We start from the raw sequence: 226,902 nt of genomic DNA on the forward strand, positions 1-226,902 counted from the left end.
TCGTCCAGCCGGCACGCCGTACCTAACGTCCGTGGATGGAACAGCTAGCGCGACCTCCTCGACCACCGGTCGACGGTGGTTGAGGAAGGACGAAGTCCTGTCTCGAAACCACTGCCTCGACCACCGTCCGACTGTCAGCGGACCTTTACGAGGTCGCTGCCGGCGTCGTAGCCGCTGGCGGTGGCGAGCACGACGACCTTGCCCTTGCGGGCCTTGCCGAGCCTCAGCACGCAGACGCCCTTGCCGTTGGTGGTGCACTTCGCGCCGCGGGCCTTGACCTTGGAGCCCTTCACCGTGTCACCGGCATCGGTGACGGTGACCTTGAGCAGTCCCGCGCGGCCCGCCTTGAGGGCGCCCGGCTTGGCCTGCACGGTGAGCCCGGCGAGGACCTGGGTGTGGATGACCGCCGTGCCGGTGTTGACGACGACGTCGCCTCGTCCGGTGCCCCCGTCGACGGCGATGCCGTAGACCTGCTCGCCGGGCACCTTCAGCTCCTGGACCGCCCCGAACGTCGTGGCCGAGGGGTCGGTCCGCACCGCCCGCGCCTCCTTGCGGGCCCCGTCGAAGGCCACCCACAGCCGCCCGTCCGGGGTGGTCGAGAGCGCGACGTACGACGCGCCCTTCGAGTCGGGCACCGTGCGGGCGCTGGGGTCACCGACCTTCCACACGGCCAGGGACTTCGCGGTCGGGTAGCCGACCTTGTAGGCGACGTAGACGCCGCCGCCGGGCCGTGCGACCATCGCCACCGCCTGGTCGGCGGCGAGCGAGCTGCCGCCGCTCACGGACCCCGGGGCCTGGAGAGTGGGGCCGAGCGTCGGGTAGAGCTGGCGCACGAAGACCCCCTGGTCGCTCGCCGCGCTGCCGTTGGCGTACCACGACGCCCACACCACGCCGTCCTGCTGCACGAGACTCATGTCGTAGGCGCAGCAGGCCGGCACCGTGAAGCTCTGCACCGGGCCGGCGCCGACCTGGTAGGTGATCGTCGAGTTGAGCGGGTACGCCGCCGCGAGGCTGCCGTCGGGCATCGTCGTGACGCCGGTGCCGTAGGAGCCGTAGCCGCTCGTGCTGCCGACGACGGGTGCCGTGTTCGGCGCGAGCGCCCAGGCCGCGCCGGCGTCGTCGGCGGACGCGGAGTAGAGGTAGCCCTCGCTGTAGGCGTCGCCGGTGGTCGTCGTGCGGAGCCCCCCGAAGACCAGGCGCAGACCGCTGCCGCCCACCCCGGAGACCAGGTCGGGGTCGAGCGTGGTCGACGCCCACGGACCGACCGCAGGGCTCGTGCCGGCGTACGTCCCGGCGGCGGTGACGTGGGAGACCGAGATGCTGTTCTGGTTGGCCGCGTCGCGCGTCGCGACGGCGACGTGCAAGGTGCCGTCGGGAGTGCGGTGCAGCCCCGGCTCGGTGATGGTGGTGACGCCGCTGCCGACGAGCGTCGACCAGGCGGGCCCCTTGCCGGGCTTGGCCGGTGCCGGTGGGGCCGCCTGCGCCGTCGGGGTGAGCAGAGCGGCGGCGAGGGCCGCTCCGGCAGCGGTCAGGGCGAGGGCGCGACGGGTCACCCTGTCAGCGTCGCCGCAGTGCCGGGCCGGCGCATGGCCCGTTCTCGCTATTGCGCGGGGACCTCGTCGAGGTGGTCGGCCAGCCGCTGGAGCGACCCCTGGAGGGTCCGCAGCTCGTCCTCGGTCATCCCGAGGGCGTCGGCGATGCGGCACTGGGCGTCGTGCAGCACCGGTCGCAGAGCCTCGCCCTGGGTCGCGAGGTCGACGACGACCGAACGGCGGTCGACCGGGTTGCGCTCGAGGGTGAGCAGCCCCCGGTCGGCCATCCGCCGCAGCAGGGGCGTCAGGGTCCCGTGGTCCAGACGGGTCGTCCGGCCGATCTCGCCGATGGTGGAGCGGCCCTGCCGGGCGAGGACGACGAGCACGAGGTACTGCGGATAGGTCAGTCCGTGCGGCTCCAGGACGGGTCGGTAGAGGCCCGTGATCGTGCGGGACAGGGAGTAGAGGTCGAAGCAGAGCATGTCCTCGAGCACCGCCGCCCGGCGCTCGGCGGAGGTGACCTGCGTCTCGTCAGCGTCTCCCACTTGTTCCACGTTACCTTGTGTGCAAGTCTTTTGTGCACAAGGGAAATCGATCCGAAGGAGCACGACATGCCCACTCGCACCGCCCGCACCGCCTGGAACGGCACCCTCGAGGAGGGTTCGGGCCAGGTCGAGCTGACCAGCTCGAAGGTCGGCACCTACGACGTCTCCTTCCCGAAGCGCGCGGCCGACGAGGCCGGCGGCGCGACGAGCCCCGAGGAGCTGATCGCGGCGGCGCACACCAGCTGCTACGCGATGCAGCTCTCCGCCTTCATCGCCGAGGCCGGGGGCACCCCGCAGGCCCTCGACGTCCAGGCCGACGTCTCGCTCGGTCCGGACTCCGCCGACGGCGGCTTCAAGCTGACCGGGATCAAGCTCACCGTCCGCGGTGAGGTCGAGGGCCTCGACGAGGCCGGCTTCCAGCAGGCCGCCGAGAAGGCGAAGGCCGGCTGCCCGGTCAGCAAGGCCCTCACCGGTGTCGAGATCACCCTCGACGCCGCGCTCGAGAGCTGACCCCACCCGCTGGGTCACCCACAGACGGCCCGTCCGGAGCCGGCACCGCACCGGTTCCGGACGGGTCCACCACACCGGCGGCACCACGGCGAGGCCCGGTCGCTCTCTGGGGGAGCGACCGGGCCTCGTCGCGTCCGTCGGTGCCACGACCTAAGGTCGGAGGGGTGAGCATCCTCGACGACGCACGCCCCGGCATGGACCCTGACGTCCGGCCGCAGGACGACCTCTTCGGCCACGTCAACGGCGCGTGGCTCCAGCAGACCGAGATCCCCTCCGACCGCTCCAGCTGGGGCCCGTTCGTGCAGCTCGCCGACGTGGCCGAGGAGCAGGTCCGCCAGATCATCGAGGACCTCGCCGCGAAGGCCTCGGCCCCGGGCGACGAGCTCGACGCCGAGGCGCAGAAGGTCGGCGACCTCTACGCCTCCTTCATGGACACCGAGCGCATCGCCGCCCTGGGCACCGACCCGATCCGCCCGCTCCTCGACGCGGTCGCCGCGCTGCGCGACACCCGCGACCTCGCGGCGTTCCTCGGTGAGTTCGAGCGCATCGGCGGGCACGGGCTCTTCGGGTCCTACGTCGACACCGACGACCGCGACAGCGACCGCTACCTCTTCCACCTCACCCAGGGCGGCCTCGGGCTGCCCGACGAGTCCTACTACCGCGACGACAAGTTCGCGGCGATCCGCGAGGCCTACGTCGCCTACCTCGCCACGATGCTGCGCCTCGCCGGCGGGGAGGACCCCGAGGCCGGCGCGCAGACCGTGCTGCGCATCGACACCCGGATCGCCCGGGGCCACTGGGAGCGCGCCGAGACCCGCGACGTGCAGCGCACCTACAACCTCACGACGTACGACGCGCTGCGCGAGCTGTGCCCCGGCTTCGACTGGGACGTCTACGTCACCAACCTCAGTGGCTCGACCCACGAGGCCTCGGCGCTGCTGGCCGAGAGCTGCGTGCGCCAGCCGTCCTACTTCGAGCACCTCTCGACCGTGCTCGGCGAGGTCTCCATCGAGGACTGGCGCACCTGGCTGACCACCCGGGTGCTGCGCAGCACCGCGGCCTACCTCACCGACGAGTTCGTCGAGGCCAACTTCGACTTCTACGGCCGCACCCTGTCCGGCACCCCCGAGCTGCGCGCGCGCTGGAAGCGCGGCGTCTCGCTGGTCGAGGGCGCCCTCGGCGAGGCGCTCGGCAAGGAGTACGTCGCCCGCCACTTCCCGCCGAGCTCCAAGGCGCTGATGGACGAGCTCGTCGCCAACCTGCTGGCGGCCTACCGCACGTCGATCAGCCGGCTCGACTGGATGACCGAGGAGACCAAGCAGCGGGCCTACGACAAGCTCGCGACGTTCCGCCCCAAGATCGGCTACCCCGAGAGGTTCCGCGACTACTCCGACCTGCAGGTGCGCCCCGACGACCTGCTCGGCAACGTCGCGGCGTCCTCGGCGTTCGAGACCGACCGACAGCTCGCCAAGATCGGCTCGCCGGTCGACCGCGACGAGTGGTTCATGCTCCCGCAGACCGTCAACGCCTACTACAACCCCGGCACCAACGAGATCTGCTTCCCGGCCGGCATCCTGCAACCGCCGTTCTTCAGCCCCGACGCCGACGGGTGCGAGAACTACGGCGGCATCGGCGCGGTCATCGGCCACGAGATCGGTCACGGCTTCGACGACCAGGGCGCGCAGTACGACGGCGCCGGCAACCTCAACGACTGGTGGACGCCCGAGGACAAGGCGGCGTTCGAGGTGAAGTCGCGTGCGCTCATCGAGCAGTACGCCGCGTTCGAGCCGCGCGACCTGCCCGGTGAGCACGTCAACGGCGAGCTCACCGTCGGTGAGAACATCGGCGACCTCGGTGGCCTCACCATCGGCCACCAGGCCTACCTGATCTCCCAGGGCGGGAGCGCCGACGAGGACGCGCGGCGCCGGCTGTTCATGAACTGGGCCTACTGCTGGCGCACCAAGCGGCGCCTCGAGCTCGCCCAGCAGTACCTCACCGTCGACCCGCACAGCCCGCCGGAGTTCCGCGCCAACATCGTGCGCAACCTCGACGAGTTCCACGAGGTCTTCGGCACCGCCGAGGGCGACGGTCTCTGGCTCGACCCGGAGCAGCGCGTCCGCATCTGGTGACCGCGTCGGTGGTCGTGGTTCCGAGACAGGACTTCGTCCTTCCTCAACCACCGACAACGGTGGTTGAGGAGGTCGCGCTGGCGACCGTCTCGAAACCACCTGCGCTGACCGTCCCGCTCACCCACCTGCCGGCAGCACCAGCCTGAACCGCGCACCGCTGCCCCGACGTGCCTGGTGGCACGTCAGGTCGCCGCCGTGCGCCCGGGCGATGCCGCGCGCGATGGCGAGGCCGAGCCCGACCCCGCCGGAGCGGCGTTCGCGGGCGTCGTCGAGGCGGGTGAGCCGCTCGAAGATCCGCTCGCGGTCGGCCTCGGGCACGCCCGGACCGTCGTCCTCGACCTCGATCACCACGGACCCCAGCTCGAGAGTCGTGGTGAGGACGACCCGGCCGCGGCCGCCGGTGGCCTGGTCGGCGTTGTCCACGAGGTTGGCCAGCACCTGGGCGAGCTGGTGGCGGTCGCCGTCGACGACCGCGTCCTCGCCGCGGACGAGGATCGTGAGCTCGGGGCGCGCGACCTCGCGCGGGGTGACGCACTCGGCGACCAGCTCGGCGGTGTGCACGGGGGCACGGCTCAGCTCGAGGCCGCGGTCGATGCGGGCCATCAGCAGCAGGTCCTCGACCAGACGACCGGCCCGGTCGGCCTCGCGGACCAGCGAGATGAGCAGGCGCTCGCGCTCCTCGCGGGGCGGGTCGGCGCGCAGCAGGTGCTCGCTGGTCGAGCGCATCCCGGTGACGGGGGTGCGCAGCTCGTGGGCGGCGTCGGAGACGAAGTCGCGCAGCCGCGCCTCGCTGGCCAGCGCCCGCCCCTCGGCGCCCTCCAGTCCGTCGAGCATGTCGTCGAACGCCGCCGCGGTGCGGCCGAGCTCGGTGCCGGGTCGGTCCGGTCGCAGCCGCCGGCCGCGGTCGCCCGCGGTGATCGCCCGCGCCACGCCGGTGATCCGCCGCAGCGGGGCCAGCGCCGCACCGACCACGGGCCACAGGGCGAGCGCGGTCGCCAGCAGCACGACCAGGGCGCTCACCACCATCGCGAAGCGGACCTGGCCGAGGGTGTCGTCGATCTGACCGCGGTCGGCGTACAGCTGCACCTGCGTGCCGTCGCTCAACGTCTCGGACACGGTGAGGAACGCCCCTGCGTCGACGATGTCGGCGTCCTTCGGGCCCGGGCCGCCGGCGGGGCCGGCCGGACCGTCCGCCGGACCGGGCGGTGCCGGCGCATCGGTGGTGGTGGTGCTCGTCTGCTGCGGGTCGCGCGGCAGCCGGCCCGCGGCGTACGTCGTGCCGTCGGTGGTCGTCACCCGCACCGCGATGCCCTCGCCCTCGAGCTGCTGGGCGAGCTCGCGGGTCTCGACCCGGTCGACCAGGATCGTCGCGACCCCCGCACGGTCGAGGAGTCGGTCGCGCAGCTGACCCTCGAGACGGGAGGCGAGCACCAGGTCGAGGACGACGGCCAGCACCAGCAGCATCGCCGCCAGCAGGGCGAGCGACATCCACGTGACGCGCAGGCGGAGCGACGGCGTGCGCAGCTGCTCCGACGGACCCGCGCTCACGACGGCGCCCGCAGGACGTAGCCGAGACCGCGTTCGGTGTGGATGAGCCGCGGGCCCTGCGCCTCGAGCTTGCGGCGCAGCGCGGAGATGTGGACCTGCACGAGGTTGTCGGCGTACTCGTCGTAGCCCCAGACCTGGCTCAGGAGCTGTGCCGAGGACAGCACGCGGTCGCGGTGGTGGGCCAGGTGCAGCAGCAGCCGGAACTCGGTGGCGGTCAGCTCGAGCCGCGTGCCCGCGCGCATCGCGACGGCGCCCTGCTCGTCGACGACGAGGTCGCCGACCTCGATCACGGCGGGCACCGCGCCGATGCGTCGCAGCAGGGCGCGCAGGCGGGCGACGAGCTCGGCCATCACGAACGGCTTGGCGACGTAGTCGTCGACGCCTGCGTCGAAGCCCTGCAGCCGGTCCTCGACCGCCTCGCGCGCGGTGAGCATGACGACGGCCGCGCTCGACTCGCTGCGCACCACGCGGGCCAGCGTCGGCCCGGCGCGCCCCGGCAGCATCCAGTCGAGCACGACGAGGTGGGGCCGGAACGAGCGGAGCTGTGCCTCGAGCTCCTCACCGTCCTCGACGGCCTGCACGGTCCAGCCCGCGTCGCGCAACGCGGCCGCGACGCTCTCGCGGATGGTCTCGTCGTCCTCGACCACGAGGATGCGCGCCTTGCTCGCGGGGTTGCTCACGACTCGATTCTCGCGGCCCGGACCTGAAGAGCACCTCAAGAACGACGCTCCGGGGCCCGTCCTTGAGGTGGTCTTCAGGTCCGCTGGCCAACGTCGTGGTCATGGCCCGAACACTCATCGTCTTCGCCCTCGGCGTCCTCGTCGGCGCCGTCGTCTGGCCCACGGGCCCCGGCACGGGGCTCGAGGCCGGGCTCCACGGCCTGAGCGCGACCGTCGCGCAGCTGCTGAGCGGCGCTGCGGACCTGCTCACGCCGGGCAGTCCAGGCCCGGGCCGTCCCTGACCCACCCACCCGCACCACCCACCTGAAACCACATCTGAACCACCCGAGAAGGAGAACGACATGACCGAGCACGACGACACCCAGCCCATCCAGCCGGTGCGCCACGAGGTGGCCGAGCCGACCCAGCGCCTCGAGGCGTTCGGCGCCGCGTCGCCGGCCCCCGAGCGCCGTCGACCGCGCCGCACCCTGGTGATGGGCCTCGCCGCCGGTGCGCTCGCCGGCGTCATCGCCGCCACCGCGGTGCCCGCGCTGGCCGGCGGCGGGCCGTCCGACCAGGGCAGCACCTCGGCCCCGTCGGCCCCGTCGGCCTCGACCCCGGCCGCACCGACCGATGCGCCCAGCACGGACGCCGACGCCCCCGCCGCCCCCGCCGCACCGGAGTCGGGCGCCCCGGCGCCCGAGGGCCCCGCGGCCGGCGCTCCCGCCGGCGGACCGGCGGGCCCCGCGGGCGGACCCGCCTGCGGCCCCGGCCCGGTCGCCCCGCCCGCCGCGGGCGAGGACGGCACGGCCGCCGACGGAACGGCTCCGACCCCTCCGGCGCCGCCGGCCGCCGGCGACAATGGTGACAAGGGCGGCGCCCCGACGCCGCCCGCCCCGCCCGCCTCTGGGGACAAGGGCGAGAAGGGCGAGAAGGGCGACGCCCCGACCCCGCCCGCCCCGCCCGCGGCCGGCGAGAACGGCGAGACCCCGGCTCCGCCAGCGGCGCCGTCCGCTCCGGCCGCGCCGTCGGCCAGCTGACCGAGGCGTGAGAGCGGGACCGGCACGTCTGGGGGGCGTGCCGGTCCCGCGGCGCTCCGTTGCGCGGTGCCGGCGGCGGTGCCTGTGGAGAGCCAGGACCGGACGTCGGTGAGCGCTGGTAGACACGACGTGTGAGCACCGCACCCACCACCGACGTCCGCGAGGCGGCCGAGGCGCACCTGCGCGCCCTGGTCGGGCCCGCAGGCGGCGACGACGTCCGGCTCCGCGACGACCAGTGGCGCGCGATCGAGGCGCTGGCCGTCGAGCGGCGCCGGGCGCTGGTGGTGCAGCGCACCGGCTGGGGCAAGTCCGCGGTCTACTTCGTGGCCACGCTGCTGCTGCGCGAGCAGGGCGCGGGTCCCACGGTCATCGTGAGCCCGCTCCTCGCGCTGATGCGCAACCAGATCGCCGCGGCCGAGCGGGCCGGCATCCGCGCGGTCACGATCAACTCCACCAACAGCGAGTCGTGGGACCCGATCCACGAGTCGATCCGCAACGGCGAGGTCGACGTCCTGCTGGTCAGTCCCGAGCGGCTCAACAACCCCGGCTTCCGCGACGAGGTCCTGCCCCGTCTCGCCGCCACCTGCGGACTGCTGGTCGTCGACGAGGCCCACTGCATCTCCGACTGGGGTCACGACTTCCGTCCCGACTACCGCCGCCTGCGCACCCTGCTCGGCGAGCTCCCCGACGGCATACCGGTCCTCGCGACGACGGCTACCGCCAACCAGCGGGTGACCGACGACGTCGCCGAGCAGCTCGGCCGCGACGTCCTCGTGCTGCGCGGCAGCCTCGACCGCGAGTCGCTGCGCCTGGGCGTGGTCCGGCTCCGCACCGCCGAGCAGCGCCTCGCCTGGTTGGCCGACCACCTGTCCGAGCAGCCGGGCTCGGGCATCGTCTACTGCCTGACGGTCGCGGCCACCCAGGAGATCGCCGACTACCTCCGCTCCCGTGGCCACGACGTCGCTGCCTATTCCGGCCAGACCGAGCAGACCGAGCGGCTCGCGCTAGAGGAGGCGCTCGCCGCTGGCCGGATCAAGGCCCTGATCGCGACCAGCGCCCTCGGGATGGGCTTCGACGCGACCCTCGGCTTCGTCGTCAACATGGGCGCCCCGCAGTCCCCGGTGGCCTACTACCAGCAGGTCGGCCGCGCCGGTCGCGGCAGCAACCTCCCTCCCAAGGGCGCCACCGTCGTGCTGCTCCCGGCCACCGAGGACCGCGACATCTGGGCCTACTTCGGCTCGCTGTCCTTCCCGCCCGAGGACCAGGTGCGCCAGACCCTCGACGTCCTCGCCACCGAGGGACCGCTCGGCACCCCGGCCCTGGAGACCCGCGTCGAGCTCGGTCGCTCGCGGCTCGAGCAGATGCTGAAGGTGCTCGACGTCGACGGCGCCGTACGCCGCATCAAGGGCGGCTGGGAGGCCACGGGGCGCCCGTGGAGCTACGACGCCGAGCGCTACGAGCGCGTCAAGCAGGCCCGCGAGCGCGAACAGCAGGCGATGCTCGACTACCTCGCGACCGACCGGTGCCGGATGCGCTACCTCCGCGAGCAGCTCGACGACCCCGAGGCGACCGACTGCGGTCGCTGCGACAACTGCGGGGGCCTGCAGCTCGACACCAGCGTCTCCGAGGCGGCCGTCGAGGAGGCCGGGGCCAGGCTGGCCCGGCCGGGGGTGGCGATCGAGCCACGCAAGATGTGGCCCACGGCGCTGCCCACGATGGGCATCGACCTCAAGGGCAAGATCGGCGAGGGCGCCGAGGAGGGCCGGGCGATCGCCCGGCTGACCGACCTCGGCCACGGCCAGGCGCTGCGCGCGCTGCTGCGGCCGGACGCGCCCGACGGGCCGGTGCCGGTCCCGCTGGTGCGGGCGGTGCTGACCGTGCTCGACGACTGGCAACCCTCCGTCGACGCCATCGTCGTCGTCGAGTCGCTGTCGCGTCCCACCCTCACCGAGGACCTCGCCCAGGGCCTGTCGCGCCGTCTCGGCGTGCCCGTCGTGGGCCACTGGGCGATCGTCGACCCTGACGTCGCGCCCGGCCAGGGAGCGATGAACTCCGCCCAGCGCGTCGCGGCCGCCGGGCGCCGTTCCTCCCTGCAGGCCGACATCGAACCGGGCGCGCGAGTGCTGCTCGTCGACGACCAGGTGGTCACCGGCTGGACCTTGACCCTGGCCGCCAGGGCGATCCGTCAGGCCGGGGCCGCGGCGGTGCTGCCTCTGACGCTCGCGGTGCAGTCGTGACCTGCGGAAACGCGCGCCCACGGGATACCGGGAGGCCATGACGACGGTGGCAGTGCTGGGCACGGGCAAGATCGGTGCCGCGATGGCGCGTCAGCTGATGGCGCACGAGCACGACGTACGTGTGTGGAACCGCAGCGAGGACAAGGCGAAGCCGCTCGCCGACGACGGCGCCGTCGTCGCCGCCGACCCCGCCGAGGCGGCGCGCGGCGCCGACGTCGTGCTCGTCGTGCTCTTCGACGCCGACTCCGTGGTCGAAGTGCTCGAGCAGGCTGCCGCGGGCTTCGGCGAGGAGACCGTCGTGGTGCAGTCGAGCACCGTCGGCCTCGACATCTCCCGCGTCGCCGAGGTGGCGGACCGGCTCGGCGTCGGGCTCCTCGACGCGCCGGTGCTCGGCACCCGCGGCCCGGCCGAGCAGGGCAAGCTCACCGTCCTGGCCAGCGGTGACCCGAGCCTGCGACGGGTGGCCGACCCGGTCTTCAAGGCGGTCGGCGCCCGCACGGTCTGGGTCGGTGACGAGGTCGGGGCCGCCAGCCGGCTCAAGCTGGTCTGCAACGCCTGGGTCGGCTCGATCACCGCAGCGATCGGGCAGTCCGTCGCGCTCGCCGAGGGCCTCGGGCTCGACCCGCAGCTGTTCGTCGACGCGGTCAGCGGCAGCGCCGTCGACGCGCCCTACGTCGCGATCAAGGCCGGCTGGATGACCAGCGACGACGACAGCGTCGCCTTCGACGTCGACGGCGTGCGCAAGGACCTCGGGCTGATCACTGCCGCCGCCGAGGGCCACGGCGTCGACACCCGCCTGCTGCAGGCGGTCAAGGGCGCCTACGACGAGGCAGCCGAGGCCGGTCACGGCAGCGAGGACATGGCGGCCGTGCGCTCGGCGTTCTGAGCGGGCCCGTGGCCCCCGCCGACGACGTCGAGGAGGTCCTCCGGCTCGAGCGCGAGCTGCAGTCGCGTGCCTGCCGGACCGATCCGGTCCGGGCCGACGAGCTGCTCGCGGACGACTTCCTCGAGGTCGGCGCGTCCGGCCGGCGGTGGGACCGTGCCTCCGCCCTCGGGCTCCTGCGCGAGGAGGCCGCCGCCCACGACGCGGGTGAGATCGAGGTGCTCGACCTCGAGGGTCGCGCGATCGCGCCGGGCGTCGTCCTGGTCTCGTGGGACTCCCACCGCGCCGGTCGACGGGCGCGACGCACGTCGCTGTGGTGCTGGCGCGACGGTCGCTGGCAGCAGGTCCACCACCAGGGCACCCTCCTCCCCTGAGCTCCGCCCTGTCGGCCTCCTGGCCGGACATCGACGCTCTCCGACCGGATCACGCCTGGTCGGCGGCGGCTCGGACGGTCACGCTGGTCCCGTGCTGGAGCTCTGACCCAACTGCGAGTGCTGCGACCGAGACCCAGGAGGCTGCTGATCAATGGCAAGGGGCGGTGTCAGCCCCGCCCCAGCACGCACCCGAGCGGTTTCTACTCGGTCGCCGTGCCTCCGGCACGGCTCCCTCGTCGGCACCACTCGTGCACGCACCGGGACGACGCTGACATCCACCCCCATTGATCAGCAGCCTCCTGGACCCGTCCTCGCCGGACGTGCTGATCTGCAGCTACGAGTGCACCTGGTGCCGCGAGTGCGCGACCTCTGTGCTCGGCGGGACCTGCCCCAACTGCGGGGGCGAGCTGGTGCGGCGACCGGTCCGCCCGGCCGCCGCCCTCCTGACCGACCCTGCGTCGACGCGCCGGGTGGTGCGAGCCGCCTGCGTCAGGCCGTGACGCGCTCCACGGCCTCGACCAGCCGCGGGTCGCTCGGCTCGACGCGCGGGGAGAAGCGGGCGACGACCGACCCGGAGGCGTCGACGAGGAACTTCTCGAAGTTCCACGAGATGTCGCCGGTGCGACCCTCCTCGTCGGGGGTGTCGACGAGCTCGGCGTAGACGGGGTGGCGGTCCTCGCCGTTGACGTCGATCTTCTCCGTCATCGGGAAGGTCACGCCGTAGGTTGCGGAGCAGAACTCCTGGATCTCTTCGGCGGAGCCGGGCTCCTGGCCCGCGAACTGGTTGCACGGCAGGCCGACGACGGTGAAGCCGGCGCCGGCGTGGGCCTCGTGGAGCTCCTCGAGCCCGGCGTACTGCGGGGTCAGTCCGCACCTGCTGGCGACGTTGACGAGCAGGGCGGGACGGCCGCCGGTGATCTCGCCCAGGGTGCTGGCGGTCCCGTCGAGGCGGGCGATCGGTGCGTCGAGGATGCTCACCCGCTCGATCGTAGTGAGCGCTCGTCGTGGAGGAGGGGGGTGTCGGAGGCGCGGGCTAGTTTCGGGGCCGTGAGCTTCGTGCCGGTGACCGGAGCCGCGACGTTCCGGCCCGCCGAGCCGCCCCGGGACGCCGTGGTGGAGTTCAGCGACGACCGGCGCCGCGTCGAGCTGCCCATCCGCTCGGCCCTGCCGGTGCTCACCAAGGCGCTGTCCCGTCCCGACCTGCACCCCAGCGTGGGGCTGCTGTCGGGCGCCGCGCTGCTCGGGCTGCGGCTGGTGGCGGCCGGTCGCATCGCGCCTCGACCCGCCACCGAGGAGGCGCCTGCGAGCTGGCGGATGGGGCCGCTCCCGGACGACGACGAGGAGCGGGTGCGGGCGCTGGCCGGCTCGCGGACCTATGACGGCGTCGACGCCGCGCAGGCCGAGGAGCTCGTACGCCGCGTGCTCGACGCCGTGGCCGACTGCGTGCCGCGGGCCGCTCCCACGACGAGCCAGGCGGCGCCCGCCGAGGGGTTCGAGCAGCGGCTGAAGGGCCGGCTGGCGCGCTACCGCGAGCAGGCGGCCCGGGAGGAGCGCGAGCGCGGGCTGCCGCAGCTGGTGCGCATCTCGCTGCGGGTCGAGGCCGACGAGGAGGAGCTGCTGGCGGGCGCGGTGCGCCTGGTCCTGCAGGTCCACGACGAGCAGGACCCGCTCCACCTGTGCGACGCGGCGCTGCTGTGGGCCGACGAGGACGCGGCGGCCCACGGCTTCGGTGAGCGGGCCCGCACCCATGCGGCGATCGCGCTGCGCGGCGCGGCCGAGGCGTGGCCGGTGCTCGACCGGCTGCTCGAGCTGCGGGTGCCCGACCAGATCACCCTCGACGGCGACGAGCTCGAGAGCCTGCTCGACGGCGGGCTGGAAGCGCTGCAGCGGGTCGGCGTCGATGTGCTGTGGCCGCGCAGCCTCGGCCGCGACCTCACCGCCACCACCGTCCTGGACCGGGCCGCCCCGGGCACCGCCCGGGAGGCTCAGTTGCGCACCGGCGTGTTCGGCGAGCAGGAGCTGTTCAGCTTCCGTTGGCAGCTCGCGGTGCACGGCGAACCGCTGACCGAGGAGGAGATGGAGCAGCTCGCCTCCTCCGCGGCGCCCCTGCTGCGCCTGCGCGGCAACTGGACCGTCGTCGACCCGGCGCTCGCGCGCAAGGCGCGCAAGCGCGTCATCCGCACCGTCGAGCCCGTGCAGGCGGTCGCGGCGGCCCTCACCGGCACCGTCCAGCTCGGCACGGCCGACGCCCCCGCCGAGGAGCAGGTAGTGCTGGGCGCCTCCCTGCTCCAGGTGCGCGAGCAGCTGCTCGGCGCCGCGACGCAGGCACCGGTCGAGACGCCGGCGGGCCTGCGGGCCGAGCTGCGCGACTACCAGCGCCAGGGCCTCACCTGGCTGGTCGAGCTGACCTCGCACGGCCTCGGTGCGTGCCTGGCCGACGACATGGGGCTCGGCAAGACCGTCACCCTGATCGCGCTCCACCTGCACCGCCAGGCGGCCGGCCGCACCGGCCCCACGCTCGTCGTCTGCCCGGCCAGCCTGCTCGGCAACTGGGAGGCCGAGATCCGGCGCTTCGCCCCCGGCGTCGGCGTACGCCGCTTCCACGGCGCGGCGCGCTCGCTCGAGGAGGTCGGGCACGGGGTCGACGGTGGGGTCGACGATGGGGTCGACGGGGGCTTCGTCCTGACGACGTACGGCACCATGCGGGTCAGTCACGAACAGCTCGCCGCCGTGCCGTGGGGCCTGGTGGTCGCCGACGAGGCCCAGCACGTCAAGAACGCCCGCTCCTCGACCGCCCGGGCGCTGCGCAGGATCGACAGCGGCGTGCGGGTCGCGCTCACCGGCACCCCGGTCGAGAACGACCTGACCGAGCTCTGGTCGATCCTCGACTGGGTCATCCCCGGGCTGCTCGGCAGCCGGCAGGCCTTCCGCCGGGTGTGGGCCAGCCCGATCGAGGCGGGCGTGCACGAGGCCAGGACGCGTCAGTTCGCCGACCTCATCGGCCCGTTCCTGCTGCGCCGGCGCAAGTCCGACCCGGGCATCGCCCCCGAGCTGCCGCCCAAGACGGTCACTGACCACCCACTCGGCCTCACGCGCGAGCAGGTCGTGCTCTACGAGTCGTTCGTGCGCGACACGATGGCCCGGATCGAGCGCGCGGCCCCCGACGACCAGGTCACCCGGCGCGGACTCGTGCTCGCGCTGCTCACCGGGCTCAAGCAGATCTGCAACCACCCGGCGCAGTTCCTCAAGCAGTCGGGCGCGGTGCGGCTCGGCGGTCGCTCGGAGAAGCTCGAGCTCGTCGACGAGCTCCTCGCCACCGTCCTCGCCGAGGGCGGCGCGGCGCTGGTCTTCACGCAGTACGTCGCCATGGCGCGGCTCATCGCCGCCCACCTGGAGCGCCAGGGCGTGCCGCACCAGCTGCTGCACGGCGGCACCCCGGTCGCCGAGCGGGAGGCGATGGTGGCGAGGTTCCAGGCCGGCCCCGAGGAGGGCGGGGTGCCGGTCTTCCTCCTCTCCCTCAAGGCCGGCGGCACCGGGCTCAACCTCACCCGGGCCGACCACGTCGTCCACTACGACCGCTGGTGGAACCCCGCCGTCGAGGAGCAGGCGACCGACCGGGCCTACCGGATCGGGCAGACCAAGCCGGTGCAGGTGCACCGCCTCGTCACCACCGGCACGATCGAGGCGAAGGTCGCCGAGCTGCTCGAGCGCAAGCGCTCGCTGGCCGACGCCGTCCTGGGGCGCGGCGAGGCCGCGCTGACCGAGCTCGGCGACGACGAGCTGCGCGACCTGGTCACGCTGCGCCGCGAGGACGCACGCCGTTCCGGGGCCGACCGGCGGTGACGGGCCTGTGAACGGCGCGGTGGTCGTGCACCCGCGCTTCCCCGAGCGCCGCGGGGCTGCCCGCGCCTCGCGTTGGTGGGGCAAGGCCTGGGTGCGGGCGGTGGAGGAGGCGGCCTACACCGCGGGCGACGCCCAGCGCGCCCGGGCGCTGGCCCGGTCGGGGCGGATCGGCCAGATCCGGGTCGCGGTCGGTGGGTTCGTCGCCGCGGTCGAGGACGAGGACGGCCTGTGGGCGGTGCAGGGCAGCGTGCCCGTGCTGGACGACGCGGCGTGCGAGGCGCTGGTGGAGACGGTCGCTGCCGAGACCGGGCGCGTCGCCGCGCTGCTCGCCGGCGACCTGCCGCACACCCTGGTCGAGCACGCCGAGGAGGCCGGCGTCGAGCTGCTGCCGTACGGCGGCGAGCTGGGCTCGACCTGCACCTGCGGCTTCTGGGCCGATCCGTGCCCCCACGCGCTGGCCGTGCTCTACCAGCTCGCCTGGCTGCTCGAGGCCGACCCGCTGGTCCTGCTGCACCTGCGCGGACTGCCCCGCGACGACCTGCTCGCCCGGCTCCACGACCGCGGCTCGGCCCCCGGTCCCGACCTCGCCCCGGCCGACCCCGGCGAGGTCGACCTCGACCTCGCCGCCGACGCCGCCCTCCGCGCCGAGGCGATGCTCGGCGACCTCCCTCCGCTGTAACGCGGAGTTGGCGGTGGTCCCGACCCGTCGCAACGGGTCGGAACAGTCTCCAACTCCGCGTTACAAGCGGGCGGTGGGGGCTCGGTCAGGAGCAGAGCCGGCCGGCGAGGATGCGCCAGGTGGTCGTGTCGACGACACCGTCCTCGGTCACCTGGCCCGGGGCGCGGTCCTGGTACGTCGAGACCACGGCGGCGGTGGTCGCGTCGTACTCGCCGGTGATCGCCCTGCGGGGGAAGTCCTCGGGGTCCTCGTCGTTGAGCATGACCTGGAGCAGACGCACCCAGGCCCGGGACTCGGCCGTCTCCTCCGTCCCGACCGACAGCTCCGGCCCGTCCGTGTCGGGCAGCTCGCAGAGGCACTGCACGACCTCGGCGCCCTCCCGGAGCAGGACGACGCCGCCGCGGCGGGCCGCGCCCTTCATCCGGGTCCCGCACGGCTCGCGCGGAGTCGCGTAGGGGCCCTGGTAGACGACGTAGTCGGGGCGCTCGCCGGCAGCCGTCGCACTGGAGTTGTCGCCGGTCCACGACGTGGCGCAGCTGTCGGCGGTGCGCAGGTAATGCACCGGTCCGTTGGCCGCGCTCGCGTTGACCACGGCGTTGCGCAGCCCGGCGACCGACGCCCCGGAAGCGAGCACGCTCACGGCCTGGCCGGTGCACGAGACGTCGCGCAGGGCGACGCCGAGCCCGAGCGGGTCCTCGGGCGCGGCGGTGACGACGGCGGTCGTCACCCCGCCGACGATGCCGAGCAGCCCGGCGACGAGCGGTGCGACGAGTCGCAGGCGCATGCGCTCAGGCCGTCCCGAGGGCGCGCTCGGCCATCTGCGAGAGCAGTGCGTGCATGCGGTGGCCGGGCAGCAGTCCGCTGTGGGGGGTGGAGTTGATCAGGCCGAACGCCGCGTGCGCCATCGCGCGCGCCGAGTCGAGCGGCAGGTCGTCGTGGAGCTCGCGCAGCCGGGTGGCCCACAGGTCGACGTAGGCCCGCTGCAGGGTGCGCACCTGCTCGCGGGCGGCGGGCGGCAGCGACTCCCAGTCGCGGTCCTGCACGACGATGAGGGCCCGGTCGGCCAGCGCGAACGACACGTGCCAGTCGACCAGGGCGCGCAGCGCGGTGCGGGCGTCCGGGGCCGCGGCCGAGCGGGAGCGGCCGACGGACAGCAGGCGCTCGCTGATCTCGACGAGCATCTCGGCGAGGACGGCGTCCTTCGACGCGAAGTGCTTGTAGAGCGCCGGACCCGAGATCCCGCACGCCGCGCCGATGTCGGCGACCGAGACGCCGTGGTAGCCCCGGGTGGCGAACAGCTCCGCCGCGGTCGCGAGGATCTGCTCGCGGCGCGTCGGCAGGGCGTCGGTCGTCACGCCCGCCAGGGTACGGCGATCCGCGGCTCGCTCAGGAGTCCGCGCCGGGCTCGGCCGAGCCAGCGCGCTGGGCTGCGACCTGGGCGTGGACCTCGTCCATGTCGAGGCCCTTGACCGCGGTGATGAGCTCCTCGAGCGCCGGTGCGGGCAGCGCACCGGCCTGGCTGAAGACGAGCACGCCCTCGCGGAACGCCATCAGCGTCGGGATCGAGGTGATGCCGGCGGCCTGGGCCAGGCTCTGCTCGGCCTCGGTGTCGATGCTGCCGAACACGATGTCGGTGTGCTTCTCCGAGGCCGCCTCGTAGACCGGCGCGAACTGCCGGCACGGACCGCACCAGGCGGCCCAGAAGTCGACCAGCACCACGTCGCTCGTGGTGACGGTCTGCTCGAAGTTCTCAGCGGTCAGCGTGATCGCGCTCATGGGGGGTCAACGAGCCGGGCGGCCGGGGGATTCCCGGCCGCCCATCGGCGTACGGGCGTCAGCCGGAGACCACTGTTCCGGCGACGACGCAGTCGTCGGCCTCGTCGGCCGACAGCGTCCCGGTGACCACTGCGCCCGCGGGGGTGTCGAAGGCGAACGTGATGAGGTCGGTGTTGCCGCTCCCTCCGACGAGCAGGTCGAAGGTCACCCCGGGGTCGAAGCCGCCGCTCTCGAGGTCGTTGCCGAGGGGGTTCGCGTAGCTGTTGTCGGGAGCCGCGGCGGCGTAGATGGATGCGTTCGGCACCGACGACGTGGCACTCAGCGTGGTGTCGGTGGCGGCCGAGCAGGAGGCGGTGATGGTCAGCCCCTGGTCCTGGAAGAGCACGCGTGCGCCGGTGTTGGGCGTCCCGCGGTAGGCCACCTTGGTGAGTTTCATGCCGTTGACCGAGCCGGCGCTGGCCGCGTTGTCGGCGGTCGTCGCCTTGCCGGCCGTGGTGGCCGAATCTGCGGTGCCCGCGCTCGGCACCTTGGCCAGCGAGGACTCCAGGACGTCAGCGCCGGTGACGGCGTCGTTCTTGATCTTCTGCGAGGTGACGGCGTTGTTCTTCAGCTGCTTGGTGCCGATCTTGACGGCGGCGTAGCTGCTGCCGCCGGTCGCGACGGCGAGGGCGAGGACGGACGTGGCGGCGGCGAAGCGGCTGGTGAGCGAGGCGGGCACGGCGGGCTCCTGGGTCGGTGACGGTGGACTCCGAGCGTGCGCCGGGGCGGGGGCTCTCGACATGACCCGAACGCGTCATGGACGGCCCGCGCTTGTCGGTGAGGTTAACGATCGTTAACCTCACCGGTGTGGCCCACGACATGCGCGACCTCGTCGCCGAGCTCCGCGAGCGGCTCGCCGTCGTCCGCCAGGGCGGCTCCTCGGCGGCGCGCGACAAGCACACCGCCCGCGGCAAGCTCCTGGTGCGCGACCGGGTCGACCGGCTGCTCGACCCCGGCAGCCCGTTCCTCGAGCTGAGCCCGCTCGCGGCCTACGACATGTACGGCGGGGGAGTGGCCTCGGCGGGCATCGTCACCGGCATCGGCCGGGTGCACGGGCGCGAGGTCGTCGTCGTCGCCAACGACGCCACCGTCAAGGGCGGCACCTACTACCCGATGACGGTGAAGAAGCACCTGCGCGCCCAGACCGTCGCCGCCGAGAACCGGCTGCCGTGCGTCTACCTCGTCGACTCGGGCGGCGCGTTCCTGCCGATGCAGGACGAGGTCTTCCCCGACCGCGAGCACTTCGGCCGGATCTTCTTCAACCAGGCCAACCTGTCGGCGCAGCGCATCCCGCAGATCGCCAGCGTCATGGGCTCGTGCACCGCCGGCGGGGCCTACGTGCCGGCGATGAGCGACGAGACCGTCATCGTGCGTGAGCAGGGCACCATCTTCCTCGGCGGCCCGCCGCTGGTGAAGGCCGCGACCGGCGAGGTCGTCACCGCCGAGGAGCTGGGCGGCGGCGACGTGCACGCCCGCACCTCCGGCGTCGTCGACCACCTCGCCGAGGACGACGCCCACGCGCTTGCCATCGTGCGGAGCATCGTGGACACGCTGCCGGCACCTGGTTTCGAGACAGGACTTCGTCCTTCCTCAACCAGCGGCGTGGCCGAGGTCGAGGAGCCGCGCGAGGACCCCGAGGGCCTCTACGACGTGGTGCCGAGCGACACGCGCACGCCGTACGACGTGCGCGAGGTGATCCGTCGCATCGTCGACGGCAGCCGGTTCCACGAGTTCAAGCAGCTGTACGCCGAGACGCTGGTCTGCGGCTTCGCGCGGATCTGGGGCCACCAGGTCGGCATCGTCGCCAACAACGGCATCCTGTTCGGCGAGTCGGCGCTCAAGGGCGCGCACTTCATCGAGCTGTGCAACCAGCGCGGCATCCCGCTGGTCTTTCTGCAGAACATCTCGGGCTTCATGGTCGGGCGCGAGTACGAGAACAACGGCATCGCCCGCGACGGCGCCAAGCTCGTCACCGCGGTCGCCTGCTCGGTGGTCCCGAAGTTCACCGTCGTCATCGGCGGCTCCTTCGGCGCCGGCAACTACGGCATGTGCGGGCGCGCCTACGACCCGCGGTTCCTGTGGATGTGGCCCAACGCGCGCATCTCCGTCATGGGCGGCGAGCAGGCCGCGGCGGTGCTCGCCGAGGTGCGCCGCCCCGACGACCCGACCCCGGTCGAGGAGTTCAAGGCGCCGATCCGCGGGCAGTACGAGACCCAGGGCTCGCCCTACTACTCCACCGCCCGCCTGTGGGACGACGGCGTCATCGACCCCGTCGACACCCGCCGCGTGCTCGGCATGGGCCTCGCGGCCGCCGCGCACGCCCCGACCCCCGCGCCGTCGTACGGCGTGTTCCGGATGTGACCGTGGAGCCCGCGACGCAGGAGCCTGGGCTCCACGGAGAGAAGGACAGCATGGCGAAGCCATCCGACGCAGTGCCGGCGCAGCCGCCGTTCAGGCGGCTGCTGGTCGCCAACCGCGGTGAGATCGCGCTGCGCATCGCCCGCACCTGCGAGGAGCTGGGCATCGACCCGGTGATGATCGCGACCGAGCTCGACCGAGGTGCTCCGCACGCGAACGCCGAGTTCGTCCGGACCGTCTCGTCCTACCTCGACATCGACTCCGTCCTCGAGGCCGCCCGGTCCTCGCGAGCCGATGCCGTGCACCCGGGCTACGGCTTCCTGTCCGAGAACGCCGACTTCGCGCAGGCCGTGATCGACGCCGGTCTCGTCTGGGTCGGACCGCCGGTGGCGGCGATGCGGGCGATGGCCCGCAAGGACGCCGCGCGCGAGATCGCCGTCGCGGCCGGGGTGCCCGTGGTGCCGCGTGGCGAGGACGCGGGCTTCCCGGTGCTGGTCAAGGCGGCCGCGGGCGGCGGCGGCAAGGGGATGCGCGTGGTGCACTCCGCCGACGAGCTCGAGGAGGCTCGGGCGGCGGCGGCCCGGGAGTCACTGAGCGCCTTCGGCGACGACACCCTGCTGGTCGAGAAGTACGTCGAGCGCGGTCGGCACATCGAGGTGCAGGTCATGGCCGACACCCTCGGCACGGTGCTGCACCTGCACGAGCGGGACTGCTCCGCCCAGCGCCGCCACCAGAAGGTCATCGAGGAGGCCCCCGCGCCGACGATCGCCGACGAGGTGCGCGAGCTGGTGCACTCGTCCGCCGTGGCGTTGGCCCGCGAGGTCGGGTACGTCGGGGCCGGCACCGTGGAGTTCCTCCTCGACGAGGCCACCGGCGAGGCGTACTTCCTCGAGATGAACACCCGCCTCCAGGTCGAGCATCCCGTCACCGAGCTGGTCACCGGTCTCGACCTCGTCGAGCTGCAGCTGCGGGTCGCCGCCGGAGAGCCGCTCGGCCTGGCGCAGGACGACGTGACGGTCACCGGTCACGCGTTCGAGGCGCGCATCTACGCCGAGGACGCCTACGCCGGGTTCCTGCCGCAGGCCGGCACGGTCAGCCACGTCGTCTGGCCCCGCGACGCGCGGGTCGACGAGGCGCTGCGTGACGGTCAGGCCGTCTCCACGGCCTACGACCCGATGCTCGCGAAGGTGATCGTGCACGGAGCCGACCGCGAGGAAGCCCGTGAGGCACTCGTCGGGGCGCTCGACGGCACCGCGGTCCTGGGGCTCACCACCAACACGGGGTTCCTGCGCCAGCTCGCCGCCAGTGAGGAGTTCCGCGACGCCGCGGTCGACACCGCCTGGCTCGACCGCAACCCGCTCACGGCCCCCGACGACGCGCGTGCGCGTGCGTTGGCCGGCACGATGCTGCACGCGGTGCTGAAGGCGGCACCCCGCGGGCCCTGGCAGCCCGACGGCTTCCGAGTGGGCGGCCCGCCGGCGCCCCTCATCGAGCACGGTCGGGTGTTGTCAGCTGTTGGATGGTTCACCACACCGCGCTCGACGGTCGGACTGCAACGAGTCAGCGGGTTCGGTCCCGGCAGCGGCTTCGCGCTCCGCGGACCCCACGGCACCGAGATCGTGCTGGAGGGCCAGCGGTTCGTACTCGACGAGCCAGACCCCTGGGACCTCGGTGCCTCCACCGGGGCCGGCGAACTCACCGCGCCGATGCCGGGCACGGTGCTCGACGTGCGCGTGGCCGAGGGCGACGCGGTCACCGAGGGGCAGGTGCTCGGGGTGCTGGAGGCGATGAAGATGGAGCTCAGCCTGCGCGCGCCGTACGACGGCACGGTGACCTCGGTCGGCGCGGTCGCCGGGCGGCAGGTAGCGCTGGGGGATGCGTTGTTCCACGTGGAACCAGAGGAGCAGTCGTGACCCTGCCCGCGATGCCCCAGATGCCCCAGCGCGTCACCATCTGGGAGGTCGGTCCGCGCGACGGCCTGCAGAACGAGAAGACGCAGGTGCCGGTCGAGGTCAAGGAGCGGTTCGTCCGCCGCCTGGTCTCCGCCGGGCTCCCAGTCGTCGAGGCGACGTCGTTCGTGCACCCGAGGTGGGTGCCCCAGCTCGCCGACGCCGAGGAGCTGATGACCCGCCTCGGCGACGACGGGCGCGGGCTGCCGGTGCTGGTGCCCAACGAGCGCGGCCTCGACCGGGCCCTCGAGCTCGGGCTGCGCCACGTGGCAATCTTCGGCTCGGCCACCGAGACCTTCGCCCAGCGCAACCTCAACCGCAGCGTCGAGGAGCAGTTCGCGATGTTCGAGCCGGTCGTGCGGCGCGCGCGCGACGCCGGGCTCGACGTGCGGGCCTACGTCTCGATGTGCTTCGGCGACCCCTGGGAGGGTGCGGTGCCGGTCGAGCAGGTCGTCTCCGTCGGGCGCCGGCTGCTCGACCTCGGCGCCAGCCAGCTCAGCCTCGGCGACACGATCGGCGTCGGCACCGCCAACCAGGTCGGCGCGCTCGTCGACGCCTTCGTCGCGGCCGGCACCGGCCTCGGCGAGCTCGCGCTGCACTTCCACGACACCTACGGCCAGGCCCTCGCCAACACCCTGGCCGGGCTCCAAGCCGGCGTGACGACGTACGACGCGAGCGCGGGCGGGCTCGGCGGCTGCCCGTTCGCGAAGAGCGCGACCGGCAACCTCGCCACCGAGGACCTCGTCTGGCTGCTCGCCGGTCTCGGGATCGAGCACGGTGTCGACCTCGACGCCCTCGTTGAGACGAGTGTCTGGATGGCCGAGCAGCTCGGACGGCCGTCGCCGTCCGCGGTGGTGCGTGCGCTGGCCTCTTCGCAGTCCTGAGGCAGCGTCTGGCCGGTCAGGCCACGCGGGCGCGCGCCGGCACCTCCCTGGCCAAGAGCAGCGCCACCGCGACGAGCAGGGTGCCGCTGACCCGGCGCTGCCAGACGAGCAGGCGCGGACGACGGGCGAGCGCGACCGCGACCGTCCCGGCGAGCAGGACGACGAGCGCGTTCACGGCGACGCTCACCGCGATCTGCACGGAGCCGAGCGCCAGGCTCTGGGCGACCTCGTGGCCCTGCTCGGGGTCGACGAACTGGGGGATCACCGTGAGGTACATGACGGCCGCCTTCGGATTGAGCAGGTTGGTGGCGAGACCGGTGGAGAACAGCCGCGCGTCGCTCGCCGGCGCGACCGCGCCGACCTCGAAGACGCCCCGCCCGCCCGAGCGCAGCGTCCGCCAGGCGAGGTGGAGCAGGTAGGCGACACCCGCGGCCTTGAGCCCGACGAACAACCACGGCACCGCGACGAGCACGAGCGCGAGGCCGAGGGCGGCCAGCAGCAGGTAGACCACGAAGCCCACCGCGGTCCCGCCGAGCGACACCAGTCCAGCACGGCGGCCCTGGCCGATGCTCCGCGAGACCAGGTAGACCATGTTGGGGCCCGGCGTCAGCACCATGACGAGGGCGGTGAGGGCCATCGCGGCGCAGGTCGCGGGGCCGACGGGGAACGTGGGAAGCAGGTCGGTCATGTCGACCACGATGATGTAATGACTTTGTGCATCTCAACCCTTACGGGGAGTACGCCGTCCGTCTCGCTGCGTCTCTGGCCGACGACTGGCCGACGAGCCGGGCCGGTGTCGAGGCCCGCACTCGTGAGTTCGGGATGACCATGGCCTTCCTCGAGCTGCCCGACGACCATGCGCGCTGTCGCGCCGTCCTGGACGCGTGGCTCGAGGTCGTGGACGCCGCGACCCCGGACGCACGGGCCCGGCAGCTGAACGACCAGCTCGCCGCCGCGACGGCGTTCCCCCGGCTGACCGACCACGACGGTGAGGGGTGGCACCTGCACTACCGCGACGTCGACGACGAACTCCCCCGGGTGCTGCACGCCGTGATCAGCGTCGGCACCGCCCTGCACCTCACGACCCGGGGGATGACCCGCCTCGGCCGCTGTGCTGACGACTCGTGCTCGAGGGTCGTCGTCGATCTGTCCCGCAACGGCACTCAGCGATACTGCTCATCGCGCTGCGGGACCCGGTCGGCGGTGCGCCGGCACCGGGCACGGCGCCCGCAGGTCGGCACCTCGCTGGCACAATCCCCAGGGTGAGCCGTCGCGTCTACCTCCACGTCGGCGCGCCCAAGACCGGCACGACCTACGTCCAGGACCGGCTCGCGCTCAACGCGGACGCGCTGCGCCGCCACCGCTACGCCTACCCGGTCGGACCGCACCCCGACATGTTCCTGGCGGCGCTCGACGTCGTGCAGCGCCCGTGGGGCGGGCTGCGCCCGCAGGCCGAGGGCGAGTGGGCCGCGCTCGTCGAACGCACCCGCCGGGCCAGGGGCACCGTGGTGCTCAGCCACGAGATCCTCGCCGGCGCCTCGCCCACCGAGGCCCGCAACGCGATGGCCGACCTGTCCTTCGCTGAGGTCCACGTCGTCTACTCCGCCCGCGACCTCGCCCGCCAGGTCGCCGCCGAGTGGCAGGAGCAGCTCAAGCACCGCCGCAAGGTCAGCTTCGCGACGTTCCTGCGGCAGCTCCAGGAGTCCGACCCGCGCCGCTCGCACCGGTGGTTCTGGCGGGTGCAGGGGCTGCCCGGCGTGCTCGACCGGTGGGGTCACGGGCTGCCGCCCGAGCGCATCCACCTCGTGACCGTGCCGCAGCCCGGGGCGCCGTACGGCGCGCTGTGGCGCCGCTTCTGCACCGCCGTCGGGATGGACCCGGAGTGGGCGCCGCTCGACAGCGAGCGGCGCAACCCCTCGATCGGGGTCGCCGAGAGCACCCTGATCCGCAAGCTCAACGCCCGGTTGAAGAAGGCCGGCATGGCCTCCGAGGACTACCGCGCGCTCGTGCGGCAGCTCGTGGTGCACGAGACGCTCGCCCACCGGCCTCGGATGAAGCCGGTGACGCTGCCGCCCGAGGCGTTCGACTGGGCCGAGGAGATCACCGAGGGGTGGGAGGACTGGGTGCGCGCCAGCGGGGTCGACGTGATCGGCGACCTCGAGGACCTGCGCCCGGTGCGGCCCGCGCCCGGCACCCGCTGGCACGACCCCGACGACCCCAAGCCGCGCGACGTCGCCTCCGCCGCGCTCGACGCCCTCGAGGCGCTGGCGCTCGAGGCCGCCCGCCGCGCCGAGCCCCCCGAGCCGCCGCTGACCCGCGCCGCCCGGCTGGCCCGGCTGCTGAAGCGGTGATCGAGCGGTGAGCGGGCGATGAGCGAGCGCGGCCGGGCGTGGGTCGAGCACCTGCGTCGCGGGGGCACGACCCCCTGGTCCTCCTTCGACGGCGGGCCGAGCGGGCTCGACGACCCGCAGGAGGGCCACCTGCCCGGCGCCCAGCAGCTCGAGCTGCTGCGCCGGCTCAACCTCGCCGGCTCGCCGTCCCCCGACCTCGTCGAGCGGGTCGTGCGGGCCAGCGCGCCGGGGCGTGGCCGCCCCGACCTCGAGCTCGTCGGTGCCGGTCCCGAGCGCCGCTTCGGTCCGCGACCGGTCGACCCCGCCGCGCTGCCCGACGCCGAGCTGCTGCGGGTCGCGACCGGGCTGATCGCACTCTCGGTCGTGCGGTCCGCGCCGCCCCCGGTCGAGCCGCGTCGTCCCCGCCGCTGGCGCACCCGCTACGAGCTCGTCGGCGACCCGTACGTCGCCACCCCGCTCACCGCGGCCCTGGCCGCCGACGGCCGTCCGCCGGGCGGGCCGGGGCGCGCCGTGCTCGTGCTCGGCGCCGACCTGCCGACGATGCTCGCCCGGGTCTGGGCCGACCGGACCCTGCGCGGCAGTGTGCCGCCGTGGCCGGAGTTCGTGGCCCGCGTCCACGCCCGCGACCAGCTCCCGCGCCGCGTCGACCTCGCCGCCGTCGCCGCCCGGCAGCGCTCCCTGCCCGGCACCGGCCGGGTCTCGGTCGTGCTCGAGCCGCACGCGCTGCCCGGGCTGCTCGGGGTGCGGACGCTCCCGACCGTGCCGCCCGACCTCACCGAGCCCGCCGGCGAGCTCGCCCGCCGGGTCGCCACCGCCGTCTCACTGCACGTCACCCCGCCGCAGCAGGCCGACCTGCTGGAGCGGGTGCTGCTGCCGAGGCTCGTCGCGTCCGACGCCGGCCCGCGGCCCGTCGTACCCCCCGAGCACCGGGACTGGGTCGAGGACGCCGCCGCCCGGCTGCACCGCGACCTCACCCGCGCTGGCTACCCTGTCGTGGGCGATCCGGGCGGGGTGCTGCCGGGTCCCTGGGAGTCGGCCGACGCGTCGCCGACCGTCCTGGACCTGGCGGTCCGACTGCTGCTGGACGGACCGTGGGAGGGAGTGTCGTGAGCGAGCGCGTGCTGCTGCACGTCGGCACCCCCAAGACCGGCACGTCCTACGTCCAGGACGTGCTGTGGCGCAACCGGGAGGTGCTGGCCCAGGCCGGCATCCTCTACGCCGCGGAGCGCTTCGACGCCCACTTCCTCGCCGCGCTCGACCTCATGGAGCTGCCGTGGGGCGGGCTGCAGAGCGAGGCCATCGGCGCCTGGGACGCGCTCGCCGCCCAGGTGCGGGCCTTCGACGGCACCGCGATCATCAGCCACGAGATCCTCGCCACCGCCTCGCGCGCCCAGATCGGCCGTGCGCTGGCCTCGCTCGGCCACGGCGCCGGCACCGAGGTGCACCTCGTGCTCAGCGTCCGCGACCTGGTGCGCCAGATCCCCGCGGAGTGGCAGGAGAACGTCAAGCACCGCGCGCAGCTCGGCTACGCCGAGTTCCTCGACGAGGTCCGCGACCCCGAGCGCGCGACGCGCATCGGGTCGTGGTTCTGGGGCGTGCAGGAGGTGCCCGACATCCTCGACCGGTGGGGGCAGGACCTGCCGCCCGAGCACGTCCACGTCGTCACCGTGCCGCCGCCGGGCGGCGCGCCCGAGGTGCTCTGGAAGCGGTTCAGCCAGGCCCTCGGCCTCGACGGCGTGCCCCTCGACCTCGAGCAGGCCGAGCGCGCCAACCCCTCCCTCGGCGTACCCGAGACCACGCTGCTGCGCCGCATCAACAAGCGCGTCAACGCCGAGCTCCCGCCCGCCGACTACCGCCCGCTCGTGCGCGAGCTGCTCGCCCACCAGACCCTCTCGCGCCGCCGGCGCTCTCCGCGCCTCGCGCTGCCGCCCGACCTGCACCCCTGGGTCTCGTCGATCTCCTCGGCCTGGATCGAGGAGGTCGAGCGGCGCGGCTACGACGTGGTCGGCGACCTCGACGACCTCGTCGGCGCCCCGCCGGTCGAGCAGTACGCCGACCCCGACCACCCCCGCGAGCGCCAGGTCGCCCTGGCCGGCGTCGACGCCATCAAGACGCTGCTGCTCGACGACGCCCGGCTGCGCCACGACGTCGAGCGGCTCCAGGCCGAGGTCGACGACCTGCGCGGCGCGCTGGAGCGGGCCTACGCCACCCCGTCGTACCGCCTGCGCCGCGCGGTCTACCTGCGCCTGGAGTCCTCCTGGCTCGGCCGCACCGCGCTGCGCGGCTACCGCCGGGTGCGGGGCCGCTCGACCCCCTGAGGGCTCGGGTCGAATGGTTTCGAGACGGTCCTAGCGGACCTCCTCAACCACCGGCGACGACGGTCCCAGCGGACCGCACCGTGTCGGTGGTTGAGGAAGGACGAAGTCCTGTCTCGAAACCACTCAGCGGGCGGCGGGGGGCTTGGGGCGCGCGAGGAGCTCGCGGTCGGCGTAGCGCCCGACCTTCCAGGTGCTGAACGCGTCGGCGCCGAGGCCGACGACGCCGCCGGCGATGGGGATGCGGCGCCCGACGGTCATGGCGAGCTTCTTGCCGGCGACCTTGGTGATCAGCTCGCTGGCGACCTCGGCCGAGATGATCTTGTCGAGCTCGGCGTCGTGGGCCGGCGCGGTGGCCAGAGCCATCGGGGGCGCGGGGAGCTTGCGCTTCTTGACCAGCGCGTTGACGGCGTCCTCGCCGAGCATCGTCACCAGGATCGCGTTGCGCACGCGGGGGTCGTCGACGTCGTAGCCGCGCAGGTGGGCGATGCCTGCGACCATGCGGCACTGGATCAGCGCGAGGCCGGTGATGTTGGTCGGCACCGTGAAGGCGACGGTCACCAAGCCGCCGATGTTGGTGGCGAACCCCTGGGCCGCGGCGTAGCGCACGTGGTTCTCGATGACCTCGTGCACCGCCTTGTCGACGTCGCCCTTCTGCTCGTCGAGCTGGGCCTGCGCGGCCTTCGCAGCACCGGGCAGCGGGCCCACCCCGGCGATCGCGCGGTGCAGGGCCTCGCGGACGAACGACGTGGTCAGCCCGGGTGCGAGCTTGCCGATCCGCGGTGCCAGCTGCTTGCCCACGATCCCTGCTGCCGTGCCCCTCTTGGCCATGCTGGAATCCTACGGAGGTGCCGGTCGAGCCTCCCGCGTCCGCGTGGGTCTTCCCAGACCTGCGCGCGCTCGACCCGGGAGCCGGGCCCGGCCGTGCCGACGACCTCGTCGGCGCCGGCGCCGACCTCGAGCCCGGCACCCTGCTCGCGGCGTACCGCCAGGGACTCTTCCCGATGCCCGAGGGCGGTCGCCGGCCCCTGCTGCACTGGTTCTCGCCGCTCGAGCGCGGCGTCCTGCCGCTCGACGGGCTCCGGGTGTCGCGTTCGCTGCGGCGATCGCTGCGCGACTTCGAGGTGCGCATCGACACGGCGTTCGCCGACGTCCTCGCCGCGTGCGGCGACCCGCGGCGCCCCCTCGGCTGGATCGACGACGACATCGCCTCGGCCTACACCCGGCTGCACGAGCTCGGCTGGGCCCACTCGGTCGAGGCGTGGCGCGACGGCGAGCTCGTCGGCGGGCTCTACGGCGTCGCGATCGGTGGGCTCTTCGCCGGCGAGTCGATGTTCCACCACGCCCGCGACGCGTCCAAGGCGGCCCTGGTGGGGCTGGTCGAGGCGCTGCGGGACGAGCACGCCGAGCGCCGGGTGCTCGACGTGCAGTGGGTGACCCCCCACCTGGCGACGCTGGGGGCCGTCGAGGTCCCGCGCGCGGCGTACCTGGACCGGTTGGAGGTCGCGCTCGCGCTGCCCGAGCCCGGGGCGCTGACGACGGCGTGGGCCCGAGCGTGGGAGGCTGGCCCGTCGTGAGGCTCCCCGTGCGACCGCCGGTGTGGCAGAGCGCCGCCGCGGTGCTCGCCCTGGTGGGCGCCGTCGTCGTGGGGTGCTCCGACGCAGGCTCCGGCGGCGGGGCCGGCGGTGCGCCGTCGGTGCGGGCGTTCTGCGGGGCGCTCGGCGACTTCGAGACCCGCGTGGACGCGGTCGACCCGGCCGACGACCTGCCGGGCTACATCTCGGGCATGCAGTCGGCCGCCCGCGACCTCGGGGACCTCGGGGTGCCGGGCGGGGTGCCCGACGACGCCCGCCGCGGCTTCGACGTCACCATGGAGCGCATCGCGGACCTCTCGCCCTCCGACAGCCTCGACGAGCTCTCCGAGCTCGGCGACGTGGACGAGGACGACCAGGCCTCACTCGACGCCCTCGACGACTGGATCCAGCGCTCCTGCCCCGACCTCGGCGACGGCGCGGACAGCTCGCCCGCGGCCTGACCGCTCCCGCCCGAGTTGCGTCGTACGCCGGGCCGGGGGTGAGACTGGGGCTCGCGTCCTGCGTCCCCGTCCCCCTGGAGTCACCCGTGAAGATCGCCCTGACCGCCGCCTCGCTCCTCCTCGTCGCCGGTGGGGCCGTGGCCTGCGGTGGCGGCGACGACGGCGGCTCGGCCGCCGACGACAGCAGCGCCAGCGCGTCGGCCACCGCGCCCGGTGCCGACGCGAGCGCCAGCGACTCCTCCTCCGACCCCAGCGACGACTCCAGCGACGACTCCAGTGACGACACGGGCAGCGACGACGCGTCGACCACGGCGTTCTGCGGGGCGTTCAGCGACTTCGCCAGCTCGTTCTTCGAGGTCGACACGACCGACCCGGCGGCCGTCGTCAACGTGCTGAAGGAGGAGGCCGACAAGCTGCGTCAGGTCGGCACCCCGGACGACATCCCCGACAGCGCCGAGGAGGGCCTGCAGCTGGTGCTCGACGCCATCGACGGCCTGCCGGACAACGCCACGCTCGACGACATCGACAAGCTCGACGCCGGCTTCAGCGCGGACGACAAGGCCAAGGCCGACGAGTTCTCGCAGTACCTCTCCGACACCTGCCCCGACCTCGCCGGCGACAGCTCCACCGACCCCGCGCCGGCCTCGCCGAGCGCCTCCTGACGCCGGACCTCAGACGACCTGCGGCGGCTGGCCGGTCTCGCTCACCATCGGGCGACCGGCCGCCTCCCAGTCGAGCATCCCGCCGTCGAGGTTGACGACGTCACGACCCTGCTGCAGCAGGTACGCCGCCACCCGGGCCGAGCGCCCGCCCACCTTGCACACGACGAGCGTCTGACCGTCCGGCACCTCGTCGAGCCGGTCCGCCAGCTCGCTCATCGGCACGTGCACGGCCCCCTCGATGTGGCCGTGGACCCACTCGGCGTCCTCGCGCACGTCGAGCACGTGCAGCCCCTCGGGCAGCGGATCGGGGACGCCGGACATCGAGACGGTCGGGATGTTCACGCCTCGAGCCTAGAACGCTCGCTACTGATATCTTGGGGGTGATATCGGAGGTGGGTCCATGGAGCAGATCGTCGTTCGAAATCTGCCGCCCGGCACCAAGGCCATGCTGAAGGCCCGCGCCGAGCGTCACCACCGCAGCACTGAGGCGGAGGTGCGAGCGATCATCGCCGACAGCCTCGACCGCGCCTCGATCAGCCTGGTCGACCTCGTTGCGACCGACGACGTCGGCGTGGACTTCGAGTTCGAGCCCGAGCGGCTGGGTGCGACTGCGCGCGACTCCGAACTGTGAGCTTCCTGCTCGACACCAACGTCGTCTCCGCGCTGCGCATGCGAGGTCGCAATCCGGCGGTCGAGGCGTGGGCATCCGCGATCCCCGTCGACGAGTTGTTCGTGTCCGCCTTCACGGTCGCCGAGATCGAGGCGGGTGTCACGAGGAAGGAGCGCACCGACCCCGCGCAGGGCGAGATCCTGCGGTCCTGGCTCATGTCCAGGGTGCTCCCTGCGTTCGCTGGTCGGGTGCTTCCCTTCGACCTGGCGGCGGCCCGTGTCTTCGCCACCTACCGCGTGCCCGAGCACGCGCCAGCCGACGACGCTCTCATCGCCTCCGTCGCCGAAGCCAACGGCATGGTCGTCGCGACGCGGAACGTCGCCCACTTCGTGCCCCTCGGGGTGGGAGTTGTCGACCCGTGGTTGCCGCCCGGCGAGTGACGTCGTTGTCGTAGCGACTGTAGGCACCGCCGGGGTGACCACCGCCGCCGCTCGGGCTGCGAACACGCGCTGTGCTCGTCCATGCGCGGGACGCCGTCGGGCGTGTGTTCCGTTCGACAGCAGGGGGGTCTGCCGGGCAGGAGGGGATCGATGTGTCGAGGTCGGCACATCGGATGATGTCGCCGAAGCGCTCGGTGTAGACCGCCAGCAGCGACAACCAGTCAGGTGTTCCGCTCACCGTTCATCCACCTGCCTCTGAGCTCTCACGCTTCATCCGCCCGAAGGGCGCCGCCGGGCGGCGCGGCTCGTGCTCCGCCGCCAGGGTGCGCTACTTGAGCAGCCGGCTCATCCGCCGGTCGGCGAGCGTCTTGCCGCCGGTCTGGCAGGTGGGGCAGTACTGCAGGCTCGAGTCGGCGAACGACACCTCGCGCACGGTGTCGCCGCAGACCGGGCAGGGCTGACCGGTGCGGCCGTGGACGGCGAGGTTGGACTTCTTCTCGCCCTTGAGCTCGCTCATGGCGAGCCCGCGCGAGCGCTCGACGGCGTCGCCGAGCGTGATCCGGACGGCGTCGTACAGCACCACCAGGTCGGTGTCGTCGTCACCGTCGAGCAGCGAGGCGGCGGAGCGGTACGGCGACATGCGGGCGGCGTGGAGGATCTCGTCGGAGTAGGCGTTGCCGATGCCGGCGATGGTGCCCTGGTGGCGCAGGACGCCCTTGATCTGCTTGCGGCCCTCGGCGGCGAGGATCTCGCGGAACCGCTCGAGGGTGAAGTCGTCGTCGAGCGGGTCGGGGCCGAGGGTCGCGAGCCCGGGGACCTCCTGGGGATCGCGGACGAGGTAGACCGCCAGCCGCTTCTTGGTGCCGGCCTCGGTGATGTCCAGGCCGGACTGGTCGTCGAGCACGACGCGGGCGGCGAGGGGGTTCTTGCCGCCGGGGCGCGGGGGGAGGGTCGGCACCTCGTCCTTCCAGCGGATCCAGCCGCCGCGGGCCAGGTGCATCACCAGGTGCAGCCCGCCGACGCTGATGTCGAGGTACTTGCCGTGGCGGGTCACGCCGTCGACCAGCAGGCCCTCCAGGGCCGACAGCGGGGGGTCGAAGGTCTTGAGCGCGCTGAACGCCGCGATGTGGACCTTGGCGATCGCGTGGCCGTCGAGCCGGCCGCCGAGGTCCAGCGCCAGCGCCTCCACCTCGGGCAGTTCGGGCACGTCCGGAGTCTATGCAGGTGGATCGACCCGTGACAGGGCAGTGACACAGACCGCGGAGGCGAGCAGAATGTGCGGATGCCCGCCGCCCGGCCGCTGCCCGAACTGGGGTCGATCTTCCTCGACTCCCGCGGCGACGAGCGCGCCCTGCGGGTCTCCTGGCACGACGACGCCGGCGTGGTGGTGCTGTCGCTGTGGCGCGACAACGTCTGCGCGGCGTCGTTCCGGCTCGGCTTCGACGACGTCCCCGAGCTGATCGGCCTGCTGCAGGAGGGGATGGACCGCAGCTTCCAGGACCTGCAGCCCGACCTCGACACGCGACTCGCCTGAATCTCGAGCAATCTAAGCCGGGCGCTAGACGACGCCATACGGTCCTCGCATGGACCCGGTCCGCAACCCCTACGCGCCCGGCGCCGGTCAGCGCCCGCCCGAGCTCGCCGGCCGCGACGAGCAGCTGCGCGCGTTCGACGTCGTGCTGGAGCGCATCGCGCGCGGACGCCCGGAGCGCTCGCTGGTGCTGACGGGGCTGCGGGGGGTGGGCAAGACGGTGCTGCTCAACGCGCTCCGCTCGGCCGCCGTACGCCGCAGCTGGGGCACAGGCAAGCTCGAGGCGCGGCCCGACCAGAGCCTCCGCCGGCCGCTGTCGGGGGCGCTGCACCAGGCCGTGCGCGAGCTGGGCCACCCCGACGCCGACCACGTGCTGGGCGTCATCCGGTCGTTCGCCGAGCGCGAGGCCGGCCACGACGCCAAGCTGCGCGAGCGGTGGAGCCCCGGCATCGACGCCCCGGCGGTGCGCGGGCGCGCCGACTCCGGCGACGTCGAGATCGACCTGGTCGAGCTGATGACCGACGTGGGCGGGCTCGCCGCCGACCTCGGCAGGGGTGTCGCGGTGTTCATCGACGAGATGCAGGACCTCGGCCCCGCCGACGTCTCCGCGCTGTGCGCCGCCTGCCACGAGGTGAGCCAGTCCGGGCTGCCGGTCATCGTGGTCGGCGCCGGGCTCCCGCACCTGCCCGCCGTGCTGTCGGCGTCGAAGTCCTACTCCGAGCGGCTCTTCTCCTACCAGCGCATCGACCGGCTCACCCGGGCCGAGGCCGACCGGGCGCTCGGCGCGCCCGCGGCCGAGGAGGACGCGGCGTACGACGACGACGCGCTCGCCGCGATGTACGACGCCACCGGCGGCTACCCCTACTTCATCCAGGCCTACGGCAAGACCGTCTGGGACCTCGCCCCGCGCTCCCCGATCACCGCGGCCGACGTCGCCGTCGGCGCGCCCGAGGCCGAGCGCGAGCTGGCCGTCGGGTTCTTCGGCAGCCGCTACGAGCGGGCGACGCCGGGGGAGCGCGACTACCTGCGGGCGATGGCCGACGCGGCGCCCGCAGAGGACCCCGACAACTCCGTGGGCGACGTCGCCACCGCCGACGTCGCCTCGGTGCTCGGCAAGAAGCCCCAGTCGCTCTCGCCCGCGCGCGACTCGCTGCTCAAGAAGGGGCTGATCTACTCCGCCGAGCGGGGCCGGATCGCCTTCACCGTGCCGCACTTCGGGCGCTACCTGCGTCGGCACGGGTAGGGGTCCAGACTGGTCCCATGACCCCGCAGGTCGTCGCGCACCGCGGCGCCAGCTCCGACCTCGCCGAGCACACCCTGGGTGCCTACGTCGCCGCCCTCGACGCCGGTGCCGGCGCCCTCGAGTGCGACGTCCGGCTCACCGCCGACGGCCACCTCGTCTGCGTGCACGACCGCGACCTGCGGCGTACGGCGAGCAACCGCGCGCTCGTCTCCACCTCCAACCTCGAGGACCTCCAGAGCCTCGACTTCGCGTCGTGGAAGAACCCCTGGGCCGACCTCGACGACGAGGCGCCCGAGCTCGACCCGGAGCGCGACGGCGTGCTGACGCTGCGCACGCTGCTGCAGACGGTGGCCGACTACGAGCGACCCGTCGAGGTGGCGATCGAGACCAAGCACCCGACGCGGTACGGCGCGCTGGTGGAGCGCCGCGTCTGCGAGGCGCTGCACGAGTTCGGCTGGGACGTCGCCCCGCGGCGGGGGCAGCCGGCGCGGGCGCGGGTCATGAGCTTCAGCCACACCGCGCTGCAGCGGATGGAGCGGCTGTGCCCCGAGGTGCCGCTGGTGCAGCTCATCGAGCACAAGCGGCACTGGAAGATGCTGCGCCACCTGGTCGGCCCCGACTGGATCCTGGGCCCGGGCATCGAGCTGCTGCAGGAGCACCCCAAGACGGCGCGGCGCATCGCCGAGTCCGGCCACGACGTCCACGTCTGGGTCGTCAACAGCCCCGACGAGCTCGAGCTGTGCCTCTCCCTCGGGGTGCGCGCGGTCATCACCGACCGGCCGGCGTACGTGCTGGAGCGGCTGGGGGTCTGACGCGGGCGCTTCGCCGGTGCCACGCCGATCCGCGTGCACTGCGGCGCCCTGGGTAGCGTCCTCCCCATGGCGAAGAAGTCCCGCACCAAGACCCGTGAGGTCGACACCACCGGCGCAGGAGAGGTCGGGCCGCGCCAGCCGTGCCCCTGCGGGTCGGGCAAGCGCTACAAGGCCTGCCACGGCGCTGCCGGCGGTGCGCCGCGTGTCTTCGTCGCCCGCCCCTTCGAGGGGCTGCCCGGTGAGTGCGACATCGTGGCCATGCGCGAGCTGGTCCCCGCCGCGACCGCCCCGCTGACGATCGAGGGCACCGACCGCACCGTCACGCTCTGCTCTCTGCTGCCGATGGCCGCGCCGGGAATGGTGCGCGACAGCGGCGAGGTGTGGCTCGGGCTGCAGGTGCAGCACGGCTTCGGCGACCCCTCGCGCGACCTCGCCGCCGTGCTGGAGAAGGCGCTCGTCCACGCCGACGCCGGCGAGCCCGGCATCGTCGGGCTCACCGACCCGCCCGGGGAGGGCCCGCGCCTGCAGGACCTGGTCACCGATGACTCCCTCACCGTCACCGTGCACGACGGCTTCGACTTCTGGCTCTCCGACGTCGACGACAAGGAGGCGCTCGCCGGTGCGCTCGACCGCGCCAACGACGCGGCCTCGCCGACCCAGCGCCTGACGCAGGTCGAGGCGGCGTACTGGACCAGCATGGGCAGCAAGGAGCACCTGCGCTGGGTCATGCCCGAGCCCGAGGACGCCCTGCTCGACGCCCTCGCGCGGCTGCACGTCGCCGGCGACGACGTGCTGGTCGAGGACTCGCGCCTCGTCGGGATGTTCCGCACCCACGGCCTGCTCGTGCCGGTGTGGGACCTCGCGGTCGGCACCGGCGCCGAGGCGCTCGAGGACCCGGCCGCGGCGTTCAAGGAGAAGCTCGACGCCGTCCTCGGCGACGACACCCCGCTGACCGCCGAGGAGCGCGCCGCCCGCAACGGGTTGGCCAACCGCCAGGTCACCATCCGCTGACGGGCGCCCTGCGATGACGCTGCACGTGCACCGGTACGGCGAGGGCCCGCGGCTGGCGCTCGCCGTGCACGGCATCACCGCGACCTCGCGCGCTTGGGGCGAGGTCGCGGCTGCGCTGCCCCGCGAGTGGACGCTGGTCGCGCCCGACCTGCGCGGGCGCGGACACTCGCGCGACCTGCCCGCCTCGACCGGACTGCACAGCCACGTCGACGACCTGACCGGGCTCGCCGAGCAGCTGGTCGCCGAGGCCGGCGGGCCGATCTCCCTGGTCGGTCACTCGATGGGTGCCTTCGTCGCGGTGCACCTCGCCCACGCCCGGCCCGATCTGTTCACCCGAGTCGTGCTCGTCGACGGCGGCGTCGCCCTGCCCGTGCCCGAGGGTGCCGACCCCGACGAGGTGCTCGCCGCCACGCTCGGTCCTGCGCTCGAGCGGCTCAGCCGCAGCTACGCCAACGCCGACGACTACCTCGAGGTGTTCCGCCACCATCCCGCCTTCGCCGGTCTCTGGAACCCCGCCATCGAGGGCTATGTCCGCTACGACACCGTCGAGGTCGACGGCCGCATCCGCTCCCGCGCCCAGGAGGAGTCGGTCCGCGCCGACGGGCGCGACCTGCTCGTGTCGGGGTCGTCGTTCGAGCCCGAGGTGCGGGCCACCGCGCTGCCGGTCCGCATCCTCGCCGCGCCGTACGGCATGTTCGGCGAGGCGCCTGGTCTGCTCCCGGCCGCCGGGCTCGCGGCGTACGACGACGCCGACCACGTCGAGGTCGAGACCGTCCCCGGCGCCAACCACTACACGATCCTCTTCGAGCCCGCCGCCGCTGCTCGCGTCGCCGCGGCGATCCAGGGCTGAGACCTCAGTCGCGAGCCCGCCGCAGCGCCCACGACTGCAGGTGGGCGTAGCCCTTGACCGAGGTCCGGTGCAGGCGCCGGAAGGTGAGCCCGTCGGTCTCGGCGAGGGCGTCGTGGACGCCGCGGTCGACGAGCACGGTGCCGGGACGGGCGAGGGAGGTGAGCCGGGAGGCGATGTTGACGGTCGGGCCGAAGACGTCGCCGAGCCGGGCGACCACGTCGCCGTACGCCAGCCCGGCGCGCACCTGCGGGAAGTCGTCGTGCCCGTCGTCGCCGCGGGCGGCCATCAGCAGGGTGGCCTCGGCCGCGGCGGTCGGCTCGTCGACGACGAAGAGGACCTCGTCGCCGATGTTCTTGATGACCCGTCCGCCGTGGTCGACGACGATGCCGGAGCACTCGGCCTCGAAGTGCTCGATCCAGGCGACCAGCTCGCGCTCGTCGAGCTCCTTGCTGCGCGAGGTGAACCCGACGATGTCGACGAAGGCCACCGCCAGCGGCAGCGCGTCGGCGTCGGGCGGGGCGCCGTCGGCGAAGAGCCGGGCGCTCGCGCCGGCGAGGTGGCGGCGCCAGACGTAGCCCTGCAGGGCCTCGACCTTCGGCACGACCTCGCCGACGAGCTCCGGCAGCAGCTCCGGCAGGTCACCGCGGTCCGCGGCGACGTCGGCGAGCAGCGTCGACTGCCACTCCGCGAGCCGGGCGAAGGCACGCCCCCAGGTGCGCACGAGCGCGGCCTGCCGCTCGGGGCTGAGGATGCCGAGCTCGACCAGCTCGGCGGCCTGGCGCAGGGCGACCACGTCGGCCTCGACGAACGCCACGGCGTCGTCGTCCTGCTGGGCGAAGCCGAGCAGGCGCCAGAGCTCCTGCGCGACCTCGGGCGGTACGCCGGCCCGCTCGGCGACCTCGACGCGCGTCAGCGCCGGCTCGGCGCCGAGCAGCTGCCGCTCGACCGGGTCGTCGGCCACGCCAGTCCGCCGCTCAGGACTGCTTCGGGAACCGCTGCGCCGCCGTACGCTCCAGCGCCTCGTGGAACGACGGCAGCTCGTCGCTGAGCTTGGACAGCTGCTCGGAGGTGAAGTGGATCAGCTCGAGCGGGGTGAGGGCGACGATGCTGGCGGTGCGCAGCGAGTGCCCGAGGATCGCCGCCTCGCCGATGATGTCGCCGGGTCCGAGCTGGGCGATCTCCTGCCCGCTCTTCCGCACCGAGACGGTGCCGTCCAGGATGATGTAGGCCTTGTCGGCGCCGGTGCGCTCGGAGATCGGCGCCCACCCCTCGGGCAGCTTCACGCGGGTGCCCGTGGAGCTGATGCGGGCCTGCTCCTTGGGGGAGAACATCGAGTAGAACGTGTCGGCCACGGCTCAGCCTTCCGGTCGCGGGTCGTTGCTGCTGGGTCCGGTGCCCAGTCGCGTACGTCGGCACAACGAGCGGGCGGGCCCGAGGGCACGTGTGCTCTGGCGCACCGTGCCCCGGGACGGGGGTCAGGTGGTGGTGAGCGGCTCGCGCGAGACCGGGCAGCTCATGCAGCGCGGGCCGCCGCGGCCCGAGCCGAGCTCGGAGCCGGCGATCCGCACGACCTCGATGCCGGCGTCCTCGAGCCGGGCGTTGGTCTCGTCGTTGCGCTCGTAGGCGACGGCCACGCGGGGGGCGAGGGCGAGGGTGTTGTTGCCGTCGTCCCACTGCTCGCGCTCGGCGGTGACCGGGTCGAGACCGGTGTCGATCTGGCGCAGCGTGTCGATGCCCATGGCCTTCGCGGCGGCCACGAGGAACGGCTCCGGGGCCGCGACGTGCAGCACGGCGGTGCCGTCGTCGGCCACGTCGTCGGTGCGGGTGACGGTGTGGGCGACGAGCGAGTCGGCGACGTTGGGGTAGACGACCATCTTGTCGACGTCGACCAGCGTGCAGATCGTGTCGAGGTGCATCGTGGCGCGCTCCTGCGCGATCGGCACGGCGAGCACGGTGTGGGCGAGGCCGTCGGCGAAGCACTGGCGGGCGAGCCGCTCGGCGCCGGCCGGCGTGGTGCGCTCGCCGACGCCGACGGCGATGACGCCGGGCGCGAGGAGCAGGACGTCGCCGCCCTCGACGTGCTCGAGGTGGGCGCCGTGCATGCGCGGGGTGCCGGCGAAGCGCGGGTGACGGCTGTAGATCAGCTCGGTCAGCTCGGTCTCGCGCTTGCGGGCCGGCATCGCCAGCGAGGTGATCGCCACCCGGTCGCGCACCCACACCGAGGAGTCGCGGGTGAACAGCAGGTTGGGCAACGGGTCGATCAGGAAGTCGTCGTAGGCCAGCAGGCTGGTCACGAGACCGAACCCGCCGCGCACCTCGTCGTTGCGGATGCCCGCGGTGAGGTACGTCGTGAGCTCGGCGGGGGAGGCGTCGCCGAGCAGGCCCTCGAGGTAGCCGCGCATCGTGTCGCCGAGGTCGAGCCCGCGCAGCGCCTCGCCGATCGCGTGCTCGCGCGCGGCGTCGTCGGCGAGGGTCTCGGTGAGCAGCTCGGTGAGGTAGAGGACCTCGACGTCGCGCGAGCGCAGCTCGGCGGCGAACGCGTCGTGCTCCTCCTGGGCGCGCGCCACCCACGGGATCGCGTCGAAGAGCAGCTTGTCGTTGTTGCGCGGCGTCAGCCGCTTCAGCTCCGGGCCGGGGCGGTGCAGCATCACCGTCCGCAGGCGCCCGACCTCGCTGTCCGCGCCGTGCGGCGCGTGCTGCTCACTCATGGGCGCGAGCCTATTGCGTCGCGCGCCCGGGCGCTGGCCTCGGCCAGCACGTCGCGCACGGGGCGGGCGAGGGCGCGGGCGGCGGCGAGCACGTCGTCGTACTCCGGTGTGGTGGTCGAGGGGGTGACCTTCACACGGACGACCTGGCCGTCGACGGTGACCTCGACCTCCTCGCGGGGCAGGGCGACCCGGTCGACCGCGGTGCTGCGCACGCCGATGGTGCTGGTCTGGGCGAAGAACGCCGCCCGCACCGCCTCGGCCTCACCGGGGGCCACCAGGGCGTGGAGGGTGTGGGCGGGGCGGCCCTTCTTCATCAGCACCGGCGTCAGCCAGGCGTCGCGCGCGCCGGCGGCGAGCAGGGCCTCGAGCACGGCCGGCCAGACCCGCGGGTCGAGGTCGTCGACGTTGGCCTCGAGCACCTGGAGGCGCTCGGTCCCGGGGGTGGAGGCTCCGACGAGCACACGCAGCACGTTGGCGTGGGTGTCCGGGTCGCGCCCGCCCGCGCCGACCCCGACCCGGTCGGTCACCAGCGCGGGCTGCGGACCCCACGACGTCGCGAGGGTCGCGAGCAGGGCCGCCCCGGTGGGGGTGCAGGCCTCGCCGACGCCCGGTCCGGCGTACGACGGGACGCCGCGGAGCAGCTCCGTCACCGCGGGTGGCGGCACGGGCAGCACACCGTGGGCGCCGCGCACCGAGCCGGAGCCGACCGCGATCGGGCTGACCACCACCTCGGACGCACCGAGGTGCGTGAACCCCGCGCACACGCCGACCACGTCGGCGATCGCGTCGAGGGCCCCGACCTCGTGGAAGTGGACGTCGAGCGGGTCGTGGCCGTGCACTGCGCCCTCGGCGACGGCGAGGCGCTCGAAGGCGGCCACCGCGGTGGCGGGGGCGGCGTCGAGCATTGCCCGCACGTCGCGCCAGGTGCGGTGGTGGACCGAGTCGGCGACCTCCACGTGCACGCGGGTGGCGGCGAACCCGGCCCGCGTCACCTGCTCCACCCGGAGCGTCACGGGCTCGGGGCTGACCGCGTCGACGGCCTCCTGGAGCACCGCGATCGGCACCCCGGCGCCGGCCAGGGCGCCGAGCAGCATGTCGCCGCTCGCGCCGGCAGAGGCGTCGACCCAGATCGTCGGCGTCATCGGCGCGGTCCCGCGGCGCGCGCGACGCGGGCCGCGAAGACACCGGCGCCGTAGCCGTTGTCGATGTTGACGACCGTGACGCCCGGCGCGCAGGAGTTGAGCATCCCGAGCAGCGCCGACAGCCCGCCGAACGACGCGCCGTAGCCGACACTCGTCGGCACCGCCACGAGCGGCACGCCCGTCAGCCCGCCGACGACCGAGGGCAGCGCACCCTCCATCCCGGCCACCACGATCAGGCAGTCGGCGTCCTCGAGCCGGTCGCGCACGGCGAGCAGCCGGTGGAGCCCGGCCACACCGACGTCCTGGACGAGGTCGACGCCCGCGCCGTGCACCCGCACGCTCAGCGCCGCCTCGGCCGCGACGGGAGCGTCGGAGGTGCCGGCGCTCAGCACCGCCACCGTGCCCCGCGGCTCCGGCAGTGGGCCGAGGGTCGCTGACCGGGCGACGGCGTGCACCTCGGCCTCGGGCAGCGCGGACGCGACGTACGCCATCGCCTCCTCGGAGAGCCTCGTGGCGAGGACGGCCCGGTCGGGATGCCGCTCGTGGAGCGTGCGCAGGATCGCTACCACCTGCTCCGGAGTCTTGCCCGCGCCGTAGACGACCTCGGGGTCACCCGTGCGCCGGGCCCGGTCGAGGTCCACCCGGGCGAAGCCCAGGTCCTCGGTGCGCTGCTCCTCGGTGCGCTGCTCCTCGCTCACGCGTCAGCTCCGGGCCCGGAACGGGCTGGCGGGGTAGACGCCCAGGACCTTGATGTCGGTGGTGAAGAACGTCAGCTCCTCCAGCGCCCGGGCGAGGCCGGGGTCGTCGGGGTGACCGTCGACCTCGGCGAGGAACTGGGTGGCGGTGAACGCGCCGCCGACCATGTAGCTCTCGAGCTTGGTCATGTTGACGCCGTTGGTCGCGAAGCCGCCGAGCGCCTTGTAGAGCGCGGCCGGCAGGTTGCGGACGTTGAAGATGAACGACGTGACGACGGGTCCGTTGCCGGCCGGTGCGCGGACGAGCTCGGGGGAGAGCACCACGAACCGCGTGGTGTTGTGGTCCTCGTCCTCGACGTCCTCGGCGAGCACCTCGAGGCCGTAGATCTCGGCGGCGAGCGGCGGCGAGATCGCCGCCTGGGTCGGGTCGCCGGCCTCGCGCACCTCGCGTGCGGCACCCGCCGTGTCGCCCGAGATCAGCGGGGTCAGCCCGAGCCGGCGGATGATCTTGCGGCACTGGCCGAGTGCGTGCACGTGGCTGTGGACGGTCGTGACCGACTCGAGCGGTGTGCCGGGGATGCCCAGCAGGTGGAAGCGGATCCGCAGGAAGTGCTCGGCGACGATGTGCAGCCCGGAGCCCGGCAGGAAGTGGTGGATGTCGGCGACCCGGCCCGCGATCGAGTTGTCGATCGGGATCATCGCCAGGTCGGCGTCGCCCGCGGCCACCGCGGCGAACACGTCCTCGAACGACGCGCACGGCACGGCCTCGAGGTCGGGGTAGTGCTCGCGGCACACCTGGTGGGAGTTGGCGCCCGGCTCGCCCTGGTAGGCGATGCGTCGCGGTTCGCTCACCGCGGCAGTCTAGGGAAGCGGTTAGGTTGAGCCGTGGCCGCCGTCCTCGCCCTGCTCGCCCTCGTGGTCGCCCTCGCCGCCCTCGGCGTCGCACTCGCCGGCCGTCGTACGCCGCCCGCCCGCGACGACCTCGACACCGTGCCGGAGGACGTGCTCGGCCTGCGCCAGGAGGTCGCCGCTCTGCGCGCCGAGGCCGCCGGCGCGCTGCGCCACCTCGGGATCGTGCGCTACGACGCCTTCAGCGACGTCGGAGGCCGGCTCTCGTGGTCGGTCGCCCTGCTCGACGACCGCGGCGACGGCGTCGTCCTCACCGCCATCCACGGCCGCAGCGAGGCGCGCTCCTACGCCAAGTCCATCGCCTCCTGGACCTGCGACCAGCCGCTCTCGCCCGAGGAGCAGGACGCCGTCACCTCCGCCCGGGCCTGACCGCTCCCCGCCCGACCCCTTGTAACGCGGAGTTGGAGGCTCTCCCGACCCGTTGCAACGGGTCGGAACCGTCACCAACTCCGCGTTACAGCTGGGCGGTACGGCGGCGGGTCAGCCCTCGACGAAGCGGACGAGCAGGGCGCGGAGCCGGTCGCGCTGGTCGGGGGAGAGGGGCGCGAGCAGCGCGGAAATGACGGCCTCGGCCCGCTCGTCCGCGGCCGTCAGCAGCGCCTCGCCGCGGGGGAGCAGGTGGAGGACCTGGGTGCGGCGGTCGGCCTCGGGGCGTCGCCGTTCCAGTGCACCGAGGCGCTCGAGGTGGTCGACGATCTCGACGACGGTGGGCCCGCTCGTGCCGAGGTGGCGGGCGAGCTCGGCCTGCGGGAACGGCCCCGCGCTCCGCAGCGCACGGAACGTGCCCAGGTGACGCGGCTCGACCTCGAGCTCGCGCAGGGCCGCAGCGAGGTCTGCGTGCATGCGGGCGTGGAGCCGGGTCACCAGGAAGCCCGTGCTCGCCAGCAGGCTGGACGGTGCCTCGGGGGAGAGGTGCGGGCGGGTGACCGCCAGGAGCAGGTCGTGCAGCTCCTCGCGCTCGGCGGAGTCGAGTCCGCCGCTGACCGCGTCCTGCAGCCGCTCGACCAGCGGCTCCCACCGGGCGACCGCCTCGGCGCCCGCGGGGGTGCGGGTCAGCGCCCACGCCCGGCGGTCCGCGGGGTTGCGCACCCGCTCGACGAGCCCTGCGGCGACCAGGCGGGCGGCGACCTTGGTGAGGGTCGTACGGCTCAGCGCGACGGCGTCGGCGACCCACTGCTGCGAGCGCGGCACGCCCTCGTCGCCCAGCGCGAGCAGGACGGCGTAGCCGTGGATGTCGGTGGTGGGTGCGACGGTGCCGTCCAGGGCACCGGTCACCCGGGCCGACGCCCGCCACAGCACGTGACCGAGGGAGGCCGCGAGCGCCGGCAGCAGGGCCACGATCGTCCTCCCGCAGTTAATCGTTAGGTAGTTGACGGATTCTGGGTACGGTTCGAGAGTAGTCGCCGCACCGTCCCCAGCGCCGCCGCGCAGCACGAGTCGAGGAACCCATGTCGCACCTGGCCGCCGAGCCCACCCACCACGCCAAGCAGGCCGACCCGAAGTGGTGGACGCTCGTTGCCGTCTGCACGGGCGTCTTCATCCTGCTGCTCGACATCACGATCGTGAACGTCGCGCTGCCCGACATCCAGAGCGAGCTCGACGCCTCGCTGTCGGACCTCCAGTGGGTCATCGACGCCTACGCGCTCAGCCTCGCCGCCCTGCTGCTGACGGCGGGATCGCTGGCCGACCTGTACGGCCGGCGGCTGCTGTTCGTCATCGGCACGGCGCTGTTCATGGTCGGCTCGATCGCGTGCGGCGCGGCCCAGAGCGTCTTCTTCCTGCAGTTGGCGCGGGCGTTCCAGGGCATCGGCGGGGCGGCGATGTTCGCCACGGCGCTGGCGCTGATCGCCTCGGCGTTCACCGGTCGCGAGCGGGGCGTGGCCTTCGGCGCCTTCGGTGCCACCACCGGCGTCGCCGTCGCCGTCGGCCCGGTCCTCGGTGGGCTGCTCACCTCGGGGCTGTCGTGGCGCTGGATCTTCTTCGTCAACATCCCGATCTGCCTCGCCGCCATCGCGATCGGGCTGTGGAAGGTCAAGGAGTCGCACGACCCGCGCGCCGGTCGTCCCGACTGGGTCGGCTTCGTGACCTTCTCGCTCGCCCTGGCCTCGCTGGTCTACGGGCTGATCCGCGCCGGTCAGGAGTCGTGGGGCGACACCCGCGTCCTCGTCTGCCTGGTCGCGGCGGCGGTGCTGCTCGCGGCGTTCGTGGTGAGCCAGCTCAAGCAGCGCGACCCGATGTTCGACCTCGGCCTGCTCCGCAAGCCGACCTTCACCGGCGGCCTGATCGCGGCGTTCGGCATCTCGGCCTCGATCTTCTCGCTGCTGACCTACATCGTCATCTACCTGCAGAACGTCCAGGGCTACTCCGCCATCGGCACCGGCGTGCGCACGCTGTTCCTGTCGGCGGCGTCGTTCGTCACCGCCGCGATCGCGGGCCGGCTCACCGCGAAGCTGCCGGCCAAGTGGCTGATCGTGCCCGGCTTCGTCCTCACCGGCACGGGCCTGCTGCTGATGAGCGGCCTCGACCCCGACTCGTCGTGGACGCACCTGATCCCCGGTCTGCTCGTCGCGGGTGTCGGCATCGGCATGATCAACACCCCGCTCGCCTCGACCGCGGTGGGTGTGGTCCCCGTCGAGCGCTCCGGCATGGCCTCGGGCATCAACTCGACGTTCCGGCAGGTCGGCGTGGCCACCGGCATCGCCGCGCTGGGCTCGCTCTTCAGCCACCAGGTGGCCACCGAGGTGCGCGACGGCCTCGCCGGCACCCCCGCGGCCGGGCAGTCCGGCCGGATCGCGGAGGCGGTGACCGGCGGGCAGATCCAGGCCGTGCTCGCTCAGGCGCCGGCCGAGGTGCGCGACCGGCTCGCCGAGGTGATGACCGCCAGCTTCGTCGACGCCCTCAACCACATCATCGTGATCGGCGCGGTCATCGCCTACGTCGCCGGCGTCGCCTGCTTCTTCCTCATCCGCCAGAAGGACTTCGTCCCCCAGGGCCCCGCGGCCCAGCGTCAGGAGGCCGGCGCCAGCCAGCCCTGACCGAGCGCGGGCAGCAGGTAGGTCCGCAGGTCGGCATCGGTGCCGGGATAGGTGCCGGGATCGTCGTAGTGCGTGCCGGGCCGCTCGATCAGGGTCAGCGGGAAGCCGGCGTTGTTCATCGCGGCGGTCTCCGCCTTCACGCCGTGAAGTTGATAGACCTCGTCGTCGGTGTGCGCGAGGTGCCAGACGTTGAACTTCCAGCTCGCCGCGGCGAGTGACTGCGCCTGGCCGGAGCCGGTGTCGCGGAACGGTGAGGTGTTCTCGGCGATGACCCCGGCGAAGAGCTTCGCGTTGTAGAACGCCGTGCGGTAGGCCAGGTCGCCCCCGGAGCTGTAGCCGCCGATGACCACCTGGCGGGGGGCGATGTTGAAGTGCGTCTTGACGTCCGCGAGCGCCGCGAGGACCTTGGCCGGGTCGGCGTTCACGTCCCAGCAGTCGCCGTCGCGGCCGCCGAGGGAGACCGAGATCCAGTCCTGCGACCCACCCGGGGAGACGAGGTAGGTGTCGCCCTCCGATTCGCCGCCGCAGCCGTGCATCCAGATGAGCAGTTTGGTCGGCGTCTGGTGGCTGGCGTCGTACGAGGTCGGCACGTAGGTCCAGTACGACGCGCCGGCGGCGTCAGTGAGGAACGGCTGCTCGGGGGTGAACGGCACCGGTCGCGTCGGCACTGAGCTGGTCGGCGTTGTCGGGGTCGTCACCGGGGGTTGGGCGACGACGACCTGGCCGACGATGCGGCAGTCGTCGTCGCGGTCGCGCTGCCGGAGCTTGCGGGTGGCGTCGGCGCACGCCCGCAGCGACCAGGTGCCTGCGGCGAGACCGGTCGGCAGGGGCGAGGAGACGGCGACGGTGCGCTTCGCACGCTTCTTCAGTCGCGGGACGTCGTACGTCGCCACGGGGAGCTCGGCGCCGGGGCCGACGAGGGTGAGCGAGGCGACGCTGCGCCCGGCGCGGGCTCGCCCCTGGGCCTTGACGGTGAACGACCCGGTCAGCGTCGAGCCGCTCAGCGCGACGCCGCCCTTCGTCACCGCGAGGTCCGGCCGTGGTCGCTGGGCCGCGCCGGCTCCGGCCGGCGCGAGGCCGGTCAGGACGGTGGCGAGCAGGACGCAGAGCAGCAGGAGTCGTCGCACCCCTCCAGCGTCGGCCCGCTCCGGCCGTCGTCTGCATGGCCCACGTGGGTCTTGCGCGACGGTGGTTGAGGAGGTCGTGCAACGACCGTCTCGAAACCACTCGACCGGCGCGACCTCAACGGGGGACGCGCACCAGCACCCGCCCGTGCACGCACTCCATGCGCAGCTCGCGGCCGGGCCCGACGGTGTCGCCGTCGAGCTGGCGAGGGGTGTCGGAGGCGGCGCGGACGACGATGGTGCGACCGGTCATCCGGTTGACGAGGTCGTCGGTGCGTGAGCGCTTCGCGAGGACGCGGAAGGCGAGCGGCACCCAGGAGAGGAAGCGCTTCGGGTGCAGCAGGACGACGTCGAGCATCCCGTCGTCGATGGCGGCGTCGGGCAGCAGCGGCATGCCGGCCTGGAGGTAGCCGACGTTGCCGACGACGATGGTGCGGGCCCGGTGCTTGGTCGGCTCGCCGCCGTCGACGCTGATCTCGACCTTGACCGCGGGGAACATCAGCGACTTCAGCGCGGAGACGACGTAGGCGAGCCAGCCGACACGCTTCTTGAAGTCCTCGTTGACGCCCTCCATGATCGCGGCGTCGAAGCCCATGCCGGCCATGACCATGAAGTGGGTCGGCTCGAGGCCGTCGCCGGAGACCTCGACGAGGTCGATCGCGCGGTCCTGGCCGGTGAGGGCGATGTCGATGGCCGAGCGCAGGAAGAGCGGGATCGCCAGGTTGCGGGCGAGCAGGTTGCCGGTGCCCGCGGGGATGATGCCGACGGGGATGCCGGTGCCGGCGAGCTCGGCACACACTTCGCGCACGGTGCCGTCGCCGCCGCACACCATCACGAGATCGGCCCCGGCCACCGCGGCGGCCTCGGCCATCCCGGTGCCCGGGTCCTCGATCGAGGTGAGGTGCCAGACGGGCGGGGACCAGCCCACGGCCGTCGCCATCGAGGTGACGATGGCCTTGAACGCCTCGACGTCCTCGACCTTGATCGGGTTGAGCACGACGTGCAGGCGTCGCTCGGTCGTGAACACCTCGGGCAGCGCCGGCATCGTCTCGGCGTGCGAGCGCGGCAGCGGGGAGTAGACGACGAGGCCCAGCAGGACGGTGCCGGTGCCGAGCAGCACCCCGCCGATCACGTCGCTGGGGTAGTGGCGTCCGAGCAGCACCCGGTCCAGGCAGACGACCACCACGACCAGCGCGAGGAGGACGTAGAGCAGGCGCCGCACCGCGCCGCGGCGTACGAGCATCACCACGAGGACGCAGAGGATGCCGGCGAGGGCCGTGACGGTCGAGGCGTGCCCCGAGGGGAAGGACTTGCTGGAGTAGAGCGCGTCCTCCAGCTGCCACTCCGGCCGGGCGCGCCCGACGAGCGCCTTGATCGAGGTGTAGAGCACGGTCGTGGCGACCGTGACCCCGAAGGCGTAGAGCGCCGCGCGCCGGTGGCCCTTCCAGAGCATCGCCACGATGATCACGAGCGTCGCGAGCGTGATGCCGGTGCTGTCGAAGGCGACCTCGATCGTGCGCAGCACGGACACCAGGCGCTCGTCGGCCGCCCACTGGCTGGCGGGCGAGCCGCGGTCGTCGAACGCCGTCAGGGGGCCGACGCCCTCGACGACCGCGAGGGTGAGCAGCGCGAACAGCGCGTACGACGTCGCGGCCCACCCGAGCAGCACGAGACGGGAGCGGTCGAGCACGACGTCGAGTATGACGGGCGGGCCCCTGTGGAACGTCGGGTGAGGTCGGCGGGGGCGCGCCGATAGCCTTGCGACGTGATCGACCCGAAGGTGCTCCGTGACCAGCCCGACCTCGTGCGCGCCGCGCAGGCCAAGCGGGGGCTGTCGGACTCCGTGGTCGACGAGGCGCTCGCCGCCGACACCCGCCGCCGCGCCGCGATCGCGGCGTACGAGGCCAAGCGCAGTGAGCAGAAGTCGCTGGGCAAGCAGATCCCCCAGGCCCAGGGCGAGGAGAAGCAGGCGCTGCTCGCCCGCACCAAGGACCTCTCGGCGGAGGTCAAGGCGGCCGAGGCCGAGCAGGGCGAGGCCGAGGACGCGTGGGACGCCGCCCTGCGTGCGATCCCCAACCTCGCCGACGAGGCGGCCCCCGCGGGCGGCGAGGACGACTACGTCGTGCTCGAGCACGTCGGCACCCCGCGCGACTTCGCCGCCGAGGGGTTCGAGCCGCGCGACCACGTCGAGCTCGGCCGGATGCTCGGGGCCATCGACATCGAGCGCGGCGCCAAGGTGTCGGGCTCGCGCTTCTACTTCCTCACCGGCGTCGGCGCCCGGCTCGAGCGGGCGCTGACCAACCTCGCGATGGACCAGGCCCACGCGGCCGGGTTCACCGAGGCGATCGCCCCCTCGCTGGTGCGCCCCCGCGCGATGGAGGGCACCGGCTTCCTCGGTCAGGCGGCCGACGACGTCTACCGCATCGAGGGCGAGGACCTCTATCTCGTCGGCACCTCCGAGGTGCCGATGGCGGCCTACCACTCCGACGAGATCCTCGACGTCGCGTCGCTGCCGCTGCGATACGCGGCGTTCAGCCCCTGCTTCCGCAAGGAGGCCGGCTCGCACGGCAAGGACACCAAGGGCATCATCCGCGTGCACTGGTTCGACAAGGTCGAGATGTTCGTCTACACGACGCCCGACCAGGCGGCGGCCGAGCACCAGCGGCTGCTCGACTGGGAGAAGGAGTTCCTCGACAAGCTCGAGCTCTCCTACCGCGTCATCGACACCGCGGCCGGCGACCTCGGCCTCTCCGCGACGCGCAAGTTCGACTGCGAGGCGTGGATCCCGACCCAGGGCCGCTACCGCGAGCTCACCTCCACCTCCAACTGCACCGAGTTCCAGGCCCGCCGCCTCGACATCCGCGGCCGCTTCGAGTCGGGCCCGGCCCCGCTCGCGACGCTCAACGGCACGCTCTGCGCCATGCCGCGCACGATCGTGGCGATCCTCGAGACCCACCAGAACGCCGACGGCTCGGTCACGGTCCCCCAGGCGCTGCGGCCCTACCTGGGCGGCCTCGAGGTCCTGAAGCCGATCGCCTCGTGAGCTGGCGACCCGGGCTCGTCGCCCTCGACATCGACGGCACGCTGCTGAGCTGGGTGGAGGACACCGGCGCGCCGGACCCCGTGATCTCCCAGCGCGTCGGCGACGCCGTGCGCCGCGCCCGCGACGCCGGCGCCCACGTCGTGCTGGCGAGCGGTCGCTCGCCGCACTCGATGACGCCGATCGCCGACATGCTCGAGCTCTACCTGCCCGAGGCCGAGCCGCTGTGGATCGTCGCGAGCAACGGCGCGGTGTTGCTCCGCTACCCGCCGCTCGAGATCGTCCACGAGGAGACCTTCGACGCGGCCCCCGCGGTGCGGGCCGTGCTGGAGGCCCGTCCGGGCGCGCTCGTCGCCGTCGAGGAGCGCGGCGTCGGCTACCGCGCCAGCCGCGCCTTCCCCGAGGGCGAGCTGCACGGGGAGGTCACGCTCGCCGACGTCGAGGACCTCGTCGCCGAGCCCGTCAGCCGCGTCATCATCCGCGACCCCGAGGCGACCGCCGAGGACTTCGTCCAGCTCGCCCAGGACCTCGGACTGCACAGCACCGACTACGTCGTCGGCTGGACCGCCTGGCTCGACCTCGCCCCCCGTGGCATCACCAAGGCCTCCGGGCTGGCGTACGTCGCCGAGCGGCTCGGCGTCGCCCAGGCCGACGTGCTCGCCATCGGCGACGGCCGCAACGACATCGAGATGCTGCAGTGGGCCGGGCGCGGCGTGGCGATGGGTCAGGCCGTCCAGCCGGTCATCGACGCGGCCGACGCCGTCACCGAGACCGTCGGCGAGGACGGCACCGCCGTCGAGCTCGAGCGCTGGTTCTGACGTGGCCGTGCTCCGCTCGGCCCGCGTCGAGCTGCCGCTGTGGAGCGCCGACGACGTCGCCGCGATCCGCGCGGGAGAGCGTCGGCCGGGCTGGCACCCGCAGTTCCCGCGCGAGGACGACCGCGACGTCGCCTCGCTGTGGCGCGAGGGCGACCCGTGGTCGACGCGCTCGGTCGTCGTCGACGGTGTCGTCGTCGGCTCGATCGGCTTCTTCGCCGCGCCGGAGCCGGCCGCCGACGGGCAGCTCGAGGCCGAGGTCGGCTACGGCCTCGTCGAGGACGCCCGCGGCCGCGGTCTGATGACCGACGCGCTGGCCACGGTGCTGCGGGTCACCGACGCGCAGGGGGTGCGGGTGCGGGCGAGCGTCGAGCCCACCAACGCCCGCAGCCTGAAGGTGCTGGCCGCCTGCGGCTTCACCGACCTGCGCGGCAGCGACGAGGACGGGCACCTCGTGCTGGCCCGGCCGGTCCGGTGAGCGGTCCCGTGAGCGCCCCCGCGTCGCGGCCGCGCCTGGTCGCCACCGACCTCGACGGCACGCTCGTGCGCTCCGACGGGTCCGTCTCCCCGCGCACCGCCGAGGTGCTCGCCGCGGTCGAGGCGCTCGGCGTGCCGGTCGTGTTCGTGACCGGGCGACCGCTGCGCTGGACCGAGGTCGTCTTCGAGCACGTCGGCGCCCACGGCCTCGCGGTCGTCGCCAACGGTGCCCTCGTCTGGGACGTCGCCGCCGACGCCCCGCGCCTCGAGCGCGGCATCGACGTCGACACCCTCCGGTCGGTGGCCGCCGACCTGCGGGCCGCCGTACCCGGCACGACGTACGCCGTCGAGCGCCTCGACGGCATCGGCCTCGAGCACGCCTTCCGCGAGCGCCACCCCGTGCCCGACGGCGCCCGGCGCATGAGCACCGAGGAGCTGCTGGCGGCTCCGGTGCAGAAGCTGCTCGCGCGCCACGAGGAGCTGTCGCCGCAGGACTACTGGGACGCTGCGGAGGCCGCGGTCGGCGACCGGGTCACCATCACCTGGTCGTCGTCGACGACACTGCTCGAGATCAGCGCGTTCGGCGTCACCAAGGCGACCACCCTGGCCGTCGTCGCCGAGGGGCTCGGGGTCGCCGCCGAGGACGTCGTCGCCTTCGGAGACATGCCCAACGACCTGCCGATGCTGGCCTGGGCCGGCACGTCGTACGCCATGGACAACGCCCACCCGAGCGTGCGGGAGGTGGCCGACCACGTCGCCCCCGACCACGACCAGGACGGCGTGGCGTCGGTGCTCGCCAGTATCTTCGACCTGTGACCCGACGCCTCGCCCTCGCCCTGGCGACGCTGTGCGCGTCGGCGACGGTCGCGCTCGGCCCGGTCGCCGCCGCGCCGGCCCAGGCCGCGCCGGACTGCCCGGTCGTCACCGTGCAGGACAGCACCAAGGCCGCCCGCGCGGTCTTCGCCGGCACGGTCACCGCGGTCGAGAAGCAGCCGCGCACCGACGGCCAGCCCGGCGCGATCTACCAGCAGAGCGTCGAGGTCGCCCGGGTCTACCAGGGCCGGATCAGCACCGAGACCGTCGACGTGCAGACCGACCGCAACCTGCAGCAGTGCAGCCTCGGTGCGCTCGACGTCGGCACCGCCTACATGTTCTTCGTGACCGCCGACGGCGACACCTGGCTGGCGAGCGGCACCAGCGGCACGCGCGCCAACAGCGAAGCCGTGACCTCACAGGTCGAGCGGCTGCTGGGCACCGGCAAGCTGCCGGTGGCACCGCAGCCCGAGTCCGCGGAGTTCGAGGCCGTCGACACCGACGACCCGACCCCGCTCACCCGAGCGGCGGCACCCGGCGGCGCGCTCGTGCTCGTCGGCCTGCTCGGCCTCGCGGTCGTGCAGGGGTTGCGCCGCCGGCGCTGACGCCAGGGAAGTGCTGATCAATGGCAGAGGGCGGCGTCAGCCCCGCCCCAGCACGCACCCGAGCGGCTTCTCCTCAGTCGCCGTGCCTCCGGCACGGCTCCCTCGTCGGCACCACTCGTGCACGCACCGGGACGACGCTGACATCCACCCCCCATTGATCAGCACTTCCCTGGCCGATCAGAGGTACATCCCGCCGGACCCGCCGCCGGGGCCTGCGTCGGTGTCTCCACCGGGCTGGCCGGGCTGTCCCGGCTGCCCGGGGACGCCGCCGGGCACCGCGCCGGGCGGCAGGGCGCGCCGCATCTGCTCGAACTGCATCTTGGCGGCCATCTGCTGGGCGTAGATCGCGGTCTGGATGCCGTGGAAGAGGCCCTCGAGCCAGCCCACCAGCTGGGCCTGGGCGATGCGCAGCTCGCCCTCGGAGGGCGTCGAGTCCTCGGTGAACGGCAGCGCCAGGCGGTCGAGCTCCTCGACCAGCTCGGGCGCCAGGCCGGCTTCGAGCTCCTTGATGGAGGCCTGGTGGATCTCCTTGAGGCGGTTGCGGCTGGCCTCGTCGAGGGGAGCGGACTTCACCTCCTCGAGCAGCTGACGGATCATGCTGCCGATCCGCATCACCTTCGCCGGCTGCTCGACCAGGTCGGTGATGCCGCGCTCGCCCTCGCCGTCGTCCCCGTGGTCGCCGTCCCGCTGCGCCTGCTGACCGGCCGCGGCGGCGACGAGCGCGGCCTCGGGTACGGCGGCCAGCGGCTGGCCGTCGGGGCCGACGATCACGACGCGGCGAGCCCCGTCGTCCTCCTGCTCGGTCCCACCCTGCGCTCCGTGCTCACCAGCCTGCTCAGTCATGCGCTCACGGTAACCAGCGCGCAGCCGGACGACGCTCGGTGTGCGCTTCAGCGCACGAACCTGGGCTGTCGGTAGATCCGGGTGCGGTAGTCGTCGGTGGTCGTCGGCGGGAAGAGCTCGACGAAGCCGACCTCGCCGTCCTCCTCCGACCACGCCACGCCGCGCCCGGCGACGACGTGGAGCTCGGCGTGGCGACCCTGGCGGGAGCCGAGCGTCTCCTCGTCGGCGCCGAGCACCTGCTCGAGCTCCTCGGCGGTGAGGTCGCCCAGGGCAGCGGTGCCGACGTAGACGAGCTGCACCTCGCCGTCGCGCACGAAGATGCGCTCCCCGCCGGGGGCGTCGATCACCTCCACGTCGGTGAGGCTCTGGTAGCCGGAGACCGGCTCGGGCGTCGCATCCTGCGCCGCGAGGACGGTGCGGACCGTGTCGAGGTCGGCCGTGCCGAGGCCCAGCAGGGTCGTCAGGTCGGTCATGGTGGTCGGTCGCTCCTCAGGCGGGGATCTTCTCGGCCCCGGTGGGGCTCGTTGCGGTCGTGATGACGGCTTCGACCTGGGCGGGCTTCCACGCCTGGACGACCTTCTGGATGAAGTCGGCGCGCTTCGCCGACCGCCTGCGCAGCTCGGGCTCGTTCATGAAGTAGAGCGCGACGGACTCACAGAGGTCCTCGTTGGCGTTGGTCTTGCCGTAGTTGGTGGGTGGCTCCTCTGCTCCGGCCGTCCCGCTCTCGGTGTTGGCGTCCGTCCAGTAGTCGAGCGCGGCGACCCACCGGTCGATCTCGAGGGGCGCGATGAGGCCGTGGGCCATCTCGTGCACGGCGGTGGCCAGGATGCCCGAGGCGTTGTCGGGGCCCGTAGAGGTCTTGTTCCAGATCTCCGGGTCGGAGTAGTTGGTCACCTGCCCGAACAGGCCCATGTTCTTCTCGCCCTTGAAGTACTCGCCGAGTGTCGAGGTGTCGAGCTTGCCGGTGCTGCTGTTCCTGTCGATCGCCTGCTTGAGCTTGCCCACCGAGGTCACCCCCTGCGCGGAGGTGAGCGTCGAGCCGGCGCGCTCGGAGCCCAGGATCGGGGCGTAGAAGCTGGCGGCGGACAAGAGGCCGCGCAGCTCCTTCATCTCCCAGACGGCCTCGGAGAGCTTGTCGAGCTCGGTCTGCAGGACTCTGCTGTACTGCGCCTTGATCCCCGTGCTGGTCTTGCCGGAGTCGACCGTGATCCCGTAGGTGTCCTTCAGCTCGGTGATGATCGCCGCGGCCTCCTGCTCCTCGGCCGCCGACGCCACTCGCACCTTCTCCTTGCCGATCGTCACCGTGTCCGGGTAGGTCTTCTCGACGACCGGCGCCGTGGTCGGGGCGGTGGTCGGGGCGGTGGTCGTGCCGGTGGTCGTGCCGGTGGTCGGGGCGGTGGTCGTGCCGGTGGTCGGCTTGGTGGTCGGCTTGGCCTCTGTCGTGGGCTTCGGCTTGGACTTGCCGCGGACCTTGTCGAGGAACTTGCTGAAGAAGCCCTTGCGCTGGATCAGCGGCGCAGGAGCGGTCAGCGCTTGGCGGCGGACGGCCCCGAGGTCCTGGCGCGCGGGGGCGTGGGCGGTGCGGTGCACGACGTGGTCTCCGCCGTCGCAGCCGTCGCACCCGCTCGAGGCGCTGGCCGACGCGGCCGCGGCTGACCCGGAGGCCTGACGGCGGATCGCGCTGAGCGCGGTGTCGGCCATCCGGTCGGCGTCGGCCTCGAGCGGGTCGCCCGCCTCACCGATCGTGAGCGCCGAGCCGGGGTGGGTGGCCCGACCGCTGTGCTGCTGGACGACGTGGGCGGCCTCGTGGGCGATCAGTCGCTGGCCGGCGGTGCTGGTGGTGTCGAAGCTGCCCTGGGTGAAGTACATGTCGGTGCCGTGGGTGAAGGCGACCGCCTGCATGGAGCGCGAGATGGTGTCGGCCTCGTGGTCGGTGTGCACGCGCACCGAGCTGAGGTCGGTGCCGTACTGCTCGCCGAGGGCGTCGGCGAACGAGCCCGAGAACGGGCGGCCGCGCCCGGAGCGGCGCCGCAGGGTCTCGGCGACGTCGTCGCTGACCGCGGTGCCGCCGAGCGGGTCCTGGGGGCCGCCCCCGCCCGCTCGACGTACGGCGTCCGCGGGCAGCCCCGGCGTCGGTCCGGGTCGGAGGATCCCCGGTTCGGCGGCCGCGGGGGCGACGTCGACCGACTGCTCCTGGTCCTGCTGGCGCGCGCTGTCGCGCTCGGGCGGGTGTGACTGGGGCATGGCCATGCACCTCGTGCTCTCGTCCGGCCCGCGGTGGACCACCGCGACCGTACGTCCGGCCCCGGGGCCCGGCAATGGCCTAGCTGGGGGGTCTCAGCCGGGCACGCCGAAGCCGTCGGCGGGCATCCGCAGCCCGAGCTTCTGGTACACGGAGGGCACCGCCGCGACGAGGTGGCGCATCCCGAGCGGCTCGCCGGCCGCGGTGGCGTCGTAGACCCCCGCGAGGACGATGTTGCGCAGGTCGCCGCCCGCGACCTCGACGCGCTCGGCGAGGTGGTCGAGCACCACGGGGTCGTCGGGGTCGAGGTGGGCGACCCGGGAGAGGTGGAGCTCCCACAGCCGGCGACGGGTCGCGACGTCCGGGTCGGGGAAGTGCACCATGAACTGCAGCCGCCGGGTGAACGCCGCGTCGAGGTTGGCGCGCAGGTTGGTGCACAGGATGGTGAGCCCGTCGAACTGCTCGAGCCGCTGCAGGAGATAGCTCACCTCCTGGTTGGCGTAGCGGTCGTGGGCGTCCTTGACCTCCGAGCGTTTGCCGAACAGCGCGTCGGCCTCGTCGAAGAACAGGACGACGTTCATGCTCTCGGCCTGGTCGAAGATGCGCTCGAGGTTCTTCTCGGTCTCGCCGATGTACTTGTCGACGACCTGGGAGAGGTTGACCTGGAACAGGTCGAGCTCGAGCTCGCCGGCGATGACGCTCGCCGAGAGGGTCTTGCCCGTGCCGGGCCCGCCGCTGAACAGCGCCGCGATGCCGCCGCCCTTGCGCTCGGCGGTGAACATCCCGCTGCGGTCGAGGGCCTGGTCGTGGTGGCGGGCCCAGGCGACGATGCGCCGCAGCTGCGCCTCCTGGGTCGGCGGGAGCACGAGGTCCTCGAAGCCGACCGTCGGGCGCTTGCCGCCCACGAGCGAGCCGCCGACGACCCGGGCGGCGCCCAGCACGTCGAGGGGTGCGTCGGGGCCGGCGTCGTGGGCGAGCGCGAGCACCCGGGAGTAGGAGTCGACCTGGGTGGCCTGCTCGGGACTCAGGCGCAGGGCGCCGAAGCCGTCGGGCGGTGCGGTGCCGGTCAGGCCCTCCCAGAGCCGGCGGCGCTGGGTCGCGGTCAGGCGTGGGGCGTCGACGGTCAGCGGGTGCTGTGGGAGCCAGGTGGCGTCCCAGGCCTGCCGCCCCACGAGCAGGACGGGCACCGGGGTCGCCTCGAGCGTGGCCAGCGCTCGCCGCAGGGCCACCGAGCCGAGCGGGTCCGCGCCCAGCACGACCAGGCCCACGCCGCGCAGGGCCGCCTCCCGCGCGGCGGCGCCCACGGTCGCGCCGAGCGCGTGGGCCGTGACCCGCGAGAGGTCGACGGTGAGCCGGCCCAGACCGAGGGCGGCCAGGGCGCCGGCGGCGAGCGAGGCGCCCGCCGTGCCGGCCGCGGAACGCACCCAGACCAGGGAGGCTCCGGCGGCCAGGGCCCGCACCACCGGAGCGCCCTCGGTCAGCTCGAGGGGCACCGTCGGGACGACGGCGTCCGCCAGCAGCGCCTCCAGCACCTCGGCGCCGGCGAGGTGCGCGACCACCCGGTCCGGCACGGCGAGCTCGCGCAGCAGCCACGGTCCGTCGCCCCGGACCTCCACCAGGCCGTGGAGCCGCAGCGGGCCGGAGTCGCTGAGGAAGGCGAAGCCGTGGGGCGAGGTGGTCGGCAGCCCGCTCAGCTCGAGCCCGAGACCGACGCTGGCGCCCAGGGCGCCGTCGGAGCCGCGGAGCAGACCGAAGACGAGGGCCAGGTTGGCGTCGAGGTCGGCCGCGGCGGCGGCGAGCAGGAGATCGGCCTCCGGCTCGGTCAACCCGAAGAGCTCGGCGAGCGAGTCGAGCCGTTCGGCGAGGCGGGCGTCCGCCTCCTCGTCGTACGACGTCGAGAGGACCTGCAACGCGGCCGTCGCCCGGGCGTCCTGGGTCTCGAAGGCCGTCGTGCGTCGCTGGACCGCGGCCTCGGCGCGCTGGGTGAGGCCGGCCAGGCCGGCCGGGCCGGCCAGGCCGTCCGGGCCGTCCGGGCCGTCCGCGGCACCTGAGGTCACGCGGGCACCCTAAGGGCTCTCGGGCGACGCGAGGTCAGGCGATGAGCAGGATCTTGCCCGAGTGGCTGCCCGACTCCATCAGCGCGTGGGCGCGGCCCGCCTCCTCGAGCGGGATCTTCTCGTGCACGAGGGTGCGCACCCGGCCGGAGGAGACCAGCGGCCAGACGTGCTCGACGACCTCGGCGCAGATCGCGGCCTTCTGCTCGGTGGGGCGGGAGCGCAGCGTCGTGGCGATCACCGAGCCGCGCTTGCGCAGCAGGGCGCCCAGGTCGAGCTCGGCCTTGACCCCGCCCTGCATCCCGATGACGACGAGGCGGCCGCTCTCGGCGAGGGCGTCGACGTTGCGCGCGAGGTACTTCGCGCCCATGTTGTCGAGAATGACGTCGACGCCGCCGAGGCCCTTCACGACCTCGACGAAGTCCTCCTCGTGGTAGTCGATCGCGACCTCCGCGCCGAGCGAGCGGCACAGCTCCCGCTTCTCCTCCGACCCGGCGGTCGTGAGCACCCGGTGACCGAGCGCGGCCGCCAGCTGGATCGCGAAGGTGCCGATGCCGCCGGCCCCGCCGTGCACCAGCAGGCTCTCGCCCTCGGCGAGGCGGGCGGTCATCCAGACGTTGGACCAGACCGTGGCCGCGACCTCCGGCAGCGAGGCCGCGTCGACCAGCGAGACGCCCTCGGGCACCGGCAGCAGCTGACCCTGGGGTACGGCGACGCGGGTGGCGTAGCCCCCGGCGGCGAGCAGCGCGCAGGCCTGGTCGCCGACCGACCAGCCGTCGACTCCCTCGCCGACCGCGGCGACCGTGCCGCTGCACTCCATGCCGAGCACGTCGGACGCACCCGGCGGAGGCGGGTAGTGCCCCTGCCGCTGCAGCAGGTCGGCCCGGTTGAGCCCCGCCGCGGCCACGTCGAGGACGACCTCGCCGGGTCCGGCCTCCGGGTCGGGCAGGTCCTCCAGGACCAGGGTCTCGGGGCCGCCCCCGGCTCCGGCGCGCACGGCCCGCATCAGACGCGGTCCTGGGCGAGGGTGTCAGCAGGCTCGTCGGTGGGCACCTCGTCATCCTCGCCGACCGGCTCGTCCACCAGCCCGGCGGGGAGCTCGTCGGGCACCTCGACGTCCACCTCCTCCGCGTCCACCGCTCCGGCCGGCCGGTCCCAGCCCTCCGCGAGGGCCTGGGCGCGCGCCGCGAGCTCCTCGACCTGCTGCGGCTTCGCGTCCTGCGCGCCCGCCGCGACCCCGAGCAGGTACGCCGTGACCGGGGCGGCCAGGTGCTCGACGTTCTTCGCCGCCACCCGGGTGAGGTCGGCGAGGAGCCCCTCGTCGACCTCTACGTCCTCGAGATCCAGCGCATCGCACAGCTCGTCGATCCAGTCGTGGAGGTTCACGACCACCAGATTCCTCCGCCGACCCCGGCCGTGCAAGTGACCTCTGCTGTGTCCCTCTGGTGCGGCCCTGGCGTCGACAGTCGAGCTTCCAGCACCACCAGGTGACCGGAATGTTCGACTGTCGACGCTCAGACCTGCCGGCGGGGCCGGCCCAGGGACTGTGCAACTTCCAGGTCATCAGGTGACTCAGAAGTTGCACAGACGCCTGGACGGACCGGCCCCGTCGTCGACAGTCGAACTTTCAGGCCCACCAGGTGACCGGAAAGTTCGACTGTCGATGCCAGGGCGGGCGGCATGGGCCTCAGAGCCGCTGCCGGAGGTCGGCGAGGTCGTCCCAGGTGTCGACGTCGCGGTGCTCGTCGCCGACGGAGGGGACGGGTGTCAGGTCGAGGGGGGCGAGGAGGCGGCGCAGGGGCATGCCGTGCGGGTCGGGCGGGCGCACCGCGTCGAGACGACCCAGGTCGAGGGCCATCGCCAGGGCACGCCGGCCGTCGAGTCCGACCAGCGCGGCGCCGTCGCCGCCCGCGGCGGCGGTGACCAGGCGGGCGACCGTCGCGGGGCCGACCAGGGGCATGTCGCAGGCGAGGACCACCACGAGCTCGGGATGGCCGGTCAAGGCGTCGCAACCCGCGAGCAGCCCGGCGACCGGACCGCCGCCGGGCGGGTCCTCGCGGGTGAAGCGGACCGGGCGGGGCGTCGCCACGTGATCGCCCACCACGACCACCTCGGTGGCCCGCTCGAGCGCCGCGAGGGTCCACGCGAGCAGCGGCCGTCCCGCGAGCTCCAGGGTCGCCTTGTCGGCGCCGCCCAGACGCGCACCGGTGCCGCCGGTGAGCACCACCGCGGCGTACGGGTCGGAGGCGGGCACGTCGCTCAGCCTGGCACGCTGGGGGCGTGAGCTCGCTGTCCGTCACCGTCGTGCAGGTCGCCTCGAGCCTCGACCCCGAGGTCAACCGCGACCGGCTCGCGAGCCAGGTGGGAGACGGCGCCGACCTCGTGGTCCTCCCCGAGGCCGCTGCCCGCGACTTCGGCCCGGCCGGCTCCGACGTCAGTGCGTACGCCGAGACCCTCGACGGGCCGTTCGCCTCCGAGGTCGCCCGGCTGGCCGCCGACCGCACGACGACCGTGGTGGCCGGGATGTTCGAGCGCTCCGACGACCCGGCTCGGCCCTGGAACACCCTGGTGGTCCGCGGGGCCGCCGAGGCGGCGTACCGCAAGATCCACCTCTACGACTCCTTCGGCTACCGCGAGAGCGACGCTCTCACCGCGGGCCGGCTCGAGCCGGTCGTGGTGGAGGTCCCCGCGCGCGGGGACGGGGCGGCCGAGCCGTTCCGGGTCGGACTGATGACCTGCTACGACCTCCGCTTCCCCGAGCACGCCCGGCTGCTCGTCGACGGCGGCGCGGAGGTGCTGGTCGTGCCGTCCGCCTGGGTCGCGGGGTCCCGCAAACTCGACCACTGGCGCACGCTGGTGCGCGCCCGGGCCATCGAGAACACCGTGTACGTCGTCGCCGCCGCCCAGTCGGGGCCCCGCTACACCGGCCACTCGCTGGTGGTCGACCCGCTGGGGGACGTGCTGGCCGAGGCGGGAGAGGGCGACGAGACGCTGGGGGCGACGCTGGAGCGCGACGTGCTCGACGACGCCCGGCGCACCAACCCCTCCCTCGCCAACCGCCGGCTGCCGCCCACCGCTCTGTAACCTGTGGTGTCGTGCCACGGACCGCTCCCCGACGCCGCGCGACGCGCGACGGACGCTCCCGCGGTGCCAGCGGCGCTCGGGCCACGACCCCCGAGCCGGCGTACGTCGAGGACGCCGCCGCCCCGGTGAGCGGCGAGACCACCGGCCCGCTGGCCCCGGTCGCGCCGCCCGAGCCCGGCGAGGCGGTGCACGAGGAGGTCGTCGCCGGCGCCCCGACCGGGTCGGCGCCCGAGGTGACGGTCACCGTCCCCGACGCCGAGCCGGTGAGCAGCCGGCTCCTCGTCCTGCTCTGGCTGCTCGTCGTCGGCGCCGGGCTCGCCGCCCTCGTCTGCTCGCTCGCCTCGGTCGGCCCGGACTGGCTCGACGGGGTCGGCGCCACCGCCGTCGTGACGGCGTACTCCTGGGCCCTGGCCGCGCGCACCGGCGGCCGCCCGGTCGTCTTCGGAGCGCTCGCGCTCGTGCTCGGGGTGGTCGTGCTGGCCCTCGACCGCGACGCGCTGCGCACCGGCGCCGCGGTCATGACCTGCCTGGTCTCAGCGGTGCTCGGGGTGATGGCGACGACCCCGGCCGTGCGGTTCGTGCAGGCGGCGCGCGAGTGCGTCATCGCGCTGCTGATCGCCGCGGTCGGCGCGATGGCGACGGTCGGCTTCGACCCGGTGCTGTCGGTGGTCCGCTTCGAGTACACGACGCTCGGCCTCGCCCTCGTCGGTGCGTTCGCGGTCGTGCACCGGCTCGGCGCGGGTCTGCACGGCCTCGGACGCCGCGGCGTCGTCGGGGTGCTGATCGGCGCCCTCGTGCTCGGCGCGACCCTGCTCTACGCCGAGCTGCTGCGCCGCTACGGCTCCGCCGGCCTGGTGGAGAGCCTCCTGGACGGTGTGCGCTGGAGCCGCGAGCACCTCGGGGCCTTCCCGCGCCCCATCGAGACCGTGCTGGGTGTCCCCGCCCTCGTCTGGGGCTGCCACATGCGGGCCCGGCGCCGGCAGGGCTGGTGGCTCTGCGCCTTCGGTGTCGCCGCCACGACGCCCGTCGCCAACGCACTGGTCAACCCGTCGATCTCGCTCCTCGAGTGCGCGCTGTCGGTGGTCTACGGCCTCGTCATCGGGCTGGCGCTCGGCTACGCCGTCATCCGCGTCGACCTGGCCCTCACCGGCTCCCGCGGTCAGGGAGGGCGCCGGCTCGAGGAGGCGGGCGCCGTACGCCCCGAGCCGCCGCGCACGGCCGCACTGCTGTGACGCGCCGGTAGGGCTCAGGCCCGATAGGTTGCTCGCATGGCCCGCGAACGAGTGTCCGAGATCCTCGCCGAGATGGTGGCCAACGTGCTCACCGTCGACGTCGCCGAGGGCGACCGGGTCGAGGTCGGCGACACCGTGGTGCTGCTTGAGTCGATGAAGATGGAGATCCCGGTCATCGCCGAGCACGCCGGCACCGTGCGCGCCGTGAAGGTCGCGCCGGCCGACGTCGTCCAGGAGGGCGACGTGCTGGTCGAGCTGCTGCTCGGCTGAGACTCAGCGGAGAGCGTTCGGCAGAGGGGGCGGGATTCGAACCCGCGGCTGACATCTCTGCCAGCGACCGCTTTCAAGGCGGTTCCGATCGGCCACTCCGGCACCCCTCCGTGCCCCAGGAGAGTGCTGGGGACACAGCAGGCGATCCTACCCAGGCGAGATCACTCGGCGCCGTCGTGCTCCAGCCGGCCCCCGCGCGGCGTGCGGTCGTGGGTCTGCTGCACGTGCCGGTGGATGTCGAGCACGAGGCGCTTGGCCTCGACGCGCGTCGCCTCGACGTCCGGGGTCTCGAGCACCTGGGGGCCGAGGGTCCCAAGGCGGGCCAGCAGCGCGTTGCGCTCGCGGAACGCCGCGCCGCCGCGGGCGGCCAGCCACCCGTCGTCCGACCCGGCGGCCTCGCCGACCAGCCCCTCGCGCACCTGGGTGATCCGCTGACGCACGACCCAGCGCCAGTTGCCGAGGGCGACGCCCGAGCGGCGCGGGGAGTCGAGGGCGTGGTCGAGCGCCTGCAGTGCACTCGACAGCGCCGGTGGGAGCGTGGACACGCGGCCTCCTGGCCTCCGGAAGGGACGTGGTCAGTGTGACTGCGGTCACCGGGGGCGGCAACTCGTCGTTCGCCACGAGAGACGGACCCTGGCGGGGTCCGGTTGAATCGGGGTGTGGCTGCCCCTGTCGTCTACCGCCTCGCGCCCGCGTTCGTGGTCCGTCTCGTCGGCACGGCATTCGTCGCGCTGGCCCTGCTCGCCTTCGTCACGACCCTCGTCGTGGTGCTTGCCGACCTCCCGGTCGCGGTGGTGGTCGTCGAGGCGGCGGTCGGGGTGGTGGCCCTCGTCGGGCTGGGCTGGTGGCTGCGGCGCCGGGCTTGGGTGCTGCGGTGCACAGATGAGGGCTACGCGGTGCGCCTGGCCCGGGGGGCGGGGGTACGCGAGGCGCGGTGGAGCGCCGTCGAGGACGCCGTCACGACCCATCGGCGCGGTGTCGCCTGCTTCGAGCTGCGGCTGCGTGACGGTCGTACGACGACCGTGCCCGTAGGGCTGCTCGACGTCGACCGCGAGGAGTTCGTGCGCGACCTGCAGCAGCGGCTGCAGCAGGGCCACGGGCTGACCTCCCTGCCCGGCGGTCCGGCCTGACCGACCCAGCCTGATTGGCCGGGCGGCGCGGGGGCCTTGTAGCCTGCTCCGCGGAGGAGGCGTCGCCTAGTCCGGTCTATGGCGCCCGCCTGCTAAGCGGGTTTGGGTCAACAGCCCATCGCGGGTTCAAATCCCGCCGCCTCCGCGCTGAGCCCCGGGTCCACCGGAGCACCGCCGGCCCCCGCCCAGTCACTGGGCGGGGGCCGCTGCGTCTGCGGCCCGCGACGAGCCGGTGACGCGGTGCGCGCTCTGCGCGCAGTTCTCTGCAGCGCGGGGCGTAGGACGCGTCGACGGCGTCGTGTCAACGACCGCGCTCGCGTGTCGCCGCGATGTCGGGCCCCGCTGCGGCGCGCTGAGGCGACATCCGGGCAGGGCGGAACGGCGATCGGTCAAGCATTGTCGAACTGCATGTTTGTGCAGTGCATTTTTGTGAGGCAACGATGGGCTCACAGGATGCGGGACCGAGCGGCAAGACTACCGGAGTCGGGCCATTCCGTGGGCCCACTCGAATCCAAGGTGGGGTAACAATGAAGAACGTCGCTCGCAAGCTCGCGATCATCACCGGCACCGTTGCCGTCTCCGTCGGCATGCTCGGCGCCACCGCCGGCACCGCAGACGCCGCCAAGGCCAAGCCCGGCAAGTCGATCGTCAAGACGGTCCACGCCAAGGACTCCTCCTGGCCCTACTGAGCCACCAGTCTTGAGACGGAGGACCCGACTTTCCCCCCACTTGTCCGGTCCTCAGAGCCTCCCCCCCCAGGCCCGTCTCAACACACGAGGGCAGCGACCGAGGTCGCTGCCCTCGTGACACGTCCGGGGGTGCCACGGAACTCCTCCGGACGCATCGGCGGGGTGGATCGGCCGCGAGGCCGGTCCACCCCGCCGAACTGCTCCCCGGCGGCTCTGTGCCGCCGGACGGCCTCACTCGGTGTCGGGGACGTCGGACTCGGGGAGCCCCTCCTCGAAGTCCTCGCGGCCCGAGACCCCCAGCCGGCCCATCGTGTAGCCGAGCTGGAAGCGCGTCGCGGCGTCGTACTCGGTCTTGAGGTCGGCCACGTAGCCGGCGTAGGTCCGCGGGCTGACACCGAGCCGCTTGGCGCTGACCGGGTCGGAGTGGCCCTCGATCAGCATCCGCATCGTCATGGCGCGCTGCTCGGCGGCGATGTCCTTCATCAAGGTGGTCTCGCGGTTGGTGAACGGGCGGGCCCGCTCCCACGAGCGCTCGAAGACGTCGACGAGGTAGGCCACCACGGCCGGCTCGCGCACGACGACGGCGACGCCGAACTCCTCCTGGTTGGGGATCACCGCGACCCGGCGGTCGACGACGATCATCCGGTTGAAGAACTCGTCGAGCGTGCGCACCTCGGCGCCACGGGCGCTCACGGCGGAGACGTACTTGTGCGTGACCGCGCTGCGGCGCGCGCTGTGCTGGTAGAGCGTGCGCATCCGGGCGCCGCGCTCGAGCAGCTCGATGTCGCGCAGCGCCGCCTTGGCCAGGAAGCGCGGGTCGCGCCCGGCCTGCGGCTGCGCGGTCAGCATCTCCTCCTCGCACTCCTCCAGCAGCTGCTCGAGGTAGGTGTTGATCGGAGCGCCGCGCAGGTAGGTGAACGGGCCCGACGAGGAGGACTGGGGCGCGCGGCGCCACGACTGGGTGAGGTTGCCGAACGCCGCCGCCCACTGCGAGGACTCCGAGAGGAGCTTGGCGGCCTCCTGGCTCAGCGGGTTGACCACCCGCGACTGCACCCCGGTCGGGTCCTCCGGCACCCAGACGTCCTGCTCGCCGTCGAAGCGGACGAGCCCCATCTCGGCGAGCAGGTCGAACGCCGGGCGCAGGTTGCCGTCGTCGGCGATGCGCAGGTCGCCCGCGGCGATGCCGCCCTTGGCGCAGATCTCGTCGTAGAGCTTGGCCGCGTCGTCCTCGAAGAGCGCACGCTGGTCCGCACCGAAGCTCGGCACTCGCTCACCCCCTCGACGGCGCCCGGCGGCGCGCATCCGGCTCGGTCACGATGATCCCACAGCGGGGACGCGAGAGGACCCGCCCGACCGGACCGGGGTCCGGACCGGACGGGTCCTCGCGTGATGTTGGAGAGGCTCAGGCCTCCAGACGGGCCTTGAGACCGTCGAGCTCGGTCCACAGCACGGCCGGGAGGTCGTCGCCGAACTTCTCGAACCACTCCTTGATCTGCGGGATCTCGGCCTTCCACTCCTCGGGGTCGACCGCGAGGGCGGCGGCGAGCGCCTCCTCGCTGAGGTCGAGGCCGTCGGTGTCGAGCGAGCCCGGCGCCGGCACGTGGCCGATCGGGGTCTCGACGGCCGCCGCCTGGCCGTCGATGCGCTCGACGACCCACTTCAGCACGCGGCTGTTCTCGCCGAAGCCCGGCCACAGGAAGCCGCCCTCGTCGTCGCGGCGGAACCAGTTGACGTAGAAGATCTTCGGCAGCTTCGCGGCGTCGTTGTCCTTGCCGACGTTGATCCAGTGGCTGAAGTAGTCACCGGCGTTGTAGCCGATGAACGGCAGCATCGCCATCGGGTCGCGGCGCACGACGCCGACCTGGCCGACGGCCGCGGCGGTGGTCTCCGAGGAGAGCGTCGCGCCGAGGAACGTGCCGTGGGTCCAGTCGCGGGCCTCGAAGACCAGCGGCACGGTCGTCTTGCGACGGCCACCGAAGAGGATCGCGTCGATCGGCACGCCCCGCGGGTCGTCGTACTCCGGCGCGAGGATGTCGCACTGCTTGATCGGGGTGCAGTAGCGGCTGTTGGGGTGGCTGGACAGCTCCTCGGACTCGGGGGTCCAGGGCTCGCCCTTCCAGGAGGTGGCCTTGGCGGGCGGGTTCTCGAGGCCCTCCCACCAGATGTCGCCGTCCTCGGTGAGCGCGACGTTGGTGAAGACCGAGTTGCCCTTGTTGATGGTCTTCATCGCGTTGGGGTTGGTGTGCTCGTTGGTGCCCGGGGCGACGCCGAACAGGCCGTACTCCGGGTTGACTGCCCACAGGCGGCCGTCCTCGCCGATGCGCATCCACGCGATGTCGTCGCCGAGGGTCTCGACCTTCCAGCCCGGGATCGTCGGGGCGAGCATGGCGAGGTTGGTCTTGCCGCAGGCGCTCGGGAACGCCGCGGCGACGTACTTGACCGTGCCCGCGGGGCTGGTCAGCTTGAGGATCAGCATGTGCTCGGCGAGCCAGCCCTCGTCACGGGCCATGACGCTCGCGATGCGCAGGGCGTAGCACTTCTTGCCGAGCAGGGCGTTGCCGCCGTAGCCCGAGCCGTAGGACCAGATCGCGCGCTCCTCGGGGAACTGCACGATGTACTTGGTGTCGTTGCACGGCCAGGCGACGTCGGCCTGGCCCTCGGCGAGCGGGTGGCCCACCGAGTGGATCGCGGGCACGAAGTCGGCGTCGAGCTCGGTCATCTTGTCGAGCACGGCGGTGCCCATGCGGGCCATCACGCGCATGCTGGCGGTGACGTAGGCCGAGTCGGTGACCTCGATGCCGAACATCGGCTTCTCGGCGTCGAGGTGGCCCATCACGAAGGGGATGACGTACATCGTGCGCCCGGCCATGCAGCCGTCGTACAGCTTGCGCATGATGGCCTTCATCTCCTGCGGGGCCATCCAGTTGTTGGTGGGGCCGCAGTCCTTCTCGTCGACCGAGCAGATGTAGGTGCGGTCCTCCACGCGGGCGACGTCGATCGGGTCGCTGGCGGCGTGGAACGAGTTGGGCTTGATCGCCGGGTTGAGGCGGGTGAACGTGCCGGTGGAGACCAGGGCGTCGGTGAGCTCGGTCCACTCCTCGTCGGAGCCGGTGCACCACTGGATGCGCGCCGGCTTGGTCATCGCGGCGACCTCGGCCACGAAGTCGAGGATGCCGCGGTGGGTCGTCGGGGCGGCGCCGAGGGCGCTCGCGTCGGTGCCGGTGGGTGCGTCCTGGATGGCAGTCATGCTGGTTCCTCGTGATCTCGCGGTGCGTAGGGCTCGCGCGGCATCGTTGTCGGCGACTCGAACGGTGCTGGGACCGTACCTCTCGTCCGGAGCCCGGACATATTGGATCGGTCTAAGACTTGTGCTCCGGATCACACTCATGCAAAGAGGTGCACGGGTCATGGGCGAAGCGCCTGTGGAACCCGATTCGGCGTCGGCGGTGCGGGTCGGCTATTGTCGTCCAGTCCCGCAGAGATGCGGGGCATGCGCCTGTAGCTCAACGGATAGAGCATCTGACTACGGATCAGAAGGTTTGGGGTTCGAATCCCTACAGGCGCGCAGCACTCGCAGCCCCAGTTCAGACTCTGAACTGGGGCTGCTCTGTCGTCGGGGCCGCCTCACCGTGCGGGCGCGGTCTCCAGAGGGGCGTGCACCTCGACCGCGACCCGCGACCCGCCGCGCGCGGCGCCGATCCCGGCGGCCACGACCAGGGCGACGCCCACTCCGGCGAGGACGTCGATGGGCTGGTGGAGCAGCGTCACGCCGATGGTCAGGGCGATGGCCGGCTCGAGCGCCATCAGGGTGCCGAAGGCGCCGGCGGTGAGGCGCCGCAGGGCCAGCAGCTCGAGGGCGAAGGGGACGACGGGCAGCAGGATCGCGAGGCCCATGCCGACGACGAGCAGCTCCGTGGTGAGTCGCCCCACCACGTCGGGGCCGGCGACCAACGTGGCCACCAGCGCCGCGACCGGCATCGAGACGGCCAGGCCGCCGATGCCGTCGACGGTGTCGCCCACCCGCTGGGTCAGCACGACGTAGGCGCCCCAGCACCCGGCGGCGACGAGGGCGAGGCCCACTCCGACCGGGTCGGCCTCGCCGGACCACGGCTGGGTGAGGAGCAGGACGCCCGCGGCGGCCACCGCGACCCAGGCGCGGGCGCGGCCGCGGCTGTGGGCGACGGCCACGCCGAGCGGGCCGAGGAACTCGAGCGCGCTCGCCGTGCCCAGGGGGATGCGCGCTGCGGCCGCCATGAAGCAGATCGTGGCGCCGGCGGTGGCCAGCCCGAGGGCCGCACCGGCGCGGAGCGATGCAGCGGTGTACGCCGAGCGACGCGGTCGGACGACGGCCAGGATCAGCACCGCGGCCCACGCCAGGCGCAGCCACGCGGCGCCGGTGGCGCCGAGGTCGTCGATCAGGCCGATGGAGGCGGCGAGCCCGAGCTGCACGCAGAGCATCGACACCACGGCCATGGACGCGCCGGTGCGGGCGGAGGAGCTGGTCACGACCTCAGTGAAGACGTCGGCGGTCGTTCGCGTCCAGGCGACATCGGTGGACACATCGTTCGACTTCTGCAAACAATGGCCGGGTGGACGTGCGTCGCCTCCGGCTGCTGGTCGAGCTGTCGCGGCTCGGGTCGATGCACGAGGTGGCTGCGGAGCTCGCCACCACGACCTCGACCGTCTCCCAGGGCATCGCCACGCTCGGGCGCGAGGTGGGTGCGCCGCTGGTGGAGCGCGCCGGTCGACGGGTGCGGCTCACGCCGGCCGGGCAGCGGCTGGCCGAGCACGCCGTCACGATCCTGGCCGCGGTCGACGCCGCCCGGCTCGACCTCGACCCGGCCGCGGAGCCGGCCGGCGTGCTCCGGGTCGCCGGCTTCGCCACCGCGGTGCGTCGTTCGCTCCTGCCGGCGATCGTCGAGCTCACCCGGGCCTGGCCCCGGCTCGAGGTGCGCCTGCTCGAGCACGAACCGGCCGAGGCGCTCGACCTGCTGGGCCGCGACGACGTCGACCTCGTCCTCGCCTACGACTACGACCTTGCCCCCGCCGCCTGGCAGCCCGACCACGTCGCGCGCCCCCTCTGGAGCACCGAGTGGGGTCTGGGGGTGCTGGACCCGACGTCGGCCCCGGTGTCCGCCCCGGCGCCGGGCGCCGGGCTGCCGGCGTACGCCGAGAGCGACTGGATCGTGAACTCGCGGCACACCGCCGACGAGACCGCCCTGCGAGCCCTCTCTGCGCGCGCGGGCTTCACCCCACGGGTCGTGCACCGCATCGACTCCCTCGAGCTCGTGCACGACCTGGTCCTCGCCGGGCGCGGCGTCGCTCTCCTGCCCCTCGACCGCCTCACCCCTGACGGTCTCACCGTGCTCCCGCTGGCCGACCCGCCGGTGCTGCGTGCCTTCGCTGTCACCCGACGCGGCCGTGATCAGTGGGCGCCGCTCCGGGCGGTGCTGGACGAGCTGGAGCGACGATGACCGGCGGTGGCGATCAGGTGACGGACGCGGGCTCGGCCGGGCTGACGTGGATGGTGGCGTCCTGCAGCTTGGGGACGCGGTCGACCAGACGCCGCTCGGCGTCGTGGCAGATGGCGTGGGCGGTCACCAGGTCGAGATCGGGGGAGACGGTGATGCCCGCCTCGGCAGTCATGCGGTGGCCGATCCAGCGCAGTCGGAGGTGCTCGAGCCCGACCACGCCCGGAGTCTCCGTGAGTGAGACGGTGGCCGCGCGCGTGAGGTCGGGGTCGACCGCGTCCATGAGGCGGCGGTAGATGTCGCGCGCGGCGCCGCGCATCACCACGAGGATCGCCACGGTGATGAGCAGTCCCACGACCGGGTCGGCCAGGGGGAAGCCGGCCATCACCCCGAGCGCGCCGAGCACGACCGCCAGCGAGGTGAACCCGTCGGTGCGGGCGTGCAGGCCGTCGGCGACGAGCGCGGCCGAGCCGATGCTGCGTCCGACGCGGATCCGGTACACCGCGACCAGCTCGTTGCCGGCGAAGCCCACGAGGCCGGCCGCCACCAGCACCCACGGGTGGTCGAGGGGAGCCGGGTCCAGGAGCCGGCGGACCGACTCGACGCCGGCGACGACGGCGGACAGCGCGATCATCGCGACCACGAAGACCCCGGCGAGGTCCTCGGCCCGTCCGTAGCCGTAGGTGAAGCGCTGGTCCGGGCGCCGCCGGGCCAGGACGAACGCGATCCAGAGAGGTACGGCGGTCAGCGCGTCCGAGGCGTTGTGGACCGTGTCGGCGAGCAGCGCCACCGATCCGGTCACGAGGACCAGCAGGCCCTGCACGAGGGCGGTCACGGCGAGCGCGACCAGGCTGACCTTCACCGCGCGGATGCCGCGCGCGCTGTCCTCGAGGGCCTCGTCGACGGAGTCCGCGCTGTCGTGGCTGTGGGGCCGGACCAGCTCGAGGAGCCGGCCCCGCAGCCCGGTCGGGTGCTCGTGGGGGTGCTCGTGGTGGTGCTCGTCGTCCCCGTGGTGGTGATCGTGCTCGGTCACGCCACCAGGGTAGGACATCTGAACAACCGTTCACATGTCCTGGACTCACCTAGGGTGGTGCCGTGGGCCACCAGCGGGGCGGGGCGAGCGCCTCCGTACGCGACGGGCTCGACGAGCAGAGCGCGTCCGCGGTCGCCCAGGTGCTCCAGGGCCTGGCCACTCCGAGCCGGCTCCACATCATCAGTGCCCTCAGTGAGGGGCCGCTCAGCGTCGGGACGCTGGCGACGACGATCGGCATGGAGTCGTCGGCGGTGTCGCACCAGCTGCGCCACCTGCGCGAGCTCGGCCTGGTGACGGCCGAGCGGCAGGGACGCAGCATCGTCTACGCGCTCTTCGACGAGCACGTCCTCGACATCATCGACCAGGCCTTGGCGCACACCGAGCACCTCGACGGCTCTTCGTCCTGAAGCCGGCCCGACTCAGTCGGCGAGCAGCTGGTCGATCTCCTCGATCTCGGCCTTCTGCGTCGTGACGATGGACTCGGCAAGGTTCTTCGCGTCGGCGAAGCGCCCGTCCTCGAGCTCGGTCCGGGCCATCTCGATCGCGCCCTCGTGGTGCTGCTTCATCATCTCGAGCCACCTCGTCTGGAACTCGCCGTCGGGCGCGGCCTCGAGCGCGGCCATGTCGTCGGCGCTCATCATCCCCGGCATGTCGCTGTCGGCCGGGTCGTGGGAGTCGCCCGTGTCCTGCGAGTCGCCGTGGCCGCCGTTGACGTGGTCGAGCGAGGTCTCGGGCACCTGCTCGCCCCAGGCGGTGAGCCAGTCGACCATGGTCTCGACCTCGGGGGCCTGGGCGTTGCGGATCTCGTCGGCCAGCTGCTGGACGGCCGGGTCGAGCGTGCGCCCGTCGGTCATGGTGACCATCTCGATGGCCTGGGCGTGGTGCGGGATCATGTCGGTCGCGAAGCTGACGTCGGCGTCGTTGAACACGTCGCCGTTGGCGGCGGTCTGCGTGCTCGACGCCGGCGAGGCAGAGCCGTCGTCGGCGCTGTCGCCGCAGGCGGCAAGGCCGAGGCCGAGGGTGAGGACGGCGGCGGTGGCGGCGAGCCGGCGAGCGGTGGTGCGGTTGATTTTCCTGAGTGTCATGGGTGCAGTCCTTCGGTGAGCGGTGCGGGAGTCGGGCAGGACGCAGCGCGGTGGCACGCGGGCGCTCGCACGCGTGGGACCGGAGCTGCGCCGCCTGTCAGCAGCGCTGGATCGAGAGGACGAACAGGTCGGGAGGTCGGGGCACCCGGGCCCGGGCCGAGCCGAGCAGGCCGGGGAGGGCCGCCGGCAGGAGTGACCGCGCACGGGTGACCCGCAGCCGCAGCAGTGCGACTGCCGTCGCGACCGCTGCGACGACCACCGCGAGGCACAGGCCCATCAGCCCCATGTCGTGACCCGGGGAGGAGTGACCGGACACGGCCTCCGTGGCCGCGGAGGACGAGGCCGCCGGGGGCGCGTCGTGCCCGGCGTGCGTGCCCATCGCCATGCCGCTCATCGCATCCGTGCCGGCCATCCCGTGGTCGGACAGTCCGTGCATCGCGAACAGGCCCGCCAAGGCCGCCAGCACGACCAGCAGACGACCGGCCGTGGAGCCGATCGTCTGCTGGGGAGCGCGACGGTGGAGCATCACCGTCGAGCGTACGTCGGGGGTCGCGTCGGGCGGCTCAGCCGGCCGGCAGGGTCAGCGTGGTGGTGGCGGGGACGCCGGGTCCCTTGGAGCTGACGCCCTTCGTCACGGTGACGGTGAAGTCCACGCTGTCGGCGCCGGCGGGCACCGGGGTCGGGAAGTGGACGGTGGCCGTCTGCTCCTCGGGGATCGTGAAGGGGACGGTGCCGAGATCGGTGTCGCCGGCCTTCGCGTCGACGGTGCCCTGGCAGCCGGCCACGCCGGTGCCGCAGCTGAGCTGGAGCGAGACGGTGCCGTCGTCGCTCGGCTGGAGAGCGGTGGTCGTGACCTGCACCAGCGAGGGGAACTCCACGCCGGTCGGTGTGTTGTCGCCCTGGGGGTCGAAGCAGCCGTCGAACTCGTAGACGGGGTTGGTGACCTCCGCGCCTCGGCGGTCGGTGATCGTCTGGAAGCCGACGAGCTTGCTCGGTCCGCTGGCCGTGTAGCAGCCGTTGGAGTGCACGTCGAGCTCGAACTTGCCGTAGCCCTCGGGAGGCATGGGGTTGTTCGGGTCGGTCCAGGAGACCAGGCAGTTCCAGTTGCTGCCGGGGCCGACGTTGTCCTCGACGGCACCGCCCTTGTCGCACATGGCCTCGGCCTGCAGTGATGCCGGCGTGACGCCCTGGTGCCCGAGCAGCCGGGCCTGCTGGGAGTAGAGGTTGGCGAACTCGGTCGGCAGGGACCGCTCGAGGCGGGCCTGCGTCACCGAGCTGCCGCCGCCGGTGCCGGCGAGCACCGCGCCGCTGACGGCGACGACGGCGACGAGGGCCAGGACGACGGAGATGATGGAACGACGCATGGTGGTCAGCCTCCGGTGATGTCGCGACGGCGCAGGATGAGGTAGGCCGCGGTCAGGCAGACCACGCTCCACCCGGCGCTGGTGACGAGTGAGTCGAGGAGCGGCCCGGTGAACCGGGGTGCCGCGAGGAGGCCGTGCCAGGCCTCGAAGGGGGTGGAGAGCAGGAAGGGTCGCAGCGTCTCGATGCCGCCGAGGGCACCGACGAGCTGCATGACGAGGCCGAGGACGACGGGCGCCGCGATGCCGACGGCGGCGTTGCGCGACCAGACCGAGAACAGTAGGGCCAGGCAGGTGAAGCCGATGATCGGCAGCGCCATCGACGCCCACGCGCCCGCCACCAGGGCCAGTGCGGTGTGGGCCGGGACGACCTGCCCGGACAGGCCGGTCAGGGGCTGGTGGCCCACGACGAGCCAGCTCGCGGCGATCGTCGAGGCCGCCAGCAGGGCGAGCGTCACGAGGGCGAACGCGACCGCGACGGCGGTCTTGGCCCAGAACAGCGTCGAGCGGCTCGTGGACCGGGTCAGCACGGTCTTCCAGGTGCCGTGCTGGTCCTCGCTGGCGAAGATGTCGCCCGCGACGACCGCGGTCAGCAGCGGGAGGACCCACTGCGAGGCGAAGCCGAGGACGAGCAGGGCCATGGCGAAGCCGTTGTCGGTGGCGAACCGGCCGAACAGCGTGTCCTTCGGCGGCCGGGGCTGGGAGTGCACGATCACGACCACCGCGAGCGGGGCCAGGACGGCGCCGACGAGGAGGGCCTTGGTGCGCAGCTGGGAGCGCAGCTTGCGGCTCTCCCAGGACAGCGCCGCGCCGAGGCCGGGGCGGTGGGCCGCTGCGTCCACGACCGGGGCGCGGTGCCTCTGGACGGTGGTCGAGGTCATCGCCCGGCCCCCTTTGCGCTGCGGGTGCCGGTGCGGGTGTCGGTGCGGGTGTCGGTGAGCATGAAGAAGAGCGCCTCCAGCGGGGTCTGGGTGGGGGTGAACTGCCGCAGCTCGAGGTCGGCGCGGACCAGGTCGGCGACGTACGCCGAGAGCCGCTCTCGCGAGCCGATCGCGACCAGCCCGCCCTCGGGGTCGGTCTCGACGGCGATGTCGGGGTGCTGCTCCCGGGCCAGCGCGACGGCGAGGGCGTCGTCGCTGGTGCTGAGCAGGTGGCCGGGGTCGGGGGCCATGGCGCGCAGGTCGCCGATGGAGCCGTGGAAGGCGACCTGCCCGCGGGCCATGATCGTGACGTTGTCGCAGATCTCCTCGACCTCGTCCATGTGGTGGGAGGAGAGCAGCACGGTCAGGCCGCTGTCGGCGAGCCGCGTGACCAGGGCTCGCATGTCGCGGATGCCGCCGGGGTCGAGGCCGTTGGCCGGCTCGTCGAGCACCAGCAGCCGCGGGTCGCGCAGCAGGCTGGCCGCGACGCCGAGGCGCTGCCGCATGCCGTAGGAGTAGCCCGCGACCTTGTCGCCCTCGCGGCCGGCGAGGTCGACGACGTCGAGCACCCCCTCGATCCGCCGGCTCCGCGACCCGCGGTCGCCGCCGTCGAGCAGGGCGAGCCCCTCGAGGTTCTGCCGGCCGGTCAGGTAGGGGTAGAAGCGCGGGCTCTCGATGAACCCCGCCACCCCGTCGAGGACGCCGACGCCGGAGTCGGCCCAGGTGCGGCCGAAGACCCTGACGGTGCCGGAGTCGGGGCGGATGAGCCCGAAGAGCATGCGCAGGAACGTCGTCTTGCCGGCGCCGTTGGGGCCGAGGATGCCGTAGACCTCGCCCGGGGCGACGCTGAGGGACAGGTGGTCGACGGCGACCAGGTCGCCGTACCTCTTGGTGACGTCGACGGCCTCGACCGCCAGCGCGGTGTGCGGTGGTGTCTGCATGCTCGGCACGCTAGGGAGGCGACCGTGAAGGGAAGATGAAGCCGGCGGGATCGCGGTTTCACCCGGCGGACGGCACCGCCGCGGGGAGGATGACGGAGACCGTCATCGCATCGTCGTGGCGGCAGAGCACCTCGGTCACGGCCCCGCTCGAGACGTGGTGGCCGGCGTGGCACAGACGCAGCTCACCACCCGAGGTCGCGACCTGGGCCTCGACGATCGACAGGCCGAGCCCGGCCCCGGGCCGGGACCGGGCCTCAGGCGCCCGGCTGAAGCGGCGGGTGGCCTGGGCCAGCAGCTCGGGGTCCATCCCCTCGCCGTGGTCGGCCACCTCGAGGACGACGTGGGCCGCCTCACGACGGACCCGGATCGTGACGGGTGGTCGACCGTGCGTGACGGCGTTGGCGAGCAGGTTGGTCACGATGCGACCGAGCGCGGACGCCTCGACGACGGCGTGCGCCTCTGCCGTCGCTGGCACGAGGTGGAGGTCGGCGGCCTGCTCGGGGTGCGCGGCCAGCCAGCCGTCCACGACCTCCCGCGTTGTTGCGACGACGTCGGTCGACGCCTCGGTCTCGGGCGGACGCCGGCTCAGGGCGAGGAGCTGCTCGGCCAGGTCGGCCAGCCGGGTGACGTCGACCTCGAGCTCGTCGAGCGCGCGCTCGTGCTCCTCCACCGAGCGGGTGCGGCGCCGCGTCAGCTGGATCCGGGACTTGAGCAACGTCAGCGGGGTCCGCAGCTCGTGGCTCGCGTCGTTCACGAACTGGCGTTCCCGGTCCAGCGACTGCTCGAGCGCGCCGAGCATCTCGTTGAGCGTGTGGCCGAGCCGGGTGACCTCGTCGTCACGGGAGGCGGGGACGTCGAGCCGCACCCCCGATGCGCCGGCGGAGATCTCGGCGGCGCGGCGCCGGTAGCGCTCCACCGGCCGCAGGGCGAGCCGGGCCAGGACGTCGCCGACGACGCAGGCGACCAGCAGGGCCCCCAGTCCGGCGAGCGACAGCTGCAGCAGCAGCTCGCGCAGCGCCTCGTCGCGGTGGTCGCGGCGTACGCCGACCAGCAGGTAGGCCGCGGCCCGCTCGCCGGTGGACGGGAGCGCGGTGACCCGGACGCGGTAGGGCTCGTCGGCGACCGGCAGGAAGCTGCCGACGTCGAGGGTCCGCACGCCCGAGGCGCCGACCCGGTCCAGGGCCGCCCGCGAGACCAGGGACGTGCTCGGTGCCGGTCCGCCCGAGTCCAGCACCGTCCCGGCCCGGTCGAGGACCTGCCAGCCCGCGCCGGTCGCGGTCGCCCGCTCGGTCGAGGTGACCTGGCCGTCGGCGCCGACGAGGGGCGCGATGACGCCGGTCGCGGCGGCGAGCTCGGTGTCGAGACCCCGGTCGAGGGCGTACTGCACGCGCCAGTAGACGAAGGCCCCCGCCGCGGTCAGCAGCACGAGCATCGCGACCGCGAACCCGGCGACGAGCCGGATCCGCAGGGGCAGGTGCCGGACCCGCCGAGCGGCGTTCACGACGGCGGTTCCATCCGGTATCCGGCTCCCCGCACCGTCGTGATGCTCGAGGTGCCGAACGGCTTGTCGATCTTGCTGCGGATCGTGGCCAGGTGGACGTCGATGACGTTGCTGCGCAGGTCGGTCTCGCCGTCCCAGACCTCGTCGAGGATCGTGTAGCGCGAGACCACCTTGCCGAGGTTGACGGCGAGCAGCCGGAGGATGTCGAACTCGCGGGTCGACAGGTCGATGGCGACCGTGCCGCGCCGCACGGTCCGGGCGCCGCCGTCGATCACCAGGTCGCCCACCTCGACGACGTCGTGGTCGTCGTCGTACGACGCTCGGCGGTGCAGCGCCCGCAGCCGGGCCAGCAGCTCGTCGAGGTCGAACGGCTTGGCGAGGTAGTCGTCGGCGCCGGCGTCGAGGCCGCTGATCCGGTCGCGGACCTCGCCGCGGGCGGTCAGCATCAGCACCGGGGTCGTCACCCCGAGGTCCCGCAGCCTGCGGCACACGGTCAGGCCCTCGACCCCCGGGAGCATCCAGTCCAGCAGCAGGACGTCGTAGGGAAGGCCGTCGGGCAGCGCCCGGGCGTACGCCGAGCGGCCGTCGTGGACGACCTCCACCTCCCAGCCGGCCTCGGTGAGCGACTGCTCGAGCAGCGCGGCGAGGCGGACGTCGTCCTCGGCGACCAGGACCCGCATCTCGACCTCCTCGCACCGCGGGGACTCCCAGGTCTACACCTCGCCCGGTGGCCGCGGGCCCGGGGCCGCGGTCAGGAGCCGGACGAGACCTGGTCGCCCCAGACGGCCTCGGCGCCGGAGTCGCCGACGCGGTAGACCTGCACCGAGGTGGCGACGGCGGCCAGCAGCGCCAGGACGGCGACGACGTTGACCGCCATCGACCCGCCGGCGCGACCGGCCTCGCTGCGCACCGGGGTGCCGCGACCGTCGACCGACTCGACGGGCGCGGAGCGGACCCGACGCCGGTCGAGCACGACCAGGGCCAGCACCAGGACGAGCAGCGGGATGCAGAACCAGATCATCTGGTCGCCGAGCTCGGCGTGGCGACCGGGGTCGCCCACGCGCTTCTCGAGCGCCTCGCCGCTGGAGGTCGCGACCGGCACCAGGACGGTCGCGACAGCGGCGATGGCGACGACGAGCGCGCCGTACCGCAGGCGCCAGGCGGGGCGCACGACCAGCGCGAGCGTGCCGAGGCACGCCAGCGGGAGCAGCACGACGACGGCGTGCACGACGAGGGGGTGGACGGGCAGGCCGTTGATGAGGTCGAACACGTGGCGCTCCGAGGGGTGAGAGTGGGCGGCGCCACGGTGGCGTCCCCTGGACGGTGCCCGATTCTCACCCCCACGGGCGGTCGCGCGTGGGAACTCAAGGCCCCCGGAGCGCGTCGGCTGCTCAGGGGATGACGCGGGATGCGCGGTAGCGCTCGACGTAGTCGAAGAACGCGTCGCGGGTGTTGCGGTGGCCGAGGAAGCCCGCGTCGCGGCTCTTGTTCATGTCGGTCAGCACCTCGATCTCGCGGCCCAGGTCGCCGTCGGTGTGCCACCACGACGCGACCCGGTCGAGCTCGGGCTCGACGAGGTCGTGGCGCTCGGCGATCTCGCGCCAGGTGTCCTCGGCGCCGGCCATCGCCTGCTCGAGCGGGCGCGGCGCGTCGGCGTACCCCTCCCACGCGAGGCCGAAGTGCTCGGCGACCTGGGGCCACAGCCAGCGCCAGCGGAAGACGTCACCGTTGGCGATGTTGAAGGCCTCGTCCTGGCCGCGGGGGTCGGTCGCGCACCACAGCATCTGCTCGGCGAGCAGGTCGGCGTCGGTCACGTCGGTGACGCTGTTCCACTGCGTCTCGGAGCCGGGGAAGACGAACGGTGTGCCGCGCTCGCGGCAGATGGTGGCGTAGGCGCACAGCGTGGCGACCATGTTCATCGCGTTGCCGGTGGCGAAGCCGAAGACGGTGTGGGCCCGGTGGACGCTCCAGGTGAAGCCGTTGCGGGCGGCCGAGGCGAAGAGCTCGTCCTCCTGGGCGTAGTAGAAGTTCGGGGCCGGGAGCCGGTCCTCGTACTCGTGGAACGGCGTGTCCGGCATCTCGCCCTGGGCGTAGGCCTCGAAGGGGCCGAGGTAGTGCTTGAGCCCGGTCATCAGCGCGACGTGGCGCACGGTGCCCGCGGGCTCGAGGGCGGCGAGGAGGTGACGCACCGCGCCCCCGTTGACCTCGATGTTCGCGGCCTCGGTCTCGCGCCGGGTCCACGCGGTGTAGGCGACGACGTCGGGGCGAACGTCGGCCAGCGCCTCGGTCAGCCCCGCCTGGTCGGCGAGGTCGCCGACGACCGGGGTCACGCCGTCGGGCGCGCCGCCGCTGCGGGAGAGGCCGTACGTCGTCCAGCCCTGCTCGGCGAAGAGCCGGGCCACCGACTGTCCGACGATGCCCGTCGAGCCCACGACCAGTGCGCGTCCTGCGTCCGTCACGTCTTCGTCCCTCTTCCCTGGGGTCCTGCTGCTGTGTGCGTGCGTCTGTCCCGGACACGCCTCGGCCCGGACACGCGGTCCGGGCCGAGGACGTGGGTGGTGTTGTCGATCGGTGGGGAGGGTCAGGCCTTCTGCAGGGCCTTGACCTCGTCGCGCGCGGCGACGACCGCCGCGTGCTGCTTGCTGACCACCTCGCGGAAGCCCGCGCTGAGGTCCTTGTCGAGCGCCTTCTCGTACTCCTTCACCGCGTGGTCCTCGCCGGTCAGCACGGCCTTGAGGACGGTGTCCGGGTCGTCACCGGTCAGCGCGTCCTTGAGCGAGATCCAGCCGCGGTGGAACGTCGCGGCGACCGAGCCCGACTCGTCGACGTCCTCGCCGTACTCGTGGCCCATGGCGACGATCTCGCGGCTGAAGCCAGCGCGCTGCTCGGCGAAGCGCTGGAGGGTGCCGGCCCACGCGGCGTGGTCACCGTCCTTCACCTTGTCGGCGGCGCTGGCGTAGCCCTTCTCGCCGTCCTTCAGGGTCTCGACCAGTTCCTTGGCGACGGCGTTGTCGTCGGTCATCTCGGCTCCTCTGCCTAGGGGTGCCCCGGAGGATGGGGACACCTGAGCCGTACCCGTTGCGGCGCCGGTGGACTCGGGATCTCGGTGGTGGATCGGGTTACCGCGGATCCATGCGCATCTTCTTCACCGGCGGCAGCGGCAAGGCCGGCCACCACGTGGCCCCCTACCTCGCGAGCCTCGGTCACCAGGTGACCAACATCGACCGCACCCCGCTCGGCCACCCGGACGTGCAGGACCTCGAGGTCGACCTCACCGACGCCGGCCAGGTCTGGTCGGCGCTCGCCGCCGTGCCCACGGAGGCGGACTTCGACGACCCGGACCTCGACCTCACCCGCGGCTCGGCGTACGACGCGGTGGTGCACTTCGCGGCCATCCCGCGACCGCTCGCCTCCAGCGACCAGACGACCTACGCCACCAACGTGCTCGCGCACTACAACGTGCTCGAGGCGGCCACCCGCCTCGGCGTCCGCAAGATCGTCTTCGCCTCCTCCGAGACGACGTACGGCATCTGCTTCGGCCAGGGCGAGCGCAAGCCGCTCTACGTGCCCGTCGACGAGGAGCACCCGGTCGTGCCGGAGGACTCCTACGCGATGTCCAAGGTGGCGGGCGAGGTGACGGCGCACGCCTTCCACGCCCGCACCGGCGCCGACATCTACGGCCTGCGGATCAACAACGTCATCGAGCCCGACGAGTACACCGAGCTGTTCCCGCCGTTCCTCGAGGACCCGTCGCTGCGCCGGCGCAACCTGTTCGCCTACATCGACACCCGCGACCTCGGCCAGATGGTGCGCCGCTGCCTCGAGACCGACGGGCTCGGCTACGAGGTCTTCAACGTCGCCAACGCCGACATGTCGGTGGCCGCGACGACCGACGAGGTCATCGCGCGGTTCTACGACGGGGTCGAGGTGCGTCGCGAGATGGGCCGCGACGAGACGTTCTACAGCATCGAGAAGGCCCGCCGGGTGCTCGGCTACGAGCCCGAGCACTCCTGGCGCGACGTGCTCGACGACCCGGGCGCCTGAGGCGCCAGCCCGGTGAGGTGGTCGAGCGCCTCCGACTGGAGCGCGGCCAGACCCCGGGTCTCGTCGGGTCGCAGCCAGCGCTCGAATGCGACCCGGAACACGGTCACGCACGACTCCCCGGCCAGGGTCGCGGTGGGCTCGTCGACACCGCGCTCGCGCATCGCCGCCGCGACGCTGCGGGCGAGGCCGGCGAGCTTCAGCAGCTCACGCTCGCGCAGAGCGGGGTGGGAGGAGATGACGCGGTCGCGACGCCGTGAGTGCTCGCGACGCTCGTCGGGGAAGAACGTCGCTCCGCCCTCGAGGGCGGCGACGAGCACCGCCCACGGGGAGGCGCCCTGCGGTGCCCCGACCACCGCGTCGACGTACGCCGCCTCGAAGCGGTCGCCGCCGGCGAAGAGCGCCTCCCGCTTGTCGGCGAAGTGACGGAAGAAGGTGCGCTCGCTGAGCCCCGCGCGGGCCGCCACCTGCGCCGTCGTGGTGTCGTCGAAGCCCTGCTCGTCGACGAGCTCGAGCGCTGCCGCGGACAGTCGCTCACGCGCCCCCGGCTCCCACCTCGCCACCGGCACACCGTAGCCGATGGCAGGGACTGACATCGGGGTGTAGCGTCATGACAGTTCATGACATCACTGCTCTGGAGGTCCCCCATGCGTGTCTTCGTCACCGGTGCGTCCGGCTGGATCGGCTCGGCCGTCGTCGACGAGCTCCTCGCTCACGGTCACGACGTGCTCGGTCTCGTCCGCTCCGACGCGGCGGCCCAGTCCCTTGTGGCGAAGGGGGCCCAGGTGCACCGGGGCGACCTCGACGACCCGCGGTCGCTCGCGGCCGGGGCGGAGGCGGCCGACGCCGTGATCCACCTCGCCAACAAGCACGACTTCGACGACCCTGCTACGTCCAACCGTGCGGAGCGGGGAGCTGTCGAGGTGCTCGGCGACGCCCTCGTCGGCACGGACCGGCCCCTCTTCGTCGCGTCCGGAGCGGCGGGCCTGGCCACCGGTCGGCCCGGCGAGGAGACCGACCCCTCGCCCGCGGTGGGCGCCGACTCGCCGCGTGGCGGCAGCGAGAACCTCGCCCTGTCCTACGCCGACCGCGGGGTGCGGCCCGTCGCGGTGCGGTTCGCCCCCACCGTGCACGGCACGGGCGACCACGGCTTCGTCGCGGCGCTCGTGCGGGCCGCCCGCGAACGCGGCGTCGCCGGCTACGTCGGCGACGGCAGCCACCGCTGGTCCGCCGTCCACCGCACCGACGCGGCCCGGCTCGTGCGCCTCGCGCTCGAGCAGCCCGGGGCAGGTGTCGTCGCACACGCCGTGGCCGAGGAGGGCGTGACCACCCGCGAGATCGCCGAGCTGATCGGCGCGGGCCTCGGCCTGCCCGTCGAGGCTGTCGATCCCGACCGCGCCGTCGAGCACTTCGGCTGGATCGGCCGCTTCTTCGCCCTCGACATGTCGGCGCGCAGCAACCTGACGAGCGAGCGGTACGGCTGGACGCCGACCGGACCGACCCTCGCCGACGACCTGCGCTCGGGCGGCTACACGGGCTGAGGATCAGCGCAGGCGCCCTCAGGCGACTCGCGCACCGGCGCGGCGGTGCGCTCGGCGATGCTCGCGGGGCTCTCGCCGGGCGCGCAGGCGACGAGGACGAAGCCGTCCGGGGTGACGTCGACGACGGCTAGGTCGGTGATCACCCGCGACACCACGCCCACGCCGGTCAGGGGCAGGGTGCAGGTCTCCACCAGCTTGGGTGTGCCGTCCTTGGCCACGTGGTCGGTGAGCACGACGATCCGTCGGGTCCCGGCGACGAGATCCATCGCGCCGCCCATTCCCTTCACCAAGGCGCCGGGCACGGTCCAGTTGGCGAGGTCCCCGTTGGCACCGACCTGCAGCGCGCCGAGGATCGCGATGTCGACGTGGCCGCCCCGGATCATCGCGAAGCTCTGGGCGGAGTCGAAGATGCTCGCCCCGGGAGCGGCCGTGACCGTCTGCTTGCCGGCGTTGATGAGGTCGGCGTCCTCCTCACCCTCGAAGGGGAACGGCCCCATGCCGAGCAGGCCGTTCTCGCTCTGGAAAGAGACGCTGACGCCGTCGGGCACGTGGTTGGCGACCAGCGTCGGGATGCCGATCCCGAGGTTGACGTAGTCGCCGTCGTTGAGCTCTCGAGCGGCGATGGCCGCCATCTCGTCGCGGGTCCAGGACATGGGTGCGTTCTCCTCAGGCGGTGGCAGCGGGGACGGGACGCACGGTGCGCTGCTCGATGAGCTTCTCGCGCGGCCGGGCGGTGACGAGGTGGTCGACGAAGATCCCGGGGGTGGTGACGAGGTCGGGGTCGATGAACCCGTCGACGACGGTCTCGGCCTCGGCGATCGTGACCCGTCCGCACGTCGCGACGACCGGGTTGAAGTTGCGCGACGTGAGCCGGTAGGTGAGGTTGCCGGCCGTGTCCGCGCGATGGGCGTGGACGAGCGCGAGGTCGGCAACGATCCCGCGCTCCTGGACGTAGGCGACACCGTCGAAGTCCGCCGTCGGCTTGCCCTCGGCGACGACGGTGCCGACGCCGGTGCGGGTGTAGAACGCCGGGATGCCGGCACCCCCCGCGCGCATCCGCTCGGCGAGCGTGCCCTGGGGGCAGAACTCCACGTCGAGGTCGCCGTCGAGGAACATGCGGGCGAAGAGCTTGTTCTCACCGACGTAGGAGGCGACGACCCGCGAGACCTGGCCGCTCTCGAGGAGCAGCCCGAGGCCGGCACCGTCGACCCCCATGTTGTTGGAGACGATGCGCAGGTCGCGGACCCCGCTGTCGCGCACCGCCTCGATGAGGTCGTGCGGGTTGCCGGACAAGCCGAATCCGCCGACGGCGATGGTCATGCCGTCGCGCAGGACGTCGCCCAGCACGGCGGTGAGGTCGAGATCGAGTGTGGGCACGGTGTCTCCTCAGGAGTGGGCGCGGGCCAGCAGGGTGCGGGCGAGCGCGACGACGGGGTGGTCGACCATCTGGCCGGCCAGGACGAAGACGGACACCTCGGTGCCGCCGGTGGCTCCCATTCGCGCTTCGCTGGCGGCGACCACGGCCTCCGCCCACGCGAGCTCCTCCGGGGTGGGGGCGAAGGCTCGGCGCACGAGCGGCACCTGGTTCGGGTGGATGCACGCCTTCGCGTGGTAGCCCATCGACGAGGCGGTACGCGCCTCGGCGCTCACCCACGAGGGGCGGTCGGTGCGGAGCACGGGGGCGTCGACCGCCGCGACCCGGGCGGCGCGGGCGGCGTACCTCACGTGCGTGCGGGCGTGGGCCGAGGCGGGCAGCAGCTCCCCGTCGGAGTCGTGGGAGGCGAGGCCGCCCAGGTCGACGGCGAGGTCCTCCCCACCCCACATGAGCGCTGAGCACCGGGGTGAGCCGGCGATCTCCCGAGCGTCCAGGACGGCATCGGCTGTCTCGCACAGGACGACCAGCTCGACGCCGGGGAGCTGGCTGGCGACCCGGTCGAGGGTGCGCCGGTCGCGGAGCTTGGGCACCATGACGGTCGTGACGCCGGCGTCGCGGACTGCCGCGGCGTCGTGGGCGAAGTCATCGGATCCTGGCTCGTTGACCCGGACGACGAGCCGCTCGTCGGGCACCTCGTCGAGCACCGTCCCCAGGGCCCGGCGAGCGTCAGGCTTCGCCGCGGGCTCGACGGCGTTCTCGAGGTCGACGACCACGCCGTCGGCTCGGGCGGCTGCCGTCGCCCAGCGGTCGGGTCGGTCGCCGGGGACGAAGAGCCACGCCGGACCCGGAGGCAGGGTCACGGTCGTGGGCGGCGTCGTGGGAACGGCATGCCGCCGACGTTGGCGGTCGCGCCGCCGTCGACGGGCACGACTGCTCCCGACACGTACGTCGAGTCCGGGCCGCACAGGAACGCGACGACCGAGGCGACCTCGTCTCTCGTGGCCATGCGTTGCTGGGGCAGCTGCACCTGGGAGTCCTCGGCGAACGCCTCGCGGACCCCGTCCATCATCGCGGTCTCGGTCGAGCCGGGGCAGACGCAGTTGACGCGGATGCCGTAGCGCGCGTAGTCGACGGCCCACGAGCGGGTGAGCGCGACGATCGCGCCCTTCGACGCGGTGTAGGCGTCGGCCCAGGTCATCGCGCCGATGCCGGCGACGCTGCCGAGGGTGACGATGGCCCCCGCGTCGCGCAGTCTCGGGTAGAAGGCGCGGACGCTGAGCATCGTCCCCGTCAGGTTGACGTCGAGGGTCTGGTGCCACGCCCCGAGGTCGAGCCGCTGTGCGGGGCCGTCGTGCGGACGGAGGTTGATGCCCGCCGCGGTCACCAGGGCATCCACCGGGCCGACCTCGTCGGCGACCGCGAGCTGGGCGGCCTCGTCCGCGACGTCGACGACGTGGTGGTGCGCGCCCTCGGGCCCGGTCGGCCCCAGGTCCAGCGTGTGCACCGTCCACCCGGCCCGCAACAGGTGCTCTGCGGTGGTCCCGCCGATGCCGGCGCCGCCGCCAGTGACGACGGCGACCCGGGTGGTCTCAGGCACCGGCCGGGGCCTCGTCCAGGGTGAAGACAGGAAGGACGACGTCGGTGCCGGGGACGGTCTCGAAAGCGACGGTCACGCGGGCACCGCACTGCACGTTCGCGGCATCCGGACCCACGATGTTGGACATCAACTGCACCCCCTCGTCGAGCCGGACCACCGCGACGACGTACGGCACCCGGTCCTCGAAGCCACTCGGAGGACCCGCCACCTGCTCGGTCCACGTGTAGACCTCGCCGGTGCCGGCTGCGTCCTGCCAGGTCAGCGCGTCGGAGAGGCAGGTGGGGCAGAGCCGCTTGGGGTACATCGTGGCGGTGCCGCAGGAGCCGCAGACCTGGAACGTCAGTCGCTCCTCGCGAGCCGCAGCCCAGAAGGGCTCGCTCCACGAGGACGGGGTGGGGACGGGTCGAGTGGTGGTCATGCTCAGCGCTCCTTCGACAGCACGGTGACGTGTGAGTCCATCCAGGTCCCGCCCGAGGCGGTCTCGACGGCGTTGACGGCGCCCTGGACCTGGCGCTCCCCGGCCTTGCCCATGAGCTGGCGAAAAGCCTCGACGAGCACGGCGATGCCGCCACCGGCGCCGGTGTGGCCCTGCGAGAGCATGCCGCCGTTCGTCGTCATCGGCATGACCCCCCCGGGGCTGGTGTGGCCGGCTGCTACGAAGGCGCCGGCGCGCTCGCCCCGGCACAGCCCCAGGGCGTCCATGGCGATGAGTGGGTAGACGGGGTAGGCGTCGTAGCAGGCCGCCACGTGGATGTCGTCGGGACCGAGCCCGGACTCCTCGTAGGCCACCTTCGCGGCCTCGGGGAAGCCGAGGTGGGCCAGGTCGAGGTCCTGCGACATGGAGTAGTGGGTGACCAGCGAGCCGTGGCCACGCACGTAGACGGGTGTCTCGGTGATCTCCTCGGCGTCACTCGCGCTCGCGACGACGTACGCCGCCGCACCGTCGGCCAGCATGTTGCACTCGCGCGAGCGCAGCGGGGTCGCGACCATCTTGCTCCCGAGCACTTCCTCCATGGTCAGCTCGGAGCGGTACATCGCGTGCGGGTTGAGCATCGCCCACTTGCGCAGGGACACGCAGACCGCGGCCAGCTCCTCCTCGGTGGTGGCCGTCTCGTACATGTAGCGACGCGAGGTCATCGCCCCGACGGCGTTCATGTTGTGGCCGTAGGGGCGCTCCCACTCCTCGGAGACCCCGGTGGTCGCGAAGAGGTCGACGCCCCGCTGGGGCGGCAGGGAGCCCACCTTGTCGGAGTGCAGCACCAGCACCCGGCGCGCCGCGCCCGTGGTCACGAGGGCCTCGGCCACGGCCAGCATGGTGGAGCTGCTGGCGCCTCCGGACATCACCTGCACGTTCATCGTCGCGCCGCGCAGCATCCCGAGCTCCTCGCAGATGCGGGAGAAGACGAGATCCACGTTGAACTGCGACGAGGCGAGCGCTCCGACCGGCATCACCACGTCGATGTCGCGCGGCGAGAGCCCCGCGTCGCGCAGCGCGGCCGCCGCACTCAGCACGGCTGCCTCGAGCTCCGAGCGGTCGGGGAACTTGCCGGACGGGACTTCGCCGATCCCGACGACGGCGGCGGTGGCGCGGCGCATGGGCGCTCCTCAGGGTGGAAGGTACTGACGGCGACGGATCGTATGCACGTACGAATAAGCCGGTCAAGACTGTGACGCGAGTCGCGCCTCGGGCGGTTTTTCGAACAAATGGGACCTCTTAGGCCCGCCATGATGGGTTGTGAAGAAATCTTCACAGAGTCATTGCACGCCGTACGTTCGTACGATAACTTCCGGGTCGACGTAATCGAGGTCACACTCACACCGTTCTGAAGGAGGGCCCATGCGCCGCCTGTCCACCTCCCTGCGAGCCCGCACCGCCGTGCTCGCGGGTCTTCTCGGGACCTTGATGCTCACCAGCGCGTGCGGGGGCGGGACGAGTGCCACCGGCACGACCTCCGCCTCGACGCTCGACTCGGTCTCGAGTGCCGTCGAGGCCGCCTACACCGGCACCGACCGACCTCTCCCCACGACCGGGCCGGCCATCAAGCCCGATCAGAACCTCTGGATTGTGTCCTGCAGCCAGGGTGCGCCCGGCTGCGCGACGCCGACCCTCGCGCTGCAGGAGGCCGCCCAGAGCGTCGGCTGGGACGTGACCGTCGCGGACGGCAAGCTCGACTTCTCGACGTACAGCACGCTGATCCGACAGGCGATCGCGGCCAAGGCCGACGCGATCGTGCTGGTCGCGATCGACTGCGGATCGGTCCAGCAGCCGCTCACGGAGGCCAAGGCCGCCGGCGTGACCGTCTACGGACTCCTCAGCTTCGACTGTGACGACCCCACGATCGGCGCAGAGCCCCTCTTCACCGCCTCGCTCGGCCTCGGCGGTGCCGACGCCTCCCTCGCGACCTACCTCGAGAGCCTCGGCGAGACCGCCGCGAACTACATCATCGACAAGACCGATGGCAAGGCCGAGGTCGTGGAGATCTACGAGGACGACGTCTTGTTCGACAAGTACGTCGGCCAGGGCTTCGAGACCGCCATGAAGGCCTGCGAAGGTTGCTCCTTCGAGCGGGTCACCATCGTGGCGGCCGACTACGCCGGCAGTGCGGTCCAGTCCAAGGCGGCCGCAGGCGTGGCCCGCCAGCCGAACGCGAACGCGATCTTCGCGCCGGTCGACGCCCTGATCACCCTCGGAGTCGGCCAGGCCGCACGCTCGGCCAAGAGCGGCACGATCCTCGCCGGGATCGGCGGGCTGCAGCCCAACGTCGAGCAGATCGCCGGCGACGGACCGCAGACCTTCGCCGCCGGCCTGCCCTTCACGCGGATCGGGTGGGCGACCCTCGACGACCTGAACCGGATTCTGTCGGGCGAGGAGCAGGTCGACCAGGGCATCGGCACGCAGGCGATCGACAAGGAGCACAACCTCCCCATCGATCCGGACTACTACGACGGCAACGTCGACGGCGAGGGTCGCCCGACCGTCGACTACGTCTCGGCCTACAAGGCCCTGTGGAAGGTGTCCTGATGTCCGAGCCCACCGGCACGACCGAGGTGGGCTCGCACCGGGCGGCTCCGATCGTGGGGGCCGGCCGGGCGCCGGCCCTCACGGCCCGCGGGGTCACCAAGACCTACACGGCGGCGCCCGTCCTGCTCGACGCCGAGCTGCAGTTGTCCTTCGGCGAGGTCCACGCACTGCTCGGCGGCAACGGCAGCGGCAAGTCCACGATGATCAAGATCCTCGCGGGCGTCGTCGGTGCCGACCCCGGCGGCACTGTCGAGGTGGCCGGCGGGGCCGAGCCGACCGACCTCACCCGGTGGTCGGCCGCCGAGGCGCGCCGCCACCACCTGCGCTTCATCCATCAGGACCTCGGTCTGGTGCCCGACCTGACGGTCGCCGAGAACCTGTTCATCGAGGCGTCGCTGCACGCCCGTCGCGGCCTGGTCTCGTGGTCGCGGCTGCGCCGCGACGCCGAGGACGTGCTCGCACGCTTCGACCTGGATCTGGCCCCGGAGGCGTTGGTCTCCACGCTCTCGCTCGCGGAGCAGACCCTGCTGGCCGCGGCCCGGGCACTGCACGACGTCGAGCCGGGCGGTCGGGCGATCGTCGTCCTGGACGAGCCCACGGCCGCGCTCCCCTCAGGGCAGGCCGACGAGCTCATGAGCGCCATCCGACGCTACGCCGACGAGGGGCACGCGATCCTCGTGGTCACGCACCGGTTGGGCGAGGTGGTAGCGGTGTGCGACCGGATCACCGTGCTGCGCCAGGGGCGCGTCGCCGCGACCGGTCCCCTGGCCGACCGCACCGAGGACGACCTCGGCAGCCTGATCACCGGCGTGGACGCCGCCACCGAGCAGCGCACCGCCCGGGCCACCGAGCCGCACGCCGGCGGCGCGCACGACGGCCTCCGACTGCAGGGTGTGCGCACCGACACCCTCGAGGGCATCGACCTGGAGGTGCGTCCAGGCGAGATCGTCGGACTGGTCGACGCCGGAGGTCTGACGGGGTCGAGGGTTCTGCGCACGGTGTTCGGCCTCGAGCGGCTCACCGGTGGCACCGTCTCCCTGGGGGGTCGGCCGCTGCGCCTGCGGAACCCGGGGCGCGCGATGGCACACGGCGTCGCCTACCTGCCCGGCCAGCGGCTGCGCGAGGCGCTCTTCCCCGGTCTGTCGGTGGGGGAGAACGTCCTGCTCGCCTCGCTCCCGGCTCATCGACGTGGTGGTCTGCTGTCGATCCGCCGGCAGCGCTCGGCAGCAGCGGACGCCGTACGCCGGTTCCGGGTGCATCCGGCCGACGCGACCGCCGAGGTGACGAGCCTGTCCGGCGGCAATCAGCAGAAGGTCTCGGTGGCCCGCTGGATGGTGCGCGAGCCGCGCTGCCTGCTCCTCGAGGAGCCGACCCAGGGCGTGGACATCGGGGCCCGCGCGGAGATCTGGGCGCTCATCGCCGACGCCGTCGACGGCGGCGCGGCAGCGCTCGTCGTCAGTTCCGACTACCAGGAGCTCGCCACCCACTGTCGTCGCGTCGTGGTCTACGCCCGCGGCCGACACGTCACCACACTCACCGGCGCCGACCTCACGGTGCCCGCGATCGCGGAGGTCGTCCATCATGCCTGAGAAACAGCGCGTCCTGGAGGCGCCGACGCCGCCGGAGGCGGCGCCCACTCCCGCACGCGAGCGACCCCGCGGAGCGCGACGCGTCCTCGGAGCGGTCGAGCGGTACGCCGTTCCGGGCCTGCTCGTGGTGCTGGTCGTGGTCTTCTCCTCGGTCACGGCGACCAGCGCGACGTTCCCCACCCAGGCGAACCTCTCGAATCTCCTGGCCGGTCAGGCCGTGCTCGGCGTGGCGGCCCTCGCCGTGCTCGTACCGATCGTGGCCGGTCAGTACGACCTGTCCGTCGGTGCGGTCCTCGGGGCCTCGGCGCTGCTGTGCGCGGGCCTGATGTCGCGTCACGACGTCCCGCCGGTGCTGGCGATCCTCGCCGTGGTCCTCATCGGAGCTCTCGTGGGCCTGATCAACGGCTACGTCGTGGCCTATCTCGGCGTGAACTCCCTGATCGTCACGACAGCGACCGCGACGGTGATCTCGGGCTTCGTGCTGTGGTACTCCGGCTCGCTCACCATCGTCGGCGTGCCGCCGTCGATCATCGACGCGACCAACGGCACCTGGCTGGCTGTGCCCAAGCTCGTCTTCGGGCTCGCCGTCGTCGCCGCGCTGGTCTATGTGATGCTCCGCTACACCCCCTACGGCCGCTACCTCTATGCGATCGGCTCCAATGCCCGTGCGGCCGCCCTCGTCGGCCTCGACGTCCCACGCCTGACCTGCAGCACCCTGGTCTTCAGCGCCGCGCTCGCGGCACTGGCGGGGGTCGCGCAGCTCGGGCTGCAGGGATCAGCCAGCCCGCAGCTCGGTCCCGGGTTCACGCTGCCGGCTCTCTCGGCGGTGTTCCTCGGGAGCACCACCATCCGTCCCGGCACCTTCAACGTGCCGGGGACGGTGATCGCCGTCTACCTCGTCGCCGTCATCGTCAACGGCCTCACCCTCGCCGGCGCTGCCGACTGGGTGCAGCCGACGTTCAACGGTGGCGCGCTGCTCGGTGCCGTCGTCCTCGCCGCCGTCATCAGCCGCCGCCGGGCCCGTCGCCAGCCGGCCTGAACCGTCCCGACCCACATTCCCACATGACCACGCCACCCGGAGGAACACTGTGACCATGCCTGAGCCCGAGCTCGTGACCGGCGGCCTACGCTTCCCAGAGGGCAGCCGCTGGCGCGAGGGGCGCCTCTACTTCTCCGACATGCACACCGGACAGGTGCTCGCCCTCAATCCCGAGACCACCGAGCTCGAAGAGATCGCCAAGCTCGACGGCCAGCCGAGCGGACTGGGCTGGACCCCCGACGGGGACCTGTTGGTGAGCTCGATGCTCGACAACACCGTCTACCGCGTCGGGGCGGACGGGTCCCTGACGGTCTGGGCCGACGTCTCGGACCTCACGCAGTGGCCCACCAACGAGCTCTGCGTCACCCCAGACGGCCACGGCTACCTCGGCGGCTTCGGCTACGACTTCTACAACAACGCACCGGCCGAGCCCGGCCCGGTCCTGCACATCCGTCCAGACGGCACCGCCGAGCCTGGGGCGGAGGGGTTCACCTTCCCCAACGGCACCGTGCTGCTGCCGGGCACCCGCACACTCGTGGTCGCCGAGACCTGGGGCCACTGCCTCACGGCGTTCGATCTCGACGACGAAGGTCGGATGACGAACCGCCGCGAATGGGCTCCGCTGTGGGCCGACAGCACCGCCGATGGCATCGACGTCGACGCGGACCACGGCGTCTGGGTCTCCTCGATCCTCGAGCACAAGTTCGTGCGCGTGGTCGAGGGCGGCGAGATCACCCACGAGGTCTCGGTGGGCGACGAGCTCGCCGTCGACTGCGCAGTCGGTGGCCCCGACGGCCGGACGCTGTTCATGTCGACGTCGAACAGCTGGCAACCCGCCGAGACCACGGTGCGCGAGGGCAAGATCTACCGGATGCGGATCGAGGGCTAGCCCGTGGACATCTCCTTCTTCCTGCGTCACGTCCACGGTGACGTGGCCCGCTTCGACCCCGACCGCCCGGCCCTGAGCCTCGAGGACGACGAGCCGGTGACCTACCGCCAGCTCGGGGAGCGGACCCATGCCTATGCCCGCGAGCTGCTCGACCTCGGGGTCGGGGCGGGCGACCGGGTCGGGATCTTGATGTACAACAGCGTGGAGTACTGGATCGCCTACTTCGCGATCACCAGGATCGGCGCCATCGCAGTGCGGCTCAACTTCCGCCTCGGGGTGGAGGAGCTCGACTACGTGCTCAACGACTCCGGCGCCATCGTGCTGCTCGGCGACGGCGAGCTGTTGGCTCGGCTCAGCAGGCTGCGCTCCGTGGTCCCGGTGCGCCACCACGTCGCCTTCGGTCCCGAGGAGGACCGGCCGTCCTGGGCGCAGCCGTGGAGCCACCTCGAGCGCGGCGACACCGCGCCGCTGGACCTCCCGCTGCCGACGGCTGAGCAGGGCGCGATGATCATGTACACCTCGGGTACGACCGGCCGGCCGAAGGGTGTCCTGTGGTCTCACGGCACCACGACGTGGTGGGCCGCACTGCAGGTCATGGAGTGGCGCTTCGACGAGAGCTCCGTGACGATGGTGACTGGCCCCCTCTACCACATCGGCGGGCTGGAGAACTACGTCCTCCCTACCCTCGCCATGGGCGGCCACGGGGTGATGCTCCGCAGCAAGAACTTCGACCTCGGCCGCACCCTCGACCTCGTCGAGCGCCTCGAGGTGACCGACCTGCTGCTGTTCCCGGTCATGATCAACCAGCTGGTCGAGCGTGACGCGGACGAGGTCGACCTGTCGTCGCTGAGGCGGATCTTCACCGGTGGCGACGCGCTGATGCCGTCGGTCTGCGAGCGCCTGGAGCATCGCGTGCCGGGCGCCGACCTGATCCAGCTGTACGGCCTGACCGAGGGCACGCCCATGGCGACGTGCTCGGCTCCGGGGATGGGCTACGCCCGCCCCGCCAGCGTCGGTCGGGCGTACCCGTTCGTCGAGGTGTCGGTGCGCGACGACGCCGGTGAGCCGGTCGCCCCCGGCACGGTCGGTGAGATCTGGACCCGCAGCCCGGCGAACTCACTGGGTTACTGGAACAAGCCCGAGGCCACGGCAGAGACCTTCACCGACGGCTGGTGCCACACGGGCGACCTCGGACTGGTCACCGACGGCACCTTGTCCATCGCCGGGCGCAAGAAGGACATGATCCGCAGCGGCGGCGAGAACATCTCCCCGGCCGAGATCGAGGACGTGCTCCTGCGTCACCCCGCGGTCGTGGACGCCGCCGTCGTCGGTGTCCCGGACCCGGTCTTCGTCGAGGCGGTCTGCGCCGTCGTCGTGATCAACGACGTCCCGGTCACCGAGGAGGAGCTGGTCGAGCACTGCCGCTCGCACCTCGCCGGGTTCAAGAAACCCCGCCGGGTAGTCTTCGTGACCGAACTGCCCCGCACGCCGTCTCAGAAGATCCAGAAGTTCCGGCTCCGGGACATGATCGCCACCGGAGCCATCGCCGGGTCCTGACGAGACCGGTCGCCGGGCCGGGACAGCTGGAGAGGGGGTGGGACCGTGCCGGCAGAACGTCGCAACGGACCCGAGACCCGTCAGCAGATCATCGACCAGTTCAGCGAGCTCGTCGCCGAGCACGGGTTCGAGGTCGCGAGCGTCTCGATGCTGGCCACCGCGCTCGGCATCAGCAAGGGCACGGTCGTCCACCACTTCCCGTCCAAGAACCTCATCATGGCGGAGGGGCACCAGCAGTACATGGAGCGCCGGGTGCGCGAGATGTACCGCGTCCTGGAGCGAGTGCCCGAGACCGAGCTGCAGCTCGCCGCGATGATGTACACGATCATCCGGGCGCATCGCGACGACCGACCCGGCACCATTTCGTTCCTGCGCGAGCAGTCGCGATTCCCGTTCGGCGGCGATGTCCAGGCGATGCGCACCCTGCGCAACGAGTTCAGCTCGATCATGACCGGGATCCTGCGGCGTGGGCAGATCGCGGGCGCCTTCGACTTCGAGGACGTCACGCTCACGTCGTTCCAGATCTTCGGCATGTGCAACTACGTCTGGACCTGGTTCCGTCCGCACGACCCGATGTCGGTCGAGGACGTCGCCGCGGAGTTCGCCAGCAACACCCTGCGCGGTCTGAGCGCGGGGTCGGGCGAGAGCCGCGGGCGCACCGTGTCCGAGCTGCTGGCCTTCTTCAGCGACTTGGCTCCGGCGCTCGAGCCGTCCTACCCGCGTCGTCCGCCGTCCGAGGACAGGCAAGCAACGCGCGGACTCTGAGCCATCCCCTACGTCGGGACGACGCCCATCGCGGCGACCCGCTCGGCGGCGCGGCGGCGGTCGGGCACCTCGAGCTTGCGGAGCACGCCCTGCACGTGGTGCTTCACGGTGTGCACGCTGACGAAGAGCCGCTGGGCGATCTCGTTGTTGTCGAGCCCCTCGGCGAGCATCGTCAGCACCTCGCGCTCGCGGGGGGTCAGCAGGGCGACGGCCCGCTCGGCCTCCTTGCGGGCAGTGACGTCCTCTACGGTCAAGACGAGCAGGTCGGCCGCGAGACCGGAGCGGACGGGGCGCTGCACCGTGGAGGTGACCCACGCGATCGAGCCGTCGGGCCGCGCGCAGCGCCAGTCGGCGACGGTGGGTGAGCCGCCCGCCACCTGCCGGGCGAGCTCGGTCCGGTGCGCCTCCCGGTCGTCGGGGTGGAGGACCTCGCTCAGGCTGTCGAGCTGCAGGAGCTCGTGGTCCGATCGGCCGACGATCTCCTGGAACCGGTCGTTGACGCGGAGCACACGCCCCTCGGGCGTGACGTGGGCGATGCCGGCCGAGGAGCCCTCGAGGGCGTCGAGGACCTCGAACCAGCTCGCGTCGAGCTCCTCGACGCGGCGGGTGATGTCGCGGAAGTGGACGGTCGAGCCGCCCACCTCGGGGTCGTCGGACAGGTCCCGGACCACGACCTCGAGGTGACGCCAGCCCCCGTCGCGGTGCAGCACCCGGAAGACCATCGGGACGGCGGGGCCGGGGGTCGCGACCGCGTCGAGCATGGCGTCGATCATCGGCTCGACGTCGTCGGGGTGGACCAGGTCGATGGTCACCCGGCCCGTCATCTCCTCCGGCGTCCAGCCGAGCACGTCCGAGACCGACGGGCTGATGTAGCGCAGCGTCCCGTCGGCCTCGTAGAGCGCGACCACGTCGGGGGAGTGGTGCAGCGGGTGGCGCGACCAGCTCTGCTCGAGCGCCGGGGGCACCTGCCGGTCGGAGTCGTAGGTCATCCTCGCCAGACCTTGGGCCACTCCGTCCGCGTCGTGGGCGGGCGAGACCGCGACGACGGTGACGGAGGCCTCGAACGGCGCGCCCTCCTTGGGCTGCAGCCGGAGCCGGCCCTCGAAGGTCCCGGTGCGCCGCTGCTCCGCGCGCGCCGCCTCGACGCGCTCGTCGGTCGGGTCGAAGATCGAGATGCCGCCGCTCAGGATGTCCTCGCGCGAGAGCCGCAGCTGGTAGCGGCAGGTGGTGTTGGCGTCCAGGATCCCGGTCCAGTCGGGGGTGAGCAGCACGACCCGGTCGGCGGAGAGCTCGGGCACGGAGTCGTGGTGCTCGTCGATGATCCGCCCGCCTGTCGTGTGGTGCCGCTCCGGCCACGCGGTTCGCGCGGAGATCGGGACCCTTGAGCGTATCCAGGACTCGCTACCAGGGGTGGACGGACGCGCACAACATGGGTCCCCTGGCTAGTACCCGACCGGCGGGGTGCGCACCCAGAATTGCTAGGACAGCACGACTGCGGGCCACGGGGTCTGCCGCTGCCTCTGTCGTCCCTCGGAAAGGTCCGTCCATGCTGCGGCGTCTCGCCCTCTGCCTCGCCCTGCCCGTCGCCGTGTCGACGACGAGCCTGCCGTTCGTCTCCGTGCCGGCGTACGCCGCGACCACGCCCGTCCCGCTCGTCACCCAGATCGCCGCCGAGCCCGTCTCGGTGAACGCCGCGGAGTTCCGCCGCCACCTGTTCGTCGCGGCCGACGTGGCCCGGCTCTCCGACCCGGCGCACACCTCCGACCTCCTGGCCGAACGGGTGCTGCAGCACGTCTACGCGCTCGACCCGTCGGCCGACCCGGCCGCCGCGGCCACGGCGGTCCAGGGCCTCGTCGCGGGCGCGGCCTCCGTCACCGGGCGGGCGTTCGACTCCCGCATCACGCGCACGATGGTGCTGTTCCAGAGCGCCGCCGCGGCCGACCGCGGCCCGCTCGCCGCCACGCTGCAGCGCGCGACCACCGAGGTGGTCGCGCTGACCGCCCAGGAGGTCACCCGGGTCGCCGCCGACACCTACGCCGAGAGCGCGCTCGGGGCGACCGGCGACACCGAGTCGCGGCTGCTCGCCTCCCCGACGTTCGCGCCCGCCTCGGTGCTGCGTGACAGTGCGGCCCTCGCCGACGGCAACAGCCGGTTCGCCACGGCCCGCGACCGCGTGTGGCAGAGCGCCACCGGCGTCTCGGTCTCCGCCACGAGCGCGGTGCTGCTCACGACCGCGCCGCGGCTGAAGGACAACCCCGACGTGCAGGCGCTCGCCGCGCTGCGCGACCAGGCGGGCAACCTCACGACCACCGGCGGTGCCATCGCCGGGACGCCGCGCGACCCGGCGCCGCACACCATCGGCGCCGCCATGGCCGACCTCGGCCAGGCGCTCGCCACCACGCAGGACGTCGCCGCCTCGGGCGCGGGCGGCTCGACCCCGGTCGACCCCGCGAGCGCCCAGGAGTCCGAGGACGCCGTCGAGGACGCCCGCGACGCGGAGACGACGCTGGCCCTGCAGACCGGCTTCCTGACCGGGGGCACCAGCGCGGCCAAGGACATCGTGGAGCAGGCCGGCGCGGTCGCGACCCAGGTGACGCTGCTGGCGATGGCCTTCAACGACTTCACCTCCGCCGACATCGGTCGGGCCGCGCTCTCGGGCAACGCCCTCGGCGTGGTCATGACGCTGCTGCCGCTGGTGCTCGAGTGGACCGGTGCGGTCGGTCCGTCGGCCGAGGATCTGGTCATGGCCCAGCTCGACAACATCTCGGCGCAGATGGCGGAGTTCCAGAACGCCGTGACCAGCCAGTTCACGCTGGTCTTCGAGGGTCTCTCGCGGGTCTCGGCCCAGCTCGACGACATCTCCCAGAAGCTCGACCGCGCCGTCATCGACATCGAGCAGGCGCGGGTGCAGATCGGCCAGATGTACGACACCCTCAACCGGCTGCAGGGCTCGCTCGACGCCGTGCAGAACAACCTCCTCGAGGCGCTGCGCAACGGCACCAACTCCCAGCTGCGCCAGACCATCAACTCGGCGCTGGGCTACTCCGAGCGCAACGGCACCGCCCTCCCGCTGGCGGCCTTCAACGACGCCGCGGCCTACCTCCACACCTTCGCGACGGTGACGGCCCGGCACAGCCCGGAGCTCAACACCGACCGGCCGTCGTACGACGTGCAGAACGACGCCAACCAGCTCAGCACCGGCATCGCCAGCAACGTCCACTTCCTCGACCAGGTGCCCGCGCAGCGCGGCTGGACGACGGGTCGTCTGTCCGGGCTCACCGGTGACGAGCCGCAGCTGGCCAACATCGACGACTTCGTGCTCGCCTCGAGGGCCTACGCCCAGCTCATGCTCGAGAACCCGCGCTACGTCAGCGCCGGCTACCGCCGCTGGCTGAGCGACATCCAGCAGCTCGGCGCCCCGCTCGCGTCCCTCACGTCCGCCGTCTCCACTGCGGACACGACGGCGGGGACGCGCAGCACCCTGCTGAACCACCTGGTCTGCGCCCGCACGAGTGCGGCGTTCGCGCCGGCCGGCACGCCGTGCCAGGCGCCGAGCGAGGACACCCCGCCGGTCGATGCGCTGGTGCGGCAGGCCGTGCAGTCGCTGTCGGCCGTGGTGCCGGGCTACGACGGCCCGGGCAACCGCACGGTCACCGCGCCCCTCGCGGCGCAGGGCCGTCCGAGCTTCGACCCCTTCGTCGACGGCTCGTCCGATGTCTCCGACCTCTCCGGGCTGTGGCCCACGCTCCCGGGCCGCGGCCAGGTCTCACAGTGCGCCGCCCCGGCGGGCACGACGCAGACGGCCCTCGGCACGATGGAGCGCCCGGCGTCGCTCACCCCGAGCTCACAGGGGGTCCCGCAGGTCTACCAGTGGGCCGACCGGATGGGCCTCGGCACGCTCGACGTCTGCTACAAGACCACGACCCGCTCGACCCGGGTCACCGCGTGCCAGTTCGGCACGCAGTGGATGCTCGTCAACCAGATCGCCGGCACGGGCTGCTCGAACGTCTTCTGGGACCCGGGCGTCGGGAAGGCCAACGTCTGGGGCGTCGCGACCACGGTCGGCTACGAGTACGACGACACGGCGTTCGTGTGGACCTGGACGCCGGTCGACGCCGCCGGGGTCCGGGGCGCACCGGTCTACGTGCAGAGCCTCGTGCGCCGCGGTGCCGCCGACGCCACCGCGCCCGTGGGCCCGTGGACGTCCGTGCCCGCGGGCGCCTACGACGACGCCGGAGCCGTGCAGACCTACGTCAACGCCGACCTCGTCGGCACCAACCTCGGCACGAGCAAGACCTTCTACGAGCTGACGAACGTGAAGACCGTGCCCAGCTACCGGGCTCCGACGACGGCCGCCAAGGTGCGGCTCGAGTGGGGTGACCTCACCAGGGCCGGTGCGTCCGCGTCCTACCAGGGCAACCGCGCCGCGATCGACCCCGGGGGCGTGCTCGACCAGCCGATCGCCGGCCTCGACCCGACGCTCTCGACCGCCTCGGCGCCGTACGCCCGCACCTGCACCGCGTCGGAGCGGGCCACGGCCGGGCTGTGCGAGGTCGGCGCCGACGGCACCACGCGCATCCTGACCCAGGCGAGCGCGGCGAGGGCGGCGCAGACGAGCATCGACAGCCACCTCGTGACCCAGCAGGCGGACGTCTACCGCGGGCTGCTCCGCGGCACCCAGACCGCAGGCAACACCGCCTCCGGTCCGCTCCACGACGCCCTCGTCCGGCTCGACGGGGCCAACGCGATGCTGGGCAGCTTCCTCCAGCTCGGCGCCAGCGGAGCGCTCCGCCGGCACGACCTCACGGCGCTCCCGGCGAGCCTGGTCGGGTCGAAGGGGCTGGTCGACGCCCTCAAGGCCGAGCTCGCGAAGACCGTCGCGGGCCGGGCCGGCACCGCTCCGGGTCGCCTCGTCACCGACGTGGTCGACCCCGACGCCCTCGACCCGCTCGACGGCCTGCTCCCGCTGCCCGGCTCGGTGCAGCGGGCCCGGGCGGCCGGCAGCCCGGTGACGGTGGGGCCGGTGCTCCCCGCGCTCCTGTCGACCAACGACCAGCTGACGCTGACCGCGATCGCCCTGGGTGCGCCGCCCTCGGCGGCCACGACGCCCACCACGACTGCTCCGACCCCGACCCAGACCCCGCCCGTCGTGACGGGCCCGACCCTCCCGGCGGCCCCGCTCGCCTTCGGTGCCGGGTCGGTGCCGCGGGCGAAGGTCGGCCGGCGCTACGAGGTGCGGATCGCGGTCGGAGGTGGCACCGGCACGGTCCGCTGGACCCGCCAGGGCCGGCTGCCCGCCGGCCTGCGGGGGCGTCCGACCGCGTCCGGAACGGCGTTCCTCGTCACGGGGCGTCCGACGCGGACGGGTCGGGTCACCTTCGTCCTGACCGCGACCGATGCGGCCGGCGTCCGGGTCAGCCGGAGCTTTACGATCCGGGTGCGCTGACGCGCCTCGGTACGGCGGTGTGACGGCGCTGGGGGGAGCGCGACGGGAGCCCCGGACCTTCGTGGTCCGGGGCTCTTCGTCTGCCTGGGGGTGGTTGACGTGCGCAGGTGTGAGCGCTCACAGTGGTGAGCGTCACATCCTGTCTCGGAAGGAACACCCATGAATCTGCGTCGAGGAACGCGCGGTCTCGCCGCCGTGACCGCGCTCGGCACGGCCGCGGCGGCGCTCGCCCTCACGAGCGCCAGCCCCGGTGCCCAGGCCGCGACCCCGCAGGGCGGCCAGGTCATCGCCAACGGCGGCTTCGAGGGCGGGCTGTGGACCGCCAACGAGACCGGCGAGGTCTCGGTCGTCGCCGACCCGGTCGACAGCACCAACCGCGTGATCCGGGCGACCGGCCGCGCCACGACCGGGTCCGGTCCGGGCATCGAGCTCGGCGGGCGCATGTCCGCCGGCACGACGTACACACTCTCGTGGCGCGTCTTCTACGACGGCGCCGACGCCCCCGCCACCAAGAGCTTCAACGCCACCGCCCGCTACGCCAGCGCCCAGAAGGACGAGTACGGGCCCTACAACCTGCACGTCAACCTCGTGCAGGCCGCGGGGGTGGCCAAGGGCGCGTGGCGCACGGTCACCGGCGAGTTCACGATCCCGGCCGACCGCACGGACGTCTCGCGGTTCCGGCTGTTCTTCGAGACCCCGTGGACGGCCAGCCCCTCGCCCACTGCCGACCTGTTCGACTTCATGGTCGACGACGTCGTGCTGACCGAGAAGGGCACGACCCGCAACCTCGTCTCCGGCGGCACCTTCGACGACCAGGCCGTCGCGCCCTGGACCACCCGCGGGGCGGCCTCGGGCATCGCGGCGACCACGACGGACAAGGCGTCGGGCAGCTCCAGCCTGCTCGTCTCCGGACGCACCGACTCGACCAGCGGTGCGGCCCAGTCCGTGCCGGTCGAGCCCGGGGCGACCTACGACGCGTCGTTCAAGGTGAAGTACGCCGACGCCGCGGCCGCGGGCAGCGTGCCCTTCGCGCTCACCGCCGACTACGGCTCCGCCACCGGCGGCGCGCAGTACGTCGTCCTCGGGAGCAAGGCTGTCACCAAGGACGCGTGGACGACCGTCACCGCGTCGTTCACCGTGCCTCAGCGCGACGTCCGCTCGCTGCAGCTCTTCGTCGAGAACGGCTCCCAGATCGCCGGCTTCCCGACGTCGTTCTGGCTCGACGACGTGAGCGTGACCAAGACCGGCGGCAGCACTACCCCGCCCCCGGCGCCGACGTACACCGACGACCTCGAGCGCACCGCCAACACCGCGACCGACTTCGGCGCGTTCGCCAAGACCCCGGGTCGCGGCAACCCTCTCGTGACGCAGAACTTCGGCGCCGACCCGTGGGCGATGGAGTACGACGGGCGGCTCTACGTCTACACGACCAACGACACCCAGGAGTGGGCCGACTACCTCGACAAGGGACAGTCCAACGACTACGGACGGATCAACCAGATCAACGTCTGGTCGAGCGCCGACCTGGTCAACTGGACCAACCACGGCGGCATCGACGCGGCGGGTCCCTCGGGCCTGGCCAAGACGGCCAACAACTCCTGGGCCCCGGCCGCGGTGCACCGCACCGTCGACGGCAAGGAGAAGTTCTACCTCTACTTCGCCAACTCCGGTGGCGGCATCTACGTGCTCACCGCGGACTCGCCGGTCGGGCCGTGGACCTCGCCGCTGCCGGGCGCGCTCGTCAGCTTCAGCACGCCGGGGGTGCGCGGCAACACCAACCCCGAGGCGCGCGACGTCATCTGGCTCTTCGACCCGGCGGTCCTCATCGACGACGACGGCGAGGGCTACCTCTACTTCGGTGGCGGCACCCCTAACGACGACCCGGACACGCCCGTCAACGAGCAGAACGACCCCGGCACCGGGCGGGTCATCAAGCTGGGCGACGACCTCATCTCCGTCGAGGGCGAGGCCCAGCTCGTCGACGCCCCGTCGCTGTTCGAGGACTCGGGCATCCACAAGGTGGGGGACACCTACTACTACTCGTACTGCTCCAACTTCGGCAACGACGACCCGCGCACCGGCAACGGGGTCATCAACTACATGAAGTCCGACAGCCCGATGGGGCCCTGGACCGAGGACACCTACGTCGGACGGGCGTTCAACAGCCAGGCGTCGTTCTTCCCGAACACCGGTGGCAACAACCACCACGCGGTCTTCCAGTTCGGTGGCGAGTGGTTCATCACCTACCACGCCGCGACGCTCGACGTCGCTGCCGACGGCAGCAACAAGGGCTTCCGCAACGCCCAGATCGACCGCATCGGCATCGCGGCCGACGGCACCCTCACGCCGGCGAAGGGCACGTGGGAGGGCCCCGGCCAGCGGGGCACTCTCGACCCGTACGCCGGCCCGGTCAGCGCGGAGACCATCGCGTGGCAGGCCGGCACCCGGCAGGGCTTCGACGGCAGCTCGTCGTTCGCGACCTCGGTGCCCTCCTCGATCCTGACCAGCGTCGACGACGGCGACTGGACCTCGCTGTCGCAGGTCGACTTCGGTGCGGCGGGGGCGAGCCGGGTCACCGCCGACGTCCGCTCGAAGGCCGGCGGCACGATCACGGTGCGGACCAGCTCGAAGCGCTCGGACGACGACGTCGTCGCCGTCATCGACGTGCCGGCGGCCACCGGCACCACCACCGACGCCGCCACCTGGACGCCGCTCAGCGCTGACCTCCCCGCCGGTGCGCTCAGCGGTGTGGAGGACGTGTGGTTCACCTTCGCCAGCGCCGACGGGAGCACTCCGGGCGAGGACCTGTTCGACGTGCGGTCGTGGACCTTCACGAGCGCCCGGCCCACGCCGGGCACGGAGCCCGGCACGCCCGGCACCGCGACACCGACCGTGCCGACCGTCCCGACGACCCCGGCCCCGCCGGTGGTCGCCACGGGCCCGTCGGTGAAGGTCAAGGCGAAGGGTGCGGTGCGCGTCGGCCAGCGGGTCCGCCTCGTCATCACCTCCGACTCGGGCGCCTCGGAGGGCCGGGTGCGGATCGCCGGCCGCACCTACCGCTTCACGCTCCGCGACGGCCGGGCCGTGGTGAGGGTGGCGTTCCCGAGGGCCGGCAAGGTCAAGGTCGTCGTCCGCATCGGTGGCGACAAGACCGTCGAGCGGGTCCGCGTGAAGCGCCGGTGACGCGCGGGATCTGAACCACGACGCCGGCGTCGGGGGCGACCGCTCCCGGCGCCGGCGTCGTGCTGTCCCCGGGGGCCGGGTAGGGCGTCGGGCGTCCTAGGATCAGCGCCCGGCGGGGGTCGCCACGAGCGACACGAGGGGGAGTGGGCCCATGCAGGCACGGTGTGACGAGGCACCCGCAGGTGGCCTGAGCCGGCGCGGCCTGCTCACCACGGCAGGTGCTGCGGGGGCGGCCGGCGCGCTCGCCGGCGGGCTCGGCGGCTCGGTCGCGCTGGCGGACGCGGTCACCGACAACCATGCCCTGCTGGCACGCTTCGCCGGGCTCAGGTTCGGGATGGTCAACCACTTCGGGATCGGGACGTTCACCGGCGAGGACAGCGCGGCGCCCGGGCGACCCCCGACGACGTTCGCGCCGACGCAGGTCGACTGCGCGCAGTGGGCGGCCGCGGCGAAGGCCGCCGGCATGACCTACGGCGTGCTGACGGTCAAGCTGCCCGACGGCTTCGCCCTGTGGCCGAGCGTCTGGAGCACCCAGAACGTCGCCAACAGCGGCTGGACCCAGGACGTCGTGGCGGCGTACGTCGAGGCGTTCCGCGCACAGGGGCTGCGCGTCGGCTTCTCGTTCTCGATGTGGGACCGCACCCAGCCGGTCGAGGCCTACGACGGCAGGTCGGTCACCGACCCGCGGGCGAGCGTCACACCGGACGACGTCGACTTCGTGCTCGGCCAGCTCGACGAGCTGCTGAGCGGCTACGGCGAGATCGACCTGCTGGTCACCGAGAAGTGGGCCGACCGCGCGGGCCAGCGGGCGATCAGCGTGCAGGCGGTGCGTGAGAAGGTCCGCGCCCTGCAGCCGAACTGCCTGATGATCGACCGCGGTGCGCTGTCGGTGCCGTGGCTGGGCGACGCCGTCTACTTCGAGGAGCCGATGGGCATCCGCGCCCCGTCGGGCAACACCTTCGCCGCGGTGCAGGGCCAGACGATCGCGAGCAGCTGGCTGTGGCGCACCTCGACGCCCACCGAGTCGCTGGTCTCGGCGTCCACCACCGTCAGTCGCCTCAAGGAGCTGGAGGGCAGGTACACCTCGCTGCTGCTCAACTGCCCGCCCAACCGCAACGGCCGTCTCGACACCAACGTCGTGAACCGGCTCGCCGAGATCGGCCGCAGCTGGAAGCCCAACACCGCGCGTGCGGCCCTGCCGACGCAGCCGGTCAAGGTCGAGTGGCCGGTCGTGCCCGTCGCGGCGTGGGCCACGGCAGCCCGCGACGGCGAGGGTCCTGGCAACGCGATCGACGGGCGCAGCGACAACGGCTGGGAGACCTGCTGGTCGACGTGGACCTCCGGCAACCCGAAGACGGGCCCCTTCGCCCTCCCGCAGAGCCTGGTCGTCGACCTCGGCGGCACCTGGAGCGGGATCTCCGCGGTGGAGTACCTCCCCAAGCAGTGGGGCCGCCAGAACGGCACCGACGGCGACGTCACCAAGGCGGCGATCTCGACCAGCGTCGACGGCGTGAGCTGGACGAAGCGGGCCGACGTCTCGTGGGCGGCCGACCGCAACGCCAAGCTCGCGACGTGGGCGCCGGTGACGGCTGCCTACGTCAGGTTGGAGGTCCTCGCCGGCAGCGGCAACTACGCCAACGTCGGGGCGGTGAAGGTCGGCGGCACGAGCAGTGCGCCGGTCCTGCTGTCGCGAGGCGCGCTCGACGGTCTCACGGTGCGACTGGTGCAGGCGGCCGGGGGCCTGAGCGCCCAGGTCGGCGGGGCGGGGCTGGTGACCGGGGGTGGCGCCGCGGCGCGTCAGCTGTGGCGACTCGCCTCGACCGGCGACGGATACTGGACGCTCGAGGAGACGGCCTCCGGCCAGCTCCTCGAGGTCGCCGACGACGCGCGGGCCGCGGGCACCGCCGTCCGCCTCGGCGACGACGCCGACTCCTACCGCCAGCACTGGGCCCTCACGACCGTCGCCGCGGGCGAAGCCGTGCTCACCAACCGCTTCTCGGGGCTGGTCATCAGCACCGCGGGCGCGGTGACCGGCACCGGCGCTGGGCTCGTGCAGGGCGTCCCGGCCGCCGGGCAGCGGGCCCAGCGGTGGTCGCTGCAGGTGCAGCCGGTCGACGGCACAGCACCCGCCGCGGCCTCGCCGTCGACCCCTGGCGTGCCGTCCGCGGCACCCGTCGTGGCGCCGACGCTGAACCGGGTCCGGGTGCTCGCGAAGCGCCGCCGCCGCACCGTCGAGGTCACCGTCGCGGCCGCCGGCGCCACCCGGGTCGAGGCTCGGCTCAGCGTCACGGGGGCGGTGGTCTCCCGACGCACCGCCGCACCGGGCGGGGCGCCCAGCGTCGTGCTGCGCCTGCCCGTGCCCCGCACCCTCGGCCGGGCCCGGGCCACCGTCGTCGTCAAGGTCCGCGGCACCGGCGGGATCGTCGTGCTCAAGCGCAGGGTCGTCGTGCCGCGACCCACCGGCGGGGCCGCGTCGTGAGCGCGGCCTCCGAGCGGCTGGTCTCCGCCGACGCGCTCGCCCACCCGATGGGCGCCGAGGCCGACGACCCGCTGCGCACCACGTCGGTCGCCCTCACCGAGGTCGGCGGCGTCACCGTCGGTCTCTGGTCGGCCGGGCCCGGCGTCGACGTGGACGTCGAGACCGACGAGGTCTTCGTGGTGCTCGAGGGTCGCGGCACCGTGACGTTCGAGGACGGCAGCGTCCTCGCGCTCGAGCCCGGTGCCGTCGTACGACTGCGGGCCGGGGACCGCACCACCTGGGAGATCACCGAGCGGCTGCGCAAGCTGTACGTCGCCTGACGGGTGGGGGGCCGATCGGACAGGTTGTCGACGTTCGGCGGACACGGCGGCCGGGCGGGGCGACTGTGGTGGGACACCCCCAGAGCCCCCGAGGAATCCTGTGAACCTGCGTCCGGTGCGGCTCTCCGCACTCCTCACGGCAGCCGTCGTGGCTGTCAGCACCCTCGGCTCGACCCCGCCGGCCGTCGCCGCGGCCACCAGCAACCCGAGCGCCGACCTCGCCTTCGTCACGACAGACCCCGGCGGTGGCTACAGCGTGCGCACCCTCAGCGCGACGGGCATTGAGGCAACGGTCGCCAGCGGGCCCAGCCTGTCCCCCGGTCTCGCTCTCGACCCGGCCGGCACCGTCTACTGGAGTGGCTACGACACGGTGTACGCGCTCGACGAGGGTGGGACCACGCCCACGGCGATCGCGACCGGCTTCCTGAACGCGCAGTACCTCACGGCGGACCGATCGGGCGACCTCCATGTCGTCGACCAGGGTGCGGGAACGGTCTCCAGGATCGCCGCCGGCAGCCGCGCGGTCACCACCATGGTGCCGGGCCAGTCCGGTGTCACCCCGGTCGCGGTCGCCGTGGAGGCCGACGGCGACCTGCTGCTCACCCGGCGACTGTCGGGCGGGAGCGACCTCGTCGAGGTCCCCGCCGGGGGAGGACCCACGCGGGTGGTGGCGACGACCACGCGGATCTGGTCTGGTGTGGCCGTCGCGCCCGACTCCAGCGTGTGGGTCGCCGAGACCTACACCCCGCAGCTGCTCCACATCGACGTGAGCACCGGTGCGACCCTGAGCTCCGTCCCGCTCCCCTCCATCGTCTTCGGCCCCGGTGTCGACGCTGCCGGCAACGTCTACGCCGGTGCCGGGCCCGACCTCTACGAGGTTACCGCCGGGACGTCGGTCGCTCCGGTGCTCCGCTGGCAGGGCGGCGGCGGTCTCGTCGGGACCGTGGCCACGCGACCGGCGCGGCCCGCTGTGACACCGCTGCCGAACCCCACCCCCGACCCGCGGCCCGGGCCCGACCCGACGCCGACGTCCTGGCTGAGCCCGGTCGTCACGACGGCGAAGGCGAGGGTCCGCCTCGGGGTCATCGTGGTGCGCGCCGAGCACCTGGTCCCGGGGGAGGCCTACGAGATCCGGCTGCGCGGCCGGACCCGCTCTCGCGGCACGGTCGCCCCCGACGGCACCGTCTCGGTGCGGATCACGCTGCCGTCGCGGCTCGACGGCGTACGTCGGGTCAAGGTCATCGGTTCGACCTCCGGGCGCATCACGCGGGCCTTCGAGATCGGCTGGCGCCGCGGCTGAAGATGCCGTGGGTCTCCGTCAGAGCTCGCGGCTCTGATCGTAGGCCAGCAGCGCGACCCCGAGCGACAGTCGTGAGGACGGGTCGTCGAGGGGGTGGCCCACCAGCTCCTCGAGGCGGCGCAGCGCCGGGTAGAGCGAGGTGCGGTTGCGGTGGGCGACCCGGGCCAGCTCGGTGACGTTGCCGCCCACGGCCAGGAAGTGGCGCAGCAGGTCGACGAGGCCGCCGCCGTAGCGCGCCTCGTGCTCGAGGAGCCGGCCCAGCTCGGCCTCCGCGAACTCCTGCAGCCGCGCGTCCTCGCGCAACGACATGAGCAGCCCGGCCAGGCGGATGTCGGCCTGGCGCACGCAGCCGTGCGCCGTCGTCCCGACGGCCATCGTGGCGGCGACGCCTGCGATGGCGCGGGCCGAGCGCAGCGACGTCGCCGCGGCCAGCACACGGGTCACCGGCTGGCCGGCGGCCAGCACGGCGTCGGGCTCGCGAGCGCTCAGGGAGCGGGCGACCTGGTCGAGTGCCGCGTCGTCGGTCACCAGCAGGCCGACGTGACCGGCGTCCAGCACGCCGACCAGGCCGGCCAGACCGTCGAGCGCGGCCACCACCTGCTCGCTCAGCTCGACCACCCGGCGCTGGGCGGCGCCTGCGTCGCCCGGGGGCTCGGTGCGCAGCCGCGCCACCGCACCGACGTACGCCGGGGAGTCGGGCAGGCCGAGCGCGTGCAGCCGGGCTCCGGCCACCGCCTCGGGGCCGAGCCGGTCGTCGAGCAGGTCGAGCAGCACCCCGCCGTGCACGCGCAGCTGCAGCGCGGTCGTGTCGCGCTCGATCATCCGGCCGAGCTCGAGGGCCTGCGCGGTGCGCTCCAGCACGAGCCGCGCGCGGGCCTCGTCGGGCACCCGCGTCAGCACCAGCCGACCCCACGCCCCGCCCTGGATGCCGACCGGCGTGCACAGCCAGCCCTCGGGACCGCTCCGCTCCGTCGCCCGGCCGTACGCCGTCAGGCGGGACCGGCGCTCCCAGTCGACGAGCAGCCGGTCGACCGGCTCGCCGCGGGCGGCGCTGACCAGCACGCGGCGCGAGAGGTCCTCGAGCACGACCGAGCCGCGGGCGAGGTCGGCGGCGGCCTCGACGAGGCGGGCCATCGGCGCCCGGTCCAGGCTGAGCTCGGTGAAGCGCTGGTGCACCTCCCCGGCGAACCTCACCTCCTCGAGCTGCTCGGCCGCGATCGCGCGGTGCAGCAGCTCGGTCACCTCGACGAAGCGGACGCCGCGGTTGAGGGCGACGACGGGCAGCCCGGCCGCGCGGGCCCGGCGCAGGGCCGACTCCGGCACCGACGGGTAGGCCGCGCTCAGCTCGATGACCAGGCCCGCGGCGCCGACCTCGACGAGCTGACGCACGAAGTCGTCGGCGGCCTCGGGTGAGGAGGCCATCCCGAGACCCGTGGTCAGCACGAGCTCGTCACCGGCGAGCACCGAGCCGATGTCGCGCACCTCCGAGACGTGCACCCACCGGAGTTCGGCGTCGAGTCCGTCGCCGCCGCTCAGCACCACCGGGTCGCCCGCCGACAGCACGGGCAGGGCCAGCGCTTCGCGGACGGTCACCGGCACGCGACACATCGTCGCACGCAGGACCGCACGGGTGACAGGTCGTCCCTCGCGCTCGGCGTACGACGGGAGGAGGATGGGTGCATGCAGACCATCGCGCACTGGATCGACGGCAAGGCCCACCCCGGCAGCGGCGACCGCGTCGGCGACGTGACCAACCCGGCGACCGGTGAGGTCAGCGCCCAGGTCGCGTTCGCCTCGCCGCAGGACGTCGACGCCGCCGTCGCCTCGGCGAAGAAGGCCGGTCTCGACTGGGCCCGCACCTCGGTGAGCGCACGCACGCAGGTCGTCTTCCGCTTCCGCGAGCTGCTCAACTCCCGCAAGGAGGAGCTCGCCGCGATCATCACCGCCGAGCACGGCAAGGTGCGCTCCGACGCCCTCGGCGAGGTCTCGCGCGGCCAGGAGGTCGTGGAGTTCGCGTGCGGCATCCCGCACCTGCTCAAGGGCGGCAACTCCCCGCAGGTCTCGACCGGCGTCGACGTGAAGAGCATCCGTCAGCCGCTCGGCGTCGTGGGCATCATCAGCCCGTTCAACTTCCCGGCGATGGTCCCGATGTGGTTCTTCCCCATTGCGATCGCCGCGGGCAACGCGGTCGTCCTCAAGCCCAGCGAGAAGGACCCGTCGGCCGCGATCTGGATGGCCGAGCTGTGGCAGGAGGCCGGGCTGCCCGACGGCGTCTTCACCGTGCTGCAGGGCGACAAGGTCGCCGTCGACGGCCTGCTCGACCACCCCGACGTGGCGGCGATCAGCTTCGTCGGCTCGACCCCGATCGCGGAGTACGTCTACGAGCGCGGGAGCCGCGCCGGCAAGCGCGTGCAGGCCCTCGGCGGCGCCAAGAACCACATGGTCGTCCTCCCCGACGCCGACCTCGACCTCGCCGCCGACGCCGCCGTCAGCGCGGGCTACGGCTCGGCCGGCGAGCGCTGCATGGCGATCAGCGTCGTGGTCGCCGTCGGCGACACCGGTGACACGCTGGTGGACAAGATCGCCGAGCGCACCCGCACGCTCCAGATCGGCGACGGCGCCAAGGACACCGACATGGGCCCCCTCGTCACGAAGGTCCACCGCGACAAGGTCGCGGGCTACGTCGACGCCGGCGAGACCGAGGGTGCGACGCTCGTCATCGACGGCCGCGAGGTCCGGGCCGACGGTGCCGCCGACGGCTTCTGGCTCGGCCCCACCCTCTTCGACCACGTCACCCCGACGATGAGCATCTACACCGACGAGATCTTCGGCCCCGTGCTGAGCGTCGTGCGCGCCGAGACCTACGCAGAGGCCCTCGAGCTGATCAACGCCAACAAGTACGGCAACGGCACCGCGATCTTCACCAGCAACGGCGGTGCGGCCCGCGAGTTCGAGACCGACGTGCAGGTCGGCATGATCGGCGTCAACGTGCCGATCCCCGTGCCGATGGCCTACTACTCCTTCGGCGGCTGGAAGGCCTCGCTCTTCGGCGACACGCACGCCCACGGCACCGAGGGCGTCCACTTCTTCACCCGCGGCAAGGTCGTCACCACCCGCTGGCCCGACCCCGCGACCGCCGGCGGCCTCGAGCTGGCCTTCCCGCGCAACCACTGACCGGCGTACGACGAACCGCGAGGAGCACGAGATGAGCACCGCCTACGAGCTCGACCGCCAGCACGTCTTCCACTCCTGGTCCGCCCAGGCCGAGATCAGCCCGATGGTCATCTCGGCGGCGCGCGGGTCCTACGTCTGGGACGACGAGGACCGCCGCTACCTCGACTTCTCCAGCCAGCTGGTCTTCACCAACATCGGCCACCAGCACCCGCGGGTGGTCGCGGCGATCCAGGAGCAGGCGGGACGGCTGTGCACCGTCGCGCCGCAGTTCGCGAACGCCGAGCGCTCGCGTGCGGCCGAGCTGATCGCGGGCCTGGCCCCCGACGGCTTCGAGAAGGTCTTCTTCACCAACGGCGGCGCCGACGCCAACGAGCACGCGATCCGGATGGCGCGCCTGCACACCGGCCGCCACAAGGTGCTCTCGGCCTACCGCAGCTACCACGGCGGCACCGAGACGGCCATCAACGTCACCGGCGACCCGCGGCGCTGGCCCAACGACACCGCCACCAGCGGCACGGTCCACTTCTTCGGGCCGTTCCTCTACCGCTCGGAGTTCCACTCCACGAGCGAGGAGGAGGAGTCGGAGCGCGCGCTGGCCCACCTGCGTCGCACCATCGAGGCCGAGGGCCCCGCGACGATCGCGGCGATCATCCTCGAGTCGATCCCCGGCACCGCCGGCATCTTCGCCCCGCCGCCGGGCTACCTCGCCGGCGTCCGCGCGCTGTGCGACGAGCACGGCATCGTCATGGTGCTCGACGAGGTGATGGCCGGCTTCGGTCGCGCCGGTGCGTGGTTCGCCCTCGACCTGTTCGGCGTCGTGCCCGACCTCATCACCTTCGCCAAGGGCGTCAACTCCGGCTACGTCCCGCTCGGCGGCGTCGTGATCAGTGACCGGATCGCGGCGACCTTCGACCACCGGCCCTACCCCGGCGGCCTCACCTACTCCGGCCACCCGCTGGCCTGCGCGGCCGCGGTCGCCACCATCGAGACGATGCGCGACGAGGGCATCGTCGAGAACGCCGCCCGCCTCGGCCGCGACGTCCTCGGCCCCGGCCTCGCCGAGCTCGCCGAGCGCCACCCGTGCGTCGGCGACGTCCGCGGCGTGGGTGCCTTCTGGGCGCTCGACCTGGTCACCGACCCCGGGTCCAAGGCGATGCTGTCGCCCGCCCAGCTCGCCGACGTGGTCTCGGCGGCCAAGGGCTCCGGGCTGCTGCCGTTCGCCAACACCAACCGCATCCACGTCGTGCCGCCGTGCACGATGAGCGACGACGAGGCCCGCGAGGGGCTCGCCATCCTCGACGAGGCGCTGAAGGCCGGGGATGCGCACGTCGCCTGAGCGCCGCTCAGCCCTCCGCCCCACGGCCTACGAGCGGCACGCCCCGCCGGCCGCCGCGGTCGACGCCGCCCTGGCGGGCTCGCGGCCGGCGGTGTTCTGGCTCGAGGACGCCCGCGGGCCGGCGTACGCGCCGCTGACCGGGACGGTCACCACCGACCTCGCCGTCGTCGGCGGGGGCTACTGCGGGCTGTGGACCGCGGTGCTCGCCAAGCGCCGCGACCCGGGCCGCCGCGTCGTCGTGCTCGAGGCAGGCACCGTCGGCTGGGCCGCCTCGGGTCGCAACGGCGGCTTCGTCGAGGCCAGCATCACTCACGGCGAGGAGAACGGGCGGCGCCGCTGGCCAGAGGAGTACGACGAGCTGGAGCGGCTCGGGCACGACAACCTCGACGCCCTCGAGGCCGACGTCCGCGACCTCGGGCTCGACTGCGACTTCGAGCGCACCGGCGTGCTGTCCGCCGCGGTCGAGACGCACCAGGTGCCCTGGATCGAGGGCGACGCGGGCTTCCTCGACCACGACGCGGTGCGCGCCGAGATCGACAGCCCGCTGTTCCTCGCCGGGTCGTGGGACCGCGACGGCTGCGCCCTCGTCCACCCGGCCCGGCTCGCCCACGAGCTCGCGCGGGTCGCCTCCGAGCTCGGCGTGGAGGTGCACGAGCACACCCGGGTGACCGGTCTCGACGCCCCCGCACGAGGGCCCGTCACGCTGCACACCGACCGCGCCACCGTGCGCGCCGACCACGTCGCACTGGCCACCAACGTCTTTCCCTCGCTGCTGCGCCGCACCCGGCTGCTGACCGTGCCGGTCTACGACTACGTGCTCATGACCGAGCCGCTCACCGCCGAGCAGCGCGCCGCCATCGGCTGGGAGCACCGTCAGGGGCTCGGCGACCTGGCCAACCAGTTCCACTACTCCCGCCTCAGCGCCGACGGTCGCATCCTGTGGGGCGGCTACGACGCGGTCTACCACCGCGGCGGGCGCGTGCGGGCGGCGTACGAGGAGCGGCCGGAGAGCTTCCGCCGCCTCGCCTCGCACTTCCTCGCGGCGTTCCCGCAGCTCGAGGGCATCCGGTTCAGCCACCGCTGGGCCGGCGCCATCGACACCTCGACCCGGTTCTCGGCGTTCCACGGCCTCGCCATGCGCGGCCGGGTCGCTTACGCCGCCGGCTTCACCGGGCTCGGGGTCGGTGCCACCCGCTTCGCGGCCGAGGTGATGCTCGACCGGCTCTCCGGGGCCTCGACTCCCCGCACGCGGCTCGAGATGGTGCGCCGACCGCCGGTGCCGTTCCCGCCGGAGCCGCTCGCCGCCGTCGGCATCGACCTCACCCGCTGGTCCCTCGACCGCGCCGACCACCGTCAGGGTCGTCGCAACGCCTGGCTCCGCACCCTCGACGCCGTGGGCCTCGGCTTCGACTCCTAGGACACGTCCTCAGCCTTCTGTCTGGCCCCTCCGGGGCGGTAGTCACCGACGTTCGGCCGGTACTCACCGACGTTCCAGGGGGCTGAGAGCCCTCTCAGGCCCCCGAAACGTCGGTGACTACCGGACGGGGGCGGTCTGGACCGGCTAGGTTCGAGCGCACGACGCAGCGTGGCGCCGTACGACGAGCGACCGGGGGGCGGGCGTGCGCAACTGGTCGCACACCGTGTCGTTCTCCTCGACCGAGGTGGCGCGGCCGCACGACCTCGACGAGCTCCGCGCGGTCGTGGTCGGAGCCGAGCGGGTGCGGGCGCTCGGCACCCGGCACTCCTTCAACCGGGTCGGCGACACGACCGGGACCCACGTGCTGCTGGACGCGATGCCCCGCCACCTCGAGGTCTCGCCGGACCGCACCGAGGTCACCTGCGACGCCGCGACCACACATGCCGAGCTGGCGAACGCGCTGGCCGACCACGGGCTGGCCCTGCCCAACCTCTGCTCCTCGCCCCATCTCGGCGTGGTCGGGGCCGCGCAGACCGGTGCGCACGGCTCCGGGGTCCGGCAGCCCGCGCTCGCCGCCCACGTCACTCGTCTCGAGCTCGTCGACGGCCGCGGTGAGCTGCGCACGGTGGGACGCGACGACCCGGGGTTCGACGCGCTGAGCGTCGGCCTCGGGGCCTTCGGCGTCGTCCACCGCGTCACCGTGCGCGTCGTGCCGGCGTTCGAGATGACCCAGACCGTGCACGAGGACCTCGCCTGGGACGCACTCCTCCCGCACCTCGACGCGGTCGCGGCGAGCGCCTACAGCGCCAGCCTCTTCACCCGCTACGACGACCGGGGCGTCACCCAGGTGTGGCGCAAGCACCGGGTCGGCGATCCCGAGGCCCTCGACCTGCGCGACCTCGGCGCCCGGCCCGCCACCGAGACCCGGCACCCGCTGCCGGCCTCGGGCACCCAGGACGTCACGCCTCAGCTCGGGGTGCCCGGCCCCTCCCACGAGCGGCTGCCGCACCTGCACCCCGGCTTCTGCCCGCGCTTCGGCTCCGAGATCCAGTCGGAGTACCTCCTCGACGCCGCCCGGGCCGTCGAGGCGATCGAGGCCCTGCGGGGACTCGCCGACCGGCTCGACCCGCTCCTCGCCGTGGCCGAGATCCGCCACGTCGCCGCCGACGACGCCTGGCTGAGCCCGTCGGGCGGGCGCGACAGCGTCGCGCTGCACTTCACCTGGCAGCGACTGCCCGACGAGCTGGCCGAGCTGCTGCCGGTGGTCGAGGCCGCGCTGCTGCCGCTCGGTGCACGGCCCCACTGGGGCAAGCAGTTCGCCTGCTCACCGCGCGACCTGCGCGCGGCGTACCCCCGGATCGAGGAGTGGGGAGCGCTGGTCGGGGCCTGGGACCCCGACCGGCGCTTCCGCAACGACCTGCTCGACGCGCTCCTCGACGGCTGAGCCGGCTGAGGCTCAGTCGTCCTCCCAGTGCGGGCCGTAGTCGACGCCCTTGTGCCAGACGAACTCGGGTCGCACGGTCACCTCGGGCTCTCCGCGGAACTTGGTGTACGTCGTGGTGTAGGCGTTGCGCGAGTTGCCCGGGCGCCACTCGAAGTCGAACTGGCGCATGTACTGACGGGCGACCTTCTTGCCTTGGAAGGCGGCGAGGACCTCGTCGTTGTAGGCGCCGAGGGCGCCCCAGTTGGAGGAGCCGGTGAAGACCAGGTTGGCGTTGGGGTCGCCGTTGTAGTTGCCCTGGATGATGATGAACTTCTGGTGCGAGTAGTAGTCCAGGCTCAGGTCGAGCTTGCCGTCGGGGTTCTTCACCGGGCTCGAGTCGGGGTGGTAGTCGAAGCTCGTCGAGCGCAGCGGCATCCGCCCGCGCGGGGTCTTGCGGGCCAGGTGGCCCTTGGTGTTGAAGCCGACCAGGCCGAAGCTGAACCGCGCCTGGCAGCCCTGGGCGAACTTCTGCACGTAGGCGTCGGCGAGGTAGTCACCGCGGTTGCCGCGGATCGTGTGCATGTTGACCGCGAGCTTGGTGCGCTGACGGGTGCCGTCGGGCAGCACGGTGATGCACTGGACCTTGTTGAGGATGTTGACGATCGGGTCGTTCTTGGGCCCGACCAGGCGCGGGAAGGTCACGGTCGTGCCCCAGTCGCGCGAGTCGTCGCACGCGTTGCCGCCGATGCTGCTCGCCGGGGCCCCGCAGAACGTCGGGAACGGCGGCTGCGCGGTGTCGTAGTCGACGGTCATGTCCTCGAACAGCGCGAGGTAGCCGTTGTAGAGAGCGGCGTCGCCGGCGGTGAGGAACAGGTCGTTCCACTGGTGCTTGGCGGCGTTCATCGTGAGGTTGTGCGAGCCGACGAAGACGGCGTCCTTTGACCCGCCGGTCTTGCTGAACAGGTAGAACTTCGAGTGCAGCAGGCGCTTGGGCTGGTCGGTGCGGCAGCCGGACTTGCACTTGTAGATGAAGTTGGCCTTGGTGCGGTTGCTGCCGAGGCGGGCCCGCAGCAGCTTCATCGCCTTGGTGTCCTGGTGGTCGTTGAGCAGGATCTGCACCTTGACCCCGCGGTCGCGAGCGGCGATGAGCCGGCGCGCGACCGGGATGCGGTCGAACGAGTAGAGCGCGATGTGGATCGCCGAGCCGCGCTTGGTGTTGTCGATCGCGTCGACGACCTGCCGCTCGATGCGCAGCCGTGCGGGCCAGCCGCCGCGCGGGTTGTTGAAGAAGGCGCCCTCGGGCACCCGGTAGCGGCCCTTCTGGGCGACGGACTCCCGAGCGACGCTCTTCTGGGCAGGTGACGTGCTCGCCGCGGGAGCCACGGTGGCCTGCTGCGGCGCGGGCGCCGCGGTGGTGGCGCCGGCGGCCAGCAGCTGGCCTCCCAGCGCGAGGACGACGAACGACGCCGTCGTGGCGAGGACCTTCTTCAACGTGTGCACCCCAAACTCTTCGGACCAGACGCATCTCTGACGCACCTGGGGCCCCGGAGGTTCGCCGCCGGGAGCGACATTGTGCGCTCGCTCCCTGTGAGCGCGGGTCATCCGGCTCCCGGCGTCGGCGCTCACCCGTTCCTCGTCGACCGCCATGGCGACATCATGGCCGTCATGACCGACAACGGACCCGGCTCCGAGCTCGTCCACCTCGAGACCGCCGACGGCGTCGCGACGGTGACGCTCGACAGCCCGCACAACCGCAACGCGCTGTCCCAGCAGCTGGTGCGCGAGCTGTTCGAGCGGCTGGAGGCCGCGGAGGCCGACCCCGAGGTGCGGGTCGTCGTGCTGCGCTCCAGCGGCCGCGTCTTCTGCTCCGGCGCCGACCTGTCGGAGGCGAGCACGGTCGGGATGGAGGAGGGCGCCCGGGCGATGGTGCGCATGCAGCGCCAGATCGTCGCGCTCGCCAAGCCGGTCGTCACGGTGCTCGCCGGACCGGTCCGGGCCGGCGGCATCGGCATCGTCGCGGCCTCCGACGTCGTGGTCGCCGCGGAGGAGGCCGACTTCGCGCTCACCGAGGTCAAGCTCGGCCTCGCCCCGGCCGTCATCTCCCTGACGGTGCTGGAGCGGCTGACGAGCCGCGCGGCGGCGTACACCTTCCTGAGCGGGGCGAAGTTCACCGGCCCCGAGGCGGCGCGGGCGGGTCTCGTCACCCTCGCGGTGCCCGCCGACCGGCTCGAGGGCGAGGTGACCCGGGTGGTCGGCGAGCTCGCGACGGGGGCCCCGCAGGGGCTGCGGGAGACCAAGGCACTGCTCGCAGCCCCGCTGCTCGCCCGCCTCGACGCCGGCGCCGAGGAGATGGCGACGCTCAGCGCGCGGCTGTTCGGCTCGCAGGAGGCCAAGGACGCGATGCTCGCGTTCCTCAGCCGCGGGCGCTGAGCCGGTCGCGCGCCGGGTCCGTCGCCGATCAGTGTCGGTGGCCCCTGAGACGTTAGTCTTGAGGGCTTCGTCGCCAGGGCGGCGAGTGGACACGAAGGACGCAGGGGCCGAGGGGATCGCCGTTGACTGACGAGCTGGTCGAGCGCGAGATCGAGCGCGAGCAGGCGTTCGTGGACCGGGTCTACGTGCAGCTGGAGGCCTCCGCGAGCGCCGCGAAGCGGCTCGCGCGCGAGGGTCACGAGCGCGCCCACCTCGGTCACGAGGGCGGGCTGGTCGAGCGCGACGCGATGGTCTTCCAGGCCGCGCGCCGCATCGCCCAGCTCGACGCGGCACACGAGGGGCTGGTCTTCGGCCGCCTCGACCTGCGCCACGAGCTCGACGCCCAGCCGCGCTACGTCGGCCGCATCGGTCTGCGCGACTCCGAGCGCGACTCGCTGCTCATCGACTGGCGCGCCCCCGCGGCCGCGGTGTTCTACCAGGCCACGGCCGCCGACCCGCAGCGCGTCGTGCGCCGCCGCGTGCTGCGCTCGGCCGGGCCGACGGTCACCGGCGTCGAGGACGAGCTGCTCGACGCCGAGGCGCTCGCCGAGCTCGAGGAGCAGGGCGTCGAGCTGCCGATCATCGGTGAGGGCGCGCTCATGGCGCAGCTGTCGCGGGCCCGCGACCGCACGATGCACTCGATCGTCGCGACCATCCAGGCCGAGCAGGACCGCGCGATCCGCGCCCCCAGTCGGGGCGTCACCGCGATCAGCGGCGGTCCCGGCACCGGCAAGACGGTGGTGGCGCTGCACCGCGTCGCCTACCTGCTCTACAACGACCGGCGCCGCTACGAGAGCGGCGGCGTGCTCGTCGTCGGCCCGAGCGGCGTCTTCATGCGCTACATCGAGCGCGTGCTCCCCAGCCTCGGCGAGACGGCCGTCGCGCTGCGCTCGCTGGGCGAGGTCGTCGACGGCCTGCGCACCACCCGCCACGACGAGCCCGCCGTCGCCGACGTCAAGGGCTCGGCGCGGATGGCCACCGTCGTACGCCGCGCCGCGCGGCTGCAGGCGCCCGGCAGCCCCGAGCACTTCCGCGTCTTCTACCGCGACGACGTGCTCACGCTCGACAAGGGCGTGCTCGGCCGGGTCCGCCGCCAGCTGATGTCGCAGGGCCGTCGCAACCGTCAGCTGCCCCGCGTCGCCGGCGCCCTCCTCGACGCGCTGTGGCGCCAGGTCCGCGGCGAGCGCGGCGTCGACCGCGGCCGCGAGGCCTTCGAGGAGGACCTGCTCTCCGACGACGGCTTCCTCGACTTCGTGCTCGCCTGGTGGCCGCCGCTCGACGCGCCCACGGTGCTGGGCTGGCTGCGCGACCCCGAGCTGCTCGCCCGGGTGTCCGACGGCGTGCTGAGCGGCGAGGAGCAGCGGCTGCTGCTGAAGTCCTGGAGCGGCTCGGGGGCCGCGGGGGACCTCTCGGTGCAGGACGTGCCGCTCGTCGACGAGCTGCGCTACGCCCTCGGCGACGTCCCGGCCCGCACCGACGACGAGCGCGACCTGGACGACACCTCCCTGCTCACCGGCGGCCACGACGTGCAGGAGCTGCTGACGGCCAGCGACCGCGAGTTCTCCTCCGGCCCGGCCTGGAAGCCCCCGACGCACCGCATCGAGGACGACCCGTTCGCCCACGTGCTCATCGACGAGGCGCAGGACCTCACGCCGATGCAGTGGCGCATGGTCGGCCGCCGTGGCCGCACCGCCTCCTGGACGATCGTGGGCGACCCGGCCCAGTCCTCGTGGCCCGACGCCGCCGAGGCCGCCGAGGCCCGCGCGGCGGCGCTCGAGGGCAAGGAGCGCCACGAGTTCCACCTCTCGACCAACTACCGCAACTCCTCTGAGATCTACGCCCACGCTGCGGCGTACGCCCGCCGCGTCGGTCTCGACGCCGACCTGCCGACCGCCGTCCGCTCGACCGGCGTCGAGCCCCGCGTGGTCACCGGGGTCGCCGACCTCGAGGCCGCGACCCGCGAGGCCGTCCTCGACGTCGCCGGGCAGGTCGGCGGCACCGTCGGCATCGTCGTCCCGGTCGCCCGCCGCTCCGAGGCCAACGCCTGGCTCGCCTCCTGGCCCGAGCTCGCCGAGGACGCCCCCGGAGCCCGCGCCGCGGTCGACTCCTCGGTGACGCCCTCGGGCGAGGACCGCGTCGTCGTGCTGACCGGCCTCGACACCAAGGGCCTGGAGTTCGACGCGATCGTCGTCGTGCGCCCCGAGGAGATCGAGGCCGAGTCGCAGACCGGCCGCGCGACGCTCTACGTCGTGCTCACCCGCGCCACCCAGCTGCTCACCACCGTCTCCTGAGCTCCGGCCCCTGCGCACGACGTGCGGGGCCGGGGGAGCGGTGCCTGAGCAACCTTCTGGCGGCTCGGGAAGGTTGCGGGGGCACCGCCGCCCGAATCGGCGCCGCCCGGTGCGGCGAGCGGGCCCGAGCCGACGAAGCGGGTCCCGGGCCGACGGTCGCGTACCTTGTCACCCGCCCGCTCGTCCTGTCCTGGGAGGACCTCCGTGCGTCGTGTCGTCACGCTCGTGCTCGCCCTGCTCTGCCTGACGACCGCCCTGGTCGCCGGAGCGACCACCGTGACCACCGGGGACGCCGCGGACGCGGCGGAGGCCGCGGCCTCGAACCGCGGCGCCGCCTCGGCGTACGACACCCGCCTCGGCCCCGGGGAGTGCCGCCTGACCGGCCGGGTCTACGTGCCCGGCCGCGGGTGCTCGCGCGACCGGTGCGTGCCGGGCTCGACGCTGTGGAAGTTCGGCACCGACGCCGAGCTGTGCGAGCAGCGCGGCCGCAAGGGCGACATCTGGGCCCAGCCGATCGCGAAGCCGCGCTGCGAGCGGCTCGGGCGGGTCTGGCTCGCCCAGATCAACGCCTGCGCCTCCAACCCCGACCGGGCCCGCACCCGGATGCGCGACGTGCCGCAGTGCACCGACCGGCGGGCGACCTACCTCAACCACGCCGAGACCGAGGGCTCCTACGACGAGTGCCTCAGCCCGCGCAAGGTGCGGGTCTGGTCGCGCGCCGCGCGCAAGGAGGGCACCACGCTGGCCCGGGTCGCACTCGAGCGCGGCCGCGCCAACTGCGCCTACCGCGGCGGCTTCGTCATGGTGGACGGGCTCTGCACCGAACGCCAGGGCCCGCCGGCGGAGCCCGGTGGTGTGGTGCTGATCGGCGACTCGGTGAGCTGGCGCGCGCAGGACGAGCTCGCTCCGCGCGAGCCCGACTGGGTGCTCGACTCCAAGCCCGGCCGTCGCCTCGACGAGCTCGGCACCCGTCTCGACTGGATGCGCGCCGAGCACGGCGAGCCCGACGCGGTGATCGTCCAGCTCGGCACCAACCACCGCCGCGGCTACTCCGAGGCCGACTTCGACGCCACGCTCGCCACGCTGCCGGCCGACGTGCCGGTGATGTTCCTGCTGCCCTACCGCGAGCGCACCCCCGGCAACGCCTCTCAGGTCCGCGCCACCCGCACCTACGCCGGCTGGATCGCCGCCGCCGCCGACCAGCGTCCGCTGACCTGCCTCGCCGACTGGCCGTCGTACGCCGCGAAGCACAAGAGCCGGCTCGTCGACGGCGCCCACCCGCGCGCGAGCGCCGAGGAGTGGTACGCCCGCTACGTCGTGCGCCAGTGGAACGCCTGCGGCTCCCAGCTCGGCCGCTGACGCCACCGCCCGCCGACGACGTCGGCGCTCCGCTCTAGGCTTCGTGCCGTGAACGCCTCCAGTGACGCCCGGGCCGCGATCGACGCGCTCCAGGGGCACGAGGCGTGGGCGATCATCCGGCGCTCGACCCGGGTCGGGGCCAAGGCCACCGTGGGTCTCGTCGGTGGCCGGCGCAGCGTCGTCGAGTCGCTGCTCGACGTCCCGCTCGAGACCGGCGTCCCCGAGGCCGGCCACCTCGCCGACCGCCTCGTCGCGGTGCCGTTCCGCCAGGTGCGCGAGCGCGGCTTCCAGGCCCACGACGACGGCACCCCGCTCGTCGTCGTCGACGTCGAGACCGAGCTGGAGTTCTCCGTCGAGGAGGTCGTCGCGGCGATCGACGACGTCGAGGTCGAGTTCGCCGACCGGGGCGGCTTCGAGACCGACGACGACGAGTACGCCGCCCTCGTCGCCTCGGTCATCCACGACGAGATCGGCCAGGGCGAGGGCGCCAACCTCGTGCTGGGCCGCCACTACCGCGCCACCGTCGCCGACTGGGGCGCCGACAAGGCGCTGGCGGTCTTCAAGCGGCTGCTCGAGCGCGAGCGCGGCGCCTACTGGACCTACGTGTTCTTCACCGGCGACCGCTACCTCATCGGCGCGACGCCGGAGCGGCACGTGACCGTCCACGACGGCGACGTGCGGATGAACCCCATCAGCGGCACGTTCCGCATCCCGGGCGAGCCCGGCGCCGACGTGCGCGGGGCGCTGCTCGACTTCCTCCATGACGAGAAGGAGCTCTACGAGCTCTACATGGTCGTCGACGAGGAGCTGAAGATGATGTGCGACATCTGCCACGAGGGCGGGCAGGTGCTCGGCCCGTTCCTCAAGCCGATGAGCCGGCTCGTCCACACCGAGTACCTCCTCGCCGGGCGCACCGACCGCGACCCGCGCGAGGTGCTGCGCGACACGATGTGGGCCGCCACCGTGACCGGCTCACCGGTCGAGAACGCCTGCCGCCTCATCCAGCAGTACGAGCCCGCCGGTCGCGGGTACTACGGCGCCGCCCTCGCGGTGCTCGGCCGCGACGAGCGGGGCGGCCCGCAGGTCGACAGCCCCATCGTCATCCGCACCGCCGACGTCGACCTCGAAGGGCGCCTCACGGTGACCGCCGGGGCCACGCTGGTGCGCGACTCCGACCCGGCCTACGAGGTCGCCGAGACGCACGCCAAGGCCGGCGGCATCCTCTCGGCGTTCGGCCTCGTCGCGCCCGCGCCCGTGCCCGACGTCGACGTCGCGGAACTCGTCAACGACGAGGACGTGCTGCTGACCCTGCACGCGCGCAACCAGCGGCTCTCGTCGTTCTGGCTGACCGACCAGGCGGGCGCCCCGCCGGACCCGCGGCTGGCCGGCCGCACGGTCGTGGTCCTGGACGGCGAGGACGACTTCGTCAACATGCTGCGCCACGTCCTCGGCGTGCTCGGCCTGCAGACGAGCGTCGTGAGGTACGACGACCACACCGAGGGCTGTCTCGACGACGCCGACCTGGTCATCGTGGGCCCGGGCCCCGGCGACCCGCGCGACGACGACGACCTCAAGATGCAGACGCTGCGGGCGGCGGTCGCGCGGCTGCTCGAGCGGCGCCAGCCGTTCCTCGCGGTCTGCCTCGGCCACCAGGCGCTGTGCCACCAGCTCGGCCTCGGGCTGCACTACAAGGACATCGTCTTCCAGGGCACCCAGTCACCGGTGACCATCGACGGGCGCAGCGAGCGGGTCGGCTTCTACAACACCTTCGTCGCCCGCGTCGACGACGCGGCGGGCCTGCCCGACGGGGTCCGGGTCGAGACCGACCCCGAGACCGGCGACGTGCACCGGCTCAGCGGGCCGCACTACGACGGCATCCAGTTCCACGCCGAGTCGATCCTGACCCAGCACGGCTACGACCTGCTGCACACCCTCGTCGGCGGCCTGCTGCTGCCGGATCCCACCCACGAGGGTGGGATTTCGGGCTGACTTCGGCCCAGGTGCTGGGAAGGGCGCGACCAGCCTGGTCTCATGGTGGAGGGGCCCGATGGTGACCTGCCCCCCAGCGCCATCGGGCCCCGCTCAACCCTGTGGACTCAGCGCTCGACCTTCATCTCGCCGAGCTCGGACCACTCGGTCCCCTCGACCTGGAAGTTGATGATCCGCGGCGTCTCGGCGAGGTACTGCGGCAGCTCGGCCTGGGCCTGCTTGAAGTGGTCCGAGGTCACGTGGGCCTCGGCCGCGTCGTCCTGGAAGGCCTCGAGCAGGACGTACTCGTTCGCGTCGTCGAGGCTGCGCGACCAGTCGAACCACAGGTTGCCCGGCTCGGCCCGGGTGGCCTCGGTGAAGGAGCGGGAGATCTTGGGCCAGGCGTCGGCGTGCTCGGGCAGGACTCGGAAGCGTGCGGTGATCACGATCATGGCTCCCAGCCTGCCAGGCGGGCCTCGCGATCTAAGGTGAGCCGGTGGTCGCGGACGTGGTGGTGGTCGACCACCACGACTCCTACACCTGGAACCTCGTGCACCTGATCGGCTCGGTGACCGGCCGGCTGCCGACGGTGGTGCAGCACGACCGGGTCGGGGCCGACGAGGTGCTGCGCCACTCCCACGTCGTGCTGTCGCCCGGCCCGGGTACGCCGGTCGACGAGTCCGACTTCGCGGTCGGCCGCGACGTGCTGCGCGACGGCTCGCGCCCGGTCCTCGGTGTCTGCCTCGGCATGCAGGGCCTCGTCACGACGTACGGCGGCACGGTGGACCGCGTCGACCCGGCCCACGGCGTGGTCGAGCGGATCCGCCACGACGGGCTCGGGGTCTTCGCCGGGCTGCCGCAGCTGTTCTCGGCGGTGCGCTACCACTCGCTCGCCGCGCTGCGGCTGCCCGAGGAGCTCGCGGTGACCGCCTCCGACGCGGGCGGCGACGTGGTGATGGGGGTGCGGCACCGGTCGCTGCCGCAGGAGGGCGTGCAGTTCCACCCCGAGTCGATCCTGTCCGAGCACGGTGCGGCGATGATCGCGAGCTTCGTGTCGTGAGCGGCTCGTGAGCGGCTCGTGACCGTCGTGGACGCCTTCCGTGAGGCGGCGGCCGGCCACGCGCGGTGCGTGTGGCTCGACGGCGGGGGAGCACGGGAGTGGTCGAGCGACCAGTCGCTGCTCGGCGTCCTCGAGCCCGACGACGTCTCGCTGACCTACAGTGCGGCGACCGGCGAGGTCACCCGCCACGTCGACGGCACGGCCGAGGTGGTCGGCACCGACGTCTTCGAGGTCCTCGCCGACGAGATGGCGGCCGGATCGCGCCGTGACCAGTGGTTCGGCTACGTCGGCTACGCCTGTCGCCCCGACCTCCCCGCCCACCCCGCCGGCCCCACCGACGTCCCCGACGCCGTCTGGATGCGCCCCAGCCGGACGCGCCTCTTTCAGCACCGGTCGGACGTTTCCCCGGCTGGCCGGGGAAACGTGCACTCAGGGGGCGACATTCCGACCCCCCTGAGCACCTTTCCCCGGCTGACCGGGGAAACGCCCGCCCGCTACGCCGACGCCTTCGCGCGAGTCCAGGAGCAGCTGCGGGCGGGCAACACCTACGAGGTCAACCTGACCTACCGGCTCGACGCGGAGAGCGCGCTCGACCCGGTCGCGGCGTACCTCCGGCTGCGCGAGCTCAACCCCGCGCCGTACGCCGGGTTCCTGCAGCACGACGTGCCGGGGGCGCGCGGGTGGCTGCTCAGCTCGAGCCCGGAGCGCTACGCGCTGGTCACCCGGGCCGAGGACGGCTCGCGGGTCATCGAGACGAAGCCGATCAAGGGCACGACCCCGCGCGGCGCGACGCCGGCCGAGGACGACGAGCTGCGCCGCCGGCTCGCCGCGGAGCCGAAGTTCCGCGCCGAGAACCTCATGATCACCGACCTGCTGCGCAACGACCTGGCGATGGTCTGCGAGCTCGGCACCGTCGAGGTGCCGAGCCTGCTCGCCGTCGAGTCCTACCCGAGCGTGCACCAGCTCGTCTCGACCGTGCGGGGGCGGCTGCGCGACGACGTCTCGACGGTCGGGGCGCTGCGCGAGCTGTTCCCGGCCGGCTCGATGACGGGTGCGCCCAAGCTGCGCACGATGCAGGTGATCGCCGACGTGGAGGCGACCCCGCGGGCGGCGTACGCCGGGGCGTTCGGCTGGATCTGCGCCGACGGCCGCGCCGACCTCGGCGTGGTGATCCGCACGCTCACCACCACCGGACCGACCGAGGACGAGGACCGCTGGCCCTACCGCCTCGGCACCGGCGGCGGCATCACCGTGCAGTCCGACGTGGACGAGGAGCATGCCGAGTCGCGCTGGAAGGCCGAACGGTTGCTGGGTTCGCTGTTGTCGGACCCGTCCGCGACATAGTGTCGTAACTCGTGGCCCCCACCATCGACACCGTGACCGCTCCGCACGTGATCGTCCTGTTCGGCGCGACCGGCGACCTGGCCAAGCGCAAGCTCCTGCCCGGCCTGCTGCGACTCACCCAGGCCGGACTGCTGACCGACACCCGCATCGTCGGGACCTCGCTCGAGCAGCTCACCACCGAGGAGTTCGTCGCCAAGGCACGCGCGGCCTGCGCGGAGTTCGGCAAGGGCCAGCTCGACGACGGCAAGTGGGAGATCTTCGCCGAGATGCTGAGCTTCGTCTCGCAGTCGGAGGGCCCGCACGCGCTCGCCGAGGCGGTCCGCAAGGCCGAGGCCGACCTCGGCGCCCCCGGCGAGGTGCAGCTGCTGCACTACCTCAGCGTCCCGCCGAAGGCAGCGCTGAGCGTGATCCGCCAGCTCGCCGAGGCGCGGCTGGTCGACCGGGCGCGGATCATCATGGAGAAGCCGTTCGGCACCGACCTCGAGTCGGCCGTCGCGCTCAACAACGAGGTCCACGAGGTCTTCGACGAGGACCAGATCTTCCGCATCGACCACTTCCTCGGCAAGGAGGCCGCCCAGAACATCCTGGCCTTCCGCTTCGCCAACGGTCTCTTCGAGCCGATCTGGAACCGCAACTTCATCCAGCACGTGCAGATCGACGTGCCCGAGACCCTCGGTCTGGAGGGCCGCACGGCGTTCTACGAGACGACCGGTGCCTTCCGCGACATGGTCGTCACCCACCTGTTCCAGGTGCTGGCGTTCATGGCGATGGAGCCGCCGACCTCGCTGGCGCCGGGCCCGATCAGCGACGAGAAGCTCAAGGTCTTCCGCTCGATGAAGACCATCGAGCCGCACGACGTGGTGCGCGGGCAGTACAACGGCTACCGCGGCAAGGAGGAGGTCGCGGAGTACTCCGACACCGAGACCTTCATCGCGCTGCGCATCGAGATCGACAACTGGCGCTGGGCCGGCGTGCCGTTCTTCCTGCGCACCGGCAAGAAGCTCGCGGAGGGCGCGCGCGTCATCTCGATCGCCTTCAAGGAGCCCCCGCTCTCGATGTTCCCCGCCGGGTCGAACGCCGGCATGCAGGGCCCCGACCACCTCACCTTCGACCTCGCCGACCAGTCACGGATGTCGCTGTCGTTCTACGGCAAGCGCCCCGGACCGGGCATGCAGCTGGAGAAGCTCTCGATGCAGTTCGCCACCCACGAGACCGCCTCCGCGGTCGGCGTGCTCGAGGCCTACGAGCGGCTCATCCTCGACGCGATGAAGGGCGACCACACCCTCTTCACCACCGCCGCCGGCATCGAGGCCCTGTGGGAGAAGTCGATCCCGCTCCTGCAGAACCCCCCGCCGGTCCGCGCCTACGCCCCCGGCTCCTGGGGCCCCAACGCCATCCACCAGCTGATCGCGCCGCACGCCTGGCGGCTGCCGTTCGAGCGCTCCTGGCGCGAGAGCAACAACTACAGCAGCTGAGTGTGGTCTCGAGACGGCGCTGGCGCGCCTCCTCAACCACCGGTGTCGGTGGTTGAGGAAGGACGAAGTCCTGTCTCGAAACCACCCGGCCCCCCCCACGCGACAATGGCCCGTCCGGGCCGTGTCCGGTCGGGCCGGCCCGCGGCACCCTGACGGGGTGACCGCTCTCCTCCGCTCCCTGTGCGCCGCGCTCGCCCTGCTCCTCGCGGCCACGACCGCCCCGGCGGCGTACGCCGCACCGCCCCCGCTGAAGGCCTCCTTCAAGGACGGGCGGACCTCCGACCCCGCGGTCGACATCTCGCGGGTCTCGTTCGAGGGCAGCTGGTACTGGACGTCCGAGCAGTACGTCCGCGTCGCGGTGCCGGGCGGGTTCCGCACCGGCCACCGGCTGACCGTGTGGTTCGACGTCGACGGTGACAGCACGCCCGACGGCCACTACACGCTGCGGCTCGGCGAGGTGAAGAACCGCAAGCAGGGCTACCTGCGCGACGAGCAGGAGTTCCGCCTCGGCGGCGGCTGGGGGTACGCCGGCACGAAGGTCCGCTGCTCTGGCGACGACGGCTACGCCCAGCCCGAGTCCTCCTACGTGAAGCGCGGTCAGCGCGAGATCGGCCTGGCGCTCGACCTGTGGAACTGCCTGCGCCGCTCGGCCCCGGTGAGCGACGACGACTCCGGGTCGTGGCGGGTCTCGGTCGAGGTGTCGCGGGGACGGCTCAGCGACCACGCCCCCGGCCCGGAGCGGTGGAGCCCCGCGGTCGCCGGGTGGGGACCGTGCGATCAAGGGGCGTGTTGATCGAGTCCACGCGGTCGCCCGCGCGGCGTCGCATCGGACTCGGACTGCGTTGTCGTCGCCCGCCGTGGCGCCGCCACGGCGGGCTCCTCCGCCTTGCCAGCTCCGCGCGACCCCACGCCTGCTCCCACGGGGACTCGATCAGCACACCCCAGCGGCGGCTCCTGCTCAGGCTGAGTCGTCGGGGCCGGCCGGGTCGCCGGCCGCAGGGTCCGCGGGCGGGCCCGACGGCTTCGGCGTCGGAGCGCCGGGCACGCGGAAGGTGAGCCGGGCCCCTCCGCTCGGTGCGCGACCGGCCTCGACCGAGCCGCCGTGGCGTTGCGCCGCCTGGGCGACGATCGAGAGCCCGAGCCCCGAGCCGGGCATCGACCGCGACTCGTCGGAGCGGTAGAACCGCTCGAAGACGTGCGGCAGGTCGGCCTCGGCGATGCCGGGACCCTGGTCGTCGACGGTCACGACGCCGCGGGCCAGGCTGACGGTGACGGTGCCGCCGGCCGGGCTCCACTTCGCGGCGTTGTCGAGCAGGTTGGTCAGCGCTCGCTCGAGCGCCGGCCCCTCGCCGTCGACGTACCACGTGTCGGCGTCGACCTCGAAGGTCACGGACGGGGCCCGGCGACGTACGCGTGCCACGGCCTGGTCGAGCACCTCGCTCAGCTCGACCGACTCGAAGGCCCGGGTCACCGGCTCGTCGCGGGCGAGCTCGACGAGGTCGCCGACCAGCGTGGTCAGCTCCTCGAGCTGGGCCTGCACGTCCTCGAGCAGCTCGGCGCGGGCTTCGGGCGGCAGCGCGTGGTGGGTCGAGTCGGACTGCGAGAGCAGCTCGATGTTGGTGCGCATCGAGGTGAGCGGCGTGCGCAGCTCGTGGCCCGCGTCGGCGACCAGGCGCCGCTGCCGGTCGCGGGAGGCCGCGAGCGAGGCCAGCATCTGGTTGAACGCCGAGGCGAGGCGCGCGATCTCGTCGGCGCCCTCGACCGGGATCGGTGCGAGCCGCTCGGTGCGGGCGATGTCCTCGGCGGCGCCGGTGAGGCGGCGTACGGGTCGCAGGCCGTTGCGGGCCACACCCCAGCCGGCGACCCCGGCGATGACGATGCCCGCGATGCCGAAGAGCAGGGTGACCAGCCCGAGCTTGCCGAGCACCCGCTGCTGAGGCTCGAGGGACTGGGCGAGCGCGATCGCGACGCCGGGTTGGCGTGTCGGCACCGTCACCACCCGGTAGTCGCCGCCGCCGTCGGCCGCGCGGATGGTTCGGACACTCAGGTCAGAGGTTCCTTGGGCGACGGCGAATTCGCGGTCGTCCAATCGAACGCGGTCCGACCATCCCTTGAAGCTGACGACGCCGTTGGAGTAGACGAAGCCGACCCGCACGTCCGTCGCGCCCAGCAGGATCAGAGGGACCTCCTGGTCGGGATCGAGCTGTCCCAACTGATTGACGAGGCTGTCGAGCTGGGAAGAAACGCTTTGCGCCCGCTCAGTGAGCGACGCGTCCAGTGACGACTGCAGCTGCAGCCGCACCGTGGCGTAGGCCCCGAGCGCGACCATCGTGACCGCCAGGCCGACGGCCATCGTGGTGAGCAGGGTGACGCGGCTCGCGAGCGAACGACGGTAGTGCCAGCGCTCGGGCAGGAGGCCGGTCTGCGCAGCGGCGCTCACGCTTCCTTCAGCACGTAGCCCACGCCGCGGACGGTGTGGATCAGCCGCGACTCGGCCTCGGCCTCGGTCTTGCGGCGCAGGTAGCCGACGTAGACCTCGAGGGAGTTGGCGGTCGTCGGGAAGTCGTAGCCCCAGACCTCCTCGAGGATGAAGCTGCGCTCCAGCACGCGGCGGGGGCGGCGCAGGAACATCTCGAGCAGGGTGAACTCTGTGCGGGTCAACTCGATCAGCCGCTCGCCGCGGCGCACCTCGCGCGTGGCGATGTCCATCGACAGGTCCGAGAAGGACAGCACCTCCTCGTCCTGCTCCGGCACCACGGTGGCGCGGCGCAGCAGCGCGCGGACCCGGGCCAGCAGCTCCTGCAGCGCGAACGGCTTGGTGAGGTAGTCGTCGGCGCCGGCGTCGAGGCCCTCGACCCGGTCGCCGACCGCGTCGCGCGCCGTCAGCACGAGGATCGGCACGTCGTTGCCGGCCGCGCGCAGCGCCTTGGTCGTCTCGATGCCGTCGAGGCGCGGCATCATCACGTCCATCACCACCACGTCGGGGTGGTGGCCGGCACCGGCCGCGCCGAGCCCGGCCAGCGCCTCGGCGCCGTCGGAGGCGGTCGAGACGTCGTAGCCGTTGAACTCCAGCGAACGGCGCAGGGACTCGCGCACCGCCTTGTCGTCGTCGACGACCAGGACGCGGTGCTTCTGCGGTGCGACGGCGTTCACGGGTCCATGCTGCCAGTCCGGGCTGAGTCACCGCTGAGAGTCGGCCACCCGGGACGGGACCACCGCTGGTTGAGGAGGCGCGCCAGCGCCGTCTCGAAACCACCGGCCGGGCGCAGTGGTTTCGAGACAGGACTTCGTCCTTCCTCAACCACCGGTGGCCGAGTTTCCGGGCTGAGTCACCGCTGAGAGCCGCAGCAGCTGCCTCAGGTGCCGCAGTAGGTGACGAAGCCCGTGTCGGTGCCCGGCTGGGAGTAGCGCTCGAGCCCCGGCCGCTCGTCGTACGGCGCTCGCAGCACCTCGACGAGCCGGTCGACCGGGTCGAGGTCGCCCGCGGTGGCGGCGTCGAGCGCCTCCTCGACGAGGTGGTTGCGGGGGACGTAGACGGGGTTGGTGCGGTCCATCAGCGCGGCGTCGGGGCCGAGCGCGAGCCAGCGCTGCGCCCACGCGTCGTACGCCGCGAGGTCGAGCACCTGCGAGCGGGCTGGTTCGGCGTCGCCACGGGCCGCAGCGCCGAGGGCGCGGAAGAAGCCTGTGAGGTCGACCCGGTTGCCGCTCGCCAGCGCGATCAGGTCGCCGGCCACCTGGTCGGCCTCGGCGGGGGCGTCGGCACCGTGCCCGAGCTTGGCCCGCAGCCCGCGCGCCCACGCCGCCTCGTACGCCGGCCCGAAGCCCTGCAGCGACTCGGTGGCGAGCTCGACCGCGCGCTCCTGCTCGTCGTCGATGAGCGGCAGCAGCGACTCGGCGAGCCGGGCGAGGTCCCAGGCGGCGATCCCGGGTTGGTTGCGGTAGGCGTAGCGCCCGCCGTGGTCGATCGAGCTGAAGACGGTCGTGGGGTCGAACGCGTCGAGGAAGGCGCAGGGGCCGTAGTCGATGGTCTCGCCGGAGATCGTGACGTTGTCGGTGTTCATGACCCCGTGGACGAAGCCGAGCAGCATCCACCGGGCGACGAGCTCCGCCTGCGCGTCGCGCACCGCCTCGAAGAGCGCGAGCGCCGGGTTGGCGGCGTCGGCCGCGTGGGGGTGGTGGCGCTCGATCGCGTGGTCGAGGAGCCGCCGCAGCAGGGCGGGGTCGTCGAGGGCGCGGGCGAACTGGAACGTCCCGACCCGCAGGTGGCTGCTCGCGACCCGCGCGAGCACCGCTCCAGGCAGGACGCTCTCGCGCTGCACGGCCCGGCCGGTCGCGACCACGGCCAGCGAGCGCGTGGTCGGCACCCCGAGGGCGTGCATCGCGGTGCTGACGACGTGCTCGCGCAGCATCGGCCCGACCGCCGCGAACCCGTCGCCGCCGCGTGAGAACGGCGTGCGCCCGGACCCCTTGAGGTGGAGGTCGCGCAGCCCGGCGGGGGTGCTCAGCTCGCCGAGCAGCAGCGCGCGGCCGTCGCCGAGCCGCGGGCTGTAGCCGCCGAACTGGTGGCCGGCGTACGCCTGGGCGACAGGGGTCGCCGACGCCGGCGGGTGGGTGCCGGTCAGCAGGCCCAGCCCGGCGGGGCTGCGGAGCTCGTCGGGGTCGAGACCGAGCTCGACGGCGAGGTCCTCGTCGAGGGCGAGCAGCCGCGGCTCCGGAGTCTCGGCGGCCTGCCACGTCACGGCGAGCTCGGGGAGCTCGTCGGCGAAGCGGTGGCCGAGGTCGATCGCCAGCGTGGTCGTCACCTCTCCAGACTAGGAAGCCCCCGTCTGGGCACCGGCCGGACCGGCCGCGACGGCGAGCACGTCGGCCGGCACGTCGTCGTGGGAGTCGGCGGCGCTGACCGGTGCGCCGGCGACCCGGCGCAGCGGCAGCACGCCGGCCCAGACGCCGCTGTCGAGGTCGGCCTCGTCGTCGACGGGGTCGCCGGTGCGGCGCTTCATGGAGGCCTCGACCAGCGGTACGGCGAGCAGGCCGGTCGCCGCCAGCTCCTTGCGGGTTGCGGGGCGCAGGGTCGCCGCGCGGCCGGGCACGAGGTGGTCGACGGTGAGGTCGAAGGCGCGGACGCGCTCGGCCTCGTCGGTGACGATGCGCGCCTGCCCGATCACGACGGCCGAGCGGTAGTTGACCGAGTGGTGGAAGCCGCTGCGCGCGAGCACCAGCCCGTCGAGCTCGGTGACCGTGACGCAGACGGTCCGGCCCTCGGCCCCGCGCAGCCAGCGGGCGGCGACCGAGCCGTGGACGTAGAGGGTGCCGCCCGCGTCGGGACCGTCGGCGTCGACCGCGAAGGCCACCGGCAGGACGAGCGGGTGCTCGTCGCCACCCTCGCCGACCGTCACGCCGAGGTGGGCGACCGGCGCCTCGGCGAGGAACGCCATCAGCTCGGCGCGGTCGTCGAGGGCGCGCTCGCGGCCGCGGCCGACGGTCGTGCGAGCGGTGGGGGAGAGAGGGGTGCTGTCCACGGTCAGCATCCTGGTCCAGGATTGGCCTGTGCGCACGAGCCACTTGACGCCCAGTCCGGCAGGCCACTGATGGCGGCCCCCGCGCTGAGCTGCACCGTCGACCGCGCCGGCCCTCGCCCGCTGCCGGCCCAGCTGGCCGACCAGGTGCGGGCCCAGGTGCGCAGCGGCGCGCTGCGACCCGGCAGCCGGCTCCCGAGCAGCCGCGCCCTCGCCCGCGAGCTGGCCGTCTCACGGGCGGTCGTCGAGCAGGCGTGGGCCCAGCTGCTCGCCGAGGGGTGGGTCGAGTCGCGGGCCGGGTCGGGCACCTTCGTCTCCGCGGTGCCGGCGGCGGCCCCGCATCCTGGTCGGGTGGCCGGCCCCGTGCCCGCCCCGCCGCCCGAGCGGGTGCTCCTCGACAGCGGGACGCCGTGGATCGACCCGCGCCACCGGGCCGCGTGGCGCCGCGCCTGGCGCGAGGTGTCGGCGACGGTGCCACCGCGCGGCTACGACGACCCGCGCGGCACCCGCGAGCTCCGGGCGCTGCTCGCCGAGCGCCTCGCCCGCACCCGCGGCCTCGAGGTCGGCGCCGACGACGTCGTCGTGGTCGCGGGCACCAGCGACGGGCTGCGCGAGCTGCTGGGCGTGCTGCCGCCCGGTCCGGTCGCCGTCGAGGACCCGGGCTACCGCGCCGCGGTCGCCACCGTGCGCGCAGCGGGCCGGGCCGTCGTCGACCTGCCCGCGGCGCGCCCGCTGGCCTCGCCCGACGCGCTCGCGGGCCTCGCGGCGGCGTACGTCACCCCGGCGCACCAGCACCCCCTCGGCGTCGTGATGCCCGCGGCGCAGCGCGTCGAGCTGCTCTCCGCCGCGCGTCGGTCCGGCTCGGTCGTGGTGGAGGACGACTACGACTCGGAGTTCCGCTACGACGTCGCGCCGGTGCCGGCGCTGGCCTTGCTCGACCGCGAGCGCGTCGCCTACCTCGGTACGGCGTCCAAGTCGGTCTCGCCCAGCCTGCGCCTCGGCTGGCTCGTCCCGCCGCCGCACCTGCTCGACGCGGTCGTCGCCGCCCGCGACGCCCGCCACGACGCGGTGCCGTGGCCCTCGCAGCGTGCGTTCACGGCCCTGCTCCGCGACGGCTACGTCGACCGCGTCGTCCGCTCCGCCCGCCGCGTCTACGCCGAGCGCGCCGCCCGCGTCGTCGCCGCCCTGTCGCCGTACGCCGAGCCGGGCGGGCCCACCGCCGGGATGTACTCCACCTGGCTGCTGCCGCCCGCGCGCGCCCTCGCCGCCCGCGACGCCGCCCGGGCCGTCGGCTTCGAGGTCCCTCTGCTCTCGGCGTACGCCCGCTCGAGCGAGCTCACCGGCCTCCTCGTCGGCTTCGGCGGCCTCACCGACGCCGAGCTCGACGCCGCCCTCGCCGCCCTCGTCGCCGCCCTCCGCGCCCTCACCCCCCAGCTGTGACGCGGAGTCGGCGACTCTCCCACCGCGTCCGAACGCGATGAGAGAGTCGCCGACTCCGCGTCACAAGCGGGCGGGCGCCGTGGTGGACTGCCGCCGTGAGCCGGACGGGGTGGATGGTGGCAGGGCTGGGAGCGGTGCTGGTCCTCGGAGGCGTGGTCGGCCTGGTCATCGCGCCGCCGGCGCAGACCGACTTCGGGTGGTTCGCCTACACGCCGCTGGGCGGCCCGCCGCGCTACGCCCCGTCGTCGCTGGTGCTGCTCTCCGCCGGTCAGGTCGTCGCGGCCGCTGCGGTGGTGGCGGGGCTGCTCGTGCTCGCCGCGCTGGCCGGGTACGCCGCCGGCCGCCGCCGTCAGATGTAACGCGGGGTTAGGGACTCTTCCACCGCGTTAGAACGGGGTGGAAGAAGCCGTAACTCCGCGTTACAAGCAGGCAGGGTCAGGCGTAGCGGGAGGCGGCGTCGGCGGCGCGGGCGCCGTAGCCGCCGCCGAAGAGGGCGGCGTGGACGAGCAGCGGGAAGAGCTGGTGGAGGGCGACGCGGTCCTCCCAGCCGTCGGCGAGCGGCGCGGTCTCGTCGTACGCCGCGAGGACGCGCGGCAGGTGGGGCAGCCCGAACAGCGCGAGCATGGCGAGGTCGACCTCGCGGTGTCCGCCGTACGCCGCCGGGTCGACGAGCCAGACGCGGTCGTCGAGGCCCCACAGGACGTTGCCGTTCCACAGGTCGCCGTGCAGACGGGCGGGCGGCTCGACGGGCAGCAGCGCGGTCAGCCGGCCGATGACCGCCTCGACGGTCGCGGCCTGGGCGGAGGTGACGGCGCCGCGGTCGCGGGCGAGCTTGAGGTAGGGCAGCACGCGCCGCACGGCGTAGAACTCCGCCCACGTGTCGCACGGGCGCTGCGGCATCGGCAGGCTGGCGATCCAGGCGTCGCCCTCGGTCCCGCCGTACGCCGGGGCGCCGGCCGCGTGGGTGGCGGCGAGGGCGGCGCCGAACGCGTCGGCGGCCTCGGGGGTCGCACGGCCGGGCTCGACCCAGCGCAGCACGAGGCACTCGTCGTCGACGGCGAGGACGTCGGGCACGGCGACGCCGCCGGCCGCGGAGAGCCAGCGGAGCCCGGCGGCCTCGGCGGCGAAGAAGCCGGCCGGCGGCCGGGTGTGGGTCTTGACCACGGCGGTGGTGCCGTCGGAAAGCCGCAGGCGGGTCGCGGTGGAGGTGTCGCCGCCGGCCAGCGGTGCCGTCGCGACGACGGCGGCGCCGAGCAGCCGCTCGGCGTGCCGGGCGACGAGGGGCTGACGGGTCACGAGCGGCCCGTGAGACCCGGGATCCGCTGCAGGCCCGACACGATGGTCGCGCAGGTCCGCTCGACCATCGCCAGCACCTCCTCGAACCCTTCCGGTCCACCGTAGTAGGGGTCCGGCACCTCCGCCCCGTGGGTGACGGGGTCGAAGTCGCCGAACAGGCGCAGCCGCTCGTCGGGCGCGCTGTCCTCCCCTCTGACGCTCGTGACGTCCTCGAGGTTGCGTGCGTCCATGCACAGGACGAGGTCGTGCTCCTCGAGCCAGCTCGCCGCGAACTGCCGCGCCCGGTGCAGCGAGGGGTCGTAGTCGTGCGCGAGCAGCACCGACGCGGCGCGCGGGTCCATCGGGTCGCCGACGTGCCAGCCCCCGGTGCCGCTGCTGGCCACCGTGACGTGGCCCGCGAGCCCCGCCTCGTCGACGCGCTCGCTGAGCACGACGTCGGCGATCGGGGAGCGGCAGATGTTGCCGAGGCAGACGAGCGCGACGGCGTAGCGCCCCGGCTGCCGGGGCGCTGGGAGGGGCGGCGGGAGCCAGCTCACCGCCGGTCGTCGCCGACGAGGCCGTCGACGATCCAGGTGACGACGGTGATGATCAGCGCGCCGCCGACGGCCGGCCAGAAGCGCTCGACGTGGAAGCCGACGTCGAGCTGGCCCGCCACCCACGAGGTCAGCTTGAGCAGGGCGGCGTTGATCACCAGCAGGAACAGCCCGAGCGTCACGACGATGAACGGGATCGACAGCACGGTGAGCACCGGCTTCACGAACGACGTGACGACACCCAGGATCAGCGCGACGACGACGAGCGGCACGAGCTTGTGCTCGATCTCGGCCTGCCCGCGGGTCGGTCCGGTGAAGTAGATGCCGTCGACCAGCCACGTCGCCACCGCCAGTGCGATCGCCGTGGTGACGAGCCAGGACAGGAAGCGCACGGGCCGATCCTCTCAGGTCGGGCCAGGTCAGGTCAGGCCGAGCGCCTCGATGATCTCCTCCTGGGCGTCGACGAGGTGCTGCTCCAAGAACGCGTGGGCCGCCTCGAGGTCGCCGTCCTCGAGCAGCTGCACGAGCGCGGCGTGCGACTCCGCCTGGTCGTGGGCGTTGCGGTTGATCCGCTCGACCTGGGCGAGCGCGAGCTTGAGCTCGGTGGCGAGGTCGGCCTGCATCGCGACGAGCCGCGGGGAGCCCGTGAGCCCGACGAGGCTGAGGTGGAAGTCGAGGTGGCGCTCGTTGAGGGTCTGGTACGACGCGTCCGCGTGCACCCCCTCGATGTAGGCCTCGAGGCTCACCCGGACGGCGTCGCGCTGCTCGGGCGAGGCGTCGCGCCAGCGGCGTACGCCGGCCCCCTCGAGCACGAGCCGGGCGCAGCAGACGTCGCGCACCGAGGCGGCCTGCGGGGTGGTGATCGAGACGCCGCGGTGCGGCTCGCGGGTGGCGAGCCCCTCGGCGACGAGGACGGTGAGGGCCTCGCGCACGGTGGGTCGGGAGACACCCAGCGAGGCGGCGAGGGCGACCTCGCGCAGCGGGGTGCCGCTCTCCAGCTCGCCGTCGAAGACCGCGCGACGCAGCTCGGCGGCGATGCGGTCGACGGTGGAGGTCTGCTCGAGGTGGAGCGTGTCGAAGGTCGTCATCAGGTGCTGCCCCTGGGGTGTCGCCGCTCGCTTGCCGGAGCCGGTCGGATGCGTCAGACTAGCGCTGTCAGATTGTCTGACAATCTTACAGGAGGTCAGCCATGCTGCAGTGGGGTCGTCACTACGTCGCGGTCGAGCCGTCGCACTTCCGCATCGAGTACGCCATCAACCCGTTCATGGACCCCTCCCACCAGCCCGACCGCGACCTCGCGATGGTGCAGTGGCGCACGCTCGTCGAGACCATCGAGCGCCTCGGTGGCACCGTCGACGTGCTGCCCCAGCGCCCCGACGCCCCCGACATGGTCTACGCGATGAACCTCGGCCTCGCGGTGGCCCGCCCTCGCGGCGACGGCGGCGTCGAGCCGCACGTCGTGATGTCGCACATGCGCTACGCCGAGCGCCGGATGGAGACGGCCTCGGCCGAGCCGTGGTTCTCCTCCCACGGCTACACGACCTCCTACGTCGGCCGCCACGGCGTCGGCGCCCACCTCGAGGCCGGCGACGTCTTCGCGTGGGGCGACGCGCTGCTCGCGGGCTACGGCCCGCGCAGCGAGGAGCTCGCCCTCAAGCACCTCGCCGCCGACCTCGGCGTCCGGGTGCGCGGCCTGCGCATCACCCACCCGGGGATGTACCACCTCGACCTGGCCTTCTGCCCCCTCTCGGCGACCCAGGCGATCGTCTGCCCGGCCGCGCTCGACGAGCCGTCGGCCGCCGCGCTGATGGAGCTCGTGCCCGAGCCGCTCGTGCTCACCGAGGAGGAGGCGCTCACGACGTTCGCCGCCAACTCGATCGTCGTCCCCTCGCCCGACGGCGGCCCGGCCACCGTCGTGATGCCGGCGGCGCCCGACCACGTGCGCGAGCAGCTCGAGGCCTGGGGCTTCGCCGTCGAGCTCGTCGACGTGTCCGAGTTCCACAAGGGCGGCGGGTCCATCCGCTGCCTCACCAACCCCGTCGACGTCCAGGTCGGTCGCGACGTGCCCGCCGTCGCCGGCGGCGCGGTGGTCCTGCCCCCGGTCTGAGGCGCCGGTCTGAGGCGCTGGTCCGAGGTCAGGCGGCGGCGCGCGCCCGCAGCCGCGTGGCGGCGTACCCCGCCAGGGCGACGGCCCACGAGAGCAGGCTCAGCAGCAGCTGCGAGCGGGTGTCGTCGGTGAGCAGCATCTGCACCAGGATCGCCACGATGCCGACGATCGCGACCACGGTGAGCACCGGGTAGAGCCACATCCGCACGACGAGCTCGTCGTCGGGCGTGCGCCGGCGCAGGACGAGCTGGCTCAGCGCGATCAGCAGGTAGACGAACAGGATCACCGCGCCTGAGCTGTTGAGCAGGAACAGGAACACCGTGTCGGGCGAGACGTAGGCCGCGATGACGCACAGGAACCCCACCACGGTCGAGGCGAGGATCGCGTACGCCGGCACGCCGCGCGAGCTCAGCCGGGTCAGCGCCTCCGGGGCCTCGCCGCGGTCGGCGAGCACGAAGACCATCCGCGAGGCGGTGTAGAGCCCGGAGTTGAGGCACGACAGCACCGCGGTGAGCACCACGGCGTTCATGATGTGGTCGGCGGCGGGGATGCCCATCTCGTCGAACGCCGCGACGTACGGCGAGGCGCCGAGGTCGTTGTCGTCCCACGGCACGATGAGCACGAGCAGCACCATCGAGCCGACGAAGAACGTCGCCACGCGCAGGATCACCGACTGCGTGGCCTTCGCGATCGCCCGCTCCGGGTCGCTCGACTCGGCGGCGGCGATCGTCGCGATCTCGGCGCCGACCATCGAGAAGACGACGACCACGATGCTCGAGAAGATCGCGCCGACGCCGAAGGGCAGGAAGCCGCCCTGGCTGGTCATCAGGCTGACGTCGAAGTCCTTGTGCGGCCACAGCCCCACGACGAACAGCGTGCCGAGCACGAGGAAGGCGATGATCGCGAGGACCTTGATGCCGGCGAACCAGTACTCGAACTCGCCGTAGGAGCGCACCGAGACGAGGTTGGTCGCGGTCATCAGCACCATGAGCACGAGCGAGACCAGCCACAGGGGCAGGTCGACCCAGAACCGGATGATCTCGGCGCCCGCGACGGCCTCGAAGCCGACGACGATCACCCAGAAGTACCAGTAGAGCCAGGCCGCGGAGAAGCCCGCCCAGCCGCCGAGCGCGCTGCGGGAGTAGTCGGAGAACGAGCCGGTCGAGGGGTGGGCGGTCGCCATCTCGCCGAGCATCCGCATCACCAGGATGATCAGCACGCCGGTGATGGCGTAGGACAGGAACGCCGCCGGGCCGGTCTCGGCGATGACCGCGCCGGAGCCGACGAACAGGCCGGCCCCGATCACCCCGCCGATCGCGATCATCGTGAGGTGGCGTTGCTGCAGGCCCTTCTGGAGGCCCTGCTGTTCTCCTGGTGCCGGCTGCTCGGTGGTGGTCATCTCGCCACCTTGCCCCACCCACCCGCTCGGTCGATAGCGTCGTGGCCGTGTTCCCGGTCGGCGGTGTGGGCGTGATGCTGCTGCTCATCGCCGCCGCCGGCGTCGTGATCGCGCTGGGGGCGGCGCTGGTGGCGCGCTGGAGCGGGCGTGCGTGGGCGCTCGTCGCGGGGCTGCTCCTGTGGAGCCTCGTGGTGATCGCGGTGATCACCCTGATCCCGGCGAACGGCGCTCCGGGGGTGGTCTCGGCGGAGGGCCGGCTCACCGGCTGCTCGTGGGACATCGGCGGCCCCGCGCCCGACGGCTTCTGGATCCTGCCGGGCGGTCAGCGGCTGCTCAACGCCGTGGTCTTCGTGCCCTCGGGTGCGCTCGCGGTGCTGGTGACGGCCCGTTGGCGCCGGGGCTGGCTGGCCGCACCGCTGGCGCTGGCCGGGCTGGCGGCGTACTCGGCGCTGATCGAGCTCACCCAGCTCGTCGCGGCCCGGATCGACCGCGCCTGCGACGTGACCGACGTGATCGACAACGTCAGCGGGGCGGCGGTCGGGGTGGTGCTGGGACTGCTGCTGTGGCCGGCGGCCCGCCGGCTGCTGCGGGAGGGTCAGGCAGCGAGGCTGTGACGCACGACGTCGAGGGCCTCGAGGTCGAACTCGGCGGCGAGGCGCTGGACCTGCTCCATGTCGTCGTCGGCGACGGCGAGGTTGACGGCCTGGACGTAGTGGTCGTGGAGCTGCTGGAGGGTCTCGGTGACGGTGTGGGTGCTCGTGTTCATGACTCAATTCTCCCGCACTTTGGATCGATCCAAAGCGAAAACCGGGTGATGCTGGGCACGAACGGGCGCATCCGGGCGTGATGCTGCCCACGAGCGACCCCGGTGGATACGGTCGGAGCGTGCCCGGACCGCAGCCCCGCCCCAACGTCGCGCAGATCCCGACCTACGTCGCCGGCCGTCCGCCGACCGTGCGGCCCGGGATGACGTCGTACAAGCTGTCCTCGAACGAGAACCCCTATCCGCCGCTGCCGGGCGTCGTCGAGGCCGCGCACCGTGCCGTCGAGACGATGAACCGCTACCCCGACATGCGCAACGCTGCGCTCTACGAGGCGCTCGCCGCGCGGCTCGGCGTGCCGGCCGGTCACCTGGCGGCCGGCACCGGCTCGGTCGCGCTGATCTACCAGCTCCTGAGCGCCTTCTGCGAGCCCGGCGACGAGGTCGTCTACGCGTGGCGGTCCTTCGAGGCCTACCCGATCGCGGTGGCCGCGGCCGCGGCCCGGTCGGTGCAGGTGCCGGTGACCGCCGACGGGCGTCACGACCTCGACGCGATGCTCGCCGCGATCACCCCGCGTACCCGCTGCGTCATGGTCTGCACGCCCAACAACCCGACCGGTCCGGCCGTGAGTCAGCGCGACCTCGACGCCTTCCTCGACGCGGTGCCCGAGCACGTCCTGGCGGTGGTCGACGAGGCCTACCTCGAGTTCGTGCGCATGGACGACGCGGTCGACGGGCTCGCGACCTACCGCGACCGGGCCAACGTCGTGCTGTTCCGCACCTTCTCCAAGGCCTACGGCCTGGCCGGCTTCCGGGTCGGGTACGCCGTGGCGCAGGAGCCGGTCGCCGCGGCGCTGCGCGCGGTCTCGCTGCCCTTCGGCGTCTCGACGCCCGCGCAGGCCGCGGCCGTCGCCTCGCTCGAGGCCGAGGCCGCCCTGCTCGAGCGGGTCGATGCCCTCGTCGCCGAGCGCGACCGCGTCGGCTCCGGCCTGCGCGAGCTGGGCTGGGACGTGCCCGACGCGCAGGGCAACTTCGTCTGGTTCGGCCTCGGCGAGCGCACGGCGGCGTTCGCGAGCGCCGCCGACGGGCTCGGCATCGTCGTGCGCCCCTTCGCCGGGGAGGGCGCCCGGGTCTCGATCGGCGAGGTCGAGGCCAACGACCGGCTGCTGGAGCTGGCGCGGACCTTCCCGCGCTGAGCCCGCGTCAGCACCGCGCCGGTCGCCCGGTCAGCGCGGCGGAGACACCCAGACCGATGAAGACCACCCCGCTGACCCGGGTCAGGCGCAGCCGGGCGACGGGGCGGCGCAGCACCTGCGCGAGGCTGCCGGCGAGGACGGCGCAGGTGCCGTCGGTGACGACGGCGAGGAGCGTGAAGACGGTGCCGAGCAGCAGCGTCTGGGCGACGACGTGACCGCGGGCTGGATCGTCGAACTGCGGCAGGAAGGCGAGGAAGAAGACCGCCACCTTGGGGTTGAGCAGCTGCACCAGCAGTCCGTCGAGGAAGAGCCGCGAGCGGCCTCGCGGCACCGCGACGGTGACGGGGCCTTCGCGGCTCAGCAGCGCTCGGGCGCCGAGCCAGACGAGGTAGGCCGCGCCGGCGTACTTCACGCCGTCGAAGCCGATCTCGCTCGCCGCGATGAGCCCGGTCAGGCCGACCGCGGCGGCCACGGCGTAGAGGAAGTTGCCGGTCTCCAGGCCGAGCATCGAGACGAGTCCCGCGCGGCGACCCTGGTCGGCACTGCGGGCGATGAGGAAGAGCACGGCGGGACCGGGCACCGCGAGCAGCGCCAGGCTCGCCCCGGTGAAGAGCAGCAGCGTGGTGGGGTCGACCATGGCGAGCATCCTGACGGGTGCGACCGAGCGGGCGCATCCGTCTTTCCACAGGACCTCGGACGCCCGGACCGGCCACGTGTCAGGGTGTCCGCGTGAGCGTGCTCCGCGACTACGCCGGCGCGGTGGCCCAGCCGACGCTGGCGGGTCCCGGCGAGCAGGCTCGCTACGACGAGGTGGTCGGCCCGGACGGCTCGCTGCGCCCGGCGTGGAAGGGGCTCGCCGAGACCGTCGTCGGGCTGACGTCGCGCGACCTGCGCCGGGCGGACGGCGACGTGTCGGCGATGCTCGCCGACGACGGCGTGCCCGCCAGCTGGCAGCTCGACCCGGTCCCGCTGCTGATCGACGCGGCGACCTGGGCGCCCCTCGAGGTCGGGCTCGCCCAGCGGGGCGAGCTGCTCAACGCCCTGCTCGTCGACCTGTACGGCGAGCGGCGGCTCCTGCGCGAGGGCGTGGTGCCCGCCGCGGTCGTGCTGGGGCACGCGGGCTACACCCGGGTCGTGTCCCGTCCCGGCGCGCTCGACCCGCGACCGCTGGTGCTGGCGGCCACCGACCTCGGCCGCGACGCGCAGGGCCGCTGGCACGTGCTGGCCGACCGCACGCAGGCGCCCTCGGGGCTGGGGCTCACGATGGAGAACCGTCGCGTCACCTCGCGGGTGCTGCCCGAGCTCTACCGCGAGGCGGGGCTGCACCGCATCGAGCCCTACTTCTCGGCCCTGCGCTCAGCGCTGCTGCAGTCCGCGCAGGGCGACCTCGCCGACCCTCGGGTCGTGGTGCTCTCGCCGGGCAGCCACTCGGCGACGGCCTACGACCAGGCCTTCGTGGCCTCGGCGCTGGGCTTCCCGCTCGTGCAGGGCAGCGACCTGCTGGTGCGCGACGGCTGGGTGATGATGCGCGCGGCCGGGGGCGGCGGACGGCTCGAGCGCGTCGACGTCATCCTGCGCCGGGTCGACACGGCCTGGAGCGACCCGCTCGAGCTGCGCGGCGACTCGCGGCTCGGGGTGGCCGGCCTCGTGCAGGCGGTGCGACGCGGCCGGGTGCGCGTCGTCAACGGCCTCGGCGCGGGCGTGCTCGAGAACCCCGCCCTCATGGCGTTCCTCCCCGCGGTCTGCGAGGCCCTGCTCGGCGAGCAGCTACGGCTGCCGTCGGTGCGCACCTGGTGGTGCGGCGAGCCCGACTCCCTCGACCACGTGCTGGCGCACAGCGACCGGCTGCTGGTGCGACCGGTCGACGGCTCGCCGCTCCCCGCGACCGCGAGCCGGCGGGAGGTCGAGACGCGGGTGCTGGCCGAGCCGCACCGCTGGGTCGGCCAGGAGCGGCTGCCGCTCTCGCAGGCCCCGACCTGGGGCGCGGAGGGGCGCACCACCGGCCGCGCCGCTGCGGCCTCGCTGTCGCTGCGGACCTTCACGCTGCGCTACGGCTCGGCGTACCGCCCGCTCGTCGGCGGCCTCGCCACCGTCGTCGACGGGCTGGCCCTCGACGGATCCGCGGCCGATCGGCCGTCGGCGAGCAAGGACGTCTGGGTGCTCAAGGCCGCGCCGACCGACCCCGACCAGGGGCTCGCCGAGGTGCTGCCGCTCGCCAGCGCGCCGGCCGTCACCGTGCTGTCGCCGCGCGTGCTGGAGGACCTGTTCTGGTTCGGCCGCTACGCCGAGCGCGCCGAGGACGCGCTCCGCCTCGTGCTGACCGTCCACGCCTACGTCGAGGACTACCGCACCCGGCCCCGCTCGCGCGGCGGCGCGTCGACCGAGGTGCTGCGCGGCGCCGTACTCCGGCTCGCGGGGGCGGGCGTCGACGACGTCGACGAGGAGTTCCGCTCGCTGCTGCTCGACGCCGGGCGCGAGGGCTCGCCCGCCCACGCGCTCGCCCGGCTGCGGGAGGTGCTGCAGGGGGTGCGCGACCAGTTCTCGCTCGACACCTGGCGCGGCTTCGGCACGATCGACCGGGCCGGTGCCGCCCTGCACGCCGAGCGTCACAGCCACCAGGTCGCCGAGTCGGGGGGCCGGATGCTCACCGGCGTGCTCGCCGTCCACGGCGTCACCACGAGCATGGTCCGCGACGTCGGGTGGCACGTGCTCGAGGCCGGACGTCACCTCGAGCGGGCGCTGCAGGTGTGCCACCTGCTCGCCGCCACCACGACGGTGCGGCGCGGCATCGACGTCGACCGCGAGGTGCTGGTCGGCGTGCTGACCGCCACCGAGAGCGTGGTCACCCACCGCCGCCGCTACCGCGGCTCGGTACGCCCCGCCGGGGTCCTCGAGCTGCTGCTGTTCGACACCGACAACCCGCGCGCCCTGGCCTTCGCCCTGGACGCCCTGCGCGTGCACCTGGCCGCGCAGCCGCACTCCACCGGCTCGACCCGCGCCGAGCGTCTCCTCGCCGACCTGCGCGAGACCGTCGACGGCACCGACGTCGCGACCCTGGTGGCGATCGGAGGGGTCGGGCGGCCCCACCTCGAGCGCTTCCTGGCCCAGACACTGCGCTCGCTCGACCGGCTCGCCGAGGCCGTGCACGACGTCCACTTCGCCGCCGGCCCGGCCCCACGGCCGCTCGCCGCCGTGGCCACGACGGAGGTGCACCGGTGAGCGCGCTCTCCGAAGTCCAGTCGTGGCGGGTGCGCCACACCACCTCCTACGCCTACGACGACGTCGTGACCGACTCCATCGGGCTCGGGCACCTCGTGCCGCGGTCACTGCCCTGGCAACAGGTCGCGTCGTACGCCGTCACGACCGACCCGGAGGCCTCCGACGTCAGCCACGACGAGGACCACTACGGCAACGTCGCGACGTACTTCCAGATCACCGAGCCGCACACCCGCCTCGAGATCGAGGCGGTCAGCGAGGTCACGGTCTCTGACGCCGCGCCGCCGGAGGACGACCTGGGCCGCGCCTGGGAGACCGCCCGCCCGCTCGTGTCGCCGCGCCTGCCCGGGGCCTGGCTCGCGACCGACTTCGCGCTGCCCTCCGCCGCGGTCGCGCAGGTGCCGGAGGCGGCGGCGTACGCCGAGGCTTCGTTCGGCACCGGCCGTCCCCTCGGCGAGGCCGTCACCGACCTGGTCGCCCGCCTGCACGCCGACCTCGACTACGACCCGACCGCCACCACGGTGACCTCGACCGTGGCCGAGGTGCTCGCGAGCCGGGCCGGGGTCTGTCAGGACTTCGCCCACCTCGCCCTCGCCTGCCTGCGCTCGCAGGGGCTGGCCGCTCGCTACGTCTCGGGCTACCTCGCCACCGATCCCGCCCCCGGCCGCGACCGCGTCGTCGGCGCCGACGCCTCGCACGCGTGGGTCGCCGTGTGGGTGCCCTCTCCCGACGGCGGTGACGGGTCGTGGCTGGCCGTCGACCCGACCAACGACCAGCGCGCCGGCACCCGCTACGTCACCGTCGCGTGGGGCCGCGACTACGGCGACGTCGCCCCGCTGAAGGGCGTCATCGTCACCGAGGCGCGGGAGTCGACGCTCACGGTCAGCGTGGACGTGGCGCCGCGATGAGGATCGTCGTCGACGACCTCTCCTCGCCCGAGGTCCAGGCCCTGCTCGCCGAGCACCTGGCCGGCATGCACGCCACCTCGCCGCCCGAGAGCGTCCACGCGCTCGACCTCTCCGGCCTGCGGGGGCCCGACGTGACCTTCCTGGCGGCGTACGACGGCCGCTCGCTCGCGGGGTGCGGAGCGGTGAAGGACCTCGGCGGTGGCCGGGGCGAGGTGAAGTCGATGCGCACCGCCTCGACGCACCTGCGGCGCGGGGTCGCCGCCGCGGTGCTGTCCGAGCTGATCGCGACCGCGCGCCGACGCGGGTGGACCGAGCTGCTGCTCGAGACCGGCTCGACCCCCGACTTCGCACCCGCCCACGCGCTCTACGTCCGCTTCGGATTCGAGGAGTGCGGCCCGTTCGGTGACTACGCGCTCGACGAGTTCAGCCGGTTCTACCGACTGGGCCTGCCATAGACAAGTAAGTCGGTAGGGTTACTCTGGTTGTCCCCGACGAGAGGAGCCCCGATGGCCCGCACCGCCCTGTCCCACCCCGCGCCCGACGCCGACGCGCTCGCCGTACGCCGCCACGAGGCGACCGCCCGCCACTCCCTGCGCGTCGGCACCATCCTCGACCAGCGCACCGACCTCCAGGGCGTCCTCGACCTCGCCGACCTCGTCCGCGACGCCGCCCGCTGGGCGGCCTGAGGCCTGTCTGTGCAGATGGTCTCGACGACGTTCGGCGCGGGCGTGCCTCTCTTCTCGACCAGCGGAAGCGGCCACCCCGGTGGTCGAGCAGCGAGCCCTGGCGAGCGTCGTCGAGACCCCTCACGCTGACGCCGGGGAGTCGATCGCCACCAGGGCCACACTCAGGGGACACCCAGGGGAAAACCGGGTGACGCAAAGGCGTGCTGACGGGGTACACCAGAGGGTATGGCGATCACGGTCCCACCCGCGCGGGTGTCCCGGGTGATGGCGCCCGTGGCGCGCGCGGGCCTCGAGGTGGGGCTGGTCGCGGTGCTGTTCCTGCTCTACCGCGCGGGCCGTTCACTGGTCACGGGTCAGGAGGCGGTGGCCCTGCAGCACGCCCGGTCGGTGCACGCGCTCGAGCAGTGGCTGCCCCTGCCGTCGGAGGCATGGGTGCAGTCGCTGGTGCCGAGCTCGCTGCTCCACGCGGCCAACGTCTACTACGTCAGCGTGCACTTCCCGCTGATGATCGCGTTCCTGGTCTGGGGCTACACCCGCCGCCCGCGCGCGGAGTACGTCTGGGCGCGCAACCTGCTCATCGCGCTGACCGGCGCGGCGCTGGTGATCCACATCGTCTTCCCGCTGGCCCCGCCGCGGATGTTCCCGCAGTGGGGCTTCGTCGACACGATGGCGGTCTACGGGCCCAACGCCTACGCCGGTGCGAGCGGGGCCTCGGCGAACCAGTTCGCGGCGATGCCGAGCCTCCACATCGGGTGGGCGCTGCTGATCGCCTACGTCGTGATGCGCACCGCCTCGCGGAAGCTGGCCGCGCTCGCCATCGCCCACGCGGTCGTCACCGTGCTGGTGGTCGTCGTGACCGCCAACCACTACTGGCTCGACGGCATCGTCGCCGCGGGTCTGCTCACCTGCGCCGGCCTGCTGATGCCGCCGCCGGAGCGCCAGCGCGACCGTGAGAGGAAGCGGCTGCGCGAGGCCGTCCGCTGCTGACAACCTGCCTCGGCCGCCCGGCGTTCTGAGGGTGTGACGAGACAGGGAGTGCCATGATCAGCGGTCGCGACAAGCGGGCGTTCGACGCCTTCGTGCGCGACCACTCCGACCGGCTGGTGCGCACCGCGCACCTCCTGGTCGGCGACGGCGGCCACGCCGAGGACATCGTGCAGACGGCACTGCTGCGCACCGCGCGTCGGTGGCGTACGGCGCGCGCGGCCCCTGAGGCCTACGCCCGCACGGTGGTCGCCAACCTCGCCAAGGACCGCTGGCGCCACCTCGGGCGCCGCCCGCCGGAGGCGCCGCTGGCGACCGGGCACGAACCGTCCCGTGCTGACGCCTCCGACGCGCTCGCCGAGCGCGACGCGCTGCTCGCGGCGACCCGGGCGCTGCCGCAGGGCCAGCGTGCCGTGCTCGTGCTGCGGTTCTTCGAGGGGCTCAGACGGGTAGCCGGTCGGCGCGTGCCTCGACCAGCGGCGCGGGCGCGGTGAGGCGCCACGCCTCGAAGACCAGCTCGGCGAGCTCGTCGCGCTCGACGCCCTCGAGGTGGACGACCACCCACCCGAAGGCGCCGGCGGTGAACTGCACCTCGAACACCTCCGGCCGTTCCGCCACGAGCCCGAGCTGCTCGGCCAGGGTCTGCTTGAGGCCCACGGTGACCGTCGCCGGCCAGAGATAGCCGAAGGTCTGCCGGGCCACCTGGAACCGCAGCCACCGGTCGTGCTCGCTGCGCGTGACGTCCTCGAGCTGGCCGACCAGCTCGAGGACGTCGTCGACTCCGCACCCCACGGGCAGGAAGGTAGCGACCTCCACCGACGCAGGTGACGGCTCAGCAGACCGGTCAGCAGACCGGTCAGCAGACCGGTCAGCAGACAGAGTCGGTGGGCCTGGGGTTGGTGAGCCCGAAGAGGGGCCGCAGGGCGAGTCCACCGACGGTGCCGACGACGGCCATGACGCCCCAGAGCCAGCCGTGCAGGCTGAAGGAGGCGATGCCGCCGAAGTAGGAGCCGATGTTGCACCCGTAGGCGAGGCGGGCGCCGTACCCCATGAGGACACCGCCGATGACCGCGCCGAGGGCCAGCCGGGCGGGGATGCGGCGGTGCAGGACCCACTGCCCGGCCATCGCCGAGGCGATGAGGGCGCCGACGATGATGCCGAGGTCCATGACCGAGGTCTTCTCGACGAAGATCCCGGCCTCGAACTTCGCGAGGTTGCCGGGGTCCTGCCAGAAGCCCCAGCCCAGCACGTCGACGCCGACGAGCTCGAGCAGCTTCGAGCCCCACAGAGCGAAGGCGAAGGTGATGCCCCACGCGCCGCCGGACACGACGAGCGTGAGGGCGTTGAGCCCGGCGAGCAGCAGCGCGCCGACCCAGAGCGGCCAGCTCCCGCGTACGACGCGCCCGGCGCCGCGGGCGACCGGGGGCTGCTCGACCGGGGGCACCGAGCCACGGCGGCCGATGACGTAGGTCAGGGCAGTGATCGCCGCCATGACGGTCAGGGAGATCGCCAGCGCGCCCGGGTAGCCGCCCCACTGCGTGAGGGAGACGGGGTCGTGCGCGGGCAGGGAGTTCCACCACGGCAGGTGGTAGGCGCCCAGCGTCGCGCCGGCGACGAAGCCGGTGAGGGTGATGACGATCGCCGACTGGCCCGAGCCGATCGCGAAGAGCGTGCCGGAGGCGCAGGAGCCACCGAGCTGCATCCCGACGCCGAAGATGGTCGCGCCGACGAAGAGCCCCCAGCTGATCGGCGCCAGCGACGGGGTCACGGGCACGTCGCGGAACGACACCTGGGTGGCCAGGATCGGCGCGAACAGGATGCACGCAGCGGCCAGCATCAGCATGTGCGCTCGCAGGGCCTTGCCCTGGCGGACGGCCACCAGCTGGCGCCACGCCGAGGTGAAGCCGAACCGGGAGTGGAACAGCACCAGCCCCAGCGCGAGGCCGATCACGAACAGCAGGCCGGGCACCTCGCCCTTGGTCGTGAAGAGGAACCCGCCGAGGGCCAGCGCGCTGCCCACCCCGGCGAGCACGACCGGAACCTGCGGCGGTGGTGCCTCCTGAGGTGGTGGAGCGAGGTGCTGCGTGGCGTGGTCGAGTGCCATGACGAGCTCCTTCCGACGACGGGTGCCGTCGGCGCTGTGCCGACCGAAGCGGTGCCCGGTCGAAGCAGTGCCCGATCGGCGCGGGTCTCAGGGCCGTTCGGGTGGAGTACGCCGCGCGGGGGTGTGACGAGCGGTTCCCGGGGAAGGAGGTGTGGACCCTCGCAACCCCGGGAGCCCACCGTGCACGACGCGCTGATCTACGTCTCGCTCGCCACCCTCGCGCTCGTCGTCGTCGACGCCTGCGTGCTCGGTGCCGTGGTCGCCGGCCGGCTCTCCGAACGCCGCCACGCGGCGCGCACGCGGACGCCCGCGCCCGTGCCGGCGCCGGACCACGACGCACCTATCGAGACGGTGCTGTACGTCGTCCCGATCGAGCACGATCCGCAGGCTCTGCTGGCCGCCCTGACCCGCGCCGGTTACCCGACCGCGGTGGACCCGATCGACGAGCGCACGGTGCTCGTCGGATGCCCGGCGGGCGTTGCGCACCGTGACCGGCTGCGGGTCGTGCTGTGGCGCGAGGTGCGCCGCACCCGCACGCCGGGAGCCGAGCTCGGGCCGGTGCGCTTCGCCGACGAGGGCTGACCGCGGCCCGTCCCGGGGCCATCAAGAGCCACTTGACCGAGTCGCGCGGGGTCGGGAGTCTCGCTAGGTTCCTGCCCGATGCGACCCCTCACGCGCAGGTCCCTGGTGCGTGGTGCCGCCCTCGCCGCACCCGCAGCCACGGTCCTCACCGATGCCCCCGCCCGTGCCCTCTCCCGAGGCTGTGCCCCCGCTGCCGACGTACCCCGCCTGCTCGCGCAGGACATGAGGGGCCGGCACGCCGGCCTCATGCACGGCGTGCCGCTGAGCTACAACTGGGCCCACGGGCCCCGGGTCGGGCAGGGCAGCCACCCCGGCCCGTTCCACGCCATCAGCGCGTGGGGGCAGGTCTACGAGGCCGCCGACGGCAGCCCGGCCACCAACGTGCGCGTGGCGTGTCGTGAGATCTCCGTCTGGCTGCTGATGCGCAGCGGTCGCTGGCGCCGGGTCAACGCCTCGCGGGCGGTCAACGGCGCCAACTACGTCGAGGACTTCTCCGGCAACGCCAGCAAGCCCACCGACCTGCGCACCGAGCCGGGCGGGGCGGTCTCGGCCACCCTCGGCGGCGGCTGGAACTTCCACCTCTACTCCACCCGCGCCCGGGCCGTCATCGACCCGGCGCAGGTCGAGGGCGTGGTCTCGCTGTTCTCGGCGAAGGTCGTGATGGACGACCCGTCCGGTCCCGACCAGCGCCACCTGGCCCGCTGGCTGGCCAGCGCCGGCGCCGACTACTGGCTCGACTCCACCGTGGCCCCCGCGCCCGGCACCGTCGCCGACGCCGGGATCGGCAAGGCGCGCTGGGTCACCCCGCAGTGGCGCACCTTCACGATGTCGACGCTGTCGCGGCGCCGCCTGGAGCGATCCGCGCCGCCGGTCTGCCTGCTGGGGCGCTAGGGCGTGTCGCCTCAGTCCTCGTAGTCGCCCGCGCGGCGTCGCATCGGACCCGGACTGCGTTGTCGTCGCCCGCCGTGGCGCCGCCACGGCGGGCTCCTCCGCCTTGCCAGCTCCGCGCGACCCCACGCCTGGTCCCACGCAGACTCAGGAGACACGCCCTGGACGACCCGCCCGTCAGAGGGCGACGTGCAGGATCCGGTCGTCGCCCGGGCCGGGGTCGGTGCGCCCGTCGCGGTTGGAGGTGCCGACCCACAGCGAGCCGTCCGGAGCGGCGACGACGGCGCGGATCCGCCCGAACTCGCCGGCGAGGTGGCGTCGGGTGCGTCCGGCGTCGGGGCCCTCCAGCTCGACCGACCACAGGCACTCGCCACGCAGGGCGCCGAGCCAGGCCCGCCCGCGGGTGATCGCCAGGCCGGCCGGTGAGCACTCCTCGACCGGCCACTGGGCGAACGGGTCCGCGAACCGGCCGCCCGAGTCGCCCTCGACCTCGGGCCAGCCGTAGTCGCGCCCGCCGCGCAGGAGGTTCAGCTCGTCGGCGCCCTTGTCGCCGAACTCCGAGGCCCACACACGGCCTCGCTCGTCGAGCGCGAGCCCCTCGACGTTGCGGTGGCCCCGGGTCCAGACCCGGCTCGTGGCCCCGGGCGGCGCCGCCCCGGTGTCGGTCACGCGCAGCACCTTGCCCTCCAGGGCACCCGGGTCGGGGGCCGCGTCGGGGCGCTCGGCGTCGCCGGTGGCGACGTGCAGCAGGCCGTCGGCGAAGAGCAGCGCGCCGCCGTTGTGGTGCACCGAGGCGGCGATGCCGTCGAGCACGACCTCCGGCTCGCCGAGCCGGGCCCGCGCGGCGTCGTACGACATCCGGACGACGCGGTTGCCCTCGCCGACCGAGGCGTAGGCGTAGACCCAGCCGTTCGTCGCGAACTCCGGGTGCAGCGCGAGGCCCAGCAGCCCGCTCTCCCCGGCCTCGTCGACCCGGCTGCGCACCGTGATCCGGCCCACGGGCTCCGCGCTGCCCGGCGACACCCGGAGCACCCGGCCGGTGTCGCGCTCGCCGACCAGCGCCGAGCCGTCGGGCAGGAACGCCATGCCCCACGCCACCGCGAGGCCGGTCGCGACCTCGCCCGCCACCTGCGGGTCGGGGGGCGAGCTGGCGGTGGGGGTCTCCGCGGCCGTGGCCGTGGCTGTGGGAGTGGGGGTGGGCGTGTCGCTGGGGGTGGGGCCCGGACCAGGGCTCGGTACGGCGGACGGCGGGTCGTCCGCCGAGCAGCCGGCCAGCGCGGCGAGGCCCAGCGCACCCCCGCCGAGGAGCGCGCGGCGCGTGGTGCGCCGGGAGGTCAGGACGACCCGCCCGCGACCCACTGCCAGGAGGCGAGGACGGACTCGACGAGGTCGGGGTCGGCCTTCAAGTCGCTCGGGCGGAGGGTGAACGAGACGTTGACGACTCGACCGGCGCGCTCGGTCATCACGTCGACGACGGTGTTCCCGCCCTCCTTGTAGGTGATGACGCCTGCCAGCGTGCCGTCGTCACCGAGGCTCACGTCCGGGAGCCTCGTGGCGCCCTTGGGCGCCTGGTCGAGTGCCACCTGGACCCGGGCGTCCAGCGGGGCGGCCGAACCGAAGGCCGCCATGTCGCCGACGATGACGAGTCCGCCGCCGCCGGGCCGGCGGGCACTGTTCTGGTCCTGGGAGATCCCGCCGTCCTCGACCCACCCGTCGGGGGCTCGGAAGCTCGACGTGCCTACGGCGATCAGTGGCCCGGTCGCCGGCGCGACCGACGGTCCGGTCGAGGTGCTGGCCGACCCGCTGGTCTGGACCTCCGAGGGACGCTCCGAGGGGCTCTGGGCCGGGCTCGAAGCGGCGCTGCTCTGCTCGGGGGACGCAGCGTCGCCGGGGTCGTCGTCGGTGCCCGAGGAGCAGGCGGAGAACGCCGCAGCAGCGATCGCGGTCACGACCGCGGCGCTCAGGGATCGGGAGCGGAGGGGACCGTTCGAGGACCTGTGCACGCTCTCCAAGGTAGCGGGGTGTGGCCAGAGTGCCGTCCCGGCGATGTCGCCGACAGCGGCACCGGCAGGCGGCGGGAGGTCAGGACGGCCCGCCCGCGACCCACTGCCAGGAGGCGAGGACCGACTCGACGAGGTCGGGGTCGGCCCTCAGGTCGCTCGGGCGGAGGGTGAAGGCGAGGTTGATGGTGCGCCCGGCGCGGGTGGCGATGAGTCTGACGGTGGTGTTGCCACCCTCCTTCCAGGTGAGCTGCGCCGCGACGGTGCCGTCGTCGCCGAGGGCGGTGTCGGGCAGGCGGGTCGCGCCCTCGGGGGCGTTCTCGAGAGTGACCTGGGCGAGCGTGTCCACGGCCGATCCGAGGCTCTCCATGTCGCTCACCGTGATCACTCCTCCGCCGCCGGGCCGGCGAGCGCTGTTCTGCTGAGTGGAGATGCCGCCGGCTTCGATCCAGCCGTCGGGGGCACGGAAGCTGGCGGTGCCGACAGCGATCAGGGGGCCTGTCGCAGCGGTGTCGGAGGACTCCGTCGACGGGCTGTCCGGGACGCTCGCGGTGGCGCTGGTCTGGACCTCCGACGGGCCGGCGCTCGGACTCGACGAGGGGCTGACGGATGCGGATGCCGCAGCCTCGTCCGGAGCGTCGTCGTCGCTCGACGAGCAGGACGTCAGGGCCAGAGCGGCAGCTCCGGCCACGACCAGTCGAGCGCCGGCGGAGACCTTGTTCGACTGCAGCACCTCCTCCACGGTAGCCGGCAGTGCGGCCGGCTTGCAGTTTTCACAGCCGCTCGGTTGGGTAGAGGTCGCCGGCACGAGCAACCGCTTTACTCGGAAGGATGGGGCCCTCCGGTGCTTCTCACGGACTTCGGATTCAGCCAACCGCTGGTCGAACAGATCATGGACTATCTCGACACCTCGTCTCAGAGGCTCGAGGAAACACAGCCGCAGCCGGTCGGCAAGCGGGCCTTCGGCAGTTCTCCGTCGAGCGTCGCCTGTGCGTCCGACGCCGACAAGGCGAAGGACCACGTACGCACGGCCCTCAGCGACATGGCGGCCGGCCTGCAGCACTACCGTGCCGGCTTCCACGAGATGAGCCGTCGAGCGGAGGACGTCGAGGTCGCGACGACCACCGAGCTGCAGCAGCAGTTCAACCAGGCAGAGGCCTGCCAGGCGCCGACCTTCGCCTCCCCGAGCCAGTGCGTGGTGCCGGGCACCAGCGCGGAGGACGGGCAGTGACGCGCCCGCCGAGCCTCGACAAGCTGCGCGACTTCGTCGAGGCGGGCGACCCCGACGCCCTCGACGCCGCCTACGCCGAGTGGAACCAGGGCTCGGTCCTTCTCGACCAGGTCCACATGGAGCTGCTGTTGAAGGTCCAGGAGATGGAGGGCTCGACCGGCGCGGAGTTCACCGGCGTCAACGGTGACACCGCCGAGGCCGCGAAAGCATCCTTCAAGACGACCGCTGAGTCGATGAAGAAGAAGTCGAAGGAGATGCAGGACGGCGCCCTCGCCTTTCAAGCTGCTGCATCCGCGCTTCGCACGGCCAAGAAGCGGCACGACGCGATCGCGGCCACGGTGCCCGGTGCGATGCCGACCAAGCCGACCCCGTCCCCGGGCCCCTCGACCGACCAGGACGTCGCCAAGCAGGCGGCCTACGACACGGCGATGAGCAACTACAACTCGGCGATGAGCACCGCCGAGTCCGACGCGCAGGCCGCGATCGACAACCTCCAGTCCAACCACGACACCCAGGCCGCGGTCTTCCAGAAGATCCACGGTGAGAAGCAGGACGACGGCAGTGGCGGCGGGGGTGGCGGCGGCACTGGTGGCTCTGGTGGCGGTGGTGGCTCCACCGGGACGCCCCAGGGTCCCGGCAACAACGCCCACGTGGTCGGGCCGATCAAGCCGACCGGCCCCACCCCGTGGCCGCCGCATCCGCCGGTGTTCCCGCCTCAGCCTCCGCAGCCACCGGTGCTGATCCCGCCCAACCCGACCCCGGTCACCCCGACCCCGACCGGGCCGAGTGGTGTCGATCCGTCGACGCCGCTGGGCACGCCGCAGGGCCCGGGCGTGACCGGTCCCGGCGCGCCGGTCATCGGCAGCCCCGGCTCGAGCGGTGGCCTCGGCAACGCCGCCGGCGGTGTCGTCGGTGGTGTCTCCGCGGCCGGTGTGGCCGGTGGTCTCGCCGGCATGGCCGGGATGGGCGGCGTGAGCGGGCTCAACGGCACCGCCGGGATCGGGGGCCGCGGCAGCCTCTCGGCCAACGGCGTCCGTGGCATCGGTGCGACCTCGCGCGCCGGCGGCTCGGGCTCGGTGCTCGGCCGCGGCGGTGCCGGGACCGGTGCCGGTGGCACGCGCGGCGGTGCGGGCGCCGGGGGCACCCGTGGGGGTGCCCGTGGTGCCGGTGGCACCCGCGGCTCCGCCGGCTCCCGTGGCTCGCGCGGTGCGGCGGGCTCCAAGGGAGCGGCCGGCTCGCGCAGCGGTGCCGGTGCGGGCGGGCGCAACGGCCGCCGCAAGGACGACGAGAAGCGCGGCTCGACCCAGGACCTGTTCGACGACGGCTTGGACTGGATCGACGACAGCGACGCGCAGCCGGGCGTCATCGACTGACATCAGTCTGACGCCCGGCCGGCGGCCGGCCCCGCCTCTGCTCAGAGGGTGGGGACGGCCGCCAACGCTGCCGTGAGCTGCTCCTCGGGGAAGTCCAGGTCCTGCATGCGGCCGGTGAGGTAGGACTCGTAGGACGCCATGTCGAGGTGACCGTGGCCGCACAGCGCGGTGAGGATCGTCTTCGACTCGCCGGTCTCCTTGCAGCGGCGGGCCTCGCGGATCGCCGCGGCGATGGCGTGGGTCGGCTCGGGGGCCGGCACGATGCCCTGGGTGCGGGCGAACATCAGCGCGGCCTCGAAGCACTCCAGCTGACCGATCGACTCCGCCTCGGCCAGGCCGAGCTCGTAGACGTGGCTCACCAGCGGGGCCATGCCGTGGTAGCGCAGACCGCCGGCGTGGATCGGGTCGGGGATGAAGCCGTGGCCCAGCGTGTGCATCTTCATCAGCGGGGTCATGCCGATGGCGTCGCCGAAGTCGTAGCGGTACTCACCGCGCGTCAGGCTCGGCGCCGCGGCGGGTTCGACGCAGCGGATGACGGGGTCCATGCGGCCGGCGAGCTTCTCGCGGATGAAGGGGAACGACAGGCCGCCGAAGTTCGAGCCGCCGCCGGTGCAGCCGACGATGACGTCGGGGGTGGCCTCGGCCTGCTGCATCTGCAGCAGTGCTTCCTCCCCGATCACGGTCTGGTGGAGCAGCACGTGGTTGAGCACCGAGCCGAGGGCGTAGCGCGTGTCGTCGCGCTGCAGCGCCGCCTCGACCGCCTCGGAGATCGCGATGCCCAGCGAGCCGGGGGAGTCGGGGTGCTCGGCCAGGATGGTGCGGCCGGCCTCGGTCAGCTCACTCGGGCTGGCGTGCAGCGTCGCGCCGTAGATCTCCATCATCGTGCGGCGCGCGGGCTTCTGGTCGTACGACGAGCGGACCTGCCACACCTCGCAGTCCATGCCGTACTGCGCGGTGGCGAAGGCCAACGAGGTGCCCCACTGACCGGCACCGGTCTCGGTCGTGAGCCGGGTGACGCCCTCCTGATGGTTGTACCAGGCCTGCGGCACGGCGGTGTTGGGCTTGTGCGACCCGGCGGGCGAGACGCCCTCGTACTTGAAGAAGATCTTGGCCGGGGTGTCGAGGAGCCGCTCGAGGCGCCGGGCGCGCACCAGCGGCGAGGGTCGCCAGATGCGGTAGACGTCGAGGACGCCACCCGGGATGTCGACGTACTGCTCGGTGCTGACCTCCTGCTCGATGAGCGCCATGGGGAACAGCGGGGCGAGGTCGTCGGGGCCGACGGGCTCGTGGGTGCCCGGGTGCAGCGGCGGCGGCGGGGGCTCCGGCAGGTCGGGGACGACGTTGTACCACTGCGTCGGGATCTGGGTCTCGTCCAGCAGGAACGTCGAGCGCTCGGTCGTCATGCGGCTCATCCTCACCACGGGGCCCGAGGGGCGCCACCGGATGTCCACGGGTTGTCCAGGGCCGCCGCCGGTGGGATGATTGCAGACCGATCGGTCAGTAAATCTGGAGGTGCCGGTGACCACCACCCAGGAGCTGCAAGAGCTGCAGGAGGGGTTCGACGCCGTCGTCGCCCGCGGCGACCGCATCGAGCCGCGCGACTGGATGCCCGAGGGCTACCGCAGGACGCTGGTGCGCCAGATCGCCCAGCACGCGCACTCCGAGATCATCGGCATGCAGCCCGAGGGCGCGTGGCTGACCCGCGCCCCGTCGCTGCGCCGCAAGGCGATCCTGCTGGCCAAGGTGCAGGACGAGGCCGGCCACGGGCTCTACCTCTACTCCGCCGCCGAGACCCTCGGCGTCTCGCGCGCCGAGCTGACCCGGATGCTGCTCGACGGCCGGCAGAAGTACTCCTCGATCTTCAGCTACCCGACGCTCGGCTACGCCGACGTCGGCACGATCGGCTGGCTCGTCGACGGCGCCGCGATCTGCAACCAGGTGCCGCTGTGCCGCACGTCGTACGGCCCCTACGGCCGGGCGATGGTGCGGGTGTGCAAGGAGGAGTCGTTCCACCAGAGGCAGGGCTTCGAGCTGCTGCTGACGATGATGAGCGGCACCGACGAGCAGCAGGCGATGGTGCAGGAGTCGGTCGACCGGTTCTGGTGGCCGGCGCTGATGATGTTCGGCCCTCCGGACGCCGACTCGCCGAACACGGCGCGGTCGATGGCCTGGGGCATCAAGCGCCACACCAACGACGAGCTGCGCCAGCGCTTCGTCGACATGACCGTGCCGCAGGCCGAGGCCCTCGGCGTCACGCTGCCCGACCCCGAGCTGCGGTGGAACGCCGAGCGCGGGCACCACGACTTCGGCCAGCCCGACTGGGACGAGCTCGCTCGCGTCGTCTCGGGCGGCGGGCCGTGCAGCGCCGAGCGGATCGCCCACCGCCGCCGCGCCCACGACGACGGCGCCTGGGTGCGCGAGGCGGCGACGGCGTACGCCGCGCGGCAGGCGAGCGGTTTCGAGACAGGACTTCGTCCTTCCTCAACCACCGGGACGGTGGTTGAGGAGGTTGCGCAGCAACCGTCTCGAAACCACGGAGCCGAGGCGTGAGCGGCGAGGAGCGGGAGTGGCCGCTCTGGGAGGTGTTCGTGCGCGGCAAGCGGGGTCTCAACCACGTCCACGTCGGCTCGCTGCACGCCGCCGACGCCGAGATGGCACTGCGTCACGCTCGCGACGTCTACACCCGACGCGGCGAGGGCGTCTCGATCTGGGTCGTGCCCGCGGCGTCGGTCACCGCGTCGAGCCCCGACGAGAAGGACCCGCTCTTCGCCCCGGCGGGCGACAAGGTCTACCGCCACCCGACGTTCTACGACGTGCCGGAGGGGGTGCCGCACCTGTGAGCGAGACGTCTGCCGAGACGCCCTGGGCCTTCGGCGCCGCGCCCGACCCCGAGGACGTGCTCGCCGGGGTCGACACCCGGGTGCCCGAGGGCGTGGACGCGACCGGGCTCGCCGAGCTCTGCCTCGCCCTCGGCGACGACGCGCTGGTCCTCGCGCACCGGCTCAGCGAGTGGTGCAGCAACGCCCCCGACCTCGAGGACGACATCGCCCTGGCCAACGTCGCACTCGACCTGCTCGGTCAGGCCCGGCTGCTGCTGGCCCGCGCCGCGGCGGCCGACCCAGGACTCGTCGGGCGGCTGGTGCCGGGCCTCCCGGCGGGCTCGCCCGCGCTGCCCGAGGACGCGCTGGCCTTCTTCCGCGACCCCGACGCGTGGCACTGCGCGCGGTTCGTCGAGGTCGAGAACGGCGACTTCGCGCATACGATCGCACGGCTGGCGGTCTTCGCGACGGTCCGCCTCGCGGCGTTCCAGCGGCTCGTCGAGCACCCCGACCCGGTGCTCGCCGCGGTCGCGGCCAAGGCCGTCAAGGAGCTCGCCTACCACCGCGACCACGCCGGGCGGTGGTTCCTGGTGCTGGCCCAGGGCACCGAGGAGTCGCGCCGGCGGCTGCTCGAGGGTCTGCGCGCGCTCTGGCCCCTGCACGACGAGCTCGCGCGGGCCTACGACCTCGACGGGGCGCGGGCCGAGGCCGAGGTGGTGCTCGACCAGCTGCTGGCCGTAAGCACGGTCGAGCGTCCCGCGGTGGCGCCGTACGACGGGCCCCGGCACACCGACGACCTGACCCGGCTGCTCGCCGAGATGCAGTCGGTGGCGCGCGCCCACCCGCTGGGGGTCTGGTGACGCCCACCGTGACTCCCGCAGAGATCGCGGGCGCCGTCCGCGACCCCGAGATGCCGATGCTCACCCTGGCCGACCTGGGCGTGCTGCGCGGGGTCGAGGAGCGGGACGGCGAGGTCGTCGTGACCCTCACCCCGACCTACTCCGGCTGCCCGGCGATGGCCGCGATGCGCGACGACGTCGTGCGCGACCTGGCCGCTGCGGGCTGGACGGCGCGGGTCGAGGTCGCGCTGGCGCCGGCGTGGTCGAGCGACTGGATCACCGAGCGCGGCCGCGCCGCCCTGCGCGAGCACGGTGTCTCGGCGCCGGGCCCGGCCCCCGCGCACGAGGGTCCGGTGCCGCTGCGGCTGCTGCCGACCGCCCGGGCGCTGCGCTGCCCGCGGTGCGGCTCGGCGCACACCCAGCTCACCTCCGAGTACGCCGCCACGGCGTGCACCGCGCTCTACCGCTGCCGCGACTGCGGCGAGCCGTTCCCGCACGTCAAGGAGGTCTGAGGTGGTGACCGCGACCGTCGCGCGTGCCTTCCACCGGCTGCGGGTGGCCGAGGTGGAGCGGCTGACCGACGACGCGGTGGCGGTCACCTTCGACGTCCCCGACGCCCTGGCCGCCGAGTTCGCCTTCGTGCCCGGCCAGTCGCTGACGATCCGGCGTCCGGGCGTCGACGGGGTCGAGCAGCGGCGGCAGTACTCCATCTGCGCCCCCGCGGGGACCCGTCCCCGGGTCGGCGTCCGCGAGGTGCCCGACGGGGTCGTCTCCTCGTGGCTCGTGCGTGGGCTGCGCGAAGGCGACGAGGTCGAGGTGCAGCGTCCGAGCGGGCGGTTCTGCCCCGACCCGGCGCTGCTCGAGGGCGGTCGGCACCTGTGCATCGCCGCCGGTTCCGGCATCACCCCGACCCTGTCGGTCGCCGCGAGCGCACTGGCGTCCGGGGGGCACGTCGCCCTGCTCTACGGCAACCGGACGAGCGCGTCGGTGATGTTCGCCGAGGAGCTCGCCGACCTCAAGAACCGCCACGGCACCCGGCTCCAGCTGGTGCACGTGCTGTCGCGGGAGCCGCGCGACGTCGAGCTGTTCTCGGGACGGCTCGACGCCGCGCGGCTGCGCCGCCTGCTCACGAGCGTCACCCCCGCGGCGGCGTACGACCACGTCTGGCTGTGCGGTCCCCACGCGATGGTGACCGACGCCCGGGCGGTGCTCGCCGAGCTCGGCGTGCCCGAGGAGCGCGTGCACCTCGAGCTGTTCCACGTCGACGAGCCGCCGCCGCAGCCGCGGCGCGACGCTGCCGTGCCCGCGGGCGCCACCACCCGGGTGACGGTGGTGCTCGACGGGGTGCGCACCACCGCGGCGCTGCCGCGCGACCGCACCGTGCTCGACGGGGCGATGGGCGTGCGCGCCGACCTGCCGTTCGCGTGCAAGGGCGGAGTGTGCGGCACCTGCCGGGCGCGCGTGGTCGAGGGCGCGGTCGACATGCGCCGCAACCACGCGCTCGACCCCGCCGAGGTCGAGGCCGGGGCCGTGCTGACGTGCCAGTCGTTCCCCGTCGGCGACGCGGTCACCGTCGACTTCGACGCCTAGGAGCAGCCTCCTAAGACGGTTCAGGCGTCTGGGCGTCGAGGCCCTCGAACGTCAGGGTGACCACCGTGTCGGCCAGCGTGTCGGCGTCGAGGCTCCCGGTGGCGGCATACCACTCCACCAGCGAGTTGACCATGCCGAAGACGAGCCGGCTGACCAGCTCGGGATCGAGGTCCGAGCGGAGCGTGCCCTCGTCCCGGGCCGCAGCGACCAGGGCGGCCAGCTCCGCGTCGATGCGCCGGCGACGGCGCAGGGCGTCGCGCTCGGTCGGGGAGTTGCCGTGCACGCGCAGTAGCAGGGTCACCGCGGGCTGTCGCTCGACGAGCACCTCGACCGAGCGGCGCACGACACGGCGCAGCCGCTCGTGGGCCGCACCGTCCTGCTCGCGGGACTCGACGAGCGCGTCCTCCAGCCCGCCGAGCGCGCTGTCGAGCGCCTCGGCGAGCAGCGACTCCTTGGACTCCACGTGGTGGTAGACCGCGGACTTGGTCACGCCCAGCTCGGCGGCCAGGTCGCCGACCGAGGTCGCGTCGTAGCCCTTGCGGTTGAACAGCGCGATCGCCGCCGCCACGACCGCGGCCCGGTCGTGGCCGGGCCGCCCCCGCCGCGCCGGCGCTGTGTCCTCCACCACGGCTCGAGCCTAGGGTGAGTCGCCCACGCCCCGCCGTACGTCAAAATGAGCCTGACCGAGGGGTGGTGGGGTGTCGTACGTCGTGGTGGTGGTCGACCTGGTGCCCGTCGAGGGCCGTCGGGAGGAGCTCGTCGACCAGTTGCGGCGCAACTCCGAGCGGGTGCTCGCCCTGCGCGTCGGCTGCCGTTCGTACTTCATCGACGACCGGGGTCCCGACGGGCCCGTGGTGGTGCTGACGAAGTGGGACAGCGAGGCGGCCCTGCGCCGCCACCTGGCCGGCCCGACCGCCGCGGAGGTCGTCGACTCGCTGGTGGGGCTCCTCGCGACACCGATGGTGCCGCGGATCGTGGCGGCGCGAGACACGCCGCACGTCCCCGCTACGACGCCCCGCGCCAGTCGACGGCCGCGACCAGGTGCGAGCCCGACAGGCCCTTGAGCCGCACCTCGCGCTCGTCGACCAGGGCCAGGTCCGGGCAGTCCTCGATGGCCGCGGCCACGGTGTCGCTGACGAGGATCTCGCCGCCCTCGGCCAGGGCGGCCACGCGCGCCGCCTGTGCGACGTTGCGACCGAAGATGTCGTTGTCGCGGTGCACGACGTCGCCGTGGTGGATGCCGATGCGGACGAGCACCGCGGCCCGGCCCCCGCGGCGACCCTTCTCGAACGCCTCCTGCACCGCCACCGCCGCGCGGACGGCGGCCTCGGGCCGGGCGAACGCCGCCATGAACCCGTCGCCCTGCGTCTTGACGACGTGGCCGCCGTGCCGCTCGATCGCCGAGCGGAGCGCCGCGTCGTGGCGCGCCAGCAGCCGCACCCACTCGCGGTCGCCGAGCCGCTCGTTGAGCTCGGTCGAGCCCTCGATGTCGGAGAACAGGATCGAGACGCTGCCGTCCTCACCGGCCAGCAGGCGCAGCGCCGGCCGCTCGACCTGGGCCCACCCGGCGAGGTCCTCGATCGAGGAGCGCAGGGCGCCCCCGATCCCCTTCTCGCGCACCAGCGCCGCGGTCTCCCAGACCGCCTTCACGGCCTCCTCGGGCTTGGGCACGAGGCGTCTCGGACGCCGCGTGCGCCCGGTGCGGTCGCGCGCCGCCGCGAGCTCCTGACGGGTGCGGGCCAGGCGACCGCGGGTCACCAGCCACAGCGTCAGGAACGTCCCCACCAGCGCCGCCTCGACGCAGACCGCGACGACGAACAGCGCGACCCCCGTCGTACCCACCTCGTCATGCTGGCAGATCGGGCCGTGGTCTCGAGACAGGACTTCGTCCTGCCTCGACCACCGCGTGATCCACGAGCCGTTGGCGAGGAGGTCGTGCAACGGCCGTCTCGAAACCACCCCGAGGTGGGCGCGGAGGCGTCACCTAGCCTCGGGTGGTGACGACGTCCCTGCTCTCGGCGCGCTACCGCTGGGCGACGATCGGCACGGTCGGGCTGGTGTTCCTCGGGGCGTTCGAGTCGCTGGCGGTCACGACGATCATGCCGACGGTGAGCGCCGAGCTCGACGGCCGGTCGTGGTACTCCGCTGCCTTCTCGGCCACCCTCGCCGCGAGCGTCGTCGGCATGGTCGCGGGCGGGCTCTGGGCTGACCGGAGCGGTCCCCGCCGCCCGTTGCTCGGCGCCGTCGCCGTCTTCGCGACGGGGCTGCTGCTCGCCGGGCTGGCGCCGGGCATCGAGCTGTTCGTGCTGGCGAGGTTCGCCCAGGGACTGGGCTCGGGCGCGATGGTGGTGTCGCTGTACGTCGTGGTCGCGCGTCTCTACGCCCCCGTCGACCACCCGCGCATCTTCGGGGCGTTCGCAGCGGCGTGGGTGATCCCCTCGATGGTGGGTCCCTCGGTCGCGGGGGTGGTCGCCGACACCGTCGGCTGGCGCTGGGTCTTCCTCGGGGTGGTCGTGCTCGCGCTGGCTGCCCTGGCCGCGGTGCTGCCCGCGCTGCGCCGCTTCGAGGACGCGCCGGAGCCGGCCGCCGCCGCGACGGGGGCCCGGCTGCTGCTCGCCGTCGTCGTCGCCCTCGCCGTCGTCGGACTCGACCGGGCCGGGCGCGCGCCCGGCGTGACGGCGTACGTCGGGGCGGGGCTGACGCTGCTCGTCGTCGTCCTCGCGGTGCGCCCGCTGCTGCCGCCCGGCACCCTGGTCGCGCGCCGCGGGCTGCCGTCGGTGATCGCTCTGCGCGGGGTCATCGCGGCGACGTTCTTCTCCACCGAGATCTACCTGCCCTACCTCCTCCAGCAGCACTACGACCTGCCGACCTGGCTGTCGGGGATCACGCTCACCGTCGGGGCGATCGGGTGGGCCGCCGCCTCGCAGCTCCAGGCGCGGCTCGGCGCGCGCCTGGAGCACGTCCGGGCGCTCGAGCTCGGATCGGTGCTGCTGTGGGCGGGCATCGCGGGCGAGCTGGTCGCCGCCTGGGCGCACCTCACGCCGTGGCTCGTGGTCGCCGCGTGGGTGCTGGCGGGTGCGGGGATGGGGCTGATGTACCCCCGCATCAGCGCGCTGGTGCTCGCCGCGTCGACCCCGGCCGACCAGGGGGCGCACACGTCGGCGATGTCGATCGCCGACGCCGTCGGCGGCTCGACCGCGGTCGCGGTGACGGGGCTGCTGTTCGCGGCCGTCGGCACCGAGGCCGAGTGGGCGCCGTTCGCGGCCGTCTTCGCCGCGACGACCGTCGTCGGCGGCGTGAGCGTGGTGGTCGCCCGCCGCGCCCGGGTCGCCGGGACGGGTCAGCGACCGTCGAGGGCGGCGACCTCCGCGCCGGCGACGTAGCGCACGAACCAGTCCGTGCTGCCGGCCGAGACCGACTCCACGACGCCGCGCCGCACGCGGGCGGTCACGGTGGGGTGGCCCGGGTCGTCGCCGCCGAGCAGCCGTCGGCGTCGCTCGTCGTTCTCCCGGGCGACCGCGACGTCGATGCGGCCCGAGCCGCCGTGGGAGCCCACCGCCGTGATCGAGGCGAAGCGGTCCTGCTCGAGCCCCACGAGCAGGACGGAGCGGTCGGCACTGGTCGAGAAGCCGGAGCGGGTGCGCCGCAGCCGCTCTGCGGTCAGACCCAGCAGCGGCAGCAGGTAGCCCAGGACGTCCTCGACCTCGCCCTCGGCGAACCAGGTCGTGCTGAGCGGCGCCATGAAGGCGCGGTGCGCCACCTGGCGCGGATGACGCGGGTGCAGGCCCGGATCGACGATGCGGAGAGCAGGTCCCGTCTGGACGCTGCGGATGCGGAAAGACTGCGCTGACGACACGTCGACCCCCTGGTATCGAAGCCCCCCGCCTCCTCTGCCAACGGTAGGACGGCACCGCGGCCGTCTTCCGTGGACTTCCTCGAATCCACCCGTTCGGGTGAGGTTCCGAACCGCGGGGGGCCCGTCTTGGGCGGACCTGCCATGCTCTCGGCATGAAGGGTGCGGCCAAGCGGGTCGGCGTCGAGGTCGTCGGCTGGTTGCTCGTCGTCGCGGGCATCGCCGCGCTGATCCTGCCGGGGCCGGGGCTGCTCATGCTCGCGGGTGGGCTGGTCGTGCTCAGCCAGCAGTACGAGTGGGCCGAGCGCCGCGTCGAGCCGATCAAGCGCGAGGCGCTCAAGGGCGCCGCCAACTCCGTCGAGACCTGGCCCCGCATCGTCGCGACGTGCCTCGGGATCGTGCTGCTCGTGGCCGCCGGCGTGCTGTGGTACGTCCGGCCCGCGATGCCGGAGTGGTACCCCCTCTCCGAGCGCTGGTGGCTGCCGGGCGGCAAGGCCACCGCGATCACGCAGTTCGCCTCCGCCGTGGTGGCGGTGGGCCTGCTGATCTGGTCCTACCGGCGCTTCCACGGCAAGCCCGAGGAGATCCGTCGCATCGAGCAGCAGGCCGACGCCGACGACGACCGCGAGGGCTTCTTCGGCCGCTGAGCCGCGATCGGTGAGTGTCGGCGGCGCCGCATAGGGTCGGCGCCGTGGTGCTGCACCTCCACCGCGCCCCGCGGACCGACCTCCTCGCCGACGCCCTCGGCGAGCTGCTGTCGAGCCCGCAGGCCGACCCGTTCGAGCGCGAGCTGGTGCTGGTCTCCGCGCGTGGGATGGAGCGGTGGCTGAGCCAGCGGCTGAGCCACCGCCTCGGCACGAGCCCGGGCCGCGCCGACGGCGTGACGGCGGGCGTCGACTTCCGATCGCCCCGCTCCCTGGTCGCCGAGCTCACCGGCACCGGCGACGACGACCCGTGGGGTGCCGACCGGCTGGCCTGGCCGGTGCTCGCCGTCCTCGACCGCTGCCTCGACGAGCCCTGGGCCGGCACGCTCGCTCGCCACCTCGGCCACCTCGACACCGGGGACGAGGCGGAGTTCCGCCGCGCCCGGCGCTACGCCGTCGCGCGCCGCCTCGCGGGGCTGTTCGCGGCGTACGCCGCCCAGCGGCCGCAGGTGCTCGCCGACTGGTCGGAGGGTGGTTCGGGCGACGGGATCGGCGGCGTGGTCGACGCCGACCTCGCCTGGCAGCCCCACCTGTGGCGGGCCGTCGCGGCGGAGGCGACCGCGTCGGGTGTGGCGGAGCTGCCCCACGAGCGGCACGCCTCGACGCTGCACCGGCTGGCCGAGGGCCCGAGCGTCCTGCCGGAGAGGGTCTCGCTGTTCGGTCACACGCGCCTGCCGCGCACCGAGATCGAGCTCCTCCTCGCCCTCGCGGGCCACCACGAGCTGCACCTGTGGCTCCCGCACCCCAGCGACGCGCTGTGGCGGCGCCTGCGCGACCTGCGGGACCCGGTCCCGCGGCACGACGACCTGAGCCACCGCCGCGTCGGCCACCCGCTGCTCGCCTCGCTCGGGCGTGACCAGCGCGAGCTCGAGCGGGGCCTCGGCGAGCTCACCGGGGGCGTCGCGGTGGACGAGGCCGTCGGCCCCGAGCCCGAGGTGCGGGCGACCCTGCTCGGCTGGCTCCAGTCCGACCTCCGGGCCGACGAGGTCCGACCCGCCGGTCGACGGCTCGCCGGGGACGACCGCAGCGTGCAGGTGCACGCCTGCCACGGCCCGGCTCGTCAGGTGCAGGTGCTGCGGGAGGTGCTCCTCGGACTCCTGCAGGACGACCCGACCCTCGAGCCGCGCGACGTGCTCGTCATGTGTCCCGACGTCGAGCGCTACGCCCCCCTCGTCTCGGCGGCGTTCGGTCTCGGCGACGTCATCAGCGGCAGCCACCCGGCGCACCGGCTGCGGGTGCAGCTGGCCGACCGCGGGCTGGCGGGCACCAACCCGCTCCTCGAGGTCGCCTCGCGGCTGCTCGACCTCGGCGGCGGCCGGGCGAGCGCGAGCGACGTGCTCGACCTCGTGCAGTCCGGGCCCGTCCGACACCGGTTCGCGCTGACCGACGACGACCTCGACACGCTGACGACGTGGGTCCGGGAGGCCGGCGTGCGGTGGGGGTTCGACGCGGCCCACCGTGAGCCGTTCGGCCTGCGCTACCTGCAGAACACCTGGCGCTTCGGCCTCGACCGCGTGCTCGTCGGCGTGGCGCTCTCCGACGACTCGCGCGGCTGGCTCGGCACCGCACTGCCGCTCGACGACGTCGGCTCCCACCGCGTCGAGCTGGCCGGGCGCCTCGCCGAGCTGCTCGACCGGCTCGTCGAGACGACCGACCGCCTCAGCGGCACCCGCCCGCTGCGCGAGTGGCTCGCCGCGCTGCAGGACGGCGTGGCCGCGCTGACCTCGGTCTCCCGCGCCGACGCCTGGCAGGTCGGGCAGCTCCAGCGCGAGCTCGCCCGGGCCACCCGCGACGCCGCCGGCCGCGACGACAGCGCGATGCGTCTCGGCGACGTCCGGGCCCTGCTCGACGACCACCTCGCGGCCCGCCCTACCCGGGCCAACTTCCGCGCCGGCAGCCTCACCGTCGCGACCCTCGTGCCGATGCGCTCGGTGCCGCACCGCGTCGTGTGTCTGCTCGGCCTCGACGACGGCGCCTTCCCCCGCCAGCGCTCCGTCGACGGCGACGACGTGCTCGCGCGCACCCCGGTCACCGGCGAGCGCGACGTCCGTTCCGAGGACCGGCAGCTGCTCCTCGACGCCGTGGGCTCGGCGACCGAGCGCCTGGTCGTCACCTTCACCGGTCGCGACGCCCACAGCGGTCAGCCGCGCCCGCCCGCCGTACCCCTCGGCGAGCTGCTCGACGCGCTCGACCGCACCACCGAGGAGCCGGTCCGCAGCCGCGTGGTCGTCGACCACCCGCTGCAGCGCTTCGACCCCCGCAACGTCGAGCCGGGCCGGCTCGGCGCGCCCGGGCCCTTCACGTTCGACCCGCAGATGGGGGCCGCCGCCCGCGTCGCGCTCGGCCCGCGGCCGGCGCCGCCGGATTTCCTGCCCGAGCCGTTGCCGGTCCCGGCGGTGCTCGACGACGTCTCGCTCGCCGAGCTCGTGACCTTCTTCCGCGACCCGGTCAAGGGCTTCTTCCGGGCCCTGGACCTCACGCTGCCCTGGGACGTCGACGGCGTCAGCGACGCCATGCCCGTCGAGATCGACGCCCTGGAGACCTGGGGCGTGGGCGACCGGATGCTCGACGACATGCTCCGCCTGGTCCACCCCGACCAGGCCCGCGCGATCGAGTGGCGCCGAGGCGCGCTGCCGCCCGGTCAGCTCGGCTGGCGCAAGGCGACCGAGGTGCGGGAGACCGCGATGAACCTCGCCCGTGCCGCCCTCACCCACCGCCAGGTCCAGCCGCGGGCACGCGACGTCGACATCGAGCTGCCCGGCGGGCGCCGCGTGACCGGCACGGTGACCCCGGTCTACGGTGACCGGCTCGTCGCCGTGGGCTACTCCCGCCTCGACGGCAAGCACCTGCTGGAGTCGTGGGTGCGGCTGCTGGTGCTCGCCGCGGGCCACCCCGAGCACAACTGGACCGCCCTGACGGTCGGCCGGGCGCCGCGCGGGCCGCAGGCCGCCGAGCGCCTCCTCGGGCCCGCCGTCGAGGAGCCGCTCGGTCTGCTGCGCGACCTCGTCCAGCTCTACGACGACGGCCGTCGCGCGCCCCTGCCGCTGCCGCTCAAGACGAGCTTCGCCTGGGCGCAGGCCGTCCACGTCGGCGTCGACCCGTTGCCCGAGGCGCTCAAGAAGTGGCGCTCCGACCGCTACCCGGGGGAGGACGCCGACCCGGCGGTCGTGCGGGTCTGGGGCGAGCGCACCCCGCTGGAGGAGCTGCTGCCCGCGATGGTGCCGCTCGCCGAGCGCCTGTGGCTGCCGCTGCTGCGCAGTGAGCGGGGGCCGGTGTGAGCACGACCTTCGACATGCGCGACCCCCTGCCGGCCGCGGGCACCACCACGGTGCTCGAGGCCAGCGCCGGCACCGGCAAGACCTGGGCGCTCGCCGGCCTCGTCGCCCGCTACGTCGCCGAGGGTGCGGCGTCGCTCGACGACATGCTGCTGATCACCTTCAGCCGCGCCGCGACCCAGGAGCTGCGCGAACGCGTCCGCGATCGGCTGGTCGAGGTCGCCGAGGCGCTCGCCGACCCGGTTCGCGCGGCCGGCTCCGACGACACCCTGCTGGACCACCTGCTCGACTGCGACGAGGCCGAGCGCGCCCTGCGCCTCGAGCGCCTGCGCGACGCGCTCGCCGGCTTCGACGCCGCCACCATCGCCACCACCCACGAGTTCTGCCACCTGGTGCTGCGCTCGCTGGGCGTCGCCGGCGACACCGACGCGGGCGTCGAGCTGCGCGAGGACCTCGGCGAGCTGCTCGGCGAGGTCGTCGACGACCTCTACCTCCAGCGCTTCGGCGACGAGCGCGACGCGCCGCCGCTGACCCGCGCCGAGGCGAGTGAGCTCGCGGCGACCGTCGTCGCCAACCCCCGGGTGCGGCTCCTGCCGGACGACCCCGACCCGGACTCGCCGGCCGGCACGAGGCGAGCGTTCGCGGACGACGTGCTCCGCGAGCTGGAGCGGCGCAAGCGGCTCCTCGGCATCGTGGGCTTCGACGACCTGCTCGGCCGGCTCGCGGTCGCGCTCGAGGCGCCCGACGCCCCGGCGCGCGAGCGGATGCGCCGCCGCTGGAGCGTGGTGATGGTCGACGAGTTCCAGGACACCGACCCGGTGCAGTGGGAGGTCATCGAGCGCGCCTTCGCCGGCGCCGCGACGCTCGTGCTCATCGGCGACCCCAAGCAGGCCATCTACGCCTTCCGCGGCGGCGACGTCGCGACCTACCTGCGGGCCCGGGCCGGCGCCGACACGCTGCTGAGCCTCGACACCAACCACCGCTCCGACGCCCCGCTGGTCGAGCGGGTGGGGGCCGTCCTCGAGGGCGCCGCGCTGGGCCACGACGAGATCGTCGTGCGCCCCGTCGTCGCCCGCCGCGAGGGCAGCCGGATGCAGGGCGCGCCCGAGCCCGACCCGTTCCGGCTGCGCCTGGTGCAGCGCGAGACCTTCGGCGTCCGCGGTCACCGCACCATCGCGATGCCCGAGCTGCGGCCGTGGGTGGCGACCGACCTGGCGCTCGACGTGCAGCGGCTGCTCGCCTCCGACGCGACGTACGACGGACGGCCGGTGCGCGCCGGCGACGTCGCGGTCATCGTCGAGACCCACGTCGACGCGCGAGCGGTCCGCGACGCGCTCGTCGAGGCGCGGGTGCCCGCGGTCTACACCGGCGACACCGACGTCTTCTCCTCGGTCGCGGCCGAGCACTGGCAGTGCCTCCTGGAGGCCTTCGAGCAGCCGCACCGCGCGGGGCTGGTGCGAGCCGCCGCCGCGACGTCGTTCTTCGGCCACACGGTCGCGGAGATCGCCGACGACCGTGTCGCCGGAGGGCTGGTCACCGACTCGCTCACCGACTCGGTCGCCGACACCCTGCGGCGCTGGGCCGACCACGCCCGGGCGCGCGGCGTGGCCGCGGTGCTGGAGGCGGCCTACGTCGCCGGGATGGCCGAGCGGGTGCTCTCGTGCCAGGGCGGCGAGCGGCTGCTGACCGACGTCGAGCACCTGACGCAGCTGCTCCACGACGTGGCGCACCGCGAGGGCCTGGGCCTGCCGGCACTGCTGCAGTGGCTGCGCACCCAGCGCGAGGAGCGGGCCGGCGCCACCGAGCGCAACCGGCGCCTCGACAGCGACGCCGAGGCGGTGCAGATCATGACCGTCTTCGTCAGCAAGGGGCTGCAGTACCCCGTCGTCTACCTCCCCTTCGCCTTCAACCGCTACGTGCGCCCGCGCGAGACGGTCCTCTTCCACGACGAGGCCGGCGCGCGCTGCCTCGACATCGGCGGACGTCAGCAGCCCGGGCGCCGCGCGGTCGAGGAGCGCGGGCGCGAGGAGGAGGCCGGCAACGACGTCCGGCTCGCCTACGTCGCCCTCACCCGCGCCCAGTCGCAGGTCGTCGTCTGGTGGGCCCCGTCGTGGGACGAGGTCAACGGCGGGCTGTCCCGGCTGCTGCGCGGTCGCCGTCCCGGTCAGGCCCACGTGCCCGCCCAGCTCGACGACCAGCGCCAGCGCATCTCCGACGCCGACGTCGAACGCGGGCTGCGCGCCTGGCACCGGGCCGGTGGTCCCAGCGTCGAGATCGCCACCCACGGGACGCCCCCGGCCCACCCCGTCCCCCCGGCCATCAGCGGACCGCTCCGCGCCCGCGACTTCGACCGCGCGATCGACGTCGAGTGGCGGCGCACCTCCTACTCCGGCCTCGTGCGCGCGGCCGAGGAGGCCGCCGGGGTCACCTCCGAGCCCGAGCTGTCCGTGCGCGAGGACGAGCTCGTCGCCGGGGTCGCCGACGAGGTGACCGACGGGTCGAGCGACGGCGTCCTCGAGCTGGTCGCCGGGGCCGAGCCCACCGTGGCCTCGCCCATGGCCGAGCTCCCCGTCGGGGCGACGTTCGGCTCGCTGGTGCACGGTGTCCTCGAGGTCGCCGACCCCGACGCCCCCGACCTCGAGGACGAGCTGCTCCGCCACGTCGAGGAGCAGCGGGCCAACTGGTCGGTCGAGGCGTCCTCGACCGCGCTCGCCGCCGCGCTGGTCCCCCTGCACCACACCTCGCTGGGCCCGCTGGCCGGCGGCCGGACCCTGGGCACGACGCCGCTCGGTGACCGCCTCTGCGAGCTCGACTTCGAGATCCCGCTGGCAGGCGGTGACCGCGCGGACTCCTCCGGGGCCGACTCCTCTGGGCAGGTGACGCTCGCCGACGTCGGGCACCTGCTGCGCCGCCACCTCGAGCCCGGCGATCCGCTGCGGCCTTACGCCGACCGCCTGCTCGCACCAGGGCTCGGCGGGCAGAGCCTGCGTGGCTACCTCTCCGGATCGATCGACGTCGTGCTGCGGCTGCGCACCCCCGACGGTCCGCGCTACCTCGTCGCGGACTACAAGACCAACTGGCTCGGCCCCTCCGACGAGCCGCTCACGGCCGCGGCGTACACCCGCGACCGGCTGGTCGAGGCGATGCTGCACTCCGACTACCCGCTCCAGGCGCTGCTCTACGTCGTGGTCGTGCACCGCTACCTGCGCTGGCGCCAGCCGGGCTACGACCCGGCGACCCACCTCGCCGGCGTGCTCTACCTCTACGTCCGCGGCATGTGCGGCCCCGAGACGCCCGAGGTCGACGGCCACCCCGCCGGGGTCTTCTCGTGGCTGCCACCGGCCGCGCTGGTCACCGCGCTCTCCGACCTGCTGGACGGTCACCCGGACGGTGCCCTGTGACCGAGTCCGTCGTAGACCCGCACGCGTGGCGCCTCGCCGCGTCCGCGACCGGGCTCCTGCGCACCTTCAACGACGCGGAGGTGCTCGACGCCGCCGACGTGCACGTGGCGCAGCGACTGTGCGAGCTGGCCGGCGAGGACGACCCGGCCGTCGCGCTCGCGGTGGCCTGCGCGGTGCGCGGTGTGCGGGGCGGCTCGGTCTGCGTCGACCTCGTCGGGCTGGTGGCCGACCCGCTGCTCTCCGAGCTGCCGTGGCCCGAGCCCGAGGCGTGGCTCGACACCGTCGAGGCGAGCCCGCTCAGCACCGGGGAGACCCCCGCCCTGCGGGTGCTGGCCGCCGCCGACGGCAGCCGGCTGCTCTACCTCGACCGCTACTGGCGCGAGGAGGAGCAGGTCTGCGACGACCTGCTCGCCCGGCCCGCGGTCGACGACTCGTCCGACCCGGCGCCCGACGACGCGTGGCTGGACGATGCGCTCGACCGGGTCTTCGAGCGCGAGGGCTACGACGAGCAGCGCGCCGCCGCGCGCGTCGCGCTCCGCCACCGCACGAGCGTGCTCACCGGCGGCCCGGGCACCGGCAAGACCACCGCGGTGGCCGGTCTGCTCGCCCTGCTGGCCGAGCGCGCCGAGCTCGACGGGTCACCGCGGCTGCGGATCGCGCTCGCCGCCCCGACCGGCAAGGCCGCGGCCCGGCTGCAGGAGGCCGTGCAGGAGCGCGTCGCGGCCCTGCCCGCCGCCGACCAGCAACGTCTCACCGGGCTGCGCGCGGTGACGCTGCACCGGCTGCTCGGCCCACGGCCCGACACGTCTTCGCGCTTCCGCCACCACCGCGACAACCGACTGCCCCACGACGTCGTCGTCGTCGACGAGACCTCGATGGTCTCGCTCACGATGATGGCCCGGCTGCTCGAGGCCGTGCGCCCGACCAGCCGACTGATCCTCGTCGGAGACCCGTTCCAGCTCGCCTCCGTCGAGGCGGGCGCCGTGCTCGCCGACCTCGTCGATGCGCGCGTCCCTCAGCAGCCGTTCGGCGTGGTGCGGCTCGAGACGTCGCACCGGTTCGGGCACACCATCGGAGAGTTGGCCGAGGCGGTGCGCAGCGGTGACGCCGAGCGCGCCGTCGCCCTGCTCGATGCCGGCGCGGAGGGTGTCGAGCTCGTCGCCCCGGGCGACGGCACGGACTCGGCGGTCCGGGTGCGCGAGCTCGTCGCGCCCCACGCGCTCGCGGTGCTGCGCGCCGCCGAGGCCGGTCGCGCCGACGAGGCACTGCGCCTGCTCGACCAGCAGCGGCTCCTGTGCGCCCACCGCGAGGGGCCGTTCGGCGTGCGCCACTGGAACGCGCAGGTCGAGCGCTGGCTCGCCGAGGAGACGGGCGAGCCGCTCTGGTCCTCGTCGTACGCCGGCCGCCCGGTGCTGGTGACCGCCAACGACTACGGCCTCGGCGTCCACAACGGAGACGTCGGCGTCGTCGTGCGACCTCCCGGCGACCGCGGTCCGCAGGCGCTGCGGGCGGCCGTCGCCTCGAGCGGCGGGCGCCTGGACCTCGCGACGAGCCGGCTCTCGCAGGTGGAGACCATGCACGCCCTCACCATCCACAAGAGCCAGGGCAGCCAGGCCGGCACGGTGGTGGTCCTGCTGCCCCCGCCGGAGTCGCGGCTGCTGACCCGCGAGCTGTTCTACACCGCGATCACGCGGGCGGTGGAGCGCGTGGTCGTGGTCGGCTCGCCCGACGACGTGCGGGCCGCGGTGGAGCGCCGGGCGCTGCGTGCGACCGGTCTGCGCCAGCGCCTCACCCAGCGGACGGCGAAACACGGGTGACACCGAGATCGCCTAGTCTCGGTGCACGTGCCGTTCCTGCTGCGAGTCGAGCTGCCCGACGTCCCGGGGTCCCTGGGGCGCGTCGCGACCGCGATCGGTGAGGCCGGTGGCGACATCGAGGCGATCGAGATCGTCGAGAAGGGCGACGGGTTCGCCGTCGACGACGTGCTCCTCGAGATGCACGACAACGCCATGCCGGACTCCATCGTCTCGGCGTGCAACGTCCTCGACGGCGTGCGGGTCATGTGGATCAGCCGCTACGCCGCCGGCGGCAACATCTTCCTCGACCTCGAGGTCGTCGAGGAGCTGACCGTGCGTCCGTCGGAGGCGCTCGACCGGCTCGTGGACCTGCTCCCGGTCGCCTTCCGCGCCGACTGGGCGATGCGTGTGCACCGCGCCCACGGCATCGTCCGCGCGACCGACGCCGCGCCGCGTGAGGCCGTGCCGTTCGTCGAGCTCGAGCGGGCCGCCGTACTCGAGCCGGACGATCCCGACGACGTCAACCTCTACGCCGGCGCCCGCCTCGACGGCAACGAGATCGTCGTGCTCAGCCGCCGCGGCGGCCCCGAGTTCGTCGACTCCGAGCTCGCCCGCCTCGGCCACCTGGTCGGGCTCGCGGTCTCCCTCGCGCGACCCTGACCTCCGCCGCGCTGCTCAGGCGCGCTCGAGCAGGAAGACCGGGATCTCGCGGTCGGTCTTCTCCTGGTACTCCGCGTACGGCGCGTACTGCGCCACGCAGCGCTCCCACCACTCGGCCCGCTCCTCGCCCTCGGCGATGCGGGCGACGTACTCGTGGGGCTCGGCGCCGTCCTGCAGGTCGACGCGGGGGTGCTTGACGAAGTTGTGGTACCACTCCGGGTGCTCCGGGTCGCCGCCCTTCGAGGCGACGGCGGCGTAGACGCCGTCCTTCTCGACCCGCATCACGGGGTTCTTGCGCAGCTTGCCGGACTTGTGGCCCACCGAGGTGATGACCACGATCGGCCACTCGGGGTGGTCGGGCAGCGTGTTGGCCTCGGTGCCGCCGGAGGCCTCGTAGGCCTCGACCTGGTCGCGCACCCACTGGGCCGCGCTGGGCTGGTACTCGCCTTCGAGGGTCACACCACCCTGTAACCCGGCGCCGGAGCGGGCATTCCCGATGCCCTAGCCTCGCGACCATGAGCGCCATCGACGGAGTCTCGGAGACCTTCGACGCCTCGGCGTGGGACCCGGTGCCGGGCTTCGAGGACCTCACCGACCTCACCTACCACCGTGCGAGGGCGCACGGCACCGTGCGGATCGCCTTCGACCGGCCCGACGTGCTCAACGCCTTCCGCCCGCACACCGTCGACGAGCTGCTGCGCACCCTCGAGCACGCGCGCACCTCGAGCGACGTCGGCTGCGTGCTGCTCACCGGCAACGGCCCCAGCGCCAAGAACGGCAAGTGGGCCTTCTGCACCGGCGGGGACCAGCGCATCCGTGGCCGCACGGGCTACCAGTACGCCGAGGGCGAGACCGCCGAGACGGTCGATGCCGCCAAGCTCGGGCGCCTGCACATCCTGGAGTGCCAGCGGCTGATCCGGTTCATGCCCAAGGTCGTCATCTGCGTGGTGCCCGGCTGGACCGCCGGTGGCGGCCACAGCCTGCACGTCGTCTGCGACCTGACCCTGGCCTCGAAGGAGGAGGCGCGGTTCAAGCAGACCGACGCCGACGTCGGGTCGTTCGACGGCGGCTACGGCTCGGCGTACCTCGCCAGCCAGGTGGGCCAGAAGTTCGCACGCGAGATCTTCTTCCTCGGTCAGGAGTACTCCGCCGAGGAGGGCCAGGCGATGGGCACGGTCAACCGCGCCGTCCCGCACGCCGAGCTCGAGGCGACCGCGCTCGAGTGGGGCCGCATCGTCAACGGCAAGTCGCCGACCGCCGTACGGATGCTGAAGTACGCCTTCAACCTCCCCGAGGACGGCCTGGTGGGTCAGCAGCTCTTCGCCGGCGAGACCACGCGGCTGGCCTACATGACCGACGAGGCGCAGGAGGGACGCGACCAGTTCCTCGAGAAGCGCGAGCCCGACTGGTCGCCGTTCCCCTGGTACTACTGAGCCCGCGCCACCGTCGACCCGCCTGCTTGTAACGCGGAGTTGGTGGTCCTTCTGACCCGTTGCAACGGGTCGGGACCGTCACCAACTCCGCGTTACAGCTGGGCGGTGCGGCGGCGGGAGGAGCGCAGGCGGGAGCGGAGGGCGCGGTCGGAGCCGCGGCCGGTGGTGAGGCGGCCGGCGTTGGCGTCGTCGACGAGGGAGCCGACGGTCTCGGCGGCGTCGGCGCGGTTGGAGCCGATGCCGCCGCGGGGGCCACGCTTGATCCAGCCGACGACGTACGTCGCGGGGACGGGCTCGCCGGTGGCGGGGTCGACGACCCGGCCGGAGGCGTGCGGCACGGTGTGGGTCGACTCGTCGAACGGCAGTCCGGGGACGGGTTCGCTGCGGTAGCCGACCGAGCGCAGCACGAGGCCGGTGGGCACGTGGGTGCCGTCCAGCACGACGGCCTCGACGTGCGAGGTCCCCTCGATGCGGTCGACGGCGGAGTCGAAGCGCAGCACCAGCCGGCGCCGCCACGAGACGGGCGCCGACCAGCCGACCGGCGAGACCGGCACGCCCTGCAGCGCCGCGGCCTTCGAGCCCCGCGGGGCCGCGGCGATCGCCGCGGCCAGGTCGGAGTCACCGTCGACGACCACGTCGAGGTCGTCGCGGGCGAGGAGGGGGCGCAGCTCGGAGAGGGAGTACGCCGCGTCGTCGGGTCCGCGCCGGGCGACGACGACGACCTCGCGCACCGAGCCCGACCGCAGGTCGTCGAGGGCGTGCTCGGCGATCTCGGTGCCGACCAGGTCGTCGGCGTCGCTGAGCAGGATGCGGGCGGCGTCGAGAGCGACGTTGCCGTTGCCGATGATCACCGCGCGGCCCTGCGTGGCGGGGCCGAGGTCGATGGTGTCGGCGGCGATCTCGGGGTGGGCGTTGTACCAGCCGACGAACGTGCGCGCCGACAGGCTGCCGGGCAGCTCTTCGCCCTCGACGCCCAGGGTGCGGTCGGCCCGCGCCCCGACGGCGTAGACGACGGCGTCGTGCTGGGCGAGCAGGTCTTGGTGGCTGAGGTCGCGACCGACCTCGACCCCGAGCAGCATCTGCAGGCGCGGGTTGCGGTGCACGGTCGCGAAGCGGCGCGCGATCGCCTTGGTGCTCTGGTGGTCGGGCGCGACGCCCCACCGGATCAGCCCGCCGGGCGTCGGCAGCCGGTCGACCATCGTCACCCGCGCGCTGGTCGTGAGCAGCGCGGAGGCGGTGTAGCTCGCGGCCGGGCCGGTGCCCACCACCGCGACCCGGAGCCCGGCGGCCTCCGCGCTCAGCGCCGGCGGGAAGACCGGCTCCGACCACCGCGGGTCGGTGGCGTCGGGCTCGTCGTCGGCCTCGAGCCCGACGGCGTCCGCCGCGAAGTGCTCGCGGTTGAGGTCGACGTACGCCGCCTGCGGGCCGGCGAGCAGGACGTCGGTCGGGAAGATCGCGTCCACCGGGCACGCATCGGCGCACGCGCCGCAGCCGATGCAGCTGCGCGGGTCGATGTAGAGCATGTCGGTCGTGCCGAAGTCCGGCTCGTCCGGCGTGGGGTGGATGCAGTTGACCGGACAGACCGCGACGCAGGAGGCGTCGCTGCAGCACGACTGGGTGATGGCGAACGGCGTCGCGGTGAGCGCCGGCGCACTCGTGGTGGCCACCGCGCTCACACCATGTGGACGCGCTTGTAGAACGCCAGCGCGGGTCGGGTCAGCAGGCCGAGCTCGTCGAGGAACTCCATCAGGTGCGCGCAGCTCGAGCGCATCAGCGTGTGGTGGTGCTCGTTGGCCTCCGCGGCGGCGACGGCGCGCTTCGGATCGAGGCCCGCGGCGGCGTAGACGCCCTCGTTGACCATGTTGGAGACGATCACGTGGGCGGCGATCGCGATGACGAGCGCCGAGGTCTGGCGGCGCCGCGGCCCGGCGCCCTCGATGCGCTCGCGCATCTCCTGGCGCGCGAACTTCATGTGGCGCGACTCCTCGACCACGTGGATCTTGCTGGTGGTGCGCACGATCGGCAGGACCTGCTCGCCGCGCATCCAGTCGCGCTGCATGACGTCGAGGACCTCCTCGGCGACCAGGATCCCGCCGTACGCCACCTCGGCGGTCGCGAGCGACTTGAAGACCCGGCCGAGCTCGACGCTCGCACGGCGCGGGAAGTACGCCGGGATGCCCATCTTGGTGCAGGCCCGGGCGAACATGATCGAGTGCCGGCACTCGTCGGCGATCTCGGTCAGCGCGAACTGGAAGTCGGACTCGGCGTACTTGCCGCAGTACTGGTCGCGCAGCACCATCTGCTGCAGGATCATCTCGAACCAGATCCCGGTGCTCATGATCGACGCCACCTCGTGGCGGGTCAGCCTCACCCGCTGCTCCGGGGTCATCTCGTCCCACAGGGGCGTCCCATAGAGCGTCGACCACTCGGGGTTGAGCCCGTAGTGCGTGGGGTCGAGCTCGGCGTCCCAGTCGACCTCGACCGAGGGGTCGTAGGACAGCGCCGCGGAGGAGTCGAGCAGGCGCTGGGAGCCGTCGCGCGTGCCGTCGCGCGTGCCGTCGCGAGTGGCGTCGAGGGTGCGGGCGTCGGGGGCGATGGTGCTCATGTGGACCTCGCTGGAGTCTGGGTGGCGGGCGGTGCGGCGTACCAGGGGTACGTATGACTCGGTGTCGCAGACAAGTAGATGGTACGACGTGTACCCCTTCGCTGCCAGGGGGCAAACGTGTGACCGCGATAACGTGCAGCGGTGTCAGACGCGACCGAGCCGCCCGCGGAGGGTGGGCCGCCGGTCGACGGGCGCGCCGCCCGGTGGAGCGGGCAGCAGGAACGCCGTCGCGCCGAGTTCGTCGAGGCGGCCCTGCGCGCGATCGAGCGTCACGGGGAGGAGGTCTCGACCGAGCAGATCGCCGCGGAGGCCGGGGTCGCCCGCACCCGTCTCTACCGCCACTTCGCCGGCGCCCAGGAGCTCAACCAGGCGATCGCGGCGCGGGTCGAGCAGCTCATCCTCGACGGCCTCACGCCGGTCTGGGACCCGACGGCCAGCCCCGCCGTCATCATCCGCACCGCGGTCTCGACCCACCTGCACTGGCTGACCGAGCACCACGCGCTCTACCGCTACCTCGTGCGCCACTCGGTCACGACCGCCTCCGGCGACACGGTCGTCAACGACGTCAAGCGGCTGATCGCCGACCTGTTGGTGCGCCTGCTCGACGAGTACGTCGCGCTGCTCGGCCTCGACGCGCGCATCATCCAACCGCTGTCGTTCGGCCTGGTCGGGTTCGTCGACGCCGCCGCCGAGCGGTGGGTCGTCGACCCGCGCGGCGTGGAGGTCGAGGAGATGGTCGACCTGCTCGCCGAGTGGATCTGGTCGGTGCTCGCCGGCGTGCTGCGCGCCGAGGGGCTCGACGTCGACCCCGAGACCCCGCTGGTGAGCCCGTGACCAGGTGGCAGCAGATCGCGCGCGCGGCGCACGGGCCGGCGTACGCCGAGGAGTACGCCGCGCGCTTCCGCGACCTCGCCGCCGAGGGCGCCGACGTGCACGGCGAGGCGGCGTTCGTCGCCGCTCTCGTCGCACCTCCGTCGAGCGTGCTCGACGCCGGGTGCGGCACCGGCCGGGTCGCGATCCGGCTCGCCGAGCTCGGCTACGACGTCGTCGGGGTCGACGTCGACGCCTCGATGCTGATGGAGGCCCGCGCCCAGGCGCCGCGGCTCGACTGGCGCGTCGGCGACCTCTCCTCGCTCGCCACCGGCGCGACGTACGACGTGGTGCTGGTCGCGGGCAACACGATCCCGCTGCTCGAGCCCGGCACGCTCGCCGCGACCGCGGAGCGGCTCGCCGCGCACGTCGCGCCGGACGGGCTGCTGGTGTGCGGCTTCGGCCTCGACGACGAGCACCTGCCGGGCGACTGCCCGGTGACCCCGCTCGCCGACGTCGACGCAGCGTTGGCGGCCGCCGGGCTCGAGCCGGTGCGCCGGCTCGCGGGCTGGGACGGCGGCCCGGACGGAGCGGCGTACGACGGCGGCGGCTACGTCGTGACCGTCGACATCCTCCGTCGGTGACGGCATCTAGGGCGTGGTTCTCCAACCCGCGCGGTCGCCCGCGCGGCGTCGCATCGGACCTGGACGGCGTTGTCGTCGCCCGCCGTGACTCCGCCACGGCGGGCTCCTCCGCCTTGCCAGCTCCGCGCGACCCCACGCCTGCTCCCACGGGGGTCGAAGAGCCACGCCCTAGTCTGACCGGGTGCTGACCCTCGACGCCCTCGTCGACCTCGACGTCCTCGCCTGCCCGGTCTGTCGGGCGCCGGTGCGCCGCGAGGAGGGCCGGTGGCTGTGCGCGGGCGCGACGTGCCCCCACGGCCGCGAGCCGTTCCCGGTCGTGGGTGGCCAGCCCGCCCTCGTCGACTTCCGCCACAGCGTCCTCGACCCCGAGCGGCTGCGCGCGGAGGAGGGGGCCTCGGAGGTGAACCGGTCTCCGCTCGCGACCCTCTACCGCCGCCTCGTCCACCCGGCCAACACCACCGCGCCGGCCAACGTCGCGCGGATGCTCGAGCTGCTGCGCGCCGACGCGGGCGCCGTCGGCCGGGCCCCGAGGGTGCTCGTCGTCGGCGGCGGCACGGTCGGCGACGGCCTCGAGTCGCTCTACGCCGACCCGAGCGTCGACGTCGTCTCCTTCGACGTCTACGCGAGCGCCGCGACCCAGTTCGTCGGCGACGGCCACGCGATCGCGCTGGCCGACGGCTCCGTCGACGGTGTCATCGTGCAGGCCGTGCTGGAGCACGTGCTCGAGCCCGCGGTCGTCGCGGGCGAGATCGCCCGGGTGCTGCGCACGGGCGGCATCGTCTACGCCGACACGCCGTTCCTGCAGCAGGTCCACGAGGGCGCCTACGACTTCACGCGCTTCACCGAGAGCGGCCACCGCGCGCTGTTCCGCTCCTTCGAGCGCATCGACTCCGGCACGGTCGCCGGCGCCGGCACGGCCCTGCGCTGGTCGGTCGACCACTGGGTGCGGGCCCTGACCCGGTCGGTCCCCCTGGGGCGCATCGTCGCGCTGCTGTTCTTCTGGCTCAGCTGGACCGACCGGTTCCTCGACCCGCGGCACTCCTCGGACTCGGCGAGCAGCGTCTTCTTCCTCGGCCGCAAGAGCGAGCGTGAGCTGACCCCGGCCGAGGCGATCGCGCACTACCGGGGCGGGATGTGAGCGGACCCGCTCGCGTGGGCCGCGTCGTCGTGCTCACGGGCGCCGGCATCTCCGCCGAGAGCGGCGTGCCGACGTTCCGCGACAGCGACGGGCTCTGGGAGGGCCACCGGGTCGAGGACGTCGCCACGCCGGAGGCCTTCGAGCGCCAGCCCTCGGTGGTGCAGGCCTTCTACGACGACCGCCGCGCGGCCCTGGCGCACGTCGAGCCCAATCCCGCCCACCGGGCCCTCGCTCGGCTCGAGCAGGCTCTCGGCGACGACCTCCTGCTGGTCACGCAGAACATCGACGACCTCCACGAGCGCGGCGGCTCGCTGCGGGTGCTGCACATGCACGGCGAGCTGCTCAAGGCGCTGTGCAACGGCTGCGGCGGCCGCTTCGCGTGGAGCGGCGACCTCGTCGACTTCCCGCCCTGCCCGGGCTGTGCGGCCATCGAGCTGCGGCCCGACGTGGTGTGGTTCGGCGAGATCCCCAACGACATGGACCGCATCGGCGCCGCCCTCCAGCGCGCCGACCTGTTCGTCTCGATCGGCACCTCCGGCGCGGTCTACCCCGCGGCCGGCTTCGTCCAGGCCGCGTCGGCGTACGGCGCCCGCACGCTCGAGCTCAACCTCGTGCCGAGCGAGGGCAGCCACCACTTCGACGAGGCCCGCCACGGCCGGGCCGGCGAGATCGTGCCGGCGTGGGTCGACGAGCTGCTGGGCGGCGGGTCGTGAGCGAGACCCCCGTGCCGGCGTACGCCGCCGACGAGGCGACCACGCTGCGGTCCTTCCTCGACGAGCACCGCGTGACGTTCCGGCGCAAGACCGACGGCCTCGACACGGCTCAGCTGCGGCAGCGTCTCGCGCCGAGCTCGCTCTCGCTGGGCGGTCTCGCGAAGCACCTGGCCTTCGTCGAGGACTTCTGGTTCGGCTACGTCCTCACCGGCGCCGAGCCGGCTGCGGAGTTCGCCGCGGCCGACTGGGACGCCGACCCCGACTGGGAGTTCACCTCGGCCGACGACGAGGAGGCCGCGGCGCTGCTCGACCTGTGGTCGAGGACCGTGATGCGCTCCGAGGCGAACCTCGACGCGTGCGGCGGGCTCGACGACCTCGCGGCCCGTCGGCACCACCGCGACGACGCACCGCTCACCGTGCGCTGGATGCTGCTGCACATGATCAGCGAGTACGCCCGGCACAACGGCCACGCCGACCTCGTCCGGGAGTCGATCGACGGGCGGACGGGCTACTGACCCGCGCGCGACGCGAGCCCTACCGGTGGCCGGCCTCGACGTAGGCCAGGGCCCGCTGCGCCAGCCGGGTGGCCGTGCCGGGGCTCGCGCCCGAAGGGGAGGGTGAACCCGCCAGCGCACCTTGCAGCAGGTCGCGCGCGTCGGTGTCACCGCGGCCCGCGGCCACCGAGGCGCAGAGCCGGGCGGCGTCACGCACCGCGGCGGGGTCGAGGGTCCACACGGACTCGAAGACCCGCTCGCGGTCGGGCAGACCGCTCTGGCCGGGCAGCTCCCAGGCGGCGAGGGCGACCGCCAGCTCGGGGGAGTCGTGCACGACGGTCCACTCCCGCACCATCGGCGCGTCGGGTTCGAGGTGGACGGCGTGCAGCGCGTCGCTGGTCGCGACCTCGCCGTCGAGGGCGAAGACGTGGGTGGAGCGGGCGGTGCGGGCCAGCTCGTCCCAGCGGGCCCGGGCGGAGGCGAAGTTGCGCCACTGCTGGAACGCGCCGAACAGGTGCCCCTGCGCGCCGCTCGCGGCGACCTCGTCCTCGATGGCCCACGACAGCCCGAGCAGCGAGAGCTTGCGCAGCTGCTGGGTGCGCTCGGCCGGGTGCCGGCGCACGATCTCGGGGTAGACGGCCGCGGGCGGCTGGGTGCGGGCCTCCTGGGCCAGGGCGACGGCGTTCTCGAGCTGCAGTCCGTCCTCCCGCAGGCGGACGACGTCACGCACCACCTCGATCTCGGCACGGGCGTAGCGGCGGTGGCCGCGGGGGGTGCGCTGGGCCCGCGGGAAGTCGTGGCGCGCCTCCCAGGCGCGCAGCGTCGCCGCGGCGACCCCGGTGGCCTCGGCCAGCTCGCCGATCGTGAGCCACTCTTGCGCAATCCTCGATGACGCGTCCATGATCGAAGAGTACAACCTCGACAAGATGTTGAAGATCAGCGAAGTCGGGCACCGGTGAGGACGAACCGCTCCCGACGACCGGCCGCCCGGCCGGACGACGAGAAGACGTGAGGAGAGCACCATGAGTGACCCGCTGACCGTGACCCCTCAGGGGCCCGTGATGAGCACGCGTGAGCCCGGCACCGGCGACGACGTCGTCGACTGGGCCGACCTCGGAGCCCGCATGTGGGACTTCCTGACCGGCCGCCAGGCCGCCATCCACTACCGCTTCGAGGACATGGCCGTCGAGGTCCCGCGCGACACCGGCGTCCAGGCGCCGCGGGCGACGTGGAAGCTCAACGGCACCCTGACGATCACCACCACCGACACCAACGCACGGGCGGACGGCTGACGTGACCACCGTCGTAGGAGCAGACCTGGAGTTCACCCTGTCGCGCGAGGGCCACGAGGACGTGCGCGGGCGCATCCGGGGGCGCAACAACCGGCTGGTCCTCGAGGTCGACGACGCCGGCGCGTTCGCCGGCGGCGCCGACGCGCCGGCCATCAAGGCCGTCGCCGAGGGCCTGGCCCGTCGTGGCATGACCCTCGAGGTCGTGCAGTCCGACCGGCACCTGGTGACCCTCGGCGCCGTACGTGCGCCGTGGTGGCAGAAGCGCGTCACCGGCACCCGCCGCATCAAGCTCGGCAGCCTGCGCGGCGCGCTGACCTCGGCCCGGTCGCGCACCCGCGCGCAGGGCCCCGCCCTCCCGACGGCCGGGCTGATCCCGCCGCCGGTCGTGCTGCCCGAGCTGCCGCTCTTCCGCCGGCGCCTCGCCCGCACCACCCACGACCCCGACCGCGGCGGCGCCGCGCGCCTCGTGGTCGTCAAGGAGGCCTACCTCCCCGGTGAGGCCGAGACGGTGTTCTGGCTGCGCGACGGCATGACCATCGGCTCCGGGCCCGACTGCGACGTGCGCCTGCCGGGGCTCGCCGACCAGCACGCCGTGGTCGAGCACGACGACGACGACGAGTGGGTGATCCGCGCCGTCCGCGGGCTGACCCGCGTGCACGGGGCCCCCGTCGTACGGCAGGCGATGCGGACCGGAGCGCGCATCACGCTCGGCAGCCACGAACTGGCCTACTACCGCGAGGAGTACGCCGACCACGGCCGCCCGTTCGGCGGCCGCATCGGTGGCGAGCTCGGACGGCAGGCGACGCAGCCTCCGCGCGAGAGCGGGCCGGCCGCCGGCTGAGGCCGGTCGCGGACCGACCCCGACCGAGCCTGGGGGAGACCGCGGGGGCGGCCGGTTACGGTGAGGACATGCGACGCCTCGCCGCGACCCTGGCCGCCTCCGTCGTCCCGTGCCTGGTTGCGGTGCCGCTGGCAGTGCCAGCGTCAGCCGCCCCGGCCTCCTCCCCGCTCCCTGTCGTGGTCGCCGCCCCCGCGGGTCCCGCCGCCGGCGTCACCGTCGGCGCCGCCGACCGGCGTCGCGACGTACCCTCGCGCGAGCAGTGGCTGGCCGACGTGAAGACCGCGATGACGGGTGCTCGCGCCTACGTGCGCGAGCGCGCGGCCGCCGCCACGCCCGACGAGCGGCTCGCGGTCAACTTCGACATCGACAACACCGTCATCGCGACCTACTACGACGGCGGCGGTGCGATCCCGCAGATGACGAAGTTCGTGAAGCTGCTGCAGCGCAAGGACGTCGCCGTCCTGTTCAACACCGGCCGCTCCGCCGACCAGCGCGCCTCCACCCGCGCGCAGCTGAAGCGCAACGGCTTCCCCGTCGACGGTCTCTGCCTGCGCGGCCAGGGCAAGACCCTCGTCTTCGGCAAGCAGCGCTGCCGCGACCTGTTCATCTCCCGCGGCTACACCCTCATCGCCAACGTCGGCAACAACGACACCGACTTCGCCGGCGACGGCTACGAGCGCGCCTACCGGCTCCCCAACTACGACGGCGTGCTCGGCTGAGGCTGCGGCGTCCTCAGACAGTCGAGGGTTGCACCCCTCCAGGTGACTGCAATCCTCGACTGTCGGTGACGCTGCTCCCGCGGGTCCGATCTGTGCAGGTCTGTCGTCTGCGGGTGACTGCTCTGCTGCACTGATCGGTCGACTGTCGAACTTTTGGGTCACCTGGTGACCGGAAAGTTCGACTGTCGACGTGACCTCCGCTCTAGCCCTGATCTGTGCAACTTCCCGGTCATCGGGTGGCCAGGAAGTTGCATTGTCACTCGCGGGTCGATGCGCTTTCGGCGCCCCCGTCGACTGTCGAACTTCCGGGGTCACCAGGTGACCGGAAAGTTCGACTGTCGACGGACCGACGCGAGCTCAGGCGCTCGGCCGGGGCCGGAGGAGCGCGCCGGCGTGGCCGGGGAGGGTGACGACGTTGCCGGTGACCTCGACGCCGGCCTCGGTCTCGAAGAGCAGCTCGGGGTCGGGGACCTCGGTGGCGATGGGCTGGTCGCCGAAGTTCACGAGGACGACGAGGTCGCCGCGCTCCATCGTGAACAGCCGCGAGCGCTCGTCGGCGTGGCAGCGGGTGCGCTCGAACGCCGGGTCGGTGAGCGCGGAGTGCTCGCGGCGCAGCCGGGCGAGCTGGCGGTAGACCTCAAGGATGCGGTGGCCGCGCTCGGAGCCAGTCTCGGACCAGTCGAGCTTGGAGCGCTCGAAGGTCGCCGGGTCCTGCGGGTCGGGCACCTTGTCGGGGTCCCAGCCGTGGCGGGCGAACTCCGAGATCCGGCCCTCCGCCGTCGCCTTGCCGAGCTCGGGCTCGGGGTGGGAGGTGAAGAACTGGAACGGCGTGGAGGCGGCCCACTCCTCGCCCTGGAAGAGCATCGGGGTGAACGGTCCGCACAGCGTCAGCAGTGCGGCGCACGCGAGCTGGTCGTCGTCGAGCGCCTCGGTGATGCGGTCGCCGACGGCGCGGTTGCCGATCTGGTCGTGGTTCTGGCTGGCCACGACCAGGCGCCAGGTGGGCATCGCGGCGGTGTCGATCGGGACGCCGTGGTCGGCCTCGCGGAACGACGAGTACGTCCCGTCGTGGAAGAAGCCGCGCTCGCAGACCTTGGCCAGCGCCGAGAGCGGCTCGAAGTCGGCGTAGTAGCCGAACGTCTCGCCGGTGAGCGCGACGTGGACGGCGTGGTGGAAGTCGTCGCTCCACTGGGCGTCCAGGCCGTAGCCGCCGGCCTCGCGCGGGGTGACCATCACCGGGTCGTTGAGGTCGGACTCGGCGATCAGGGTGAGCGGGCGGCGCTGGTGGGCCGACAGGGCGGCCACCTCGATGGCCAGCTCCTCCAGCAGGTGGGTGTCGGAGGAGTCCTCCAGCGCGTGCACGGCGTCGAGCCGCAGGCCGTCGACGTGGTAGTCACCGAGCCACATCAGCGCGTTGTCGATGATGTAGCGGCGCACCTCGGCGGAGTGCTCGCCGTCGAGGTTGATCGAGTCGCCCCAGGTGTTGCGGCCCTCGGTCTTGAGGTAGGCGCCGTACTCCGGCAGGTAGTTGCCCGACGGACCGAGGTGGTTGTAGACGACGTCCTGGATGACGCCGATGCCCGCCGCGTGGCAGCCGTCGACGAAGCGCTGGTAGGCCTCCGGGCCGCCGTACGGCTCGTGCACGGCGTACCAGAGCACGCCGTCGTAGCCCCAGTTGTGCGTGCCGTTGACCGCGTTGACCGGCATCAGCTCGACGAAGTCGACGCCGATGTCGACGAGGTGGTCGAGCTTGCCCAGCGCGGCGTCGAGCGTGCCCTCGGGGGTGAAGGTGCCGACGTGCAGCTCGTAGACGACCGAGCCGGCCAGCTGGCGACCGGTCCAGGAGGAGTCGGTCCAGCGGAACCCCGAGGGGTCGTAGGTGCGCGAGCGCTCGTGCACGCCCGCCGGCTGACGCCGCGACCGCGGGTCGGGTCGGGGCGTGTCCTCGTCGTCGATCAGGAAGCCGTAGTCGATCTCCTCTCCGGAGGCCGCGACGTCCACGGGCTCCGCGGGCGCCCACCAGTCACCCGCACCACGAGTCAACTCCACGATCTCCTCGCCGAGGGCGAGTCGTACGCGGGCTGGGGACGGAGCCCACACCGAGAAGGGCTGGGGAGAGTTCATGGCTGTTTCCTAAGAGGCAGACGCAGGGACCAGGAGCGCCACCGGGTGGCGCGAGAGCAGCTCGGCGAGCGAGGTCGACGCGGGCCGTCCGGTGAGCGCATCCACCCACTCGCCCTTCGGCAGGGTCAGGGAGGTGTCGCGCCAGCCACCGGACGCGGCGAGGCCGACGGGCAGCCGGGTCGCGACGGCGATCGCGCCGCCGCGGTCGAAGGCCACGACGTGCTCGGCGGCGTGGCCGCTCACCTCGAGCGGGGTGTACGACGAGAACAGCTCGGGTCGCGCTCGGCGCAGCCGCAGGGCCGAGCCGACGAGGTGCAGCTTGATCGCCGCCGGGTCCTGGGCGGTGCCCGCGAGCACCGCGCGCCGCAGGTCGAAGTCGACGGGAGCGCGGTTGTCGGGGTCGACGAGGTTGAGCTCCCACAGCTCGCTGCCCTGGTAGACGTCGGGCACGCCCGGCGCGAGCAGCGACAGCAGCTTGGCGGACAGCGCGTTGGACCAGCCCGGCTCGGCCACCCGCGCCAGCAGTGCGTCGAGCTCGGCCGCGACCTCCGGGACGTCGTACGCCGCGTCGACGGCGCGGTGCACCTGCGCCTCGAACTCCTCGTCGGGGTCGGTCCACGTGGTGTGGTCGCCGGCCTCGCGCATCGCCTTCTCGGCGTACCCGTGCAGCCGCTCGCGCGAGGCGGGCCAGACGCCGAGCACGGCCTGCCACAGCAGCGAGGCGAACGCCGGGTCCGAGATCGGGGCCAGCTCCTGCAGCCGCGCGAGGTGGGTCGCCCACACCTCAGGCAGCTCGGCGAGCACCGCGATCCGCGCCCGGGTGTCCTCGCCGCGCTTGGTGTCGTGGGTCGTGCCGGCGGTCATCGCGGCCGGCCACTCGCGCTGGCGTGTCGCCATCGCCTCGTGGAAGCCGGCGACCGGCACCGAGAAGACCGACGGGTCGCCGCCGACCTCGTTGAGCGAGGTCAGCCGGGCGTAGCGGTAGAACGCGCAGTCCTCCACGCCTTTGGCCATGACCATGCCGCTGGTCTGCTGGAAGCGTCGTGCGGCCGGCTGCTCGGGGTCGGAGAGCACCCCCTCGAGCGCGTCGTACGCCGGCCCGAGGTCCGGGCGCGAGGCCCGGGCGGCCGTGAACGCCTCGTCGAGGTGCTCGCGGCCCTGGGGGAGGTAGGAGCGGTAGACCGGGAAGCAGGTCAGCAGCTCGGCGACGGCGTCCTCGAGCTGGTTTCGAGACGGTTGCTCCACAACCTCCTCAACCGCCGGGGTCGACATCGACGCCGGCAGCTCGCGCACGATCCGCCGCACCTCGGCGCGCAGGCCGTGGTCGGTGACGGCCCGCTTCGTGCCGTGGACCATCTCGTGGAAGTCGACGCCCTCGGGCAGCAGCGGCAGCCCGGGGGCCGGGTCGGTGAGGACCCGGTCGACGAGCGCCATCGCGTCGTAACCGGTGGTGCCGGCCGTGGCCCAGGAGGTCGGCAGCTCCTCGCCGGGCTCGAGGATCTTCTCGACGAGCACGTAGGCGCCGCCGGTCAGCCCGGCGAGCCGGTCGAGGTAGTCACCGGGGTCGCGCAGGCCGTCGGGGTGGTCGACGCGCAGGCCGTCGACGAGCCCCTCGTCGAACCACCGTCCGATCTCGACGTGCGAAGCGTCGAAGACCTCGGGCAGCTCGACCCGGATTCCGGCGAGCTCCTTGACGGTGAAGAAGCGGCGGTAGTTGAGGTCGCTGTCGGCTCGGCGCCACGAGGCGAGCTCGTAGTGCTGCTCCTCCAACGTCGAGGTGCCGGGCGCCAACGGCAGCGTGAAGTCGTGGTAGCGCACGACCCCCTCGGCCGTGTCCACCTCGATCGAGCCGGCATCGTCGTCGCCGACCACGGGCCACAGGACCTTGCCGCCGCCCGCCTCCCAGTCGATGTCGAACCAGGAGGCGTACCGCGACGACGCACCGTTCTGCAGGACGTCCCACCACCACGTGCCCGGCACCGGCGAGGCGACGCCGACGTGGTTGGGCACGATGTCGACGAGCACGCCGAGGCTGTGCTCGCGCGCCGCCGCCGACAGCGCGGCGAGGCCCTCGGCCCCGCCACGCGCCGGGTCGACCCGGTCGTGGCGCAGCACGTCGTAGCCGTGCTCGCTGCCCTCCTCGGCCTCGAGGATCGGCGACAGGTAGACCCAGTCCACGCCGAGGTCGGCCAGGTAGGGCACGACCTCGGCGGCGTCGAACAGGGTGAAGGACGACGTCAGCTGCAGGCGGTACGTCGACGCGGGGGTGCGCATCAGCTGCGCGCGGCCGCGGCGGCGGCGACGGAGGCCGCGACCGAGTGGTCGGGCTCGATCTCGGGCTCGACGTACTCGCGCAGGACCAGGACGCTGCCCGACTCCATCGACAGCGTCGCCCCGGCGTCGAGCACCTCGACCTCGTCGGGGCGACCGCCGGTGTCGATGACGACGTCCCAGCGCTCGCTGTACTCCGTCGGCGGCAGGGTCACTTCGGCGGGCCCGTCGGCGTTGAAGTAGATCAGGAAGTGGTCGTCGACGATGTCGCCGCCGCGCGCGTCCTTGCCCTCGATGCCCTGGCCGTTGAGGTACATCCCGATCGCCTGGGCGCCGCCCTCCCAGTCGCCGTCATCCATGGGCCGGCCGTCGAGGTGGAGCCAGACGATGTCGTTGAGCCGGTCGCCGCCCGCGGCGTCGGTGCGCACGGTCTCACCGGTGAAGAAGCGCCGCCGGTGGAAGGTCGGGTGCGCGCGGCGCAGCTCGATGAGCGCCGCCGTGAACTCGATCAGCGGCTCGTCGGCCTCGCTCCACTTCATCCAGGCGATCTCGGAGTCCTGGGCGTAGGTGTTGTTGTTGCCGTCCTGCGTGCGGCTCATCTCGTCGCCGTGCAGCAGCATCGGCACGCCCTGGCTGAGCAGCATCGTCGCCAGGATGTTGCGCTGGGCGCGCGAGCGGAGGGCGAGGATCTCCGGGTCGTCGGTCGGCCCCTCGACACCGCGGTTCCACGAGCGGTTGTGGCTCTCGCCGTCGTTGTTGTCCTCGCCGTTGGCCTCGTTGTGCTTCTCGTTGTAGGAGACCAGGTCGCGCAGGGTGAACCCGTCGTGCGCGGTGACGAAGTTGATCGAGGCGACCGGACGACGACCGGTGTGCTCGTAGAGGTCGGCCGACCCGGACAGCCGCGAGGCGAACTCGCCGAGCGCGGGCTCGCCGCGCCAGAAGTCGCGCACGGTGTCGCGGTAGGCGCCGTTCCACTCCGCCCACTGGGGCGGGAAGCCGCCGACCTGGTAGCCGCCGGGGCCGACGTCCCAGGGCTCGGCGATCAGCTTGACCTGGCTGACGACCGGGTCCTGCTGCACGAGCTCGAAGAACGTCGCCAGCCGGTCGACGTCGTAGAACTCGCGCGCCAGCGCGGAGGCCAGGTCGAAGCGGAAGCCGTCGACGTGCATCTCGGTCACCCAGTAGCGCAGCGAGTCCATGATCAGCTGCAGTGCGTGCGGGTGGCGCACGTTGAGGGAGTTCCCGGTGCCGGTGTAGTCCATGTAGTACTGCTGGTCGTCCTCGACCAGGCGGTAGTACGCCGGGTTGTCGATGCCCTTCATCGACAGCGTCGGGCCCATGTGGTTGCCCTCGGCGGTGTGGTTGTAGACCACGTCGAGGATCACCTCGATGCCCGCGGCGTGGAACGCCTTGACCATCGCCTTGAACTCCTGCACCTGCTGGCCGGGCTGCAGGCTCGTGCTCGAGACGCCCGAGCCCGCGGCGTACTCCGCGTGCGGGGCGAAGAAGGCCAGGGTGTTGTAGCCCCAGTAGTTGCGCAGGCCCTTCTCCAGCAGCGTGGAGTCCTGGATGAACTGGTGGACCGGCATCAGCTCGACGGCGGTGATGCCGAGCCGCTTGAGGTGGTCGATCACCGCCGGGTGGGCGAGGCCGGCGTAGGTGCCGCGCAGCTCCTCGGGCACCCCCTCGTGCAGCTGGGTCATGCCCTTGACGTGGGCCTCGTAGATGACCGACTCGTTGAGCGGGACGTCGAGGTGGCGGTCGCCCTCCCAGTCGAAGAACGGGTTGATGACGACGCCCTTGGCCATGTGCGGGCCGGAGTCCTCGTCGTTCTTGGACGTCTCGTCGCCGAAGTCGTAGGAGAACATCGGCTGGCCCCAGTCGATGTCGCCGTCGACGGCCTTGGCGTAGGGGTCGAGCAGCAGCTTGGCGGGGTTGCAGCGCAGCCCGTTCTCCGGGTCCCAGGGGCCGTGCACGCGGAAGCCGTAGCGCTGGCCCGGCTGCACGCGCGGGAGGTAGCCGTGCCAGACGTAGGCGTCGACCTCGGTGAGGTCCACGCACGTCTCGTTGCCGTCGGGGTCGAAGAGGCAGAGCTCCACCCGCTCGGCCACCTCGCTGAAGAGCGCGAAGTTGGTCCCGCTCCCGTCGAACGTCGCCCCGAGCGGGTACGCGCGGCCTGGCCAGATCTCCATCGGGTCTCCCACGAGCTTGGTGTCGGCCGAGCCCGACGAATTGGTCGCCTCAGCAGTCGCCGGGCCAGTTGGATCGATCAAAGCACACCCCTCCAGGTCGGGTCTGCGAGTACCCGCAGACCTCCTGGACCCACGTCCCCGGAGGGGTGAACGCCGCCTCGCCCGCGCCGTTGCGGGCTCCGCTCCGTGAGTGCCGGGGCAGCGGTAACCCGCGGGAGGGCTCCGTCAACAGTGCGGTTCGGCACCGTCGGAGACGGTTGCCGGGAACAACCGATCGCGGGCGGCGGTTGCCCTCGGGTGAGCGCTCCGACCGTGACCCGTGCCGACGTCGGCCTGCGCAGCGAGCGGGGGCCGCTGCTGCTGGCGGTGATGCTCAGCGTGGGGCTCGTGGCGATCGACTCGACGATCCTGGCGACGGCCGTGCCGGCCGTGGTCGACGACCTCGGCGGGTTCACCCAGTTCCCGTGGCTGTTCTCGGTCTACCTGCTCGGTCAGGCGGTGTCGGTGCCGCTCTACTCGAAGCTGGCCGACCAGCACGGGCGCAAGCCGATGATGCTGATCGGCGTCGGCGTCTTCCTGCTCGGCTCGCTGCTGTGCGGCCTCGCCTGGGACATGCCCTCGCTCATCGTCTTCCGCGCCGTGCAGGGTCTGGGCGCGGGCGCGGTCCTGCCGCTCAGCATGACGATCGTCGGCGACAGCTACACCGTCGAGGAGCGCGCGAAGGTGCAGGGCTACATCGCCAGCGTCTGGGCCGTCGCCGCGGTGGTCGGGCCGACGCTGGGCGGCGTCTTCGCCGACTACGTCTCCTGGCGCTGGATCTTCCTGGTCAACCTGCCGATCGGCGCGGCCGCGATGTGGATGCTCCAACGCCGCTTCACCGAGACCGTGACGCGAGCCCGCCACCGCTTCGACGTGCTCGGCTCGGTGCTGCTGACCGTCGGCGGCCTCGTGCTGCTGCTGGCGCTGCTCGAGGGCGGCGTGCAGTGGTCGTGGACGTCGCCGACGAGCGTCGCGCTCTTCGCGGTCGCGCTCGTCGCCCTCACGGCGTTCGTCCTCGTCGAACGCCGCGCCGCCGAGCCGGTGCTGCCGCTGTGGGTCTTCGGGCGCCGGGTCATCCTCGTGGCGATCCTCGCCCAGCTCGTCGTCGGCGTGCTGCTGATGGGTCTCACGTCCTACGTCCCGCTCTACGCCCAGGGCGTGCTCGGTCACGGTGCCGTGCTGGCGGGGGCCGCCCTCGCGGCGTTGACCCTGGGCTGGCCGCTCGCCGCCTCCAACGCCGGACGGCTCTACCTCCGCTTCGGGTTCCGCGTCACGATGGTCGTCGGCTCGGTGGTCGCCCTCGCCGGGTCGGCGCTGCTGCTGACCATCGGGCCCGACAGCAGCCTGCTGCACGTCGCCGTGCCGTGCTTCGTGATGGGCCTCGGGTTCGGCTTCGTGGCCGCGCCGTCCGTGATCGCCGCGCAGTCGGCGGTGTCGTGGGAGTCGCGCGCGGTCACGACGGGCTCCACGATGTTCGCCCGCTCGGTCGGCAGCGCCCTCGGCGTCGCGTTCTTCGGCGCGATGGTCAACGCCCGGCTCGCCTCGGGCGCCGGCGGCCACGCCGCCGATCTCGAGCACCTCGACCCGAGCGTGCTGGCGCCGGCCGTCGAGGTGACCTTCGCCGGCACCGCCGTCATCGCGGTGGCGCTGGTCCTCGTCTCGGCGTTCATGCCGCGCCGGGTCGAGGAGCAGCAGGACAGCCTCACCTCCGTTGCGTCCTGACCGAGCGCCCGTCACGATCGGGAGGGTGAGCACCGAGCCGGCCCTCGAGGCCCGTCAGCACGAGGACGAGCCCCACCAGGACGGTCTGCACAACCGGCTCAACTGGCTGCGCGCGGGCGTGCTCGGCGCCAACGACGGCATCGTCTCGACGGCCGGCATCGTCATGGGCGTCGCCGGCGCGACCACCGACCGAGGCGCGATCCTCGTTGCCGGGGTCGCCGGCCTGGCCGCGGGCGCGCTCAGCATGGGGGCGGGGGAGTACGTCTCCGTCAGCACCCAGAAGGACTCCGAGCTCGCCCTGTTGGACAAGGAGCGCCGCGAGCTCGCCGAGGACCCCCGCGACGAGCTCGAGGAGCTCGCCGCGATCTACGTCGGCAAGGGCCTCACCGAGGACCTCGCCCTCCAGGTCGCCGAGCAGCTCACCGCCCACGACGCGCTCGGAGCCCACGCCGAGGCCGAGCTCGGCATCGACCCCGACGACATCACCAGCCCCTGGGCCGCCGCCTGGGCCTCGATGCTGGCCTTCACCGTCGGCGCGATGCTGCCGCTCCTCACCATCACCCTGGTCACCGCCTCCGCCCGGGTCTGGGTCACCGTCGCCGCCGTCACCGCCGCCCTCGCCCTCACCGGCTGGGCCAGCGCCCGCTTCGGCTACGGCCCCACCGGCCGTGCCGTCGTCCGCAACGTCCTCGGCGGCGTCTTCGCCATGGCCGTCACCTACGGCATCGGCACGCTGCTCGGCCAGGCCGTCTGAGCCGCTCCGCCCGGAGTGGTTTCGAGACAGGACTTCGTCCTTCCTCAACCGCCGTTTCGGCACGGTGGTTGAGGAGGCGCGTCAACGCCGTCTCGAAACCACGCGACCTCGCCAGCACCAGCCGCCTAGGCTCACCGAGTGCGGATGTTCGTGGCGCTGGTGCCGACGGAGGAGGCGCGGGCGCACCTCGACTCCTTCCTCGACGTACGACGGGACGCTGGTGACCTGCGCTGGTCGGCGCCCGACCAGGTGCACCTCACCCTGGCGTTCTGCGCCGACGTGCCGGAGCGCGCCTACGACGACCTCGTCGAGCGGCTCGAGCGGGCGGCGGCCAAGCGGACGGCCTTCGACTGCCGGATCGCGGGCGGCGGGGCGTTCCCGGACGTCGCACAGGCCAAGGTCGTCTGGGCCGGGCTCGAGACCGAGGACGACACAGCCGCCGACGAGCTCGACCTCCTCGCGGCCGGGGCCCGGGCGGCGGCCAACCGGGCGGGTGCGCCGACGGACGGTGCACGGTTCCGGCCTCACCTGACCGTGGGTCGCCCCCGCTACCCGCACGACGTCACCAACTGGGTGCGGCTGCTGGACTCCTACGCCGGGCCCTGGTGGCGCGCCGACGAGATCGCGCTCGTCCACTCCCACCTCGGTGAGGGGCCGCGGGGCCGCCCGCGCCACGAGGTGGTCGAGACGCTCGCGCTGTCGGAGCCGTGACCCAGCGGTGACCCAGCGGTGAGGATCGTCGTCGCGCGCGAGCCCGATCCCCGGGTCGCGCTGGTGCCCGCCGACGTGCCCGCGCTGGTCGCACTCTGCCACGAGGTCGTCATCGAGGAGGGGCTCACCGAGCTGCACCCCGACGCGGCCTACGTCGCCGCCGGCGCAAGGCTCGGCACACGCGACGACGCCGACCTGGTCGTCTCCGTCCTGCCCGTCGAGGCGGCTGCGCCGACCCTAGCCCTGCGAGCCCCGGCGACCTACGTCCTCGAACGCGTGCCCCGCACCGGGCGGGCCCAGGTCGTCGACGCCGTCACGTCCCAGGCGCTGGTCGCCGGTCACCACGGCGCGCTGGTCGCGGCCGCGCGGTGGGACGGCCTGCTCGGGCGGCACTCGACGTCCGCGGGCACCCTCGGCCCGGCCGACGCGCTCGTGCTCGGAAGCGGCGTCGCCGGGCTCGAGGCGATCGGCACGCTCGTGCGCCTCGGCGTGCGCGTCGCCGCCCACGACGTGCGGCCGAGCTGCGCCGCGGAGGTCGCGTCCCTCGGTGCGTCGTACGTCGCGGCCGACGAGGTCGCCGACCGCGTGCGCGAGGCCGACCTGCTCGTGACCACCGCGCGCTCTGTCGGTCAGCCGGTGCCGCTGCTGGTCACCGCCGCGCAGGTCGCCGCGATGCGGCCGGGGTCGGTCGTCGTCGACGTCGCGGGCGGCAACGTCGACGGGCCGGTCGCGTGGCGCGGTGGACCCGACGCCGCGGCGGCGCGCCCGGCGACCGCCTCGCGGCTCTACTCCGCCCACGTCGCGGCGTTCGTCGCCCTGCTCACCCGCGATCCGGACGACGAGGTGGTGGCCGCGTGCCGGACCTGACCCCGGACCTGACCGGCGCGGTGGTCGTCCCGGGCTTCGGTCTTGCGGCGGCGCAGGCCCACCACGCGCTGCGCGCCCTCGACGCGGCGTACGGCGACACGTGGGTCCACCTCGTGCACCCGTTGGCGGGGCGCTACCCGGGCCACCTCGACCTGCTGCTGGACCTGGCGGGCGTGCCGTGGGAGCGCCGGGTCGGGCCGGAGCACGACCTGCGTGGCGCGACGGTGCTGGCCGTCGGCGCCAACGACGTGCTGACCTGGCTGGAGCTCAGCCCGGAGCGGCTGGTCGCCGTCACCGACGGCGGGCCGTCGTTCGACGGCACCCAGGCGCCGGTGCTCGGCGACCCGCGCACGACGCTGCTGCGCGGCGACGCGGGCGAGGTACTGAGAAAGCTTCAGCCCACCACGCCGTAGAGGCGGTCGCCGGCGTCGCCGAGCCCGGGCACGATGTAGCCCTTCTCGTTGAGCCGCTCGTCGAGCGCCGCGGTGACGACGGTGACCGGCACGTCGAGGCCGGCGAGGTCCTTCTCGACCCGCTCGCAGCCCTCGGGCGCGGCGAGCAGGCAGATCGCGGTGATGTGGTCGGCGCCGCGGTCCGTGAGGAACTTGATGGCCGCAGCCAACGTGCCGCCGGTCGCGAGCATCGGGTCGAGCACGTAGCACTGGCGCCCGGCGAGGTCGTCGGGCAGCCGCTCGGCGTAGGTGATCGCCTCGAGGGTCTCCTCGTTGCGCATCATGCCGAGGAAGCCGACCTCGGCCGTCGGCAGGAGCCGCATCATCCCGTCGAGCATCCCGAGCCCGGCGCGCAGGATCGGCACGACCAGCGGCTTGGGGGTCGCGAGCCGCACGCCCGTGGTGGGCGAGACCGGGGTCGCGATGTCGTGCGGCTCGACCCGCACCTCTCGCGTCGCCTCGTAGGCGAGCAGCGTCACGAGCTCGTCGGCGAGCCGGCGGAACGTCGGGGAGTCGGTGCCGACGTCGCGCAGCGCGGTCAGCTTGTGGGCGACGAGCGGGTGGTCGACGACGTGGGTGCGCACGGACCGCAACCTACTTGTCCAGGCACGACTGGGTGTAGGTGGTCTGCCTCGCCTCGGGCGCCTTGGTCGAGCGCTCGTTCTTGGCCTGGAGCGTCCAGTAGCGCAGCCAGTCCATCTGCATGCGGGCGCGAGTCATCTTCTTGCCCGGCACGGCCTCCATTGTGAACCGCACCTGGAACTTGCGCCCGGTCAGCGCCGCGGGCCGGGTCTCGCTGTAGATGACCTTGGAGTCGACGAACCACGAGATGCGCTTCTTGGTGACCTCGACGGCGTAGACGTGCCACTGGTCCTGGCCCAGGCCACGATTGACCTTGCTCTGGAACAGATTGGTGGGGCGGCTGCGGACGTAGCCGGTGACGACCTTGCCGCCCATCGTGAACTTGTTGAGCGCGATGTTCTGCTCGCCGCAGCCCTCGCCCTCGTCGGTGACCGGCACGAGCTCGGTCAGCACCCGGTACGGCGTGTGCTTGTTGCCGTACTGCCGCTGCCGCAGGCGCGTCTCCCAGCGGCCGTACGCGCGGCCGGGGATCGTCATCTGCGCAGAGACGGTGCCACGGCCAGCGGTGTTGAGCGTGAGCATGCCGTGCTGGTTGCGGACCTTGCCCGGGCCCTCGACGTGCCAGCGCTTGCGGTTGAGCGGCCCCACGAACGTCTCGTCGTAGACCAGCCCGCCGTTGCCGTACCAGCCGAAGGTGTTGCCGGCGTGGATCGGGCCGGGCGGATCGGCGGGCAGCGCCTGGGAGGTCGAGGCGGGTGCGCCCAGCGTCAGCACCAGGGCGCCGGCGGAGGCGAGAGCGGCGGTGCGGGAGGCCCAGTCACGGAACATGGGCATCGACCATAGGCAGAGATCCGGCTCCGGTCGACTCGGCGGCAGAGACGGGTGCCGAACGCCTCAGCGAATCCCCTGGTCCGACGGGGCGCCCTCTGCCACGCTGGAACGGTGGCCGACGACGACGGCATCGACTTCGCCCTGGCGGCGTTCCGGGAGAGCGGTGAGTGGCAGCTCGAGGAGCTGTCGCACGACCACCTCGGCGACGTGGACGCCATCGCGGCCGCCCTCCAGCGGCTCCCGGGCGACGACGGAGCCCTGGCGATGGTCTCGGTCGACGAGGACTTCTTCGTGCTCGTGCGGGTGGTCGGCGCCGGCACCCGGGTGCTGCTCTCCGACGTCACCGCCGCCGAGGAGTGGGAGCTGGCCAGCTCGGTCGTCGAGCACCTCGGTCTCCCCGACCCCGACGAGGACGACGAGCCCGCCCCGGCCGGTGACCTCGCCCTGCTGGTCGACCTCGGGGTGCCGGCGGACGACCTCGGCGAGCTGCTCGACGACGAGGAGCTGGTCCCCGAGGACGCGCTCTACGAGATCGCGGGCGAGCTGGGGTTCGCCGACCTCTTCGACGAGGTGCTCGACGACTCGCTCGACGGCTCGCTCGATCCGCGGCCCGTCTGAGCCGTGACCTGACCTGTGAGCTCCGACTGGGACGCCGCCATGGGGGCGGCGCTCGACGAGGCGCGCGCTGCGCTCTCGACCGGTGACGTCCCGATCGGCGCCGTGGTGCTCGACGCCGACGGCGTGGTGGTCGGCACCGGCCGCAACGTCCGCGAGGCCGATGCCGACCCCACCGGCCACGCCGAGGTCGTCGCCCTGCGGGCCGCGGCCCGCGCGCGCGGCGAGTGGCGGCTCGACGGCTGCACGCTCGTGGTCACGCTCGAGCCGTGCACCATGTGCGCCGGCGCGGCCGTGCTCGCCCGGGTGTCCGGGATCGTCTTCGGCGCCCACGACCCCAAGGCCGGCGCCGTCGGCAGCCTGTGGGACGTCGTGCGCGACCGGCGGCTCAACCACCGCCCCGACGTGCGGGCCGGCGTCCGCGCGGAGGAGTCGGCCGCCCTGCTCGACGCGTTCTTCGCCCAGCACCGGTGACCGGGACCGCTGGCCGCGATGCTCGAACGGGCCAGACCCCGAGTGGTCACCACCTGTTCACGCGATGACCCACCCGGGTGACTCCCAACGGGGAAGCGTCGGGGGAGAATGCTCCGGTGAGTCTCGGACGTGTCGTGATCGGTGGCGCCCTCGGCGCCGTGGTGGCCTGCGCCTCGGCGGTCGCGACCGGGGTGCCGGCGTACGCCGACTCGACGGTCACGGTGCAGGGCACGGCCTTCCCCGACCCGGCCCGTGCGCAGCTGGGCTACGTCGGCTGTGACGACCTCTTCCACCGCGGCGGCGACACCCTCACGCCGATGATCGGCCCGGGCCCCGGAGGCTCGGTCCTCGGCTCGCGCAGCCTCGGCTTCGACCTCGCCGGCGGCAGCGCCGCGGTCGCCGTCTACACCGTGCCGTCCGTGCTCTCGACCACCGTCGCCTCCCTCTCGGTGCGCGCCGACGCCCGCGCCACGGGGGTCTCCTACGTCGGCTACCAGGCGCCCGCCGACGCCGGGACCGACCTGATCTGGCTCGGCCGCGCCGACCTCAGCACCCCCGGCGGTGCCTGGCAGAGCGTCAGCGCCGTCGGTCGGGCCTACACCTGGCGCCAGTACTCGCAGACCACCAGCGCCCTCGTCGCCACCGCCCCGGGCGGTCCGGCCACGGTCGCGGAGTTCGCCGCGGCCCACGGCGGCGACGGGCCCGGCCTCTACTCGCTCGGCTTCGGCTGCGACGGCACGCCGTTCCGCATGGACGCGCTGCGCATCGGCACCCCCGGCGCCGTGACGACGTACGACGTCGAGGGGCTGCGCACCTCCGTGACCATCGGCGTCGACTCGCCGGCCGGGGCCGCCCGCTCCGCCGCGGGCGCGCCCGTGCGGCTGACCGGCCTCCTGCGCACCGGCACCGGCGACCAGCTGCCGTTCGCGACGATGGTGCTCGAACAGCGTCGCGCCGGCGGCGGCCGCTGGACCCAGGCCGCCGTGGCCCAGGTCGACGGCGGCACTGTCTCGGCGACCGTGCGTCCGCAGGAGGACACGGAGTACCGCTGGCGCTTCGTCGACCGCCCCCTCGCCGAGGGCAGCGTCTCCGGCAGTGTGCTCGTCCGCGTCGCTGACGCCGGCACCACCCGCCCGTCCGACGAGCCGTCGCCGCAGTCGGTCCAGCCCTCTGAGCAGTCCTCCGACCAGCCTTCTTCGCAACCGTCCGACCAGGCCTCCGCGCAGCCGTCGCAGCAGCACTCGGAGCAGTCCGAGCAGCAGTCGCAGGAGCAGGTGCAGTCGAGCGAGCAGCCCGCCCAGCAACATTCCCAGGAGCCGTCCGCGGCCCCGTCGCAAGCGCCGTCGCCGGCCGAGTCGCAGTCTCAGGAGACCCCTGCCGACGCGGCTGCCAGCGCCGTGGTCGAGCCGGAGCCGACCCCCGCGCCGTAGGTCCGGGAGCGATTTCGACCCCACCCCGCCCCTCCGGTACGCTCTCCCGCGGTGGCGTGTCCGAGCGGCCGAAGGTGCATCACTCGAAATGATGTGTGGGGTCAAACCCACCGTGGGTTCAAATCCCACCGCCACCGCCGTGTGATGTCTCAGGACATCGGCGACACCCGGACCTGCGGTTGCAGGTCCGGGTGTTGTTCATTTCGGGGTTGTTCGGGTGGGTCCTTTGGGTGCTCCGGTGGGTTGGTAGTCGCGTGTGGGGTCGAGGGTGAGCTCGCGGAGGAGTTCGCCGGTGGCGGCGTTGACGACTCTGATCTCTAGGTCGGCGACGAGCAGGATGACGCGGGTTCGGGCGTGGGTCCGGCCGATGCCGATGTGGAGGAGCCGGCCGTTGTGGCGCAGGGTGACGCAGCCAGATGCGTCGATGGTGTCGTGGCGTACCCGGGCGTGGGTGTCTGAGCTGCGGTCGGCGCCGGGGGCGGCTTTGGGAAGAGCGTTGTAGACCGTCGCCGGGGTCGCCTGGTGGGGTAGCGAGCGGTGGGGCCGGCGGTGGTTGTACTCCTGCGCGAAGGCGGTCAGCATCGTGTCGAGGTCGGCGATCGTGGTGGGCTGGACGGGCTGGCCGCGCAGCCACTTCTTCATCGTCTGCTGGAACCGTTCGACCTTGCCGCAGGTGGTGGGGTGGTTGGGTCGGGAGTTCTTCTGCACGATGCCCAGGCGGCGCAGCTCGTGCTCGAGTTGGCTGCGTCCGCCCTTCCCGCCAGCGAATCGCACGGTGTAGACCATGCCGTTGTCGGTCAGTGTGGATGGCGGGTATCCGTGCTGGTCAGCGGCGTGGCGGAAGGTGGCCAGCACGATCGGTGCGGTGATGCGCGGGTGGGCGCTGAGATGCAGGACGTAGCGCGAGCAGTCGTCGAGCCAGGTGATGACCTCGACGTCTTGTCTTGGGCTGCCGTCGGGGCGAGCGAGCCGGTAGTGGGTGAAGTCGGACTGCCAGGTCTCGTTGGGCTGGTCGGCTTGGAAACGGATGTAGGAGGCCTTGGGCCGCTTGGACGGGTCGGGGGTGACTGTGCCGGCACGCACGAGGATCCGGTTGATCGTGGCGCGTGAGACGACGAGGTCGTGGCGGTGGCGCGGGTGCCAGTCGATGGTGTCCGCGCCGGCGTCGAGTCCGCTGTCGCGCAGGTGGCTGCGCAGACGCAGGATGAGGTCGACCGTGGCCGTCGGTGTGGCGTTGGGGTTGGTCTTCGGGGCCCGTGACCGGGGTTCGAGCGCGGCGTCACCCTCGGCCTCGTAGCGGGCTTTGAGCCTGTAGACCCAGGCGCGGTGCACGCCGTAGCGGCCAGCGACCTCGGAAGGGCTCAGACCCTCGACGAACAGGGCGGTGATGACCAGACGCGCCTTTGACATGGCCGAGCCTGACGCCGCTCACAGCTGTCGCCGATCACCTGAGACTCGTGTCGCCGATGTCGCGAGACACCTGTCGCCGATGTCGTGAGCCAGCACACCACCGCCACCGCCGAAGTTGTCACGTTGGAACCCCCGTCGAGCGAAAGCATGGCGGGGGTTCTGCCGTCCTCCATGCGAGGGCAACGCCTCAGGTCGGCCCTGGCGGCCTTCCGCGGTACCGGTCTGAGAAGCGGCTGCGATGAAGACCTCGCCTGCACTGCTCGTAGCCAGTCCGGACCCTCCGCAAAGGAACTGCGGGAATGGGCGCGGGAGAACAAGCTCGAGGTGTCGGAGCGTGGCCGCATTCCTGCCTCGGTGCGCGAGGCGTACGACGCCGCACACTGAACCCCAGCATCGGCGCACTCCGGAGGGGGCTACCCGTCGGCGACCTGCATGAGCCCGTACGGCTCGGCAACATAGATGAACTCGCCAGACCCTCTTCCGCGGGCCCGCCGTACCTCGAACTCGGCGGGACCGACGACATCACTGTCCTTCCCGCACCCGAGTGCGGCGGCTTCGCCAACGACCTTTCCGGGCTTCACTCGGTCCATGACGTCTCGACTAGCGGGCACGTAGGTGACTCCTTCAAACTCAACGCGTGGCGAACAAGAGTTTGAATTCCCAGATTGGCCCGCTTCGGGGCCACACGAGGAGAAGAGAAGGCACGCGCCGACAACAAGACCGGTTACAGCACTAATCTTGGGCTTCACGTCATCTCCGGAAATGATCCTCGCGAACAGTCATGGGGCCACCCTGTCGCGGCCCCATGACCTTGATCGCTACCCGGGGTAAGCGGCGCGCAGGTGTCGAACGTCGGACCGTCCGAGGTTACGCGCGAAGGCCTTGCATGGGAAGCTCGTCCCGTACATCGTCTGCCACGAGTTCTCAGCTCCGGTCTTGTCCTTCATCCCCAGCGTATGACCCATCTCATGAGTCATCACAGAGTCGACATCGTACTGCGTTGAGCAGCCGCTGCCAGGCGTGTAGGTGAAGTCGTCATCGGCGGTATTGAAACGGATGTCCGACTCGAACACGACGTTGCTGCTGTTGTACCAAGTGCAGTTCATCGCGACGTAGCCTCCGTCCAAGTTGCCCGCGTCGATTGTGCTGACGCCGTCTCGAGCCCCACAGGTGCTTTCGCCGTTCACCACGGTGAAGTCGGATTCATAGGTGGTTGTGCCAATGGCTTGCATGAGAGGAGCGCTAGACCCGTCATTCGTGAAGCACGGGGATGTTTCGTTCTTCCACACATAGCCGGCCCGATCGACTGCCGCCTCGGTCTGTGCCTGAGTTCCGCCGCCTGGCTGCCCGCCATCTCCGATGCGAAAGTTGAAAGCTCCGCCCAGACGCCAGACTTTCAGGGCACCGAGGTAGTTCGTGTCGCAGCCATTCTGGCTATAGGACGGACTGGGTCCACCTGAGCCAATCGCCTCACTAGCGCTCGCCTCGTATGTGATGGTTCCGTCGATCGCGGTCGCGACCTCCGCATCCATCGAGTCCCCATCGTGATACTCGCCTGAGACGCCAAGTCCATTCCCCGGCTCGGGGATCGCCAGCACGACTTCGCCGAGGTCGAGCTGCCGCCCCGTCAGATCACACTCCACGACATCAGTGCCTTCCGGAACGTCGCCGACGTCGATGACGCCTTCACTTACGACCCCACAGGCTCCAACCATCTCGTCGTTACCGGCCGCCGCAGCGAAGCCGGAGACGCCTATCGAGGTTGCAATGACAACCACCGCCACACAGGCGGTGCTCCGAAAACCCATACCCATCCCTCTCAAGATGCTGTGATGACATCCAATCAACGACTGCATCGAGCGGAAAATGGTTCGATGGGGCTTGGCGTCGGGTCATTGACGCGGATTGGTCAAGTCTGCTAGCTCGCTCTACGAGCGTTCCCGTGCGGACGTATTCATAAGGTGATTGCGTCAACCGACAGAGCTCGAAGTCTGAGCAAGGGGTCCCCGACGCGTCCCGAGAACGACTCAAACTGAATAGGGTGTTCTCGTGTGTCCGTACCCATCGACCGACAAGCGCCAGAACTTCCGGGTACGACCGGACAACGCAGGTGCTTGGCCCGAACACCTGGAACGCTGGGAGGAGCCTCTTCAGTAGCGAACTGCTAGCGGGGGTCGGGCGTCGTCGATGCTTGACCTCCGCCTGTGTGCGTGGCTCCGCCCTACTTTCGATGGCCCCAGCTCACGTCGTGACCCCGCACCCGCCTGCGCGAAACGAAGTGCCTGTCGAGGCGAATTCGTTGAAATGAGAAATGGATCTTGCAAGCATTCACCTGACATCCCGTCGCGGATCAAACGACTATTCCCGAAGGAAGTCAAGGCTTGCGACACATTCTGGTACGTTCGCTTGCGGTTGGCGATATTCGCCCCTACCGTATCTCAGCGGAAACACGGGTGCACCAGCGTTCGTACTGACAGCATTGGAGTCGCCATGAAACGTAAGCTGTTAACGACCCTTATTGGCCTGGGCGTCGGGCTGGGGGCGGTAGTGACCCAGCCGGCGACCTCGGCGGCGATGGTTTCGGCGCAGGACACGGGCAACGCGGCCGCGCACCAAAGTGCGAGTGCAACAAAACGCGTCAATAACGGTAAGATCATTGCCGCGACGCACAACATTGCGGGCGACGGCGGTGGCGCGACCAACCCGTTTGGCGGCGTCTACAGCTGGATAGACAACACTGCGCCGGACGTCGTGGCAATGCAGGAAGTTTGCGAGAGTCAGAAGAACGGGTGGGCTCGCGGCGGCGCCAACGGTTACACCATCGAATACATGGGCACTAAGACCAAGAACTGTGGCAGCCATGGAAATGCGATCGCCGTCCGAGCCGAGTATCCTCAGAGCAACGTGCAGAGGTTTTGGCTCCCTGGGTCGGCCAATAACGATGGCTGGGGCATGATTTGCGTGGACTTCACGAAGAACAAGAAGTTCCGAGCCTGCAGTACTCACCTCATTGCCGGTTTCGAAGGGGGCGATGACACACGCGAAGCTCAAGCCGCGTTCATCGCAAACAAAGCCGCCAACTGGATCAGCAATGGGTTCAGGGTTGTAATCATGGGTGACTTCAACGCGCCACCGGCAAGTGCAACCATCAAAAAGTTTGCCGCCAACAACGGATCAGGTCAGTTCTACGACGCCGACTACGCCAACCCGAATCCCACAAAGCGTGCTGACTGCTCGTCAGATTGGAATCGAAAGTACGACTATGTCTTCATGTCCACCAATCTCGTAAACCCCGGATCCTTGGGCGCTTCCTACAACTCCATCACGTGCTCGGATCATCGCTCCTACCAGGGAACCGGCACGATCAAGAACCAATAAACCGGCTTCCCGCAGCGAGGCGTCGCACCGAATCACAAAAGGTGCGGCGCCTCACCCCACCCACCAGTTTCTAGCCAGCACGGGCGCTCCCGAGTCATGGCCGGTCTGCGGCGCACCTCCCCTTTCGAACCGAACCTTGCGCAATCAGTCGCAATCGTCCTAAGGCTTCCCGATGTCACGACGCTGCCGGCGCCGCCGCGTAACTTGTCTCTCGGGCGGGACACCGAAGTGTTGCGAAGACTCAACAGGTCCGGTCGGACTTTGGCTTGGATTCGGCGTCTGCAGGCCTGCTCGGAGCTTGGAGATCAGAGCCACGCTCGTACCTCGAAAGGCCGGAGCCCAGGTCGAACTACGAACTCCCAGACTGGTTTGATTCAGCTGCGGCGCAGGAGGCCGCGTGGCTTCGGAACGCACCTGAGGGTGTGACGGTCCTAGACTCGGTCGCCCCTCGCCGGATCGCGCCATGGCGCTCGAGCTCACGGTGGTTCTCGAACAGGCGACCTACCAGTTCTGGTCGCGCAGAACCCCCGGGTAAGATCGGACGACGCAGGCGCGTGGCCCGAGCGCTGGGCACGCTGGGAGGCAATCGTGGTGGAGGATCACCTGATCGCCGTTCTCGAAGACGAAGGTGTGACGGCCAGACGGGTGGGCCCGCACGGTCACGTCGTTGCAGTGGTGCCAGACGAAAGGCTCAGTACGCAGGCACTCATGGCAACCGTGTCGACGCCTCGAGATGGTGCCCACGGAATGCGCTCCTCTGCCGTCGGTCAGTGCTCCGCACGTACGTGAAAGTGGGTGACGCGGTGCGTCTTGGGCGAAAACTCCGGCATCGTGCAAGAGAACTACCCTCAGCGGAACGGCCCGTCGACGGCCCGGATGAAGCTCCCCTGCTGACTCGGGTCTCAGCTGCGGCTGCCGTATCCCTCCGCCGGATAGCCGTGATCACTCCGGACGGCCGTCTGACCAAGAGGATGCGTTCGGCCCTGGGCAGTTTGGACGACGTCTGGGTGGTCCTGGTGGATGCAGAGGAGTCCGAGCGGGAACTGCACCTCGTGCTCTCCGCGGTCGGACCGTTCGATGCAGTGATCGACTTCGTCGCGGCACGCAGCTTTCGGCGGTTCGAGCAGTTGTTCTTCCACCTCGACCGCGGTGGCGTCTACGTGCTGCCCCAGCATGCGGGGACAGTCCGAAAACTGGAGAAGCTGTTCGCGGAGCAGGAGGACGTTGCCCTGCAACCAGCTCGCAGGGTTTCGCGTCAGGCGGCCCTCCAGCTGCACGCAGAGTGGATCGCGCGTGCTGACGGGACCCACATGTTCCTCCGCTGCAACATCAGTGCGCTCGCGGTGGTCAGAGACCACGAGATGACGAATCTCCTGCAGGAGAATCCAGAGAACGGCACTGTCCTGACGTCCATCCCCGGCCAGCGCTGGCACGTCGAGTCCGAGACGAGGACGAGTCGGCCCCTCGACGCGAACCCGATGCCGCGAGACTACGTAGTGCCCGACATGTTCCTGCGTGCGTACACCGACGTCGTCGTCATGCCACGCCAGGTTGCCATCTCCGGACACCTCGTCCTCCCGGAGAGCTTCACCACGGTCGAGACCCGTCGACAGCGCAATGTGAGTCTGCGGAACCTCGGGACCGACTTCGTGATGAAACCAGATCCGCTGGAGGACGTGCCTGTTCTGAAGGGAACGTATTTCCATCTCGACAACCTCATGAGCCATCATTTCGGACACTTGATGAGTGAGCAGGTCTCTCACATGTGGGGATGGGCACATGCCAAGGCAGAACATCCCGAGCTCAGAGCGCTCGTGTTCACCGAGAGTGGCCGACTCGAGCGATGGCAGACAGAACTCCTCACGGCAGGCGGACCGACGGAGGACGAGATCACCGTGTTGCGGCAGCCGCACAGAGTCGAACGGCTCGTTGGTACCACGCCGATGTTCAGCAGGCCCGCGTTCGTCCATCCTGAGCTGAGAACTGTCTACGACCGCATCGGCACTGAGTTGAGTGCCAACAGTGGTCTGACCGACACACCTCGACGAATATTCCTGAGCCGCCGAGGATCGAAACGCGAGTGCGTCAACTCAGCAGAGGTCGAACGCCTCGTGGACGAGTTCGGGTTCTTGATCATCTGTCCCGAGGACTTCTCATTGTCCGACCAGGCCCGGATGGTGAGAGCCGCTGACGTGATCGCCGGATATGCGGGTAGTCAGATGTTCAGCATCGCGCTGGCGGGCGGAAGCAAGCGAGTGGTGCTCTTCTGTTCCGAGTCGTATCCGGCGCACAACGAGTACATGTTGTCTGCACTGCTGGGTCACCAGCTGTCGGTGGTGGTGTGCGACGCTCAGGTCAAGCGGAGGTCGGGTCAGTTCTCACGCGAGGCGTTCCACTCGAACTTCCGGTTCGATCTGGCTCGCGACGGTGCGTTCGCACGGCGATCGCTCTCCTAGTCCTGCAACAAGACGGGCCATCACGTCCGTTGAGCTAAGGTAGCGCGCTGTGCGGGTCGTTCTTCATGCGGGACTCCACAAATCCGGGACGACCACCATCCAGAACGCCTGGCGGGCCTCGTACTCGGACGGGCGTGAGGTGTGGTACCCAGCGGTCGGTCGCGGAGGGGCTCCTGGCCACCACGCAGTGCTGCGTCCACTGCTCACTGACTTCATCTCGGGTCGAGCGCCAGATCTCGAAGCGGCGCGGCTCCGCGCGACACTCGCTGGGCACGACGGGAGTGGACTCGCGCGGATCCTCGAGAGGGCGAGACGTCGTGGAGCAGGGACGCTCGTCCTCTCGTCCGAGGATCTCGACCGAGCACGGCCAGAGGACGTGGAACGCCTCAGAGCTGCTTTTCGGGACTGCGACGTGAACGTCGTACTGACCGTGACACGACCTGTGCACCGATGGTGCTCGGGTTGGCAGACCCTGGTGAAGCACGGCCTTGCGTCGTACCCGGCTGAGGTCACGGAGTTGCTCGCCGACTTCGCGGCCCTGAACGTCGGGCGGCTCGAAGAACTCGTCAGGGTCCTCGGTGCCCCCGAGACTCTCATCCGAGTGGTCCGGACCTCTCCTGCTGAACCTGATCTCGCGCAGTCACTCGCATCTGCCCTCGGCCTCCCAGATCTCAAGGCGCTTCCGCCGTCGCTGAGCAACTCGTCGCTCGGACGGGACACCGAAGTGCTGCTCAGACTCAACAGGTGCGGTCGGGCACTCGGACTGGACTCGACGTCTGCAGGCCTGCTCGCAGCCTGGGGGTCAGCACCACGCTCGTACCTGGAGAGGCCGGAGCTCGTGTCGAAGTACGAGCTCCCGGGCTCGTTCGACTCAGCCGCGTCGCAGGAGGCTGCGTGGCTGCGGAACGCGCCGGAGGGTGTGACGGTCCTCGACCCCACACGCGCCCTCGATGGCTGGGGGAGCAGGGACGTTCCCGAGTGGTACGCAGACGCCAGCAGACGCGAGGCGTGTGTTCCGGAACGTCTCGAGGAGGAGAGCGAGGCCATCCAGCTGTGGCGGGCGCGTCAGCAGGTGCAAGTCCTGACGCGCCGCGCTCTCCCGCCAGAGACGCGCGACGTGTAGGCACCAGGGCGTCTCGAGCACTGGCTGATGGAACGGCCCGATCGCGAGAGTCAGCGCACGTCTGCTGCGTGGTGACTCCGAGGACGATTTCGACGGTCCCGGTAGCCTCGCTGACAACCCGCGGATCGACAGGTCAGGCCTGTCTCTGCGCGGTCGTTCGACTCCCCCAGATGGTCTCGGAATGGAGCAGTCGTGATTCGCAAGTTGGCAACTTCGGCGGCGCTGGTCGCTCTCGCGGGCCTGCAGTTGGCCTTCATGCCGGGCCGGGCCCAGGCTGCACAGCAGTTCGACGTGATCTCGGTGAACATCAGTGGCGACGAGCTCGCCGGCGACTCGTCGGCTCTGGCATCGCTGAACAACCAGATCACGTCGGCAACGGACGCCGTGGTCGTGGTCGAGTCGTGCCGAAGCCAGTTCGAGGCGTTCAAGGCCGGACACCAGAACTGGAGCACTCACTTCTGGAGCGAGGGAACCCGCTCCACCTGTCAGAACGGCCCCTATGCCGGGGAACTCGTGTCCTTCATCGCTTCGCGCAATCCGATGTCGAACCTGACCACCACGGACATGACCGACGGCGCCGCCGGCCGCAACATCGGCATGCCGTGCGCTGACGTCGGTGGCTTCAACGTGACCCTGTGCGCCGTGCACCTCATTGCCGGAGGTGACGAGCGCAAGGGTGACCGCAAGACCCAGATCGGTGAGCTCAACGACGCGCTGCGCGCCAAGTGGAACGCTCAGCCGGTCGTCGTTGCGGGCGACTTCAACACCACCCCCGACTCAGGCGAGATGAACGACATGTACCGCCTCACGAAGTCGGGGACGTTCCAGGGCGCGGGACAATTTCACGAAGCGGACATGACCGATCCGGCCAACCCCTCCACGAAGCCGAGCACGGTGACGTGCAACTCCGCCCAGAGCGCTTGTCGGTGGGGGCAGACCACCCGAGCTGGTGGTGTGAACAAGATCGACTACATCTTCTTCAACCGTCAGTTCACCAGCATCGGCTCTCTGACGGCCTCGACGTTCGCACAAGGCGCCAACCAGGACCATCGTGGCGTGAAGGGTTCGGCGATGATCGGCTGAGAAGGCGGCCAGTCGATCGTGAGGAGTTCGGCGTGGACGGTGGCGGGTACCCGCCTGACATGACGACCGCACCGATGGAGCCAGGCACCGACCCCGGAATCGAACCGATCCCGACCCCGGGCGAGGACCCCGGTCCCGTCCCCGACCCGATCGCCCCCGGCGAGGACCCCCTCGTCGAGCCCTTATTCGACCCGGGTGAGGCTCCCGTCACGCCCTGAGCGGTCCCGTCGAGGACTGTCGCCCCGCCTCAGCCCGCGGCGGCGTACGGCGGCTCGAGGCCGATGATGAACGTCGGGAGGTCCTCCTCGAGCGCGATCGCGGCTTCGAGGGGTGCGGCAGCGGGCTCGTCCTGGGTCTCGACGTACGCCGTCGGCGGGGTCTCGACGGGGCGACGCAGGCTGCCGACGAGCAGCACCGCCAGGCCGGTGACGACGACGACGGCGGCGACCGCGACCCCGGCGACCCGCGGCGCGTCCAGCACCTCGGGTGCGGTGGCCATCTCGGTGGCGGCCGCGAGGACGAAGACGAGGCTCAGGGCGGCGAAGGCGCCGCCGAGCCCGACGGTGCTCAGGGCGCGCACGGCCGCGGTCCCCCACCTCCGGTTGTTGTGCTCCATGGCATCCTCCGAACGGCCCCCCGCTCTGATGATCTGTCCAGTGTTGCCTGACAGACGTGTCATTCCGTCCCCCGACCGGTCAGTTCCCGCTGGTTCGGATGGCCCACCTGGGTGGTGTCGGATGACCCACTCGGGTCGTTGCAGACGGCCACCAGGTGGCCCGGCCGGCGCCCCGTGTAGACGGCCCACCCGGTCTCGAAGCTCACCACCCGCAGCCGCCCCGACGCCGTGCGTACGACGGCCGGCGGGCGGGTGCCGGGGCGATCGGCCGCGGCGGCGCAGCGCTCCTGGACCGCGGGTGAGAGGACCGGTGCGGTCTGCACAGGTGCGGCGGGCTCGACGCGCGTCGGCGGGTGGGTCTGCACCGCACCGACGAGCAGCACGCTCGCCAGGCCGCCGAGTGCGCCCGCCTTGACCAGCGCGAGCGCCTGCCGCACCGGCCCGCGGATGCCGCGCGGCCGTCCCTGTGCTGCCGGCGCCCCCGGCGCCCCCGTGCCCACACCGCCCCAACGACGCAGAGGCCGCGGGGTGACGGTCGGGTCCGGACCGGTCCAGGTGAGGATGGGGCATGGCCTGGTTCGCAACGCCCGACGACGTCACGACGCGGCTAGGGGCGAGCGGCTACCTCGCCGACCACGCGACGGCCACCACGACCTACCTCGCGGGGGCCCTGGAGAAGCCGCTGCTGGTCGAGGGGCCTGCCGGCGTCGGCAAGACCGAGCTCGCCAAGGCGATCGCCCGCACCACCGGAGCCGAGCTCGTGCGGCTGCAGTGCTACGAGGGGCTCGACGAGGCCCGGGCCCTCTACGAGTGGAACTACAAGAAGCAGCTGCTGCGCATCCAGGCCGCCGGCGACCAGTCCTGGGACGCCACCCACGACGACATCTTCACCGACGAGTTCCTGCTCACCCGTCCGCTGCTGAGCGCAATCCGGCGCACCGAGCCGACCGTGCTGCTCGTCGACGAGGTCGACAAGACCGACGTCGAGGTCGAGGGGCTGCTGCTGGAGGTGCTCTCGGACTTCCAGGTCACGATCCCCGAGCTCGGCACGGTGGTGGCCGTGCGCCGCCCGCTGGTCGTGCTCACCTCCAACGCCAGCCGCGAGCTGTCCGAGGCGCTCAAGCGCCGCTGCCTCTACCTCCACCTCGACTACCCCGACCAGCAGCGCGAGCTCGAGATCGTGCTCAGCCAGGTGCCGGACCTCGAGGAGCGCATCGCCGAGCAGCTCGTCGCGACCGTCGCCCGCCTGCGCGACCTCGACCTCAAGAAGTCGCCGTCGATCGCCGAGTCGGTCGACTGGGCCCGCACGCTCCTGGCCCTCGAGGTGCGCGAGCTCGACGACAAGGCCGTCGACGACACCCTCGGGGTCGTCCTCAAGCACGCCTCCGACCACGAGCGGGCGATCCGGGAGCTGAGGCTGCGCCGGTGAGCGGGCCGGTGAGCGGGCCGGTGAGCGGACTGCTCGAGCGCCACGTCCGCTTCCTCGAGGCGCTGCGCAAGGCCGGCCTGCCGGTCTCGCTCGCCGAGGACCTCGACGCGGTCGCCGCGCTGTCCGCCCTGCCGTGGCAGGAGCGCGACACCGTCCGCACGGCCTACGCCGCCACGGTGGTGAAGCGGCAGAGTCAGCGACCGACGTTCGACACCCTCTTCGACGTGTGGTTCCCCGCGCTGGTCGGCGAGGGCGCGGGGTCGGCGGACCGCGAGGACAGCGGCCCCGTGCGCGACGGCGCCGACGCCCTGACCGAGCACCGCGAGCGGCTGGCCCGGGCTCTCGAGAGCGACGACGCCGAGGAGCTCGCCCGGCTGGCGGTCGAGGCGGTCTCGCGGTTCGGGGCGATGCCGGGACGCGGCCCGGGTCTGTCGTCGTGGTCGGCCTACACCGCCCTGCAGCGGGTCTCGCCGGGCGATCTCGTCGGCCGCATCGTCGCGGCGCTCCTCGCGCAGGGCCTGACCGAGGAGGAGGCCGAGCGCGGTGGCGCCCGCCGCGTCGCGGCCTGGACCCGGCAGGTCGAGGACGACGCCCGGCGCCGCATCGCCGAGGAGAAGGGGCCCGGCCACGTCGCCGACGTGGTGGTCAAGCCGAGCATCGAGCGGCTCGACTTCCTGACCGCCCGCCGCGCCGATCTCGAGCTGATGCGCCGCGAGATCCAGCCGCTGGCCCGACGCCTCGCCACCCGGCTCACCCAGGAGCACCGCGCCCGGGGCCGCGGCCCGCTCGACGTCCGGCGCACCGTCCGGGCGTCGATGTCGACCGGCGGCGTCCCGTTCACCACCCACCACCGGCCCAAGCGGCCCCACCGCAACGAGCTCGTCGTGCTCTGCGACGTCAGCGGCTCGGTCGCCCAGTTCGCGCAGTTCACCCTGCTCCTCGTCTTCGCGCTGCGCGACCAGTTCCAGAAGGTGCGCGCCTTCACCTTCGTCGACGAGGTCCACGAGGTCACCCACCACTTCCGCCCCGGGGCCGACGTCGCCGACGTCATGGCCGACCTCGCCGCCTCCACCGCCCACGCCGCCCGCTGGGGCCGCACCAACTACGGCCGTGCGCTCACCCGCTTCGCCGAGCTCCACGGCGACGCCCTCGGCCCCAAGACCGCCCTGATCGTGCTGGGCGACGCTCGCTCCAACCACTCCGACCTGGCGCTGGAGACTCTGCGCTCGATCGAGCGCGACACCCGGCACGCCTGGTGGCTCAACCCCGAGCACCGGCGGCACTGGGACACCGGCGACTCCGCGGGCTCGCGGTACGCCGAGATCGTGCCGATGGTCGAGTGCCGCAACCTCACCCAGCTCTCGGCGTTCGTCGAGCAGCTGGTCTGAGGTCGGTTGCGGGGCGTCAGGACAGGAATCCCCGCAGGCGCAGCCGATCGAGCTCGGCGCGCAGCTCGGCGGACGGGGCGGCGTCGGCCACCCGGGCCCCGCACACGTAGACGCTCTCGCTCGAGGTGCCGGCGGCGTCGAAGACCACCGTGGTGCGCTGCGGGTCACCGGCGTTGACGAGCGAGCCCAGCAGCGCGACCGGGTCGGCGCGGTCCTCGAGGGCGAGCATCCGTGTGGTCACGGGCAGCCGCGGCACCTGCGCGGCCGGAGCGCCCGCCGTCACGACCTGGTCGACGGTGAACGGCGCCGGGCGCTCCATCGCCGCGAGCTGGGCGGCGATCACGCCACCCGCACCGGCGCCCACGAGCATCACCCGCGGGTCCTCGTCGCCGGAGACCGCCGCGGCGACGGTCTGCGCGACCTCGGCGGCGTACGGCGAGAGGTCGCCCGACACGAGCCGCACCGGCGGCGCGTCGTCGTCCGCCTCGGCGCCCTCGACGGCGGGCGGCCGACCGAGGTAGACGACGTAACGCGCGGGTGCGGTGCGGTGCACCAGGAGCCGGCCGTCGAGACCCTCCAGGGTCGTCATCAGGTCGGCCAGGCTGGCCGGGCGCGGAGGCGGCGCCACCGCCCCGGTCGTCGCCCCAGCGGCCTCGGCGGGCAGGGGCGACAGCAGACCTCCGGCGATGTCGCGGAGGGCGGCGCCGGAGTCGCGACGCATGGTCTCGACCCCGATCGCGCGCAGCCCTCCGCGCGCGGCCTGACGGCCGGGCTCTCCCGAGACGAACCCGGCCGTCAGGACCGAGCGCATCTGGAGGCTGTCGAGCAGCCCCCCGCCACCGGAGGTGACGTGATCCATGAGCTCGGGGTTCTGCACCGCGAGCTCGCTGAGGTACGCCGTGACCGCGTCGCGGTCCAGCGCGTCGGTCTCGATCAGCCCGGCGGCGACGACCGCCCCGCCGAGCGCGACGTGGGGCGCGAGGTAGCCGACGGCACGACCGGCGACGGCACCGAGGCTCTGGTAGGCCGCCTCGCGCAGCTCGTCGATCCACTGGTAGGTCAGCACCGTCGCTCGCACCACCAGGGCGTCGGCGTCGAGCTCGACCGAGCGCGCCAACAGGCCGTGGCGTCCGGTGGTCGCGGCGCGGAGATCGTCCTCCGCGCTCGTCCACGTGGTGGGGGAGAGGTCGGCCGAGTCGGTCACCGCGGGGTCCCGGAGCACCTCCGCCCCGAGCCCCGACAGCGTGCGCAGCTCGGCGCCGGTGCGGTCGAGCTCGTCGGCGAGCGAGAGCAGCGCGTCGTAGCCGTCGGCCCGGGCGGCGACGTGGGTCGGCAGGTCGGTCACGGCGAGACCTCCGCCAGCACGGGCGCCAGCTCGGCGCCGAGGTCCTCGGGGATCACGCGCTGCAGCTCGAGCCGCAGCTGTCCCGGCGTGCCGTCCGCAGCGACGTCGCGCTGCCCGCGCAGCGCTCTCCAGCCGTCGGCCACGAGCGTCCACGACACGACGCCCACGGTGGTGGTCTCCGGTCCCGAGACGTCGGCGACGAGGGCCCGCAGCCGCCCGCGCGCCTCGGTCGCGAGCCCGGTGAGCGCCCGGACGGTCTCGGCCTCGCCGAGGACGCGGCCGACCCCGTCGGTGACGGCTCCGGGGTGCTGCGCGACCAGCACCGGCACCAGGTCGCTGCGGTGGGTGCGTGCCGCCTCGACGGCGGCGTCGGCCAGCTCGTGCGGCAGCGTGAGACGCGAGGGCACGGTCGAGTCGTGCAGGGGCAGGTCCTCGGGGACGACCGCGACACGGGCGAGCTCGGCCGCCCACGCCCACGTGGGGAACCACGCGAGCTCGAAGACCAGGGCGTCGTGCGTCGACAGCGCCGCGACGGCACCACCGCTCTGGCGGTGCCACGACCTCACCTGCACACCGCCGGCGCTGACGTCGAGGTCGAGCGCGACGGACGGGGTCGCCAGCAGCCCGACCGCGCCGAGCAGGCCGAGGTCGACCGCGCCGTCCTCCGGGTCGCCGACCAGGAGCCCGCGGCGCGAGAGCGACGACGCCGGGTCGTGCAGCCGCTCGAGGGCCTCGCTCCACGCGCGTCGGTCGGCGGCTCCCCGGCTGCGTCCGAGCCGGTCGTCGAGCCCGGGCTCTGCGGGGTCGTGGAGGTCGAACGGCAGCGGCGCGTCGTTGGCGCGGGCAGCGACGAAGCGCAGCTCCGGCAGGGTCAGCGCCACCCGCCGCGGTAGTCCGTCGAGCAGGTCGTGCGGCGAGGGCTGCGGTGGTCCGAGGTCGATCGTCCCCACGGGTCAGTCCCGTCCCGCAGGACCGCCGGACGGCGGCGCCAGCGCCAGCCAGTCCCGGTGACCGGCGAGGGGCGGCTCGACCCCGGTGAGCCGCCCCTCGTCGAGCAGGGCCCGAGCGCGGCGTTCCGCCTCGGCGATCGACTCCTTGAGCCGCTCGGTGTGCTGCAGGTGCGCCTCGAGCGAGGAGGCTGCAGCCTCGTGGCGGGCCGCCGCCTCGCGCAGCCGGGTGGCGCGCTCGCGGGAGGTGGCACGCATCGTGTCACCGGCCCGCCCCGACCAGCCGACGGCGTCGGTCCGGGCGACCACCCGGTCGGCGAGCGCGCGGATCCGCTCGGCCTGCTCGCGCAGGCGGGCGGCGTGCTTGCGCATCACCTCGGTGTCGCCGTACATGCCACCCCCTCTCGCCTCTCCGCAGATACCCTGCCTCGTCGTGACGAAACGCCGCGCGGGCTCTCCACAGGCCCACGCCCCGCCTCACGGCTAGTGGCCATCTCCGGAAGTTCTCCGGATGTCCCGCACCCCGAGCACGCACCTCGCTGCGTTGCAGACGCTCGCAAGACGACCCGGTATGGCGTCGCGCCTGCGCCTTGCGATGCACGCACTCGGAGTACGGGCCACCCCCGAACAACGTCCGGACATGACCACTAGCGGGTGATCTGGAACAGCCGGCTCTCGACGACGGTGTCGTCGCCCTCGCCGAGGAAGCCCGCGTCCTCCAGGCTCGTCACCGCCTCGGTCACCGACGGGTCGCTCGAGGCGTCGACCAGACCCGCGCCCTCGGCGTAGGTGTCGTAGTCGTGGTGGGCGACGACGCCCTCGGGCGGGTGGGCGTCGAAGGTGACGGTCGTCTGCTCGACGGAGTCGGGGTTGTCGCGCCCGTCGAGCAGCGGCACGACGTCGCCGTGCTGCTCCAGCGAGAGCACGTGCGTGCCCTTCGGGTACGACGACACCTGGGCCGTCGGCGCCCCCGCTGTGACGGCGGCGGTGATCGCGAACCCGGTGCCGCCCGCAGCGAGCGCGGCGGCCGCCATCCCGCCCTGGCTGTGGCCGACGACGAGCACGGGCTCCTCGGAGCCGACGCCCGCCTCGCGCATCGCCTCGAGCACACCGCGGGTGTAGGCGTCCGGCCCGCGTGCCACGAGCTCGAGGTTGGTGCCCATGGCCCGCACGTCACCGTCCTGGTCCCACGGCGCGTCGAACCGGTCGGTGCCCGGGAGGTAGACGACGTGGCGGACCGAGCCGTCCGGCAGCCGGAGCGTCTGCACCTCGATCGTGCCGTTGCCCTCCGAGTGGGGGTCGGGCGAGAGCGCCGCCACCTGCCGCAGGTGGGTGACGAGGTCGCGCACCGACCGCGGCCGGTCCCGGCGCGGTGCCCGCCCCGCCGGTGCGTCGTACGACGTCACGCGGGGCCGGCGCGGGGCGCCGTAGAGGCGCGCGAGCAGCGCTGGGTGGAGCAAGGCGGTCGAGGACAGCACCCCGACGGCGTCCTGCAGGAGCCCGGCCCGCTCGTCGGCGGGCGTGGCGAGCAGCAGCGGCAGCGCGGTGGTCGGCCAGAGCGCGAGGTGTCCGCGCAGGCTGCTCACGGCCGCCCCGCTGGTCGCGTCGGCCGCCCTCAGCGCCGCGACGGCGACCCGGACCGCGACGGCGTCCGCCTCGGCCGACAGCGCCGCCGCGGTCGTCGCCGCGGCCGCCGTGAGCACGGCCGCCTCGGCGGCGGCACAGGTGGCGGGCGAGAGCACGCTCGACTCCAGCAGGTCGGCGTCGTGCGCGGTCGCCGCGGTCTCGCCAGCGCGCTCGCGCACCCGGTCGCCCGCGGCGTCGAGCCAGGCGGCCAGGGTGAGGACCTGCTCCCACACTGCGGCCACGCCCCCGGCGCCGCCGCTCACCCCGAGCAGCACGGCGTCGCTCGCCGGCCCCTCCAGGCCCGGCCGGCTCACGGCCGCAGGTCCAGCCACGCACGGTGGCCCGAGGGCGGCAGATCGGCGAGGCCGGCGAGACCCGCCATGCCCGTGAGGCCGTCGCGGGCCGTCGAGGCGAGGCCGGCGACCGCCTCCGCGGCGGCGCCCTCGGCCGCCGCGATCGCGGCCTTGGCCTCGTCGACGCAGCCGGCGTGCCGGTCCAGCGCCCCGGCGGCGACGTCGTGCAGGTCGGCGGCGTGGCCGAGGTCGCCGGCGTGCGCGCCGACGCTCGTCCGCATCACCTCGGCGGCCAGGCCCTCCCAGGGCACGACCGCCGCACCGTCGCGGCTGAGCGCGGCCTCCTCACGCAGGTCCGTCGCCGTCTCGCGCAGCCGGGTGGCCAGCCTCCGGATCGCCGTCGTGTCGCCGTACATCGCAGCCCCTCTCGTCGGTCCCGCCCGGCACCCGGGCGGCGGAGCCAGCCGTCTGCCCGTGCTGCCTGTGGACCAACCGGGGCGCCGGGCGCCTGTGGACGACGGCCAGGGCCGTCGTCCACAACGGGCGGGCAGGTCTTCCCCCAGGGCTGTGGGAGTGCGAGTCTGCGAGGACGGGCGAGGGGAGACGAGATGGCCGGCACTGGTCTGCTGAGGCGCAAGAGCATCGACGCGATGATCGCCTCGAGCCGTGGCGAGGACGGCGGCGCTCACCTCGAGCGCAGCATGGGCGTCTTCCCGCTGATGATGTTCGGCGTCGGTGCCACCATCGGCACCGGCATCTTCTTCGTGATGTCCGAGACGGTGCCCGAGGCGGGACCGGCGGTGATCTTCTCCTTCGTGATCGTCGGGGTCATCGCCGGGCTGACGGCGCTCTGCTACGCCGAGGTGGCCTCGACGGTGCCGGTCTCGGGGTCTGCCTACTCCTACGCGATGGCGAGCATCGGCGAGCTGCCGGCCTACATCGTCGGCTGGTGCCTGATCCTCGAGTACGGCGTCGCCGCCTCGGCCACCTCGGTCGGGTGGGCGGAGTACTTCAACCAGCTGCTCGACGACGTGTTCGGCGTGCGGATCCCGCACGCGCTGAGTGCCGGCGCGCTCGCCGACGACCCCGGCGTGGTCAACCTGCCCGCCGTGGTGCTGGTCGCGCTGTGCTGCGTGCTGCTGCTGCGCGGCGCCCGCGAGTCGGCGCGCGCCAACGCGATCATGGTCTGCATCAAGCTCGCCGTGCTGGGGCTGTTCGTCGTCGTCGCGGCGTTCGGCTTCACCAGCGGGCACTTCACGCCGTTCGCCCCCGAGGGCTTCTCGGGGGTGGCCGCCGCGCTGCCGCCCATCTTCTTCACCTTCATCGGGCTCGACGCGTGCTCGACCGCCGGTGAGGAGGCCCGCGACCCGGGCCGCACCATCCCGCGGGCCATCGTCGGTGCGCTGCTCATCGTCACCGCGTTCTACGTCCTGGTCGCGGTCGCCGCAGTCGGCGCGCAGCAGGCAGGGTCGTTCGAGGGTCAGGAGGCCGGGCTCGCGGTGATCCTGAGCGACGTCACCGGCTCCGACATCCCCGCGATCGTGCTGTCGGTGGGGGCGGTGATCTCGGTCTTCTCGGTGACGCTGGTGACGATCTACGGCCAGACGCGCATCCTCTTCGCGATGGGCCGCGACGGGATGCTCCCGAAGGCCTTCAGCGAGGTCGACTCGCGCACCCTGTCGCCCAACAAGAACGTCGTCGTCACCTGCGTCTTCGTCGGGCTGCTGGCCAGCACCGTCCCGATCGACAAGCTGTGGGACCTCGTCTCGATCGGCACGCTCGCGGCCTTCATCGTCGTCTCGGCGACCGTGATCATCCTGCGGCGCACCCGTCCCGACCTCGAGCGGGCCTTCGAGGTGCCGCTGTACCCCTTCCTGCCCATCGCCTCGATCGTGGCCTGCCTGTGGGTCGCGACCAAGGTGCCGGGCGAGACGTGGTTCCTCGTCGCCGGCTGGCTCGTGCTCGCGCTGGTGCTCTACGCCGCCTACGGCCGCCGCCACTCGGTGCTGGCCGTCACCCGGAAGTGACGGTCGCCGGGATGCGGGTGCTGGTCGCCTACCGGGGCGAGGCCGACGGTGACGAGGCCCTGCAGCTCGCGGCGGTGCTGCGGCGGACGACACAGGCCGAGACGACCGTCGTGGCGGTGCTGCCACGGACCTCCTACGTCGGCGACGAGCGCCCCGACCTGGAGTACCGCCAGCACCTCGACGACCTCGCGGCCGGGGCGCGCGCCGCCGCCACGGCCGCCCTGGGCGACGACGCGACGTTCGAGCGGGTGGCGGCGACCTCCGTGGCCGCCGGCCTCGTCGAGGCCGCCGAGCGGCTCGGGAGCGACGTGCTCGTGCTCGGCAGCGCCCGCGACGCCGTGCGCGGCAACCTCGTGCTGGGCAGCGTGGGGGAGCGACTCCTGCACTCCTCACCGGTGCCGCTGCTCATGTCACCCCACGGCTACGCGCCCGGCGGGCGGACCCGGTTCACCCGGCTCACCTGCGCCTACGTCGGCATCACGCAGTCGCGCGAGGCGCTCGGCGCCGCGTGCGACCTGGCCGTGCGCCACGACCTGCGGCTGCGCGTCGCGACGTTCGTGCCGCGGGCGGCGACGATGTACCCGCCCGAGGTCGGGCTCGACGCCGAGGACATGGTCTCGGCGCAGTTCGCCGAGCAGGCCGTGGGGCTGCACCACGACGCGGTGGCGTTCTGCGAGCAGCGCGGGGTCGAGGTCGTCGAGTCCGTGGTCGGCCGCGGGCGCGGCTGGGCCGGTGCGCTCGCGGCCGTCGCGTGGGAGCCGGGCGACGTGCTGGTCTTCGGCTCCAGCCGACTGGGCCACCTCGCGCGGGTCTTCCTGGGCTCGACCGCGAGCAAGCTCCTGCGCCACACCCCGGTCCCGGTGCTCGTCGTCCCGTCCGGCTCGGCCCACTGGATCGAGCACACCCCCGCCTGAGTGCGCGCTCCTCGAGCCACTCTCAGGCCAGGTGGGCCGCGATGCGCTCCAGCGCGAGCTCGATGTCGCTGCGCTGCCCGGCGAAGCTCATCCGCACCCACTCCTCGCCGTGCTCGGTGTCGAAGTCCGCCCCGGGCGCGATGCCGACCCCGGTGCGGGCCAGCAGGTCGTGGCAGAAGGCCATCGTGTCGTCGGTCAGGTGCGCCACGTCGGCGTAGACGTAGAACGCCCCGTCCGCCGGGGCGAGCCGGTCGATCCCCAGACCGGGCAGGCCGTCGAGCAGGAGCCGCCGGTTGGCGGCGTACCGCTCGACGTGCCCGTCGAGCTCGGCGTACGACGCGTCGTCGAACGCCGCCAGGCACGCTCGCTGCGCGAGCACGGGCGGGCAGATCGTGAAGTTGCCGGTCAGCACGTCGACGGCGCGGCGCAGCCGGTCCGGCACCAGCATCCAGCCGATGCGCCAGCCGGTCATCGAGAAGTACTTCGAGAAGCTCGCGAACACCACCGCCTCCCGGCTGGTCTCCCACGCGCTGCGCGAGAGGCGGTCGCGGCCGTCGAGCGGGGCGTACTCGATGCCGTGGTAGATCTCGTCGCTGATCAGCTGCACCCCTGCGCCCTCGCACCAGGACGCGAGGGCGGCCAGCTCCTCGGGCAGCAGCATGGTGCCGGTCGGGTTGGCGGGGCTGGCGACCACGAGCCCAGCGAGGTCGGGGATGGCGGCGACCTGCTCGACGGTCGGCTGGAACCTCGTCTCCGGGCCGGTCTCGATCTCCACGACCTCGACGCCGAGGGCGCGCAGCACGTTGCGGTAGCAGGGGTAGCCGGGCCGGGCCATCGCCACCCGGTCGCCCACGTCGAACGCCGCGAGGAACGCCAGCAGGAACCCGCCGCTGCTCCCCGTCGTGACCACCACCTGCTCGGGGTCGACCTCGATGCCGTGCGTGCGCCGGTGGTGCCCGGCGATCGCCTCACGCAGCTCGAGGATGCCCGTGGCCGGGGTGTAGCCCAGCGGATCGCCGCTCTGCAGCAGCCGGACCGCCTCGGCGCGCACCGGCTCCGGCGCGCCCGTGCTCGGCTGCCCCGCCAGCAGGTCGACCAGGTCGCCGTGCGTGCGCCGGCGCTCGGAGGCCGCGGCCAGCAGGTCCATCACGTGGAACGGCGGGACGTTCGCCCGGCTCGCCACCTGCCACCTCGAGCCGTCCATGACTGCCACCCTAGGTGCGACCCGGCGGCTCGGTCGTCGCTCGGGTCCGGTGGTTGAGGAAGGACGAAGTCCTGTCTCGAAACCACGTCCGGTGTGGGCAGTGGTTTCGAGACAGCCGTAGCCGGCTTCCTCAACCAGCGACGGCTTCAGCCGACCTCCTCAACCGCTGGTACGGCGGCTGCGCACCCGGAGGCTGGCTCCGGATAGACTGGTCCTCCCGCCCGACGAGCCGGACGAGGTGCCTGTGATCGACGTGCACGAGCTCGACGTCTTCGTCCTGTGGGGCTCGGCCGTCACCTTCCTGGCGATCCTCGCGGTCCGGCTCTCCTCCCGCACCCGACTGCCGTCGCTGTTGCTCTACCTGCTGATGGGCGCGCTCATCGGCGAGGCCGGACTGGGCATCGCCTTCGACGACGCCGAGCTGGCGCACTCCCTCGGCTTCGCGGCGCTGATCCTGATCCTCGCCGAGGGTGGTCTCACGACGGCCTGGAGCGACGTGAAGCCGGCGATGAAGCTCGGGCTCTCGCTCGCCACCGTCGGCGTCGTCGTGTCGGTGGCCGTGGTCGCCGTCGGCGCGCACTACCTGCTCGGCTTCTCGTGGGAGACCGCCGTCCTGCTGGGCGCGGTGACCTCGCCGACCGACGCGGCGGCGGTGTTCTCGGTGCTGCGCGTGGTGCCGCTGCCCAAGCGGCTCACCGGGGCGCTCGAGGCCGAGTCGGGGCTCAACGACGCCCCCATCATCGTGCTCGTCACGATCATCGCCACCGGCGCGCTCGAGGAGCACTCGATCGCCTACAACGTCGGCCTCGTCGTCTTCGAGCTCGTCGTCGGCCTCCTGGTCGGCCTCGGTGTCGGGTACGCCGGCTCGTGGGTCCTGCGCCGGGCGGCGCTGCCGTCGTCCGGGCTCTACCCCCTCGCCGCCATGGTGCTGTGCCTGTTCGCCTACGGCAGCGCCGCCGCCGTGCACGCGTCGGGGTTCGCCGCGGTCTACGTCGCCGCGCTGGTCATCGGCAACGCCGACCTGCCCCACCGCGCGGCCACCCGCTCGTTCGCCGAGGGCGTGGCCTGGCTCGCCCAGATCGGGCTGTTCGTCATGCTCGGGCTGCTGCTCTCACCGGGTCGGATCGGCTGGGACACCATCGGGTACGCCGTGGTCGCCGGACTCGTGCTCACCTTCGTGGCGCGGCCGATCTCGGTGTTCGTGAGCTCGGTGGTGCGGCCCATGCCACCGCGCGAGCTGGCGTTCGTGTCGTGGGCCGGGCTGCGCGGCGCCGTACCCGTGGTGCTGGCGACGATCCCCCTCGCGGAGGGGGCGACCGATGCGCGCGACCTGTTCGACATCGTCTTCGTGCTCGTCGTGATCTACACGCTGCTGACCGGGCCGACGCTCCCGTGGGTGGCCGACCGCCTCGGCGTCACGGTGCGCGACGAGTCCCGTGGTCTCGACATCGAGGCCGCGCCGCTCGAGCGGATCGTCGCCGACCTGCTGCAGTTCCGCATCGGCGCCGTGTCGCAGATGCACGGGGTCGAGATCGGCGAGCTCCGGCTGCCGCCGGGCTCCTCGGTCTCGATGATCGTGCGCGACGGCGAGACGCTGGTGCCCGAGCGCCGCACCGTCCTCAAGCACGGCGACGACCTGCTCGTCGTCGCCCCGCGCCGCGAGCGCGCCGCGACCGAGGAGCGACTGCGTCAGGTCAGCGAGCGCGGGCGCCTGGCCCACTGGCTGCCCCAGGGGGGATAGATCTATCCCACCGGGGGGCTGCAGACCGTCGTGGGCGCGGTCAGCGCGATGGAGGCCTTGCCGTCGGAGAGCTCGGTGAAGCCGTCGCCGACCACGATGGTCACCCCCACGACGGGGCTGCGGTCGTCGGCGCGCACCGGCACCGGGCCGAGGCGGCTGCGGACCAGCCGGGCGGCCGGGTCCTGCGGCTCGTCGGTCCAGATCTCGACCGCGGCGACGTCGGTGCCCTCCGGGGCGTTGGAGATCTGGCCCTGTGCGAAACCCGCGTCGACGAACTGCTGCATGGTGCGCCCGGCGAGGCCCTCGCGGCGACTGGCGTTGAGCACCGACACCGTCACGTCCTGCGGGTAGAGCGTCTCGCCCGCGGCGTACGACGTGTCGACGCAGAGCGGTGCCTCCGCCTTGCCGGGGAACGGCGCGGTGACCTGGGCGAAGCCCCACAGGACGCCGCCGAGCAGCAGCACGGCCAGGGCCCCCAGCGTGATGAGCGTGCGCAGTCGTGCGTTGAGGCCGTCCCAGAACTCCACGGCTCAGCCCGCCACCGGGTGCACGCGGGCGTGGAGGACGTTGCGCTGCTGGAGCGCGGCGCGCAGGGCGCGGTGCAGGCCGTCCTCGAGGAACAGCTCGCCGCGCCACTCCACGACGTGGGCGAACAGGTCGCCGTAGAACGTCGAGTCCTCGTCGAGCAGGGTCGCGAGCTGCAGGGTGTCCTTCGTGGTGACCAGCTCGTCGAGCCGGACCTGGCGCGGCGGCACCCCGGCCCACTGCTTGGTGCTCAGGCCGTGGTCGGGGTACGGCCGCCCCTCGCCCACGCGCTTGAAGATCACGAGCGCACTCTAACGATGCCGCCCGCGACACGACCTAGGCTCCATCCCATGACCCAGGCGCCCAGTCCTCAGCCCGGTCCCCAGCCCCACGCCGACAGCCCGATCGTGCAGGCGGTGGCGCCGGGCTACGCGTTCACCGGCGACGTGCTCGAGCTCGGCGGGCTGATGCTCGACGCGACCACCCTCACCGACACCCGCATCCGGATCCCGATCGGCATGCTCAACCGGCACGGCCTGATCGCGGGCGCCACCGGCACGGGCAAGACCAAGACCCTGCAGCTGATGGCCGAGCAGCTCAGCCAGGCCGGCGTGCCCGTCTTCGCGGCCGACATCAAGGGCGACCTCTCCGGGCTCGCGACGCCCGGGGCGCCGAGCGACCGGCTGCTCGAGCGCACCGCCAGCGTCGGCCAGCAGTGGGCCGCGACGGGCTACCCGGTGGAGTTCTACGCCCTCGGCGGCGTCGGCACCGGCACGCCGCTGCGGGTCACGATGTCGGCCTTCGGACCGACCCTGCTCAGCAAGGTGCTGGGCCTCAACGACACCCAGGAGTCGAGCCTGGGGCTGATCTTCCACTACGCCGACCAGGCGGGGCTGCCGCTGCTCGACCTCGCCGACCTGCGTGCGGTCGTCACCCACCTGACGAGCGACGAGGGCAAGCCGGAGCTGAAGGGGCTCGGCGGCCTGTCGAGCGCGACCGCCGGCGTGATCCTGCGCGAGCTGATCGGTTTCTCGGACCAGGGCGCCGACGCGTTCTTCGGAGAGCCGGAGTTCGACTCGGCCGACCTGCTGCAGCGCGCCCCCGACGGCCGCGGCCTCATCTCCCTGGTCGAGCTGCCGCGGCTGCAGGACCGCCCGGCCGTCTTCTCGACCTTCCTCATGTGGCTGCTCGCGGACCTGTTCCACGACCTGCCCGAGCTCGGCGACGTCGAGCGCCCGGAGCTGGTGTTCTTCTTCGACGAGGCGCACCTGCTGTTCGCCGACGCGAGCAAGGCGTTCCTCGACCAGATCGCCCAGACCGTGCGGTTGATCCGCTCCAAGGGCGTCGGCGTCGTGTTCGTGACCCAGAGCCCGACCGACGTGCCCGACGCCGTGCTCGCCCAGCTCGGCTCGCGCGTCCAGCACCAGCTGCGGGCGCACACGCCGAACGACGCCAAGGCGCTCAAGGCCACCGTCAGCACCTACCCCGTCTCGGCGTACGACGACCTCGGGTCGGTCATCACCGGTCTCGGCATCGGCGAGGCGATCGTGACGGTGATGGACGAGCGCGGCGCGCCCACCCCCGTGGCGTGGACGCGCCTGCGCGCGCCGCAGTCGCTCATGGGGCCGAGCGACCCGGCGACGATGCAGGCGATGGTCGAGGCGAGCCCGCGTCACGCGAAGTACGCCGCCTCGGTGGACAGGGAGTCGGCGCGTGAGCTGCTCGCCGCCCGGCTCGAGGCCGGCGCCCGCCAAGCCGAGCAGGAGGCGCGGGAGGCCGCCGAGGCCAAGGCCCGCGCGCAGGCGGAGAAGGAGGCTGCGAAGGCGCCGAAGCGGTCGCGCTCGACCCCGCGGGGTCGAGCTCCGCGTCAGGAGGAGGGCGTGGTCACCCAGGTGCTCGAGTCGAGCGCCTTCAAGCAGGTCATACGCACCGCGGCGAAGGAGATCGCCCGCGGCATGTTCGGCACCGGTCGCCGCCGCCGCTGACCCGCGGCGGGTCCGGCACCGCAGGCCGGGTGGTCGGGCGCGCCGGCACCCGACCACCGCGACCTGCGGGAGAGTGGGTCAGGCCGACCAGCGCAGCGAGTCGTCGACCAGGTCGGCGAGGGCGTGCACCCCGCGCAGGTCGGCGCGCTCGGCCATCAGGCGGGACAGTGCCTCACTGTGGCGGTTCTTGAGGGTCGCGCGGTGTGCGCGGATGCGGTCCAGCTCGGTGTCGATGACCTGCTCCACCGGGGCGCCGGTCGGGAGCTGAGTCGTCATGGGGTCTGCCACGTCGGCCTCCTGGGGTGCGGTCGGCCTCCCGGTGGGGAGCCGACGTCGATGTGAACGTTCCAATCGTGGCGTGCTCACATCGCCCAGAGGTTGACAACGAGTTAAGAAGACATCTCGCGAAACTCCCGTTCCCGGAGGAATTCGGTCGCCGGAACGCCCTCAACCACGGCCGTCCCGAGCTCGCTGCGGTGGGAGCAGAGGGTCAGGCGCAGGGTCAGGCGCAGGGTCAGGCGGAGGGCTCGGTCCAGGCCATCTGCACGACCTCGACCCCGCGCTCGCGGGTGATCAGCCGCCCGCGGCCCGCGGGTGCCGGGTGCGCACGCAGGTTGCCGAGCAGCGGGCCCTCGTCGGGGCTGCCGGAGAGCAGCAGCTGCGGCATGGCGAGGTCGCGCATGGTCTGGATGACCGGCTCGTACATCGCCCGCGAGGCGCCACCCGCGCGGCGTGCGACCGCGACGTGCAGGCCCACGTCACGGGCCTGGGCGAGCAGCGGCTGCAGCGCGGCCACCGGCGCGCTCTGCTGGGTCGCGACGAGGTCGTAGTCGTCGACGAGCACGAACACCTCGGCCCCGGTCCACCACGAGCGGTTGCGCAGCTGGTCGGGGGTGACGTCGGGCCCGGGGATGCGTCCCTCGAGGTACGTCGCGAGGTCCTGCAGCGCGGGCACGGCCTGGTTGGCGGCGGTGAGGTAGTTGAGGAGGTACTCATCGGGCACCTCGCCGAGCAGCGCCCGGCGGTAGTCGACGACGACGATCTGCGCCTGGGCGGGCGTGCGGGTGCGCATGATCTCGCGGGCCAGACCGCGCATGATCGCGCTCTTGCCCGACTGGCCGTCGCCGAAGACCAGCAGGTGCGGCTGGGTGTCCGGGTCGAGGCAGACCGGGGCGAGCTCCTTCTCGTTGATCCCGACGTAGAGCGGGTGCGCGCCCTTGTCCTCCTCGGCGACCTCGGTCGGGACGCCTGCCTGGCCGAGGATGTCGTCCAGGGTGATCTGCTCGGGGAGCAGGCGCAGCTTGGGTCCGGCCGGGCCGGTCCAGGCCTGCGCGACCTTGGTGACCAGGTCGGCCACCCCGTCGCCGAGCGTGTCCGCGGTGGCCTCGCCGTCGATGCGGGGCAGCGCGGTCAGGAAGTGCAGCTTGGAGGTCACGAGACCGCGACCCGGTCGACCGGTCGGCACGAGGGCCGAGACCTTGCGGTCGATCTCGGAGTCGAGCGGGTCGCCGAGCCGGAGCTCGAGCCGGCTGCCGAACATGTCGCGCATGGCCGCGCGGAAGTCGGCCCAGCGCGACGTCGCCGCGACGACGTGCAGACCGAAGGTGAGCCCCCGCGTCGACAGCTGCTGGATCTCGATCTCGAGGTCGTCGAAGTCGGTGCGCAGCGTGCTCCAGCCGTCGATGACGAGGAACACGTCGCCGTAGCCGTCGTCGGCGCGACCCTGCGCGCGGCGGGTGCGGTAGGTCTCGATCGAGTCGATGCCGTTGGCGCGGAAGTAGGCCTCGCGGCGGTCGACGACGCCGGTCACCTCGGCGACCACGCGGCTGACCACGTCGGGCTCGGAGCGGGTGCCGATGCCCGCGATGTGCGGCAGACCGGCCAGCCCGGTGAAGGTGCCACCGCCGAAGTCGAGGACGAAGAACTGGCTCTCGAGCGGCGTCGTGGTCAGCGCCATCGCGGTCACCACCGAGCGCAGCGTCGTGCTCTTGCCGCTGCGCGGGCCGCCGACGACGGCGAGGTGGCCGGCGCCGCCGCTCAGGTCCATGCTCAGGGTGTCGCGGCGCTGCTCGCGCGGGCGGTCGACGGTGCCGAGCGGCACGGTGAGGCCGCCCAGGGCCCGCCACTGCTGGGAGACCAGGCCGAGCTCGGGGTCGACGGCGAGGTCGGGCATGAGCTCGTCGAGGGTGTCGGGCACGTCGAGCGGCGGCAGCCAGACCTGGTGCGCCTCCGGGCCGTAGCCGAGCATCTTCTCCACGGCGATGTCGAGCAGCGAGTCCTGCTCACCCTGCTCGACCGGCGCCTGGGGCACCGGCTCGGGCTCGGGCGTCGGCACCTCCAGCTCGAGCACCTCGGAGACGGTGAAGGGCAGGATGCCCTGCACCTTGCCGCCCTCGTCGCGGCGTACGCGCACCCGGCCGGACGGCGGGCCGGAGACGTAGGCGGCCTTGAAGCGGACCATCGTGGTGGGGTCGGGCTTGAGGTAGCCCAGGCCGGGTACGGCGGGCAGCTCGTAGGCGTCGGGGACGCCGAGCACGGCGCGGGACTCCTGGGCGCTGAAGGTGCGCAGGCCGACGCGGTAGGACAGGTGCGACTCCAGGCCGCGCAGTCGACCTTCCTCGAGCCGTTGCGAGGCCAGCAGCAGGTGCAGCCCGAGGGAGCGGCCGAGGCGGCCGATCGCGACGAAGAGGTCGATGAACTCCGGCTTGGCGCTCAGCATCTCGCTGAACTCGTCGACCACGATGAACAGCGAGGGCAGCGGGCGCAGGTCCTCACCGGAGGCCCGGGCCTTCTCGTAGTCGCGGACCGAGGCGAAGTTGCCGGCCTCGCGCAGCAGCTCCTGGCGGCGCACCATCTCACCCGACAGCGCGTCCTGCATGCGGTCGACGAGCGTGAGCTCCTGGGCGAGGTTGGTGATGACGGCCGAGACGTGGGGCAGCTCGGACATCCCGGCGAACGTCGCGCCGCCCTTGAAGTCCAC

The 226,902-nt window shown here is 73.0% G+C and carries 220 protein-coding genes and 4 tRNA genes (1 of these 224 only partly in view); 125 read left to right on the forward strand and 99 right to left on the reverse strand.

All coding sequences use genetic code 11. The features are described 5' to 3' along the window. Positions 1-134 precede the first annotated feature (134 nt). Together GRQ65_RS05095 and GRQ65_RS05100 are read right to left on the reverse strand one after the other, a co-directional pair. Positions 135-1,553, reverse strand: coding sequence for a hypothetical protein (locus tag GRQ65_RS05095; protein ID WP_160875883.1), 1,419 nt, complete (start codon positions 1,551-1,553; stop codon positions 135-137). A 47-nt stretch (positions 1,554-1,600) separates the two neighbouring features. After that, positions 1,601-2,077, reverse strand: a complete 477-nt coding sequence (locus GRQ65_RS05100; RefSeq protein ID WP_202387660.1) for a MarR family transcriptional regulator — start codon at positions 2,075-2,077, stop codon at positions 1,601-1,603. Between the two features lie 66 nt (positions 2,078-2,143). Here GRQ65_RS05100 and GRQ65_RS05105 point away from each other — a divergent pair, with 66 nt between their 5' ends. Next, positions 2,144-2,587 (forward strand): OsmC family protein, encoded by a 444-nt coding sequence (locus tag GRQ65_RS05105; protein ID WP_160875885.1) that lies wholly within the window; start codon positions 2,144-2,146, stop codon positions 2,585-2,587. 164 nt (positions 2,588-2,751) lie between these two features. Next, positions 2,752-4,716, forward strand: coding sequence for a M13-type metalloendopeptidase (locus GRQ65_RS05110; RefSeq protein ID WP_160875887.1), 1,965 nt, complete (start codon positions 2,752-2,754; stop codon positions 4,714-4,716). A 117-nt stretch (positions 4,717-4,833) separates the two neighbouring features. Here GRQ65_RS05110 and GRQ65_RS23815 read toward each other — a convergent pair whose 3' ends face one another. Further along, on the reverse strand, positions 4,834-6,264 hold the full coding sequence (locus GRQ65_RS23815; RefSeq protein ID WP_202387661.1) for an ATP-binding protein: 1,431 nt from the start codon (positions 6,262-6,264) through the stop codon (positions 4,834-4,836). After that, entirely contained in the window at positions 6,261-6,944 is a 684-nt protein-coding gene (locus GRQ65_RS05120; protein WP_160875889.1) for a winged helix-turn-helix domain-containing protein, read from the reverse strand. The genes GRQ65_RS23815 and GRQ65_RS05120 overlap by 4 nt, the downstream gene beginning before the upstream one ends. A 101-nt stretch (positions 6,945-7,045) precedes the next feature. Between GRQ65_RS05120 and GRQ65_RS05125 the strand changes: the two genes are divergently transcribed. The 6 genes from GRQ65_RS05125 to GRQ65_RS24265 all read left to right on the forward strand — a co-directional run bounded on the left by GRQ65_RS05125 (position 7,046) and on the right by GRQ65_RS24265 (position 11,957). After that, on the forward strand, positions 7,046-7,225 hold the full coding sequence (locus tag GRQ65_RS05125; RefSeq protein WP_160875891.1) for a hypothetical protein: 180 nt from the start codon (positions 7,046-7,048) through the stop codon (positions 7,223-7,225). A gap of 60 nt (positions 7,226-7,285) precedes the next feature. Then, positions 7,286-7,963: a hypothetical protein gene (locus GRQ65_RS05130; RefSeq protein WP_160875893.1), complete on the forward strand. Its 678-nt coding sequence runs from the start codon at positions 7,286-7,288 to the stop codon at positions 7,961-7,963. A 131-nt stretch (positions 7,964-8,094) separates the two neighbouring features. Next, on the forward strand, positions 8,095-10,200 hold the full coding sequence (locus tag GRQ65_RS05135) for a DEAD/DEAH box helicase (RefSeq protein ID WP_160875895.1): 2,106 nt from the start codon (positions 8,095-8,097) through the stop codon (positions 10,198-10,200). Position 10,201: 1 nt separating this feature from the next. Then, positions 10,202-11,086 carry an NAD(P)-dependent oxidoreductase gene (locus GRQ65_RS05140; RefSeq protein WP_272917576.1) on the forward strand — a complete coding sequence of 295 codons (885 nt, stop codon included), beginning with the start codon at positions 10,202-10,204 and terminating at the stop codon, positions 11,084-11,086. Positions 11,087-11,094: 8 nt separating this feature from the next. Continuing rightward, positions 11,095-11,457 (forward strand): DUF4440 domain-containing protein, encoded by a 363-nt coding sequence (locus tag GRQ65_RS05145; RefSeq protein WP_160875899.1) that lies wholly within the window; start codon positions 11,095-11,097, stop codon positions 11,455-11,457. A 284-nt stretch (positions 11,458-11,741) separates the two neighbouring features. Next, positions 11,742-11,957 carry a DUF1272 domain-containing protein gene (locus GRQ65_RS24265; RefSeq protein WP_160875901.1) on the forward strand — a complete coding sequence of 72 codons (216 nt, stop codon included), beginning with the start codon at positions 11,742-11,744 and terminating at the stop codon, positions 11,955-11,957. On the opposite strand, the gene GRQ65_RS05155 is transcribed toward GRQ65_RS24265, so the two are convergent. Further along, positions 11,947-12,435: a glutathione peroxidase gene (locus tag GRQ65_RS05155; protein WP_160875903.1), complete on the reverse strand. Its 489-nt coding sequence runs from the start codon at positions 12,433-12,435 to the stop codon at positions 11,947-11,949. The two genes, GRQ65_RS24265 and GRQ65_RS05155, sit on opposite strands and share 11 nt — an antisense overlap. A gap of 69 nt (positions 12,436-12,504) precedes the next feature. Between GRQ65_RS05155 and GRQ65_RS05160 the strand changes: the two genes are divergently transcribed. Next, a complete protein-coding gene (locus GRQ65_RS05160; RefSeq protein WP_160875905.1) occupies positions 12,505-15,300 on the forward strand; it encodes an SNF2-related protein in 2,796 nt (931 codons plus the stop codon). Between the two features lie 7 nt (positions 15,301-15,307). Beyond that, positions 15,308-15,979, forward strand: coding sequence for an SWIM zinc finger family protein (locus GRQ65_RS23820; protein ID WP_337191502.1), 672 nt, complete (start codon positions 15,308-15,310; stop codon positions 15,977-15,979). A gap of 85 nt (positions 15,980-16,064) precedes the next feature. On the opposite strand, the gene GRQ65_RS05170 is transcribed toward GRQ65_RS23820, so the two are convergent. Genes GRQ65_RS05170 through GRQ65_RS05185 form a run of 4 tightly spaced genes read right to left on the reverse strand, consistent with a single transcriptional unit; the run spans position 16,065 to position 18,473 of the window. After that, positions 16,065-16,763 (reverse strand): peptidoglycan-binding domain-containing protein, encoded by a 699-nt coding sequence (locus GRQ65_RS05170; protein WP_160875907.1) that lies wholly within the window; start codon positions 16,761-16,763, stop codon positions 16,065-16,067. Positions 16,764-16,767: 4 nt separating this feature from the next. After that, positions 16,768-17,334 carry an SACE_7040 family transcriptional regulator gene (locus GRQ65_RS05175; RefSeq protein ID WP_160875909.1) on the reverse strand — a complete coding sequence of 189 codons (567 nt, stop codon included), beginning with the start codon at positions 17,332-17,334 and terminating at the stop codon, positions 16,768-16,770. Positions 17,335-17,365: 31 nt separating this feature from the next. Then, positions 17,366-17,755 carry a thioredoxin gene (gene trxA / locus GRQ65_RS05180; RefSeq protein ID WP_160875911.1) on the reverse strand — a complete coding sequence of 130 codons (390 nt, stop codon included), beginning with the start codon at positions 17,753-17,755 and terminating at the stop codon, positions 17,366-17,368. Between the two features lie 58 nt (positions 17,756-17,813). Beyond that, positions 17,814-18,473, reverse strand: a complete 660-nt coding sequence (locus GRQ65_RS05185) for a hypothetical protein (RefSeq protein WP_160875913.1) — start codon at positions 18,471-18,473, stop codon at positions 17,814-17,816. Between the two features lie 128 nt (positions 18,474-18,601). Here GRQ65_RS05185 and GRQ65_RS05190 point away from each other — a divergent pair, with 128 nt between their 5' ends. From GRQ65_RS05190 to GRQ65_RS05200, 3 genes are read left to right on the forward strand one after another with little or no spacing between them, the layout of a single operon-like run. Next, on the forward strand, positions 18,602-20,155 hold the full coding sequence (locus GRQ65_RS05190; RefSeq protein ID WP_439331845.1) for a carboxyl transferase domain-containing protein: 1,554 nt from the start codon (positions 18,602-18,604) through the stop codon (positions 20,153-20,155). A gap of 50 nt (positions 20,156-20,205) precedes the next feature. Then, complete coding sequence (locus GRQ65_RS05195; RefSeq protein WP_160875916.1) at positions 20,206-22,065, forward strand: acetyl/propionyl/methylcrotonyl-CoA carboxylase subunit alpha; 1,860 nt, start codon at positions 20,206-20,208, stop codon at positions 22,063-22,065. Continuing rightward, positions 22,062-22,985, forward strand: coding sequence for a hydroxymethylglutaryl-CoA lyase (locus tag GRQ65_RS05200; RefSeq protein ID WP_439331846.1), 924 nt, complete (start codon positions 22,062-22,064; stop codon positions 22,983-22,985). Before GRQ65_RS05195 ends, GRQ65_RS05200 begins: the two co-directional genes overlap by 4 nt. Before the next feature lie 16 nt (positions 22,986-23,001). On the opposite strand, the gene GRQ65_RS05205 is transcribed toward GRQ65_RS05200, so the two are convergent. After that, positions 23,002-23,673 (reverse strand): LysE family translocator, encoded by a 672-nt coding sequence (locus GRQ65_RS05205; RefSeq protein WP_237447786.1) that lies wholly within the window; start codon positions 23,671-23,673, stop codon positions 23,002-23,004. A 26-nt stretch (positions 23,674-23,699) separates the two neighbouring features. Here GRQ65_RS05205 and GRQ65_RS05210 point away from each other — a divergent pair, with 26 nt between their 5' ends. Genes GRQ65_RS05210 through GRQ65_RS05225 form a run of 4 tightly spaced genes read left to right on the forward strand, consistent with a single transcriptional unit; the run spans position 23,700 to position 27,654 of the window. After that, positions 23,700-24,251 (forward strand): CGNR zinc finger domain-containing protein, encoded by a 552-nt coding sequence (locus tag GRQ65_RS05210; protein WP_160875918.1) that lies wholly within the window; start codon positions 23,700-23,702, stop codon positions 24,249-24,251. Continuing rightward, entirely contained in the window at positions 24,248-25,336 is a 1,089-nt protein-coding gene (locus tag GRQ65_RS05215) for a hypothetical protein (protein WP_160875920.1), read from the forward strand. Before GRQ65_RS05210 ends, GRQ65_RS05215 begins: the two co-directional genes overlap by 4 nt. Positions 25,337-25,354: 18 nt before the next feature. Then, positions 25,355-26,446 (forward strand): hypothetical protein, encoded by a 1,092-nt coding sequence (locus GRQ65_RS05220; protein WP_160875922.1) that lies wholly within the window; start codon positions 25,355-25,357, stop codon positions 26,444-26,446. Beyond that, entirely contained in the window at positions 26,443-27,654 is a 1,212-nt protein-coding gene (locus GRQ65_RS05225) for a hypothetical protein (RefSeq protein ID WP_160875924.1), read from the forward strand. The genes GRQ65_RS05220 and GRQ65_RS05225 overlap by 4 nt, the downstream gene beginning before the upstream one ends. Positions 27,655-27,777: 123 nt before the next feature. On the opposite strand, the gene GRQ65_RS05230 is transcribed toward GRQ65_RS05225, so the two are convergent. Then, complete coding sequence (locus GRQ65_RS05230; RefSeq protein ID WP_160875926.1) at positions 27,778-28,482, reverse strand: EcsC family protein; 705 nt, start codon at positions 28,480-28,482, stop codon at positions 27,778-27,780. Between the two features lie 17 nt (positions 28,483-28,499). On the opposite strand from GRQ65_RS05230, the gene aat reads away from it, so the two are divergent. From aat to GRQ65_RS05245, 3 genes are all read left to right on the forward strand, one after another. Next, complete coding sequence (aat, locus tag GRQ65_RS05235; protein ID WP_160875928.1) at positions 28,500-29,228, forward strand: leucyl/phenylalanyl-tRNA--protein transferase; 729 nt, start codon at positions 28,500-28,502, stop codon at positions 29,226-29,228. Further along, entirely contained in the window at positions 29,225-29,686 is a 462-nt protein-coding gene (locus GRQ65_RS05240; protein WP_160875930.1) for a hypothetical protein, read from the forward strand. Before aat ends, GRQ65_RS05240 begins: the two co-directional genes overlap by 4 nt. Before the next feature lie 86 nt (positions 29,687-29,772). Then, positions 29,773-30,348 carry a hypothetical protein gene (locus tag GRQ65_RS05245; protein WP_160875932.1) on the forward strand — a complete coding sequence of 192 codons (576 nt, stop codon included), beginning with the start codon at positions 29,773-29,775 and terminating at the stop codon, positions 30,346-30,348. Positions 30,349-30,357: 9 nt separating this feature from the next. On the opposite strand, the gene GRQ65_RS05250 is transcribed toward GRQ65_RS05245, so the two are convergent. Beyond that, positions 30,358-30,690 carry a rhodanese-like domain-containing protein gene (locus GRQ65_RS05250; RefSeq protein WP_337191503.1) on the reverse strand — a complete coding sequence of 111 codons (333 nt, stop codon included), beginning with the start codon at positions 30,688-30,690 and terminating at the stop codon, positions 30,358-30,360. Positions 30,691-30,748: 58 nt separating this feature from the next. On the opposite strand from GRQ65_RS05250, the gene GRQ65_RS05255 reads away from it, so the two are divergent. Then, the gene (locus GRQ65_RS05255) at positions 30,749-30,979 is read left to right on the forward strand and encodes a FitA-like ribbon-helix-helix domain-containing protein (protein ID WP_160875934.1); all 231 of its coding nucleotides are present in this window, start codon (positions 30,749-30,751) and stop codon (positions 30,977-30,979) included. Beyond that, positions 30,976-31,398: a PIN domain-containing protein gene (locus GRQ65_RS05260; protein ID WP_160875936.1), complete on the forward strand. Its 423-nt coding sequence runs from the start codon at positions 30,976-30,978 to the stop codon at positions 31,396-31,398. Before GRQ65_RS05255 ends, GRQ65_RS05260 begins: the two co-directional genes overlap by 4 nt. A 328-nt stretch (positions 31,399-31,726) precedes the next feature. Here the strand turns inward: GRQ65_RS05260 and GRQ65_RS05265 are convergent, their stop codons facing one another. Further along, a complete protein-coding gene (locus GRQ65_RS05265; RefSeq protein WP_160875938.1) occupies positions 31,727-32,605 on the reverse strand; it encodes a DNA-formamidopyrimidine glycosylase family protein in 879 nt (292 codons plus the stop codon). A gap of 75 nt (positions 32,606-32,680) precedes the next feature. Between GRQ65_RS05265 and GRQ65_RS05270 the strand changes: the two genes are divergently transcribed. The 5 genes from GRQ65_RS05270 (at position 32,681) to GRQ65_RS05290 (ending at position 36,845) form a co-directional block, all read left to right on the forward strand. Continuing rightward, positions 32,681-32,932: a hypothetical protein gene (locus GRQ65_RS05270; RefSeq protein WP_160875940.1), complete on the forward strand. Its 252-nt coding sequence runs from the start codon at positions 32,681-32,683 to the stop codon at positions 32,930-32,932. Positions 32,933-32,981: 49 nt separating this feature from the next. Then, positions 32,982-34,172: an ATP-binding protein gene (locus tag GRQ65_RS05275; protein ID WP_160875942.1), complete on the forward strand. Its 1,191-nt coding sequence runs from the start codon at positions 32,982-32,984 to the stop codon at positions 34,170-34,172. A gap of 17 nt (positions 34,173-34,189) precedes the next feature. Further along, positions 34,190-34,984 (forward strand): glycerophosphodiester phosphodiesterase family protein, encoded by a 795-nt coding sequence (locus GRQ65_RS05280; RefSeq protein ID WP_160875944.1) that lies wholly within the window; start codon positions 34,190-34,192, stop codon positions 34,982-34,984. Positions 34,985-35,050: 66 nt separating this feature from the next. Continuing rightward, complete coding sequence (locus GRQ65_RS05285) at positions 35,051-35,995, forward strand: DUF5926 family protein (RefSeq protein WP_160875946.1); 945 nt, start codon at positions 35,051-35,053, stop codon at positions 35,993-35,995. Positions 35,996-36,008: 13 nt separating this feature from the next. Then, the gene (locus GRQ65_RS05290) at positions 36,009-36,845 is read left to right on the forward strand and encodes an alpha/beta fold hydrolase (protein WP_160875948.1); all 837 of its coding nucleotides are present in this window, start codon (positions 36,009-36,011) and stop codon (positions 36,843-36,845) included. A 4-nt stretch (positions 36,846-36,849) separates the two neighbouring features. On the opposite strand, the gene GRQ65_RS05295 is transcribed toward GRQ65_RS05290, so the two are convergent. From GRQ65_RS05295 to GRQ65_RS05320, 6 genes are all read right to left on the reverse strand, one after another. After that, entirely contained in the window at positions 36,850-37,806 is a 957-nt protein-coding gene (locus GRQ65_RS05295; RefSeq protein ID WP_160875950.1) for an adenylate/guanylate cyclase domain-containing protein, read from the reverse strand. A 13-nt stretch (positions 37,807-37,819) separates the two neighbouring features. Beyond that, entirely contained in the window at positions 37,820-38,197 is a 378-nt protein-coding gene (locus tag GRQ65_RS05300) for a cyclic nucleotide-binding domain-containing protein (protein WP_160875952.1), read from the reverse strand. Positions 38,198-38,320: 123 nt separating this feature from the next. After that, a complete protein-coding gene (locus GRQ65_RS05305; RefSeq protein WP_160875954.1) occupies positions 38,321-39,553 on the reverse strand; it encodes an arginine deiminase in 1,233 nt (410 codons plus the stop codon). Next, positions 39,550-40,695 (reverse strand): nickel pincer cofactor biosynthesis protein LarC, encoded by a 1,146-nt coding sequence (larC, locus tag GRQ65_RS05310; protein ID WP_160875956.1) that lies wholly within the window; start codon positions 40,693-40,695, stop codon positions 39,550-39,552. The genes GRQ65_RS05305 and larC overlap by 4 nt, the downstream gene beginning before the upstream one ends. Then, positions 40,692-41,393 (reverse strand): nickel pincer cofactor biosynthesis protein LarB, encoded by a 702-nt coding sequence (larB, locus tag GRQ65_RS05315; protein ID WP_160875958.1) that lies wholly within the window; start codon positions 41,391-41,393, stop codon positions 40,692-40,694. Before larB ends, larC begins: the two co-directional genes overlap by 4 nt. 3 nt (positions 41,394-41,396) lie before the next feature. Next, entirely contained in the window at positions 41,397-42,242 is an 846-nt protein-coding gene (locus GRQ65_RS05320; protein ID WP_160875960.1) for a prephenate dehydratase, read from the reverse strand. A gap of 33 nt (positions 42,243-42,275) precedes the next feature. On the opposite strand from GRQ65_RS05320, the gene GRQ65_RS05325 reads away from it, so the two are divergent. Beyond that, complete coding sequence (locus tag GRQ65_RS05325; RefSeq protein ID WP_160875962.1) at positions 42,276-42,668, forward strand: DUF4446 family protein; 393 nt, start codon at positions 42,276-42,278, stop codon at positions 42,666-42,668. A 111-nt stretch (positions 42,669-42,779) separates the two neighbouring features. Here the strand turns inward: GRQ65_RS05325 and GRQ65_RS05330 are convergent, their stop codons facing one another. Continuing rightward, positions 42,780-43,637 carry a MarR family transcriptional regulator gene (locus tag GRQ65_RS05330; protein ID WP_160875964.1) on the reverse strand — a complete coding sequence of 286 codons (858 nt, stop codon included), beginning with the start codon at positions 43,635-43,637 and terminating at the stop codon, positions 42,780-42,782. A gap of 110 nt (positions 43,638-43,747) precedes the next feature. Between GRQ65_RS05330 and GRQ65_RS05335 the strand changes: the two genes are divergently transcribed. Then, positions 43,748-45,334, forward strand: a complete 1,587-nt coding sequence (locus GRQ65_RS05335) for an MFS transporter (RefSeq protein ID WP_160875966.1) — start codon at positions 43,748-43,750, stop codon at positions 45,332-45,334. Here the strand turns inward: GRQ65_RS05335 and GRQ65_RS05340 are convergent. Then, a complete protein-coding gene (locus GRQ65_RS05340) occupies positions 45,307-46,461 on the reverse strand; it encodes an alpha/beta hydrolase (RefSeq protein ID WP_160875968.1) in 1,155 nt (384 codons plus the stop codon). The genes GRQ65_RS05335 and GRQ65_RS05340 overlap by 28 nt on opposite strands. A 115-nt stretch (positions 46,462-46,576) precedes the next feature. Further along, on the reverse strand, positions 46,577-48,148 hold the full coding sequence (locus tag GRQ65_RS05345) for a bifunctional phosphatase PAP2/diacylglycerol kinase family protein (protein WP_337191504.1): 1,572 nt from the start codon (positions 48,146-48,148) through the stop codon (positions 46,577-46,579). 75 nt (positions 48,149-48,223) lie between these two features. Between GRQ65_RS05345 and serS the strand changes: the two genes are divergently transcribed. The 5 genes from serS to GRQ65_RS05370 are packed head-to-tail and all read left to right on the forward strand — an operon-like array spanning position 48,224 to position 52,208. Continuing rightward, positions 48,224-49,501 carry a serine--tRNA ligase gene (serS, locus tag GRQ65_RS05350; protein ID WP_160875970.1) on the forward strand — a complete coding sequence of 426 codons (1,278 nt, stop codon included), beginning with the start codon at positions 48,224-48,226 and terminating at the stop codon, positions 49,499-49,501. Further along, on the forward strand, positions 49,498-50,316 hold the full coding sequence (locus GRQ65_RS05355; protein ID WP_160875972.1) for an HAD-IIB family hydrolase: 819 nt from the start codon (positions 49,498-49,500) through the stop codon (positions 50,314-50,316). The genes serS and GRQ65_RS05355 overlap by 4 nt, the downstream gene beginning before the upstream one ends. 1 nt (position 50,317) lies before the next feature. Next, the gene (locus GRQ65_RS05360) at positions 50,318-50,791 is read left to right on the forward strand and encodes a GNAT family N-acetyltransferase (protein WP_160875974.1); all 474 of its coding nucleotides are present in this window, start codon (positions 50,318-50,320) and stop codon (positions 50,789-50,791) included. A gap of 8 nt (positions 50,792-50,799) precedes the next feature. After that, complete coding sequence (locus GRQ65_RS05365) at positions 50,800-51,606, forward strand: Cof-type HAD-IIB family hydrolase (protein ID WP_160875976.1); 807 nt, start codon at positions 50,800-50,802, stop codon at positions 51,604-51,606. Further along, the gene (locus GRQ65_RS05370; RefSeq protein ID WP_160875978.1) at positions 51,603-52,208 is read left to right on the forward strand and encodes a hypothetical protein; all 606 of its coding nucleotides are present in this window, start codon (positions 51,603-51,605) and stop codon (positions 52,206-52,208) included. The genes GRQ65_RS05365 and GRQ65_RS05370 overlap by 4 nt, the downstream gene beginning before the upstream one ends. Before the next feature lie 177 nt (positions 52,209-52,385). Here the strand turns inward: GRQ65_RS05370 and GRQ65_RS05375 are convergent, their stop codons facing one another. From GRQ65_RS05375 to mobA, 7 genes are all read right to left on the reverse strand, one after another. After that, complete coding sequence (locus GRQ65_RS05375; RefSeq protein ID WP_237447787.1) at positions 52,386-53,051, reverse strand: bacterial proteasome activator family protein; 666 nt, start codon at positions 53,049-53,051, stop codon at positions 52,386-52,388. Positions 53,052-53,098: 47 nt separating this feature from the next. Then, positions 53,099-53,524 carry a hypothetical protein gene (locus GRQ65_RS05380; RefSeq protein WP_160875980.1) on the reverse strand — a complete coding sequence of 142 codons (426 nt, stop codon included), beginning with the start codon at positions 53,522-53,524 and terminating at the stop codon, positions 53,099-53,101. A gap of 16 nt (positions 53,525-53,540) precedes the next feature. Beyond that, the gene (locus tag GRQ65_RS05385) at positions 53,541-55,295 is read right to left on the reverse strand and encodes an eCIS core domain-containing protein (RefSeq protein WP_160875982.1); all 1,755 of its coding nucleotides are present in this window, start codon (positions 55,293-55,295) and stop codon (positions 53,541-53,543) included. Between the two features lie 93 nt (positions 55,296-55,388). Further along, the gene (locus tag GRQ65_RS23825) at positions 55,389-57,350 is read right to left on the reverse strand and encodes an AAA family ATPase (protein WP_160875984.1); all 1,962 of its coding nucleotides are present in this window, start codon (positions 57,348-57,350) and stop codon (positions 55,389-55,391) included. A 34-nt stretch (positions 57,351-57,384) separates the two neighbouring features. Beyond that, the gene (locus GRQ65_RS05395; RefSeq protein ID WP_160875986.1) at positions 57,385-58,353 is read right to left on the reverse strand and encodes an NAD(P)H-quinone oxidoreductase; all 969 of its coding nucleotides are present in this window, start codon (positions 58,351-58,353) and stop codon (positions 57,385-57,387) included. Then, on the reverse strand, positions 58,353-58,733 hold the full coding sequence (locus GRQ65_RS22095; protein WP_202387663.1) for a DUF6457 domain-containing protein: 381 nt from the start codon (positions 58,731-58,733) through the stop codon (positions 58,353-58,355). Before GRQ65_RS22095 ends, GRQ65_RS05395 begins: the two co-directional genes overlap by 1 nt. 301 nt (positions 58,734-59,034) lie before the next feature. Beyond that, complete coding sequence (gene mobA / locus GRQ65_RS05405) at positions 59,035-59,601, reverse strand: NTP transferase domain-containing protein (RefSeq protein ID WP_160875988.1); 567 nt, start codon at positions 59,599-59,601, stop codon at positions 59,035-59,037. Between the two features lie 26 nt (positions 59,602-59,627). Here mobA and GRQ65_RS05410 point away from each other — a divergent pair, with 26 nt between their 5' ends. From GRQ65_RS05410 to GRQ65_RS05420, 3 genes are read left to right on the forward strand one after another with little or no spacing between them, the layout of a single operon-like run. Beyond that, positions 59,628-60,431 (forward strand): carbon-nitrogen hydrolase family protein, encoded by an 804-nt coding sequence (locus GRQ65_RS05410; protein WP_337191505.1) that lies wholly within the window; start codon positions 59,628-59,630, stop codon positions 60,429-60,431. 11 nt (positions 60,432-60,442) lie between these two features. Further along, positions 60,443-61,663, forward strand: coding sequence for a hypothetical protein (locus GRQ65_RS05415; RefSeq protein WP_237447789.1), 1,221 nt, complete (start codon positions 60,443-60,445; stop codon positions 61,661-61,663). A gap of 36 nt (positions 61,664-61,699) precedes the next feature. Continuing rightward, positions 61,700-61,933, forward strand: coding sequence for a biotin/lipoyl-binding carrier protein (locus tag GRQ65_RS05420; RefSeq protein WP_160875990.1), 234 nt, complete (start codon positions 61,700-61,702; stop codon positions 61,931-61,933). 21 nt (positions 61,934-61,954) lie between these two features. On the opposite strand, the gene GRQ65_RS05425 is transcribed toward GRQ65_RS05420, so the two are convergent. Both GRQ65_RS05425 and GRQ65_RS05430 read right to left on the reverse strand, forming a co-directional pair. After that, positions 61,955-62,043, reverse strand: a tRNA-Ser gene (locus GRQ65_RS05425). 51 nt (positions 62,044-62,094) lie between these two features. After that, on the reverse strand, positions 62,095-62,478 hold the full coding sequence (locus tag GRQ65_RS05430) for a hypothetical protein (protein WP_160875992.1): 384 nt from the start codon (positions 62,476-62,478) through the stop codon (positions 62,095-62,097). A 114-nt stretch (positions 62,479-62,592) separates the two neighbouring features. On the opposite strand from GRQ65_RS05430, the gene GRQ65_RS05435 reads away from it, so the two are divergent. The 3 genes from GRQ65_RS05435 (at position 62,593) to GRQ65_RS05445 (ending at position 63,752) form a co-directional block, all read left to right on the forward strand. After that, complete coding sequence (locus tag GRQ65_RS05435) at positions 62,593-63,063, forward strand: hypothetical protein (RefSeq protein ID WP_160875994.1); 471 nt, start codon at positions 62,593-62,595, stop codon at positions 63,061-63,063. Positions 63,064-63,118: 55 nt separating this feature from the next. Then, positions 63,119-63,208 (forward strand) — tRNA-Ser (locus tag GRQ65_RS05440). Positions 63,209-63,590: 382 nt separating this feature from the next. Continuing rightward, positions 63,591-63,752 (forward strand): hypothetical protein, encoded by a 162-nt coding sequence (locus GRQ65_RS05445; protein WP_160875996.1) that lies wholly within the window; start codon positions 63,591-63,593, stop codon positions 63,750-63,752. A 231-nt stretch (positions 63,753-63,983) separates the two neighbouring features. Here the strand turns inward: GRQ65_RS05445 and GRQ65_RS05450 are convergent, their stop codons facing one another. Together GRQ65_RS05450 and GRQ65_RS05455 are read right to left on the reverse strand one after the other, a co-directional pair. Next, positions 63,984-65,018, reverse strand: a complete 1,035-nt coding sequence (locus GRQ65_RS05450; protein ID WP_160875998.1) for a phospholipase D-like domain-containing protein — start codon at positions 65,016-65,018, stop codon at positions 63,984-63,986. Between the two features lie 136 nt (positions 65,019-65,154). After that, a complete protein-coding gene (locus tag GRQ65_RS05455; protein WP_160876000.1) occupies positions 65,155-66,999 on the reverse strand; it encodes a phosphoenolpyruvate carboxykinase (GTP) in 1,845 nt (614 codons plus the stop codon). 245 nt (positions 67,000-67,244) lie between these two features. Here GRQ65_RS05455 and GRQ65_RS05460 point away from each other — a divergent pair. Continuing rightward, positions 67,245-67,317: transfer RNA gene (locus tag GRQ65_RS05460), tRNA-Arg, on the forward strand. Between the two features lie 59 nt (positions 67,318-67,376). On the opposite strand, the gene GRQ65_RS05465 is transcribed toward GRQ65_RS05460, so the two are convergent. Beyond that, a complete protein-coding gene (locus GRQ65_RS05465) occupies positions 67,377-68,258 on the reverse strand; it encodes an EamA family transporter (protein WP_160876002.1) in 882 nt (293 codons plus the stop codon). 83 nt (positions 68,259-68,341) lie between these two features. On the opposite strand from GRQ65_RS05465, the gene GRQ65_RS05470 reads away from it, so the two are divergent. After that, a complete protein-coding gene (locus GRQ65_RS05470; RefSeq protein ID WP_160876004.1) occupies positions 68,342-69,226 on the forward strand; it encodes a LysR substrate-binding domain-containing protein in 885 nt (294 codons plus the stop codon). Between the two features lie 13 nt (positions 69,227-69,239). Here GRQ65_RS05470 and GRQ65_RS05475 read toward each other — a convergent pair whose 3' ends face one another. Further along, positions 69,240-70,256, reverse strand: coding sequence for a cation diffusion facilitator family transporter (locus tag GRQ65_RS05475; protein ID WP_337191506.1), 1,017 nt, complete (start codon positions 70,254-70,256; stop codon positions 69,240-69,242). A gap of 62 nt (positions 70,257-70,318) precedes the next feature. On the opposite strand from GRQ65_RS05475, the gene GRQ65_RS05480 reads away from it, so the two are divergent. Continuing rightward, positions 70,319-70,663 carry a metalloregulator ArsR/SmtB family transcription factor gene (locus GRQ65_RS05480; RefSeq protein WP_160876008.1) on the forward strand — a complete coding sequence of 115 codons (345 nt, stop codon included), beginning with the start codon at positions 70,319-70,321 and terminating at the stop codon, positions 70,661-70,663. Between the two features lie 12 nt (positions 70,664-70,675). Here GRQ65_RS05480 and GRQ65_RS05485 read toward each other — a convergent pair whose 3' ends face one another. The 10 genes from GRQ65_RS05485 to GRQ65_RS05530 all read right to left on the reverse strand — a co-directional run bounded on the left by GRQ65_RS05485 (position 70,676) and on the right by GRQ65_RS05530 (position 79,086). After that, a complete protein-coding gene (locus GRQ65_RS05485) occupies positions 70,676-71,341 on the reverse strand; it encodes a DUF305 domain-containing protein (RefSeq protein WP_160876010.1) in 666 nt (221 codons plus the stop codon). 97 nt (positions 71,342-71,438) lie between these two features. Then, entirely contained in the window at positions 71,439-71,867 is a 429-nt protein-coding gene (locus GRQ65_RS05490; protein WP_160876012.1) for a DUF6153 family protein, read from the reverse strand. Between the two features lie 37 nt (positions 71,868-71,904). Further along, positions 71,905-72,705: a hypothetical protein gene (locus tag GRQ65_RS05495; protein WP_160876031.1), complete on the reverse strand. Its 801-nt coding sequence runs from the start codon at positions 72,703-72,705 to the stop codon at positions 71,905-71,907. Between the two features lie 5 nt (positions 72,706-72,710). Beyond that, the gene (locus GRQ65_RS05500) at positions 72,711-73,583 is read right to left on the reverse strand and encodes a DUF2705 family protein (protein ID WP_160876033.1); all 873 of its coding nucleotides are present in this window, start codon (positions 73,581-73,583) and stop codon (positions 72,711-72,713) included. Next, positions 73,580-74,563, reverse strand: coding sequence for an ABC transporter ATP-binding protein (locus GRQ65_RS05505; protein ID WP_160876035.1), 984 nt, complete (start codon positions 74,561-74,563; stop codon positions 73,580-73,582). Before GRQ65_RS05505 ends, GRQ65_RS05500 begins: the two co-directional genes overlap by 4 nt. A gap of 58 nt (positions 74,564-74,621) precedes the next feature. Beyond that, a complete protein-coding gene (locus GRQ65_RS23275) occupies positions 74,622-76,064 on the reverse strand; it encodes a sensor histidine kinase (RefSeq protein ID WP_337191507.1) in 1,443 nt (480 codons plus the stop codon). After that, on the reverse strand, positions 76,061-76,744 hold the full coding sequence (locus tag GRQ65_RS05515; RefSeq protein ID WP_160876036.1) for a response regulator transcription factor: 684 nt from the start codon (positions 76,742-76,744) through the stop codon (positions 76,061-76,063). The genes GRQ65_RS23275 and GRQ65_RS05515 overlap by 4 nt, the downstream gene beginning before the upstream one ends. Before the next feature lie 71 nt (positions 76,745-76,815). Next, a complete protein-coding gene (locus GRQ65_RS05520; RefSeq protein WP_202387666.1) occupies positions 76,816-77,334 on the reverse strand; it encodes a DUF2231 domain-containing protein in 519 nt (172 codons plus the stop codon). A gap of 121 nt (positions 77,335-77,455) precedes the next feature. Further along, a complete protein-coding gene (locus GRQ65_RS05525) occupies positions 77,456-78,523 on the reverse strand; it encodes an NAD-dependent epimerase/dehydratase family protein (protein ID WP_160876038.1) in 1,068 nt (355 codons plus the stop codon). 122 nt (positions 78,524-78,645) lie between these two features. After that, entirely contained in the window at positions 78,646-79,086 is a 441-nt protein-coding gene (locus GRQ65_RS05530; RefSeq protein WP_160876040.1) for a ferritin-like domain-containing protein, read from the reverse strand. Between the two features lie 110 nt (positions 79,087-79,196). On the opposite strand from GRQ65_RS05530, the gene GRQ65_RS05535 reads away from it, so the two are divergent. Continuing rightward, complete coding sequence (locus tag GRQ65_RS05535; protein WP_160876042.1) at positions 79,197-80,108, forward strand: NAD-dependent epimerase/dehydratase family protein; 912 nt, start codon at positions 79,197-79,199, stop codon at positions 80,106-80,108. Here the strand turns inward: GRQ65_RS05535 and GRQ65_RS05540 are convergent. Beyond that, positions 80,057-80,701, reverse strand: a complete 645-nt coding sequence (locus tag GRQ65_RS05540; RefSeq protein WP_202387667.1) for a TetR family transcriptional regulator — start codon at positions 80,699-80,701, stop codon at positions 80,057-80,059. The genes GRQ65_RS05535 and GRQ65_RS05540 overlap by 52 nt on opposite strands. 51 nt (positions 80,702-80,752) lie before the next feature. Here GRQ65_RS05540 and GRQ65_RS05545 point away from each other — a divergent pair, with 51 nt between their 5' ends. Beyond that, positions 80,753-81,646 (forward strand): SDR family oxidoreductase, encoded by an 894-nt coding sequence (locus GRQ65_RS05545; RefSeq protein WP_160876044.1) that lies wholly within the window; start codon positions 80,753-80,755, stop codon positions 81,644-81,646. On the opposite strand, the gene GRQ65_RS05550 is transcribed toward GRQ65_RS05545, so the two are convergent. Genes GRQ65_RS05550 through GRQ65_RS05575 form a run of 6 tightly spaced genes read right to left on the reverse strand, consistent with a single transcriptional unit; the run spans position 81,634 to position 86,214 of the window. Next, entirely contained in the window at positions 81,634-82,299 is a 666-nt protein-coding gene (locus tag GRQ65_RS05550; RefSeq protein WP_160876046.1) for a 3-oxoacid CoA-transferase subunit B, read from the reverse strand. The two genes, GRQ65_RS05545 and GRQ65_RS05550, sit on opposite strands and share 13 nt — an antisense overlap. Before the next feature lie 13 nt (positions 82,300-82,312). Continuing rightward, positions 82,313-83,023, reverse strand: a complete 711-nt coding sequence (locus tag GRQ65_RS05555) for a CoA transferase subunit A (RefSeq protein ID WP_337191508.1) — start codon at positions 83,021-83,023, stop codon at positions 82,313-82,315. A gap of 9 nt (positions 83,024-83,032) precedes the next feature. Further along, complete coding sequence (locus tag GRQ65_RS05560; RefSeq protein WP_160876049.1) at positions 83,033-83,881, reverse strand: aldolase/citrate lyase family protein; 849 nt, start codon at positions 83,879-83,881, stop codon at positions 83,033-83,035. Continuing rightward, on the reverse strand, positions 83,878-84,618 hold the full coding sequence (locus tag GRQ65_RS05565; protein WP_160876051.1) for an SDR family oxidoreductase: 741 nt from the start codon (positions 84,616-84,618) through the stop codon (positions 83,878-83,880). Before GRQ65_RS05565 ends, GRQ65_RS05560 begins: the two co-directional genes overlap by 4 nt. Then, the gene (locus tag GRQ65_RS05570) at positions 84,611-85,036 is read right to left on the reverse strand and encodes a Zn-ribbon domain-containing OB-fold protein (protein ID WP_160876053.1); all 426 of its coding nucleotides are present in this window, start codon (positions 85,034-85,036) and stop codon (positions 84,611-84,613) included. Before GRQ65_RS05570 ends, GRQ65_RS05565 begins: the two co-directional genes overlap by 8 nt. 2 nt (positions 85,037-85,038) lie before the next feature. Beyond that, positions 85,039-86,214: a thiolase family protein gene (locus GRQ65_RS05575; RefSeq protein WP_160876055.1), complete on the reverse strand. Its 1,176-nt coding sequence runs from the start codon at positions 86,212-86,214 to the stop codon at positions 85,039-85,041. 241 nt (positions 86,215-86,455) lie between these two features. Here GRQ65_RS05575 and GRQ65_RS05580 point away from each other — a divergent pair, with 241 nt between their 5' ends. Genes GRQ65_RS05580 through GRQ65_RS23830 form a run of 6 tightly spaced genes read left to right on the forward strand, consistent with a single transcriptional unit; the run spans position 86,456 to position 93,479 of the window. Further along, positions 86,456-87,640, forward strand: a complete 1,185-nt coding sequence (locus tag GRQ65_RS05580) for a sugar ABC transporter substrate-binding protein (RefSeq protein ID WP_160876057.1) — start codon at positions 86,456-86,458, stop codon at positions 87,638-87,640. After that, positions 87,640-89,229, forward strand: coding sequence for a sugar ABC transporter ATP-binding protein (locus tag GRQ65_RS05585; RefSeq protein ID WP_160876059.1), 1,590 nt, complete (start codon positions 87,640-87,642; stop codon positions 89,227-89,229). The genes GRQ65_RS05580 and GRQ65_RS05585 overlap by 1 nt, the downstream gene beginning before the upstream one ends. After that, complete coding sequence (locus tag GRQ65_RS05590) at positions 89,222-90,268, forward strand: ABC transporter permease (RefSeq protein ID WP_160876061.1); 1,047 nt, start codon at positions 89,222-89,224, stop codon at positions 90,266-90,268. The genes GRQ65_RS05585 and GRQ65_RS05590 overlap by 8 nt, the downstream gene beginning before the upstream one ends. A 55-nt stretch (positions 90,269-90,323) precedes the next feature. Continuing rightward, the gene (locus GRQ65_RS05595) at positions 90,324-91,157 is read left to right on the forward strand and encodes an SMP-30/gluconolactonase/LRE family protein (RefSeq protein ID WP_160876063.1); all 834 of its coding nucleotides are present in this window, start codon (positions 90,324-90,326) and stop codon (positions 91,155-91,157) included. A gap of 3 nt (positions 91,158-91,160) precedes the next feature. After that, positions 91,161-92,714 (forward strand): AMP-binding protein, encoded by a 1,554-nt coding sequence (locus tag GRQ65_RS05600; RefSeq protein ID WP_160876065.1) that lies wholly within the window; start codon positions 91,161-91,163, stop codon positions 92,712-92,714. 45 nt (positions 92,715-92,759) lie between these two features. Then, entirely contained in the window at positions 92,760-93,479 is a 720-nt protein-coding gene (locus GRQ65_RS23830) for a TetR/AcrR family transcriptional regulator (protein ID WP_160876067.1), read from the forward strand. 8 nt (positions 93,480-93,487) lie between these two features. On the opposite strand, the gene GRQ65_RS05610 is transcribed toward GRQ65_RS23830, so the two are convergent. Beyond that, positions 93,488-94,777, reverse strand: a complete 1,290-nt coding sequence (locus GRQ65_RS05610) for a PAS domain S-box protein (protein ID WP_160876069.1) — start codon at positions 94,775-94,777, stop codon at positions 93,488-93,490. Between the two features lie 248 nt (positions 94,778-95,025). Between GRQ65_RS05610 and GRQ65_RS05615 the strand changes: the two genes are divergently transcribed. From GRQ65_RS05615 to GRQ65_RS05635, 5 genes are all read left to right on the forward strand, one after another. Continuing rightward, positions 95,026-98,925: a hypothetical protein gene (locus tag GRQ65_RS05615; RefSeq protein ID WP_160876071.1), complete on the forward strand. Its 3,900-nt coding sequence runs from the start codon at positions 95,026-95,028 to the stop codon at positions 98,923-98,925. 159 nt (positions 98,926-99,084) lie between these two features. After that, positions 99,085-102,108 carry a carbohydrate binding domain-containing protein gene (locus GRQ65_RS05620; protein WP_160876073.1) on the forward strand — a complete coding sequence of 1,008 codons (3,024 nt, stop codon included), beginning with the start codon at positions 99,085-99,087 and terminating at the stop codon, positions 102,106-102,108. A gap of 151 nt (positions 102,109-102,259) precedes the next feature. After that, on the forward strand, positions 102,260-104,587 hold the full coding sequence (locus GRQ65_RS05625) for an alpha-L-fucosidase (protein ID WP_160876075.1): 2,328 nt from the start codon (positions 102,260-102,262) through the stop codon (positions 104,585-104,587). After that, on the forward strand, positions 104,584-104,907 hold the full coding sequence (locus GRQ65_RS05630) for a cupin domain-containing protein (protein WP_337191509.1): 324 nt from the start codon (positions 104,584-104,586) through the stop codon (positions 104,905-104,907). Before GRQ65_RS05625 ends, GRQ65_RS05630 begins: the two co-directional genes overlap by 4 nt. Before the next feature lie 100 nt (positions 104,908-105,007). Continuing rightward, on the forward strand, positions 105,008-106,207 hold the full coding sequence (locus GRQ65_RS05635; RefSeq protein ID WP_237447790.1) for an NHL repeat-containing protein: 1,200 nt from the start codon (positions 105,008-105,010) through the stop codon (positions 106,205-106,207). 18 nt (positions 106,208-106,225) lie between these two features. Here GRQ65_RS05635 and GRQ65_RS05640 read toward each other — a convergent pair whose 3' ends face one another. Beyond that, positions 106,226-107,806 (reverse strand): PucR family transcriptional regulator ligand-binding domain-containing protein, encoded by a 1,581-nt coding sequence (locus GRQ65_RS05640; RefSeq protein ID WP_160876079.1) that lies wholly within the window; start codon positions 107,804-107,806, stop codon positions 106,226-106,228. 81 nt (positions 107,807-107,887) lie between these two features. On the opposite strand from GRQ65_RS05640, the gene GRQ65_RS05645 reads away from it, so the two are divergent. The 4 genes from GRQ65_RS05645 to GRQ65_RS23835 all read left to right on the forward strand — a co-directional run bounded on the left by GRQ65_RS05645 (position 107,888) and on the right by GRQ65_RS23835 (position 113,578). Further along, positions 107,888-109,381 carry a CoA-acylating methylmalonate-semialdehyde dehydrogenase gene (locus GRQ65_RS05645; protein WP_160876081.1) on the forward strand — a complete coding sequence of 498 codons (1,494 nt, stop codon included), beginning with the start codon at positions 107,888-107,890 and terminating at the stop codon, positions 109,379-109,381. A gap of 31 nt (positions 109,382-109,412) precedes the next feature. Next, positions 109,413-110,717: an aspartate aminotransferase family protein gene (locus GRQ65_RS05650; RefSeq protein WP_160876083.1), complete on the forward strand. Its 1,305-nt coding sequence runs from the start codon at positions 109,413-109,415 to the stop codon at positions 110,715-110,717. Beyond that, positions 110,701-112,134 carry an NAD(P)/FAD-dependent oxidoreductase gene (locus GRQ65_RS05655; protein WP_160876085.1) on the forward strand — a complete coding sequence of 478 codons (1,434 nt, stop codon included), beginning with the start codon at positions 110,701-110,703 and terminating at the stop codon, positions 112,132-112,134. The genes GRQ65_RS05650 and GRQ65_RS05655 overlap by 17 nt, the downstream gene beginning before the upstream one ends. A 202-nt stretch (positions 112,135-112,336) precedes the next feature. Then, a complete protein-coding gene (locus GRQ65_RS23835) occupies positions 112,337-113,578 on the forward strand; it encodes a D-arabinono-1,4-lactone oxidase (RefSeq protein ID WP_160876087.1) in 1,242 nt (413 codons plus the stop codon). Positions 113,579-113,590: 12 nt separating this feature from the next. Here GRQ65_RS23835 and GRQ65_RS05665 read toward each other — a convergent pair whose 3' ends face one another. After that, positions 113,591-115,057 carry a phospholipase D-like domain-containing protein gene (locus GRQ65_RS05665; RefSeq protein WP_160876089.1) on the reverse strand — a complete coding sequence of 489 codons (1,467 nt, stop codon included), beginning with the start codon at positions 115,055-115,057 and terminating at the stop codon, positions 113,591-113,593. Positions 115,058-115,222: 165 nt separating this feature from the next. Here GRQ65_RS05665 and GRQ65_RS05670 point away from each other — a divergent pair, with 165 nt between their 5' ends. From GRQ65_RS05670 to GRQ65_RS05685, 4 genes are all read left to right on the forward strand, one after another. Continuing rightward, positions 115,223-115,987 carry an enoyl-CoA hydratase family protein gene (locus tag GRQ65_RS05670; RefSeq protein ID WP_160876091.1) on the forward strand — a complete coding sequence of 255 codons (765 nt, stop codon included), beginning with the start codon at positions 115,223-115,225 and terminating at the stop codon, positions 115,985-115,987. Between the two features lie 122 nt (positions 115,988-116,109). Next, positions 116,110-118,317: a HelD family protein gene (locus GRQ65_RS05675; protein WP_160876093.1), complete on the forward strand. Its 2,208-nt coding sequence runs from the start codon at positions 116,110-116,112 to the stop codon at positions 118,315-118,317. Positions 118,318-118,521: 204 nt separating this feature from the next. Further along, entirely contained in the window at positions 118,522-119,676 is a 1,155-nt protein-coding gene (locus GRQ65_RS05680; RefSeq protein ID WP_160876095.1) for an SGNH/GDSL hydrolase family protein, read from the forward strand. A gap of 48 nt (positions 119,677-119,724) precedes the next feature. Beyond that, complete coding sequence (locus tag GRQ65_RS05685; RefSeq protein WP_160876097.1) at positions 119,725-121,665, forward strand: chorismate-binding protein; 1,941 nt, start codon at positions 119,725-119,727, stop codon at positions 121,663-121,665. Between the two features lie 107 nt (positions 121,666-121,772). Here GRQ65_RS05685 and GRQ65_RS05690 read toward each other — a convergent pair whose 3' ends face one another. After that, positions 121,773-122,096: a putative quinol monooxygenase gene (locus GRQ65_RS05690; protein ID WP_160876099.1), complete on the reverse strand. Its 324-nt coding sequence runs from the start codon at positions 122,094-122,096 to the stop codon at positions 121,773-121,775. Positions 122,097-122,140: 44 nt separating this feature from the next. Between GRQ65_RS05690 and GRQ65_RS05695 the strand changes: the two genes are divergently transcribed. The 4 genes from GRQ65_RS05695 (at position 122,141) to GRQ65_RS05710 (ending at position 126,316) form a co-directional block, all read left to right on the forward strand. Beyond that, entirely contained in the window at positions 122,141-122,704 is a 564-nt protein-coding gene (locus GRQ65_RS05695) for a glutamine amidotransferase-related protein (protein WP_160876101.1), read from the forward strand. An 18-nt stretch (positions 122,705-122,722) separates the two neighbouring features. Beyond that, complete coding sequence (locus tag GRQ65_RS05700; protein ID WP_160876103.1) at positions 122,723-124,048, forward strand: chorismate-binding protein; 1,326 nt, start codon at positions 122,723-122,725, stop codon at positions 124,046-124,048. 11 nt (positions 124,049-124,059) lie between these two features. After that, positions 124,060-125,523 (forward strand): glucose-6-phosphate dehydrogenase, encoded by a 1,464-nt coding sequence (gene zwf, locus GRQ65_RS05705; RefSeq protein WP_439331847.1) that lies wholly within the window; start codon positions 124,060-124,062, stop codon positions 125,521-125,523. A gap of 157 nt (positions 125,524-125,680) precedes the next feature. Then, entirely contained in the window at positions 125,681-126,316 is a 636-nt protein-coding gene (locus GRQ65_RS05710; protein WP_160876105.1) for a hypothetical protein, read from the forward strand. A 165-nt stretch (positions 126,317-126,481) separates the two neighbouring features. Here GRQ65_RS05710 and GRQ65_RS05715 read toward each other — a convergent pair whose 3' ends face one another. The 4 genes from GRQ65_RS05715 to GRQ65_RS05730 form a co-directional block, all read right to left on the reverse strand. Further along, positions 126,482-127,963: a HAMP domain-containing sensor histidine kinase gene (locus GRQ65_RS05715; RefSeq protein WP_337191510.1), complete on the reverse strand. Its 1,482-nt coding sequence runs from the start codon at positions 127,961-127,963 to the stop codon at positions 126,482-126,484. Then, positions 127,960-128,676 (reverse strand): response regulator, encoded by a 717-nt coding sequence (locus GRQ65_RS05720; RefSeq protein WP_160876107.1) that lies wholly within the window; start codon positions 128,674-128,676, stop codon positions 127,960-127,962. Before GRQ65_RS05720 ends, GRQ65_RS05715 begins: the two co-directional genes overlap by 4 nt. A 203-nt stretch (positions 128,677-128,879) precedes the next feature. Then, on the reverse strand, positions 128,880-130,325 hold the full coding sequence (locus tag GRQ65_RS05725; protein ID WP_160876109.1) for a protein adenylyltransferase SelO family protein: 1,446 nt from the start codon (positions 130,323-130,325) through the stop codon (positions 128,880-128,882). 9 nt (positions 130,326-130,334) lie between these two features. Beyond that, on the reverse strand, positions 130,335-131,051 hold the full coding sequence (locus GRQ65_RS05730; RefSeq protein WP_160876111.1) for a pyridoxamine 5'-phosphate oxidase family protein: 717 nt from the start codon (positions 131,049-131,051) through the stop codon (positions 130,335-130,337). A gap of 60 nt (positions 131,052-131,111) precedes the next feature. On the opposite strand from GRQ65_RS05730, the gene pdxR reads away from it, so the two are divergent. After that, complete coding sequence (pdxR, locus tag GRQ65_RS05735; RefSeq protein WP_160876113.1) at positions 131,112-132,479, forward strand: MocR-like pyridoxine biosynthesis transcription factor PdxR; 1,368 nt, start codon at positions 131,112-131,114, stop codon at positions 132,477-132,479. A gap of 95 nt (positions 132,480-132,574) precedes the next feature. After that, positions 132,575-132,838, forward strand: coding sequence for a hypothetical protein (locus tag GRQ65_RS05740; protein ID WP_160876115.1), 264 nt, complete (start codon positions 132,575-132,577; stop codon positions 132,836-132,838). A gap of 76 nt (positions 132,839-132,914) precedes the next feature. Here GRQ65_RS05740 and GRQ65_RS05745 read toward each other — a convergent pair whose 3' ends face one another. Genes GRQ65_RS05745 through GRQ65_RS05760 form a run of 4 tightly spaced genes read right to left on the reverse strand, consistent with a single transcriptional unit; the run spans position 132,915 to position 135,396 of the window. After that, positions 132,915-133,775 carry a fructosamine kinase family protein gene (locus tag GRQ65_RS05745; RefSeq protein WP_160876117.1) on the reverse strand — a complete coding sequence of 287 codons (861 nt, stop codon included), beginning with the start codon at positions 133,773-133,775 and terminating at the stop codon, positions 132,915-132,917. Beyond that, the gene (locus tag GRQ65_RS05750; RefSeq protein WP_160876119.1) at positions 133,772-134,311 is read right to left on the reverse strand and encodes an arsenate reductase/protein-tyrosine-phosphatase family protein; all 540 of its coding nucleotides are present in this window, start codon (positions 134,309-134,311) and stop codon (positions 133,772-133,774) included. The genes GRQ65_RS05745 and GRQ65_RS05750 overlap by 4 nt, the downstream gene beginning before the upstream one ends. Continuing rightward, a complete protein-coding gene (locus GRQ65_RS05755) occupies positions 134,308-134,700 on the reverse strand; it encodes a phage holin family protein (RefSeq protein WP_160876121.1) in 393 nt (130 codons plus the stop codon). Before GRQ65_RS05755 ends, GRQ65_RS05750 begins: the two co-directional genes overlap by 4 nt. 27 nt (positions 134,701-134,727) lie before the next feature. Further along, entirely contained in the window at positions 134,728-135,396 is a 669-nt protein-coding gene (locus tag GRQ65_RS05760) for a GntR family transcriptional regulator (protein WP_160876123.1), read from the reverse strand. A 101-nt stretch (positions 135,397-135,497) separates the two neighbouring features. Here GRQ65_RS05760 and GRQ65_RS05765 point away from each other — a divergent pair, with 101 nt between their 5' ends. Next, positions 135,498-136,415, forward strand: a complete 918-nt coding sequence (locus GRQ65_RS05765; RefSeq protein WP_160876125.1) for a dimethylarginine dimethylaminohydrolase family protein — start codon at positions 135,498-135,500, stop codon at positions 136,413-136,415. Positions 136,416-136,443: 28 nt separating this feature from the next. On the opposite strand, the gene GRQ65_RS05770 is transcribed toward GRQ65_RS05765, so the two are convergent. Continuing rightward, positions 136,444-137,814: an amino acid permease gene (locus GRQ65_RS05770; protein ID WP_160876127.1), complete on the reverse strand. Its 1,371-nt coding sequence runs from the start codon at positions 137,812-137,814 to the stop codon at positions 136,444-136,446. A gap of 41 nt (positions 137,815-137,855) precedes the next feature. On the opposite strand from GRQ65_RS05770, the gene GRQ65_RS05775 reads away from it, so the two are divergent. Further along, positions 137,856-138,428: a VanZ family protein gene (locus GRQ65_RS05775; protein ID WP_160876129.1), complete on the forward strand. Its 573-nt coding sequence runs from the start codon at positions 137,856-137,858 to the stop codon at positions 138,426-138,428. On the opposite strand, the gene GRQ65_RS05780 is transcribed toward GRQ65_RS05775, so the two are convergent. Then, positions 138,410-138,580, reverse strand: a complete 171-nt coding sequence (locus GRQ65_RS05780) for a hypothetical protein (protein ID WP_160876131.1) — start codon at positions 138,578-138,580, stop codon at positions 138,410-138,412. The genes GRQ65_RS05775 and GRQ65_RS05780 overlap by 19 nt on opposite strands. Before the next feature lie 119 nt (positions 138,581-138,699). Between GRQ65_RS05780 and hisC the strand changes: the two genes are divergently transcribed. Then, entirely contained in the window at positions 138,700-139,770 is a 1,071-nt protein-coding gene (gene hisC / locus GRQ65_RS05785) for a histidinol-phosphate transaminase (protein ID WP_160876133.1), read from the forward strand. Positions 139,771-139,777: 7 nt separating this feature from the next. Here the strand turns inward: hisC and GRQ65_RS05790 are convergent, their stop codons facing one another. Next, positions 139,778-140,407, reverse strand: a complete 630-nt coding sequence (locus GRQ65_RS05790) for a LysE family translocator (RefSeq protein WP_160876135.1) — start codon at positions 140,405-140,407, stop codon at positions 139,778-139,780. 92 nt (positions 140,408-140,499) lie between these two features. On the opposite strand from GRQ65_RS05790, the gene GRQ65_RS05795 reads away from it, so the two are divergent. From GRQ65_RS05795 to GRQ65_RS05820, 6 genes are all read left to right on the forward strand, one after another. Continuing rightward, positions 140,500-142,989, forward strand: coding sequence for a circularly permuted type 2 ATP-grasp protein (locus GRQ65_RS05795; protein ID WP_160876137.1), 2,490 nt, complete (start codon positions 140,500-140,502; stop codon positions 142,987-142,989). Further along, the gene (locus GRQ65_RS23840; protein WP_337191511.1) at positions 142,986-143,894 is read left to right on the forward strand and encodes a transglutaminase family protein; all 909 of its coding nucleotides are present in this window, start codon (positions 142,986-142,988) and stop codon (positions 143,892-143,894) included. Before GRQ65_RS05795 ends, GRQ65_RS23840 begins: the two co-directional genes overlap by 4 nt. After that, positions 143,891-144,349, forward strand: coding sequence for a GNAT family N-acetyltransferase (locus GRQ65_RS05805; RefSeq protein ID WP_160876139.1), 459 nt, complete (start codon positions 143,891-143,893; stop codon positions 144,347-144,349). Before GRQ65_RS23840 ends, GRQ65_RS05805 begins: the two co-directional genes overlap by 4 nt. Positions 144,350-144,400: 51 nt before the next feature. Then, positions 144,401-144,580 (forward strand): hypothetical protein, encoded by a 180-nt coding sequence (locus tag GRQ65_RS05810; RefSeq protein ID WP_160876141.1) that lies wholly within the window; start codon positions 144,401-144,403, stop codon positions 144,578-144,580. A gap of 225 nt (positions 144,581-144,805) precedes the next feature. Continuing rightward, a complete protein-coding gene (locus GRQ65_RS05815) occupies positions 144,806-145,567 on the forward strand; it encodes a phosphatase PAP2 family protein (protein WP_237447792.1) in 762 nt (253 codons plus the stop codon). Between the two features lie 53 nt (positions 145,568-145,620). Beyond that, complete coding sequence (locus tag GRQ65_RS05820; RefSeq protein ID WP_160876143.1) at positions 145,621-146,058, forward strand: sigma-70 family RNA polymerase sigma factor; 438 nt, start codon at positions 145,621-145,623, stop codon at positions 146,056-146,058. Here GRQ65_RS05820 and GRQ65_RS05825 read toward each other — a convergent pair. Next, a complete protein-coding gene (locus GRQ65_RS05825; RefSeq protein WP_160876585.1) occupies positions 146,006-146,356 on the reverse strand; it encodes an MmcQ/YjbR family DNA-binding protein in 351 nt (116 codons plus the stop codon). The genes GRQ65_RS05820 and GRQ65_RS05825 overlap by 53 nt on opposite strands. Positions 146,357-146,432: 76 nt before the next feature. Beyond that, positions 146,433-147,668, reverse strand: a complete 1,236-nt coding sequence (locus GRQ65_RS05830) for a YeeE/YedE family protein (protein WP_160876145.1) — start codon at positions 147,666-147,668, stop codon at positions 146,433-146,435. Between the two features lie 180 nt (positions 147,669-147,848). Between GRQ65_RS05830 and GRQ65_RS05835 the strand changes: the two genes are divergently transcribed. Continuing rightward, a complete protein-coding gene (locus tag GRQ65_RS05835) occupies positions 147,849-148,250 on the forward strand; it encodes a hypothetical protein (RefSeq protein WP_160876147.1) in 402 nt (133 codons plus the stop codon). Between the two features lie 78 nt (positions 148,251-148,328). After that, entirely contained in the window at positions 148,329-149,141 is an 813-nt protein-coding gene (locus GRQ65_RS05840; RefSeq protein WP_160876149.1) for a hypothetical protein, read from the forward strand. Between the two features lie 174 nt (positions 149,142-149,315). Here GRQ65_RS05840 and GRQ65_RS05845 read toward each other — a convergent pair whose 3' ends face one another. The 3 genes from GRQ65_RS05845 to GRQ65_RS05855 form a co-directional block, all read right to left on the reverse strand. Next, the gene (locus tag GRQ65_RS05845; RefSeq protein ID WP_337191512.1) at positions 149,316-150,497 is read right to left on the reverse strand and encodes a PQQ-dependent sugar dehydrogenase; all 1,182 of its coding nucleotides are present in this window, start codon (positions 150,495-150,497) and stop codon (positions 149,316-149,318) included. Beyond that, on the reverse strand, positions 150,473-151,087 hold the full coding sequence (locus GRQ65_RS05850; RefSeq protein WP_160876151.1) for a hypothetical protein: 615 nt from the start codon (positions 151,085-151,087) through the stop codon (positions 150,473-150,475). The genes GRQ65_RS05845 and GRQ65_RS05850 overlap by 25 nt, the downstream gene beginning before the upstream one ends. Before the next feature lie 133 nt (positions 151,088-151,220). After that, positions 151,221-151,517 carry a hypothetical protein gene (locus GRQ65_RS05855; protein WP_160876153.1) on the reverse strand — a complete coding sequence of 99 codons (297 nt, stop codon included), beginning with the start codon at positions 151,515-151,517 and terminating at the stop codon, positions 151,221-151,223. A gap of 513 nt (positions 151,518-152,030) precedes the next feature. Here GRQ65_RS05855 and GRQ65_RS05860 point away from each other — a divergent pair. Then, on the forward strand, positions 152,031-152,369 hold the full coding sequence (locus GRQ65_RS05860) for a hypothetical protein (protein ID WP_160876155.1): 339 nt from the start codon (positions 152,031-152,033) through the stop codon (positions 152,367-152,369). Then, the gene (locus GRQ65_RS05865) at positions 152,366-153,742 is read left to right on the forward strand and encodes a hypothetical protein (protein ID WP_160876157.1); all 1,377 of its coding nucleotides are present in this window, start codon (positions 152,366-152,368) and stop codon (positions 153,740-153,742) included. Before GRQ65_RS05860 ends, GRQ65_RS05865 begins: the two co-directional genes overlap by 4 nt. Before the next feature lie 41 nt (positions 153,743-153,783). Here the strand turns inward: GRQ65_RS05865 and GRQ65_RS05870 are convergent, their stop codons facing one another. Next, on the reverse strand, positions 153,784-155,145 hold the full coding sequence (locus GRQ65_RS05870) for a TrpB-like pyridoxal phosphate-dependent enzyme (protein ID WP_160876159.1): 1,362 nt from the start codon (positions 155,143-155,145) through the stop codon (positions 153,784-153,786). 115 nt (positions 155,146-155,260) lie between these two features. Between GRQ65_RS05870 and paaA the strand changes: the two genes are divergently transcribed. Genes paaA through paaE form a run of 5 tightly spaced genes read left to right on the forward strand, consistent with a single transcriptional unit; the run spans position 155,261 to position 158,990 of the window. After that, positions 155,261-156,292 (forward strand): 1,2-phenylacetyl-CoA epoxidase subunit PaaA, encoded by a 1,032-nt coding sequence (gene paaA, locus GRQ65_RS05875; protein ID WP_337191513.1) that lies wholly within the window; start codon positions 155,261-155,263, stop codon positions 156,290-156,292. Beyond that, on the forward strand, positions 156,289-156,582 hold the full coding sequence (paaB, locus tag GRQ65_RS05880; protein ID WP_160876162.1) for a 1,2-phenylacetyl-CoA epoxidase subunit PaaB: 294 nt from the start codon (positions 156,289-156,291) through the stop codon (positions 156,580-156,582). The genes paaA and paaB overlap by 4 nt, the downstream gene beginning before the upstream one ends. Further along, a complete protein-coding gene (gene paaC / locus GRQ65_RS05885) occupies positions 156,579-157,421 on the forward strand; it encodes a 1,2-phenylacetyl-CoA epoxidase subunit PaaC (RefSeq protein ID WP_160876164.1) in 843 nt (280 codons plus the stop codon). Before paaB ends, paaC begins: the two co-directional genes overlap by 4 nt. Positions 157,422-157,429: 8 nt before the next feature. Continuing rightward, positions 157,430-157,912 (forward strand): 1,2-phenylacetyl-CoA epoxidase subunit PaaD, encoded by a 483-nt coding sequence (paaD, locus tag GRQ65_RS05890; protein WP_337191514.1) that lies wholly within the window; start codon positions 157,430-157,432, stop codon positions 157,910-157,912. A gap of 1 nt (position 157,913) precedes the next feature. Continuing rightward, a complete protein-coding gene (paaE, locus tag GRQ65_RS05895) occupies positions 157,914-158,990 on the forward strand; it encodes a 1,2-phenylacetyl-CoA epoxidase subunit PaaE (RefSeq protein WP_337191515.1) in 1,077 nt (358 codons plus the stop codon). Positions 158,991-159,000: 10 nt separating this feature from the next. On the opposite strand, the gene GRQ65_RS23845 is transcribed toward paaE, so the two are convergent. Further along, the gene (locus GRQ65_RS23845; RefSeq protein WP_160876166.1) at positions 159,001-159,618 is read right to left on the reverse strand and encodes a TetR-type transcription factor C-terminal domain-containing protein; all 618 of its coding nucleotides are present in this window, start codon (positions 159,616-159,618) and stop codon (positions 159,001-159,003) included. 70 nt (positions 159,619-159,688) lie between these two features. Here GRQ65_RS23845 and GRQ65_RS05905 point away from each other — a divergent pair, with 70 nt between their 5' ends. Further along, entirely contained in the window at positions 159,689-160,054 is a 366-nt protein-coding gene (locus GRQ65_RS05905; RefSeq protein WP_160876168.1) for an antibiotic biosynthesis monooxygenase, read from the forward strand. Here the strand turns inward: GRQ65_RS05905 and GRQ65_RS05910 are convergent. After that, positions 159,996-160,832, reverse strand: coding sequence for an adenylate/guanylate cyclase domain-containing protein (locus tag GRQ65_RS05910; RefSeq protein WP_160876170.1), 837 nt, complete (start codon positions 160,830-160,832; stop codon positions 159,996-159,998). The genes GRQ65_RS05905 and GRQ65_RS05910 overlap by 59 nt on opposite strands. A 155-nt stretch (positions 160,833-160,987) precedes the next feature. Between GRQ65_RS05910 and GRQ65_RS05915 the strand changes: the two genes are divergently transcribed. Further along, a complete protein-coding gene (locus GRQ65_RS05915; protein WP_202387668.1) occupies positions 160,988-162,373 on the forward strand; it encodes an MFS transporter in 1,386 nt (461 codons plus the stop codon). Here GRQ65_RS05915 and GRQ65_RS05920 read toward each other — a convergent pair. Continuing rightward, positions 162,331-162,846, reverse strand: coding sequence for a hypothetical protein (locus GRQ65_RS05920; RefSeq protein WP_160876172.1), 516 nt, complete (start codon positions 162,844-162,846; stop codon positions 162,331-162,333). The genes GRQ65_RS05915 and GRQ65_RS05920 overlap by 43 nt on opposite strands. A 152-nt stretch (positions 162,847-162,998) precedes the next feature. On the opposite strand from GRQ65_RS05920, the gene GRQ65_RS05925 reads away from it, so the two are divergent. The 5 genes from GRQ65_RS05925 to GRQ65_RS05945 are packed head-to-tail and all read left to right on the forward strand — an operon-like array spanning position 162,999 to position 172,679. Then, positions 162,999-163,490: a PGPGW domain-containing protein gene (locus tag GRQ65_RS05925; RefSeq protein ID WP_160876174.1), complete on the forward strand. Its 492-nt coding sequence runs from the start codon at positions 162,999-163,001 to the stop codon at positions 163,488-163,490. Between the two features lie 44 nt (positions 163,491-163,534). Next, positions 163,535-166,825 carry an exodeoxyribonuclease V subunit gamma gene (gene recC / locus GRQ65_RS05930; RefSeq protein ID WP_160876176.1) on the forward strand — a complete coding sequence of 1,097 codons (3,291 nt, stop codon included), beginning with the start codon at positions 163,535-163,537 and terminating at the stop codon, positions 166,823-166,825. Beyond that, positions 166,822-170,223 (forward strand): UvrD-helicase domain-containing protein, encoded by a 3,402-nt coding sequence (locus tag GRQ65_RS05935; RefSeq protein WP_337191516.1) that lies wholly within the window; start codon positions 166,822-166,824, stop codon positions 170,221-170,223. The genes recC and GRQ65_RS05935 overlap by 4 nt, the downstream gene beginning before the upstream one ends. Beyond that, positions 170,220-172,040 carry an exodeoxyribonuclease V subunit alpha gene (gene recD / locus GRQ65_RS05940; RefSeq protein WP_160876178.1) on the forward strand — a complete coding sequence of 607 codons (1,821 nt, stop codon included), beginning with the start codon at positions 170,220-170,222 and terminating at the stop codon, positions 172,038-172,040. Before GRQ65_RS05935 ends, recD begins: the two co-directional genes overlap by 4 nt. A gap of 27 nt (positions 172,041-172,067) precedes the next feature. After that, positions 172,068-172,679, forward strand: coding sequence for an ACT domain-containing protein (locus GRQ65_RS05945; protein WP_160876180.1), 612 nt, complete (start codon positions 172,068-172,070; stop codon positions 172,677-172,679). 15 nt (positions 172,680-172,694) lie between these two features. Here GRQ65_RS05945 and GRQ65_RS05950 read toward each other — a convergent pair whose 3' ends face one another. Further along, positions 172,695-173,138, reverse strand: a complete 444-nt coding sequence (locus GRQ65_RS05950; protein ID WP_160876182.1) for a nitroreductase/quinone reductase family protein — start codon at positions 173,136-173,138, stop codon at positions 172,695-172,697. A 56-nt stretch (positions 173,139-173,194) separates the two neighbouring features. Here GRQ65_RS05950 and GRQ65_RS05955 point away from each other — a divergent pair, with 56 nt between their 5' ends. Next, positions 173,195-174,112 (forward strand): 1,4-dihydroxy-2-naphthoyl-CoA synthase, encoded by a 918-nt coding sequence (locus tag GRQ65_RS05955; RefSeq protein WP_160876184.1) that lies wholly within the window; start codon positions 173,195-173,197, stop codon positions 174,110-174,112. 92 nt (positions 174,113-174,204) lie between these two features. Here the strand turns inward: GRQ65_RS05955 and GRQ65_RS05960 are convergent, their stop codons facing one another. Together GRQ65_RS05960 and GRQ65_RS05965 are read right to left on the reverse strand one after the other, a co-directional pair. Beyond that, positions 174,205-175,779, reverse strand: coding sequence for an FAD-dependent oxidoreductase (locus tag GRQ65_RS05960; RefSeq protein ID WP_160876186.1), 1,575 nt, complete (start codon positions 175,777-175,779; stop codon positions 174,205-174,207). A 5-nt stretch (positions 175,780-175,784) separates the two neighbouring features. Then, positions 175,785-176,717 (reverse strand): AurF N-oxygenase family protein, encoded by a 933-nt coding sequence (locus GRQ65_RS05965; protein ID WP_160876188.1) that lies wholly within the window; start codon positions 176,715-176,717, stop codon positions 175,785-175,787. 141 nt (positions 176,718-176,858) lie between these two features. Between GRQ65_RS05965 and GRQ65_RS22100 the strand changes: the two genes are divergently transcribed. From GRQ65_RS22100 to GRQ65_RS05985, 5 genes are all read left to right on the forward strand, one after another. After that, positions 176,859-177,551: a TetR family transcriptional regulator gene (locus tag GRQ65_RS22100; protein WP_202387669.1), complete on the forward strand. Its 693-nt coding sequence runs from the start codon at positions 176,859-176,861 to the stop codon at positions 177,549-177,551. After that, the gene (locus tag GRQ65_RS22105) at positions 177,548-178,171 is read left to right on the forward strand and encodes a methyltransferase domain-containing protein (protein WP_202387670.1); all 624 of its coding nucleotides are present in this window, start codon (positions 177,548-177,550) and stop codon (positions 178,169-178,171) included. Before GRQ65_RS22100 ends, GRQ65_RS22105 begins: the two co-directional genes overlap by 4 nt. A 181-nt stretch (positions 178,172-178,352) precedes the next feature. Next, positions 178,353-179,309, forward strand: a complete 957-nt coding sequence (locus GRQ65_RS05975; protein ID WP_160876190.1) for a methyltransferase domain-containing protein — start codon at positions 178,353-178,355, stop codon at positions 179,307-179,309. Continuing rightward, positions 179,306-180,022, forward strand: a complete 717-nt coding sequence (locus GRQ65_RS05980; RefSeq protein WP_337191517.1) for an NAD-dependent deacylase — start codon at positions 179,306-179,308, stop codon at positions 180,020-180,022. Before GRQ65_RS05975 ends, GRQ65_RS05980 begins: the two co-directional genes overlap by 4 nt. Further along, a complete protein-coding gene (locus GRQ65_RS05985; protein ID WP_160876192.1) occupies positions 180,019-180,537 on the forward strand; it encodes a mycothiol transferase in 519 nt (172 codons plus the stop codon). The genes GRQ65_RS05980 and GRQ65_RS05985 overlap by 4 nt, the downstream gene beginning before the upstream one ends. Before the next feature lie 19 nt (positions 180,538-180,556). Here GRQ65_RS05985 and GRQ65_RS05990 read toward each other — a convergent pair whose 3' ends face one another. Continuing rightward, positions 180,557-181,417 (reverse strand): DICT sensory domain-containing protein, encoded by an 861-nt coding sequence (locus tag GRQ65_RS05990; protein ID WP_160876194.1) that lies wholly within the window; start codon positions 181,415-181,417, stop codon positions 180,557-180,559. A gap of 121 nt (positions 181,418-181,538) precedes the next feature. Here GRQ65_RS05990 and GRQ65_RS05995 point away from each other — a divergent pair, with 121 nt between their 5' ends. From GRQ65_RS05995 to GRQ65_RS06005, 3 genes are all read left to right on the forward strand, one after another. Further along, the gene (locus GRQ65_RS05995) at positions 181,539-181,808 is read left to right on the forward strand and encodes a hypothetical protein (RefSeq protein WP_237447794.1); all 270 of its coding nucleotides are present in this window, start codon (positions 181,539-181,541) and stop codon (positions 181,806-181,808) included. Position 181,809: 1 nt separating this feature from the next. Further along, positions 181,810-182,649 (forward strand): FHA domain-containing protein, encoded by an 840-nt coding sequence (locus GRQ65_RS06000; RefSeq protein WP_160876196.1) that lies wholly within the window; start codon positions 181,810-181,812, stop codon positions 182,647-182,649. 68 nt (positions 182,650-182,717) lie between these two features. Further along, positions 182,718-183,368, forward strand: coding sequence for an HAD family acid phosphatase (locus GRQ65_RS06005; protein WP_160876198.1), 651 nt, complete (start codon positions 182,718-182,720; stop codon positions 183,366-183,368). Between the two features lie 357 nt (positions 183,369-183,725). Here the strand turns inward: GRQ65_RS06005 and treZ are convergent, their stop codons facing one another. Genes treZ through glgX form a run of 3 tightly spaced genes read right to left on the reverse strand, consistent with a single transcriptional unit; the run spans position 183,726 to position 189,955 of the window. Beyond that, positions 183,726-185,492, reverse strand: a complete 1,767-nt coding sequence (gene treZ, locus GRQ65_RS06010) for a malto-oligosyltrehalose trehalohydrolase (protein ID WP_160876200.1) — start codon at positions 185,490-185,492, stop codon at positions 183,726-183,728. Positions 185,493-185,501: 9 nt separating this feature from the next. Next, positions 185,502-187,766, reverse strand: coding sequence for a malto-oligosyltrehalose synthase (gene treY / locus GRQ65_RS06015; protein ID WP_160876202.1), 2,265 nt, complete (start codon positions 187,764-187,766; stop codon positions 185,502-185,504). Next, entirely contained in the window at positions 187,766-189,955 is a 2,190-nt protein-coding gene (gene glgX / locus GRQ65_RS06020) for a glycogen debranching protein GlgX (protein WP_160876204.1), read from the reverse strand. The genes treY and glgX overlap by 1 nt, the downstream gene beginning before the upstream one ends. A 297-nt stretch (positions 189,956-190,252) precedes the next feature. On the opposite strand from glgX, the gene GRQ65_RS06025 reads away from it, so the two are divergent. The 5 genes from GRQ65_RS06025 to GRQ65_RS06045 all read left to right on the forward strand — a co-directional run bounded on the left by GRQ65_RS06025 (position 190,253) and on the right by GRQ65_RS06045 (position 194,461). Further along, positions 190,253-191,716 (forward strand): MFS transporter, encoded by a 1,464-nt coding sequence (locus tag GRQ65_RS06025; RefSeq protein ID WP_337191518.1) that lies wholly within the window; start codon positions 190,253-190,255, stop codon positions 191,714-191,716. 25 nt (positions 191,717-191,741) lie between these two features. After that, the gene (locus tag GRQ65_RS06030) at positions 191,742-192,470 is read left to right on the forward strand and encodes a VIT1/CCC1 transporter family protein (RefSeq protein ID WP_160876206.1); all 729 of its coding nucleotides are present in this window, start codon (positions 191,742-191,744) and stop codon (positions 192,468-192,470) included. A gap of 144 nt (positions 192,471-192,614) precedes the next feature. Continuing rightward, positions 192,615-193,181, forward strand: coding sequence for an RNA 2',3'-cyclic phosphodiesterase (thpR, locus tag GRQ65_RS06035; RefSeq protein WP_202387736.1), 567 nt, complete (start codon positions 192,615-192,617; stop codon positions 193,179-193,181). An 18-nt stretch (positions 193,182-193,199) separates the two neighbouring features. Beyond that, positions 193,200-194,048, forward strand: coding sequence for an NAD(P)-dependent oxidoreductase (locus GRQ65_RS23850; protein WP_160876210.1), 849 nt, complete (start codon positions 193,200-193,202; stop codon positions 194,046-194,048). Beyond that, complete coding sequence (locus tag GRQ65_RS06045; RefSeq protein WP_160876212.1) at positions 194,036-194,461, forward strand: NAD(P)(+) transhydrogenase (Re/Si-specific) subunit beta; 426 nt, start codon at positions 194,036-194,038, stop codon at positions 194,459-194,461. Before GRQ65_RS23850 ends, GRQ65_RS06045 begins: the two co-directional genes overlap by 13 nt. On the opposite strand, the gene upp is transcribed toward GRQ65_RS06045, so the two are convergent. After that, on the reverse strand, positions 194,443-195,084 hold the full coding sequence (upp, locus tag GRQ65_RS06050) for a uracil phosphoribosyltransferase (protein ID WP_160876214.1): 642 nt from the start codon (positions 195,082-195,084) through the stop codon (positions 194,443-194,445). The two genes, GRQ65_RS06045 and upp, sit on opposite strands and share 19 nt — an antisense overlap. Positions 195,085-195,094: 10 nt before the next feature. Next, complete coding sequence (locus tag GRQ65_RS06055) at positions 195,095-195,910, reverse strand: LamG domain-containing protein (RefSeq protein ID WP_160876216.1); 816 nt, start codon at positions 195,908-195,910, stop codon at positions 195,095-195,097. A gap of 114 nt (positions 195,911-196,024) precedes the next feature. On the opposite strand from GRQ65_RS06055, the gene GRQ65_RS06060 reads away from it, so the two are divergent. From GRQ65_RS06060 to GRQ65_RS06075, 4 genes are all read left to right on the forward strand, one after another. Continuing rightward, the gene (locus tag GRQ65_RS06060; RefSeq protein WP_160876218.1) at positions 196,025-196,531 is read left to right on the forward strand and encodes a tRNA adenosine deaminase-associated protein; all 507 of its coding nucleotides are present in this window, start codon (positions 196,025-196,027) and stop codon (positions 196,529-196,531) included. A gap of 15 nt (positions 196,532-196,546) precedes the next feature. After that, positions 196,547-197,002, forward strand: coding sequence for a nucleoside deaminase (locus GRQ65_RS06065; RefSeq protein ID WP_337191519.1), 456 nt, complete (start codon positions 196,547-196,549; stop codon positions 197,000-197,002). Between the two features lie 116 nt (positions 197,003-197,118). Further along, on the forward strand, positions 197,119-198,432 hold the full coding sequence (locus tag GRQ65_RS06070; protein WP_160876220.1) for a hypothetical protein: 1,314 nt from the start codon (positions 197,119-197,121) through the stop codon (positions 198,430-198,432). 50 nt (positions 198,433-198,482) lie between these two features. Then, positions 198,483-198,569: transfer RNA gene (locus tag GRQ65_RS06075), tRNA-Ser, on the forward strand. A 61-nt stretch (positions 198,570-198,630) separates the two neighbouring features. Here GRQ65_RS06075 and GRQ65_RS06080 read toward each other — a convergent pair. After that, positions 198,631-199,842, reverse strand: a complete 1,212-nt coding sequence (locus GRQ65_RS06080) for an integrase core domain-containing protein (RefSeq protein ID WP_160876222.1) — start codon at positions 199,840-199,842, stop codon at positions 198,631-198,633. A gap of 84 nt (positions 199,843-199,926) precedes the next feature. On the opposite strand from GRQ65_RS06080, the gene GRQ65_RS06085 reads away from it, so the two are divergent. Further along, entirely contained in the window at positions 199,927-200,226 is a 300-nt protein-coding gene (locus GRQ65_RS06085; protein WP_337191520.1) for an Lsr2 family DNA-binding protein, read from the forward strand. Between the two features lie 434 nt (positions 200,227-200,660). Here the strand turns inward: GRQ65_RS06085 and GRQ65_RS06090 are convergent, their stop codons facing one another. Next, positions 200,661-201,626, reverse strand: a complete 966-nt coding sequence (locus GRQ65_RS06090) for a zinc metalloprotease (protein ID WP_160876224.1) — start codon at positions 201,624-201,626, stop codon at positions 200,661-200,663. 706 nt (positions 201,627-202,332) lie between these two features. Between GRQ65_RS06090 and GRQ65_RS06095 the strand changes: the two genes are divergently transcribed. The 5 genes from GRQ65_RS06095 to GRQ65_RS06115 all read left to right on the forward strand — a co-directional run bounded on the left by GRQ65_RS06095 (position 202,333) and on the right by GRQ65_RS06115 (position 208,100). Beyond that, a complete protein-coding gene (locus tag GRQ65_RS06095) occupies positions 202,333-203,220 on the forward strand; it encodes an endonuclease/exonuclease/phosphatase family protein (RefSeq protein WP_160876226.1) in 888 nt (295 codons plus the stop codon). 938 nt (positions 203,221-204,158) lie between these two features. Next, complete coding sequence (locus GRQ65_RS23855) at positions 204,159-205,676, forward strand: glycosyltransferase family 61 protein (RefSeq protein ID WP_337191521.1); 1,518 nt, start codon at positions 204,159-204,161, stop codon at positions 205,674-205,676. Between the two features lie 475 nt (positions 205,677-206,151). Next, complete coding sequence (locus GRQ65_RS06105) at positions 206,152-206,799, forward strand: hypothetical protein (RefSeq protein ID WP_237447795.1); 648 nt, start codon at positions 206,152-206,154, stop codon at positions 206,797-206,799. A 192-nt stretch (positions 206,800-206,991) separates the two neighbouring features. Then, on the forward strand, positions 206,992-207,882 hold the full coding sequence (locus GRQ65_RS23860; RefSeq protein WP_160876232.1) for an endonuclease/exonuclease/phosphatase family protein: 891 nt from the start codon (positions 206,992-206,994) through the stop codon (positions 207,880-207,882). 59 nt (positions 207,883-207,941) lie between these two features. Beyond that, the gene (locus GRQ65_RS06115; protein ID WP_160876234.1) at positions 207,942-208,100 is read left to right on the forward strand and encodes a hypothetical protein; all 159 of its coding nucleotides are present in this window, start codon (positions 207,942-207,944) and stop codon (positions 208,098-208,100) included. A 29-nt stretch (positions 208,101-208,129) separates the two neighbouring features. On the opposite strand, the gene GRQ65_RS06120 is transcribed toward GRQ65_RS06115, so the two are convergent. Beyond that, entirely contained in the window at positions 208,130-208,498 is a 369-nt protein-coding gene (locus GRQ65_RS06120) for a hypothetical protein (protein WP_160876236.1), read from the reverse strand. A 59-nt stretch (positions 208,499-208,557) separates the two neighbouring features. Further along, the gene (locus tag GRQ65_RS06125; protein WP_160876238.1) at positions 208,558-208,935 is read right to left on the reverse strand and encodes a hypothetical protein; all 378 of its coding nucleotides are present in this window, start codon (positions 208,933-208,935) and stop codon (positions 208,558-208,560) included. 131 nt (positions 208,936-209,066) lie between these two features. On the opposite strand from GRQ65_RS06125, the gene GRQ65_RS06130 reads away from it, so the two are divergent. Continuing rightward, complete coding sequence (locus tag GRQ65_RS06130; RefSeq protein WP_160876240.1) at positions 209,067-209,927, forward strand: AAA family ATPase; 861 nt, start codon at positions 209,067-209,069, stop codon at positions 209,925-209,927. Next, on the forward strand, positions 209,924-211,315 hold the full coding sequence (locus GRQ65_RS06135) for a vWA domain-containing protein (protein ID WP_337191522.1): 1,392 nt from the start codon (positions 209,924-209,926) through the stop codon (positions 211,313-211,315). The genes GRQ65_RS06130 and GRQ65_RS06135 overlap by 4 nt, the downstream gene beginning before the upstream one ends. Before the next feature lie 16 nt (positions 211,316-211,331). Here the strand turns inward: GRQ65_RS06135 and GRQ65_RS06140 are convergent, their stop codons facing one another. The 5 genes from GRQ65_RS06140 to GRQ65_RS06160 form a co-directional block, all read right to left on the reverse strand. After that, a complete protein-coding gene (locus tag GRQ65_RS06140; RefSeq protein WP_160876242.1) occupies positions 211,332-212,660 on the reverse strand; it encodes a hypothetical protein in 1,329 nt (442 codons plus the stop codon). After that, on the reverse strand, positions 212,657-213,610 hold the full coding sequence (locus tag GRQ65_RS06145) for a hypothetical protein (protein WP_160876244.1): 954 nt from the start codon (positions 213,608-213,610) through the stop codon (positions 212,657-212,659). Before GRQ65_RS06145 ends, GRQ65_RS06140 begins: the two co-directional genes overlap by 4 nt. A gap of 3 nt (positions 213,611-213,613) precedes the next feature. Further along, positions 213,614-214,000: a WXG100 family type VII secretion target gene (locus GRQ65_RS06150; RefSeq protein WP_160876246.1), complete on the reverse strand. Its 387-nt coding sequence runs from the start codon at positions 213,998-214,000 to the stop codon at positions 213,614-213,616. A gap of 254 nt (positions 214,001-214,254) precedes the next feature. Then, positions 214,255-215,547, reverse strand: coding sequence for a hypothetical protein (locus GRQ65_RS06155; protein WP_160876249.1), 1,293 nt, complete (start codon positions 215,545-215,547; stop codon positions 214,255-214,257). Beyond that, a complete protein-coding gene (locus GRQ65_RS06160; RefSeq protein ID WP_160876251.1) occupies positions 215,544-215,942 on the reverse strand; it encodes a hypothetical protein in 399 nt (132 codons plus the stop codon). The genes GRQ65_RS06155 and GRQ65_RS06160 overlap by 4 nt, the downstream gene beginning before the upstream one ends. Positions 215,943-216,134: 192 nt before the next feature. Here GRQ65_RS06160 and GRQ65_RS06165 point away from each other — a divergent pair, with 192 nt between their 5' ends. Continuing rightward, positions 216,135-217,553 carry an amino acid permease gene (locus GRQ65_RS06165; protein ID WP_160876253.1) on the forward strand — a complete coding sequence of 473 codons (1,419 nt, stop codon included), beginning with the start codon at positions 216,135-216,137 and terminating at the stop codon, positions 217,551-217,553. An 11-nt stretch (positions 217,554-217,564) separates the two neighbouring features. After that, a complete protein-coding gene (locus GRQ65_RS06170; protein ID WP_160876255.1) occupies positions 217,565-218,467 on the forward strand; it encodes a universal stress protein in 903 nt (300 codons plus the stop codon). A gap of 22 nt (positions 218,468-218,489) precedes the next feature. Here the strand turns inward: GRQ65_RS06170 and GRQ65_RS06175 are convergent, their stop codons facing one another. Continuing rightward, positions 218,490-219,671, reverse strand: a complete 1,182-nt coding sequence (locus tag GRQ65_RS06175) for a pyridoxal phosphate-dependent aminotransferase (protein ID WP_160876257.1) — start codon at positions 219,669-219,671, stop codon at positions 218,490-218,492. A 244-nt stretch (positions 219,672-219,915) separates the two neighbouring features. Between GRQ65_RS06175 and GRQ65_RS06180 the strand changes: the two genes are divergently transcribed. Then, a complete protein-coding gene (locus tag GRQ65_RS06180) occupies positions 219,916-221,412 on the forward strand; it encodes a potassium/proton antiporter (protein ID WP_337191523.1) in 1,497 nt (498 codons plus the stop codon). Between the two features lie 2 nt (positions 221,413-221,414). On the opposite strand, the gene GRQ65_RS06185 is transcribed toward GRQ65_RS06180, so the two are convergent. Beyond that, complete coding sequence (locus GRQ65_RS06185) at positions 221,415-221,939, reverse strand: LytR C-terminal domain-containing protein (protein WP_337191524.1); 525 nt, start codon at positions 221,937-221,939, stop codon at positions 221,415-221,417. Positions 221,940-221,942: 3 nt separating this feature from the next. Next, positions 221,943-222,239: a type II toxin-antitoxin system VapB family antitoxin gene (locus GRQ65_RS06190; protein ID WP_160876259.1), complete on the reverse strand. Its 297-nt coding sequence runs from the start codon at positions 222,237-222,239 to the stop codon at positions 221,943-221,945. A 48-nt stretch (positions 222,240-222,287) separates the two neighbouring features. On the opposite strand from GRQ65_RS06190, the gene GRQ65_RS06195 reads away from it, so the two are divergent. Continuing rightward, positions 222,288-223,922, forward strand: a complete 1,635-nt coding sequence (locus GRQ65_RS06195; RefSeq protein WP_202387673.1) for a helicase HerA-like domain-containing protein — start codon at positions 222,288-222,290, stop codon at positions 223,920-223,922. Positions 223,923-224,000: 78 nt separating this feature from the next. Here the strand turns inward: GRQ65_RS06195 and GRQ65_RS22110 are convergent, their stop codons facing one another. Beyond that, positions 224,001-224,210 carry a hypothetical protein gene (locus GRQ65_RS22110; RefSeq protein WP_337191525.1) on the reverse strand — a complete coding sequence of 70 codons (210 nt, stop codon included), beginning with the start codon at positions 224,208-224,210 and terminating at the stop codon, positions 224,001-224,003. 226 nt (positions 224,211-224,436) lie between these two features. Beyond that, a protein-coding gene (eccCa, locus tag GRQ65_RS06200; RefSeq protein WP_337191526.1) for a type VII secretion protein EccCa crosses the window boundary here: on the reverse strand, positions 224,437-226,902 show its 3' portion. The gene runs 1,629 nt beyond the window's last position; 2,466 of the gene's 4,095 nt are visible here — the last part of the coding sequence; its start codon lies off the right edge, out of view — the gene reads right to left on this strand; the stop codon is at positions 224,437-224,439.

Origin of the sequence: Nocardioides flavescens (assembly GCF_009823805.1) — a bacterium.
In the GTDB taxonomy this organism is placed as follows: Bacteria; Actinomycetota; Actinomycetes; order Propionibacteriales; family Nocardioidaceae; genus Nocardioides; species Nocardioides flavescens.

What these genes read in the sequence shown, in the direction of transcription:
- GRQ65_RS05105 (WP_160875885.1), top strand. Translation starts at nt 2,144, where the DNA reads ATGCCCACTCGCACCGCCCGCACCGCCTGGAACGGCACCCTCGAGGAG.
- GRQ65_RS05125 (WP_160875891.1), top strand. Translation starts at nt 7,046, where the DNA reads ATGGCCCGAACACTCATCGTCTTCGCCCTCGGCGTCCTCGTCGGCGCC.
- GRQ65_RS05130 (WP_160875893.1), top strand. Translation starts at nt 7,286, where the DNA reads ATGACCGAGCACGACGACACCCAGCCCATCCAGCCGGTGCGCCACGAG.
- GRQ65_RS05170 (WP_160875907.1), bottom strand. Translation starts at nt 16,763, where the DNA reads ATGCGCCTGCGACTCGTCGCACCGCTCGTCGCCGGGCTGCTCGGCATC.
- trxA (WP_160875911.1), bottom strand. Translation starts at nt 17,755, where the DNA reads ATGAGCGCGATCACGCTGACCGCTGAGAACTTCGAGCAGACCGTCACC.
- GRQ65_RS05195 (WP_160875916.1), top strand. Translation starts at nt 20,206, where the DNA reads ATGGCGAAGCCATCCGACGCAGTGCCGGCGCAGCCGCCGTTCAGGCGG.
- GRQ65_RS05205 (WP_237447786.1), bottom strand. Translation starts at nt 23,673, where the DNA reads ATGACCGACCTGCTTCCCACGTTCCCCGTCGGCCCCGCGACCTGCGCC.
- GRQ65_RS05220 (WP_160875922.1), top strand. Translation starts at nt 25,355, where the DNA reads ATGAGCGAGCGCGGCCGGGCGTGGGTCGAGCACCTGCGTCGCGGGGGC.
- GRQ65_RS05230 (WP_160875926.1), bottom strand. Translation starts at nt 28,482, where the DNA reads ATGGCCAAGAGGGGCACGGCAGCAGGGATCGTGGGCAAGCAGCTGGCA.
- GRQ65_RS05255 (WP_160875934.1), top strand. Translation starts at nt 30,749, where the DNA reads ATGGAGCAGATCGTCGTTCGAAATCTGCCGCCCGGCACCAAGGCCATG.
- GRQ65_RS05270 (WP_160875940.1), top strand. Translation starts at nt 32,681, where the DNA reads ATGCCCGCCGCCCGGCCGCTGCCCGAACTGGGGTCGATCTTCCTCGAC.
- GRQ65_RS05275 (WP_160875942.1), top strand. Translation starts at nt 32,982, where the DNA reads ATGGACCCGGTCCGCAACCCCTACGCGCCCGGCGCCGGTCAGCGCCCG.
- GRQ65_RS05280 (WP_160875944.1), top strand. Translation starts at nt 34,190, where the DNA reads ATGACCCCGCAGGTCGTCGCGCACCGCGGCGCCAGCTCCGACCTCGCC.
- GRQ65_RS05285 (WP_160875946.1), top strand. Translation starts at nt 35,051, where the DNA reads ATGGCGAAGAAGTCCCGCACCAAGACCCGTGAGGTCGACACCACCGGC.
- GRQ65_RS05290 (WP_160875948.1), top strand. Translation starts at nt 36,009, where the DNA reads ATGACGCTGCACGTGCACCGGTACGGCGAGGGCCCGCGGCTGGCGCTC.
- GRQ65_RS05305 (WP_160875954.1), bottom strand. Translation starts at nt 39,553, where the DNA reads ATGAGTGAGCAGCACGCGCCGCACGGCGCGGACAGCGAGGTCGGGCGC.
- larC (WP_160875956.1), bottom strand. Translation starts at nt 40,695, where the DNA reads ATGACGCCGACGATCTGGGTCGACGCCTCTGCCGGCGCGAGCGGCGAC.
- GRQ65_RS05335 (WP_160875966.1), top strand. Translation starts at nt 43,748, where the DNA reads ATGTCGCACCTGGCCGCCGAGCCCACCCACCACGCCAAGCAGGCCGAC.
- GRQ65_RS05375 (WP_237447787.1), bottom strand. Translation starts at nt 53,051, where the DNA reads ATGACTGAGCAGGCTGGTGAGCACGGAGCGCAGGGTGGGACCGAGCAG.
- GRQ65_RS05380 (WP_160875980.1), bottom strand. Translation starts at nt 53,524, where the DNA reads ATGACCGACCTGACGACCCTGCTGGGCCTCGGCACGGCCGACCTCGAC.
- GRQ65_RS05385 (WP_160875982.1), bottom strand. Translation starts at nt 55,295, where the DNA reads ATGCCCCAGTCACACCCGCCCGAGCGCGACAGCGCGCGCCAGCAGGAC.
- GRQ65_RS05395 (WP_160875986.1), bottom strand. Translation starts at nt 58,353, where the DNA reads ATGCGGGCCGTGCGCGCCGGAGCCGGGGGCGGCCCCGAGACCCTGGTC.
- GRQ65_RS05420 (WP_160875990.1), top strand. Translation starts at nt 61,700, where the DNA reads ATGGCCCGCGAACGAGTGTCCGAGATCCTCGCCGAGATGGTGGCCAAC.
- GRQ65_RS05445 (WP_160875996.1), top strand. Translation starts at nt 63,591, where the DNA reads ATGAAGAACGTCGCTCGCAAGCTCGCGATCATCACCGGCACCGTTGCC.
- GRQ65_RS05455 (WP_160876000.1), bottom strand. Translation starts at nt 66,999, where the DNA reads ATGACTGCCATCCAGGACGCACCCACCGGCACCGACGCGAGCGCCCTC.
- GRQ65_RS05485 (WP_160876010.1), bottom strand. Translation starts at nt 71,341, where the DNA reads ATGACACTCAGGAAAATCAACCGCACCACCGCTCGCCGGCTCGCCGCC.
- GRQ65_RS05490 (WP_160876012.1), bottom strand. Translation starts at nt 71,867, where the DNA reads ATGCTCCACCGTCGCGCTCCCCAGCAGACGATCGGCTCCACGGCCGGT.
- GRQ65_RS05495 (WP_160876031.1), bottom strand. Translation starts at nt 72,705, where the DNA reads ATGCGTCGTTCCATCATCTCCGTCGTCCTGGCCCTCGTCGCCGTCGTC.
- GRQ65_RS05500 (WP_160876033.1), bottom strand. Translation starts at nt 73,583, where the DNA reads ATGACCTCGACCACCGTCCAGAGGCACCGCGCCCCGGTCGTGGACGCA.
- GRQ65_RS05505 (WP_160876035.1), bottom strand. Translation starts at nt 74,563, where the DNA reads ATGCAGACACCACCGCACACCGCGCTGGCGGTCGAGGCCGTCGACGTC.
- GRQ65_RS05515 (WP_160876036.1), bottom strand. Translation starts at nt 76,744, where the DNA reads ATGCGGGTCCTGGTCGCCGAGGACGACGTCCGCCTCGCCGCGCTGCTC.
- GRQ65_RS05530 (WP_160876040.1), bottom strand. Translation starts at nt 79,086, where the DNA reads ATGACCGACGACAACGCCGTCGCCAAGGAACTGGTCGAGACCCTGAAG.
- GRQ65_RS05535 (WP_160876042.1), top strand. Translation starts at nt 79,197, where the DNA reads ATGCGCATCTTCTTCACCGGCGGCAGCGGCAAGGCCGGCCACCACGTG.
- GRQ65_RS05540 (WP_202387667.1), bottom strand. Translation starts at nt 80,701, where the DNA reads ATGTCAGTCCCTGCCATCGGCTACGGTGTGCCGGTGGCGAGGTGGGAG.
- GRQ65_RS05545 (WP_160876044.1), top strand. Translation starts at nt 80,753, where the DNA reads ATGCGTGTCTTCGTCACCGGTGCGTCCGGCTGGATCGGCTCGGCCGTC.
- GRQ65_RS05550 (WP_160876046.1), bottom strand. Translation starts at nt 82,299, where the DNA reads ATGTCCTGGACCCGCGACGAGATGGCGGCCATCGCCGCTCGAGAGCTC.
- GRQ65_RS05570 (WP_160876053.1), bottom strand. Translation starts at nt 85,036, where the DNA reads ATGACCACCACTCGACCCGTCCCCACCCCGTCCTCGTGGAGCGAGCCC.
- GRQ65_RS05575 (WP_160876055.1), bottom strand. Translation starts at nt 86,214, where the DNA reads ATGCGCCGCGCCACCGCCGCCGTCGTCGGGATCGGCGAAGTCCCGTCC.
- GRQ65_RS05580 (WP_160876057.1), top strand. Translation starts at nt 86,456, where the DNA reads ATGCGCCGCCTGTCCACCTCCCTGCGAGCCCGCACCGCCGTGCTCGCG.
- GRQ65_RS05585 (WP_160876059.1), top strand. Translation starts at nt 87,640, where the DNA reads ATGTCCGAGCCCACCGGCACGACCGAGGTGGGCTCGCACCGGGCGGCT.
- GRQ65_RS05590 (WP_160876061.1), top strand. Translation starts at nt 89,222, where the DNA reads ATGCCTGAGAAACAGCGCGTCCTGGAGGCGCCGACGCCGCCGGAGGCG.
- GRQ65_RS05595 (WP_160876063.1), top strand. Translation starts at nt 90,324, where the DNA reads ATGCCTGAGCCCGAGCTCGTGACCGGCGGCCTACGCTTCCCAGAGGGC.
- GRQ65_RS05615 (WP_160876071.1), top strand. Translation starts at nt 95,026, where the DNA reads ATGCTGCGGCGTCTCGCCCTCTGCCTCGCCCTGCCCGTCGCCGTGTCG.
- GRQ65_RS05620 (WP_160876073.1), top strand. Translation starts at nt 99,085, where the DNA reads ATGAATCTGCGTCGAGGAACGCGCGGTCTCGCCGCCGTGACCGCGCTC.
- GRQ65_RS05625 (WP_160876075.1), top strand. Translation starts at nt 102,260, where the DNA reads ATGCAGGCACGGTGTGACGAGGCACCCGCAGGTGGCCTGAGCCGGCGC.
- GRQ65_RS05645 (WP_160876081.1), top strand. Translation starts at nt 107,888, where the DNA reads ATGCAGACCATCGCGCACTGGATCGACGGCAAGGCCCACCCCGGCAGC.
- GRQ65_RS05650 (WP_160876083.1), top strand. Translation starts at nt 109,413, where the DNA reads ATGAGCACCGCCTACGAGCTCGACCGCCAGCACGTCTTCCACTCCTGG.
- GRQ65_RS05655 (WP_160876085.1), top strand. Translation starts at nt 110,701, where the DNA reads ATGCGCACGTCGCCTGAGCGCCGCTCAGCCCTCCGCCCCACGGCCTAC.
- GRQ65_RS05670 (WP_160876091.1), top strand. Translation starts at nt 115,223, where the DNA reads ATGACCGACAACGGACCCGGCTCCGAGCTCGTCCACCTCGAGACCGCC.
- GRQ65_RS05690 (WP_160876099.1), bottom strand. Translation starts at nt 122,096, where the DNA reads ATGATCGTGATCACCGCACGCTTCCGAGTCCTGCCCGAGCACGCCGAC.
- GRQ65_RS05730 (WP_160876111.1), bottom strand. Translation starts at nt 131,051, where the DNA reads ATGCTGACCGTGGACAGCACCCCTCTCTCCCCCACCGCTCGCACGACC.
- pdxR (WP_160876113.1), top strand. Translation starts at nt 131,112, where the DNA reads ATGGCGGCCCCCGCGCTGAGCTGCACCGTCGACCGCGCCGGCCCTCGC.
- GRQ65_RS05760 (WP_160876123.1), bottom strand. Translation starts at nt 135,396, where the DNA reads ATGACGACCTTCGACACGCTCCACCTCGAGCAGACCTCCACCGTCGAC.
- GRQ65_RS05765 (WP_160876125.1), top strand. Translation starts at nt 135,498, where the DNA reads ATGCTGCAGTGGGGTCGTCACTACGTCGCGGTCGAGCCGTCGCACTTC.
- GRQ65_RS05770 (WP_160876127.1), bottom strand. Translation starts at nt 137,814, where the DNA reads ATGACCACCACCGAGCAGCCGGCACCAGGAGAACAGCAGGGCCTCCAG.
- GRQ65_RS05780 (WP_160876131.1), bottom strand. Translation starts at nt 138,580, where the DNA reads ATGAACACGAGCACCCACACCGTCACCGAGACCCTCCAGCAGCTCCAC.
- GRQ65_RS05790 (WP_160876135.1), bottom strand. Translation starts at nt 140,407, where the DNA reads ATGGTCGACCCCACCACGCTGCTGCTCTTCACCGGGGCGAGCCTGGCG.
- GRQ65_RS05805 (WP_160876139.1), top strand. Translation starts at nt 143,891, where the DNA reads ATGAGGATCGTCGTCGACGACCTCTCCTCGCCCGAGGTCCAGGCCCTG.
- GRQ65_RS05810 (WP_160876141.1), top strand. Translation starts at nt 144,401, where the DNA reads ATGGCCCGCACCGCCCTGTCCCACCCCGCGCCCGACGCCGACGCGCTC.
- GRQ65_RS05815 (WP_237447792.1), top strand. Translation starts at nt 144,806, where the DNA reads ATGGCGATCACGGTCCCACCCGCGCGGGTGTCCCGGGTGATGGCGCCC.
- GRQ65_RS05820 (WP_160876143.1), top strand. Translation starts at nt 145,621, where the DNA reads ATGATCAGCGGTCGCGACAAGCGGGCGTTCGACGCCTTCGTGCGCGAC.
- GRQ65_RS05830 (WP_160876145.1), bottom strand. Translation starts at nt 147,668, where the DNA reads ATGGCACTCGACCACGCCACGCAGCACCTCGCTCCACCACCTCAGGAG.
- GRQ65_RS05840 (WP_160876149.1), top strand. Translation starts at nt 148,329, where the DNA reads ATGCGACCCCTCACGCGCAGGTCCCTGGTGCGTGGTGCCGCCCTCGCC.
- GRQ65_RS05860 (WP_160876155.1), top strand. Translation starts at nt 152,031, where the DNA reads ATGGACTATCTCGACACCTCGTCTCAGAGGCTCGAGGAAACACAGCCG.
- GRQ65_RS05870 (WP_160876159.1), bottom strand. Translation starts at nt 155,145, where the DNA reads ATGACGACCGAGCGCTCGACGTTCCTGCTGGACGAGACCCAGATCCCG.
- GRQ65_RS05925 (WP_160876174.1), top strand. Translation starts at nt 162,999, where the DNA reads ATGAAGGGTGCGGCCAAGCGGGTCGGCGTCGAGGTCGTCGGCTGGTTG.
- GRQ65_RS05955 (WP_160876184.1), top strand. Translation starts at nt 173,195, where the DNA reads ATGAGCGCCATCGACGGAGTCTCGGAGACCTTCGACGCCTCGGCGTGG.
- GRQ65_RS05965 (WP_160876188.1), bottom strand. Translation starts at nt 176,717, where the DNA reads ATGAGCACCATCGCCCCCGACGCCCGCACCCTCGACGCCACTCGCGAC.
- GRQ65_RS05990 (WP_160876194.1), bottom strand. Translation starts at nt 181,417, where the DNA reads ATGGACGCGTCATCGAGGATTGCGCAAGAGTGGCTCACGATCGGCGAG.
- GRQ65_RS05995 (WP_237447794.1), top strand. Translation starts at nt 181,539, where the DNA reads ATGAGTGACCCGCTGACCGTGACCCCTCAGGGGCCCGTGATGAGCACG.
- GRQ65_RS06005 (WP_160876198.1), top strand. Translation starts at nt 182,718, where the DNA reads ATGCGACGCCTCGCCGCGACCCTGGCCGCCTCCGTCGTCCCGTGCCTG.
- treZ (WP_160876200.1), bottom strand. Translation starts at nt 185,492, where the DNA reads ATGAACTCTCCCCAGCCCTTCTCGGTGTGGGCTCCGTCCCCAGCCCGC.
- treY (WP_160876202.1), bottom strand. Translation starts at nt 187,766, where the DNA reads ATGCGCACCCCCGCGTCGACGTACCGCCTGCAGCTGACGTCGTCCTTC.
- glgX (WP_160876204.1), bottom strand. Translation starts at nt 189,955, where the DNA reads ATGGAGATCTGGCCAGGCCGCGCGTACCCGCTCGGGGCGACGTTCGAC.
- thpR (WP_202387736.1), top strand. Translation starts at nt 192,615, where the DNA reads ATGTTCGTGGCGCTGGTGCCGACGGAGGAGGCGCGGGCGCACCTCGAC.
- GRQ65_RS06055 (WP_160876216.1), bottom strand. Translation starts at nt 195,910, where the DNA reads ATGTTCCGTGACTGGGCCTCCCGCACCGCCGCTCTCGCCTCCGCCGGC.
- GRQ65_RS06080 (WP_160876222.1), bottom strand. Translation starts at nt 199,842, where the DNA reads ATGTCAAAGGCGCGTCTGGTCATCACCGCCCTGTTCGTCGAGGGTCTG.
- GRQ65_RS06095 (WP_160876226.1), top strand. Translation starts at nt 202,333, where the DNA reads ATGAAACGTAAGCTGTTAACGACCCTTATTGGCCTGGGCGTCGGGCTG.
- GRQ65_RS06115 (WP_160876234.1), top strand. Translation starts at nt 207,942, where the DNA reads ATGACGACCGCACCGATGGAGCCAGGCACCGACCCCGGAATCGAACCG.
- GRQ65_RS06120 (WP_160876236.1), bottom strand. Translation starts at nt 208,498, where the DNA reads ATGGAGCACAACAACCGGAGGTGGGGGACCGCGGCCGTGCGCGCCCTG.
- GRQ65_RS06130 (WP_160876240.1), top strand. Translation starts at nt 209,067, where the DNA reads ATGGCCTGGTTCGCAACGCCCGACGACGTCACGACGCGGCTAGGGGCG.
- GRQ65_RS06150 (WP_160876246.1), bottom strand. Translation starts at nt 214,000, where the DNA reads ATGTACGGCGACACCGAGGTGATGCGCAAGCACGCCGCCCGCCTGCGC.
- GRQ65_RS06160 (WP_160876251.1), bottom strand. Translation starts at nt 215,942, where the DNA reads ATGTACGGCGACACGACGGCGATCCGGAGGCTGGCCACCCGGCTGCGC.
- GRQ65_RS06165 (WP_160876253.1), top strand. Translation starts at nt 216,135, where the DNA reads ATGGCCGGCACTGGTCTGCTGAGGCGCAAGAGCATCGACGCGATGATC.
- GRQ65_RS06170 (WP_160876255.1), top strand. Translation starts at nt 217,565, where the DNA reads ATGCGGGTGCTGGTCGCCTACCGGGGCGAGGCCGACGGTGACGAGGCC.
- GRQ65_RS06175 (WP_160876257.1), bottom strand. Translation starts at nt 219,671, where the DNA reads ATGGACGGCTCGAGGTGGCAGGTGGCGAGCCGGGCGAACGTCCCGCCG.
- GRQ65_RS06195 (WP_202387673.1), top strand. Translation starts at nt 222,288, where the DNA reads ATGACCCAGGCGCCCAGTCCTCAGCCCGGTCCCCAGCCCCACGCCGAC.